The organism is Flavobacteriales bacterium, assembly GCA_025210295.1.
In the GTDB taxonomy this organism is placed as follows: Bacteria; Bacteroidota; Bacteroidia; order Flavobacteriales_D; family Parvicellaceae; genus S010-51.
On sequence record JAOASC010000033.1, the window covers coordinates 1 to 224,166 of the forward strand.

Consider the following 224,166-nt stretch of genomic DNA (forward strand, 5'->3'; position numbering starts at 1 on the left):
AATAAGCTAATGAGATGATGGGAAAATAGCAAAGATGAAGATTCAACCCATTATAGCATTGCAGCATTTCATAATTAAATCATTACAGCACTAATCCAGTCAGTTCGAGTGCCGACAAAGGAGATGTATCGAGAAATAGACGGCTTGGTGAACCTGAAAATAGAAGAGAGAGAAAAGAATAAAGAAAAGAGACAATTAGATGATGAGATAATAAGCTAATGAGATGATGGGAAAATAGCAAAGATGAAGATTCAACCCATTATAGCATTGCATCATTTCAGCATTATATCATTATAGCACTAATCCAGTCAGTTCGAGTGCCGACAAAGGAGGTGTATCGAGAAATAGACGGCTTGTTCATCCAGAAAATAGAAGAGAGAGAAAAGAATAAAGAAAAGAAACAACTAGGTGATGAGATAATAAGCTAATGAGATGATGGGAAAATAGCAAAGATAAAGATTCAACCCATTATAGCATTGCAGCATTTCATAATTATATCATTACAGCATTAATATAGTCAGTTCGAGTGCCGACAAAGGAGGTGTATCGAGAAATAGACGGCTTGGTGAACCTGATAATAGAAGAGAGAGAAAAGAATAAAGAAAAGAGACAATGAGATGATGGAAAAATAGCAAAGATGAAGATTCAACCCATTATAGCATTGCAGCATTATATCATTACAGCACTAATCCAGTCAGTTCGAGTGCCGACAAAGGAGGTGTATCGAGAAATAGACGGCTTGGTGAAACTGATAATAGAAGAGAGAGAAAAGAGAATAAAGAACAGAGAACAAAGAGAAAAGATGAAAAACTCAATCCATTAAAACATTACACCACACAATCTTGAGTCTATTCAATCATGAAACAATTAACACCTAAATTACGTTATGTTTTCAACAATTGATATAAAGTATCTTTTCAAAAAATGCATAAATCAAGCTGGACTTACCATTATTTTTGGAAATTATAAAAATTCAAGCCTTTAAAATTGGAACAGAAAGAACAACTAATATGGTGGAAATGGACAAAGAGAATTGTTGCCTCTTTGGGAATTTTAGTTGTTTTATTTGTGGGAATATCAATCCTCGTTGTTAATTTATACGAAGAAGAAATCAAGCATTTTGCGGTAGAAAAAATCAACGAAAATCTAACCACTGAAGTTGATGTTAAATCTATTGACTTAACGTTAATAGAACAATTTCCAATGGCTTCGTTACGCTTCTCTGATGTTTTTATTGCTGATAAATTAGGAGAAACTGAAAAAGACACAATGATTGCTATAGAATATCTCTATCTCAATCTCAACTTTATGGACTTAATCAATGGCAAATACGACATTAAGGATATAAAAGCGAGTAATGCTACCGCTTATTTAAAAATTGATCAACAAGGAAATGAAAACTATTTAATTTGGAAACAGGATTCAACCAGTAAAAAAAGTCAATTTTCATTTGATTTAGAACAAGTTAAATTCAAAGATTTAACCTTAAAATACACCAATCAACTACAACGACAGAACATTGCTATAGCTACAGAACAACTTAAATTCAATGGAAATTTTTCGGATGTTAGTTACCATCTTAAAACAAAAGGTGAAGTGTATGTTAAAGATTTTACCAATGACAGTATTAACTATTTATCGAATAAAAACGCAACTATCGACTTAGATCTATTAGTAAATACTGAAACACAAGCATACGAGATAAAAAAAGGAAACTTGGCTATAGAAGATTTAAGTTTTGAAATTATTGGAAACTATATCAATAGTAAAGAATCTTCTGTCGATTTAGGTATCAAGGGACAAAACATTAGTTTTATTTCTGTCTTTTCTATTTTTCCTCAAGAGTTTTTAAATCCCTTAAAAAAATATGATTCTAAAGGTTTAATTACTTTTGACGCTACACTAAAAGGAAATATTGGAAAAAATAAACTCCCAAAAATAAAGGCTAACTTTAGTCTAGAACAAGGATCCCTAACTGAAAAAAATACTGGTATTTCACTTCAAAACTTATCTTTAAATGGTGAGTTTTCGAATCAAAACAAACACATCAATTCGCAATTGATTTTGAATAATATTGAAGGAAAATTTTCTAATAATGGTGGTAATTTTGATGGTCAAATTACTTTAAAGGATTTTACAAATCTTAAAATTGAAAGTCAAATCAATGCCAACTTAAACTTAGGGGTTATTAAGGATTTTGTTGCATTAGAAAGTATCAAAGAACTCACGGGAACAACAACTGTTAATTATCAATTAAAAGGCAGCATTACCAACAATAAATTAAAGATTCAACAATCACTGGGAACACTTTCTTTTAATCATTTAAATTTAGCTACTACTAGCAATGCTTTAACTTATCAAAACATTACTGGAAGTGGACAATTAAAACAAAACGATTTAATTTTTAACAACATAACAGGAAGCATAGGAGGTTCTGAAATTACTGGTCATGCCTCATTAAGGAATTTAATTCCTCATCTTATCAATCCCAACCAAACAGTTTGGGTAGATGCCACAGTACAATCCAAAAAGATCGATTTAGGTCAAATTATTGCACAGTTAAAATCTGGTAATGAATCACCTACATCTTCAAACGATTCTTTACAATTACCTCAACACTTTCAAGTTAAATTAAATACAACCATCAACGAATTAATTTTTAACGATTTCGAAGCAAAAAACTGTATTGGAACACTTCAATTGAAGCAGCAAAAAATTGTAGCTTCCAACATTAGGTTTAAAACAAGTGGAGGTAATGTTTTATTCAATTCGGAAATAGAGCAACGGGCAGACCATCATTTTTTATGGACTGGAGATGCTAAATTGGATCATATAGATATTCAACACTTCTTTACAGCTGTCAATAATTTTGGACAAGACTTTTTAACGCACCAACATTTAAAAGGAAAAGGAAGTTTGCTTTTAAATTTCGGGATGGTATTCTCTCCTAATTTATCACTTTTAACCCCGTCTATTAAGGTAAATGCTAAAAGTAAAATCACCAATGGCGTATTAATTAATCATCCAACGATGAATGAATTGGCTACTTATTTGGATGAAAATAAATTGGTTAATAAAGTTGTAGATACTAAAAAATTAAAGAAAAAAGTGAGTCGTATTAAATTTTCCGAACTCAACAATTCCATAGAGATTAAAAATAATCACATTGTTATTCCTAAAACTACCATCAAAACAAATATTTTAGACATTGATATCGCTGGTGAACATTCATTTGATAATACCGTTGATTATCACTTTAGTTTTGGTTTACGCGATGTTTTAATTAAAAATAAACATGCGGAAGATTTTGGTCCTGTAAAAGATGATGGTTTAGGTAAAGTTATCTTTTTACATGTTTTTGGACATTTAGATGATTTGAATTATGCCATTGATAAATCAGAAAAGAAAGCGAATCGAAAACAAATAAGAGCGGAAGAAAAACAAAATGTAAAAGCTATTTTAAAAAATGAATTTGGTTTATTTAAAAAAGATACTTCTTTACATACTGTTACTAAAAAAGAACCAGAACCTACGTTTGAAATAGAAAATTGGGAGGAGCGTGATGAAGAGCCTGCAACAGAAGAAATTGATGATGTAAAAGAAAAATCAAAACCTAAAAAAGAAAAGAAAACACCTAAATGGTTAAAAAAATTAGGTGTTGATGAACAAAAAGAACAGGAAAATAATATTTCTGTGGAATTTGAAGAAGAATGAATATTGAAGAATTTCGATCCTATTGTTTAAGCCTAAAAGGAACTTCAGAAGCGCTACCTTTTGATCATAAAACTTTAGTTTTTAAAGTTATGGGGAAAATGTTTGCTTTAACCAATCTAGAAACTTTTGAAAGTATAAACATCAAATGTGACCCCGAATACGCCATTGAGCTAAGAGAAACGTATGAAGCTGTTAACCCTGGTTACCACATGAGTAAAAAGCACTGGAATACCATTACTCTAGACTATTCAATAGACGATAATCTTCTTTACGAATGGATTAAAGATTCTTATGATTTGGTTGTTGCTAAACTAACTAAAAAGCAGAAAGAAGCGCTGGCTAATATTAACTAAATTGCATTAAAGTACAAGCTACTACTCCTGCAGTTTCTGTTCTCAATCTATTTTCTCCTAATGTAACAGGCTGATATCCTTTTTGAAAGGCTAAAGCAGTCTCCTCAGCCGTAAAATCTCCCTCAGGACCTATCAATATCAATTGATCCTCTGTTTGGTCTACAAAAGCTTTAAATGCTTGTTTTTTAAAATCCCCACAATAGGCAATTGATTTTAGACCCGTTCTATCTGTGGCAAGAAAATCTTCTAATTTTATAGGTTCGTGAATGGTAGTTTTCCATAACCTTTGTGATTGTTTTAATGCTGAAATGGCGACTTTTTCCCAACGTTCAGTATTAAACTTTTTACGTTCTGAGTTTTTACAAAGAATAGGTATAAAATCAGTTAAACCTATTTCTATTGCTTTTTCTAAAAACCATTCTGTTCGATCATTATTTTTTGTTGGTGCCAGAGCTATAGCTATTTTCCGATTAGATTTAGCTCGTTCTTTTTGCTCAAAGATAGCCACTTCACAACGTTTATGGTGATCACTAATGATCGTAGCATACGCTTCTAAACCTTGTCCATTCACCAACCTTACTTGATCTCCATTTTTTAAGCGTAATACTTTGATAGCATGTTTGGATTCCGTTTCTGGAAAAGTAGTATTCGCTGTTATGTTTTGAATATAAAATGTATGCATTACTTAATGATAACTCCTCTTTTATTCAAAATTTCGATGGTACTAAAATATTCTTCTTTAATCGATTCTGCAACAAAAACAATTTTCTTATCGTGAATAACTCCATCGATATAAAATGTTAAAAAATATTCATTAGAAAGCGCAAAAACATCTTCTATAATTGGTTCTATTAGCTGATATGATTTGGGTTGGATATCCTTTAAAAAATAATTGACTCTAGCTGTCTTCTTAGGAACATTATTGATCATTCCATAGCCTCTAGAAGAGACAAAGGTATTAACCAATGTTTCATTCTTTAAGTTAATCAAATACACATTCCATTTGTTTTCTTGAGTTATTTCATCCAACTCTCTTACCACTGCAATTCCTACATCAACAACTTCTGGTATATGAATATCCTTCTTCATCTATTTAAAATTCTATTGTTTGTAAAAGTTAAAATTCACTTTGCATAAGTAAACTCAAAAACTGCCGATAAGTGTTTTTTCATTTTAGCTTTTACCTCTTCTAAATCTACTGGTCTTCCCAACTCTTTATCTAATGATGTAACCGCTTTATCTCGTATTCCACAAGGAACAATATTGTCAAAATAAGATAAATCTGCATTGACATTAAATGCAAACCCATGCATCGTTACCCATCTACTTGATTTGACACCAAGTGCACAAATTTTTCTTGCAGTAGGTTTACCTACATCTAGCCAAACTCCTGTTTCTCCATCAGATCTCTCAGAAGCTATACCATATTCTTTTAAAGTTAAAATAACTGCTTCTTCGAGCAAACGTAAATATTTATGAATATCACTGAAAAAGTGATCTAAATCAAAAATAGGATACCCTACCAATTGTCCAGGTCCGTGATAGGTGATGTCTCCTCCCCTATTTATTTTATAATAAGTTGCTCCTTTTTGCTTTAAAATAGCTTCTCCAATCAATAAATTAGCTTCAGAACCACTTTTCCCGAGCGTATAGACATGCGGATGCTCGCAAAACAAAAGATAATTTTTAGTAATCTCTTTTTCACTTTCATCTGCTAATTTTCTGTTTTTTATCTTGGTATTAACTGTTTTTTCAAAGTATACAGTCTGATAATCCCACGCTTCCTTGTAATCCATCAAACCTAAGTCCTCAAAAATTACTTCTTTGTTCTTTATCACTATTCTTTATATTTTAGCTAGTTCTCCTTTTAAGTAATTAATTACTTTTATTTCTATAGGGTCTACATCTTGTAATTCAGCCAAATAAATAGAAATCCAATCTCCTAAAACAATTAAATAAAGCGACTTTTGAATCGAATCATCTCCTTTAGACCATACTTCAAAATGGGTATTGGTGTATTTTTCTATCACTTCTTTAGAAATTTCCATTCTTCTTTGTGTTCGACTATAATCAGAATCGTTTCTAAATAAGATAACAGCGTACTCTTCTTTACCTCCAGCCCATCCAACTAATTCGTTGTGGTTCATTTCTGGTAAATAATGATGCCAAGCCAATACTTTTGCATTTTCATTCAATTGTTGTCTTAACCTTATTGCTACACCTTCATATCCTTCTTCGGAATAAATAACCGCTGTTTTACCCTGTAAACCTTTCGCAATCTTTTCGGCTTCTTGTTGAATTGATTCAATGTGACTATCTATTAATTCTGCTGCTTTCCCTATTGAGGTTTTAAAGCTTTCATTGATAAATCCATAATGATTCAATAAGAAAAATTGTTGTGTTAACGAATAAGTTAACATTGCTCTTGGTGAATGACATTCAGGTAAAATAATATGATTTAGTGCCTTTTCTTGAGCTATTTCTATTACTTTTCCTCCAGAAGAAATACATGCTATTTCTGCATTTCGCTCCAAAGCAATTTGCATTGCTTCTAATGTTTCTTCAGTATTTCCTGAAAAACTACTTACAATCACTAAAGTATTCTCCCCCACAAAAGCAGGTAAATGATAACCATTATTAATTGAAACTGGGACGTCAATTTCGTTTCTAACCAATTGAGCTACAATCTTTCCTCCAATACCAGAACCTCCTAACCCAGTGATTACAATATTGTTAATCTTTTTTTCTGTCTGCGTTAACTTGGCGTTATTACCGATATTTATAGCATCTCTTAATTGATTGGTAAACGATGAAATTAATTTTTTCATATGTTTTCTATTAATTGTATTTACACGAAAATAATAAAAAATTACTAATCTTATCTAGGTTTTTTATCTTCTAGTCAGATTCAAAATTTTAATCTTTAAATTTAACATTAAATTAATATTAACTTATTTTTATTAACAATTACTTAATATTAAAAATAAATAGACTAACTCTTGTTTACTTTATCTTTGTTAAAATATGATATAAAGTAGGGATTTTTAATATAATATGGGAATATTTAGCATCTTGTCCATTATTGGGGCTTTAGGGTTTTTCATCTATGGGATGAAAGTAATGAGTGAAGGGATTCAAAAGGCAGCTGGAGATAAATTACGTGTCATCTTAAAAGCAATTACATCCAACAGACTTTCAGGGATTTTTACAGGTTTTTTAACCACATCAATTATCCAATCTTCTTCAGCTACTACTGTAATGATTGTAAGCTTTGTAAATGCAGGTTTACTAACATTAAGACAAGCTATTGGAGTCATAATGGGGGCTAATATAGGAACCACAATGACTGCATGGTTATTGGTATTACTTGGATTCTCGAAATTTAGTTTAGCTTCCTATTCATTGCCAGTCTTAGCTATTGGAGTTCCTTTACTATTTGTTAATAAAGATCAACTTAAGTCTTTGGGTGAATTTCTAATTGGTTTTGCCTTATTATTTATGGGACTTTCTGCCCTTAAAGGTGAAGTTAAAGTTCTTCATTTAGAGGAAAATCAAGCATTTATTGATTTTATTACCGGTTTAGGAGAAGGTGGTTATGGTGCTATTTTGTTGTTTGTATTTATTGGAACAATTCTTACTATTATTGTACAATCATCTAGTGCTGCAATGGCATTAACCCTAATTTTTGTTGCCGAAGGATTGCCATTAGAATTTGCCGCTGCAATTGTATTGGGTGAAAATATAGGAACAACAATCACAGCAAATTTAGCTGCAATGATTGGTAATGTTCATTCAAAGAGAGCTGCTAGAGCCCATTTACTTTTTAATGTTTTTGGTGTAATTTGGATGTTAATTGTTTTCTTCCCATTTATTCATTGGGTTACAGCAATTACAGAAGATGTAATGAATACATTAGGAATAAGCATTAAAGACGAACAAGATTTAAATCTAAGAACCTTAGCATTATTCCATACGTTCTTTAATATTATCAATACAGTTATGTTAGTTTGGTTTGTGAAATTTATTGAAACAACTGTCATTAAATTTACACCATCTAAAAGTGAAGATGACGAAGTATTTAAATTGGAATACATTGGTTCTAGTGTTATGCTAACACCTGAAATGTCTATTCTAGAAGCTAAGAAAGAAGTAACTAAGTTTGGAGATATTACAAGTAGAATGATTGGTTTTCTTAGGACAGCTATTAATACTGGAGACAAGAAACTAAAACAAAAAATGTATGAAAAAATTGCCAAATATGAAGAAATAACTGATCGTGTTGAAATTGAAATTTCTGATTATTTAGGTAAAGCTTCACAAGAAGAAATGAGTGAAGATGCTGCTATGCAAATGCGAGCAATGCTTAATGTTGTGACTGATTTAGAGAGAATAGGAGATGTCTTTTATCAGATTAGTAAAATGCTAGCCAAAAAACAAATTGATAAAGTTTGGTTTACTCCTGATCAAAGAGATGGTTTAAATAAGCTAATTGACCTATTAGAAAAGGCGTTTAAGATTATGAATACCAACCTCAATATGGAATATAAAAATGTTTCAATGGAAGAAGCAATTGAAATTGAGGAACAAATTAATAAAACGCGAAATAAACTTAGAAAGAAGCACCTCAAGAATGTGGGTTCTGAAGAGACAAATATTGCAGCTTCATTGATTTACAGTACTATTTTTTCATTATTAGAAAGAGCAGGAGATCACATTATTAATGTTTCTGAAGCCATGACAGGTGAAGAAATAGAATAGTTAAATGATCTATTTGGAAGATAAAATAATTAAGCATAAAACTACTCTAGAAAAAGGAGAGTATTATGAATGTACTTTCGAAAATTGTGATTTTACTCAGGTAAATTTTTCAGATTTTATTTTTATTGAGTGTTCGTTTAATGCTTGTAATCTGAGTAATATTAAACCCTTTAATACTGCTTTTAAAACGGTAGATTTTATTGATTGCAAATTAATAGGTATTGATTTTACATTATCTAATTCTTTTCTTTTTAAAGTTAGTTTTGAAAACTCTACTTTAAATTTTTGTTCTTTTTATCAGCTCAATCTAAAAAATACAACATTCGAAAATTGTGCGCTCGAAGCAGTTGATTTTACAGAATGTGACCTAAGCCAAGCAGCTTTTAATCATTCTAATCTAAAAAATGCTATTTTTGAGCAAACAATCCTTGATAAAGCTGATTTTAGAACAGCCAAAGATTTTGCTATTCAACCTGAAAATAATCAACTAAAAAATGCTATTTTTTCTCGGGAATCAATTATCGGATTAGTACAACATTATAATATACAAATAGAATAAGTTCCGTATGAAAATTGTAATCAATACAAGACTTTTAATTAAAGATAAACTGGAAGGAATTGGTTGGTTTACATTCGAAACGTTAAAAAGAATTACCCAAGCACATCCTGAACATCAATTTTATTTTTTATTCGATCGGAAATATGATGCTTCTTTTATTTTTTCGGATAACATTACTCCAGTAGTTTTATCACCACAAGCAAGACATCCTATTTTATTTAAAATATGGTTTAACTGGTCTGTACATCGCTTTCTAAAAAAAATTAATGCCGATTTATTTGTATCACCTGATGGTTATTTGAGTTTACCAACAAAAGTCCCTCAAGTCGCTGTAATGCACGACTTAAACTTTGAGCATTATCCTGAATTTTTACCCAAGCATATTACAAAGTATTATACCACTTATTTTCCGCTATTTGCAAAAAAAGCAACTAAAATAATTACTGTTTCCCATTTTTCTAAGCAAGACATTGTGAATCAATATGGTATTAATCCTCAAAAAATAGCTGTTGTTTACAATGGTATCAATCAACGCTTTGCTCCTTTAAATGTTGATTTACAAAATCAGATTAGGAAACAATATACCAATGGCGCTCCTTTTTTTATTTATGTTGGTTCCCTTAATCCTAGAAAAAATATTGAAAATACATTAAGAGCCTTTGATCTCTTCAAAAAACAAAACAATACGAATCATAAATTTGTTATAGTTGGAGAAAAATTATGGAGTAATAAATCCATTGAAGCTTGTTATAACAGTTTAGAATACCAAGCGGATATCTTGTTTACAGGAAGGCTATTTAATGAAGATTTAGGCCATTTATTGGCTTCGGCTGCTGCCCTACTCTATATTTCTTATTTTGAAGGTTTTGGAATACCAATTATAGAAGCTATGCAATGTGGTACCCCCGTAATAACAAGTACCCAGACAAGTTTACCAGAAGTAGCAGGAGATGCTGCTATCCTATGTGATCCCAATGCTATTGATACCATTGCTCAACAAATGAATAATATTCTCGATGATCAATTACGTTCTCAATATATTAACAAGGGCTTCGAAAATGCTAAAAGATTTAATTGGGATACTACAGCTACCGAATTATGGAGTGCTATTGAAGCAGTCTTAAAAACGCTCAAAAAATAGAGAACTGGAAAAGTTTCCCTAATATACCTATTAGCTAATAGCTCGAAATAAGTTCTTTATCAAATATATAGACCTATTCAACCCTATTCAAAAAACTGACAACAATATAATTTTATATTTATCCTGTAATCATAAAATTATATTCTATGAAGTTGGACAAAATAGACTTAAGTATTTTAAAGGAATTACAAAAAAATAGTAAAATAACAAATATTGAACTAAGTAAAAAGATAGGATTATCTGCTGCTCCAACTTTAGGAAGAGTTCAAAAACTGGAAAAAAATGGTTTAATTAAAAGCTACCATGCAAAAATTAATGCTGCTAAATTAGGATTAGGATTAACTGCTTTAATTCATGTTTCTTTAATCAAACAGATAGGAAATACAGTTGAAAACTTTTCTAAAAAAGTCATTAATATTGATGAAATTATTGAATGTTTACAACTCACCGGAAAATTTGACTATCAACTCAAAGTAATGGTAAAAGATATTCAATCTTTTGAATACTTTTTAGCCAATAAACTCAATCAATTTGATGAAATAAGTAAGATACATACCTCAATCATACTTTCTTCAATTAAGCAAAATTCAATTATCCCAATAGATTATAAAAGCGACTATATTTTATAAAAATCTACGTTTAACTAAATCCATAAACTTTTGAGCGGAAACGCCATTGATATCCCAATTATAGTTGTATTTTAAATTATTATTGATGTATTCATCTGCTTCAATAAAAGCTGAAAAATTATTAATGGTTTCTATAGCCTCTTTATATTTTTCATTTTCTCCTTCAAATAAATCGTTCATAAACAAAAACTTTTGGTTTAATCCAATTGCTTTTGTTAAGTCTTTTATTGGTTGTTGACTCAATCTATCTGCTAGAGTAGGTTGTTCTGCATTGGATGAAAATTTATCATTAATAGAAATAGAATGATCTTTCTTTTCTTCTTCTTGTTCAACCTTTTCTTCCTGAATTGGAGATTCTGGAGTAAAAGCAGGCTCTTCTTTTATTTCTTGTTCTATTTCAAATAGAGGTTGTTGTTCACCAATCGACTTACGAACAGCTTCTATATGGTTTTCAACTTTTATTGCATCAATTAAGTTCGTTTGATTAGGGTGAATTCCATCTGGTTCCTCGGTTGTTGAAAAATCAAATTTTAACCCTCTATCTTCTTCTTTTTTAACACTTCTTTCTATCGCTAAATAATGTAATATCGCTATTCGTTCATGTATATTTCGCGCATCATCTAATAGTGAATATAAATCGGCAACAGATAAATTTCCGTTTTCTAAAGCTTCTAAATTATTAGCCAATGAATTCACTAACTTTTTTAAATTTCTATACTCGTTATTATTATTCATGTTAAAAAATTGTTGAAAATATGACCCAAATTTCAACAATTAAATGATGCTATATTTAGTACCTTTAGCGAACTTATTAACAGAAGTTATTTAATGTCTAATCCTAATAATTAAAATAAACAGTGTTTTTAGAACAAAAAGGAAGTAAAAAAAAACAAAAAGGTTGGATAGAAGTTGTTTGTGGTTCAATGTTTTCTGGTAAAACTGAAGAATTAATTAGACGTTTAAAACGTGCAGAATTTGCAAAATTAAATGTTGAAATTTTTAAACCTTCTGTTGATATTCGCTATGACGAAAATGATGTAGTAAGTCACCAAGGTACTACTATTCGCTCAACTCCAGTTCCTGCTTCTGAAAATATTTTACTGTTGGCAAACGATGTTGATGTAGTTGGAATTGATGAGGCACAATTTTTCGATGATCAATTACCAATGGTTTGTGAACAATTGGCTAATTCTGGTATTCGAGTAATTGTAGCAGGATTAGATATGGATTTTGCTGGTAAACCTTTTGGTCCAATCCCTGCGCTTTTAGCAAAAGCAGAGTACGTTACTAAAGTTCATGCTATTTGTATGACTTGTGGTGACTTGGCTCAATTTTCTCATCGTAAAATAGCGGATGAAAAATTAGTTTTGTTAGGCGAGGTGGATGAATATGAACCACTTTGTAGAAAGTGTTATACTGAAGCTACCAAGGCGTAATTTGTACCAAATAAGAGTTTTTATAATTATACTTCATAAAGTTTAATTATGAAACAAACTATTCTTACTTTAATTTTTCTTACAGGATTAAGTGTTAGCGCTCAAGTTAACAATACTTTTGGTTATTCTTTTCAAGAACAGAATTGTGGTATCATTACAGATGAACTAACTGCTGAAATTACAACTAAAGTTCTTTACAATGCTCAACCAGATGGTTATATCGTTACATACACTACTTCCTTTATAGGTAACACTGTTGTTGATGTTGAAAACTTAATGAATAAAAAAATAGATAGTTTAACTAGAAAGGTAAAAAAAATAGGAATAGAAAAAGAAGCTATTGCCATTGACATTCAAGAATTTGATCCTATTTTTTCTATCAAAAATACAACAGAATATCCCGAAGGGTATAAGGTATCACTTAACTTAAATTTTAAACTAAAAGATTATAATAAAATTAGCCGATTAACTCAGATTTGCCTAGCGTATAACATCTACGATATCGTAGGGATCCAGCCATTTATTAATAATACAAAACCTATCGATGATTCCTTGGCTCTAAAATCAATAGAACTGTTAAATGCTAAAAAGGAACTGTGTAAAAAATTATCATGGAGTTTTACTGGTGGCCATGCTGAATTCTCAAAATGTAAAAATGTTTTTTATCCAGATGAGCATTATTTAAAAACAACGCTAAAGAATAATTCTTTATTTCACCACAATTTATCTCAAAATTCTACAATTAATCTCCATAGAAACTTAGATGTAAATGTTTACAATAACCTTAATTTAAAAGATGTTGATTATATTTACAATTCAGAAATTACTGTACCAGTAATACAGTTTGTTTACCAAATCAATTACAAATACATCAAAACTAAACCTAAAGAAAAAGAGGATAACATTAAAGAAAAAAAGTCGTTCTATATTCTTGATAAAGAAGGAAATCTTACCAAATTAAAACTCTAACGTTTGAATTTAAACTATACCATATCTACAATAACAAAAGCAATTGAAGGAAGTTGTAATTTGAACTCTAAACAGCTTATCCAAACTATTTTTATTGATAGTAGAAGTTATTTTGACCCTGATACTTCTTTATTTATTGCTTTAGAAGGTAAACAACATAATGGTCATGATTACATCAATGAACTTTACCAAAAAGGATTAAGGAATTTTGTAGTTGATCAAACTTATACTAATGAAACACTAACTGACGCTATTTTTATTCGGGTTAAAGATACTTTAGAAGCTTTACAAAAATTGGCATTTTTTCATAGAAAACAGTTTGATATACCAACCATTGCTATTACAGGAAGTAATGGTAAAACCATTATCAAAGAATGGCTCTATCATTACCTCAGGCATGCGTATAATATTGTTAGAAGTCCTAAGAGCTATAATTCTCAGGTAGGTGTCCCGCTTTCACTATTTCAAATTAAAAAAGAGCATACCTTAGCCATTTTTGAAGCAGGTGTTTCTAAACCTGGAGAAATGGAAAAATTACAACAACTGATTATACCTGATTATGGTATATTGAGCAATATTGGTACAGCACATTTAGAAAATTTTGAATCCATTGAACAATTAAAATTAGAAAAAGAAAAATTGTTTCAAACAGTAAAATGGTACCACAGTTATGAAACTAACCATCAAAAGGAAACAGCTATTCTTGTTCATTCGATAACAGTTGATCAGTTTACTACTCATTTTACAGTTGAATATAAAGCTCAACAACATCCATTTTCTATACCATTTACAGATCAGGCTTCCATAGAAAATAGCATTACTTGTATTTGTTTTCTAATCAAGTTTGGAATTGAAATTCCTCATTTAATTGAACAATCTAAAACATTACCATCAATTGCTTTTCGATTAGAAAGCCAAAAGGGAATCAACAATAATATTATCATTCGTGATAATTACAATTCTAATTTAACAGCATTAACAATAGCATTAGACTATTTGGAACGATTTAAGAATCAGGATCAACTCGTTATTCTTACTGATTTACTACAAGATAAAATTCAATCAGACCACCTTTACCAACAAGTTGCTGAGTTAATTAATCAACGAAATTTATCCGAATTTATAGGAATTGGTCCCAATTTAATACAATATCAAACATGGTTTAAAAAAGGACGATTTTATCAAAGTGTGGACGATTTTATTTCAGATTTTGAACTTCATAAAATTAAAAACACAAGCATTCTTATTAAGGGCAGTTATCAATTTCAGTTGGATAAAATTAATGCTAACCTAGTCCAAAAAACCCATCAAACTACCCTTGAAATTAATTTATCTGCTTTATCCAATAATATCAAACATTTTAAAAATAAGATTGATTCAAATACTCTTTTAATGGGGATGGTTAAAGCTTTTGGATATGGTACTGGTAGTAAGGAAATAGGAACAATTCTTCAACACTCAAAAATAGATTATTTAGGAGTAGCTTATACAGATGAGGGCGTTGATTTAAGAAATCAAAAAATTACATTACCTATAGTTGTAATGAATATGGAAGACTATTCCTTTGAAGATATTATTCAATATCAGCTGGAACCTTCAATCTATTCTCTGGAGCAACTGGAACGTTTTATTAAGTTTTTAATTGATAAAAAACTTAAAAGTTATCCTATCCATTTAAAGCTAGATACTGGAATGTATCGACTGGGATTTCTAGAAAATGATATTCAAATTCTAATTGATACGATCATCAATCAACCTGAAATATATGTTAAAGGTATTTTTAGCCACTTAGCAGCTGCTGACGATCGTAATGAAAAAGCGTTTACCTTTCATCAAATTAAATTATTCGATCAATTCAGTCATCAAATTGAAACCGCTATTGGATACAAAACCATCAAGCACATTTTAAATTCTTCTGGAATAGAAAATTATCCTGACTATCAATATCAAATGGTTCGATTAGGAGTGGGAATGTATGGAGTTTCAACTCAAGAAAATTTAGAAATTGTTGGAACACTTAAAACCAAAATATCTCAAATAAAATTAGTCAAAGCAGGGAGTTCTATTGGTTATGGAAGAAGTCAATTTGTTAAAAAAGATACTTTAATTGGTATCATTCCAATTGGATATGCTGATGGGTTTAGACGTTCTTTAAGTAATGGTGTAGGGAGTGTATGGTTCAAAAATAATTTAGTACCAGTTATTGGAAGAATATCGATGGATATGACGATGATTGATTTGTCTTCTATTACAGATGTAAAAATAGGTGATGAAGTTGAAATATTTGGAAAGAATCGCCCCATAGAAGAACTGGCCCAGCAACTTGATACCATTCCCTATGAAATATTAACTTCTGTTTCTAATAGAGTTGTTCGTACATACATTGAAGAATAATATTGTTTGGTGTACTTTAATTCACCTTTTATTATACCTCATAAACTGCTATTTAAAATAAATATTATGAATTATACGTTTAATTAATTCGTTAATAAATAGTTACAAGGTTATTAACAAGATTAGGCATGGTGATTGTATAAACTGTTAATAACTGTGAATAAAAAGTAAAAAATAAATCTTGTTTAATTCAATTAATAATCCAGCTATAAAAACTTTTAATATAACTACTATAACTTATCAAAACTTTAAGTAAAATAAATAACAGGTTATACACAGTAAATTTGTAATTTTGAATAGTATATTTATTAACTGTTCATTATTTAAAAACTGTTTATTGAAATTGTTAATAACTCTATAACTCATTTAATTTTCAGCTTATTAAAGCTAAGGCAAATGTTAATTAAATGTTTATTTATTTTAATAAAAGATAAAAACAAACACATTGAAGAAAAGATTTACAACATATCAACATGCTAATAACAATAGTAAAAATTTTAAATTAAATTCTTTTTTTTATTTTTTAGTATTGATTGTTTATAACGTAGGTTTTGGATTTTTTCAAAATTTTAATGCTCAAGAAAAAATTGATCCAAATGGATACAATGTATTCTATTTTGAAAATTCTGATGTCAAGAGTAGTGAAGGATATTTGGAGAATGGAAAACCAAATCACTACTGGAAGACCTATTATGAAAATGGTAATTTGAAAACAGAAGGAAACAGAAAAGTGTTTCGTTTAGATAGCACCTGGAAATTTTATCGCGAAAATGGTTCTCTTGAAAAAGAAATTAGCTACGCTAATGATATCAAAGAAGGCCCAACCAATTATTATGATAGTTTAGGTCATCTAATTAAAATGGAGCAATTTTCTGAAAATTTAAAGAGTGGGGTAGCTAAGACCTATTATCCATCGGGTAAAATTAAAGAAGTTTATACCAATAAGGAAAACAAAAAAAATGGTGAACTTCGATTGTTTTCCGAAGATAGTTTGTTGATTAGAATAGCGAACTATGAAAATGGCTTTTTAAGAAATGAAGAATTGATCAATCGTTTTGATGAAGCTGGAAACAAAAATGGAGTTTGGAAAGAGTTTTATGCTAATGGAAAAGTAAAATGGGAGGGAAAATATTTACATGGAAAATTAAATGGTGTAGTTAAGGAGTATAAAAAGTCTGGAGGTTTAAAAGAATTAGTAAAGTTTGAAAATGGTCAATTAAATGAAAAAGCAGAAGAAGCAATATTTATTGAATTAAAACAAAAAGTAAACGCTGATGGAAGTTTATTAGTGGGAGGATATAAAGAAAATAAAAAACATGGGATTTTCAGATTATATGATTCTACCGATGTATTACTAAATAGTTTTGTTTATGATAGAGGAGTTTTATTAGCAGAAGGTTTATTAGATTCATCAGGTTTAAAACAAAAAACGTGGAAATATTATTACAACAATAAACAATTAAAATCTACTGGTAATTACGTAGATGGTAAAAAAGATGGGGAATGGATATTTTATCACAAGAATGGAGTAGTTCAGCAAAAAGGAAAATATGGTAAAGGTTTAGCTGAAGGTTTTTGGCAATGGTGGTATGATAATAAACAATTACACCGAGAAGAAACATTTAGGAGAGGGAAAGAAGATGGAGAAGTAATCGAATATGATACCCTTGGAAATGTTTTAACACATGGTGAATTTATTGATGGATTAAGAGAAGGAAAATGGCTTTACCATGTCAATGATCATCGAGAGGAGGGAGAATTTCGTGATGATTTAAAGCACGGTATTTGGCAAACTTTTTATAGCAATAATAAATTAGCTTTTAAAGGAGAATATATTAATGGTTTAGCTATTGAAAAGCATAAATATTATCATCCAAATGGTAAGTTGCATTGGGTAGGAGAATATTCCGCAGGATTTAAAGATGGAGAATGGAAAGAGTATAATGAGGAAGGCGTCTTAATATTTTCTATTGAATATGATCGGGGAAATGAAATAAAAATTGATGGATTTAAAATAAAGCCAATAAAAGACTAACTTATTAATTTTGACAAATTTATGATAATTTGTGCATAATAATTATTACCTTTGCTAAGTTTAAATAATTAAAATCATCGTTAAAAATAATAGATTAATGAGTAAAGCAAACATATTGGTCGTAGAAGATGAAAGTATTGTCTCTAAAGATATTCAATTAAGCTTAAAAAAATTAGGGTATAATGTAATAGGTTCTGCAACCACTGGAGCTAAAGCTATAGAAATGGCTTTAGAGCTACAGCCAGACATTATTTTAATGGACATTATGCTTAAGGGAGATATTAATGGTATTAGAGCTACTAAAAGAATTCAAACAAGAGCAAATATCCCAGTAATATATTTGACTGCTTACGCTGATGAGAACACATTAGAACGTGCTAAGGTAACACAGCCTTATGGTTATATTATTAAACCGTTTAAGGAAATCGATCTACAAACTTCTATCGAAATGGCTTTGTATAAGCATAAGAAGCAATTAGAGATTTTAGATGATAGAGACCGTTTGTATAGTATTGTTAATAATGAGTCAGTAGATTATATCTTTGTTAAGAATAATACACAACTAATCAAATTGAAAGCTGAAGATGTCTTGTATATTGAAGCTTTGAAAGATTATGTGAATATTGTAACAATTGAAAAGAAATACATGATTCATTCGACAATGAAGGCTATCAATGAAAAAATGCCATCAAGAGATTATGTAAGAATTCATCGTTCGTACATTGTTAGAATGGAGAAAATCAATAAGATAGATCATGCTGATTTATACATGGAGGGAGTAGATAAAGCTTTCCCAATTGGAGGATCTTATAGAGCAGATTTGTTAAGAAAAATTAATTTAATTTAATTCACATACTAAATAGCTTAAATAATAGTATTTTTAAAGGAAGTTTCGAAAGAGACTTCCTTTTTTATTTGATAGCATATGCAGTCTAATTCAATTTTTAGAAGAGATAATAATAAACATCAACCATTTTTGATAAGTGGTCCTTGTAGTGCCGAAACACCTGAGCAATTATTAACAACAGCTCAGCAATTAAAAGATAAAGTAAATTTAAGCGTTTTAAGAGCTGGAATTTGGAAACCAAGGACTAGGCCTAATTCTTTTGAAGGAATAGGAGAGGAGGCTTTAAAATGGCTTTTAGAAGTTAAAAAAGAACTAAACTTAAGTGCTACAGTTGAAGTTGCTAATGCTAAACATGTAGAATTAGCATTAAAACACGATGTTGATATTTTGTGGATTGGTGCTAGAACATCAGTGAATCCATTTTCTGTTCAGGAAATTGCTGATGTTTTAAAAGGGATAGATATTCCTGTAATGGTTAAAAATCCTATAAATCCAGATTTACAATTATGGATTGGAGCGATAGAGCGTATTCAAAATGTAGGTATCCACGAAATAGCTGCAATTCACAGAGGTTTTTCTGCTTATGGAATATCAACTTATCGGAACAAACCCATGTGGGAAATTCCAATTGAGTTAAAACGATTATATCCGGATTTACCAATAATCTGCGATCCAAGTCATATTGGTGGTAAACGCGATATGATAGCATCTATTTCTCAAAAGGCGATGGATTTAACTTTTGATGGGTTAATGATTGAATCTCATTATTTACCTGAAGAAGCTTGGAGTGATGCACAACAACAGGTTACACCAGGTGCTCTAAAGCAAATAATGGATCAACTCATTATTCGTGATGCTGCATTTAGTACAGATACTTTATTAGAGTTAAATAGCTTAAGAGCTAAAATAGACTCACTAGATGAAGTTATTTTAGATACTATTGCTAAACGTATGGATTTAATTGAATTGATAGGTGTGTTAAAGAAAGAGCAAAATATTCCAATTCTTCAAGTTGAACGTTGGAATGCTATTATTAAAACTTTTTCTGAATTAGCTCACGATTTAGAATTGAGTGAAAAGTTTATTGCTGAATTTTTGAATGCAATCCATACCGAATCAATTAGAAAGCAGACAGTGATTATGAATAAGTGATATTTTACGCTTAAAAATCATTTTAAGCTCTTTTAAGAGTATTTCTATTCGTTTATGATATCTAAGTATCAAATTAATGAGTTCTTTTATTAGAATTGAGATTTTTAAAATATTGATTATCAATAAGTTAAGTGTTGTTTTATTGTTTTTACTCAATTTTGACTAAAAAAAGCAAATTTTTATGTTTCACGTGGAACATAAAAATTTGCTTTTTTTAATTTTTCATATTTGCTATAAAACTATATTATGAAAAATAGTATTATCATTTCAATTTATTGCTCAAACAAAACCAGATCAATGTGATGTAGTTTTTAGTGGAAATAAAGAAGGTTTTATGAGTAAGAAAAATATTGAAAGGATAAAGAAAAATAGTTTTTACAATAAGTATATAGAAAGTGAAATTTTGAGATCTACAATTTATAATACTATTTGAGGTAGGATAGAGGTATGCTAACTTTTACTGATCCTTTTTTAAAAATAAGTATTAACCATAATAACTGAAAGAGTAGCTATTTTATTATGTATTGAGTTTAAAAGCAAAGAACGATAAAATAGAAATTTAAAATATTTATATAAGACGAATCGAAGCTTATAATGTTAATTGATTAAATAGATGTTTCACGTGAAACAATAAAAAAAGCCAATTCTTAAATAATTAGAATTGGCTTTTTAATATCGTAAGTTTAGATTAATTTACTTTAATGAATCTAATGCTTTTTGGTAATTAGGTTCATCAACTATTTCCTGAACTTGTTCTGTATAAATTATTTTATGTTCTTCATCTAAAATAATTATAGCTCTTGAAAATAGATTTTTTAACGGTCCATTTTTTATTGTTAGTTGATAATCCTTACCAAATTTTCCTTTATTAAAATCAGAAAGTGTTTCTACATTTTCTATTCCTTCAGCTCCACAAAATCTTGCTTGTGCAAAAGGTAAATCTCTTGAAATACATAAAACTTTTGTGTTTTCTAATTCACTTGCTTTCTTATTGAATTCTCTTACCGATTGTGCACATGTTCCAGTATCAATACTTGGAAATATATTTAAGATAACTCTTTGTCCTTTTAGTTGATTTAATTTAAACGTAGATAAATCATTCTTTATCATTTTAAACACTGGAGCTTTATTTCCAACTTTTGGGAGCTCTCCGATTGTTTTAATTTTGTTTCCTTTTAATGTGATTTCAGCCATGTTATTTTTCTTTTTATTAGTTATTGTTTCACGTGAAACATTGTATTATTATCTTCCTAAATAAATCATTAATATAGAAATATCAGAAGGTTTTATTCCGCTTATTCTAGATGCTTGCCCCAGCGTTTTTGGACGAATAGAATTTAGTTTTTCTTTAGACTCATTAGATAAAGAGGAAAATTGAAAGTAGTCAATATCATCAGATATTTTTACATATTCTAAGCGGGCTAATTTATCAGCTACTTCTTGTTCACGCTCTAAATATCCTCTATATTTTGTTTGTACTTCAGCTTGTTCTTTTATTGCTCTAACATTAGAATCTAAATTATTAATGTATTCATTCAACTTTGGACTCGCCTTAATAAAATCTTCTAAAACCATATTTGGACGTGCCAAAACATTATCCATTTTTACTTTTTGTTTTAATGGTGAAGAGTTTTTTTCTTCTAAAATTGGATTGATTTCTTCAGGAGCAATTGAAGTAGATTTTATGAATTTAATCAATTTATCTGTCTCTTCTTTTTTATGCAAAACTTGTTTTAAACGCTCGTCAGATGCTAAACCAATTGCATGCGATTTTTCGGTTAAACGAAGATCAGCATTGTCTTGTCTTAATAAGATTCTATACTCAGCTCTAGAAGTAAACATACGGTAAGGTTCTTCTGTTCCTTTAGTAATTAAATCATCAATTAAAACTCCAATATAAGCTTCAGCTCTGGATAAGGTAAATGGTTCTTTTTCTTTTACTTTTAAGGCTGCATTTATACCTGCCATTAATCCTTGACTGGCTGCTTCTTCGTAACCTGTTGTTCCGTTGATTTGACCACTGAAATATAACCCCTCAACTAACTTTGTTTCTAAAGTATGTTTCAATTGAGTAGGAGGGAAGTAATCGTATTCTATAGCATAACCTGGTCTAAACATTTTTGCATTTTCAAATCCAGGAATCATTCGCAATGCTTTTTGTTGAACATCTTCAGGTAAGCTTGTACTAAAACCATTAATGTAATATTCTATGGTGTTCCATCCTTCTGGTTCAGCAAAAATTTGATGTCTTTCTCGATGAGCAAATCGATTAATTTTATCTTCTATAGAAGGACAATATCTTGGTCCAACACTTTTGATTGCTCCATTAAACATTGGCGAACGATCAAATCCAGTTCGTAACATTTCATGAACTTCTTGATTCGTATAAGTGATAAAACAACTTTTCTGCTCTTCTAAAAATTGGGTTTCATTACTATAAGAAAACTTCATTGGATTTTCATCTCCAGCTTGTTCTTCCATTTTAGAAAAGTCAATTGTTCTTCCATCTACTCTTGGAGGAGTTCCTGTTTTCATTCTTCCAGATTCAAAACCGAGTTGAATTAAATCTTCCGTAATTCCAAAAGCAGCACGTTCACCCATACGACCACCACCAAATTGTTTTTCGCCAAGATGAATGGTCCCGTTTAAAAATGTACCAGAATTTAAGATAACAGTTTTGGCGCGAACCTCCATTCCAATTCCAGTTTTTACACCTTTAATGACATTATTCTCGACAATAACTCCAGTTACCATATCTTGCCAAAAATCAAGGTTAGGTAAGCCCTCCAAAGTTAAACGCCATGTTCTAGAAAATAACATTCTATCACATTGCGCTCTTGGACTCCACATTGCAGGTCCCTTACTTAGATTTAAAAGCTTAAATTGTATGGCACTTTTATCAGTTATAATACCAGTATAACCACCTAATGCATCAATTTCTTTTACAATTTGTCCTTTGGCAATACCTCCAATTGCAGGGTTACAACTCATTTGTCCAATGGTTTCCATATTCATGGTAATCATTAGTGTTTTACAACCCAAATTTGCAGCAGCAGCAGCAGCTTCATTTCCAGCATGTCCACCACCAACTACTATTACATCATATTCTTGTAACATATTTATCTATTCAAATTTAGTATGTTTTATTTTAATATACTGATAATCAGTTGTTTGTTTTTAATTTTTGATTTAATTCTAAAGCAAAATCTTCCATTTTACGCATTTGTTGAGCATCAGCTTCACTTTTATCTTTATAGCCCATTAGATGTAAAAGACCATGTGCCATTACTCTTTTTAACTCATTTTTAAACGATTTCTCGAAAGTTTGAGCATTTTCCTTAATTCTATCTATAGAAATAAAAATATCGCCTGAAATCGCATTATTTTCACAATAATCGAAGGTAATAACATCAGTGTAGTAATCGTGGTTTAAATGTTCTCTATTGACTTCTAATAAATAATCATCAGAGCAAAAGATATAATTCAATTCTTCAATTGTTTTATCTTCTGTATGCGCTAATTCAGTCAACCAATTTCTAACTTTCTTCTTTTTCTTGATTTTAAAATCGATTGCTTCAATATGAAAAAAAATAGTTTTGCTCATGTTTTGCGTAATTGTTTTGCAAAACTAATTCATTTAGATTCGTTAAACTATTTTTTAAAGAAATACTATAAACGGAGAAGTGTGTAGAATTGATTAACCTAAACGCTATATAATTTTTGAATACAGTTTATTTTGAATTTTATTTTATCCCAATATAGATAATCATCTTGAATACTTTTTAATAATCCATTTATTTGTAATTCAGGAACTTTTTATTCAAGTATACTGATTGTAGTACATAACTACTCATCCCTATCTAAACCTCTCAGCCATATCTTGTTTAAAAATATGTTCTAGTTTTTGATAGAGTTCAGGGTGTTTTTTTTCTAACAGTTTTGGGCGTTCAAAAAAGTATTCTCCAGCGACTGAGAAAAATTCCATTTCGTTGGTCGCTCCGTATTCATGAATATCAGATTGTTTGGTTTTAATTAAAGCAATTTGTTGGTAAATGTATTCTAACCATGGAATTTGATTAGGTTCTTCCAGTAATAAAGTTGGAATTCCATCAACTAATCCGTCAGCTTTATCTATTAGATGAATAAACTCGTGAATGGCTGTATTTCGTTTATCTGTTTCGTTAGAAAAACCATGATGCAAAGCTGCTTTGCTCAGCAACATTTTCCCCTCCATATATCCTGTTCCAACCAAGCCTTTAATGTTTCGAAGTGGACCAGAGGTTTTAAAGTCCATATTAAAGTTATCGGGGTATAGAATCACTTCTTTTAAGTTTTGATATTGCCAATTTTTAAAAGCGAAAATTGGAATAATAGCACTTGCTGCAATTAATACTTTATCGATTTCATCAACAGTTGTATCTACTCCAATAATTTCTACATTGATTAAAAATTCTTCAACTTTATATTCAAATTCTAGCTTTTCAGTAGGGGTTAGTTTATTGTAAAATTTAACCTTTTTGATGAGTATTTTTTGATGCTGTAGAGCTAACTTTTTTTCGGGTTGTTTCCAATGATTTCGGTTTGAATTTTTATAGACATTAACTAAAACAACAACAATTAATGAGACCGATAAAACGTAAATGGTTACCATACAAGTTTATTTACTATAGTTAGTTGCATATTATTATAGAGCTTTGTCAATTCGAGTGAATTTTTACGATTGAAATGAGTAAAATTTGTATCGAGAAAAAGCTATTGTTATTAGCACTTAATTAAATAAACACTTTTCTTGAAATAATTTGACCATCAATTGTATAGTTGATCATATATATACCTCTTGAATATTGGCTAAAATCAATGGGGTTTAAATTATTTTCACCTGCTGTTAAAACAGTATTATTGGTATAAATTACCTGGCCATTAAGGTTCATAACAGTGGTAGTAATTGGTTGAGATTTTTCTACAAAAAGTGAAGTGTTAATCCAATTCTCATGACGAATAATTTTTAAACTATTGTCAATAGCTACTATTGAGTTTTGTTCAATTACGTCACTAGAAGCATCTTCTTGAATCACTAATTGTTTGAGGTGAATTTCGTCACCAGAAGTTGTTCCATTATTATCGGATTGATTGGCTGCTACATAAAAAGTAATATCGCCTTCTGGATTAGTTGGAGCAACCCAATCAAAATTCCAAGTTGTTAAACCATTTCCAGAAGAAGTATGCGTAACATAAGTTCGACCACCTCCAATTCTCAATTGCGTATTTGTAGCATCTGTAATGGTAAAAGAACCTATATTGGTATCATCAGAATTTCTTAGTGCGACAATTTCAAAACCGTTTTTGGGAGAAGGTGCGGTTGGTAATGCTACAGTAATGGTATACGTTGATCCTGGAATGTATTTGTTATTAGCACCAGAAAAAGTAATATTGGTAACAGAAGAATTAGGTATGGCAAATCCCCCATGACATTGTGTACAATTAAATTCTCCTGGAGCTCCAGTTTTTCCTGGATCTGCACCACCAGAATATAAAGCATCAAAGTGATTATAGACACCGATTGTTTCAATATTTTTTGTAAAAGAAAAAAGGGCTATAGTGGATAGACCAACTATAGATGATAGTAGTGTTTTTGTGTTCATGTAAAGTGTTTTTTAGCGTTTTAATTCTAAAAAAGTACAAAAAAATTATAAGATATGAAAAGTTAATTCTACCACTCTACCATCATTGTCAAAATTAATTTCGTCGGCTAAATTTTTCATGAGAAAAATTCCTCTACCATTGGGGTTTTCAATATTTTCTGGACTTGTTGGATCAGGTAAATCATAAAAATTAAAACCTTTACCCTCATCTTCAACTTTAAAAGTTATTTTGTGTTCTTCAGTAGTACAGCTTACAGTTGTTTCTTTAGAAGCATCCAATTGATTGCCGTGATGTATTGCATTGTTAACAGCCTCAGTAAGCGCTATTAAAATATTTCCGTAGTTATCTTCTTGTACTTTTAATTCATCACATACTTCATCGACTAATTTTTCGACAAGGTGAATGTTTTCAGCTTGTGATGGAAAGTTTATTTTTTGCGCGTAGGAAAGTAATTCTGTTGGCATATTCATAATGTTATTAAAGTATATGAAATACAATAGAATGGTTTATTTTTCTATTTTTTCGAAGTACTCATTTACTTTGTTTTTATAGTAAGGTCTTAGTGAAGGAGGAATTGTTTTTAATAATTCAATCTCTTTCTCCTTCTTCCTTTTATACTCATTATATTGTGTAGGGTTACTAAATTTTTGATTTTTTGCTTCATTACTCTTTCTTTTTTTGTCGTATTCCTGTTCTCTTTGTGCTTTTTCGTGCTCTAATAAACGGACAGTAATTTCTTGTTGACGTTTAATTGTTTCTGCATTAATACGTTTATTGATAAGGTCTTCTTCAACTTTTTCCATTTCCTTGGCAATCTTTTTTAAGCCATTTCCATTTCCAGAGCCATCTTCATTCATTTTTTTAGATAAATCTTGTATTTGTTTTCTTAACGCAGCTTGCTGAGCAGCCATTTGGGCAAATTGTTTACTCGAGGGTTGACCTCCAGAACCAGGCATACCATCAGGACCTGGTTTTCCTCCAGGTTTCTGTCCAGGTTTATCTCCGGGTTTTTGTCCACCAGGTTTCTTGCCCTTTTCCATAGCATCTTTCATTTTTTGCAATTGTTCTTCCATTTTCTTTTGCATATTTTTCATGCTTTGAGGAGATGGGGAACCTTGTCCACTTCCACCAGGTTTATTACAACTTCCACTACCAGGCATCTTACTTTTTTGCTGTGCTTGCATTTGTTGTAAAGCTTCATCAAATAGAAGTGCTAAGTTATTAGCAGAAGTCATGGTGTATTGTTGTTTTGCAGTAGCTTGAGATGTTCGTCTATCAGATATAAATGAAAGTGACTGTTCAATGCTTGCATTCATTTCATTAACTTCTTTATTAATGTATGGACTCAATTGAACAATACGTTTACTTAAAGCAAAAAGAGAATCTTCTAGTAATTGCGCATCGTCTTTTAATTTACGTTGCTGTTGTCCTAATTTTACATATTTAGGATCCTTATAATTGACTTGCTTAAGTGAAGCCATTACTGTTTCTTGTTCTAGCGAAAAAGTAATCAAATTTTCCAGTAATTGTTTTAAAGCCTGCATATCTTCTTCAGCTTGTTCTTGCTGTTGTTGTGCCTGCATAGCACTCATTTTTTGAGCCAATTCTTGCATTTTTTTTGCAGCAGATTGTTGAGATTTGGATGCTTTTTTATTTTTCTTTTGTCCTAATTCTTCTTGACTTTGTTGTTGATCTTGTTCTATAGATTGCTCTTGTTCATTGGTATCTCCTAAGTCGTGTTTATTTTCGAGTTCTTCATTTAGTTTTTCCAACTCGTCCATTTCTTGCTGAATCTTATCAAATGCTTTATTGAGTTGTTCCTGTTTTTTATTGAGTTCAAAATTTGATTCTTCTTTATTTTTTGTTTTTTCAGAAAGTTCTTCTTGTTTTTTAGCTAAATCATCCAATCGATCGGTAATGTTTTCTAATTTTTCTTCGAATTCTAATTGTTTGAATTGTTCTAATGAACGATCTAATTCTTTAAGAATATCTTCGTTATTCATTTCGATTTCATCCAATTTATTTAACAACTGATCTTTATTCATCTCCTCCATCATTTTTTGAAGTTCTTCATACAATTTTTTCATTTCATCAGTCATTAACTCATCGAAGAGTTTATTCAATTGTTCTTGTTTTTCAAGAATTTCTTGTTCTTGTTCAGACAATTGATTTTGCTCAAAATTGTTCAACTCGTTTTGTTGTTGAATGTTCTCTAATTTATTTTGAAGGGACTCCTGATGTTCCAAAAATTGTTGGATTCTGTTTTTATCTTGCCAGTCTGGATTTTGTTTTTCTAATAGATTTTTTTGGATGTCATCTAATTCTTTTTTCAGCTTTTCAACTTCATCTAAGCTACTGTTTAATTCATCTTTAATTTTTGCTTTATTCTCATCTACTTTATCAGCTAGTTCATCTTTAGTTGGAATAGTATAAATTTTGGTTTGGGTACGAGAAGATTTAGCTCCATTAATGGCATCATTATCCCAGACTTGAAAAAAGTATTCTATTTTGCTACCAGCTTCCAATTCTAAAGTGGTAAAATCGATAAAATGAAAATAGGTTTCTTTATTAAAGGTTTTGGTTACAGCTAGATTTTGCTTAGTATATTCTGATGTTGTTTTTTCGTTTACAATTCGGTATTTAAATTGCAATTGAGAGAAACCATAATCATCTGCTATGGAACCGTTAAAATAACGAATAAAAGGATTTACCGAATCTCTAGATTCTTGCATCTTAATAGTTGGGTTTTGATCTTTTATAGCAGTGATATAATAAGCAATAGAATCTTTTCCAATTGTAAATTCATTTTTGGTGATAATGGTGTAGTTCGTGTTTTTAAATAGAGGAGAATAGAAATGAAATTCGTTATTATTCAGGGGTTTTAATTGAATTAATGAATCTGGAAAACGTAAGGCTAATTCCTCCGTATTTTTAGTGTTAAAATGCCATTTTATTTTAGTTCCTTCTGGTACTATAAGATCACCAATATTTTCTACCGTTTTGTCTTGTTGTTGTGTGTAGTTAGGAAAATCTAAATCAACACTAAAATTCATCAAAGAAGGATTAGGAATCGTTTTTAAATGATATGCTTTTGATTCAAAACTTTCGGCAGTAAAATGGAAAGTTTTATCCTCTTGAATATTTCTAAAAGTATAAGAAAATTCTGTATTTGTTACTTTATTAAGTTTTTGTGGTCGACTATTAATATTAATAAAAACTACATTAGGAATATAGGCTCCTTTTATTTTTATTTTTAACTCATAGTCTTCTTGTTGTATAACTTCTAATTTTTCGTTTAAAAGTATAAAATCAAAAGGTGCTGCAGCTACAATTTCTTGATTGTAATGAATTAATCGATCGGTACTTGTAGTAATAATTTTTACATTCCAAAGTGCAATTATTCCGACAATTAAAAAAGGAATAATGAGGTATTTAAGGTATTTTTTATTTTCTGAGAAATCAATAGCACTATTAAAAGGTATGGGTTCTAATTGTTGAATACGTTGGTCAATACTAGCATTAATTAAACTCAATTGAGCAGGAGGAATATTTGCTTTATTTTCTGAAAGTTGTAATGTATTGATGAGTTTATCTTTGACATCACTAAAGTGGTTTCCTACAATCTTGGCAGCTTGTTCATAACTAATAGCATTACCTATTTTATATAAATTAAACAGTGGAATTAAGATGTAGTAAATAAAGACTCCAAGAGCTAAAAATAAATAGCTGTAAAAAAGTACAGATCTTCCTAAAATATCGAATTGGGAAACATACTCAATTAAAATGAATAAAATAAAAAATCCAGCCAATAAACTAGCACTATAAATACCTCCTTTAATAAGGCGATTTTTATAATACTTCCTGATAAAAGCATCTAATTTTAATATGAGTTGATTGATTTGCTGCACAAATTTATTTTACTGTACGGAGGATGAACAAAAAAGTTCAATAGTCCATAGAACAAATATACAATTTTAAGTACACATTAATAAAATCATAAAATTGTTAAGAAGTTGCTTGATTGTTAAAAAACTTGGCTAAAAATTATTTTTTTTGATTAAAAATTAAGAACTTAGGCATCCATTCAGTTAATTATAAAGAGATTTGGATGGCTTAGGCAAGTGAAAATTATAAAAGTGAAGTATGGAAAATCTTTATATTGAAGCAACAGAGTCTACTCCTTATGTGAATTTTAACTACGAAACAGGAGAATTTATATTGGAAGGAAAATCTGTTCCAACTGCTGCTAAAGAGTTTTATAAAGAAATTTTAGATTGGTTAGATGAATATGTAGAAAATCCACAGGATTCTACTAATTTATCGTTAAAGTTAGATTATTTTAATATTGTTTCTTCTAAACGAATATTATATATACTTTACAAACTAAATGAATTAGTTGAAAAGGGGTATAGCGTTAATTTAGAATGGCATTATCATGAAGACGAAGACGATATGTTAGAGGTAGGACAAGATTTTGCATTTATGGTGAAGATTCCTTTTAAATTTATTGAGTATAATCCTTTTGCTGAGGCTTAAGTTATTCTTATGCAAATTGTCATTTTTTCGGCTCCTGATAATTTTAAAGGTGAGCTGGAAATAGTTAAGCAATTATTAATACACAATGTTATTTTTCATTTAAGAAAACCTGGTATTTCTTATGAAAATTTGGTGACTTATTTATCTGAAATCCCAAGTGTTTTTCATTCCAAAATAGTTATTCATCAACACATTGAAGTATTGGAAAAATTTCAATTAAAAGGCTTTCACTGTACACGTAAATTTTTAGGTCAACATGGAAAAAATGTACAAAAAATAAGGAAAAAGTATTCAGGTTATTCCTTTTCCAAAAGCTGTCATACTTTAGAAGAACTCGATGCTATTAATGGCTATCATTATGTGTTTCTAAGCCCTGTTTTTGATAGTATTTCAAAAGCTCATTATTCTTCCAATTATTCTTTAGACGCTATTAATAGTGTATTAAAAAACAAAGTAACACCAGTAATTGCACTTGGAGGAATAAACCACAAAAATATATTGCAGTTACTAAAAAGTAACTTTAGTGGTATTGCCGTTTTAGGATATATTTGGAATAGCAGTCAACCGCTTGAAAACTTTAAAAAGTTGAACAAATTACTTACTCTTTAAATAGTATTAACTAATTGATATTGGTATAGTCATAGAAATAACTCCTCATTTTGAAAAACGATACGATAATGTACATTGTTTACCAGTAAAAAAAATCCCATTTATGATTCATTTTACCATCAATAATGTTGATAAAATTATTACTGTTAGAGCAATTTTACATACTTCTATTAGCCCTAAAAATTGGAAAAAATAGAAAATTTACCTACTCTTTAACCAAATCAAAACCGATATCTTTTCTGTAGTTTTTACCCTCAAAATTAATTTTATCGATGGTTGTATAAGATTTTTCTAATGCAGTAGGAATATCTTTTCCATAAGAAGAAATGGCCATTACTCTACCACCATTAGTTAATACATTAGCATTATCTAATTTTGTTCCTGCGTGAAAAACAATGCTATCATCTGTTTCGTTTAACCCTGTAACTTTTTTACCTTTTTCGTAGGCTTCTGGATAACCTTCTGAAACAAGCATGACAGTAGTAGCGGTTCTAGGATCAATTTTAATGTCTCTTTCAGATAGCGTACCTGTTGCTATACCATCAAAAAGCTCTAATAAATCTGATTTTAGTCGTAACATAACAACTTCAGTTTCAGGATCTCCCATTCTGCAATTATATTCAATTACATAAGGATCTTTTTTAACGTTAATTAACCCAAAGAAAATAAAACCAGAATATTCTATTTCTTCTTTTTTAAGTCCTTTGATGGTAGGGATGATAATTTGATTTTCTACTTTGTCTAAAAAGTCTTTATTTGCAAATGAAACAGGAGATATAGCTCCCATTCCTCCAGTATTTAACCCGGTATCTTTTTCACCAATTCTTTTATAATCCTTAGCAGCAGGAAGAATTTTGTATGAAGTACCATCGGTTACAACAAAAACGCTCACTTCAATACCATCTAAAAACTCTTCGATAACAACCGTATCACTAGCTGCACCAAATTTACCATTTAGCATTTCTTTTAGTTCAGCTTTTGCGTCTCCAAGGTCTTCTAAAATAAGTACACCTTTACCTGCTGCCAATCCATCTGCTTTCAGTACATAAGGAGCTTTCATCTTATCCAAAAATGCTAAGCCTTCTTCAAGATTATCTTTATTTACAGAAAAGTATTTAGCTGTAGGTATGTTGTGTCTTTTCATAAAGGCCTTAGAAAAGTCTTTACTACCTTCCAATTGAGCCCCTTCTTTTTTAGGACCAATAATACAAATATCCTTTAGTTCTTCTTCTTCAGCAAAAAAATCATGAATACCATTAACTAGCGGAGCTTCTGGACCTACAACAACAATTTTTATTGCCTTTTCAAGACAAAATTTACCAATTGCCCCAAAATCGTTAATATCTAGATCTACATTTGTCCCCTCTTTATCTGTTCCAGCATTACCTGGAGCTATAAAAAGTTTTTCTAATTGCGAACTTTGATTTAATTTCCAAGCAATAGCATGTTCTCTTCCTCCAGAACCAATAATTAATACATTCATTTTGCTAAAATTTTAGACAAAAATACTAAAGAATTGATTATGAGTAATTAGCTTTTAATTAGCAAAAGGAGAAAGATTTAAACAATTTATGATCATTAATACAAGATTATATTTTAATCTCTTTTATGGTATTTAGCAAAAATAGATAAGGATCTTGTTGTTTTACTTTAGCCAGAAACCATGAATAAAAAGCTGTTTTTTTAATTTCATTATCCACACTTACTACATTCGATTTTTTTGAAATAGTTAGAAGGTTTTTTTCTTGTACACTTGTTGGATCCTCTATGTATTTTTTAAATAATTTTAGAAAATATATGATGTCTTTATATTGAGGTAATTCTACAAGTTCTGTATTATTTTTTATGATGCTGTTAATCCTATTTAAGGCAATATCATCTTTTCCCATTTCTAATTGTAGAAGCATTTCAATAGAATTCTTTTTAAAAACCCATTCTTGCCCCATTATTTTTTTATACCAACCATCGGAGTGGTGCATTTGAATAAAAAACTTATTTGCTTTTTTATATGCTTTATGATAAGAATAATAAGTCAATAAATTCAATTTTAAATTTAATTCATCAACGTTCGATATTTTAGGTGTGGTTTCCAAATAATCTTCAATAATTTGAATCGCGTTATTGAGTTGGTTAGACAAAAAGAAAATAGAAGATTTTAATGCTATTGTTTTTGCAAAGTAAAATTTGTATTGAGCCAAATTATAGGCTTTTAAAGCACTTTCTAATTCATTGATGTATACTAAACTTTCCTTTAGTTTTTGGTTTCTATACAACGAATGTGATAATATGTATAATATTCTCAATTGATATTCCAATGTATGGATTGTAAAACTATTTTGTTGTTGGGTAGTACGATAAAGATTCAAAGCAATAGGCTCTAATTTTCTTATGTCTCTATTGTAAAGTAATGAACCTCTAACTAACTCTAGATAATTACAAACTTGTTTAGGATGTTGATAGAAAGAAGGGTGATTAATATTGATATCTTCTTGAATTTCTTCAATGAGAGATGCTAGTGATTGAGTAGCGACAGTAGTCTTAAATAATTGTAATCTTTTTCTAGCAATTGCTAAAGTATCTATTAATAATTCTTCTTGATCTAGATTTACTTTTATAGCATTTTTTTTCGCTATCAATGCATTCAAATTTATAGTATGATTAGTATGAGAAAACTCTAGCATTAAAATGTAAATGGCATATAAATTTTTATAATTTTTAATTTCAACAGCTTTCTTTTCTACTTTGGCAAGATAGCTCCAAGCCTCTTTTTCGAGTTGATTGTTAAATAGAAAACGACAAAGATTAATTTCATTTAAAATTTCACTTTCTTTTGTGGTATCTGTCTCTACTTGTTTTAAATAAGTGAATAAGATAAGTTCTTTCTTAATTCGATTTCTTATCGCATGGTAATTATTAGCCTTTTCTATTTTGGGCTTTACATTATTAATTAAAGCTTCACAAACTTGAATGTCTTTTCTATTGGCTTTTCTCTTTTTTCTATCCAAGAATAATAAAAATTCTTTTTTCTCTGATTTTGATAAAGTATTAAATATCTTTTCAATAAACATAAAATAATTAAAAATTTACTATTTAATTAGTAATGTGATAGTTATGTGTTTTTAAAACATAAGTTTTGTAAATGTACACATTTATTCAATAGCTTTACAAGTACTTTTTTATTAGCAGTAAATAGTATTGTTAAAATGAAAAAAATGAGGTTTTTTATAGAGCTTCTAGTGGTAAAAAGTATTGTAATGATTGTATTTCTATTGGATTATTGAATACTGATAACTTGATTGCTGTTTTACTTTTTTTAACAGCTTTTTTTCGATATATTTTTTATCTTTGAGGGAATAAAAATACGTTTAACACAAAAACAATAAAAATGGCTTTTGAATTACCAAAATTACCGTATGCATACGATGCATTAGAACCACATATTGATGCTAGAACTATGGAAATCCACCATACTAAACATCATAATGGATATACTACAAAATTAAATGGAGCTGTTGAAGGAACAGATTTAGAAGGAAAATCTATTGAAGATATTTTAACGAATTTAGATTTAACGAATGGAGCTGTTAGAAACAATGGAGGAGGATTTTATAACCACCGTTTATTTTGGGAAGTAATGTCTCCAAATGGAGGAGGAGAACCAACAGGAGAATTAGCAACAGCAATCAATGATGCTTTTGGTTCTTTTGAAGAGTTTAAAAATAAATTTTCTTCAGCAGCAGCGACTCAATTTGGATCTGGATGGGCTTGGTTATGTGTACACCCAGGAGGAAAATTAGAAGTTTGCTCAACTGCTAACCAAGATAATCCTTTAATGGCAGGAATTGGATGTGGAGGTTTCCCTATCTTAGGATTAGATGTTTGGGAGCACGCTTATTACTTAAACTATCAAAACAGAAGACCAGATTATATCAACGCATTTTTCAATGTTGTAAACTGGGAAAAAGTTTCTGCTTTATATGCTGATAACAAGTAATTAAAATACTTTTAAAAAGAAAAAGCCAGTGTGTAAACACTGGCTTTTTTTATGGATTGAATACTGTATATCAAATGATTAATTCCCCATTTAAATCAGTTGTTAGAATACTACTGAATAAATCGAAAAAGGACGTAAGGCTTGATAACTTTGATCTAATTCTTCAATAAAATTTTCAGATAAAACTTCTTTGTCTGTAAAGTTTCTAATAGCAATAAATCCTTTTTTACGCAATAAATCAACATCTGGATGCTGTTTATCAAATCCTCTAGGAGCAGATTTTAGTTCTTCTCCTTCAAATTTTCCTCCAAAGTAGTTGATAAATTTTTGCTCATTAAGTACAGCTCTAATCTCTGAAGCATCAATTTCTATCTCTTTTCTAATTCGCAATAAATCATCTTTATTAGGAGCCCAAAAGCCACCGGCCATAAAAGATTCTCCAGGTCTAATTCTGAGGTAGTATCCTCCTCGTAATTCTGCTCCTAATCGCGAAAAAGAACCCGCAAAATGAGGTTGATATGGAGTTTTATCTTTTGAGAAACGAACATCTCTATAAATTCGAAACAATTTGAACTTTTCTATTTTATCGTGTTTTTCTAAGTTGGCTTGAATAGCTCCATAGAAATTTTTAGCTTCATCTTGAGCAATTTTAAATTGTGGTTTATGTTCGTTAAACCATTCACGATTGTTATTCTTTTTTAAGTCTTTTAAGAATTGTAAGCTTGTTTTATTGAATTGCATAGGTTAATTTATTGATTCACTGAGTTGATCAATAGTTAAGTAAAAATAACAAATACAGTTTACTTCCTTTAATTTTAGAAAAAATTATTCTTTAGTTAGAAAACAGAAAATCAAGATAACTTTGCCATCTATTTTATCTTTAGATAACTTTTTTAGCGTAAAACCTTATGCTCGATACCGATTTCACTCATTTTAATCGTAAAATTTACTCGAATTGACAGGGTATAGAATAGTTAATTAAAATAATTAGAAATCTATCATCAGTCCTAAAGAAGGTAATATTGTTCCATTAGTATTGGCTATACGTTCGATATTGTATTGAGTAGGGTTATTAGCATTGATGACAGGAAATCCATTTGCATCTCGTTCAACATTAATAAAAGGTTGACCTTCTGTTTGAAAATTATATACATTTTGCATATCGAAGTAGATATTTAATGTCATTTTCTTTAAATAAATTTTCTTATCTATTCTAAAGTCTAAACCATGCGATAAAGGAGCTCTTTCAGTATTGATTTTGTTCCAATCTAAAACACCCTGTTGGGTAACATCCCAAACTGCAATTTGTGAGGAAAGTGCAACGTCGTAAGGTGTAAAAGGAGCACCACTTAGTAGTCTGAATTTAAAACCAATTTCCCAGTCCTTTTTAAAGCGCTTTCCTAACGTTAAATTTAAAATATGGCGGTTATCCCAAGCAGAAGGAATATAAACACCATTTTTATCTTCAAATTCACTTTTAGAAAATGTGTACGATAAAATTCCATAAATGGATTTATTTAGTTTTTGTTGAGCAGAAAACTCTAGTCCATAAGATCTACCCTCAGAAATAGAAGAGACAGCCTCATTTCCTATAACTCCAAAGTCACTTCCCAAATTAGCTAATGAAACGCTATCCTTTATAGAAAAAGGATAATCATAATAACGCTTATAAAAGCCTTCCAAAGTAATTTGAAGAAACTTATTAGGGTTATATTTTAATCCACTAATAAAATGGTTATTTGAGATATACTTTACATTTTTATTCTCTAATGTTCCTAAGCTATTTCTATAACCCAATATGGTATAGCTAGGTAATTGGTAGTATTTAGCTATATTTCCATTTAAACTCCATTTTTCATTGATGTTGTAGGCAATAGAAAGTCTTGGAGAAAGTTGCTCAAGAGGGTTATTCATTGTAGTTGAATAATCATTAAAATCTGTTCGAAGACCTCCAGATAACTGAACTCTATTTTTAAAAATAGCTTTAGAAATTTGTGAGAATAAGCTAAACTTACTCAATGTTAGTTTAGAGTCAAAATCTAAGGTAGTTGCGATACCATTTATTGCGACTTCATTGTAGGTGGAATTGGTGTATTTAGCAAATTCATAACCAAGCCCATAATTCAATTTCCAACCTTTTTTTTGATAGTTATTTTCAAAACGGAATTTATTTTCTATTTCTTGAGAATTATAGTCTAAAATTAGATTATTACTATTTTCAATGTTGTCTTTATACTTGATAGAGTTGTTGTTGAGCATATTTCTGCTTAAAACAAAAGTTTGGTAACTGTTTTCAGCAAAATGTGTCCAATTAGCACCAATGGTATAATTCCATTGCGTATTTACAGGTAAATAGCCTAATATATAGTCATTTCTTTTAATGTCTTCTTCATTAGAAATACCTTCATTAACAGAGCGATTTAAGCTAAAATCATCAATTGCTCCTAATCCCATAATAACCAATTTGTTTTTATCATTGAAATTAACAGTCTGTTTATATTGAAAATCGTTGTAAGTTGGTAGAAAAGGCAATTTAAGTGCTTTAAAAAGTAATTGTAAATAGGAACGTCTAACAGAAAGCAACAAGGTCGATTTTTTGTTGAGGTAACCGTTAAAAGTCAAACCGAAATCACTTGATCCAACAGTAACACTTCCCGTTCTTTTTTCATTATCTCCTTCGATTTGTTTTAATTCCATTACTGAGCTTAAGGCGTTTCCTCTGTTGGCAGGAAAAGCACCTGTGTAAAAATCAACACCCTGTATAAGGTTGACGTTGGTCATCCCTACAGGTCCTCCCGATGAACCTTGCGTGGCAAAGTGATTAATATTTGGAACCTCTATACCATCGATATAAAAACGATTTTCGTTAGGAGCTCCTCCTCGTATAATAATGTCATTTCTAAAGGAAGCAGATGACGCTACTCCTGGTAAAGTTTGAATCACTTTTGAAATATCTCTGTTTCCTCCAGGACTTCTCAAAATTTCAGTGGCATTAATTGATTTTACACTTACTGGTGATTCAACTTGTTTTTTAAATGCAGATGTTTGAACGGTAACCTCACCTAAAAGTTCACTATCCTCATTCATTTTGATGTTAACTACAGCTGGCTTTACATTGTCTACTTTAATTTCTTCAATGGTCACAGTTTGATATCCAACAAAAGAACAGGTGATATTATAAAATCCTGGGTCTAAATTTTCAATACGAAAATAACCCTCCATGTCTGTAGTCGCACCAGTTGTTGTTCCTTCAATAATTACGTTTGCAAAAGGTATTGCTTCATTATTAATTTCTTCTACAACCTTACCTTTTATAATTCCATTTTGAGCGTTTATATAGAAAAAATTGACAAGTAATAATATGATAAATGAGGTGATTTTATACATAATGTTTAATTTTTTAGACAAATTATTAAACAAAATTTGTTTTTTTATTTTTGTTTAATTAATTTCGATAAAGATTAAACAAAACTAGACTATTTATTTTAAAATGAAAAGTATAAAGACAAATTTTTCTATTAAGGACTTTGAAAATATTTCAGGGATTAAAGCGCATACCATAAGAATTTGGGAAAAGCGTTACACTCTTTTTTCACCTGATAGGCTAGATTCAAACTATAGAACTTATGGAGAAGATGACTTAAAGAAGCTATTAAACATTACTTTATTATACAATAATGGGTATAAGATTTCTAAGATTGCAAAATTGTCTCCTGAAGAGTTTGATTATGAGGTTCAAAAAAATATAGAAAGTTTGGGCTTTAAGACCAAAGGGATTGAGAACATGAAATTATCCATGTTTACTTTCGATCATCATTTGTTTAATCAGACTTATTATGAGTTAATAGAGGTCAGTTCTTTTGTAGACATTTTTCATTCTGTTTTTATACCGCTATTAGAAATCGTTGGATTATTATGGCAACAAGGGACAGCAAAGGTTGTTCATGAACATTTTATTTCAAATTTAATTCGACAAAAGATTTGTTTAAACATTGATAATCTAAAAGCGGTAAAAGAACCTAAAGGCTCTACAATTTACGCTTTATTTTTACCTACAAATGAAATCCACGAATTAGGATTGTTGTATGTTAATTATGAACTATTGTTGAGAGAAGAAAAAACGATTTATCTAGGACAAAGTGTTCCAGCTGAAGATTTAGAAGTCCTAACCGAAATTTATGATAAGGTGCATTATATTTCTTACTTCACTATAAATATTGAAGATATTAATTACGAAGATTATTTAATCAAATTGGGGAAAGCGTTGGATCCCAAAAATAAATTAAGCATAGTAAGTCCACATATAGAACTAAAAGAAATTACATCAGAAAAATTTCCAAATGTTGAGGTCTATAAAGGGCTATCTGATTTACTAGTTACATTATAAAAACGAATCAATGAAAAAATCGATTACCATAATAGGCGGAGGATTCTCTTCTTTAGCAGCATCTTGTTATTTGGCAAAGGCTGGATACAAAGTAACCTTGCTTGAAAAGAATGATCAAATAGGAGGAAGAGCTAGAAGATTAAGTAAAGATGGATTTACTTTTGATATAGGTCCTACTTGGTATTGGATGCCAGATGTTTTTGAACAATTTTTTGCAGATTTTGGAAAATCTCCATCCGATTATTATGAATTAGAAAAATTAAACCCCGCCTACAGAGTTTATTTTGGAAAGAATGATTTTATAGATATTCCTGATCACCCTGAAGCCATAAAAAAAGTATTTGAACGAGAAGAAGCAGGTAGTGGTAAGGTGTTAAATCAATTTCTTGAAAAAGCAGCATCTAATTATAAAATTGCGATTAATAAATTGGTGTATAAGCCTGGAGTTTCTCCCTTAGAGTTAGTTACAAAAGATACCATTACAAGACTTCCTCTTTTTTTAAAAAGCATTAGTCAGCAAATAAGGCGTCAATTTAAAAATAAAAAATTGCAGCAAATTATGGAGTTTCCAGTGCTCTTTTTGGGGGCAAAGCCAACAAATACTCCAGCTTTTTACAACTTTATGAATTTTGCAGATTTTGGTTTAGGGACCTGGCATCCTAAAAAAGGAATGTATGTCGTTATCGAGGCAATGGTTGAATTGGCAGAGAGTTTAGGTGTTAAGATTTTAACTAATCAAAATGTAGAGAAAATAGAAACAGTTTATGGTACAGCTGTAAACATTATTGTGAATGGAGAAAGACGACCTGTAGAAACTTTACTAAGTGGAGCAGATTATGCGCATACAGAATCACTGCTCGATATCAACAGTAGAAGTTATAGTTCAAAGAGTTGGGAAAAGAAAATTTTTGCTCCTTCGTCTCTTCTTTTTTATGTAGGTTTTGATAAAAAAGTAGAAAATGTAGAACACCATACCTTATTTTTTGATACGGATTTTGAACAACATGCTCAAACAATTTATGATGAACCTAGTTGGCCATCTGACCCAATGTTTTATGCTAGTTTTGCAAGTAAATCAGATGATTTTGTAGCCCCTAAAGGCAAAGAAGCAGCTACATTTTTAATTCCGATAGCTCCAGGGATAGAAGATACTCCAGAATTAAGAGAAAAGTATTTTAAAATTATTATTCAGCGGTTAGAAGAGCTTACAGGTCAGCAGTTGGAAGATAATGTTTTATTTAAGGAATCATTTTGTATCAATGATTTTATTAAAGATTATAATTCTTATAAAGGGAATGCTTATGGATTAGCGAATACGCTATTGCAAACAGCTTTTTTAAGACCTAAATTAAAAAGTAAAAAAGTAAAGAACTTGTTTTTTACCGGACAACTTACCGTACCAGGGCCAGGAGTACCACCTTCGCTAATCTCTGGTAAAGTCGTAGCAGAACAAATACAAAAACACATAAAATCATAAAGCCATGGAACAATTATTTCACGATTCTTCTTTTGCTTGTAGTAAATTAATTACAAGGACTTACAGTACTTCATTTTCTATTGCTGTTAAATTATTAGCTCCTTCTATTCGAGCCGATATTTATAATATTTACGGCTTTGTTCGTTATGCAGACGAAATAGTTGATTCTTTTCAAAACTATAATAAGGAAGTTTTATTAAACAGGTTTGAAGAAGAATATTATTTATCCTTAAAAGAAGGGATTAGTTTAAACCCAATCGTAAACGCTTTTATTAAAACAGTAAAAAAATATAACATTACTGATGATTTGGTCAGTGCTTTTTTAAAAAGCATGCGTTTAGATTTAACGAAAAGTAACTATACAACACAACAAGAATATGAAGAATATATCTACGGTTCTGCAGATGTTGTAGGGTTGATGTGCTTAAAGGTTTTTGTAGGGGGGAATGATAAGCTTTTTAATGAATTAAAAGATGCTGCAATGAGCTTAGGAACTGCTTTTCAAAAAGTGAATTTCCTGAGAGATATTAAAGATGATTATGAAGCCTTAAATCGTTCTTACTTTCCAAATGTCAATATTTCTGAATTAACGCCATCTGATAAAGCTACTATAGTAGAGGAAATAGAAAAAGATTTTGCTAAGGCTTATAAAGGGATCATTAAATTACCTGTTGAAGCAAGATTGGGAGTATATACTGCTTATATCTATTATCGAAAATTATTACACAAAATAGGGAAAGTTTCTTCAGATGAAATCTTGAACACAAGAATACGAGTTTCTAATCCTAAAAAGATGAGTTTAATAGCAAAATCGTATCTTGTTTACAAATTTAACTTGTTATAAGTAATGCAACGATTTATTTTCATTTTAGCAGTATTGAATATGCTCAATAGTTTTGCTCAAGATTCAACAATGAAAGAGTTAAGAAGTTTGTTTTATAAGGCAACATTAAAAGAATCATATATTCAAAAAGTTAATGTATATATGAGCGAAGCAGAAGAGAGAGATGCTTTTGATTCTTATCGTTCGATGTTGTTATTTATGAAAGCTAAATACGCTATTAATCCGTATACTAAACTGAGTCATTTTAAAAAAGGTAGAAAAAAAATGGAAGCCGCTGTAAAATTGTATCCTGATGACATTGAAACCCATTTTTTGCGGTTGGCCATACAAACAAAATTACCCTCATTTTTAGGATATAATGAAGCAAAAGAAACAGATAAAGCCTTTATTATCCAACATTTCAAAGAAATCACAGATAAAGATTTAAAAGCAAGAATTTTATTATTCTTTAAAGAAAATGAATTACTAAACCAACAAGAATATCAACAACTATGGTCTTAAATATTTTTATAACGATTCTTACATTTTCAATAATGGAATTTGTAGCATGGTTTACACACAAATACATAATGCATGGTTTTTTATGGGTCTTACACAAAGACCACCACAAGAAAGATCATAATTCTGTTTTTGAGCGAAATGATGCTTTCTTTCTTATTTTTGCAATACCAAGTATGTATTTATTTTATATTGGTGTCAAAGACTTTTCTCAAGTTTATTTTTGGATAGGCTTAGGGATTTTATTGTACGGAATGGCCTATTTTTTCGTCCACGATATTTTTATTCACCAACGTTTTAAATGGTTAAGAAATACAAAATCTACCTATCTTTTGGGACTAAGAAGAGGCCATAAAATACATCATAAACATCTTGGTAAAGAAGAGGGAGAATGCTTTGGGATGCTCCAAGTACCTTTTAAATATTTTAAACAAGCTAGAAAATAAATGGAGTATACATATTTATTGTTGAATTTGGGGAGTTTATCTGTTCCATTTTTGTTTTCTTTTCATCCTAAATTATTGTTCTATAAAGAGTGGAAACGCTTTTTTCCAGCGCTTTTATTCGTTGCTTTTATTTTTATTGTGTGGGATATTTATTTCACTTCAATAGGAGTATGGGGGTTTAATAAGGAGTATTTAATAGGAGTATCTATCTTTAATCTGCCGTTAGAAGAAGTTTTGTTCTTTATTTGTATTCCTTATGCCTCTATTTTTATCTATCACTGTTTTAAAATTTTTTTTAAAATCAGTTACCCAGAGTTAAATAGAAAAATTACGATAGGTTTAATTGCTTTATTAACGATGGTCTTAATTTTTAATTTTGGAAAGCTATATACTACAGTAACATTTACACTAACGATTTTATTATTGTTGTATACCTTTTGGAAAAACCCTAAATGGTTAACAGTCTTTTATCTCTCATTTATTGTTGTGTTAATTCCTTTCTTTTTAGTCAATGGAGCATTGACAGGAATGTTTTTTGAAACACCAGTAGTTTGGTATAATGATGCTGAAAACCTAGGAATTAGAATGATTAGTATTCCTGTCGAAGATAGTGTTTATGCTTTATTGATGTTATTGCCTACAGCTTTTTTATTCGAAAAAAAAGCAGCTAATTAGCTGCTTTTATAGGAAAATATTAGTTTATAAAAACTATTTTAGGTTTTCATGAGGAATTGCCTTTGTGATATTTTTGATGTTTGCTTTCATGATTGCAAAAGGAGTCATGATGTAGAGTTGTTCACCATCTAATATAAAATCAAAAGCGGTATGATTATCAAAGAAGTAATATGAAGTATTCCATAGTTCTTCTTCATCAATTGTTTTAAAATGAACTCCTGGAGCATCAGAAGTACTTACACCATGTCTAACTACCCAACTATCGTAAGTATTGTTCCAATATCTTCCAGCACTTCTGTTGTGGGTATAATTAAAATCTAAGCCATTATCCCCTGTTTCTTGTCCTTCATATTGATGTCGGAATACGCTACCTCTTTCATTGATTTCATACCCATAGTCATAAATTTCGTGAACCATTGGTAACCCAAAATGATAGACTCCTTGAAGTTGAAAGTTATTGTCGTAATGATAAATAGCATTGGTTAATCGAATTTCAGCATCTTCAAGTGTCTTCCCAAAAATAAGGTATTCACCATTTTCTTGAGGATATACCTTAGCATCGTGAATACTGCCAAAATGTCGATTTTCATTAAGTGTTTTTATTGTTGAGAATACTTCTTCGTAAGAATTTGGTGTTGGATCTAATTCAAATAATGTCGCTCTACCATCCGAACCAAATAAAAAACGAGGAGTTCCCATAATTACTTTAAGTTTATTGTCCTTTGTTTGATGAGCATTGTATATCAAATCTCCATATTCTTTTTTCCAGATGATTGTTTTATTGTGGTCTGTACACATCTCAACATTTCCTTTTACAATGTTGCTTCCTATGTGTTTATTGGATTCTACACTATTATAAGCCAAAATGAAATCCCCTTTCTCTTCATCAACAATAAATAAATGGACTCTATCTGGATGAGAAACTAATTTATTAACATACCCTGTACCATCATAAGGATCGACGAGTTTTTCGATTAGCCTAGGCTCAGAGAACCCATTCGTTTCAGGATGATAAAGCTGAATGTAAATTCCTGCTCCTGAAGCAGAATAGTTGGGGTCAACTAAGGAGATAAAAGTATAAAGATAAAGCCTTGAATTGGAAACTTCTTTGACATCTAAGAAAAATTTATCTCTTGTTTTATTCTCATTTTGAATATGTCCTATTTCATTCATCTCATGATCATAAATGATAATCATATCAATACCACATAAAACATAACCAGTTGGTGTTTTTCTTAATGAATTAATACTAGCTCCACTATGTTGCGTAGCATAACCTGTTAAGGCATTAGCATAAGTAGGTTTTGCAGCATATTTTGCCTCAAAAGCAGTTTCCTTTGTAGAGCTTTGTAAAACCTTAGAATCAGCAGCATGTACATGAACTTTAAATCCATAATTTTTTACAGTTCCAGTTTCTTTATCGATATCATCTGTTGTATAATTAGTAGCCCTTAAAAAATAATCATCAGACTTTAGAATCGCCATATTTTTAAAAGCACCTGCATGATATTGAATGGTATCTAGCTTTCTGAAAGTATAAACTTTTTTAGGATCAGCTTCAGCTTTTTCAACAGGACCGTTTGACCAATAATTATGGATAGTATAATCGTTTTGACTACTCTTCGAAAAACTATTGGTAATGGTTCCCACGACATCAATCTTATGAATAGCCAGCCAGTCTGAATCCTCTGGTCGCTTCACTTTTATAATTGTTTGTCCATCTATCAAATTTTCAATAGATTCAAATTTATGTGCGCCATGTTCTACTTCTTTTGCTCCTTCAATAACAATGTTATAACCAGAATTAAACGTTTGTCCGTTTTTTTCTAAAGTTGTTGATGCTATTTGTGTTCCATCTTCCAACACTGTTTCAATAAGAATGACGAATAACTCTCCCGATTCTTTTTTCTTTTGATTCGTTTTTATGGTCACACTTTTTATCTCTTTTCCTATAACTGATCCTCCCATAATTGCTTGACCGAATAGGTTATAGGATAAGAGCATTATGGCGATGAGAAGAAAGCCATTATTTTTATATTGTTGATACCACATGGTTTGGTTAACTTTTTATAAAACGAATATTAGTCACGTTTTCATCAGAAATTACCTGAAGAATATAGGTTCCTTGTTTTAAGTCTGAAACAGCTATACTTTTAATTGATTGCTGTTGCGTAGTTTTAATTAATTTACCTGATAAATCCACAATATTTAACGCTTTTATTGAAGTTTGATCTGTATCAATAAATAGCTCATTTTGAACAGGATTTGGATAAATAGTAAGCGTTGATAAAGCACTTTCTTTGATTGCTACACCTTGGTTGGTTATTGTAATGGTAGTGCTTCCAGTAATACCTGAACCATCGTTAGCAGTTGCAATTACATCTACTGTTCCATTCCCCACAGCGGTTAATAATCCATTGGCATCAATGTTTGCACTACCAGTACCATTCATTACGCTCCAAGTATAGGTCCCGTCAGTAGCGTTTGTTGGCAATACGCTAGCTTCCATTTGTAATGTTCCTCCAGCAGTAGTGATTGTTGTAGCTCCATTTTGCCCTTGTACAGCAATTGATGTTACCAAAACGGCATTACAGTTTAAACTAAAACTAGCTGAAGCGTCTATGTTTGTCCAGTTGTTTGTTGAATAATTTACATCATCTACTTGAATACAAGTTAAATTAGGGTTAGAACTTGCATTAAAGTTATTTCCAGTCTGATTACTGTTATTTCCATTAGCTATATTTAAATAGTGGAGATCGTTACTACTACACTGTAAAGAAACAAAACTCGTTAAGTTGGATAAATCAAGGGTATCAATAGCGTTGCTAATGCAGCCTAATACAGTTAAAGCTGTATTATTACTTAAATCTAATTTTGTCAATTGATTATAATTGCAATTTAAAATTTGCAATGCTGTATTTTGACTCAAATCAATAGAAGTTAATTGATTTCCTGCACAACTTAAAGTGGTAATATTCACAAATGCTTCGATACCAGTAAAATCAGAAATATTATTCATTGCACAGTTGATAACTCCTGTAAAAGCAGTAGCTTCTGTACATTCTATTTCAGTATTCCCATTAGTATTAATTGAAGAGTTATTGACTAAATAGTTTTTAAAATTAACATCTGGGACGTGTACTGTACAAAGATTAGCACAGTTATCACTCCAATTGGCTGTTGCATCTTTTACCCAATTGGTATTGGTAGTAGGATCAAAACCGTTATCGTGTTGTATACAAGTAAGGTTAGCGTTATCTTGTCCTCTCATAAAACTCATATTACTATTATTACCATTAGCAACATTTAAAGAGCTCAATTGATTATCGTTAGTAAAAAGTTGTGTTAATACAGTATTTGATGAGACATCTAGACTGGTTAGTTGGTTGTTTCTACAGCTAAGAATCGTTAATGCAGTATTTGAAGAAACATCAAGACTGGTTAATTGATTGCCATTGCAATACAATTCTACTATAGAAGTAAATGCTTCTATTCCAGTAAGGTTAGATATACCTTGAAAAGGAACCGTAATTGCACCAGTATAAGCATTGGCTTCACTTACTTGAATTTCTGTATCACCATTGGTGTTGATGGCTGAGTTTCCAACCAAGTATGCCTTAAAATTAGCATCTGAAATGTTTACATTTTGTGCATTTATTACTGCTCCTATTGTCATGATAGTGAACAGTGATGTTATTATTTTTTTCATAGAGAGTTAATTTATTGTTTAATGAATTGAATGGTAGAAATGCCTTGTTCTGTTTCTACTTTTAGAAAGTATACTCCTTGTTTTAAAGTCGATACCTCGATGTTTTTAATGTTTTGGTGTTGAATAGACTGAATTATCTTACCCGATAAGTCCATAAGTTGTAAGCGTGTTATCGGTAGTTGTTGGCTATCAATAAACAATAGGTCTACGACTGGATTAGGATAAACGGTAACAGCAGATAAAGTACTTTCTTTGATACCTACACCTTGGTTGGTTATTGTAATGGTAGCACTTCCTGTAACGCCAGAACCATCGTTAGCAGTTGCTATTACATCTACTGTGCCGTTTCCTATAGCTGTTAATAATCCATTGGCATCAATAGTTGCATTACCAGTACCATTCGTTACGCTCCAAGTATAAGTTCCGTCAGTAGCATTTATAGGTAGTACATTGGCAATCATTTGTAAAGTTCCTCCATTGACGTTTATTGCTGTTGCGCCCCCTTGTCCTTGTACAGTAATAGATGTTACCATTACGGAAGGGTTACAGTTATCACTCCAATTGGCGGCTAGGTCTTTTAGCCAGTAACTATTTGTAGTTGGATCAAATCCCGCATCATGTTGTATACAAGTTAATGAAGGGTTATACTGTGCATACATATCACTTATACTACCATTATTTCCGTTGGCTACATTTAAAGAGGTTAATGAATTACTACTACAAAATAGCCAAGTTAACACAGGATTTTGGCTAATATCCATTACCGTGATATTATTATCACTACACCATAGTATATCTAAATTTGAATTTTGACTAACATCTAATGCAGATAACAAATTATCTTGACATCGAAGTGTTGTTAATGCTATATTTTGAGAAACATCTAAACTAGTAATAGTATTCCCTCCACACCATAAGACTTCTATATCTGTATTTTGAGTAAGGTCTAAATTAGAAAGCGAATTATCATGACAATAAACATCAATTAAAGCAATGTTTTGAGTAATATTTAGACTATTTAAATTAGTATTAAAACAGTTCAATGTTTCTAAAGCAGTATTTTGACTAATATCTAAACTGTTGAGCGTATTATTTTGACAAAAAAGAGCTGTTATATTGACAAAAGCTTCAATTCCTGTAAGATCTGTAATATTTAGATTAGAGCAATCGATGGTTCCTGTAAAAGCACTTGCTTCACTACAATCTATTTCAGTATTTCCATTGGTGTTTATCGATGAGTTTCCAACTAAATAGGCTTTAAAATTAGCATCAGGAATATTTACATAGCAAAGTGGTGTACAAGAATTGCTATAGCTTGCTCCAGCATCTATTTGCCAATAAGTTGTTGTTGGTGTAAATCCATTATCGATTTGAACGCAAGTTAAATTGCTGTTGTTTAAGGCATCTAAAGCTAAGCTAGTAATGCTCCCCATGTTGGCATTATTTCCATTAGCAACATTCAGGTACTCTAAATTATTATTATTACAATTTAAGCTGACTAAATTTGAATTAGTTGATACATCTAAGCTGTTCAAGTTACAGTTTTGAACAGTAATAGCTGTAAGTTGTGAATTTTGAGAAAAATCTATGGTTTTAATTAATCCTGTACCCCCAATAGAAGTACTACCAGAGCAATAAAAATCTTGTAAAGCAACATTAGCTGTTAAATCTATACCAGTAAGCGTAGGCATATCTCCTAAATCTAGCGTATTAAGGTTGGTTGCACCTGAAAGATCTAATGTTGTGTAGTTATTGCTACCAGCGTATAAACTTTCTAAAGCAGTATTCGTTCCAATAATTAAATTAGAGATGTTGTTGACATTACAACTGATGGTTTCTAAATTGTTATTGGCACTTAAATCTAAACTAGTAAGTTGATTGCCTTGGATTTGTAAGGCTGTAGCATTGATGAAAGCTTCAAGACCTGTTGCATCACTAATGTTTAAACTACCCAAGTTTAATGCACCAGTATACGCACTAGCTTCAGAACACTCTAAGAAGAAATTGTTGTTGGTATTTATAGTGTTATCATTGAGTAAAGTTTGTTTTAAGATCGCATCTGGAACAGAGACTTCACATACATAGGCTTTTACATTAGCTCTTAAACTATTTCCCTCCATATAATTAACATAGGGAACACCATCGTCTACAACGATATTTTGAAAAGCCGAGTTAGCGGTTGAGAAATTTGGAGTGCCGACAGTTACCCAACTTGTCCCATCAAATTTCATAACGGTACTTTGTCCTCCTGATCCATAATCAGAGTTATTGCTATAAGCTACATAAAGAGTACCTGTATTATCGATTGTAATGGACTGATATTCTGCTTTATGAGATGAAAAACCTGCTGTTCCAACATCTACCCAACTGGTTCCATTAAATTGTCTAACAGTAGTTTTTTTCCCATTTCCCCAATCTCTATAGGCAACGTAAGGCGTACCATTATGTACAGCAATACTCTGATGATCTGCATTAGCAACTGATGCTGCTGCTGCACCAACGTTTACCCAGCTTGTGCCATTAAATGTAAAAACGGTTGTAGCATCAGAAATATAAGCATTTAAACAAGTTACATAAGGTGTATTATTATCCATTGCCAAGCTAACGCCTGTAGCACCTCTTACGCCCGAAATTACTCCAGAACCTACATTTTGCCAAGCTACACCATCAAACTTCATAACTTTTAATTGATAAGGGGCACTAGAACTAGAACCTTTATATCTAAAAGCAACATAAGGGAAACCGTTATTGTCTAATTTAATATCAGGATGCTCTCCTAATGCACCACCAGAAAACCCTGCTGAACCTACTGAGTTCCAAACGTTGTTAAAAGCATCGTATCTCATAACAGTTATCTTATTGTTGCTCCAATCTCTATAAGCAACATAAATATCTCCAGCATTAGAAATAGTCATGTCTACATCGCTAACACGTGCAGCCGAGAAACCAGGATTTCCTAAAATTTCCCAATTTGTACCATTATATTTTCTTACGGTAGCTCTAAATATAGTCCCTGATGTATTTTGTTCTGCGTAAGCGACGTACGGAACTCCATTGTGTATTTCCATACTTGGAGAAAGCGCTTGTCCATTAGAAAAAGGACCAGCTAAATCTAACCATTGCTGCGCGTTAACACTAAGGCTCGAATAATAAAAGAAAAGAGCCAAAAAAGAAATCATTGTATTTTTCATATTTTTATCTTTATTGCTGTTTTAAAAATTGAATTGCATAGTCAATAGCATTGAATTCAACGCTATAATCGGGATGAACAACATCTATTGTCTCCGGATCACCGTCTGCGCCGATATCGTATGCAACACTGATCATTAAGTATAAGTTTGATGTTGGTAGATGAATAGGAATGGACTCGCCAAAATCATTTGTTTCTTCTCCTGTTGGCAAACCAATAATTGGCATAATGTGATAGGTAGATACAGCGTCTGCTAAAAAATTGGCACTTGAAAAGGTGCTAGGACCAATGAGCAAACAACTTTTTCCTTTAAAGTAATTTTTAGGTTTTTTAGTCTTTTTTGGTGGGTAAATATCCTCTTTGAGAATAGATCCATCGGCTTGTTTACAAATCAAATTAACCGATCGTTTTCCAAAAGTTTCCATGTATGGTTTAGTCTGTAAAACCGCTTTTAATTGTGGGCTTATTTTCCAATGTCTTGTGCTAGATTGTCTATATTTTCCTCGGTGTACATAATTAATTAGGAGATCATTTAGAGAGGAATTTCCACCTGTATTATTTCTGATGTCAATGATTAGTCGATCAATGTTTTTTTGCCTTATTGTAGCAAAGGTCTCTTTTAAGAAAACCTTAAATTGTTGTAAATCTTCACAGCTGTTATAATAAATAATTCCTGTGTTGTTTTTCAAAATATCAAAAGTATAATTGTTGGTTTGTTGAGCAAACCTCGAAAAGAGTGTTGAAAGGGTTGTGTTTTGCTGACTTGTTTCTTGAGTTCCATTGTTATAGGAAATAGTATATGGAGCTTTTATCCCTTTTAAATAGAGAAAAGCAGAAAAAAATGTTTTTTCCAGAAAGCGTTTTTTAAACGTATAATTTCCTCCATAACATTCCATTGCTTCTTTAACTAAAGTAGAAGCATCGTATCCATTAATTTTTGTAACAATTTGATCCTTTTCTGTATGAAGTTGGTAGGATTGATCAATAGTAAAAAGTTCACCTAAAAACTGCGGGGAAGTATTTTGTGTTTCATTAATGATATTCCACCATTCTATAGAGGTATGGGCATCATTTAGTGGGGCTACAGCCTGCATGGCATAGATTACAAAATTTCCCAAGTCTATCTCTTTTCCATGGGTTTCTATTTTCTGTTTGATGTGGGCTATTTTCTGAAGATAATCAGTTTCTTTTATATGCAAAAAAGGATTAAAGTGTGTGGTTTTTAGATGTTGGTGAATAACGTCAATTTCATCAAGGGCATTTTCAACAGTTATTGAGTTGGATGTTTGTGCATTTATAGCAATAAAAAATAATTGAATAAACAACAATGCTGTAAGAATTCTTTTTGCTAACATGGGCTAAAATTTATAACGTTAGCAATGATAAAGTATAATAATTACAAGATTACAAATGCATTTGTGAATGACATTTTGAGTTTATGAGTTGTAAATTATAGAGCTAATATTTGTTTTTGAAAGGAATAAATAATTTGATTTTAGTTCCTGTTGGATTTTCTAAATCAAAGACCTCAAACCCTATTTCTTTACCATACGAACGGCTTAAAATATTTAACCTTTTTTTAATGGCTTCTAGTGCAAAGGATTCATGTTTATTACCTTGTCTTTCTTGAATTTTTTGAGCAGCTTTTCTTCCAATTCCATTATCAATAATAGTACATACTAATTGATGGGTTAATTCGAAATGAATGGATAACTTTTTATCACCAGATTTATGTAATAGTCCATGTTTTAGCGCATTTTCTATAAAAGGTTGTACAATTAGAGAAGGGACTAGGATGCTTTTTTCTCCATTATAAGTAATGGTATAGCTAAAGCTATCTTCAAACCTTAGCTTCTCTAGTTGAAGATAAATATCAATGAATTTTAATTCAGAAGTTATAGGAATAAAGTCTTTATTAGAATAATTGAGCGTATTTCTTACTAATTCGGAAAATAAAACAATGTAATCATATGATGCGTCTGTTTCTTCCCTTAAAATTAAATCTTGTATAGAGTTTAGAGCATTAAAGATAAAGTGAGGATTCATTTGAGACCTAAGTGCCTTTAATTCCGAATCTAATAAATTGGTTTTTAAGGTTTGTTTCTCAATTAACTCATTATTTTTTTTTCTAATGTTTTTAATTCTAATTCTAAAAATGAAAAAGGAAGTGATGAAAATGAATAAGATAAGCGTTATATAAAACCACCATTTTTGCCAGTAAGGTGGAGAAATGGTGAAAGAGTAGGTAGATAGAGCACTTTTTTTGTCTCCATATTGAGCGAAGACTTCGAACGTATATTTTCCAGGAGGTAAAGACTTATATTCAATTTTTTGATATTGCGTATAAAGTGTATTCCACTTTTCTTCAAAGCCTTTAATTCTATACTTAGTTAGCGCTCTACGATTATATTTAATATTTTTTATTGAGGTATAAAAAGCAAAATGATTCTGTTGATAATCAAAAAATTGAGTTTTGAATTGGTTTATTTTTGTTTCGTAAAGGGTGATAGAGTCAATAAAAATACGAAGATTATTTTCTGATTCTTCAAGACTTTCGATAGGAGTAGATAGTATCCTTGTTTTATCTGTTAAGATCCAAAGTTTATCATCGCTTAACTCAAAATCATTAATAATCCCTATAATTCCTTCTGCAATACCAAAAGTTTTAATCGTTTTAGTAGGTAAATCAATTGTTTGGATATAGGTCCCATCTGTTAAGAAGAGGAGGTTGTTTTTTATAATTATTTTTGAAATGTTATTGCTAATCAAACCATTTTTTGTGCTGTATTGTAGAACAGGGATATGGTCTTTATAACCTATAATTCCATTTGCTTTTGTAGCACACCATAATATACCATCGTGATATATTATATCATTACAGAATAGACTTTTTTCCTGAAATAAGATTTCTTGTTTGGAAATGTTTTTATACAAATCGATTTTGAAGAGAGAAGAGGTTGTAGCTACGTAAATATGATTATTCAATGTGTCTGAACAACAAGAAAGACATCGATCATCGAGCTTTTTGTAAAAGAAATAGTTGGAAGAACATTTGGGGTAATTTTCCCAGTTGTAAAGGGAATTCGGTTGAAATTCACCTTTTATTACTAAACCTTCGCTTGTTGCAAAGAGTAGGGCACTTCCGTTAAGTTGACAAACATCTTTTACATATCTTAATGTGAGGCAATCGTCTGATTTTCTTTTTTTCTCATAATATAATTCATGAAAATTGCTACTAATCCCAACATTGTTGTTAGGCATACAAAACACTTTTTCAAAACTATAATTAACAGATTGATCCAGGATAGATACGGAGTCTTTATAGTGATAGACTCCAATTTTTAATTTACTAAAAAAAACATTGTTCTTCTGATCAACAGCAATATTTTTTATTTTTTGTGAAGAGACATCTTTTACATTTACTTTAACATTGTAATTAGGAATTACAATTATTCCTTGTCCAAAAGTACCTAAGTAGATGCAGTTAGGGCTTTGATGTATTGCTGAGATAAAAGTATGTTGAAAGATGTGTTCTTTCTCATAGATCGTATCATTATAAATATCTAAAACCTTAATTCCTTGCTTGTTATCTAAAACCCATACCCCTTTATTATTGATTTGAAAATACCGATCTGTAAGTGTGGGAATTATATTGTTAAATAAGGCTTTATTATTAAAAAATTCATATTCTTGTGTATTTTTATTCACAAATATTTTATCCCCTTCTAAACAAAAAAGCTGAATATTTTCCTTTACTTTTTTTGCTTCCGAAACCGCTCCATTTTTGATAAAAAAGATGGAGTCACTATTTCTGTATTGAAAGATAAGCTCATTATTGCAAAGTTTTGTTAATACTGAATGATGATTGCCACGATCATTAGACTTTTTAATTAAAGTAATAGAATCCGAGGTAACTTTATAACAATCTTTAGATGAAAGAATTAAGTGGTCTTGGTTATCAAATTCCATAAAAGTATTTAAAGAAATTGACTCCTTTGGTAACTGTGCATAAAGAACCATTTGTTTATCTTTAACCAAATAAACTTGTCCGTTTAAATTAGAACAAAAAATAGTACCTTTTTTATTTTCCCTTAAATTAAAAAGAGAAGTTTTAATTTGTCCTTTAGGTGGATTTATATAGGTAAAACTATTGTTTTCATATTTAAATAACCCAATGTCTGTCGTTATATAAACTTGTTCGGTTTTCGTTTCTAAAATTGAATAAATTTCAGCATTAGCAAGCTCCTCTTCGCCAATGGTAAAATAAGAGGGATTTTGGCTATACCCCATATTGTAGATGATTACAAAACAAGAGGTGAGCAAGAAAAGATATTTATTGATACAATTCATCGCTATAATTTTATGTAACAATAGCTTCAAAGCCTTCGATTCTACCCCTAGCTAACTTTGCTTTGATATCATCCTCTAATGTGATGGTAAGATCACTTTTATTAAGTGTTTTGATGTGAGTTAAATTGATCATCCATGCTCTGTGCGTACGAAAGAAGTTAGATTCTTCAGGAAGAACAGATTCGAAATACTTTAAGTTTTTACTAATTGTTATTTCTTTGTTCTTTTTTAAATAAACTTTACTGTATGAACCGTCAGCTTCAATAGCAATAATATCTGAAAGGTTTAAAACTCTTCTATTCCCGAGTTCAGGAATGACTATTTTGTTGATTTTTTTTTCTTTTATCGATTTTAAAAGTATTTCATAATCAACAGTTTGTTTTTTTAAATGCTGTTGTGCTGCTACTCTTTGTATGGCTGTTTTTAAACGGTTTCTATCAATAGGTTTGACTAAGTAATCAATAGCATTAACCTCGAATGCTTTGACTGCATATTGATCAAAAGCTGTTACAAAAATGATGTCAAAAGTAATGGATTCGAAAAAGTTAACAATTTCATAACCAGCATAGTTTGGCATCTGAACATCTAGAAAAACAAGTTGTGGATTTAATGCCTTAATATTTTCTACTCCTTCTTCGAGGTTTGAACAGGTCTTGATAATGTCTACCTCTGGATGAAGCCGTTGAATGAGATTGGCTAAAACATTTCTAGCATGTTTTTCATCATCCACTATTATTGCTGTTATTGGTTCCATTGCGTGATTTTTATTTCAGAGCTTTTAACGTCAAATTGTAATTGCTAACAAAAGTAAAGCAAACTTCTTGTTGAAAAACAAACTATTTTACCAATTGCCAATTTAGTTTGTGAATTATTTTTGATGGTTTGTTGAAAATAATTTTTAGCTTTGTCTAAAAATTAAAAATAGACAAGACTAAAATGAGGGTTTCATTAGCTTTAATTACGTTATTTTTTGTAGTCAATAGTATTGGTCAAGCTACTATTACAGGAAAAATATTAGATGAGTATGACCAAGGGGTGAGTTTTGCCAATATTTTTGATAGTATCTCTAAAGGAGGTACTTCGGCAGACGTTCATGGAAGTTTTAGCTATAAGAGTAGTGCTGAAACTGTTGTTTTAATGGTGTCGGCTATTGGTTATCAGACTAAACCTGTAAGATTAAGTGTTACAGAAGATACATCAATAGTCATTACTTTACAAGAAATCGAAGCGCTTGATGAGGTTGTTGTTAGTGGAACATTGACCCCTATTTCAAAAAGAGAGAGTCCGATATCAATAGAGGTTTATTCTTCAAAATTTATAGAAAAAATACCAGTTTCTGGATTATTTGAAGCGACTCAAAATATTAATGGTGTACGCCCTCAAATTAATTGTGCTGTGTGTAATACTGGAGATATTCATATCAATGGAATGGAAGGTCCATATACTATGATAACGATTGATGGGATGCCATTAGTAGGTGGTTTATCGTCTGTATATGGATTACAAGGAATCCCCACAAGTTTAATCCAACAAATGGAGGTTGTAAAAGGTCCAGCTTCGACATTGTATGGTTCTCAAGCAGTCGCAGGGTTGATTAATGTGATTACCAAAAATCCAGATGAATCTCCAGATTTTTCATGGGGAACAAACATTTCCAGTTGGAGAGAATTACAAACAGATTTTAGCTTTAAATATAAGTTGGGAAAGACTGTTTCAAATTTTGGAGCAGATTATTTTAATTATACTTTACCAATAGATAACAATGGAGATAATTTTACAGATTTAACACAAAAGCACAGGATTTCATTGTTTAATAAAATTGATTTTTACCGAAAAAAAGATCGAGAAGCTTCAATACTTGCTCGTTACCTTTATGAAGATCGATGGGGAGGAGAAATGCATTGGAATCCAAATTTTAGAGGAGGTGATAGTATCTATGGAGAATCAATTTATACCAATCGTTTCGAGGTTGTAGGGAAATACCAATTACCTATAAAAGCGCATGTTATTTTCAGTGGATCTTATAGTAATCACACCCAAAACTCTTTTTATGGAAATACTTCATATAATGCTTTACAGCAGATTGCCTATGGACAGTTAGTGTGGGATAAAAATTGGAATTTAAAAAATACATTTGTTACAGGGCTAGTTACTCGATATGAGTATTACGACGACAATACTTTTGCAACACAATCAACAGATTCTATTAACCCTGTTAATGCTCCTAACAACGATCTTTACCCAGGTTTCTTTTTTCAAAATACAACAGAGGCTAGTGAAAAGTTAAAGGTATTAAGTGGAGTAAGGTTTGACTATCATAAAAAACATCGATTAATCTTTACGCCAAGGTTAAACTTTAAATATACACCAACCCCTAAATTAACAGCACGTTTAGGTTATGGAAATGGATTTAGAGTCGTGAATGTTTTTACAGAAGATCACGCTGCATTAACAGGGGCTAGAACAGTAGAATTTACCAATAATCTTAATCCAGAAAGATCACACAATGGTAATTTTAATTTAGAGAAAAAAATCACGACAAAATGGTCTTATATCACATTGGATGCATCAGCTTTCTATACTTATTTTTCAAATAAAATAATTCCCGATTATGATACTGATCCTAATAAGATCATTTATGATAACCTCAAAGGAAATGCTGTCTCAAAAGGAATAGCCTTAAACGCTCGTTTACTTTTTGAAATTCCACTAACGGTTAATGTTGGAGCGACCATTATGGATGTATATACCAATGAAATTGATGATGCAGGTAATACAGTAAAATCCCCGCAATTATTGACAGAAAATATTACAGGAACTTGGGCCATATCCTATAAGTTTGCTAAACCAAATTTATCGATAGATTATACTGGGAATTTATATGGACCGATGCATTTACCTGTTTTTGAAAATGACTTTAGAGCAGATAAATCACCATTTTTTAGTATTCAGAACATTAAGTTGACCAAAAGTTTTAATAAGGGTTGGAAAGTTGCTTTAGGAGTTCAAAACTTGTTAAACTTTACTCCGCCTGCTTATTCAATAATGAGAGCATTTGATCCTTTTGATAAAAATGTGGGGGTAAATAATCCTAATAATTATACTTTTGATGCAGCCTATGTATATACCTCTTTTCAAGGAATTACAGGTTTTGCAAGTTTACGATACGAGTTTACAAAAAAATGAAAAGAATAAGAATCATCATTTTTATAGTTATGAGTGGCTATGTTTCTTCCATTGTTGCTCAAGATCAAATTCAGTGGGTCGTTTTTGAGGATTTAAATGATTCGTTGAGAGCCAATCCTAAAAAAGTAATGATTAAAATAGAAACCAGCTGGTGTGGGTATTGTAAATTGATGGAGAAAAAAGTCTTTAACCATAAAACAACCTATAAAAGACTGAACGATGATTACTATTTTGTTCGTTTGGATGCCGAAGCAACTCAACCAATAGTATTTAGAAATAAGCAATTTCAACCAGCATCTAAAAAAAGAGGAAAGCATCAGTTGGCAATAGCATTAAATGGTCCTGAAAATCCAATTTCTTTTCCTGCTATTGTGGTTTTAAACGCTAATTTAGAGCTAGAAAAAAGGCTCAATGGATATTTAAAAAGGAGACATTTTTTATTGTGGCTTGCAGCTTGATCGAGTTGATGATTAAGATAATTCCCTTTATCGACTAAAATAATCAAGCTATTTGCTATAACTTTTATTACATTTGTTGACTTAGTCAATTTTTGAGGCTTAAAAGCTGTCAGTTTCTTAGTTGAATAAAGACAAAATTTTAAGTTAAAAAAATAGAAAATAGCGGTATATGAACAATTATTTAGTAATAATGGCAGGAGGTATTGGCAGTCGTTTTTGGCCAATGAGTAAATCCAATTTTCCTAAACAATTCCACGATGTCTTGGGGGTAGGAAAAACATTATTACAAATGACAGTAGAACGATTTGAAAACATCTGTGCTATTGAAAATGTTTATATTGTCACAAATGAGGATTATCTAGACTTGGTAAAAGAACAATTACCAGCATTAAAAGAAGAACAAATACTACTAGAGCCAAGCAGAAAAAACACGGCACCTTGTATTGCTTATGCTTCTTATAAAATCTATGCTAAAAATCCGGAAGCAAACATTGTTGTAGCTCCTTCTGATCACCTTATTTTAAAGCAGGAAGAGTTTGAACGTTCAATTAATTTGGCGTTGGAACAATCCAAACAAGATGATTTATTAATCACATTAGGAATTAAGCCAAGTAGACCTGATACAGGTTATGGTTACATTCAGTTTTGTGAAGCAGAAAAGAGTATCTCATCAGAAATTAAAAAAGTAAAAACCTTTACGGAGAAGCCCAAATTAGATATGGCTAAACAGTTTCTCGAAAGTGGAGATTTTTATTGGAACTCTGGGATGTTTATTTGGTCTGCTAAGAGTATTATAAAAGCTTTTGAAACTCATTTAAACGATATACATGTATTGTTTAATAATGGTTTAGCTTTATTTAATACTCAAGAGGAACAAGCGTTTATAGAGGATGTTTATCCACAATGCAAGAGTATTTCGATTGATTTTGGTATCATGGAAAAAGCTAATAATGTATTAGTTCTTTTAGCAGATTTGGGCTGGAGTGACCTAGGAACCTGGGGATCTTTATATGAACATATTGATCTTGATGAACGAAAAAATGCAGTTGTAGGAGAAAAAGTCTTAACATACGATTGTAAAGATAATATCATTATGATGCCTGATGACAAACTGGTTGTTATAGAAGGGTTGATGGATTATATTGTGGTGGAAAGTGAGCAGACATTGCTAATTTGTAAGAAACGCAATGAACAAAAAATAAAACAGTTTGTAAACGATATTAAAGCCAATAAGAATATTGGGAATGAATTTATTTAATAGAATTTTGAACTGTGAACTTTAAGAAAATTTTAAAAAGAATAGGGGTCTCTCTATTCATTCTTGCTGTATTGGGAGTTATTACCGCTTTCTTTTATAGTAGTTACTTAAAAAATAGAGCTTTACCTGACTATAATTTATCGGTAGAATTGGCATTAACAGATTCTGTTGAGGTGTATCGAGACCGTTTTGCTGTACCACACGTTTATGCTAAAAATGAGTTGGATTTATATAAGTCTGTAGGTTATTTAACTGCTCAGGATCGATTATGGCAAATGGATTTATTGAGAAGAGTTACACAGGGAAGGGTTTCTGAGGTTGTTGGTGAAAAAGCGATTAAATTTGATGTACTCATGCGTTCGCTTCAGTTGGATAAAAAGTCAGCTGAAATTATTGAAAATTCTAGCGACTCTCTACTTCAGATCTTACAGGCTTATGCAGATGGGGTGAACCTTTATATACAAGATAATAAAGGAAACCTTCCACAAGAATTTGCTATTCTAGGCTATGAACCAGAAGAGTGGAAGATGAACCACTCTGTGAATTTGATTGGCTATATTGCTTGGGATTTGACTCCTAATTATAAAGCCGAAATCATATTAGAGCGAATCAAAAGAAAATTAGGGACTGATTTAGCCCATGAATTTTTACCAGAAGCGAATACCAATGCTGTGGTTTTTCCAGAGTTTAAGTATCAAGAAACTACAGCTTTATCTTGGTACAACGTATTGGAGGATTATTCCAATATTATAGATGAGCTAGGTTTAACTGTTTTTTCAGCAAGTAATAATTGGGCTGTATCTGCTCAAAAAAGTCAAACAGGTCAGGCAATGTTGGCTAATGATATGCACTTAAAGTTTGGCTTACCAGGCATTTGGTATCAAATTCATGAAGTGGTTGAAAATGAACTGAATGTTACTGGAGTCCTTTTACCTGGGCAACCTTTTGTAATATCTGGTCATAATGATAGTATAGCTTGGGGGCTAACGAACCTTAGGGTAGACAACATCGATTTTTATGAAGAAAAAGTTAGTTCTACAGATACTACAAAGTATGAATTCAATAAAGATTTAATTCCTCTTACTTTTCAAGAAGAAGTGATTAAATATAAAGGGAAAGAAAAGGTTGTTAATGTAAGGTATACACACCGTGGTCCAATTATCTCTGACTGGACAGACTTAGGAAATGAAAAAGCAATCTCTATGAAATGGGTTGGTTCTCATTTATACAGTAGCGAGGTTAAAGGAATCTGGCAATTAAATCATGCGAATAATTGGGATGATTTTTCAAATGCATTGAAGGAATTTGGAGCGGTGAGTCAGAATGTTAATTATGCTGATACCAAAGGAAATATTGGAATTAAAACTTGCGGAGGTGTTCCGATTAGAAAAAAGGGAAAAGGAAGTTTTGTTGCCCCTGGATGGGTAGGTGACTATGATTGGAAAGGCTATGTGCCGTTCGATTCTTTGCCTGTTTCATATAATCCTAAAACTAATTTTGTAGCTTCTGCCAATAATAAAACGGTAGATGATGCTTATCCATACTATATTAACCGTTGGTTTTGTACACCCTATAGAATGGAGCGTATTAGTGATTTTTTAATGGAAAAGGAAAAAGTTTCCATAACTGATTTTAAAGACTTACAAAATGATTATCAATCTACTTTTGCTGAAAAATTTATTCCAAAAATCATTGCTGCTTTATCCCAAAAAGACCTTTCAGCATTTGAATTGGAAGTTTTAGGCCTTTTAAAAACATGGGATTATAATTTGGTATCTGATAGCCCCGAAGCTTTGGTTTTTGAAAACTTTTGTATGGCATTTTTAAAAACGGTTATCCAAGATGAGCTAGGAGAAGATTTATATGTTCAGTTTTCATCAAATGGTGCGATTACACCTATTATGGTTCATAAGCTTTCTAATAATCATACACTCGCTCTTTTTGATGATATTCATACAACACCAAAAGAATCATTTGATGATTGTGTACTTCATGCTTATCAAAAGGCTTTAGAATCGATTAAAAGTGCCTATGGCGAAAATGTAGCACAATGGAAATGGGGAAATCAACATCAGCTTACTATTCAACACCCATTAGGGAAAGTAAAGGCGTTAGATTTGATCTTTAATTATAATTCTAAAACAGTTCCTGTTGGAGGAAGTTTTCATACTGTATCTCCTTATTTTTATAGTTATAACGAAAATGGGGTAGTTAAGAATGGGGCATCACACCGACAAGTATATACAGCAGGAGATTGGGACAATTCCTTTTCTATTTTACCAACCGGAAATGTTGGTTTAAGTGAGAGTATTCACTATTTGGATCAGTTTAACTTATACATTGAAGGGAAGTACCATCCTGACTATTTTTCTAAGGAAAAAATAGTTGCTAATACCGCTTACAAAACAGTTTTTAAATAAAAATCATTAAAGTTAAACCTTAAAAAAATGATTTTTGTCATTTTAAGTGATTGTAGAGCAACAAGTTAATTAAAAAATCGTATTTATTTTTAACTTTGGTCTAGGTGTTTTGTGGCCTAATTATGAATAACATTCGAATAATATTGATCATATTGACTTTGTTTGTTACGCATTTAATGCGTGGTCAAGAAGTGATTATTTTGGAAGGAAAATACCAAAGTAGGAATATTTTCGTTGCCAATAGTCCCACAGCAAACGGGATAGGGTTTTGTTCTTTTGAAGTTCGGGTTAATGACAATTTGGTTACAGATGAGGTGAACACAAGAGCTTATGAAGTTGATTTATCGGTTTTTAACTTGGAAATTAATGATCCTGTAACGATAGAAATTAAGCATAAAAAAGGCTGCGTTCCTAAGGTCCTAAACCCTCAGGCTCTTCAAGCTAAACCAACATTTAATTCTAAGAGCATTGCCATCTCTGAAGAAGGAATATTAACCTGGGAAACAACAGATGAACATGGCGTTTTACCTTATTATATACAACAATATAAATGGAATAAATGGGTAGATGTAGGAGAAGTAAAGGGAACAGGTGAGGCTAAATTGAATACTTATACCTATCAGGTCGATTTTGTATATGGTGAAAATAAGTTTAGAGTGGTGCAAAAAATCGATGAACAACGCTTTAGAAAAACCAAAACAGTAACGATTGTATCGGATAGCCCCAAACTTAATTTTGTCTACAATAAAAAAAATAAAAAGGTCATTTTCTCTAATACTACAGCATACGAAATTCACGATAAATTTGGACAATTAGTAATGAGAGGGTACAACTCTCAAGCCGATGTAACGCACCTTACTAAAGATGATTATTATATCAGTTTTGATAATGTCACTGAGGTACTGGCTAAGCGATAGAAATGTTCAAACCAATTTTATTATTTCTATTTTTTGGGAGTTTGTTTTCCTGTAAGAATGAAGACCAACGAAAAATGTCTAGAGAAGTTATATTTATTGACGGCTCTGATAACACAATTGATACATCTTCAGGAGCAACAGCATTAGGAAGCCTTGACAACCTAAAAACAAAAGATAATAATGAGCACTAAAAAAATAATCTGGATTCATTTCTTAAGTTTTATGATCTTAAGTACTGTTTTATTTTTTTCTGCTGAGAAAATTTTGACTACTTATCTACCAGATGAACATAACGTTATCCTATGGATGGGCTTGATCATTTATGGTACGCTATTTCTCTTTTTATTAACCCTTTTATCTTTGGGAAGTATTTTGATTTATAGAAAAATAAAGAACAGATTAAACCAACCGTAACCTTTTAAATACGATCAAAGAATTATATCAAATCTAGTAAATATGCCCTGTTTTCCTTTACCGTTTTAAATTCAGGCGTTTTACTTAAAGCATTATACCTGATTTTCCCTCTAGTTTTTAAGAAGATTTTCCAGTAGTTCCAGCTAAAGATGGCTGAAATAGGTAGGGTTGCTAAATACAAAACCCAAATATAATCGTCAGTTAACCAAGCAACAATAACGGTTTGAAAGGTCCAAAAAAGCTTAAAAAAGAGCACGCCAAAGGCCATTTTAAATGACCCATGAAATGTTTTGTCTTTAATTTTTGAATTGACAAACCAAACAGGAATTTTATAGGGAATGTAATTGTTTAACATTCCATAAATGTGGAAAGGAAGTCCAATAATTAAACCCAATACAGCTAAAAAGATCCCTCCAAAACTGTATTTTTCTTGATTAAATAACCAATATTTTAATCCTTTTTCTTTTGTATAATCGATTACAGATTTTGCTTTTTGGTTGAGTTGTTCTGCAACAGAAGAATCTTTTTCTATTGTATCTTCTATCTTGGCAATAAACTGCTTTTGAGCTTTAAACTTAGAGTATAGGGTGTCTCCCGATTCATTGGCTGCATGATTAATCTGTTCAGGAAATAAGAATAACATTTCATGAATTGCTTCGTAGTAGTCCATTTTACGAACATCTAGCATTTCTTTGCTCATTCCTTTTCGAACTTCAGCCATGATGGTATCAATGGCTTTGTTTTCATTTTCAGCACGCAGGTCGTTATAATCGTTTAATCGAATAGGTTCTCCAAAATTGATTAAAAACTCAGATTGAAAACCATCATAAACACTATAATTTAGTCCTACAGGAATGATGTGAATGTCTAATTCGTTATTGTATTTATCATCAGCACCATAACCGATTCTTACTAACCCCTTTTTTAAGGGACGTAACGATTTTTGACCATTATGGTTTCCTTCTGGATAGATGATAATGATGTTATTCTTTTTCAGTAAGTCATAACATTCATTGAATGTTGGTTGGTTTCTTTCTACTGTATTTCCTCCATCACGTTGACGATAAATAGGCAACATGTAGATGCTACGAAATAACCAATTTAAAAATGGTTTTTGGAAAATATCGGCACGTGTTAGATAGTACGTATTATGCTTTCCAGAAACAGTTGTTAGAATTGGATCTAAGAACGCGTTTTGATGATTGGTTGCAAACAAAATAGGTTTTTCACCATAGGGTACAGTTTCTATTTTATGGGCTTCATGCTTTCTATAAAAAGTATTAATACCTATTTTAACAAATAAGTAACCATAAATATATGTTCCCGTCCAATTTTTAAACCTCCCTATCATAATCGAAAACTTATCTTAATTCTGCATTTAATTGATCAATGATTGATGCTTGTATTTTGTGCATAACCTTGTCGATTTCCTTATCTTTTAAGGTTTTATTTTCGTCTTGTAATTTAAAACGAACAGCATAAGATTTTTTCCCTTTTTCCATGTTTTTCCCCTTGTAAACATCAAATAGAGAAACCTCTTTTAATAACTTACGATCACATTTTTTAGCTATTGTTTCAATTTCTTCAAAAGTAATATTATCGTCTAATAATAAAGACAAGTCTCTTTTAACTGCTGGGAATTTAGTCAGTTCTTTAAACTTAACCTTATTCATTACAATTAAGCTTAAAACAACATCCCAATTAATTAAGGCCACAAATACATCGTTTCTTAACCCAAAATGGCTTTTAATGTCTTTTCTAATCCAACCAATATCAGCTACTTTTTTCTTCGCAATTTTATAGGTTAAACCATCTTCTAATAAAGGGTTATCTGTAGCAGTAGTGTTGCCATTCTTAAAAATACCTAAGCGGTTTAATAACCCTTCGGTTATCCCTTTAATATTGTAGAAACTTACTTTCTCATTATTTCCATTCCAAACCTCTTCCTGAACGTTTCCACTAATAATAATTGATAAATGCTGCTCTTCGTTAAATCCACTTTCAAACTTTTGATATACCTTACCAAATTCAAAGAGTTTTACATTCTCAGAACCGTGATTTTGGTTTAAACGAACAGCTTCTAGACCGTTAAATAAAAGTGTTTGGCGCATGACATCCAATTCAGAACTTAACGGATTAAGCATTTTAACAGAAAACTCTTCTTTAATGTTGTCACTTTTAGCTACAGCAACATAATCGGATTTTGTTAAAGAATTGGACATGGCTTCAAAATAACCAACACTTGATAACCAATCAGAAATGTAGTTTTGGTGCTTTTCTTTATCTAATTGTGGTCGGTAGGATAATGAAGTATTTAGTTTTTCAGGAATAGGAACATTGTTAAACCCATAAATTCTTAAGACTTCCTCAGCAATATCAGCTTCACGTTGTACATCTACTCTGTAGGCTGGTACTTCTAAATCTAAAGTTGCCCCATTTGAAGCCATAACTTTAATCTCTAAATACGATAAAATAGCCTCAATCTCATTTTCCTTAAAATCAACGCCACATAACGTTGAAATTCGATCTTTATTTACGGAGAATTTAAAATTTTCAATTGGGTTAGGGTAGATGTCTGTAATTTCAGAAGCAATAGTACCTCCAGCAATTTCTTGAATCAATAAAGCTGCTCTTTTTAACGCTTCAACAGTAAGATTAGGATCGATTCCTCTTTCAAAACGGAAAGAAGCATCTGTATTTAAACCATGTCTTTTTGCTGTTTTTCGAACACTTACAGGGTTAAAGTAGGCACTTTCTAAAAACACATTCGTTGTTTCTTCTGTAATACCAGATTTTAGTCCACCAAAAACACCTGCAATACACATCCCCTCTTTAGCGTTATTGATCATTAAATCATCTTGGTGTAGGGCACGTTCGTTTTCATCTAATGTTGTAAATTGAGTATCAGCAGCTAATGTTTTTACCACAACTTTTTTTCCTTCAATTTTATCTGCGTCGAAAGCGTGTAATGGTTGCCCATATTCATGTAAAACAAAGTTGGTGATGTCTACAACATTATTAATAGGAGCCAAGTCAATAGCTTTTAAACGGTTTTGCAACCACTCTGGAGATTCTTCTATTTTAACACCACTAATCGAAACACCACAATAACGTGGACAAGCTTCAGTATTTTCAACTTGAACTTCGATGGGTAAATTGTTGTTTTGAATTTTGAAATTAGAAACATCAGGCCAATTCAATTCAGTATCTTTTGTTGCAATACCTTTAAATTTAAAAGCGGCTAATATGTCTCTTGCAACTCCAATATGCCCCATTGCATCAGCCCTGTTGGGTGTTAAACCAATCTCTATTTGCGTATCTTTTTCAATTTTAAAATATTCTGGAGCTGGAGTTCCAGGCACAGCATCATTGTCTAACACCATAATCCCTTCGTGTGCTCCTCCAAAACCTATTTCGTCTGGCCCACAAATCATCCCCAGCGATTCTACTCCTCTAATCTTTGATTTTTTAATTTTAAAAGCTTCCCCTTCTGCTGTATATAAAGTTGTTCCAGGTACTGCAACAACAACCTTTTGTCCTACAGCTACATTGGGTGCTCCACAAACAATTTGTTGTGGTTCTCCCCCTACATTTACTGTGGTTACATTTAAACGATCAGCTCCTGGATGCTTTTCTTTGGTTAATACTTCACCAATAACTAAGCCCTCAAGCCCTCCTTTTATACTAACATGGTCAGCTGTTTTTTCGACTTCCAGCCCTGTATCTGTTAGGATTTCAGCAACAGTAACAGCATCTAAATCTGTAGAAATATATTGTTTAAGCCAATTGAATGAAACTTTCATATTCTTATTTTAAAAAAATCGTAGCTGCAAAAATAGTTTTTTATCTTGACTATTACCAATGAAGTTGTTTAAAGTCCCTTTTTAATCAAGCATCCTTTTCGTTTACATAGTATAATGGACAATTGTTCTTAATTTGAACTAGAACAGTTTTGAAGAAAAATAAAGAATTTCATTAAATTAACAAATGAAGCTCTTTAGAATGATTCTAAAATCGCTATTTTTGTAAAGCGTAAATTTAAAAATTAAAGAAATAGAATATGTATCCACCAGAATTAGTAGCCCCAATGAAAGCAGAGTTAGTAAACTCTGGATATGAAGATGTAACAACAACCGATACTGTTGATCAGTATTTAAATGGAGAAGGAACTACTTTTGTAGTGATTAACTCTGTTTGTGGTTGTGCAGCATCAAATGCACGTCCTGCAGCTAAAATGGCTAAAGAAAATGCTAAAACACCAGATAACTTTATTACAGTATTTGCTGGTGTTGATGGTGAGGCTGTAAACCAAGTAAGAAAGTACTGTTTACCTTATCCTCCATCGTCGCCAAGTATGGCCTTATTTAAAGACGGTCAATTAGTTCATTTTGTTGAAAGACATCATATTGAAGGGGTTTCTGCAGAAATGATTGCGGAAAATATCACCGCTGCTTTTGATGAATTTTGTTAATTAAAGCACTAAAATAAAAAAGCCAATCTTCAATAAGATTGGCTTTTTTTATGCTTTTAATTTTATAAACTTCCAAAGGTTAAACCTACAGTAAAAGGTGTAAGCGTTGGTGCCTTATTATCTTCAAATAATGAAGTAAATGAGTAACGGCCAAATAACCCAATATCTCCAAAAGAGACTCTTGCAACAGCATCCAGCTTAAAAGGATTAACATTGTAATCATCCCTTACTTTATTTTTATACTTGGTTCCATCAACAGCATATTTAGATTTTGTTAATGCACCAATATTATAACCAGCAATAGCTCCTACTTGTACATTTACCACTTTTTTATCTAAGTTTCCTAATCTAAATCCTAATAGTACGGGCACCTGTAAGTAGGTTGTTCTTAATTTATACTTATCGTAGGTTACAGAACTGTCTACCACAAACAGTACGGTGTCGTTTTGAGTAGAAAGCATTTGTTGTTTATCTTTAAAGTGGTATTTATTCCAATCTAATCCAATTCCTGGCGAAAAATAAACACGTTTATTAAATAAATCTAGCCCTCTAAGCATAAAGTCAAATCCTAGAGATTTTGAACGGCTATAATCCAATTCCATAGCTTGATATGGAGAGGGTAACCCAATTTGATTATTGTGTAAATAACCATTTGCTCCAATGTGGAAAGTTCCAACCATTGCCCACTCATCATCTTCTTCCTCGTCTGCTTTATCGATATCTAAAGAGTCTAAAAAGTCTTCTTCATTATCTGAAATGATGATGATTTTGGTTTTTCCCAACATGATTTTTGAAGTATCAGCAGGCTGAGGTGAATTTGTTGTATCTGTTTGAGCCAAGAATGAAATGAGTATAAAACTCATAATGGCCGTTAAAAAGTATTTAGTTTTCATATCGTTTGTTTTAAAAAATTGTTCAGTTTTTCTCGTACGATTTGATGGTAAGACGATAAAGCTTTCATTTTGTTACACAAAAAAATAAAATAGTTGTTGATGGAGTTTTATTTCGAGAGGCTGCTTTCAAATAAAGAGCGGTGCAATATCGAACGGCCCAATGTAATTTCATCAGTATATTCTAATTCATTTCCTATTCCTATTCCACGAGCGATAACACTTACTTTTACATTAGCTTCACTCAATTTTCTAAACAAATAAAAATTGGTCGTATCTCCTTCCATAGTGGCACTTAATGCCAAGATGACTTCTTTTACTTCCTCTTGAAGGGCTCTAGCTACTAATTCTTCAATGTTTAAATCGTCTGGACCTATTCCATCCATAGGAGATATTATTCCACCTAAGACGTGATAATAACCGCGATATTGTTGTGTCGATTCTATAGCTAAAATATCTCGAATATCTTGTACTACACAAATTAACCCTTTATCTCTGGTTTCATTGGAGCATATATGACAAAGTTCTGAATCGGAAATGTTAAAACATTGTTTACAAAAATTTATTTCATTTCGCAGTTTAGAAAAAGAATCGGAAAATTGCTGAACTTCTTCTTTACTTTGATTGAGTAAATGCAAAACCAAACGAAGCGCGGTTCTTTTACCTACACCAGGTAAAGAAGCCATTTGTTCTACAGCATCATTCAACAATTTTGATTTAAAATCCATGTTCTTAACGAATTGATGTACAAATGTAGACTATTTTTTAGAGGCAATAGTGGGTGTTGAAAAAATGTTTGAAACGTTTAATTGTTGATACTTATTGAACCTCCACACCTCTCCAAAAAGCGACATAACCTTCAATAGACTTCGCCAATTGTGAGGTTTTAGGATAATACCAAGCAGCATTTTCATTGGTTTTACCATCTACAACGATATGATAATAAGAAGCTTCTCCTTTCCAATGACAAGTAGAATGTAAATCACTTTTGATAAAAAATTCTTGTTTGATAGCATCTGCTGGAAAATATTGGTTGCCCTCAATATTAATGGTTTGATTACTTTCTGCGATTACTGTATTATTCCAAATGGCTTGCATAATGAATGATATTTAGTGGATAAAAATGTTATTGATTAGTCAACAAATTATTTATTCCTGACAATTATGAACTACATGAAAGCATTGAACAACCTATTTTTTCATCTGCCCATTTTGGTCGTTTGGCAAACCATTTTTCATGTTCTGGTTGCTCAGCATAAGGTTGTTTTAATAATTCAAACAATTCATTAATTAAATCATAGTTTCCTTTTTCGGCAGCCTCAATTGCCAATTGCGCCATGTAGTTTCTTAAAACATATTTTGGATTAGTCGAATTGATACGTTCTATTCTACTGTCTTCATTGATGTTGCGAATCCTTTTAGCATATTTTGATAACCAGTTTTTCCATTTATTTTGATGTGTTTCAAAAAGTTCTTTGGTGAGGTAACTATCGTTCTCAATTACGGAAAGATGTGACGCTATATGTTCTTGATCGAAACGATTAAGGTTTCTAAAAAACAAGGTCATATCAATAGCACTTTCTTCTAACAGTTGCTGTAATTCTTCAATTAATGCTCCATCGGTATCCTCTTGGTTAGCTATTCCAAGTTTGGACAACATCATTATAGAATACGCTTCTTGAAATTCGATCTTAAACGTTCTAAGGATCTTTTTTAAAGCATCTACATCCTCTATTAAAGGATATAAAGCATTAGCCAATTGAGTCAGATTCCAAAGCGCGATAGGGTATTGATTTCCAAATCGATATCTACGTAGGTCTTTATCGGTAGTATTGGGGGTCCAATTCGGGTTGAAATCTTCTAACCAACCATAAGGCCCATAATCAATGGTAAGCCCTAAAATAGAGAGGTTATCTGTATTCATTACGCCATGTACAAAACCAACACGTTGCCAATGTAATATTAAGGTTTTAGTACGGTTTACTACCGCTTTAAAGAATGCTAAATAAGTTGCTTTTGATGGCTTTCCCAAATGCGAATAGTGTTCTTGTATCACAAAATCTGTTAGTTTTTTGAGCGTTTCTTTGTCTCTTCTAGCAGCAAAGATTTCAAAACTTCCAAAACGAACAAAAGAAGGGGCTACTCGAGCTACTATTGCTCCTAATTCTTCTTTTGGATTACCGTCATATAACATATCTCGTACCACTTTATCGCCTGATAAAGCTAAAGATAATGCTCGTGTAGTGGGGATTCCTAAGTGATGCATTGCTTCACTACAAAGGTATTCCCTTATAGATGAACGGAGTACAGCAAATCCATCTGCTCCTCGTGAATAAGGAGTAGGACCAGCTCCTTTTAGTTGTATCGTTAATTTATTAGTTTGATGCTCTATCTCAGCAATATTGATTGCTCTTCCGTCTCCTAATTGTCCTGCCCATTGTCCAAATTGATGCCCACCATAACACATCGCAAAAGGTTTAGATGCTGCTAGAATAGTTGCGCCACTTAAAAATTCTGTTAGCTCAGCTGTAGAGCTATTTTCTAGACCTACAGATTGTAATACTTCTTTGCTATGATGGATTAATTCTGGCTTAACAGGTGGTTTAGGATGGACAAAAGAATAACAAGCATGGTGAACTTGACGAGAATAATTTTCAGTATTTTTTTCTCCAGGTAGTTGTTCAGTAAAAGTATTGGTTATTTTCAACGGTTTTGAATTTGGTTAGGTTAAAGGTAAGTAAATATGTTCTTAAAATAGATACTTTAGATTTATTAACTAACTTCGTAAGTGGACCCTTAGAAATTAGAATGAGATTAAACCATATTAAAATTTACTTTATTCTTTTTTTACTACTTAGTTGTAACAATCAAAAAGAAAATTATTCCTATAATGGAGAAGATTTAATACAATTAGAGAAAGAAATTAAAGTTGATTCTTCATTTTACTTTAGTAACATTTTAATTACTGAACCAAAAAGTATTTCATGTAAAAATGGAGAATTAATATACAAAGACATTTATATTTTACACAATCTGATTGAAGATATTAATTTTGAAATTAAAGAGAAGCCTTTAAGGTTAATACCATTTAAATTTAATGAAATGGGTGAGGAGATTGAAAGTAAATATACCCTAAAATATATTCTAGTAAATAGTGATTCCGATCTAAAAAAGTACTCTAAAAAAGACAAAGTTAAATTAAAGAAAGTTAACGGCCCTTTTTGGATTATAAATCAAAGTGATAAAAATATAAAAATTGATGCAGAATTATCTTTAGATAGTATAATAAAACTTGCTAAAGAGATAGAATATAAGCTACCTATAAATTGTGAAATAGATTCTACTATTGTACAGTACCCTACAACTATATGCTATTTAAATAATGAAATAAAAAAAATTATTGAAACAAGACACTTAGATTATACTAGTTTTGATACAATTTCAAAATCAAAAACTGTAACACATAGAATTATTTATTTGATAAATAATCAATATTCTTTAGTCTTACACCCTATTTTTGAATCTCCGGAAATTATAATTGATAAATGGAACTGGAATAAAATCGTTATAAAAAATGATGAAGTAATACAATATAAAACAAAAGATTTTAATAATCATAAAGGTGCATTTTTAAGTAAAAAATCATCTCGTTTTATAAATGCTCAAAACTATTACCCAATAAGAATTGAACGTCTTTTAAATAAATATAATAAACAATCAAAATGAAAAAAAACATCACATTACTAATCCTTGGATTAACATTATTTTTAACAAGTTGTGTCAACAAAACTCCGTTAACTGAAGCGCAAAAAGTATATGCGGGAAAATGGGTCACTAATGATGGGACTTGGCTACAAATTTTTAACAACGGAGGTGGAAATTTCGAACAGAGCAATTCTAATGTTACTGGTGGTTCAGTTAAAATTGAAGGGCATGTTATAGAAATTAGTTTAATGGGAATTTCTAGTCAATATGCAATCCAAAAAGAGCCTTATCAGGAAGATGGTGTTTGGAAAATGAAATTAAACAACAGTATTTACATTAAACAATAAAAGAAAAGGCTTCTACATTAGAAGCCTTTTTTAATTATAATAGAAATTGTTTAACAACCACAATCTTCTTCAGAGCTATCATTAGCGGTAGTGTATGGCATGTTTCCTCCACAACCTTTATAGATTCCATAGTGTGTTTCGAAAGATCCGTAAAAATCAAAATATTGGTTAAACCTTGTTTGGTGCAACATGTTGTAAGTATTTCCACAAACAGATTCGATCTTTCCTTTTTCGAAGTAGTGGTGATTATCCAAGGCAAAACCTGTTTCATCTTCTGGGATTCCTCCTTTATATGCTACGGCTTGGCCATAATCTTCACAGTCTGATTCTAAACCATTAATTTTCCATAAACGATAAGTTACAGAATAAAATTCTAGATTTCCTACTCGGTTTTCTAACTCTTCATTGTCTATGGTTACGGGTTTGTCATCGATCACACGTGGGTCGGTAAAACCAGCTTTTTTTGCATAGTTTAAAAAGTCATTCCAGTATAAAGCGCCACTTAAACACTCCCCCCACAAGACACGATCGTTTTGTAGGTGCATAGGAACTCTTCTATTGGTATATACATCAGAAAAATACATTTCTCCTCCTTCTTTCAATAACTTATAAGCGTCATTTAAAACCTTTTGCTTGTCATTTACCAAGTTTAAAACACAGTTGGAGATAATTAAATCAAAAGATCCTTCTTCAAGGTCCAACTCTCCAAGGTTCTCAATATTTCCTTTAATAAACTCTACATTCGATTTTTGATAACCAAATTTTTCTCTATGATATTCTATATTGTTATTCGCTACAGCTAGCTGTTCATCAGTCATGTCGACACCTATAACATAGCCATTTTCTCCAACTAATTTGCTGGCAATAAAACAATCTCTTCCTGAACCTGAACCTAAATCTAAAATTCGTAATCCTTCTACAGCACTTGGGATGGTTAATCCGCAGCCATAATATTTAGCCACCACTTCGTCAGAAATTAGACTTAATGCCTCTGCAATGTGTTGTGGAGGTTTAGAAATTGTACAACAAGCATTTGTTTTTAAATCTTCTGTACTTTGTAATTCTGTTCCGTAATATTCAGATACTTCTTCGTGTATTTTGTTCATGGTTGTTGGCTTTATATTCTTAATTGGTTTTTATCCGTCTCGTTCTCGATACACCTCCAAAGTCGGCACTCGAACTGATTATACAATGTATGATGTACAAAATAAGTTTTCATTCTCTATTCCTTGTTCTCTTCTCTCTTCTCTCTTCTCTCTTCTCTATTCTCTCTTCTCTCTTCTCTCTTCTCTATTCTCTATTCTCTATTCTCTATTCTCTATTCAAATCGTCTTATAAATTTACAAAAATGTATAACGAAATCCTATTTGCATTTGTAATCTAGAAGCAATACCATCGATTTGCCATGGTTCGCTTGTAGGGTTAAAAAATTGATAAGTAGTCGTTGTTCCGTCTGCGCTTGTTTTCCCTTTTATTAGCGCATATCCAGCATTTGTGGTATTAGGGACATAATATTGCCTTCCCCATTTATAGTTGAATAAATTCAAGACATTAAAGATATCAGCTGTTAATTCAAACTTATGGTCTGTTTTATTCTTACGATAAACAAATTCTTGACCGATATGGATGTCTAACTGTGTATTCCAAGGTGTTCTTCCTCCATTTCTTTCAGTATATCGACCTCTTTGTTGATTGAGGTAGTCGTCATTCTTGATATAAGCATCTAATTGTTCCCATTGCTCTTGAGCGCTAACGGTAATGTTTCCATTTCCATCAGTAATAGCTATTAGATTAATTTCTGAAGCGTCATTAGGGACATATATCAAGTCGTTTTTAGAAGAAGCATCTCTGTTTATATCACCAGAATAAACATAAGAAAAAGGAGAACCTGAACTGGCTAAAAAGAAAGCACCGAAAGTAGTGGTGTGTTTGTCTTTTATTTTATGTTGGTACGATAAATTCCCAACAATTCGATGCCTAATATCGAAGTTTGAATAACTTAATTTTGGATTATTAGCTTCGATTGTTTGATTCCAATTCCAGTTAGCTTGTGCAGAGACACGTACACCATTCATTAGGTCTTTGGACAGTCCATTGGTATATGCTATCATTGAAGAAAAGTTTTTTCCTAGCTTTTGTTGAATTGTCGCAGATATGGAATATTTATACCCGAGCTGTGTATTGGTGAGTAAAAAAACATTCGCATAGTTGGAGTCTATTCGTTGAGCATCTCCACTGCCAATATTAATTGGTCTATTGTCATTTCCAGCACCAGTAATTTGAACGGTGTTTTCATTGAGATTAGCATTTTGAAAAAAGATATCGTAGATGGTTTTCGTAAAAACACCTTCGAGCGTAAAAATAGTTTTCGGAGTTACTTTTGCATCCAAGGCTAAACTGCTTCTCCACACCCTAGGTAATTTAAAATCTGGATCGATGAGGTTTATTTCTCTTTTGTTGCTTTGTAGGGTAGCCAATTGTGAATAATCCTCTGTAATTAAGTTAACCGAATTAGATGGTCTAACATCTACAGAACCAAATTGTGCCCCATTATAAATGTAAGAATATGCTCCCCAGGCAAATGGCATTCTTCCTGCAAATATACCACTCCCTCCTCGAAGTCGTAAGGTGTTTTCTTTGTTGAGCTCATAATTAAATCCTAATCGAGGAGCAAGAATAAACCGCGGTTGAACACCTCCCGTATACTGTCCAAAAACTGGATGATTAGCGACATCTTCAGCAACGTTTTGGTCGTTTAAGAAGATATTTCCTTCCAAACGTGCGCCATAACTAAGGTTAAAGCGTTTAGTGATACTGAATTCATCTTGTAGATAAAAAGAGGAGAGTAACACAGGAAAATCAGCCGAGGGTCTGTTATAATTGTATTCATAAGAATCATTCGTTAAATGATAGGTTCCTCTTATTCTGCTAGGTGTATTGTTGTAAAAGTCTGCTAGACTTGCATAGGCCCACCTCCCAGTATATGGCGTTACAAAATGATATTTAAACTGGTAGAATTCATTGTGAGTTCCCAATGTGATTTTATGCTTATTTTTATAAATAGAAAGGTGGTCACTTAACTCATAAGAACGTTGGTTCATTTGAAAAATAGAGGCTTCTCTATATGATCCAATAAATATTTGCCCGGCAGACTTGTATGTGATTTCGAGGTGTGGAAATAATTCCTGAAAAGGATCTCTAAAATCTTTAACAGTACTATGACCTATAATTAGATTGTTAAAAATGTTTTCCTTTAATTGTGACTTTAATTCAAGTACGGTACTATTAGTGGTAGAGTTGTGTGTAAATCCTTGTGAACCGAAGTTGAATATGGTTCCAGATCTTGACAGGTTTTGATGTGCTGCATCCACCAAATTGTGTCTAATGATTAAGGTGTTTTTATCATTGATGTTGTAGTCTAACCTAGCAAATACTTTGTTGTTATTGGTTGTTAGGTTAGCTTCTCCATAAGTTCCAGCGTCAAATCCGTAACGACTTTTTAAGGTATCCGAAATGTTAGCAATATCTGAGGCTTCAAATACAGACCCTTCTGTTCCAGGGGCGAATAATAAAGGTCTTGAACTTCTACCAAGTTCTGCGTTAAAGAAATAAAAGAGTTTATTTTCTTTTAGTGCTCCTCCAACGCTTACTCCAGATTGGAGGTTATAGAAAGATTCTATTTTTTCTCTAGTTTCAAAAGGAGCACGTCCAGTAGTCGTATTATTTCGTAAAAAACCATAGACTGTTCCTCCTAGTTTATTGGTTCCGCTTTTGGTTACAACATTTAGACTACCACCAGTAAAATTCCCCAATTTTACATCATAAGGAGAAGTGGCAACTTGTATTTCGGCTACAGCATCTAGGCTTATAGGTTGTGTTTGGGCCAATGCACCAGGAGATCCTGCTGCGGTTGATCCACCAGCACCTACGCTTGGTTCTTGAAAACCAAAAGCATCGTTATTAGCCACCCCATCAATACTAAGGTTATTATAGCGATAGTTGCTCCCTACATAGCTGTTTCCTGCTGCTTGTGGAGAGTTACGCGTCATGTCTTGTAAACTTCTATTAATTGTAGGGAGTTTTGAAATTTCACTGGCGCTGATATTGGTTTCAGTTCCTTTCCTTTTATTAGAAAATAAATCATTGTTATTTCCAATAATATCAACACCATCAAGTGTTGTTACTTGTTCTTCCATAACAATATTTAAAACAGCTGTTTCCCCTAATTTTAAATAAAGATTATTGGATGAATATTCGGCAAAGCCTATAAATTTGATGGTAATAGTATAAGGACCTCCTGGTTTTAATTGTGGAACAAAAAAGTTTCCTTCAGTATTGGTAACTGTTTGTTGTTTTCTCCCAGTAGGAATATGAGTAACTGCAACATGTGCTCCTGGCACTACCTGTTGTTGATTATCCATAACAGATCCTTTTAATTCACTCGAGGTGACTTGAGCAAAGGATAAAGAAAAAGTAGCAATAAAAAGAACTACAAAAAGTATTGGTTTCATATATTTTTATTAAGGCTACTTTAGAAGACGTAAATAGACCTAAAACCTTACAAATTAATTGTCCGATTCTTTATTTTAATTGTATTGAAATTGAATTGACACAATACCTTAGTCCACTAGGTGCTGGTCCATCAGGAAATACATGTCCCAAGTGCGCATCACATGTGTTGCATAGAATTTCTATCCGTTGCATACCAAAAGAGTAATCTCCTATATATTTGATTGCATTTTCTTGAATAGGTTGCGTAAAGCTAGGCCATCCTGTTCCAGAACTATATTTTATGGTAGAGTCAAAAAGTTCTGTATTACAGCAAATACAACTATAAATACCTTCCTCATAGGATTCACAAAATGCTCCACTTCCTGGTCTTTCGGTTCCTTTTAAACGGGTGATTTTATATTGTTCATCTGTTAAAATAGCTTGCCATTCTTCATGGGTTTTTATTATTCTATTTTTAGGTGAAGGAGTTCCATTTTTAGAAAAGTTTAGTATATCATCCCAGTTTAACATAATTCACAAATTTTTAATCTAAAGTACAAAAAAAGGGAGTAATAGATTCATTACTCCCTTTGATTAAATAATATAAAGTTGACTTAAAACTTATAAGAAAACCCTACTGTTAAAGCTTCTTTAAATTGTGTTCTTGGTCCAGATTTTTTTAAATCATTTCCATTTTCATCTTTGTAAGTTGTTCCATCAGGTCTTTTCCAAACTTCATTTGTTTGAATAGTGATATCGTGGTCGTAAATTAAGTTTGTACCGATTGTAGCTGTAATGTACTTATTGACTTTCATTCCAATAATGGTGTTCCAATAAACATCAATGTTTTGTGGGTCTTTTAAGTAATTACTAAATAAAGCTAAATCAGTTTGAAAGTTTACATTTTTAATTCCAAAAGGCTCATCTTTTTTGTAGTTCATTTTTAAGTAAGCACCTACTTCATGTACCATATTGGTAGAATCAGGAACTCCATATGTAGACCTTAAAAAAGTGTGACCAACATGTACCATTCTGTATGATAAAGGTCCGATAAATGCTGAAAAGTTATCACTTGGTCTATAATCCATTCCCAAAGCAACAGTCGTATATGCAGGTGCTAAAAAGTCAGAAATTGTTACTGTAGTAGAATCATTATTTGCATTGTTTAAACCTTTTGTAAATTGTGTTCTAAAGTTTAAAAGCGCTGCATAATACCAATTTCCACCAGCTTCATATCCTAGTTTAGAGTTTAATTCAATACGATCAGAATTTTTAAACCAATTGTTTAGTTTCGCTTCACCTTGAGCAAATTGTTTGATTGTTCCAAATTCTAAATCTAATGAGTTATCCCAAGCTAATTTTCCTTTTGAGTGATTAGCATATACACTTAAAAGACCATTAAAACTATAACTGTTTAATCCACCAGCAGCCCAATTGTGCAATGCTGTTTGTCCAAAACCAAGGTTAAAGATTCCTCCTTTATTCCATGTTTTAGTACTATCTGTATTTCCTTTAGCTTTGGCTCTTAAATCTTTCTCATTTGCATCAACTTGTGCCATTGCTCCTCCTCCTAGAAGAAGTGCTAAACTAATTGTAAATAAATTTTTCATTTTTTATGATTTATTTTTTGCTATTAAGCATTGTGTACATGTACGTCCATTTGTGGGTAAGGAATGTTTAATCCTTCTTTGCTAAATGTTGTGTAAACATTTTCGTTCATTGCAAAGAAAACATCCCAGTAGTCTTCTTGTTTTACCCATGCTCTTACAGCGAAGTTTACAGAACTATCAGCTAAAGCTTCAACAGCAACAAATGGAGCAGGGTCTTTCAATATTTTCGAATCAGCAGCAATTAAGTTATTAATAACTTCTCTAGCTTTAGTCACATCATCACCGTATCCTATACCAATTGACCAGTCTACTCTTCTTAATGGTTCACTTGAGTAGTTAATTAATGCCCCATTAGATAAAGGTCCATTAGGAATGATAATCGTTTTATTGTCTAAAGAGTTTAGGATGGTTACAAATAAAGAAATTTCTTTAACGATTCCTGTATAACCTTGAGCTTCGATTAAATCCCCCTTTTTGAAAGGTTTAAAGATAAGGATCATTACCCCTCCTGCAAAGTTTTGTAATGTTCCAGAAAGTGCCATCCCAACAGCTAAACCTGCAGCCGCTAATATTGCAGCAAAAGATGTTGTTTCAATTCCTAAAATACCAATAACGGTAATGTATAAAATAGCTTGTAAACCAAAGCTTAGCATGCTCATAAAGAAAGGACGAAGTGTTTCGTCTGTGTTTCTTTTTTCCATTTGCTTACCAGCAAGCTTTACGATTTTACTGATGATAATTTTTCCAACCCACATTACAATAAGGGCTAAAATAATTGCTTTTACCATAGGAAGAATTGTTCCTGTAAAAATGTCACTACTTAGAATTTTGTCGAAATCCATTTTTTTACTTTTTTATTAATTTTTAAATTTTCAGAATGCAAAGATATTCCAATTTTACAAAGGAGAAAATCCTTCGTTTAAAATAACAAATCCATAACAATTTAAGCAGAAGCAAGCGCTACTACACTAATTTTTATGTCTTTGAATTGATCAAGAGTTAAACAACATCCTTCTATTGTTGATCCTGTTGTGATAACATCATCTACAAGAAGAACATGTTGGCTGTTAAGTTTTGAGGTATTGGTTAGCTTAAAAATAGTGCTTACATTTTCCCAACGTTGGTATTTTGATTTTTTGGTTTGGCTATCTGTATCAACTGCTCTAATGAGTGTTTGGTGGTCAATTGGAGCATTGATAATTGCCTGAATTCCCAAAGCAATGGCATAACTTTGATTATAGCCTCTTTTTTGAAGTTTATGCGGGTGGAGTGGTACTGGAATAATGCAATCTATGGCTAAACCAGCATCTCGTACTTCTTTGCCAATCTCTTTACCTAATTCTTCTCCTGCCTGTTGATTTCCTTGATATTTTAGATCATGGATGATCTTTTGTATGGTTCCTTTTTTATGATATTTAAAAGTGGTAAAAGCATGTTCTAATGGATACCTCCCCCAAAATAGTTTTGCAATATGGTTGGCTTTGTCTTTGTATTGATAAGTTCTAGGTAGGTTTGTCCAACAACTAATGCAAATAGCACGTTTTCTATTGGAAATTGTTTGGTTACACCCAGGACAGATATGAGGATAAAATAGGGCTAAAAAACTCTGAACAAAACTCATCAGATACAATTTTTATAAAAGTATTCGATGTTTTGGTAGAGTTCGATGAGTTGTTGGTCACTAATGTTTTGCCCTTTATTAGCAGATAAATCTGTAAAAATATCATTGATTAATTGGGAATCTATCCCTGATTTTAAATGAATTTTTTGAAGGGTGTTTTCGTCTAATTCGTTAAACTGAATGTAGTATCGTTGTTTGATAAATGTAATGAAGTTTTGTCGAATGTGTTTAATAATCTTATCGTGACGATTTTGTTGTTGATATAATTTAGCAATAACTTCGATAAATTCTAGACTAGTATTGTTGTTGTTTTCTACAGCAGGAATGATTCGTTGTTTTCGTTTGCTTTTAATGAGCATATATAATAGTAACCCAATAATACTGAGCACTAAAGCAATAGTTAATGCAGGAACTTTAAGGATGTATTGAAGAGGGCTTGCCCTAGAAAACTCTTTAGGTTTTTGTAATTTTTCTGGATTACTTTCTCCTCGGTATGTTGAGTATTTTCCGTAGTTTTCGTGCCAATAATAATTTCCTTCTGGTAAATGAGAAAAAATAATTTCAGCATGTTTTTTTCCATCTTTAGTAGCAACAAATGCATTAGAAAAAGCATCGGGAATACTATGAAAAATAAACGATCCTTTACCATAATTTATTTTGGTACAAATTGTACTTAAATTTTTGATATGCGCAATTTCTATGGATTCATGATTTAATGCTTCTTCATTAAGTACTAACCAATTTTTGTATTTAGGTAATTGATGATAATTTAAGGTTGGATTTTTAAGCTCTAAATCGTTTTGTTGTTTAAAAGATGGGTGAAAGAAGTTCAACATTACAACAGTATCAGCTTCTACATAAAATGGCGTAGTAGAGTTAGGAAGAATATATTCTATGAATTCATTATGTAAACTTTCAAAAGCGATTACAGCATGATTTCCTTCGTAAACAAAATCAAATAGATAATCGTTATCTTCTGATTCTAAGTTAAAACTTTCTCCCACAGAGATATAGATGTTGGGATTTTTATTGTCATTCCTTAAAGGAAGTTGTTCACTTAAATTAGTATAGTAACTTGTTTGAATTCTTTGGATTGTTTTCGTTCTATGGTATCTTTCTAAAAGCTTGTAGATGAAATGTGTCCCGTTTGGGTTGATTTTTTTTTGAGGAATTTTTTCGAAAGGTTCTTCTACTATTGTAGAATCATTAGTTTTTTTCGCTTTCTGCTTGTCATTTATTGCTTCTTTGTTGGGGGAAGCAATTGAATTGACTAGAAACAAAACAACAACAATCAAAATGATTGAAGCGCCAAGGATGATATATTTCTTTTTATTATCCAATTTTTATTTTGTAGCTAGTTCTTTTAGTAAAGTTTTAAATTTAGGTTCTATTGCGTCGTAATCTTTATCGGTGATGGTATAGTTTCCATACCAAACAAGTTCAAAAATAGAAACACTTTCATTGAATAACTCATATTGCTTTTTTCCTCTCATTTCCATTAAATAGGAAATGTTCGTTTTTTCTTTTTTCCAGGTAATCCACTTTTTTTCAGAAAGGTCTTTAAGTACAAAAATAAAATAGATCCGTACTGCCAGTCGATAATCTTTATTGGCAAGTGCTTTTTCGAGCATTAATTCTAATTCTGATTTAGCAATTTCTACAGGTGCTTTTTCAAGTTTTACTTCTTTGATAGACTTTCCTTCATCACTTATAGTGGTGTTGATAAAGAGGATGTAGATAATAAAGCCTAGAAATACAGCTAAAAGTGTATATAATAATACAGATCCAAGACTTCCAATCCCCTCACCGTTATATGAAGATGAATTATTACGACTGCTGCTTGGGGTATAATTTTGATCATGTCTTTTGGAGTAATATTCTCCTGTTTCTACATCACGTTCTTTGGATTCATAGTATGAAAACTCTTCTCCTTCCCCATGTTTATATTCTTGATTATATTCGTAATCATCAACTTCATAATCACGAGGTCTTTCTCCATTATTTTGAGCATATTCGCCGTTGTATGCTTCCTGTTCATATTCGTAATAACTTGCTTCCTGTTGATTACTTTCAAAATCGGAACGTTTAAACTCTTCCCCTTTAGCTTTGGCATTTCCTCTAGCTTCTTTTAACATTGTTTTTTTGATCTTTTTCCAATGTTTAGGGCTAAACTCTTGCTGTTTTGGTTTAGAGTTGAGGTAGTCTTCTTGAGGTCCGTTTTGTCCCCAAACAAAAAACGGAAAAATAAAAAGTGCTATGTAAATGATGAATGGATTCATTTTATACTAGAATTCGCCTTCGTCTTCTGATTCGTATGTTTTACTTTTTGTTCCAAATGTTTCGACTTGTTTTTTTAGAGCTGTAGCTTCTTCTTGTTCTTTAATACTATAATAAGTAATGCTATAGCTTGTAAAGAATATATTGATGATAACACTAAAAAAGCTAAAATAGAAAACAGCCCAAATACAATTTTTTACTAAAAAATATTCATCAGCTAGTGGGAGCAAGAACCAATCTAATACCATTCCTAATATCAATTCAATTGGGTTACCTACTTCCAAAAGAAAAGGCAGAAACACAATTAAAAAGATGAGTAATAAAAATGCTGAAGAAATACCTAAGGTGTTTCCCCATGATTTTTTTGCAAAATACAATCCTTTTTGCACGCCCTTAAAGAAACCAGTGTTTTCCAAAATACCATGAGTTAATGGCATGATGATGAATGGTGCAATAAAAACACTGAGTAAGGTTATGCCTAGAGGAAGTGTTCTGAAAAAGAACAGCAAAAAGAGCGAAACAGGTAATGTTTTTACAAATGCTTTTATAAAAAAGGTTCTTTTGTCTTTCAAGGGGATGTTAACATTAGCTGTATTGTAAATGGCATAAAAATTATAAGCAATACTAAGTGACATGGTGATAACCAGTATTGAAAAGTAAAGAATTGAGAAGTTATTTCCATCCATAGAAAAAGCCATTTCCATATTTTGAAACCAATCTAGTTCTGCATTTCCATAAATATCATTATTATAAAAATAAATGGTTCCAATTGTAAAAAGCGGAACTGTGATGAGTAATATTTTAAGGTTTTCTCCTATCTTTTTGCTAAATAATAATACTGCGTCTGTAAACAATTCTCCAAAGTCTCTGATCTTAAAAAAGGTAAGTTCTTTACGTGGGATATAAACAGGATGTTCTATGATTTTTTCTTTAAAGTTGGTTTTTCTAGCAACCATAAAAGGGTAGATCACAAAATAGAGTACCATAAAACCAAAAGAACCCATAATAATAACCCATTTAATCCAATCTGGCCATTCCGATTGAGCACTTCCTCCCGCAATTTGAATTACGGTATGTCTAGTGGCATAACCTTCAATAAAAGCAGCAATAATGATAATTGGAATGATACCTATCATGATTTTTATGCCTCTTTTGGCTGATATTGAAAGTGATTGTAGCCTTGTTAATGTTTTAGGAAAGACCAGACCATTACCCATTGTTATTCCAGCTGCTCCTGCAAGTACAATTGCAGGTATTTCAAAAGCCCCATGTATCCATATCGTTAAGAAAGATGTCATTAATAAACCTCTAACTTTAAAAAACCACTGAAAAGCACCTACCATTATCCCATTAAAGAATAAAAATATTCCAGAACCAATTGAGAAGAATAACCCTAAAACAAATGTCAATAAAGCCACTCGAAGATTATTCATAGCTATTCCAATAAAAGAATCCATTTCGGTACCAGAACCGTAGATATCCATCGGTTTTCCATTTCTTATGTTATCTTCAGTTACATCAACATAATCGTAGCCAATAACTGCCCCTAAAAAATCGGGGTCGTCTATGGTCGATACAATACCAATGAGCATTCCAATAGCTAAGACCAAGAATGCCGCTAATAAAGCTTTTCGGGAACGATACATCTCTAACGGAAGGTCAGTAGTCCAAAAATGCCATAAACGTGAAAGCGGTTCTCTTTTCTTTTTGTAAATAGAATGAAAAATTTGTTGAGCCAATGAATTCAAATATACCCGAACGCTTCTTTTAGAGTAGTGTGTACGAGCATAAGCTAAATCATCGGTTATTTCAACAAACAATCGACTCATCTCATCAGGGTCGTTTTTTGCTTGTTTCGACATTTGCTCGAACTTAGCCCACTTTATTTTATTTTGATTTATAAAAGAAGTTTCTTTCATTCTCTATATAGGTAGTAGAATAAGGATAAAGATAAGCTTATTTTTTTATCTACCTAGTTGTTCTTTTGTTTAAAAAGAATTACGTTTTAATCAGTTTTATTTTTTTCTGCCAATTCTTAGATTGTATTGTGAGAAAATAAACACCTTTAGGAAAGGATGAAGTTTGGATCTTGTTAATCCCCTTGATTAGATTCGTTTTTTGAATTAGTTTTCCATTCATTGCTGTTAGGAATAAGATGCCTTGACTTTCTATTTTAATATTAACAAAGTCTTTAGCGGGATTTGGATATACAACAATATTTTGTTGATCGATTTCATCGATAGCAACAGTTCCAACATAAACCAAAATAGAATCGGTGGCTTCGCAACTTCCCATTTCGACTGTTAATTCAACCTGATATGCTCCAGGGAAATCAAACTTATGATAAGGGTTAGATAAGGTAGAATGATAACCATCTTTAAAGTCCCAATTGTAGTTAGAACCTACAGATCCACTACTGTAGAAGAAAATGGAGTCATGGGTGTTGATGCTTGTTTTATTTGCATCAATAACTACAGTAGGCATAGGCTTGATGATGACATTAATGGTTTCTTCGTCCAAACAATTTCCAATCTTCCCTATTACACTGTAGGTGGTAACCCCTTCTACTTCAATAGTGACCGAAGCAGTTGTATCTCCAGTGCTCCATTCATACCTGTCTGCTCCTGAGGCAGTTATTTGTAGTTCATCTCCTATGCATGCTAATAGTTGGTTTTGGCTAACTGTAAGGTTGGGAACTTCATCTACCACAATACGTGTATATGCAGTGTCTTTACAACCATAGATATCGGTAATAATTACTGAGTAATCGGTAGTTACAACAGGAGCTACAACATTGGTTTGTTGACTTGAAAGTCCATTATCCCATTCATAGGTAACACCTGTTCCTCCATTATGATTGACTGAGACCGAACTGTTGCTTCCAACACAGATGGTGTCTTCTTCTGAGCCAACGCCTTCTATTCCTCCGAAGTTTCCAATTTGAACAGTATCTTTTTTTACACAGCCAACAGCATCTCTAGCATGGACATAATAAGTACCAGCAGGTAATCCAGAAAAGACATTGTTTGCTCCAAAATTAATTCCATTATCAATGCTGTATTCAAAAGGAGCTTCACCAATATAAGCTACTACATTGATTTCGCCATTGGCTGTTCCACAAAATTCATTTTGCTTAATGATAGAATCTTCAATTTCTTGCTCGTCAATAAAGAAATTTACCGTTTCTTGACAACCATAACTATCTTGTATTTGCAGAATATAATTTCCAGAAGTTAGGCTGGTGTTTGTGTAGTCTGGTCCCGATTGAAAAGAAGTACCCCCATCAATTGAAAAGTCATAAGTTCCAGGTGTAGCTAAGGTTACCACTATTGATCCCAAGGTCACTCCATCACAAGAGACAGGTGTTTCAACTGTTGTAGGTACAATAGCTGGATTTTCGTTTATAGTAACTGTTGTATCTACTACACATCCAAAATTATCTTGTAAAACGAGATCAAAATCTCCAGGAGATAAGTTTTCAGCTTGATTGATGTTATTAAAATTTCCTCCTCCATTAAAGCTATAACTGTAGTTCCCAATTCCATTAGCAGCTGTAATAACAATTTGTCCTGTATTTTGCCCACTACAAGATGGAGTAACGGTTACATCCGTTATTTCTAAAGGATAAGCAACATTTTCTGTAGCAGTTGCAGTACATCCATCAGCATCTTCGACTACAATATTATAGGTGCCTCCAACTAAGTTGGGGTAGGTGGTTATATTAGAAAAGTTATTGCCATTGTCGATACTATAAGAATAAGTTCCTGTTCCTCCACTTGCAATAATTTCAAAATTTCCTGATTGATTGGTACAATCTTCTACCGTATTTAAAACATATACCGATAAGGATCCTGGAACGTCAATGTCCATTTGACTGGTACAATTATTATCATCAACAAGAATAACAGTATAAGTTCCTCCAGTTAAGCCACTAAAAATTGAATCCGTTTGAAAGGTAACACCATTATCGATACTGTAGGTATAGGGAGCTGTCCCGCCAGTTGGGGTGATTTCTATTTCACCACTGTTACCACTGCAATCTAATGCAACACCAGTGGCGGTAAATGAACATTGTGCATGAATATTCATACATCCGATAAAGATGGCTATGATTAAGGTTAAAACTTTCATAGTTATTTAATTAAATTAACGTGACCTTTATAATTATGTTCTATCCCAAAGAAATCAAAACAAGTTAAGGTCCATACATAGGTGTCTTGTTGAACTACTGCTCCTCTATAAGTGCCATCCCACGGCTTGAATTGATTCGTAGTATACAACAAGGTTCCCCATTTGTCAAAAACTCTAAATACTAACCCTTCTTCTTTGAATGCATAATTCTTAAAGAAGAAAGTATCATTAACACCATCCCCATTTGGAGAGAAAGTATTGGGCATATATATACTGGTAACGGGATCTACTCTAACAGGGTTATAGCTCGTGTCTAAGCAAGCATGATTGGTTTCGACAATTAACTGAATGGTATAGTTTCCGGTGTCACTATAGGTATGATAAGGTTCAAAATCGATGTCGTAAGTAGCATCTCCAAAATCCCAAGCATAATGATTTGCTCCAATAGAATGATTGTTAAAATAAACTTCCGATTCGTATACATTAACAAGGTCGGGAACAACGCTAAAATCAGAAATTGGGTTATGCCAGATCCATAGGTAATCTTCAATGTAGAGACTGTCATAGCACCCTAATTCATTGAGGGTAATTAGCTCGACATGAATCGAAGAGTCTGCAGTATTGCTTGTGTTATAGAAACATTTTGAAGGATTTTGCTCAAACGATGTCTCTCCATTTGAAAAATTCCATTGCCAAATTAGGTTAGAACTGGTAGAATTGGACTGTGTATAATCGTAGAATTCAACGCATAGGGGGTTACAGGCTTCTGTAATATTACTCACAAAAAGATTAGTTGGTTTAGCGAGTACATTTACAGTTCTTGTAATGGTATCTAAACAGCCTTGATCTGATGTTACAACAAGCTCAACATTGTAAGTTCCATTAGTGATATAAGTGTGTGTAGGGTTGGGAAAACTAGAGGTGTTATTGTTGTAGTTTACATCAAAATCCCACTGCCATTCAACAATTGATCCTTGCGAAATTGTTGAAATATTATTAAAGGCTGTTGGTGGTTGATTTTCGCATACTGTTGTATTGGTGAAATTGGCTATTGGTAATGGATATATTTCGATAAGAAAACTGGTATCGTTTACACAACCTTCGTTAGAAACAGTGGTATACAATACTGTATAATTTCCTGAAGCATTGTATTGGTGTGTGGGGTTTAGGTTATTGTCAATAGGAGAGCCATCACCATAAGAAACATAGGTGCTAGAAATGTTACTTGGGGCATTAATAGTAGAGGAATCTCTAAATTGAACACTATCGTATAAACATTCGTTTTTTGTTATCAATATAGGTCGAGGAACTGGGTGTGCAGTAATTGTATTTTCAACTGTATCTTTACAACCGTAATCTGTGGTAACAATTAATGATACATTATGAGCTCCGTCTGAGTTGAATAAATGAAAAGGATGTTGTGCCGTGCTGCTGCTGTTTTGATCATCAAAATCCCATGACCATTGGTTGATTATTCCGAAGTTGGTAATGGATTGGTCTTGAAAAGCTATAGAATCGTATAAACATCGATCTTCCCAGTCAAAATTAGCTTGAGGATCAGAAACAAAGACATCATATTGAAAGGGAGCTTCTACACATTCATGTTCAACAGTAATTTGGTACTGTCCTCCTTCAGGGTAGGTAAAAATTAAAGTATCTTCATTTTCAATGGCGCCATTAACAGTAAAGAAAGAGGTACAACCGTCTTTTTTTACTAATAGAATGGAATCATCTGGGCATATCGTATTGTCTCCAATAATTTCAAAATAAGGTTCACATGATTGACAAATTGTTTCGAAGTGACCATTCATATCTCCCACACTTGGTGTAGAAATTCTTCTTTGTCCATTATAATCAATCATGTTGTAGTTTAGGTCGACTACTACAGGTGTTACAGCTTGTGAGTTGATGGCATACGTTTTATTTTGACAGCTGGTGGTCAAGTTGGTATCTAATTTTAGGATAAAAGGATCAAATTCATCAGACCCAAGAGAATTTAGACCATCCATTGCTGCAAGGTAAAATCCATTGTATGCGACCACTTTTGACATTTTATCTGTACCTGCACCTCCATATACATTAGTACTAATTAATCCACCATTATTGTTTAGTCTTAAAATTAGGGCATTATCGCCTGTCATTGGCTCAATTAATGAAATTCCAACTGTAGTATGATTAGATTTACCACTTAATAAAATTTCATTACGTTGACTATCAAAACTCATTTTCTTCGGTTGGTCATCATCACCTGTATTTCCATAGGTAGATGACCATAAGATGCTGCCTTGATGATCAATTTTAAACAAGAGAATATCAGGGTCTGTTTCTGTCCCATTTCCTAGTTTTGTTGTTGCCGTTGTGATCAAAACAGTATTATCTGTAGGATCAACTATAGCATTGGCTTCCCATTCTCTGTATATTGGTATATCGGGCCCAAGCCCATAACTTTTGGCCCATACAGTATTTCCATTGGCGTCGAGAGCAGTAACATTGATATCTGAAGTAGGGTTTAATGCATACCAAACAAAACAATAATTCCCATCGGAAAACTCAGCAACGCTATAACCTCTAGAACTCATACCAGGATTGTTGATTTCTTTTTTCCAAATTAAATTACCAAGGTTATCAAATTTAAAAATGACTGCTTTATTTCCATTACTATATCCTGTAGCAATAATGTCTCCTGTTGAGGTTTCTATAGCATCTGTAAAGAAGTGAACATCATCATACATTCTTGACCAGAGATAATTTCCGTTGGCATCAAAAACAGTAACACTCCCCGTTTCCTTACCAAACATATAGAAACCAGCTACAAGTAAATTATTGTTGGAAATTTCTTTTACACTTCTTCCTCCATCTGAGTGTTTGTGTTGCAGCCCTATTGACTTATAGAATAATAGTTCGCCACAACTGTCTACTTTCATCATTAAAACATCACAACCATCTACTGGTGCAGCTCCGTGAACTTCTTGTTGTCCAACAAACACCGCTCCGTTATCAAACGTTTTGGCCATGTCAAAAAACTGTTGTGTGTGGGCCTCTTTAAATGTTTTAACGTAGGTTTTTATTTGAGCATTTAGGAAGCTTATATTCGGGAAGAATAATAGTATTATAAGTAATCTAAAGAGTTTCATCATTGTTTATGGTTATGAAGTAGTTTTCCCTCTTCCTCTTTATCTATTTCTTCTACGGTTATTAATTCATTTGGATATCCTGTAAGTTGCACAATTTTCAAAATGTAAGCAACGGTATATTTTTGGTCATTGGATGGAGTATTGACAAGCATAATGTTTTCTTTTGTATCGAACAAAAGTACTTTTCCCCCTATTTGCTGAATATTTGTTTTTAGTTTAGGACCTAAATTGGGACACATCAAGGCATTGTCTCCAATATGAACTTTAAAAACTTTATCGTTATTCGTCTTTTCTTGAGCACGAAATTCGCTATAAAGGCAAGAAGAAATGAATACTAAAAAAAATAGAAATGTTTTCATAACACACAGCTTTATTTATAGGAGGGGAAGTCTAGTTGAGGTTTACTGAATGATGAGCTTAAGCTCCTTATAAGTCTCTTCAGTTTCAATTATTCCTACATATACTCCTCTCGGAAGATCTTGAATTGATACTTGATTCGTTCCTTGGGTTAATATTTGTTGTTTTACAAGTTTTCCATAGAGGTCAATTAGTTTGAACCCGGCATTGCTATCCAATTGAATATTTACATAGTCTTTGGCAGGGTTAGGGTATAATAAAATTTGGTTTTGATCTTGTTCAGTAATTGATACTGTTCCAACATAGACAAGAATGGTATCTTGATCTTCGCATCCCCCCATTTCTGCAGTTAAAATGACATAATATGCTCCTGGAAAATTAAAATGATGATAGGGAGCTGATTCTTGTGATGAAAAGCCATCACCAAAATCCCAAGTTGTGGTTGAAGTTACAGAACCAGCACTAGAGAAAAAAATGGAATCTCCGGTATTGATACTTGAGGAATTAGAAGAAGCAACAGCTGTAGGGGAAGGTTTGATAACTATGACCATTTGCTCGTTATTAGAGCATTGACCATTGTATCCGGTAACTGTTATGGTTTCATTTCCTATAGCTACATAATTCATTACATCAGTTGTGTCTCCAGTACTCCAAATATAATTTGTTGCGCCATAAGCCGTTAGTTGTATACTGTCTCCAATACAGGCTTGTAATTGACTTTGACTAAGGGATACACTAGGTGTAATTTCAACATATATTGTTGTTGCTGAAGTGTCTTCACAACCATAACTATCTGTTACTATTACAGAGTAGGTGGTAGTGGTGGTGGGCGTAACTGTGTGGCTTTGTATATTACTTAGTCCATTGTTCCATTGGTAGGAAGCATTTACACCTGCGTTATGAGAAACAGAAACAATGGAACTGCTTCCTAAGCATACGGTATCATCTGCTGATGGAGTGGTAACAATTCCTCCAAAATTTGTAACATAAATAGAATCTGTTTTTACACAGCCAGTAGCATCTTTAATCAATACAACATGTTGACCAGCGCTTAAGTTGTTGAAAGCTCCTGAAGGTAGATAGGTGGTTCCATTATCAATACTATATTCATAAGGAGCAACTCCAAGAAATCCAAATACTTCTATATCTCCATTTCCATAATGACAATATTCATGGTTTATATTTACGGAGTCATCAACTAAGTCTGCTCCAACCTGAAATTGAAAAGGGGAGGTACAACCATTTTGATCAGTAATGTCGATGACATAGTATCCTGCATTAAGGCTTGCATTGTTGTAGGTAGTTCCACTACTTGAAGGACCATTATTTAATGAAAAATCATAGGTAGCACCGTCCGTAAAGGTAATGTCAACACTCCCAGGACCACTTCCGTTACATTGTTCATTGGTAGGTGTAATCGTAGGGGATATTGTTGGAAAAGCATCTACTGTTATCATTGTGTCTACTTCACAATCATAATTATCTTTGATGTAAACATGATAAGTTCCAGGCCCAATTTGATCGTGTAAGCTAGAAGTATCATAGGTTAATCCTCCATTAAAACTATATTGGTAAATAGGAAAACCATCTGCTCCTCCAGCTTGAATTGATCCAGTATTTATACTGTTACAAGAAGTTGTTGTCGTAACAAAATCGACAGCCAATGGATTAGGAATTGTTTCGGTTGCCGTTCTTGAACACCCTGTTGTATCATTTATTGTAAAGTTATAAACTCCAGGCCCTAAGTTTGAAAACTGTGGCGTATTTACAAAGTTAACACCATCGATACTAAATGTAACCGAGTCTATGTCTTGTGTCAATAGGGTAATAACACCAGAGTTAGGGTCACTACAATCGGCATAATCAACCACTACATCAAGGTCTATTGGCCCATTGCATTGGGCATAATAGTCGAAGCTTACTAAAAGAAAAAGAAAAGGTATGATTTTATTCATTTAGAGTTATCTTAATAAGTTTACATGTCCTTTTTTATTGTGTTCGTTTCCAAAAAAGTCGAAGCATGTTATTTTGTATATATAAGTATCTTGTTTTACAGGATCGCCTTTATAGGTCCCATCCCATGGCTTAAATATATCTGTATAATAAATTAATGTTCCCCATTTGTCAAAGATCTTAAAATCAAGTCCTTCTTCAACCATGGCATATTGTTTAAAGAAAAAGTCATCATTTTCGCCATCACCATTAGGTGTAAAAGTATTAGGGATATATAATGAAACAACAGGATCTATTCTAACACTTCTATAGGTAGTGTCTTTACAGCCATGAATAGTTTCTACTGCCAATTCTATTTGATATGTTCCTGTATCTCTATAGGTGTGATTAGGTTCAAAATCAACGCTGTATCTATTATCTCCAAAAGACCAATCATAGAAATCAGCACCAATTGAGTTGTTAGGAAATTCGATATTTGATAAATACATGTTTGTTAATTCTGGGGTTACCTCAAAATCAGCAATTGGATTATGCCACGCTGCGATGTAATCTACAATTTCAATAGAGTCATAACATCCTAAGTCATTACGAGTAACTAACCCTATTGTAAACAAAGAATCTTCTGTGTTGCTTGAGTTGTGATAACATTTAGAGGGGTTTTGATCATAAAGAGTATCACCTCCATCCAATGTCCATTCCCAAAAGTTAATAGAAGAAGCATTTGACAATGAAACATCATAAAAATCAATACAGGCATCAGCACAAGCTTGCGTTATGTTTGATGTAAATACAGCAGTAGGTTTTGCATAAACTTCAACCGGTTGAACAATAGTATCGAAACATCCATTCTCAGTATTCACAACAAGGCGGACATTGTATATTCCAGCTTCATCATAATCGTGTTGAGGATTAGGAAGCGTAGATACACTGTTTACCGCTTCATCAAAATTCCATTGCCATCCCATAATACTTCCCGTTGAAACTGTAGAAGCATTATAAAAAGCAGTAGCTTCTGTATTTTCACAGACATTCGTAAAGGTGTAATTTGCTACAGGTACAGAATAAATTTGAGTAGTTGTAGAGGTGTTATCGATACAGCCGTTGTTGGAAATAACAATATAACTAATGTTGTAAGTTCCTTCTGAAGGATATTGATGTTGTGGATTAATATCTTGAACAATAGGAGATCCATCTCCAAAATCTAATATAGTTTGATCAATGTAATCTGGAAAATTAATAGTTGATGAGTCTTCAAATTGAACAGAATCGTATTGACAAACAGGTGACTCTAACAAATGAGCTCTTGGGACAGGATGAACAACTACAGGCATGACAGTATCTTTTACACAGCCTTCATTAGAAGTTGTGGTAAGTGTGACATTAAATGTGCCGTCTGTTGAGTATTGGTGTGAAGGGTTTTGTTGAGTGCTGGTTGCTCCTGTTTCTCCAAAATCCCATACAGTGGATTGAATATTTCCGGCTGCAATAATGGACTGATTTTGAAAGTATATCGGGTCATATAAACAGGTGGTCAATGGCGCTCCTGTAGGATTTAAATTGGTACTGTTGGTTACAGAAAAAGAAGGAACAGGTTGAGGGTTAACTGTAATGTTGTATTGCATTTGATCGCATCCTTGAACAACGTCTATTACTGCAACTTCTGTCATTGTTGTAGGTGGAATGTTCATTGTTGGCAAATCACCAGTTCCTGCTGCAGGCAGTCCTATATTTGGATTGTTATTAGTCCACTCGTAGATAACGCCTGGTTGATTAGAATTTAAAAAAGGCGTAGGTGTGTAAGTAGTATTAGCACAAGCTTCTTCATCTGATAGCTGTTGAGGTGGTGTTGGACAAGGAATGGTAATAGTTCCTGTACTGGCAGGGTACATTCCACAACCATCTGCAGTAAAAGCACTGTTTCCTGAAAGTACTGTGATTTCAACTGGGGTTCCACATGGTACTCCAGGGAAATCATACCTCACCCAGTCATTTTCTGTATTTGCTTTCCCACAAGCTGAAACGACTGTTGGTGCCGTAGAACAGTTCGGTAAACTATTAATTGTCGTTCTTTGATTATCGGTAGGAGACCCAGTTGTTGTAGTGGTTACACCATTAACAGTAAGTCTAATTGTCATTGTTGTTGTTCCTGGGTCAGCTCTTCCATGCCAATGTTCTACCCATAGCGTTAATTCCCCTCCACAGCTTCCACACCATACCACTTGTACAGAGTGAGCTTTCGCTAATTGCGAAACTATGATGAATAATATTGCTGCAAAAAATCGTTTAAACATAGTCTTGAATTTATGTTTTTATCAAATCTAATAATAATTTTGTCATTAAATATGATGATGTTGTCAATTTGTTAACGAGTCATTATGTTAATAGTTGCTTTTTATTGTGAATAAATAGTTATTTTCTCCAAAAATGGATTTTTATTAGCTATTGTTTGAATTTTTACAAAATAAATGCCTGTTTTTAAATGATTCACACTCATAAGAAGTTCAGTAGAAAAGAGGTGTGCTTTAGCGTAAACGACTTGCCCGTTTAAGTTAATTAATTCTACTTGATCAATAAGATCGGTTGCTTCGATTAAAATGAGTTGGTTGGTCACTTTAATTTTTACAGCTGAAGTATTTTCACTGATGTTGTCATAGGCTTGGCAATCTACTACTTTAATACTGATTGAATCTTGATTTTGGCAGTTGTTATGGTCAGTTCCAGTGAGGTAAATAGTTGTGTCTCCATGTATATTTAGGTTAAAGAATCCCTCAGACAAAGTACTTCCGTCGGACCATAAGTATTGGTTTAAGTTAGTGGTACTAGATAAAAATACACTATCATTAAGGCATAAAGAGTCTTCAAAAATGGGGCTTATTTCTACTGTTGGGAGGCTATGTTCAATAATATTGATAGAGTCAGAATTTGTTATACAACCTGAGTCATCAATTGCTGTGTAAGAATAGATGCCAGGACTATTAATAAATAGTGAATCTATGGTATCGGAAGTTGGAGTCCATAGAAGATTATTCCAATTGGAATTCGTATAAATAAATAAACTATCTCCTACGCAGTATGCGTTACCGTTGGGGGTGTTGATGATACTTGGTAACATCGAATTGATATCAATTTGAACTGAATCGGATGTTCCCGTACACCCATTTGAGTCTGTTACTTCCACAAAATAGAGCGCTTCTGTTGATGGGGTTGTAGAAAGTGTACTGTCACCATTAGACCAGTTATAGGCATCAAAATGTTGAGTGACGGCTAAATTTATTGAATCATTCCAACAAATAGTAATTTGAGGAACGCTGTCTAAAATAGTAGAATCTGGCAAACTCAAGGTGAAATTAGGTTTAGGTTTTGGATTAACAATGATGTTAAACTTAGCTTGGTTACAGTTTTCAGATACTGATATTTCAGCAACTTCTGTAACAGAAGAAAAGGGTGTGTTAAAACCAGGAAGTTGCTGTCCAACTCCTGAGGAGGCTAAGCCTATATTAGGGTTACTATTTGTCCAATGATAAACAGTACCTGCTTGACCAAAGTTTTGTAGAGAAGTAGGAGGAACGCTGTCGTTTGCACAGCCGTATTGGTTAGGGAGAATAGTTATTGGGGGCGGACATGGTAGTTGAATTGTTCCAACAGAAGCTGGAAATATTCCGCAACCGTCAGCAAGATCATCATTATCTCCTCCTATTACGGTAATTTCAACATCAACTGAACAAGGAATAGAATCGAAGTCATAAACAGCCCACCAATTTTCTGTATTTGCTGATGGACAAGCAGCAAAACTTATTATAGGTGTTGCGAATGTAGGTAAGGTGTTAAAACTGGTGTTAATAGTGGTATAAAGGACTCCTGCTTTACGGGTTGTGACACCATTAATTGTGTAATCAATTTCTATTGTTGACGAGGGATCAAAATTAGAAGTGTGCCAATGTTCAATAAAAAGTCTGAATTTACCTTCACAAGTTCCACACCAAGCTAACTGAATGGTGTGAGCCTTTACGAGTAAAGGTGTAAGAAAAACTAAAAGTACCCAAAATTTTTGCCATATTTTACCCTTGGTGCCGATAACTAATTTCATAGAATTACTGCTGTTTTTTTATTGAGGATAGATGACTATTTTATTTGAAAAAGGATTTTTTGAAGTTATCGTATTGATATTTAAAATATAAATTCCTCTAGCTATATTCAGCGTTTCTATCGTTACTTCTTTTTTAAAATTATGATGACTTATGTATACTTTCTGTCCATTCAAGTTGACTAATTCTACTTGGTCAATAAGATCGGTTGCTTCGATTAAAATGAGTTGGTTGGTCACTTTAATTTTTACGGATGAAGTCTTTTCATTAATGTTATCATAGGCTTGGCAATCTACTACTTTAATACTGATTGAATCTTGATTTTGGCAGTTGTTATGGTCAGTTCCAGTAAGGGAAATTATTGTTTCTCCGATCGTATTTAAGTTAAAGAAGCCTCCAGACAGAACACTTCCGTCGGACCATAGGTATTGGCTCAAACTAGTGGTACTGGATAAAAAGACACTATCATTTAAACATAAAGAGTCTTCAGCTATAGCGGATATTTCAACAATAGGTAAGCTATTTTCAATAATTGTTATTGTGTCTGAAAGTGTTGAGCATCCTGAGTCATCTATGGCGGTGTAAAAATAAATACCAGGTGTGTAAGAATAAATCGAATCGTTATTAGAGGTGTTATTCCACTGAATGTTTGATAGATTTTGCGCTGTGTGTAACATTAAACTATCTCCTTCACAAAAACTATTTCCATTGGGATGGTGCACTAAACTTTGTCCAGAAGATTTAAAACTAATTTGAATTGAATCAGATATGCCGACACAACCATTAGAATCTGTTGCTGAGACATAATAAAAACCTTCTTGAGTGAGTGTTGTTGCTTGGGCATTGCTTCCATTTGACCATAAATAAGCATCAAAATTATTTGCAGCAGTAAGCGTTACGGAATCATTCCAACAAATTAAAAAATTGGACACTGTATCTAAAACAGAAGATGGGGTATCATAGTTAATTTGATTAATGGTTATTGTATCTGATATGATAGGGCAACCATATTGATCATTTCCAGAAAAATAATAGTCACCACTTGTGTTTACTGAAATAGAACTGGAGTTAGCGTTGTTATTCCAGATAATAGAATTGTGATTGTCGGTGTATAAAATGGATGTCCCTCCGGCACAAATTAACGTGTCTCCAATGATTTGAATAGGGTGTAAGTGTTGAGAAATAGGTAAAGAAATGGTGTCAGAGAAATATTGGCATCCGAAGTTGTTGGTCACTGAAACATAGTACTCTTGTGAGTCGTCGATATCTATTGAAGCTGATGTTTCTCCTGTATTCCATAAATATGATGAGAACATATTAGTCGTTGACAATTGTGTAGAATCATTATAACAAATAGCGTTTGATGAGGTTTGTATATTTAGGTCATAATTAGGTATAATGACAACATTTAAAGTGTCTGATTTTCCTGGGCAATTGTTGTTATCAACTGTTTCCAAAGTATAGCTTCCAGCTGTAGAAAGATAGGTCGTATTAGAAGTACTTCCTGTCGACCATGAATAGGAAGCAAAAGTGTTGATGGAAGCAACTTCTATAGAGTCTCCTTCACAGATATTTAGCGTGTTATTATGCGATAGAATAGTTGGGTGAGTAGGTTGACAAAGTATCGACCAAAATCCATCATAAATATGCCCTCCATAATTGCTTTGATGCGCATTGGGGGTTACAAAGTTATTGTTTGAACCAGTTTGCCCTACAATTAGAATTTTATGGTCTGAAGTAAAGTCTAACTCATATCCATATTCATCGCTAACACCTCCAAAGTAACTAGACCAAGTATGATTACCATTGATAGAAAATGTTGAAATAATATTGTCGTATCCTCCATTATTTGTTTGTTGAAAGGAGGTATTGTTTGTTGCTAAAGTAGTTCCATTAGTTGTCCCGAGCAGCCACAAGAGCGTATCTTTACTTTTAATGCTACTAAAATTTTCATTTCCTCCAGCGTCAAAATATGTTCCCCACTGCTGGGCGCTTGAACTGTCAAGTTTTGTTATAAAGCCATCCCAAGTATTGGAGTTGGAGTAATTAGGTTGATGTGCATTAGCAGTAGAAATCCCAACACTACTTTTTGTTTTCCCCGTTAAATAAATGTTTTCTAGAGAATCTAACGTCATTCCCTCTATTAGGTCGTTATGATCTCCTCCGTAATATGTTTTCCATATTGTGTTATATTGGTTGGAGATCTTTAAGACAAATCCATCAATATAGCCTCCATTTTGGTTTTGATGTATGTTTTGATTTGCAATCGTTTCGTTATCGTTTGTATAGCCCGCAATATATATTGTTCCATTGTTTGTAATTGCAATTTCTTCACCTCTAGTATTGGAGCCTTTTACATAGTAGGAGTTGTATAATATATTCCCCGCATCATCAAAAACGCCAAGAAAAGCATTTTCGTAACCACTTAAAGTATTTCTGTATGCATTTGGAGTACAAGAGAGGTCTGTACTGGCAGTATGTCCTGTAATATAGACCTTATTCGCTGCGTCTACTTCGATGGCTGTGATTAATTCATGATCATTTCCTCCATAGTAGGTACTCCAAGTTAACGTTCCATTAGAGGTGAATTTTGAAAGAAATGCATCATCTCCACTTGAAAGTATTTGTTGATATGCGCCTGGTGTAGTAACTCCCATTTGACTAGTAGAATTTCCTGCAATGTAGATGTTATCGTTATCGTCTAATGCAGAGGAGTAGATTCGTTCACTGTAGTTCCCTCCAAAATATGTGGCCCAAAGTCTCACTCCTTGTTGGTTAAATGCTGCTATAAATGCGTCTTGATCAGCAAGAGTGTTTTGGTAAGCCCCTGTGGTGGCTATGTTGTTAGTGCTTACTGTATAACCAGATACAATAATTTCATTAGCACTATTTTGAACTATACTTTGAGCAAAGTCCATGTGAGAGCCTCCATAATAAGTGGTGTATTGGTTACTATAAGCAATGGGATCGATTACAAAATCATTCGTTCTATTTTTAGGAAGATGATACTGTAAGCCATTTCCTTTAGTTTTTATCTTAAGATCTACTAACTTTTTTTGCTTGTTAGGAAGTAGAAAGAATGCTTCAGGAATGGTTTCTTTTATTGCACCATTTTTACTTGTTAGCGTAATAACATTCCCTGAGATTGATGGGGTTGCTCCCATGATTTTTAAAGGGAGACTTTTGATCGTTTTATTTCGAACGATATAGTTGTATTTTAAATGGTTATCGACAATAAAAAACTCAATGTCAACCCCCTCCCATATATTTTTATAGGTAATCTTTTTGAATTGATTAACGTTTAGGGTGGTTTTACTGTTTTTATAAAAGTTGAGTTGTTCAGCTACTTTTCCACTAGAAACAATTGAAGCATTAGAGTGACTGTTTTCAAACCATACTTCTATTCTTTCTACATCAACCTTATTACTGTCTAGTTCGTTGGTTGAAAAGCTTTCATAAGCAAAATGGTCATGATAAAAACTTACATTATAGGCTTCAAGGCTTAATAGGTAAGCAACATCTGTATTAAAAACTCCATTTTGATTTACAATTTGCCCTTGGTTTTTGATAAAAAAATTAGACTGTGAAAAACCAAAACTGCTAATTAAAAACAAAAAATAGGCAATAGAAATATATTTTTTAAACCCCCACATAACTCCAAAAACCAAAAGTTACGAATTTGTAATTTATTTTAACTTAGAATCCACTTTTTTTTGTGCATTTTCTAGAATTAAATCAGATTTGGCTTTGGCTTCATCTTCAATTTTTTTAGCCTTTATTTCAGCTTCATCTTCAATTTTCTGTGCTTTTTTATTCGACTCTTCTGCTATTTTATCTCCCTTAGCATCAACTCCTTTATTCAGCTCTTCAACTTTAGCGTCAGTTTTTTCTTTGAGTTTTTCAGCAGCTTTTTCGGCTACTTTTTTTGCAATAGGATTGCTAGCTTGGGCTATTAATTTATCAGCTTCAGCGTAACCAGCATCTTTTTGTTTTTGTATCTCAGCTCTTGCTTCTGCTTTTGCTTGTTCGGCTGCCTTTTCTCCTTCTGCTCTAACTTTATCAGCAGCAACTTTCGCTTCACTTCTAATCTTATCGGCAGCTAATTTGGCATCTGCATTTATTTTATCTGCTTGTTTTTGAGCTTCCTCCATTATTTTTTGAGCTTCTTCTCCCAGTTTTTCTTTGGCTAATTCTTTCCCTTGATCCATCAAATCATTAGCGGCATCTTTTCCAGCGTCTTTCATGTTGGAGTTTAATTTTGGATTTAGCATTGTTCCGCCTACTCTTATATCTACAGGTATAACGTCTCCTATATTGAGGTTAACTCCTTTATCTGCAGCTTGATTTAAGGCACCTGTTAATAAGGTATTAGCTTGACTACCTAACTTCTCTCTAGGAATTTGCATTTTAATAAGATAATCAATCTCCTCAGTTATAGCAGTGCTCCCAGCAATTTTAGAATTAATTCCTGCCATTTGAATCGGGAAAGTATCCACAAATATTTTTCCATCTCTCAATTCATATAAAAATTTAAGGTTATCAAATGTTTGAGATTTTAAGTCATTTATTTTAGTCAAGTCTGCTAATTTCTCTAATAATGGCAAATCTTGAATCGCAACGTTATTTGTCAACAAATTTCCACGACCACTTAAGCTTTCATATACAGGTTCAAAATTCTGATCAATATCTGTATTCATTTTTAATTTAGTAGAAAAGTTTCCTTTACAAAATTGAGCAACAGGAGCTAACTTTTGAATGGTGTTAAAGTATTCAAAGGATTGTGGAATATTCATGTTTTCAATTTCATAAGCAAAGTCAATGTGTGCTTTTTTACTAGAGAGCGCTTTATAATCTCCATTTACTTTTACTAAACCTCCTAATACACCAAGAGAAACATCGGTTAATGAAGCGACTCCTTCTTTTAATTGAACCCCTCCAGACATGTTAGATAATTCAAGCCCATCATAAGCCAGCTTTTCTATGGTGGTGTTGAGATTAAAGTCAATATTTTTAGGGACTTCTATAACGTTTGCAGGAACAGAATCTGTTGCTATGCTTTGTGCTTCTACTAATGTTTCTTCAGTTGGAACAGTAGCGGGGTCTTCATACATCAATTCATCTAAATTAAAATAGCTTGAATTCACTTGAAAAGATCCTTTTAGAAGTTCATCTTTAAGGTAATATTCCATATAATTATCTATGGTACCCGAAGCTTGTAAGTCACTTTCTCCAATCTTCGCATTAAAGTTGGCAAGTTTTAGGTTTTTAGGAGAGAATAAAAATAGCATAGAGTCTATTTTTGTGTCATAAGGCAAATCTGGTGATTGGTAGAGCATATCAGTTATTTTTAAATCACCTGTAGCATCAAATTTTTGATACTCTTCATTTTCTAATGCAGATACATTTCCTGCTAAGTGAACATTAGAGGTAATCACACCGTTATAGTTTTCACCTTCAGACATCGGGATTACATTTTTGAGCTTCGCTAAATCAATGAATGCTTTTACATCTGATTTGATGGTTGGGTCTGTCATTGCATTTTTTACCTTGAGGTTAGCATCTAGTGTATTGTCATCAAATTCTGCGTGCATTTTATTTAAGTTCACCACAGTATTGTTTAAATCTGCGCTTTCTTTTCTATTTACATTTAGGTTTAATGCAATTTTATCCAGTTTTGATGGTAAGTCCGGGTATTGTAACCAAGCATTTTCGATGATTAAATTGAGGTCCAATCCAGGCATTACGATAGAATCCATCTTACCTTTTACGTAACCATCTAGTGCTAGTGTCCCGTTGGTTTTAATGTCGTTAAAATCTTTGGTGTAAACACCAGGAACCATACTTAATAACGACTTGAAAGATTGTTCTTGAGTATGGTAAGTAATATCCATATTCATTTCTTCTTCTAGAAGTTCTAACCATCCATCAAAGTGGAGGTTTAATTCATTCAATTTAACATTGTTTTCTTTGAATGTATACAGTCCTTTAGCAAGATCCATATCAACGACAAAGTCTACATCTGTATTCACTTTATCCATATAGTCAACACCCTCATAGTTTGTCGTCAACTCATCAATCAGTGTTTTAGTGGTAACATTGTATAAGTCATTGTTGATGCTGATGTTTCCTTCATGATTTAAGTTTTTGATTGCTACAAAAGTTGCTAAGCTTTCATCGTCGTACACAACATTACTGTTGGTGACTTCATAATGCGTTAATGCAAAACTAAAATCAGATGGTTCAGTTGTTTCTTCTTGAACATCTTCTGTTGCAGAAGAATCTACTTTAGCAATATCGTAGTTGGCTTTTCCATCTTCTAAAACTTTGACATAAATTTCTGCGCCGTCAATTGCTATTTTATCTATTTCATAGTTTCCTTCAATTACGCTCATCAAATCTAGTTCAAGATTGGTACTTTTTATTTTAGCTAGATTAATACCTTCAAACTCATCTTGACCAGCGAGAGATAAATCATGGATTGAAAGGTTAAAACGAGGGAAAGTTGAAATTAGAGATAAATCAGTCTCTTTAAAATCTAATTGAGCGGTAAGGTTTTCGTTGGCAGTATCTTTTATAAATTGTACAATTGCATCTTTAAAAAAGAATGGCAACACAAGGATTAATACAATTAAGATGAGGATACCAATTCCAGACCATTTCAGTAGTCTTGAGATTAAACTTTTTTTCTTTTCTCCGTTTTTGCTTGTTTTACCCATTTTGAGTTTAATTTTGTTATTCAGAGCGAATATTTCATGATACAAAAATACAAAATACCAATTATACTTTTATCATTTCTATTTATTCTTATGGCTATTTATACTAATTCAACGAGTAGACATTGGATTTATTATAAAATGATAGAAGTGATTGTTCCCGATAAGATTACCAATGTAGCAGTTGATAGTTCTTTATGTTTTCAAAACTATATTGTATTAGATGCTAGGGCAGAAGAAGAGTATGCTGTAAGTCATATCAAGAATGCAATCTGGATCGGTGATGATCATTTAGCAATTGAACGTGCTAATTTTGAGATAGGAAAAAGAGCACCTCGTTATTTAATCTATTGTTCTGTTGGGTATAGAAGTCAGTTAATCGGTCAGCAATTGAAGGATTCTCTAGGTTTTTCTATTGAAAATTTAAAAGGAGGAATTTTCGGATGGAATCAACAAGGATTACCATTAGTTGATAGCCTAGGAAACTCTACAAATTTGGTTCATCCCTACTCTTTTGTCTGGAGCTTTTGGACAGATTAAATAGTTTTACTTAAACTTTTGTATTGCTCCAGATTTAATTCTAGCAAAGTAGTCTTTCATATCTTCTTTGACTTCGCTAGACATAATAACCAAACCAAGGATGTTTGGGAACGCCATTCCTAAAATCATAAAGTCAGAGAAGTCAATTACTGCTCCTAATCCTGCAGAAGAACCAATAACAACAAAAACTAAGAAAACAAACTTATAAGCATATTCAGAAGCTTTAGATTCTCCAAGCATATAAGTCCATGCTTTTAGTCCGTAATAAGACCACGAAATCATAGTAGAGAAAGCAAAAAGTATAGCTGCAAAAGCTAAAACATATGCAGACCAGTCTCCTAACACTGATTTAAAAGCTTCAGAAGTCAATTCGGCTCCTTCAAAACCTTGCGTATCATCTGCATACCCTGTAAAAATTAAAACTAATGCCGTCATGGTACAAACTACAACCGTATCAATAAATGGTTCTAGCAATGCTACAATACCCTCACTGATAGGCTCGTCAGTTTTTGCTGCAGAATGGGCAATAGAGGCTGAACCAACTCCTGCTTCATTAGAAAAAGCAGCACGTTGAAAACCAACGATGATAACACCTATTACTCCACCTTTTAATGCATCAGGAGAGAAAGCTCCGTTAAAAATTTGATAAAATGCTTCTCCAATGTAAGAAATATTCATCCCAATAATAATCAAAGCACTTAAGACATAAATACCTACCATTAGAGGCACAACTTTATCGGTAACATTAGCGATGCTTTTTATTCCTCCAATGATAACAATACCCACTAAAATTGCCAGAACAATACCAAAATAAACTCCATTTCCTTCGAGAAAGCTTAAGAATGGAATGCTTTTAGCCTGAGCAAAAGCCTGGTTAGCTTGAAACATGTTTCCTCCACCTACAGAACCTCCAACACATAATATGGCAAAAAAGAAAGCTAAAAACTTCCCTAATCCACCTAAACCTCTTTTCTTTAATCCTTTACTTAAGTAATACATTGGCCCTCCTGAAACTTCTCCATCAGAATGAACGTTTCTGTATTTAACACCTAAAGTACATTCAACAAATTTTGAAGACATTCCTATTAGCCCCGCAACAATCATCCAAAATGTAGCTCCTGCGCCTCCTAGTGTAATGGCAACGGCAACACCAACAATATTTCCAAGTCCAACAGTTCCACTTAAGGCAGTAACTAATGCTTGAAAATGAGAGACTTCTCCTTTATCATTAGGGTTGTCATAATCTCCACGAATTAGTTCAACAGCATGTCTAACTCCTCTAAAGTTGACGAACTTCATTTTTAATGTAAAAAAGATAGCTCCTATAACTAACCAAACTACAATAAAAGGAATGCTAGTTGTTTTAGGATCTCCATTGGCATGTCTTATCACTTCACCCTCATTATTATAAATCTTGTTATCGTGTCCAAAAAAAGCAAATGGATCAAACATCAAAAAGCTTCCGATAGCATCTACTATTGGGGTAAATCCAATATTAATACTTTCACTTAAGTTTTTGGTGGGAACAATTACTGTGCTTTCTGCTTTTTCACCGTTCGCATCTGTCACCACTAATGTATATTCTTTTCCTTCTACAAGTTTTTCTGATAAGTCGCTGGTAAGAGCTGTAGCATTGTTGCTCCAGTAAAATTGATATGGTGGAGTTCCTCCTTTTACAATAGCTTTAGCAAAACCATCTTTTAAACCATCTGTTTTGTTTCCTGTTTCAAATTCTACAGAGATTTGTGCTGTGGTATAAAACGAACAAACAAGAAAAGATAAAAGCGCGATTATTTTAAACTTCATAATATTGAGTTAGCGTGAGATAAAGTAGTAGAATTTTTTACTTTATTTTTACATAAAATTCATTTTTAATTCAAAAATGAACTACAAAAATATAAATTTATTGATGCTTTGCAAGTTCTTGCGTCACTAATGCCAAGCCTTCTTCAAATGAAACGGGAGCGTAACCTAAGTCTTGTTTTGCCTTTTCTAAATTAAACCCAGTATAGGGTGGTCGTTTAGCAGCCTGGTTTAATGTTATTGATTTTATTGGAGAAATGATGGACTTATTTAATTGATAATAATCGGCTACCTTTTCAACCAATTCTAAGATGCTCATGACTTCTTTCCCTGAGAGGTGGTAGATGCCTGTTGCTTCTTTTTGAGCAATTAATAAACATCCTTTTGCTAAATCACTAGCATGTGTTGGAGATCTGAATTGGTCATCAACGACATTAATTGGCTCACCTTTTTCTAAAGCAGACTTAGCCCATAAAACAACATTAGAACGACTCATCTTTTCTACAACTCCATATACAATTATAGTACGTGCAATTGCCCATTTTTTCAGATTACTTTCTTGAATAATTTTTTCCGCTTCGAATTTTGATTGGCCATAATAACTAAGTGGATTAGGAGTGTCTGTTTCTTTATAAGGACCACTCTTTCCATCAAAAACAAAATCTGTAGATAAATGAATTAAATGAATGTCATTTTTGTCACATGCTTCAACTAGATATTTAACCGCATTTACATTCATATCCCAACATGCCGCTCTATCTGATTCACATGCGTCAACATTTGTCATCGCAGCTGTATTAATTATAGCTGTGGGTTGAAATGATTGAACCATAGCATTGACCTCTGCTGCATTAGTGATGTCTAATTGCTGATAGTTTGATGGGGGTAAATTTGAAATTCTATTATCACCTTTAGAGGTAGCTAAAAATTCAATATTACTTTGTAGGAGTTGTTGAACAATATTTTGACCTAATAGTCCATTAGATCCAGTGATTAAGATTTTCATAAAGGTTTTATTCAGATATTTTGTAATAATAGAAAGCACTACAGTTACCAGAAGTATGGGTTAGGGTTCCTCCAGCGGGGTTGTGGACTCTAAATCTCACAGGTGTTCCATCTTGCCTAACGTAAATAACGAATCCGGCATGAGAAAAATCTGTCCTAGCGTTATAATTATAATTCATGAATCCAGAAGCAAAATTTGCAGGTGAGCTCGATTCTGCTGTGGTTTGTACATAGTAATTTTGACTTGCACCACCTAAGCAGTCATAAAAATTGACAAAATATACCCCTTTTTGTAAATTCACGTAAGCGGTATACAATGATGTAGCTGTACCAGCTGGCAAGGGTAAATTTCCCATAAAACTATTGCTGTTATCCATGTACCAATCTGAGTTTTCTCCAATAGCTTTCCAAATTGTACCATTGAAATAATAGTAACCAGGTTCAATAGTTTGTACTCCAGTTCCAGCTGAAGCAGTATTGTATACTAATAGACCAGAAGCTGGAGTTGTAATGGTAGTAACGTCATTGTTTCCTGTTAACGCAACTCTTGGGGGTAAAAAACCTTTGTTTGAAGATCTCACTTCTAATTTTGCTGAAGCATCAGGGTTGGATCCACTTACTAGGGCATCCCCCTCATTATCAATAGAAAAAAAGCGTTCTGTTGTTGTTGGGTTTCCTGACCCATCAACCAATGCTGCCGTTACAGTATTGTGGTTTGTTAAATTGGTGTTTCGTTGTATTACGTACGTGTCATTGCTGTTGTAGGGCCTACCTGCATACCATTCGTTTTGTCCTCCTAAATCATACATAAAAACACCAGTACCTCTGTAGTTGGTGCTTGTATTGGCTTTTAAGGCTATTCCAGCATTGATGTATCCAGTTGCTGTTCCTTCAATCATCAGTTCAGTTGGACCTGTACCTGAGATATGAGTTTTGTATGCAGGAGCAACAGTTCCTATCCCAACGTTTCCATTATTTTGAACTCTAAGTAGATGATCAAGTGTTCCTCCATCGTTTGTTCTCACCCAAAAAGCTGGATTACTTGTGGCAGGTGATTCAGCAGTTTCTATTACTTGTCCATAAGGAGTTCCTGAGTTTACTGTAAGGCCGTATCCTGTGCCTAAATTAGCCCCAATACTTAGCATGTTTGTAGGTGAACTCTCTTGAATTCCAACAATTCCAGAAAAATAATTATGGTGTTCACCATCTATAAATAAACCATATTCATTAGTTCCATTAGTTGATGTAAAATCAACATGTAATCCTATATTGTTAGAGGCATTTAAAGTACTCGCTCCAGTGGCTAAAAAGTGCGTAATTCCTAAACTACTTTGGGGGAGGTATATGGAATGTATATTGGTGTCGATGTTTTGACCAGCATAGGTATTATATACTGTTAATTTTGAATCTGGGGTTGTTGCCCCAATACCGACATTGCCATGTGTAAATAGGTCATCATTAATGTTGTCTGGTGCTGTAACTCCTCCTACTTCGTACCAATCATGGTCAGAAAGTGTAGATAAATCAACAGTTGCAGCGGCACCATTTTGAATATAAACAGTGAGGTTGGTTCCGTTTAATGAAACACTATCAATATCTTGAGTATCTGTATTGTCTAAATAGGAGCTTAGGTCAATAGTTGTAGGAGTTCCGTTATTGGTAATTGTTAAGTTATTCCCTGATAATTGAAGGTCTTGAATTTCATTGGAAGGATCAGCGTCAGCATCACCTCCTAATGTTTGCCAAGTGGTTCCATTCCAGTAGTAATAACCAGGAGTAACATCAGCAATGGTCGCAGTATTAAAAACCAATAATGACAATACATTTCCGTTGGTTATTGTTGTCGCATCTGTGGTGCTAGTTAGTGCTACTCTTGGAACTAAAACTCCTTGGCTTGTTGAGCTAATATCCAATATTGAAGAGTTATTAGGAGCTGCTCCATTGAGGTTAATACCTACACCTTGGCTAAAAGCAGTTGTTGCTAGCATTACAGGAAATAGGGAAGAAAAAATTGTATATCGAATCATTTTAATGAACTTAATGCTTTATGCAATATACTAAAAAAATTAATTTTCTATTGCAATCCAGTTGATTTGGTATCCCGATGAAGCGGCATAAGCTGGTGTTAGGGAAAAATTTCCATCGTCGTACTTTAAATATATTCTAAAGCCCGTGGCAGTAGCTGAATAGATAGAAGTTACACCTGTTAAAAGCCACTTATTTCCTCCTCCTTGTATGCTGGTAATATATCGAGGAGTACTTGTAAAGCCACAACCACTTGTGTTTACATCGATATATATTCCATCAGCACCATATTGAACCCAACCAACTCCTGGGGTTGTAGAACCTGAGCACATTTGTTTATAGGATCCATTTGAACTTTCTTTTACAGCTCCATTTTCCCAGTGAGCTTTTCCTGTTGCATCTGACATTAATATATTCCCAGTTGCTTCTGTACCATCAGTTATTTTTACAGAGCCAATAACGTCTAGCATTTCTGTTGGAGCAGTTGTATTGATTCCAACATATCCAGCATGGCTAATTCTCATACTCTCATACATTGGACCTGGTCCGTCTGTTCCTTGAGTCCAAAAGGCTAAGCCTAGGTAATCTCCATCTGAGTGCTCCATAACTGAGGTGATTCCGGCCCTTTTTCTTCCTCCTGATTGCCAAGAGATGCTACCAAAATGATTCCCTTGTTGATTATCTACTGAACCGTGTAAAACCAAACTGTTAGAAGCTTCGTCGTTATCATTCCCTGTAAATGCAGTAGGGTTATAGATATGTAAATTCCCTAATGGAGTATTTGTTTTGATTCCAACTCGTCCATTGTTTTGTACTCTAAAAAGATGATCAATGGTGCCGCCATTATCTGTTCTAACCCAAAAGGCAGGGTTGTTTGTAGCTGGTGATTCTGTTGTTTGGATAACACCTCCATAAGGTGTTCCTGGGTTTACTGAAATACCATATCCTGTTCCCAGGTTTGCTCCAATGCTTAAATCGTTTGTTGGGTTTGTTTCTTTTATCCCGACATTTCCTTGGGTGAAAATATTGTCGTTAATGTTGTCAGCTTGATTAGTACTTCCTACTTCATACCAATCATGGTCTTTTAAAACACTTAAATCTACAGTTGTAGCATCATTAGTAAGCGAAAGAATATCTCCAGACAATGATAAGTCTTGATTGTCTGTTCCACTAGCATCACTGACCCATGTATAATTGCCACTACCATCTGTAGATAGAACTTGTCCGTTGCTACCTCCAGTAGGGAGTTCAATTTCATTGTTAGGATCATTGTCTGCATCTTTTCCTAGAGGAGTCCATACACTACCATCCCAATAGTAGTATCCAGGAGTAACATCAGCAATGGTAGCTGTATTAAATATTAGTAGAGAGAGGACATTCCCATTTGTGATTGTTGTGGCATCTGTAGTACTTGTTAGTGTAACTCTGGGAATTAGAACCCCTTGGTCTGAAGCACTAACATCTAAAATTGAAGAATTGTTAGGGGCATTTCCACTTAAATTAACACCTACTCCTTGACTATGAGTTTTGCTAGTTAATAATACGAATAGAAGAATGGGAAGTACAGTACATTTAATCATTTCAACACCAAATAATATAATACTGCAAGATAACTAAAAAAATGAAGCTTGGTTTATTAAGGTTTAATGTAATGCTTAATTAAGAATAACTAATACCAAAAATTTCGTTTAGCTTTTTGATTTGTTCAGGATTTCCAAGAACAAAAATCTTACTATTAGGAAGAATTTCAACATCGTCTGATGGATTAATGAGGTATTCTCCTTGTGCATTTTTAAAGCCTACAATGTTACATACAGGAAACTGTTGTTTTAAGTCCGCTAGGGATTTAAATTGACAGCCTTCTGGAATGTCTCTAAAGCTGATTCCCTCTAATGTAATTTCGTTTTCTCCTTGAATAGAGATTTGATCTAAAAATTCAACTACATCTGGTGTAGAAACCAATTGGGCCATGTGTGAACCACCTAATGAGTCAGGCATAATAACATTGTCTGCTCCAGCCATCTTTAATTTCTTTTTGGTTCCTGGGCGAGAAGCTCTTGAAATTACTTTTAGATTAGGGTTTAATTCTTTTGAGGATAAAACAACAAACAAATTATCTGCATCAGATGGTAGCGCTGTAATTAATGCCTTGGCATTTTTTATTCCAGCATCAATTAATGTCTCATCTTCAGTAGCATTACCATGTAGGTATAAAACATTTCCATCAAGTCTAAACTTTTCGATGATAGTAGGGTCAGTTTCGAGTACAATAAAGTTCTCTTTGTGAGCTTTAAGTGTTTCTATTGTTTTTTGACCTACACGTCCGTATCCACATACAATAACATGGTTTTTTATTTGATCAATATTTTTCATTGTTTTATAATCTTTAAAATACTTTCGATAATCTCCTGTTACGATATAAGAAGTAATAGAAGATACAGCATAGGCAAAGGTACCAAAGCTTGTTATAATAAGAAAGGCTGTATAAAGCTTTCCGTTTTCTGTTAACGGATGCACTTCTCCAAAACCAACTGTCGAAACAGTAATGATGGTTTGATAAAATGAATCAAGCCAAGTCCAGCCTTCAATTACTTTATAGCTTATAGTACTACCTGCAATTATTAAAATCAATAATGCTAATGCATAATAGATTTTAGAAAATAGCCTAAAATTTAAGAGCATCTATAATTTATTGTTTGATTACTGTTTTACTTACTTTTTTCATTGAGGATTCACAGACTACATTATATATACCAGCTGGTAGGTTTTGCAGGTCTATATTGATGTAATTCATCCCGTTTTTAACCATAGGATAGTTTTTTGTTACTATTACCTTTCCAACGGCGTCAACGATATAAATATTAACAGCACTTGATTTTTCAATAAACAGTTGAATTGTAGAATTGCCTGTTGTTGGGTTAGGATAAACTCCTAACAAAAGCATAGGAGAGAAGTCTTTAATATCAACATGGTATCCCATAGGCATATCTGGAGCATAAACAGGAGGGACTTCTAAACGTTGCGTTGGTCCAGCTGCTTGATTGGCGCATTTTTCATTATGATTAACAAAATATCCATCGCCATAGTACTCTCCAATTGCAGGGTCTTCCACATCATTCATGTAGTAATAATCTCCTTGAACTTTAGTTTTTGAAACATCTAAAATCATGTAGCCTTTTTTTACCATATCAACGTATTGGATATGAGGATTAGCGAAACGAATAATAGAGGTTCCAGCAGAAAAACTTGTACTTGCTGAGGTCACACTTGTCACAACATATTCCACTCCAAGAGAGTTTTGACAACCAGAAGCATCATAATTACTAAGTGGAATATCGTTGACCCAAGAAGTGTGAATATCACCAGTTAATACTACAAAGTTGTTGATCGCATTGTTGGTTATAAAGTTGAACAACTGATTTCTTTCATAATCATATCCGTCCCACTGATCATTATTTACAGGTATTCCAAAGGCTTCTAAAGGGGCCATCATTACTTGCTGTCCCAATATATTCCATCTAGCATTTGAGTTTTGTAAATTATTGGTTAACCAGTTATATTGATCAGTTCCTAAAAGTGTTTTGTTAGGGTCTGAATAACTATTGTTTTGTTCAGACCTTCCAATTAATCTAGTGTCTAACATGTGTAGGTCAATTAAATCACCCCATGAAAATTTTCGATAAATCTTGGTCTTATTGGCAAGGTCAGGTGTTCGAATTGGTAGCCATTCATGATAAGCTTGAGTACTGTTGTTTTTTCTGTCTGTCCAAGTACCTTCAGAGCCTTGTGTATGATTTTCAGCACCATCTTTGTATGAATTATCAGCTGACTCGTGGTCATCCCAAACCATAATAAAAGGAAACTGTTGATGTAAGTCTCTTAAGTCTTCATCTAATCGGTATTGAGAATATCTGATTCTATAATCTTCTAGAGATACAATTTCATTTACAGGTTCATGTGTACGATCAGAAATATTTGCCGAATAAGTACCATCTTCGTACTCATAAATATAATCTCCTAAATGTAAGACACAATCAAAATCATTTCTCATTACTAAGTGTCTGTAGGCATGAAAATAGCCATGTTGCCAATTGGAACAGGATACAACTGCAAAACGTACACTATCAATATCCCCCGAAGGAGCTGTTTTTGTTCTTCCTCTTATCGAATAATTGTCTTGAGCTTTAAAGTCATAGAAATAATAGGTGTCTGGAGATAAACCATCGGCATCGACCTTAAAGGTCCAATCTTTATTTTCATTGGTATAGCCGTAACCAGAGTTTACAACATTAATCATGCTGGTATCTGTTGCGATACGCCACTCGATTTTTACACTATCTAAAGAAAAAGTATCATCAGTAAATCGAGTCCATAATACAACTGCATCAGTTAAAGGATCCCCAGATGCTACTCCATGATAAAATGGGTATAAATATGGTTCTAATTTTTCTCTTTGTGAATTAAGAACTCCTTGAGAAATAACATTGGAGATAATTCCTAATATTATTACACCAAAAACAAGTGTTTTTTTCATGATTATTCTATTATTATTTTATGGATAGATTTTTGGTGATCAGCATTTACTTCAAATAAGTATATTCCAGATTTTAGGTCGATATCTGAGATAGAAACCGTATTGTTTCCCTCGTTCAAGAGGTCTGTTCTGATGAGTCGACCACCTAGATCGTAAATTCTTAATTCTCCTTGGTTTTTTGTCAATTCGATTTGAATATAGTCAGTAGCGGGGTTAGGGAATATTTTGACAAATTCTTCTGGGTTTTCTTTTGATATGGATGACGGCCCACCTCCTGAATTGTGAGTGAAAGTGATGTGAAGTGTTGGTGCTTTTCCTGCGTCCCCATCTCTAGAATAGGCTGATCGTGTTCCTGTTCCTTCAAAAATAAAGGCCATGGCATTACCCAACTGCCAACCTGATCTGTTGACAAGATGTTGAACTAATTGTTTAATCTCTGGTGTTCGTTGGTTAGTTGTAGCATCTCCATCATTCCAACCTACATGCGTCCAAGGGATAGACGTTGCTGTTTTGGTTCTACTTGAGATATTATAATCATTACCTAAGAAAATTGTAGCATTGTCAATATCTTGTGCATAAATAGTTGCAGTTGCTGGGTCAGACTCGTTAGCATCAGCAGTAAATTGAATATATGCGCTGGTTATTGTTGCTCCTTGAGGAATAGCTAGGTTTTGAAACCTTAATCCAACCCATTGATCTTCATCTGAAATTGGCCACACCCAATCCTCAATACAGAGTTCTAAATCACTACTTGTTAAATCAACAGATCCATCGTCTTTGTATTCTTCTGCATCATCATCGTTGTTAATAATACTTCCAACAATGGTTGTTTCACCAACATGTATGATGGTGTTGTCTGAAACATTATGCCAACCTTCATCATCAATTGCCCATGCCGTAATGATATACTCATCATCAGAAGGAATGGTCCAATTGTATGCGTAAGGGGCTGAAAAGTCACTACCAACATAAACATCATTAATATAAAACTTAACTTCTTGTACATTGCCACCTACGTCAGAGGCATCAGCTGTAATATTTATGTTTTGGGTCGATGAAAAATATTGTTGATGGAAAGGGTAGGTAACATCTACTATAGGTCTACCAAGGTATTTGTTATTGGTAATGTAGGTAACACTTCCGTTACTTGGAGACCATAGGTTTGCATTAGCAGGGACAGTAAAACGATCGTTGTCAGAGACTGTTCCAACAGCATTAGCGTTATCTGTTCCTAAAGTTCTTATTTCAATAGTATCTCGTGTTACTTTAATCCAGTTGAAACTATTAAAACTATCAGAGTCTTTTGTCCAAGAACGGTTATTGTCGTTGGTTCTTAGTGGAGCACCCCAACATCCTTCACCAATATATACTGTTCCTTTAATACTGTCTAGCTCATAGCCATCGTCAGCGTTTGAACCTGTAGAAGGTTTGATGGGCCAAGTTGTTTTAACATCATGTGCATCACTTTCTATAACAAGTCTCACTTGATAGTCGTAAAAAAGTTGAGCCCATGCATTATACTGTCCATCTTCATTAGATTTTGTTGTGGTATGTGGACGAATTGAACGATGATACTGTGCGATGTTCCAGTCATAATTGTCTGCGGTTGTTTGTAACTGATTTTCTAGCCAATTTTTTTGATTTCCAGCAACAGAAATTTCTGTATTTAAAGTGTACACATTCATAAAACTACCTCCAACAGGGATGTTGTAGTATTCATCGGCTGAAGGGACATCAAATAAGTTGTGGACTTTTCCACTACTCAATTCATGATTCCCTCTTTCCCAAATAACTGGATACATTCTACCGTCAGGTGAGATGGTTAATTGCCAATCATCCATCCATCCACTCCATTCAAGACTTGTATCTAACCACGTGTAGTCTCCTCCAAACATTACAAAATCTGGACGAATTTTAGAGACTAAGGTATTGGCGTTTTCTCTAGGACTATCATCTAAATATGCTCTACTATCTCCTCCTGCGATAATCGATAGTGGAATGGTATTTCCCATTGGGGTTGTTTTAAACCAAAATCGGTCACTTACACCGTCAGAGTCTTTTACTACAAAGTAATAAGCTGTATTGGGGGTCAAACCTGTTAACCTTACGAATGCATTATCCATTCCAGCTTCAGAAGTTGTTCGGTCGGGTGTTTGAGAATTAGGGTAAGCTGCCCAGTTTGTTCCTAAATCTGTTGTACCATAGTACACAGCAGCAGCGCTGCCTCCGTTTTGTTCCCATCCAATAACTACAGATGTTGAGGGGTCGTCTCTTAAAGATAGTCGATATCTTCTTGTATTTGCAAATATCGATCCTGTAGTCAAAAGAATGATGAGGATAAGAGCAATAAGGTTATTTTTTTTCATGGATATAGTTATTTTGTATTTGAATAACGTTATTTTTATGTGCGTAAAAATAAGGCGAACTTAATGAAAAAACAAACGATTATTCATCTTTTACGTATAGCTACTGTTGCCATGTTTTTAGGGCGTTTCTGGGAACATTTTCGATGGTTGGGACCTTATCGAGATGTTTTTTATAACCCTAATGGATGGATAATGAATTTTATTCGTCAAATAACAGGAAAATCATTGACAGAAGTTTATAATGACCACTTTTATGAGAAGGTAGTCATTTACTTTTCAAAAGGTTTGGGGTTGGTTTTTTTAATGGCTGCGATCGTTATTTTGTTTTATGAGCGTTTAAAAGTGTTTAAGCCAATTGTTTTTTTGGCATTATTGGGATTGTTGATTAACTATTATGGTTTGCTGGTTGGTAAACATTTTGACATGTGGGGGATTTTCTTTGAACATGCTTCTCAGTTTGTTGTGCCAATTCTTTTTATGAAGTATGGTGATGATAAAGAAGGTTTGATTGTTTATTGGGCTCAAGTAGCGATTTCGATTACTTTTATCAGTCATGGATTATTTGCAGCGGGGTATTATCCTCAACCAGGCAGTTTTGCTGATATGATGATTATTGGTTTTGGATTGGAAGAAAATATTGCTCGTTTATTATTGGTAATAATTGGTTGGTTGGACTTTATCTTTGGAGCAGTACTACTAATTCCTTTTAGTGCTTTAAAAAGTAAATGGTTAAAAATATTGTTTATTACTTTCCTTTGGTATGGCATTGCTTGGGGATTTTTAACGGCAATGGCTCGCTTTTATGTCCCGTATCGTCAAGATTTATTGTGGAGTAACCTCACGCAAGACCTTTATGAAGTGCTCATTCGCTTTCCTCACTTTATGGTTCCATTATTTATTTGGTTCGTTTGGAAAAGAAAGCGCTTCACCATTCTTAGGAATGATTAAGCTTGCTTACGCATTATTTGCTCCATTTCTTGTTGGATTTCAAGGGCCTTTTGGCGAGCAATATTAGCAAAGTTTTTGGTGTTATCTGCATAGATTATTCCTCTAGAAGAATTAACTAATAAACCTATATCATTTGTTAAGCCATTTGCACAAACTTCTTTTAGTGAACCACCCTGAGCTCCAACCCCTGGAACTAGTAAGAATGATTTAGGAGCTATCTTTCTTATTTTCTTAAAAACCTCAGGTCTTGTAGCACCTACAACATACATTAAATTCTGTTCATTTCCCCATTGTTTAGAAGTTTCTATTACCTCTTCAAAAAGTTGATTTCCCTTTGAAAGCTGGTGATATTGAAAATCTTCACCTCCAACATTACTTGTTGCAGCTAAAAGGATGACCCATTTATTGTCAAATTCTAAGAATGGAGAAACAGAATCTCTCCCCATATATGGTGCTACTGTAACAGAATCAAAACTATAATACTCAAAAAAGGTTTTTGCATACATTTTTGAGGTATTTCCGATATCACCTCTCTTGGCATCAGCTATTGTAAAACAATCTTTTGGTATGTATTCAATTGTTTTTTGAAGACTCTCCCAACCTTTTGGACCCATTGCTTCATAAAAAGCAATATTAGGCTTGTAGGCAACGCATAAATCTTTAGTAGCATCGATAATTGCTTTATTAAACTCAAAGATTGGGTCTTCTTTTTCAAGCAAGTGAACAGGGATTCTATCAAGATCTGAATCTAAACCTACACATAAAAATGTTTTTTTTGATCTGATTTGATCGACCAACTCTTTGTAATTCATCATGCTTTTTTGTTAGAAAGTTTATTTTTCGAGCAGTTATGCTATTCCATGCCTCCTGCTTTTAGTTTTTCGGCATTTTCTGCCATTTTTAACGATTCTAACATTTCTTGAATATCTCCATTCATAAAGTTAGAGAGGTTGTACATTGTCTTATTAATCCTGTGGTCAGTAATTCTTCCTTGTGGGTAATTGTAAGTTCTAATTTTAGCTGAACGATCTCCAGTAGAGACTAGAGATTTTCGTTGTTCTGAACGTTCAGCATCTGCCTTATCAACTTCAGCTTGATATAACCTTGAACGTAAAACTTGCAAAGCTTTTTCGTAGTTCTTATGTTGTGATCGACCATCTTGACATTCTACAACAGTGTTGGTTGGAATATGTGTCAAACGAACTGCTGATTCGGTTTTGTTAACGTGCTGTCCTCCTGCTCCTGAAGCTCTAAAAGTGTCTTTACGAACATCTTTCATATCTAGATTGAAATCAATTTCTTCTGCTTCTGGAAGGACTGCAACAGTGATTGCAGAAGTGTGGACACGACCTTGTGATTCTGTGTCTGGAACTCGTTGTACACGATGTACACCTGATTCAAATTTTAATGTTCCATAGACTTCTTCTCCTGAAACTTCCATCGAAATTTCTTTATATCCTGTAGTTCCTCCTTCTGTAGAGTTTAAAACGGTATGCGAATACCCTTTTTCTTTAAAGTACATAGTGTACATTCTAAATACATCTTCAACAAAGATACAAGATTCGTCACCACCTGTCCCTGCTCTAAATTCCATGATTACGTTCTTATCATCATTGGGGTCTTTAGGGATTAACAACCACTTTATTTCTTCGTTTAACTCAGCTTCTCTCTTTTGTAAATCATCTAATTCCATTTTAGCCATTTCCTTAAAATCAGGATCGCTTTCGGTTTTAATGATTTCTTTTGAAGAAGCGATGTTTTCTACAGTGTTTTTAAGTTCTTTATAAGCTTTTACAATGGGCTCTAAATCTTTATATTCTTTAGTTAGTTTTACGTAACGCTTCATGTCTGATATAATATCAGGATCCACGATTAACTTTCCAACTTCTTCGTATCGTATATTTATTAACTCTAATTTATTAAGTAAACTCTCTTGACTCATATTCCTTTCTTCTCCTTATTAATTGTATACAAAAGTACCTTTATCTGATGTAATGGTCAATTGTTTTTGTTCTGAACTTTCAACACGTCCAACAATTTTTGCAGCTACATTGAACGATTCACTTATTTTTATGATTGATTCAGCTATTTCTTCAGGGACATATATTTCCATTCGATGCCCCATATTAAAGACCTTATACATTTCTTTCCAACTGGTATTGGATTCTTTTTGTATTAAGTCGAAAAGAGGCGGAACGTCAAAAAGGTTGTCTTTGATAACGTGTACATTATCTACAAAATGTAATACTTTAGTTTGTGCGCCTCCACTGCAATGTACCATTCCATTGATTGCTGAATGGTGTTGTTCTAATATTTTTTTTATAATCGGTGCATAGGTACGGGTAGGAGATAACACTAATTTTCCAGCGTCTAACGGAGTCCCATCAATTTTTTCAGTTAACTGTTTAGTTCCCGAGTACACTAAATCACTTGGAACAGCATTATCAAAGCTTTCTGGATATTTTTTGGCTAAATAATGATCAAAAACATCGTGTCTTGCTGAAGTCAGTCCATTACTTCCCATTCCTCCGTTGTACTCTTCTTCGTAGGAAGCTGTTCCAAAAGAGGACAGTCCAACGATTACATTTCCTGCTTTTATATTTGCATTGTCGATAACATCCGATTTTTTCATTCTAGCGGTTACCGTTGAGTCGACAATAATTGTTCGAACTAAATCTCCTACATCTGCTGTCTCTCCTCCAGTAGAATGTATTTCTACACCGTGTTTTTTTAAGTCAGCTAGTAATTCTTCGGTTCCATTAATCAAAGCAGAGAGTACTTCTTTAGGAATTAAGTTTTTATTTCGACCTATAGTAGAAGATAATAGAATATTGTTGGTAGCTCCAACGCAAAGTAAATCATCAATGTTCATAATTAAGGCATCCTGAGCAATACCTTTCCATACAGATAAATCTCCTGTTTCTTTCCAGTACATATAAGCTAAACTTGATTTAGTTCCAGCTCCGTCTGCATGCATCACTATACAGTGGTCTTCCGATCCTGTAAGATAATCAGGAACGATTTTACAAAAAGCTTTAGGAAATAATCCTTTGTCAACGTTTTTAATGGCAGCATGAACATCTTCTTTTCCTGCTGAAACACCTCGTAAATTATACCTTGTTTCTTCACTCATAATGTTGTATATAAATCTGTAATTTTTGATAAAAAAAAACATCCTACCGAATCGGATAGGATGTTTTGATTATTTGAGTTTTTTTTATTGACCTCCTGTTGGTTTGTAATCGTAACTCAATACTTTAAATTGAGTACGTCTATTACGCTGGTGAGCAGCTTCTTGCTCTTCTTTCGTAGCCATTTTACCAATTGTCTCACATTCTAAACCTAAAGCTCTAGGAATTGTTTCTCCCATTCCTTTGGCAACCATTCTTTCAGCAGGAATTCCTTTTGAAATTAAGTAGTCAACACAAGACTGTGCTCTTCTTTGTGATAAGGCTTCGTTATAAGCATCTTTACCTCTACAATCTGTATGTGCTTGTAGCTCGATAATAATTGTAGGGTTTTCAGTTAAGGTATTGTATAGGTAATTTAAAGAATCTTTTGCGTTAGTTGCATCGTTTACTAATAATTCTGATTTGTTATAAGCATATTGTACCTCAGGGAAATCAATTACATCATCTTTTCCTGCATGCTGCATGAATACTTCTTCGATGTATCTTTTAGAAGATTCCTCTCCTTCTGTAGAGAATTTTGTTTTAGCTGCTAAGTACTCATCCTTTTTAGTTTGTAAACCGTAGTTCGTACTCTTTTTAATAAATCTATTTCCTCCTTCTTCATCAAAAATAAATTTACCTTCTTCATCAGTTGTTTTAACAACTTGAGAACCATCGCTTCCTAATAAGGTAATTGTTACTCCTGGAATTGGTTCACCAGTATCTTTATCTTTAACATAAACTTCTAATAGGTATTTAACTTCTGGTAAGCTAAAGTTATAAATATCATCTTTTCCTTTTCCTCCCTCTCTGTTAGAAGTAAAGAAACCTTTTTGATCAGTGTTCTTTTCGAAAAGAATACCATAATCGTCAGCAGATGAGTTTAAAGGATATTGTAAGTTAGCAATTTTACCCCATTTGTTTTCAGCAGTTTTTTCAGCTTTAAACATATCTAAACCACCAAGACCAATGTGTCCATCAGAAGAGAAGTATAAGTTCTCATCTTTATCTAAATACGGGAATAATTCATCTCCTGGAGTATTGATAGATGGACCTAAGTTAACAGGTGTTCCCCAAGACTTTTCTCTTTTGTTGTATAATGAGTACCATAAATCTTTTCCTCCTTGACCTCCAGCCATATCTGAAGCAAAAATAATTAAGGTTTCTCTTTTGTTGATTGCTGGGTGTCCAACTGTTATTGAATCACTTCCTTCTGCATCTCCTTTTAAACCTAAACTTGTAACGTTTTTAAAACTCTTCCCAGACTTAACTGCTACTAAAATATCACAACCAACGTTTTCTTTCTTTACAACTGGACATCTGGTGAAGTATAAGTTTGTTCCTTTAGCATTTAAAATAGATGCTCCCTCATTATGTTCAGTATTAATTGTTGCATCAAGAATAACTGGTTCACCCCATTTTCCTTTATTGTCTCTCGTCGTGATCCATAAGTCCATATAGCTTTCACCAGTTCTTAAATCAATTTCATCTCCTGTTGCTCCATTTCTAGAGGAAGAAAAAACCATTTGAGTGTATTTCTTATCTGCCCATGTTGGCGAAAAGTCGAAGTTATTCGTGTTTAATTGAATTTCTTGTTGAACAACGTGTTTAGTTGGTTCACTAATCCATTCAATTGCTTTTTTACAAGAGTTAACCCCCTCTTTAGCTTCTTTACTACTAGCATTAACTGCTAAATACTTTTCGTAGTTTTTCTTAGCTAACTTATAATTAGCTTGTTGCTTCTGTACATTAGCTAATTTTAAGATGACATCTGGGTTTGTTTTGTCATATTTTAACTTCATTGCTTTACCGTAGTAAACCTCAGCTTGTTCAGCTTCAAGAAGAAAACGATAACTTTCTCCCAATTGATAGTTCATACGAGCTTTTTCCTCTGGCTTAGCTTTAGCCATAGCTTTTTTATACTTTTCAGTAGCAGTATAAAAATTCTCATTTTTAAAAGCTGCATCCGCTTCTTTAGCAAAGTTCTTTTGTGCAAAAGAATTCTGTGAAAGCATTAATAATACTGTAAGGCTAGTAAAAAGGCTTAATATTTTCATATCTTTTAAATAGTTTATTACCTACGTTTGGTCTTAATTAAGTTTTAACATAGTAGACGCGAAAATAAACAATTATATTTATTTATCAACAAAAAAGATAAAAAACTAGCTGATTTTATAGTAAGAATGATTTTTATAAAATAAAACCAAGGTTAATCCCAAAATTTGAGTCAAAGCCATTAATTGTTGCGTCTGTAAACATTGTGGAATATTCATTTTGGTAACTTTTATTTTCGTAGTATGGGGTCGCTTTACCCCGTTTGTAGCCCAGTTGAACAAATCCACCTATTAAGAAATGATTACCGATATTAATTTGGTAACCAATGTTTCCTCCTGCAGCTATTGAGAAGAGACTGGATTCTAAATTGATGTTATTTTCTTTTCCAAAATGAAGGAGTGTTTGATCAGTAACAAATTGGTACTGAACTGTACCTCCATAGCACTTTAGGTATGGCCCTATATACAGTCCTGATAATTGTCTTTTTCGTTTTATAAGGTAGTGATTCCATTGGAAGCCTAGATGATACATTCTAAAGGACTCTATGGTTTGTTGAAAGTTTTTGATAACTTGGTCTGTAGAGTCATATACACCTTGTAGTGTTTTGTTATTCCAAGTGGTTGTACTTGCTGTCATTTCAAATGTGTTTTTCCTATTGATAGTTTTTTCTATCGAAGCCTCTAGGCCTTCTCTATATATTGAGGCACCATTTATTTTTAAGGAAGTTGTTCTGGTGAAACAACTATCTTGAGCGTTTAAGCTTAATGTTGTTAACAGGATAAGAATGAATAATGTTGTTGCTTTCATAATACTTGATTTTTGGGTGTTAGTAATTCGCTTGTTAGCTATAACAAGTCATTTTAAGAGGGACATAAAGTTGGTGTTAAAGGTTGTAGGAGATACTGGCTCCTAGAGAATAACTCCTGAGTTTGATGTCTTGAAAAACATCTTGTTCATTGCTAAGCCCTTGATAAAATAAGCCTTCTACTTTGAGGTGTTGATTAATCGTTTTACTAAGTCCAGCTTTTAATCCTATATCGTAGATAAATCGATCAAAAACAAGATCTTTTCGATAGGTCTTATAGCGCCATTCTATCCCTACTTTTGGTGTGATGTTGCCTAGTTTATAGTTCAAAAGAACTGGAATGGCTATTTGTGACTTATATTTTGTGATATCAAAGTTGTTGATGTTACTGGTTTCGTTATTAAAGGCTTGTTTGTAATTTATCGAACTAGTACTTAATGAATTGGTAGAAGCGTTGCGGTTGTTGATGTTATACAAATAGTTTACACCTGTTTCAATTCCTATTTGCTCGTTAAAGTTGTGTATATAAAATATACCCAATTTAAGTCCGGGACTAATAGGATTAGTTACTGTTTTTACATTATCATTTGTTCCAAAACTTTGTAGTCCAAACTGAATACCTGCGTCATGTTGAGCCAATGTGATGTTTTGAAGTGCAATGAGCATAACACCGAATAAATTAACTTTTTTCATAGCTTTAATGTTTTGTATTGTTTTATCTACTATGATGCTGTTATTCAAAATGGTTGCACTTAAAGTGTCGTTGTTTTTGATAAAGGATGAGTCAATAATTATTGCGTTTTTTTCAAAACGCTTTAATGGTTCTGTTGTTTCCAGGGAAATAGTATCATAAACCCTAATGGTGTCATATACAAATACCGTGTCGTATACGTATATTGTGTCTTGAGCTTTAAAAGTCAACGCGTAAATAGCTAGTATAATCAATAAGATAAATTTCATTTTTTAACAATTGTATCATTAACTATTACACGTTTTCGAACAATAACAGGTACTTTCACTGTTACAGTTTCAAAGAGTTCTTCTTTGTTTTTTATCTGCTCGTTAGTGGTGGTAGCGCTATTCATTTTTTCAATTAAAGCAAATAAGCTATCTATTTCAATTAGATGGTTTTCGATTTGAAGTTTCTGACCTTTTTCTAATGGAAGTATTTTGATCGCTTCATATTGTTCAGTAGTTTTTTTTGATTGATGATATAACAACGTGATCAATAGTGTTGAAATTGTTAGTATGGCTACAGCTATTTTTAACTTTGAATAGCTAAAGCTCTTGATTGTTGAGGCTGTACTTAGTTCACTTCTACTGATAGAAGTTGGTAGCGAATAATTTTTTAATTGGTTAGCATATAAACGATCAATAGAAAAATAGAAAGGAAATAACAAGATGAACAACCTTTTTAGATTGTTTTTTTCTTTGTGTTGAGCTTTTTCAAAAAGAATTTTTTGAAGTTTCTTTCTTGCTCTATTTAAATGGGATTTTGAAGTGTTGACAGTTATGTCTAATTGCTCACTGATTTCTTGATGAGAATATTTTTCCAGTACATACAAATTAAAAACTGTTCGGTGATGTTGAGGCAATAAGTCTATAGCTTCGATTAAATCAGAAACATCAAAATCAGCTTGGTGGATATAGTGTTTTTTGTTAGTAGGGGCTTCTATTGTTTCTTCTTTTTCTTGATGATACTCAAGAATATTATCGTTTTTATTGATGATGTTTTTGTTTTTTCTGAGGTATTGTAAAGCTGTGTTAACTGTGATTTGATAGAGCCATCCATCAAAAGAGCCTTTACCTGAAAAAGAATCCGCTTTTTTCATTGCAATTTCAAAAGCATCATGCATAATATCTTCCGCGATCTCATCTGATTTTACATATCTACGACAGACTCCTTTAAGCTTACTAGAATTAGCTGCATATATATTTTCCCATGTCCTCATAACTACTTTTTTACGTCAATTTGAATATACGATGTAAAAAAGAGAAAAGGTTGCAGTAAAAAAATAACGAGTTGATAATTTTACCATTCTTCTTCTTGACCTTGGCTATTTAAACCGTCAAAACCTTCGTTGTTATAATCATCAATACTTGGTTGTCCCATTTCATATTGAAAACAGTCTAATGGGTCTTGTGTAACGCTCGGTGGTTTAGGAAAGTCTTCTTGAGAAATGTTTAATGTAGAGTCTTCATAAACTTTGTTCATATAGTACCCCCAAATTGGTAGGGCCATGTTTGTTCCCATTCCCAATTGAAGGCTTCTAAATCGAACAGAACGATCCTCTGCTCCAACCCAAACACCTGTTACTAAGTCAGGGGTTAGTCCCATAAACCATCCATCAGATTGATTTTGTGTTGTTCCTGTTTTTCCTGCTATAGGCATTTTTAACCCAGCATAAGGCCTTTTTTCAGTTTTTCTTCCTCTAATTCTAATTGCTGTACCTCCCACTAGTTTCCTTCCACTTTTTCCTCTAGCTGTAGGGTGTTGCATCCCCGAGGTCACTTTTTTCATCATTTGTAAAATGGTGTATGCTGTGTGTTCAGCCCAAACTTCTTTAGCTTTTTGTTTAGGTTCATAAATAACATTTCCATTTTTATCTTCAATTCTAAGAATAAAGGTTGGGGTAATGTAAACACCATTGTTGACAAAAGCTGTCATCCCGCTCACCATTTCAAAAACCGATAAATCAAAAACCCCTAAAGCCATTGCAGGGACAGGCTCAAACATAGAAGTGTCGATTCCTAACTCTGCTACACGATTAAAGACTTTTTGAGGCATACCATCTTTACCAATGATATGTGCAGTAATGTTGTTCATAGATGAGGCCAAAGCGAAAGAATAAGGAGTTAATTCGTTCGTATAACGAGCACCAGCATTGCCTGGGCACCACATTTTATTTCTCTTTGCATTGTAAGGAACTTCAACACAATATTGCATGTCTGGAATTTGGTCACATGGATGTATTGCTCCAACTTCTATTGCAGTGGCATAAACAAAGGGTTTAAAAGTGGAACCAACCTGACGTTTTCCGTTTTTAACCATGTCGTATTTAAAGTGTTTGAAATTCGCTCCTCCAACCCATGCTTTAACATAACCATTGTGAGGGTTAATAGAAACCATTGAAGCTCTTAGTAAACTTTTGTAATAGCGAATAGAGTCCATTGAAGATAGTATGGTGTCTTTTTCATAACCTTCTGCTTGCCAGTCAAATATTCGCATTTTATGCTTTTTATTGAATAGCGCTTCAATTTCTTCTTCAGATCGAATTGGAGTGTCTTTTCCACAGTGGTCACAATGAAAATGATTCCCTTCTTTATGAATGGATTGTGTACGTTCGCATTGGATACATAATTTACCTTTTAAGCCTTTGTACATTTTAGAACGACGTTTAGCACGTTGCATAACCGTGTCAATTTCAGCTTTTGATAAATCATTTGAAAAAGGAGGGTTCCTCCATTTCGCATTGTTTTTAAAGAAATCTCTTTGTAGCTCAAACTTTAAATGTTCTTGAACAGCATATTCTGCATATTTTTGCATTCTAGAATCAAGCGTTGTATATATTTTTAGGCCATCAGAATAAATGTTATAAGGTTCTCCATTAACATCTACTCTTGTATAGTTTCCATTAGCGTCTTTTTCTCCCAAAATATTAGTCACTTCTTTTCGTAAGGACTCTCTAAAATAAGGCGCTAGTCCAGATTGATGATCAACCCGAGTATAATTTAACCCCAAAGGCAAGGTCTTAAGTGAATCATACATTTCTTGCGTAATGAATTGACTCTTTTTCATTTGTGAAAAAACGACATTTCTTCTGTGTTGAACAGTATCTGGTTTTCTTAATGGATTAAAAAGCGAAGGGTTTTTGGCCATCCCTATTAGCATGGCAGCTTCATGTAGTTCCAATTCTTTAGGTGTTTTTCCAAAATAAACTTGAGAAGCAGAATTGATACCAACAGCATTGTTTAGGAAGTCAAACTTGTTTAAATACATGGTAAGAATTTCTTCTTTGGTATAGTTTTTTTCAAGCCTTGTTGCAATGATCCACTCTTTAAATTTTCTTTTAACGAGTTCCCACTTATTTAGTCTTTTTCTAGGGAATAATAATTTTGCTAATTGTTGCGAAATAGTACTCCCCCCCCCTTGACTTTTTTTGTTTAAAACAATACCTTTTACAACTCTTCCTAATGCTCTGATATCTACTCCTGAATGGTTGTGGAAGCGTTCATCTTCTGTCCCAATTAATGCTTTTTGTAACCAAGGAGAGAGGTCATTATATTTTGCATTTGTTCTATTTTCTCTAAAATATTTTCCCAGTTCAACATCGTCTTGTGTGTATATGGTTGATGCTAAATTTGTTTGTGGGTTTTCGAGAGCTTCAAAACCTGGAAGTGTACCATCATCAGCTAAGCTTAACATAAAGTAGGTCGCTCCAATTGGTGCTAAAACACCAAGCCACAAAACAAGAATAAAAAATCGCCTTGTTTTTTTTCCTAACTTTCGCTTTTCTACTTTTTTAGGTGTTTCAGATGTTGGTTGTGTCTCTTCCATTTTTTTGATGAACTAATTGGGGTTAGTAAGCTGTTTTAAATTGTTTTAAAAACCTTAAATCATTTTCAAAAAAGTGCCTTAAATCGTTGACCTGATATTTAAGCATTGCGATTCGTTCTATTCCCATACCGAATGCAAAACCGCTGTATACCTTACTGTCTATACCACAGCTTTCCAATACATTGGGGTCAACCATTCCACAGCCCATAATTTCTAAAAACCCAGTATGTTTACAAACGTTACAACCTTTTCCATTACATATTTGACAGCTAACATCTACTTCAGCACTTGGCTCAGTAAATGGGAAATATGAGGGTCTAAGTCTTATTTTTGTTTTATCTCCAAACATCTCTTTAGCAAAATAAAGTAGCGTTTGTTTTAAGTCAGCAAAAGAAACATCCTTATCAATATATAATCCTTCTACTTGATGAAAAATACAGTGAGCTCTTGCTGAGATTGCTTCATTTCTAAATACTCTTCCAGGAGAAATAGTCCTGATTGGAGGAGTGCTGTTTTCCATAACCCTTACTTGAACTGAAGAAGTATGTGTTCTTAATGCAATTTCAGGATCAATAAAAAAAGTATCCTGCATATCTCTTGCAGGGTGTTCTTCAGGGAAGTTTAATGCAGTGAAATTATGCCAGTCATCTTCAATTTCTGGTCCTTCAGAAACTGAAAAGCCAATTCGGTTAAAGATTGAAATGATTTCATTTCTAACCACAGATAACGGATGTCTTGCTCCTAATTCAAAAGGAACACCACTCATTGATAGGTCTAAACCATGATTGGAAGCGTTTGTCTCTACTGCAGCAAGCTTTAAGGCATTGATCTTTTCTTGAGCAGCATTTCTTAAAATGTTAATTTTTTGACCAAACTCTTTTTTCTGTTCTACAGGAACATTTCGAAATTCGGCCATAATCGCTTTAACTTCTCCTTTTTTTCCTAGAAGTTTAATTCGAAACTGTTCTATCTCTTCAGGGTTAGAGCTGTCAAAAGCTTCTACTTCTTTTAATAAATCTTCAACTTTTGCCAACATAAGATCTTATTTTATAATTTTTATATTCACAATTTTAATATCTTCTACAGGGCGTTCTCCTAGCGTTTCTGTATTTCCAATTTTTTCAACGATTTCAATCCCCTCTAGAACTTCTCCAAAAACGGTATAGCCATTATCTAAAAATGGAGTACCACCTATAGTCGTATAGGCTTTTATTTGTTCTTCATTAAATTGGTAAGGGACATAGTTTTCTTCCAGTTTTTTTTGAGTTTTTGTTCTTAAAAGGGTTAAACTGTCCATTTTACGTTCTCTATTGTACCTTGCGTATAAGTCAGCAGCAGCTTTGTTTTTAGGGTCTTTCCAGTATTTGTTAAGTAAGTTTGCTTTCGCTTGTTGGTTGATTCTTGCCTCCATTTGCTTTAGATCACTCATGGAGTATACAGCTCCAGTAACAATATAAAACTGAGAACCACTTGAGCGTTGTTCAGGATTAATATTATCTCCTTGTCTAGCTGCACAAAGTGCTCCTTTTTTATGAAAGTATTGTTGCATGATTTCTGCAGGGATGGTATAGTTGGGCCCTCCATTACCTAAGCGAGTTCCAGCTGGAGCATTTTTAGAGTTAGGATCACCACCTTGAATCATAAAATCTTTAATTACTCGATGAAATAAAAGACCATCATAGTAGTTTTGTTCGATTAACTTTGCAAAGTTTTTTCTATGTTCTTGAGTTTTTTCGTACAAGCGAATAACCACTTTGCCCATCGTCGTGTTCATCTCAATAATTTGAGGTAATGTTACTTTGACTTCTTCAACTTCCTCTTTAACCTCTTCTGCTTTTTCAACTACTGTTTCTTCTGTTTTTTCCGCTTTATTTGACTTTTTAAGCAACCCACAGGCACTAAAAGACGTTATAACTACAGTTAATATAAAGAGTTTTAAACTACTTGTTTGTAACATATTAATTAAATTTATAACTTTGTTCTTCTGCAAAGAAAAGGAATTTGCAGTAAAAGACCTTTAAAAAAACAATAAACATTATGAAAACTGTTTTAAGAAATTCAATTTTATTTATTGGGTTAATCACAATTATGACGATGCTATCTTCATGTTATAAGGAGAAAGAGACAACTGCTGTTGTAACAGTTTTAGATGTTGCAAATGCTCCTGTCCCTGGAGCTAATGTGAAGTTGTATTATAAAAAAGCTTCAGACTCTTTAGCTTCAACGTTAAGGTTAGATAAAGAAGCTACGACCGATGCTTCAGGAAAAGCAAACTTTAATTATACAGAAGAGTTTAAGTCTGGTCAAGCAGGTCTTGCTGTATTGGATATTGAAGTAGATGGAGATATTCTTGGTATTATAAAGATAGAGGAAGAACTACAAAACGAAGAAACAGTAAACATTCCTTAAGGGAATAAATAAAAGAAAGATATTAAAAGAGAGCTTAAGTTTTTAAGTTCTCTTTTTTGTTTAAAATAGGAGATACTTTTTTATTTTTGAGGAATGGATTTTGAGTTAGAGAAAGAATGGAGGGCTGTAGTTAATAAAGCTTCTGAAAATTTTGATGAAGAATTGGATTTACAAGCCATATTATTTGTGTTAGGATTACAAGAGCTCAACAAGGGGTATGTTGATTTAACCAAAGATCAAAAACTTGAAGTAATGCACATTGCTATTTGTACATTGTTAGAGCCTTATGGTTACTACGAATTTAAGGGGAGAGACCAGGACGGTTGGCCTCATTTCGAACGTAAAGAATCGATCCCTTTGTTGAATGAGCAAGAGCAGGAAAAGTTCTTAAAAGAAGCCATTATTGATTATTTTAAAAGAACAGCGATTCAGTAATTATATTAAAAAGAATAACAGTTGATTGAAGTAGAAGCTATAGATAAAACAGGGTCAAAACAACAACAATATGAGCAGTTGTTGTTACAGGTGAAGGCCATTACGCAAGGTGAATCAGATTTAATTGCTAATTTGAGCAATATTTGCGCATTGTTAAAACATGAAATGCATTGGTTTTGGGTAGGGTTTTATTTTGTGAAAGGAGACGAATTGGTCCTTGGGCCATTTCAAGGGCCATTAGCTTGTACTAGAATCCAAAAAGGCAAAGGGGTTTGTGGAACCTCTTGGGAGCAAAATGCCACGATTGTTGTTCCTGATGTTCATCAATTTGAGGGGCATATTGCTTGCAGCTCATTGACTCAATCAGAAATAGTTTTGCCAATAATTGATGCTGAAAAAAAATGTTTAGGTGTCTTGGATGTGGATAGCGAATACTTGAATACTTTTGATGAAGAAGATCGCCAAGGGTTGGAGCGCATTATCAATCTTATAGTTGCTTTATTTTGAAAAGTTTAGTTTACATTATCGTTGGTTTAATATTGATTGTTGGATGTGCTCAGCAATCTGCACTTTCAGGAGGAGAGAAAGATATAGCAGCTCCATCATACGTTGTTGTTACCACTTTTCCTGAGTATGGAGCTACTCATTTTAGTAGCGATAAAATAGAAATTGGATTTGATGAGTTTATCCGTCTTAAAAATGGAGGTAAGGATGTTGTCATTACTCCTTTTCTTAAAGTTCAACCAACCTACGAAGTCAAAGGAAAAAAAATAATCATAAGGTTTTCTGAGACATTGGATGAAAATACCACTTATACGCTCAATTTCGGAAATAGCATTAGCGATATTACAGAAGGGAATAAAATACCGAACTTTAGTTATGTTTTTTCTACAGGCGAAGAGTTAGATTCATTGAAATTTGCGGGAAGCGTTTATCACGCTTTTTCAAAAAAGCCCGTTGAGGGAGCTGTAGTAGGCTTGTATCAGTCTATTAATGATTCAGTAGCCATTCATGAAAAACCATATTATTTTACAACCACTAATGCAAGAGGAGCATTTAAACTTGAAAATATTAAAGAGGGAACTTATCAGGTGATCGCTTTAAACGATAGAAACAATAACCTAAAGTATGATCCTTATTCTGATGAAATTGCTTTTTTGGATAGCGATGTTAATGTTGTATACGATACCTTAAATCGAGCAACAATTTTGAATGTTTTTAAAGAGGTACAAGATAAAAAATGGATCGATTCAAAGGGGTATAAAAGTCCTGGTTCGGTTAATCTTATTTTTAATAAAGTAATAGATTCTGTAAGCGTTCAATTATTAAACAATACTTTTATTGAAGGTGGGAGTCATCAAACATTTTTTAATGAAGATTCTGTTCGTTTTTGGTTGGGTAAAATAACGGATAAAGAGCAACTAAAGTTTGTAACTAGTATTACAACAGATACCATGACACTGAATTTACGTCAAGAAGAAGTCGATTCTGTCTTGAAATTTAAGACCAATATGAGTAATGGACTCCCTTATCATCAGCCAATAGAATTCGCCTTTAAAACTCCTATAGAAACGATCGATAAAAAGCTAATTCGATTGTTGGATGAAGATTCTGTACTTATTCCTTTTGAGTTTGATCATTCTTCTAACCGGATATTGTTCGATGCTCATTTAAAAGAAGATGTTAGCTATGAAATGTGGGCTTATCCTAATGCATTTAAAGGCTACTATGGAGCAACCAACGACACGATTCATTTGTATTTTAATTTGATTCCCTCCAATAAGTATGGGCAATTGATTTTAAATTATGAACGCCAAGATAAACAACAACATATTATTCAGCTGTTAAAAAATGAAACAGTACTCGAAGAGGTTTTGGTACTTGATGCAAAAAAAGAAGTGGTGTTTAAAGATTTAACACCAGGGGCATATCAACTTAGAGTTGTGGTCGACCAAAATAAAAATGCTAGATGGGATCCAGGAGTTTACTCTAAAAAAGTGTTTCCAGAACCTGTTTTCCTTTTCGAAGATAAAATAGAGCTGAAAGCAGGTTGGGATCTTGATTTAACTTGGAAAAATTAATTGCTTTTTTTCTTTTTTGAAGAGGTGTTTTCTGGAAAGAAAAAACGTAGATCTAATGTTAGGTAGTTCCCGTTCAAAAAGGTTTTTAGTTTACTTTGTTTGTTTCCCTCATAGTTATAATAGAAAAAGGACTCAGCGATTGGTCTAAATGGGCTATTAAATGAAGCTCCTAAATAAAAAGTTCCTTTTTTTTCTGTACGATATTCAAACCCTAAATTGGCCAATAGTGAATAACTAAGCCAATGTTGTCGATAAGAAATATTGTATAATAAGTAATTCTCTCCTTTAGTTTCAACACTAGAAGGGTACATGTCTAGCCCAATACCTGCTGTGGTGTTCATAAAGATTTTTTCCGATAACTGAATGTAAACCAAACCTTGTATGGGTATTTGATAACTAATAAAACCAAAATCAGATTGGTCGGTAGTGTCGTAAGTTAGCCCTGTTGAAGAGATATCGTAATTTCGCCTTACAGAAGAAATTCCGGATTCAATGGCGATTGATTTTGTAATTTGTTGGCGAATTAATACGCCAAAACTCATTCCTGTTTTTGGGGCAATATTAATTTCTACTGTGGAATCGCTAATTGTTTGTGGTCCTGCATTAAAGTAATTTACAGGAATAATAGGCTTGAGTTGAAAGCCAAAGGTCGTTCCTTGTTTTTTTTGAGCCCAACTAATGTTTGCGCTAGCTATTAGTAAAGCAACGAGACAGTATTGGAAGAAAACTTTAATCATCATCATTCGAACATACAAAATTAATACGATTTTCAATTAAAAACATTCAATTGTGTAAAAGACTTTTTAGATAACGGTTAAAAAGGGGAATTATTGGATAATTTTACCTTTCCATATTATTAAAGATTTCCATGAAAACGAGTTTTTTATTTTTTAGTATTTTATTGTTGTTCACTTTTCTTTCTTGTGAATCAGAAGAAAAAACAGTGCCCCAACCAGAGAAAAAAATAGAAAAAATTGTGGAGCCAGAACCGGTTATAAAGTATGGGTTTAATTACAATGATTATGTGGTAGATACCAATAGTGTAAAAAAGAACGAAGGGTTGACGCATATTTTACCAAAGTATGGAATTAGTGCTGGAACTATTTTTCTCATAGCTGAAAATTTTGATTCAGTATTTGATGTTAGGAAAATAAAACCGAACCATCTTTATACTGCTTTGCAAACAAAAGACTCAACGAAAAAGTTGTTGAAATTTATCTATAAAAAAGATGCGATAAATTATGTCGTTTTTGATTTTGAGGATTCATTGAATGTTTATTTAGGGCAAAAAGAGGTTGTTGTAAAAGAAATGATGGCTGGAGGTGCAGTGACTTCTAGTTTGTGGAATGCTTTTATGGATCAAAACTTATCTCCAGCATTGGTAGGCAAAGTCACCAAGTTATATGCATGGAGTATCGACTTTTTTGGAATACAGAAAGGAGACTTTTTTAAAGTAATATATGAAGCAAAGTATGTCGATGATGAATTTGTAGGAGTGGGAAAAGTCAAATCTGTTTTATTTAATCACTTGGATAAAGACCGTTACTTCTTTAGCTATCAAAGAGACACTCTGCCAGAAAGTTATTTTAGTGAAGAAGGAGAAAGTATGAAAAGAGCTTTACTCTCAGCTCCTCTTGAGTTTACTCGTATTTCGTCTAAATTCTCACACCGTCGTTTTCACCCTGTTTTTAAATATTATAGACCACATCATGGAGTTGATTATGCTGCGCCAATGGGAACAGAAGTTGTTGCTACAGGTAGTGGAGTTGTGACTTTTGCTGGTTGGGCAGGTCAAGCAGGAAGATTGGTTAAAATAAAACATACAACTGGAGATATTGAAACGAAATACATGCACCTTAGACGTTTTGCAAAAGGAATAAAAAAAGGAGTGCATGTTAGTCAAGGACAAAAAATTGGAGAAGTAGGAAGTTCAGGAGCGTCAACAGGACCACATTTAGATTATAGGATATATATTAATGGAAAAGCAGTAGATCCTTTAAGTATCGATATACCAACTGTAGATCCATTAAAAGATAGCGCATTAATTGAATACAAGGCTTTTATTGCTCCTATCAAATTGAAATTGGATAATATTGCGGTGGATACAACACAAATATAGTTTTAAGTATAATATTGTTATATTATTTTCCTTTTGTCTGACTTTTTATTATGGTCAGAGAGACAATATTTTGCCTTATATTCCTCATGAAAATTCAGATGTTTTATTGTACCCAACTCAAACGATTAAAACAAAAATACATTTGATTTATCGTTATGAAGATGATGCTCAAAATTATAATGTAGACAGTGTTAACCTTATCAAAAAACAGTTTGATTGGATTAATGGTTATTATAAAAATTTATCTCCAAGTACTTTAAGGGGAAAAGATGGAGCATTTCATTATATTCCAGATAGCCGGATAGCATTTAGAATAGATACCATTGATTATTTTGTAGATTCTATTGCTTGGGATAGAATGTTTATGAGTTTATATGAAAGGCCTGTTTCCATAGACTCTGTGGATAAAGAACTTGGTAGACTGTACATCAAAAACAGAGATTATAGTAGAATAAAACGAACAGATAGCATTCTCCTTGATCAATCTGTATTTAAAGTAGTTTCTAAGAATAAAAATGCTGGGCACAGTTATTTAACGCTTAAAAGTTTACCTGATGTTATTCCGAGTTCATTTTTTTATTATCGAAAAAGAGACCTGAATTGTGATCGTTATCTTTGGGAAAAATATACCAATAATGATAAGAACTACCTTCATATTTTTTATACCGGAAGTTCTCATAGTAATATTGCTTTTGGTTGTGGACCATCACCATATTTTTTAAATGTTTCTAATTTTATTAAAGGAGGAGACTGGGCAAATGCGCAACTTTTGGCACATGAAATAGGTCATACTTTAGGCTTGTATCATACCAACACTCCGCAATTTGATGACTTACCTCCTAGTGATAAATTTGGATTTGTTCCTTGTGATAGTATTCGAACGAGTAATAATATTATGGGGTATAATCAGTGTAGGAATTACTTGTCTCCAATGCAAGTAGGGTACGTACATTATTTATATACAACAGATCCTAGTAGGATACGTTTAACAACGGCAAATGAATATCAGCCTGAGCATACTCTTATCATTTTTGAAGATACAGTTTGGAATAAGTCCATGCTTATTACAGGAGATCTGGTCGTTAAAAAAAGGCAGACTTTAGTTGTTAATAAGGATGTTCATTTTTCAAAAGGGTCTACGATATATTTAGAAAAAAAAGCTCGACTAATCATCAATGAATCCAAACTCTATAATTGTTTTGGAACGAATTGGTTAGGAGTGGTAAAATGTAAGTCTGTTTTTAGACCCAATAAGAATGTTAGAAGGCCTAAAAACGAAGCTCAAATTATATTAAAAAATAATGCTGTTGTAAAGGATGCTATTTCATTACCGTAATAAATCCATTGCAAGCAATATTTTCACATTGGTTTTCGTCTACTAACTCTAATACATAGTAATATACACCTCCAGAAACATTTTCTGCTTTCCAGTTGTTTTGGTAATTGTCAGAAGAATAAACTAATCGTCCCCACCTGTTGTAGATTTTAATTTTAGTGTTAGGATGATATTCTAAATTAGCGATTACAAAAGCTTCATTTTGATTGTCGTCATTGGGTGTAATGACGTTGGGTATTGTAATAGAGCAGCCTATAACATCAATATAAGAATCATGATAAGCTTGTTGATTACAAGCATCAGTAACCGTTAATGCATAGTTCCCTGATTGAGGGTTTGCAACTGTAAGCTCACCCGTTTGTGAGTTAACAGCTAATGTTCCGTTTCCAGTCCATGAATAGTTAAAAGGTTGGCTTCCTCCAGTTAGGGTAGGTGTGAGAATTAAATTTTCTCCAATACAATGAAATGTTGGCGCAACTACAGAAAGGTTTATGGGATTAATACTTACATTAACGGTAACACTATCGACTGCTACAGTACCGCATGTGTCTGTCATTGTAACCGTATAAGTTGTTGTTTGTGTTGGTGAAACCAAAGAAGATTCACCCATACTACCAGTGCTCCATAAATAGCTTAATGGTTGAGCTCCTCCTGTTGCATTTGCCTCAAGAAGAATAAATCCTGTGCCGCATAGTGTTGTATCATTCATATTTGCTTGTATAGCATCTGGAGTGTCAAAAATAATTCGCACAGTATCAGCTATAGAGGCAATGTTACAAGCGTCGTAGGCGGTCACAATATATTCCGTTGTTTGAGAGGGAGAGACATATATGGAGTCACCATTAGCTCCATTATTCCATTGGTAGGTATAAGGAGCAATTCCTCCTAAAGCATGGGCATTTATCATGATAGAATCTATAGGGCAATTTAGGGTTATATCTTCCATAGCAACAACATTATATTCATAATCTTCAACGATATACAAAGTTCCTGAGGTTACAACAGTGTCGCCACATGGGGTGATGGTATAAACATTTATTGTTAGTTCTTCATCACCTTCAGCAATACCATCTGCTATCGTAGAAATGTTTAGTATAGCCGTATCATTACCTGCAGCAAAGAATATGCTGTCGGCAATCGCATCATAATCAACCCCATTTGTTGCGGATCCCAAGATGTCTATATCTAAGGTTAAATCGCCTATTGTATCTGGTCTTACAAATGTAAAAGCAGCATCAATACATCCTTCTAAAACTGCGGTGTCACCAACGATGGAGTTTAAACTTGAAGCAGCTGAAATATTCACTTCCACAGCATTTGAAGAAAAACTTCCCCCTTCTATGAATACACCAGAATCATAAGCTTCATCTCCAGCATCTCCAATAGCCAGTTTAATATGATAAGTTTGGTTACAATTTACAGCAGCTTTAGCTTGTAATACTACGGTTTTTCCGTCATACTCATAATCATTAGTAGTATTTTGAGTATAAAAAACGTTATAAGAAGCCCATGCTGGGTCAATAGCAGCACAAGTGGCAGGAAAGCCAAAAGCACCTGCTACACCAGGATTTATGGTGTTGATGGATACAGGTGTAGATGTAAAATTGATTGGGTTAGATGGGTCAGGAACTAATGCAATGTTGTATGCTGTATAATTTCCACCAGCTGGATTAGGCCCCGTTAGAAAAAAGCCGAAAGCATCGTTTACTGTTCCGCAGACATATTCTTCATACTCTTCGGAAGCAAATACATAGTTAAACTTGATGGTGTCTCCTTGAGGAACAAAATCAAACTCTACCACACATTGATCAAAAATTTGATTGGGAGTTATGGATTGTAAATCTGGGTCTACTCCAAGCGTTAATCCGCCATTTCCTCCTAGGCTAACTCCTCCTCCTGTATTTAAGAAGCTGGCCATTTGTACATCTCCAGTCCCCAAAATTAAACCACTTGAAATCCCTGTAGAATTTGATAAATCGCTAAATTCTCCAACTTGCTCTTCCACAAAGCCAGCAGAGCCTCCATTGTATTGAATGTTTGATACACTAACACCGTTTCCAACCAAGACATTTTGGACATAACTAGCAACAGAAGCGTTGTTGTTTACAGTTACCTGGGCATTAGCAAAAAATGGAATGGTAGCAATTAGGTATATTATTTTTTTCATGAGAATATGGAATTATAAACTTAGGACTCTAAATAGGCGTAATAGGTTGCCTTTAAGTAAATTAAAAGTTGGAATTATATTCCCACATTTGACTATAAGCAGTATCTTAGGCAAGATTTTTGAAACTTTAAATAAGATTTATAGTTAAAGCCATTATGATGCGTATAAAAGGAATAGTTTTAATTGTTGTGACAATCATTACTTTAAGTGGTTGTTTTGAGTATGAGGACGTTGATTTTAAAGGGGTTCAAAACTTTAGTTTAGCTGATAGAACAAAAGAAAATGTTTTAATAAGGTTGGATTTAAAAGTAGACAATCCCAACACCTATAATATTACCATTAAGCCGACAACATTGGATGTATTTATTAATGGCAAACATGCTGGTAAAACTAAAATGAAAGATAAAATAGTTTTGAAGAAAAATACGACTGGAGTATACCCACTATATCTTCAAGCGAAGACTAAAGAAATTATGGGAGCTGTAACAGGTTCTTTAGGTTCGTTATTTTCTGGTAAAGTTAAAGTTGGGGTAAAAGGGAACGTCAAAGCCAAAGTTTATGGTGTAGGGAAGAAGTTTTATTTGAATGAAGAAGAAACTGTTAGCTTAAAAGGTTTAATGTAGCCAAAATCTAATTTAAGAATTAATTTAACGAGAAGTTAACCAGAGATAGCAATGAATAATCATCCAATTGGAATATTTGATTCAGGAGTGGGAGGTTTGACAGTATGGAAAACATTGCTCAAAATTTTTAAAAATGAGTCGTTTGTTTATTATGCAGACAATAAAAATTGTCCATACGGGAATAAAACCGATCAAGAGATTACCGATTTAAGTAAAGCGATTGTTGAGTTTTTGATTGCCCAAAATTGTAAAATGATTATTGTCGCTTGTAATACTGCCACATCAGCAGCTATTCAAACGTTACGGTCGACCTACACAATACCCATTGTTGGAATTGAGCCAGCAATTAAACCCGCTTCAATTTTGACAAAAACTGGCAATGTAGGTGTTTTGGCTACCCAAGGAACAATTAATGGAGGACATTTTAAAACTACTTCAGAGAAATTTGCTAAGAATAAAAATGTGATTACTCAAATAGGCTATGGGCTTGTTAAATTGGTTGAAGAGAATAAGGTTTATTCTGTAGAGATGGAGGCTTTACTTAAACAGTATATTGAACCAATGTTGGAAGAGGAAGTGGATTATATTGTATTAGGGTGCACCCATTACCCTCTTCTAACGGAGCAAATTCATAAAATTACAGGAGGAAATATTGAGTTGTTAGAACCATCGGAGGCCATCGCTAAGCAGACAAGAAAAATATTAGAGGAAGCTCATTTATTGAGTGATAGTCCTGAAAGATCAACTCAAATTTATACATCAGGAGATGCCGTCAATTTGATTGAGCAGATATTGGAACAACTTAAAATTGATCAACAAGAAAAAATAGAAGTTTATCGGTTAGTATAGCTTAGGATTGGGTATCGATAAAAAGTCATTATATTCGTAACTTTACACAGGTTAAATTATTATGGAGGAACAAGCAAATAAAGGAAAAAAGAAAGATGGAATTTATATTGTAATCATCGTTTTATTATTAGCTGGAATAGGTTATTTAGCTTTTGCATTGGGAGAAGCCAATAAACAAAATAAAACACATGAATCTTCAATAACTGCATTGTTGAAAGAGAAAGAGGACCTCAATACGATTCTTAAAAACTCTGGAATTATAGAAGAGTCTGATGATGCAGCTCTTCGACAAAATTTGGTTAGTCTATTGGATCAATATGATAATATTGAAATAGAAAATCAAGAGATGCAAGATAGTATAGATAACCAAAGAGCACGTATCACAAGTCTAATCGAAGAGGTTGATGGATTAAAAAATCAACAAAAGAGAGATTGGGGAAGAATTTATAAGCTAAAGAAGGAGACAGAAACCCTGCGAGATATTATGAAAGGGTATATCCATACGATAGATTCCTTAAATACATTAAATGGGAAATTACAAAATACCATTATCATTAAGGATAACCAGATTACTGAGGTGTCTTCAGAAAGAGATCAAGTGAAATCTGAGCTGGACAAAACCAAGAATATGGTGGCTTTAGGATCTGTTTTACAAACTGCTGGAATTACAGCTAATGCCATTATTGTAAAAAATAGTGGAAAGCAGGTTGAAACTTCTAGAGCTAAACGAACAAATATGATAAAGTCCTGCTTTACCATTATAGAAAATAAAATAGCTAAAGCAGGAAATAAAGAAATCATAATGGTAGTGATTGATCCTAATGGAAAAGTCTTAAAAAATAGCTCATCCTTTAATTTTGATGCTAAGGGAGCTTCAAAAGCTGGAAGTGTGAAAAGACAAATTAATTACCAAAATCAAAATGTGGATTTATGTATTTACTTTGAGGTAGAAGGTAAAATAGATCCAGGTACTTATACAACTGAAATATATGCTGAAGGAGCCAAAATTGGTTCAACAACTTTTGCCTTGAAATAAAAACTAAACTATGAAATACTTTTTTGTTATTGCTACATTTATCTTTATGACGCTATCATTGAATAGTTGTATTGATGATGGGTTTTCCGAGCTAGATTTAAAAGAACAAGCGAATGGGGCTCCTGGTAGAATTGTGGTTGTATTAGACAAACCATACTGGGAAACGAACCTTGCTAAAGCTATCAAAGAAACTTTAGGAAAACCTGTTGAAACTTTGCCTCAACAAGAGCCTTTGTTTGATGTTTTAATTGTAGATAACTCATCTTTTGATCAAGCGTTAAAAACAAATCATACCGTTTTGATTTTTGAGGTGAATAAAGCGAGGAAATCTATCTCACTGAATTTTAATGATCCTACTAAAGATATTTGGGCAAAGGGACAGAAAGTTTATAAAATTTCGGGAGGAAATACGGTCGATATTACTGATCAGTATATGTTGTATGCTCCGACTTTGATTAATGAATTGAGTGCTTCAGCAATAACAGGTTTGCAAGAAGAATATAAGAAAGGGTATAACAAAGCAATAAAAGAGGAACTAGAGATTACTATGGATTTATCGATGAATGTTCCCAACACTATGAAAGTAGCAGAAAACTTTAATGAGTTAATCTGGATGCAACAAATACGATCAAAACATTCAGACGGTCTAAATCATGAAATTCAACAAGGTTTATTGGTTTATACCTATCCGTTTATTGATGATAGTACTTTTACATTAGAATATCAATTGAATAAAAGAGATAGTGTTCTTAAAAAGTATATCCATGGTGAGAAAGAGGGTACTTATATGGCTACAGAGCGATCACCTAGTTTTTATCCAGAATATGTTGAGAAAGAGTATAATGAGAATTATGTTTTTGAAATGAAAGGCCTTTGGAAAATGGAAAATAGTTTAATGGGAGGCCCATTTATTAGTGTGAGTCAAGTTGACAAAGAAAAAAATAGAGTCATTACTGTTGAGGGGTATATTTTTGCTCCAAAATTTCAAAAACAACCCTATTTAAGAGAATTGGAAGCCATGATTTATTCATTAGATTTTTAATCACTTTAACAGGCTTATTTTCTAAAGAGTATAAAAATTAACCAGCCTTTGTGTATAGGTTTTAGTGTTAAGTTCAAAAGGTATTGTTAAAGGCTTTACCTTTCCCCTTGTATGAGTACCATAGATATTGTTATTGTTGTTCCACTTATTTGGGCTGCTTACAGAGGGTTTAAAAAAGGGTTGATTATTGAAATAAGTAGTTTGATTGCCCTTGGTTTAGGCGTATGGGGGGCGATTCATTTTTCTGATTATATTGCTGAAATTATTACTGGTAAAGTAGAGGATAAATATGTTCCCTTAGCTTCATTTACAGTCACCTTTATTTTAATTGTCGCAAGTGTTTTTGTTTTAGGTAAAATTTTGGAAAAGTTTATTAATTTAATTCAATTAAAATTGGTAAATAAAGCTGCTGGAGCTGGTTTTGGTGTAATAAAAGTGCTTTTAATAATTAGTGTGATTTTGGTCATTATTAATTCTTATGACGAGCAACTCAATTTGATTCCTCAAGAAGTTAAAGATGAGTCGGCGTTGTATTATCCGCTTTCAGATTTTTCCCAAACAGTGATCCCTGCTTTAAAGGAAAACAAAATGTTTGAGCAAGTTGAGGTTCCATCTGTGAATGTAGATTCTTTACTTATAGATAAAGCAATTGAGAGTCAACTCCATTAATGAATATTACCAACTAGTGGTGACAACAACTTTTAACTTCTGTTCCATCTTCACTCAAAGGGGGGCTGATATAAGGAATATCTAGGTTCATACCTCTTAGAATAAAGAGAATACCAAATAAAACCATTACATAAGGAATTGCTCTGGTCATTTTGTTGCGTATAGTGGCCGATATTGAACTAGAAAAGTAAGGTAATGCAAAAAGCATAGGTAATGTTCCCAGTCCAAAGAAAAGCATAAATAAAGCTCCCGAACTGATGCTTCCATAGGCAACAGATCCAACCATAGCAACCCATACTAGACCACATGGGAGCAGACCATTTAATAGCCCAAGAATGAGTAAAGATGAGTTCGATTTTTTTGTTAGATATTTCCCCAATTTATTTTTTACCCAGTTGTTGAATTTTAGGTATAAAGAACTGGTAAATTTTACATTTTTTAAAATACGTGGAAGTAATACAGAAATAATAATAAGAATACCAATAGTGATACTAACATACTGTAAAATACCAGCAAGCTTTAACCCTGTTCCAAATACTCCTAATAATGTTCCAAGTAGAACATACGTCGTTATTCTTCCAAAATTATAAAACAATATTCCTATTGTTTTAGTAAGGTTATTTGTACGATTTAATGGTAAAGCAAAGGCAATTGGACCACACATTCCCACACAGTGGAAACTGCCTGCAAATCCCATTATAAAAGCTGCTGTGATTAAGTCCATAATTAAATTTTTATTCTTCCTTTATCTACATAGAAATCACTTTCATTGGTTTTCCATGATAATAAAAGGTTGTAATAGCCTTCTGTAATTTTTTCTTTAGGAATCAGTTGAATATTTCCAGCTTCTTTAGAAAAAGAAAAATGTTTATCTAGTTTTCCATTTTCAGGGCGATAAAGGTGAATGACTCCATTGGTAACACTATCCATGCTAACCGAGTTAGGAAACTCAATCGCTAAGAATTGTTGATCAACACTAATTTTAATCTGATCTTTTATCGCTTTACTGTTTTTTATTGCTTGAATTTTTTGTTCAAACTTTACCCCTTCTTCGTAGTAGTTTTCTTCTACTAAATCGCTAGATGTACGAATCATTGTTATTACCATAAACATGAAGTATGATATAAACAAAACAATAGCGATTACAATTCCTTTTCCCCAGTTCATAGTTTCTTTTTTTAAAGTGTTGGTCCCATAAAGGTAGTTCTTACTTTTGAAATAAGTTTACCATCTCCATAAACACCAATAATAAATACCATTTTACCTGCATCAATATCAAACTCTTTTTTCTTCATAATGATGGCAAAGTTTTTCTTTAATTCTGTTTGAGGCTCTAAGGTAAATTCAATTGGTGGAATTTCTCCATTTCCTTCAAGAATTTTTAAGGTAACTTTTTTGGTGTCTTTAGTCTTGTTTACAAGTCCTAAATTGTAAGTATTACTAATTCTTGTATCATCAACCTTTTGGAAAGTGGTTCCTCTTAATCTTGTAATTGTACTTTCAAAATCACTTCTTGTAATCGTTAAATAACCTAATACTCCTACTATGATCACTAATACAACAGAATAAGCCAATGTTCTAATGTTCCATTGAAATCCTTTTTCACCTGTTTCAATACCCTCCTCAGAGATATAGCCGATAAGCCCTTTTTCAAGGCCTACGCTTTCCATCATAAAGTCACAAGCATCCATACAAGCGGTACAGTTTACACATTCTAATTGAGTTCCGTTACGAATATCAATTCCTGTTGGGCAAACATGAATACATTGTTTACAATCGATACAATCTCCTTTTCCAAGAGCTTTACGGTCTTCATTTTTTCTAAATTTAGCTCTTCCCTTTTCTCCTTCCCCTCTTTTGTGATCATAGGCTACATTAATTGACTTGCCATCTAATAGTACCCCTTGCAATCTTCCATAAGGACAAATTGTGGTACAAACTTGCTCTCTTAAGAATGCAAAAACACCGTAGAAAACGGATGAAAAAATAATAATGGCAACTAAACCTCCAACATGATTAAGCGGGTTGTCTAATTGTATTTCAATCAGTTTTTCTGCTCCAATAATATAAGCTAAGAATGTATTGGCGATTAAAAATGAAATTAGCCAGAAAATGGTATGCTTCAGTACTTTTTTAAAAGTCTTTTTACCATCCCAAGGAGCTTTGTTTAACTTTTTCTGTTTGGTCCAATCTCCCTCAATTACATATTCTATTCTTCGGAATATCATTTCCATAAAAATAGTTTGAGGGCAGGCCCAACCACAAAATAAACGTCCAAAAACGACTGTAAATAAAGAAATAAAGACAACAGCACCAATCATTGATAAGGCAAAAATGTGAAAGTCCTGAGGCCAAAATATTTTACCAAAAACGATAAACTTACGTTCCAAAATATTGAATAGCAATAAAGGTTCTCCTCCTATTTTAATGTGAGGAGCTGCAAATAAAAAGGCGATTAATGTGTAAGCAAAAACCTGTCTGTAGTTAAAGTATTTACCACTTACTTTTTTAGGGTAAACCCATACGCGTTTTCCATCTTTATCGACAGTAGAAATGCCATCCCTAAATTCTTCGTTGTTTGCCATAATTTATTGGTATTATTAGACCTATACAAAGTTGGTTAATATCCAGTATAAAAGTATGTAACTTTCGTTGCATAAAAAACTGTATTTGTATAGTTAAAAAACTGCTAAAAGTCAGCGTTTATATTTATTGTAAGTCTTTGTTGCCTAGTTGTTTAAACTTTTGTTAAAGAAGTGTTAAAGAGCAATTGGATAAAATAAAAAAGCCACTCTAACCTTTTAGAGTGGCTTCTGTTACTTAAACCTTGTAGTCAATTATTTCATTAAGTCTCCCTCTGGAGCTTTTCCTTCTTTAAAGTCTAAAGAATGGATAAATGAAGCTAATTGTTGAATTTGCTTTTCGTTAAATTTACTTTTATGCTCTGGCATTCCATTTGGACGACCATCGCTAATCGAAGTAAAAATATCTCCAGCTGTTCCACCGTATAACCAGTATTTATCAGTTAAGTTTGGTCCAACCGAACCTTCACCGTCAGCCATATGACATACTTTACATGTTCCGTCATAAAGCTCTTTACCAGCTGCTATTTCAGCTTCTTCAGTTAAGAAAGTCACTGTCTCAGCAGAGATTAACAAGTTATTCGCTTTTTTGTATTCGTACACATCTTTTTCCGATTGTGCCATTTCCATAACATAAGCTTCTTCTTGTAATGGCCAAACTTTAAATGTTTGATACATTCCCCAGTAGATGACTGAGAAAATGATTGTTCCATAGAACATCCATACCCACCATGGTGGTAGTACGTTGTCTAGCTCTTTAATTCCATCATAATCATGATCTAAAAGAATAGCGTCCTCATTTTCGATAGCTACAGATTTTGTTAGGAAACCAAAACCTTCTTCTTCATACTCAATTTGATTTTCACCTCCTTGGTTTTTAAGTGCTTTAACTCCATTAACAAGAACCAGTAAAGCAATAACTAAGAATCCAATGATTGATAATAAGAAAACGAGTGTTCCATTGCTCATTGGTGTTGGTGCTGGAGTTGAATCAGCTGCAACATTTTCTCCTCCTTTTGGTTCTTCAACGGTAACAGGAGGTGGAGGATTATCAACATAATCAAAAATAGCGTCAACATCTTCTTTACTTAAATGTGCCATTGGCGACATTGCCGCTGGAGAGAAATCCCATACCGCAGCAGCCATTTTAGATTTTCCGCTTTCGTATAAGTCATTTGGGTTAGCAATCCATTCATAAAGCATTTCTGCTTCTCCTGCTTCTTCCCATTTTGCTTTTGCTCCCTCTAATTTAGGACCAATAGATTTTTTATCTATCTTATGACAAGCAGCACAATTTTGTTTGAATAATTTTGCTCCGTCTTGTGCATTTACCGTAAACAAGGCCGATAAAAACACTGATAGTACAAGAATTCCTTTGTTATATTTTTTCATTTTCTTCGTATTTAAATTTTTAACTCTACTAATCGTCAGATAATGGAATTTGTTCTAGAGTTTCTACTCTTTTCTTATCTACTCTTAGCGCCCAAATTAACACCCCTGTGAAGAAGGTTATAAATATGACTAGCGATATAACAGGGTATATTTCAACCCCGTCAATTGTCGCTAAATTATCTTTTATAAATCTTAACATATCGTTTGTATTATTCTTCGATTTCTTCTGCTTTAATGTCTTTTCCTAATCTTTGTAGGTAAGCAACTAACGCAACGATCTCTTTAGATTTAACACTTTCTATTGCAGCAGCTTGATCTTCTTCAGAGTCATCAGCTTTAATCTTTGTAACAATGTTTGTTGCAATTTCTAAAGCTTGCTCTTCTAAGTCGGCCATTGCTTTTTCTTCGTAACCTTCTTCATAAGGTACACCAAGTGTACGCATCGCTGAAATTTTACCTTGTAATAAAGAAAGATCCATTTCGTCTTCGATAATCCAAGGATAAGCTGGCATCAATGATCCTGGAGACATGTCTTTAGGAACTTTCATGTGTTTGTAGTGCCAGTCATCACCTCTTTTTCCTCCTTCACGAGCTAAATCTGGTCCAGTTCTTTTAGATCCCCATAAGTGTGGATGATCGTAAACAAACTCCCCTGATTTAGAATATTCACCGTAACGAACGGTCTCAAAACGAACAGGTCTAATCATTTGCGAGTGACAGTTGTTACATCCCTCTCTAATATAAATATCACGTCCTTCTAATTCTAATGGAGTATATGGTTTTACACTTGCAATAGTAGGAATGTTTGAATCTACAATAGATACTGGAATAATTTGTACAACCCCACCAATCGCAACAGCTACTAATGCTAAAATTGTAAACTTAATTGGTTTTCTTTCAATAGCTCCGTGCCAACCTTCGTTTGCAAAACGGTGTTTTTTGTTTAATGGAGCAGCTTCTGCAGCTTCTTCTGGTAAGAATTCTCCTACGGCAGCAGTTTTAAATAAGTTGTAAGTACCTATGATAGCTCCAACTAGATAAATTAACCCACCAAATGCTCTCATAGTATAAAGCGGTGCTAATTGTGTAACTGTATCTAAGAACTCACCGTGAACTAAAGTTCCATCAGGATTAAACTCTTGCCACATTAATCCTTGAACAAATCCAGCCCAGTACATAGGTAATGCCCAGAATAAGATTCCTAACGTAGCAACCCAGAAGTGAACATTAGCTAATTTAGTAGAGTATAATTTTGTTTTCCACATTTTAGGGAATAACCAGTATAACATACCAAAAGTCATCATCCCATTCCATCCTAATCCACCTACGTGAACGTGAGCAACAGTCCAATCTGTAAAGTGAGAAATAATGTTTACGTTTTTAAGTGATAACATTGGTCCTTCAAATGTTGACATCCCGTATGCTGTAATGGCAACAACCATAAACTTTAATACCACATTATCTCTTACTTTATCCCAAGCACCTCTCAATGTTAATAATCCATTTAACATACCTCCCCAAGATGGAGCAATCAACATTACTGAAAATACAGTACCTAAAGATTGTGCCCATTCTGGTAAAGAAGTGTATAATAAGTGGTGAGGTCCAGCCCAGATATATAAGAAAATTAATGCCCAGAAGTGAATAATCGATAATCTGTATGAGTATACAGGTCTGTTAGCCGCTTTAGGAACAAAGTAGTACATTAACCCTAAGTAAGGAGTTGTTAAGAAGAATGCTACGGCATTATGTCCATACCACCATTGTACTAAGGCATCCTGAACTCCTGAATACCAAGAATAACTTTTCATGAAAGAAATTGGTAATTCGAATGAGTTGAAGATATGCAACATTGCAACTGTAATGAATGTAGCGATATAGAACCAAATAGCAACATACATGTGTTGAACCCTTCTCTTCAAAATTGTCCAAATCATGTTGGCACCAAAAGCAACCCACATTAATGCAATTAAAATATCAATCCACCACTCTAGCTCTGCATATTCCTTACTAGAAGTATATCCTAAAGGAAGCGTTACTGCAGCACATACAATGATAAATTGCCATCCCCAGAAGTTAATATTACTCAATGCGTCACTAGCCATTCTAGTTTTTAATAAACGCTGTAGTGAGTAGTAAACACCTGTGAAAATACCATTTCCTACAAATGCAAAAATCACAGCATTAGTGTGTAATGGACGAATACGACCAAATGAAAGAATTTTAATATTCAAATAGTCATTAAAAAACTGTGGGAAAGCTAGCCAAGAGGCAGCAATTAACCCTACTAACATCCCTACGACACCCCAGATAAGTGTTGCATATGCAAACTTCTTTACAATCTTGTTGTCGTAATTAAACTTTTCTAGTTCCATTTACTTGTTTTTTTGGTTTATATTTTCTTTTTCGATTTCATCATCGAATAACATTCTTACAGATGGCGTGTAATCATCGTCAAATTGACCATCTTTTGTTGCCCAGAAAAAAGACACTAAAAAGAATAGCGCGATTGAAAAACTTACTCCTATCATTAAATAGATTATCCCCATGATGACATTTTAATGACAAAAATAGAACCTATTAACTATTTTTAACATCTTGTTCAATCATGTAATAACATGATTTTAGTCAGTTTTGAATTTTCTACGGGTATAAATGGCAATAGAAAAGGTAGTAAGTAATACCACAGAAATTGAGCTTACTGGCATTAGAATTGCTGCTACTAAGGGAGTTAGGAAATTAAAGACAGCGAAAGATAACCCGATAATGTTATAAAGCAATGAAAAAGCATAGCTCATCTTTAATGTCGTAATACTGTATTTTCCTAAGTCTAAAAATAAAGGTAGGTGGTGCAATCTTCTGGCATCTAAAATTCCATCACATGCTGGTGAAAAATTATAGACGTCATCAGAAATAACAATTCCAACATCACTTTGTTTTAGTGCTCCAGCATCATTTAGACCATCGCCTAGCATCAGTACTGTTTTTCCTTTGGTTTTTAGTTTCTTAATGTACTCAAGTTTGTCTATAGGTTGCTGATTAAAGTGAAGTTGGTTTTCATTGGGGAAGTATTTTTTTAGGTTTTCTAATTCACTGTTATTGTCACCAGAAAGAACATGCAGATTGTATTGTTCTCCCAACTCTTTGATAATCGATAAAAATTCTTTTCTATACTCGTTTTCTATTTTATAGTAACCAATATAATTCGCTCCATATTTAATGTGTACCTCTGAGGCTAACGAGTCACTTTGGGGAACACCAACCCATGAGCGAGATCCAATTAACAATAATGTGCCATTAACGGTTCCTTGGATTCCTTTTCCAGCAACTTCTTGGTAGTCTTCAACAATACTGGGTTTTGAGTGTTTGCTTTTAAGATGGTTGTATAGCGCAACACTTAAAGGGTGAGAAGAGTTCCGTACCAATGAGAAGATAGCGCGCTCTTTTTCTGGAGTAAGTTCTTCTCCAATAAAAGTTTGTTTTGAAGTGTTTCCAGTAGTTATTGTCCCTGTTTTATCAAAAACAATATCGGTAACTCTTCCCATTTGTTCAATGGCATCAGCATTTTTTAAATACAATTTTTTTCTTCCTGCTGCTCTTAGTGCGTTCCCAAAAGTAAAAGGAATAGAGAGTGCTAGTGCACATGGGCAGGCTACAATTAGTACAGCAGTGATAATATTAATCACATTAGAGGGATCTATAAAGTACCAAATTATACCTGTAATAGCTGCAATAATAATGATGATAAAAATAAAAACCTGGCTTAAACGGTCTGTAAGTGCTTTAAGGGAGCCTTTGTCTTCTTCCTCTTTATCAAAAGCTTTTTGATTCCATAGTTGTGTAAGGTAGCTTTGTTCTACTTTTTTCAGAATTTTTAATTCTATCGCATCTCCTACTTGCTTTCCTCCTGCAAAAATTTCTTCTCCTTTATATTTGACTATAGGCTTTGATTCTCCAGTAACAAAGCTATAATCAATTCTAGCTTTTTCGGACTTAAGAATGGCATCAGCAGGGATTATTTCTTCATTTTTAATCAAAATGATGTCTCCCTCTTCAATGTTATTAAGGGGTACAATCTCTTCTGAATCTTCTTTTATTTTGGTAACAGCCAAAGGAAAGTAAGATTTATAATCCCTCTCAAACGATAAAGCTTGATAAGTTTTATTTTGGAAGAGTTTACCGATTAACAAAAAGAGTACAAAACCAGCGAACGAGTCCATGTATCCTGGTCCATTGTTGCTAAAAATGTCGTAGACACTTCTTGCATAAAGCACCAAAATTCCTAAAGTAATAGGAACATCAAGGTTGAGTGTTTTTGCACGCAATGCTTTAAAAGCTGATGTCCAATAGTCTTTTGCTGAGAAAAGAATAATAGGGATTGAAAACCCAAAAATTAACCAAGCAAAAAACGCTCTAAACTCCAAAAAAGAGCTATCAAAGTTTAAGTATTCAGGGAAACTGAATAACATGATGTTACTAAAACAAAACCCTGCGACCCCCAACTTATAAAACATGGCTTTAGAGGTCGATTTTTGTTTGTTTTCGTTGCCACCACTAAACTTTGGAGGATAGCCTATTTTGTCGAGTAATGTCGCCAATTCTTGGAAAGAAACAATACTAATATTAAAGGTAATGGACGCTTCTTTTTTAACAAAGTTGACCTCGGAAGAAAGGACTCCATTATTTAATTTGTGAAGATTCTCCAATAACCAAATACATGAGCTACAATGAATTTCAGGTAAGAACAGTCGAACCTTTCTAAGATCACCTTCTCTAAAATCAAAGATGTCGTTGGCTATTTCCTCGATGTCGAGAAATTTGTATTTATCTGAATTACTAAAAGAAGGTTTTATCCCAGGAGTGTTCTCAAGTTCGTAGTAATTATCTAGGTTGGTATTGTTGATAATTTCAAAAACAGTCTTACAGCCATTACAACAAAAACATTTGTCCTCTAGTTGTATAGGTTCTGCACCACAATCATCTCCACAATGATAACATTTATGTTCTGCATTTGTACTCAAGCTATTCTTTTAGATAAGAGCTGCAAAATTCAAAGAATTTAGCAAGTATAAAAATAACAAAAATCAGGCTTTAAACTATATTATCTTATCCATATAGCTAAATTTTGAGTTGTTACTTATTTAGAATACCATTGTTGAATGAGCTTTTCTGCAGGTTTACCCTGAGGGGTATAGCTGTTTTTGGGGAGGTCTCGAAGGTCAACGTCATTACCATACCATTTCCAAATAAATCCTCCAGCAACACAATCTAGTTGATACACTTTTTCAAAAAAAACTTCATAACCATTGGTTTGATTGTTATAATTGGTGGGAATTTTTTTGTTGGATTCGATTTCCCATTGTTTACCTAAAGAAAAATCACAGCTTCGATAACCAAATTCAGTGAAGATAATGGATTTACCTTGTGTTGCTGAAAAGCGTTTGAGTTTAGGAGTTATTTTATCCCATCCTTTCATTAAGTCTTGTTTTGATGGCGATTTTTTTAACGAAATGGGGAAATAGCCGTCTATACCAATGTAGTCTAGTTCTTTCCAAAAGGTAATGTTTTGATAATTATCCCAATTAGCTGCGTAAGTTAATTTCCCTTTATATATTTTTCGAATCCTTTTAATTAATTCAATAAAAAATAAACTGTCTTTTTGCGTGGCGGATTTCAGTTCAACACCTATACATAAAATGTCAATTTTGTTTTCTTCAGCAAATTGAGCAAAAATGAGCATTTTTTTAGCAAAGTTAACTTTCCATGTATACCAATCTTTGGTGTTGAAATTTAACGTGCCTGCCCATCCAATATTCTCCACAAATATATGGGGTTTTAGCATGGTTTTTAATCCAGATTGTTGTGCATCTTCGACAAGTTTTTTCAGGTTAATTCTATAATCTCCCCAATAGTTCCCTTCGATTTCATAATAAATTTCAGGACGATTTTCTTTCATTAAAAGATAGGGAGTTAGAGCAATGTAATTGGCGTTAATGGCGGTTAGTTTTTCTGAAATAACACCGTCAAATGACTTTTTCGATGAAACGATATTGACACCATTTATTTTCTGTCCTATGCAACCAATAGTAACAAGAAAAGCGGTCAATACTATCACTAGTTTATTCATGGTGTGTTGAACGATTTTTGACCAAATAAGTTCACCCAGTTATCTTCTGTAACCGACATTAAAGTGAAGTTGTAGGACGTTGCATGATTTAACACAGGAAGAGAAGAAGTATCAGTAATGTTTAGAACAACATTAGAGAGGTCGTAAAATTGCCAAGAGTTGTCATAGGTATAAGTTCCGCTAATTAAGTTATTGGAGCTGTCTGCTACTACTTGGAAGTGTATTTTATTATAATGTGTGGGGTTTTCTATCCAGTTGAACATTGGCTGGATTCCATTTGTTGTTACAGTAATTGAATTAGGGTTCCATAAAGTGGGTTGAGTATTGACTTTTATATGAACGGGATCACAAATTCGAACTTGTCCATTAACCTCATACGTTACGATTCCCCATCTATCATTTTTGTTTTCAATAATTGGAAAACGCCTAAGGTAACCGTTAAAAACATATTCCTCTGTTACTTCAAGCGGTAAATAAAGAGAATAATTGTATGGGTTAATATTATCATTAAGCGTTTCGTAATATTTAAAATTATTCGCACCAGCTACAGGATAAAAAAACATGGAAACAGGAAAGTCTTCTTCACCCATAAACCCTTGAGGCATACCAGCAGCGCAAGCAATGATATACTCAGAAGAGGTGACTAAACCATCTTGTTCTAAGTCGTAGGCTAAGGTTCGTGTTGGTGTTTTATTGCATGAAAAAAGCCCTATAATCCCCGAAAAAAGGATGATTCTAATGTACATATCTTATTCCAATGTTAAAGGTGTTCCCTAATCCAGAGTTGGTTCCCCTTAAAAAGTTGGTGTAAAGTAGTTCTAGGTTTAGTTTAGAAGTCAATTGATATTTGAAGCCTAGACCAGCAGCACTATAATTAGCAGCAGTAGTTATTCCATCATTGTAACTATGTGGGTTGTATTGATTTCTGATAACATGAGAAGCTATTCCGTAAAATGTAGTTTTTGGAGTAGGGAATAGGCTATAAATTACAGTGAAAGGGAGGTCCACAGCCGAAGCTTGGTTTTGTTTATATCCTATTCGATACCAGATGTCTGCTTCTAAAAAGAGTTGAGATTTTCTAAAGCTTTTAACGTAAAAGAATTGTGTCCATGATTGAATACGGTCCCAATCTAAAAAGTATAAGGCGTTATTTCCGTTAACATCTGCGCTTCTTCCTTCTGGAGCAACAGTAGTAGGGAATAATAAGCTACTTTGTACGGTAAAGTTAGCTTCATTTTTAAAGGGTTGAAGCTTTATACGCGGTCCTACATAAGATAAGCCAACTCGCGTTGAATCATCGTTTGTGAATTCAAAAGCTCTACCAATTTTAGAAAAACGATCTGATGAAGATCTTCCAGAACTACCAAGTTTGATGTCTAAACCTAGATTAACTCTAGCGTTCTTAGAAGTTCCATAAGTAAACTGAATTAAAGAGGAGTAAAAAGTTTCTCTGAAACCATCATAAGTAGTGCCCATCCATTCTGATTTACTTTGCGTATACATCGCATTAAATAATGAGATGTCAAACTTGCCTTTTCTAAGTAGAGATCCAGCATTGTAAGTTTGTAAATTAAAAGCAACAGGATCGCCTAATTCAGTGATAATAGGTTGTATATTTGCTTGTGCATTAACCGACCAATCGTAATTGTAATAGCCATATTTTGTTTTTGTGTCAATCTTGTTTGTTCGATAACTATTGATATACTCTAAAACATTTTTTGCTTTGAGTTTAAAATCACTCGTATACCATTTAAATATTTCAGAAATTTCAACCGTTTCTCCCTCTATTTTGATAAAATTGGGATTGTTTAAGGCTGTTTTGGTTTGCTCTTCCAGTTGAATTTCAAGCGTTGCAGGATAATAAGCTTCATTGATAATTGGTGGACAATCTTTAGCTCCACAAACTAAGACAAAGTGAAGTCTAGGGTCTTGATAAGTAGGGCGCATAAATTCGTTTTCTAAGTGATTTAGCGTCCATTTTTTACCGGCTATGTTGTGTTTTATTCCGTCAAAGAAACCAGAGATGTCCATAGGGCTTGTGACAGGCCAGTTTTTTCTTATTTCATTAATAACAAGGAGGTTGTAGGAGTTGATGAGGTAAGCTTTTTGTTGATTAGTTTCCAGATTGGAAAACTCGATTGAATTGATGTTGTCGATTAATTTTGCTAAGGTTTCACTTTCTTGTATTCCTGCATAGTCGACCTTTCCATCTTTTACATTTTGAATAAAGAAATTGTTAGCTTGGTCAAAAAAAGTAGTGATATCTTGAGCCCATATAGCCGAACTCATCCATAACGTTATGACTAAAAGGTGGATTTTTTTCATCGTCGTAAGTGTTGTATTTTGGTATTGAGACGCAATTTACTAAACTTCCTTACAGCAATTTTTAAAATACTTATAAATAGATTGAAAATCTTGTAAGGACTAGGGGATTATTTTAACTAATATTCAAACACAAATCCAACAAACTATATTATCTTTGTACGCATGAGCGATGCTATACAACACGAATGCGGAATTGCTCTTCTGAGACTGAAGAAACCGCTAGAGTTTTACCATAAAAAATACGGAACAGCGTTTTATGGATTAAACAAAATGTATTTGCTAATGGAAAAGCAGCACAATCGAGGGCAAGATGGCGCTGGAATAGCAAATATTAAGTTCGATATGGAGCCGGGAAATCGTTACATTAGTCGGCATAGAAGTGTTGCTCAAAAACCAATTCAGGACTTATTCTCTTATGTCAATGAACGGTTTAAAAAACTGGAATTAAATGATCCTGAAAAGTTAAATGATGTTCAATGGTTAAAGCAAAACGAGGGCTTTACAGGAGAATTGTTTTTAGGGCATTTAAGGTATGGGACTTATGGTAAAAATAGTATTGAAAATTGCCACCCATTTTTAAGAACAAACAATTGGATGACTAAAAACTTAGCATTGGCGGGGAACTTTAACCTAACCAATGTAGATGAATTGTTTGGACTTTTAGTAGATATTGGTCAACATCCAAAGCAAAAATCTGATACCGTTACGGTATTAGAGAAAATAGGACATTATTTAGATGATGCTAACCAACAGTTGTTTGAGAAATATAAGGCTGAGGGAAAGAGTTATGTAGAAATCTCTGAATTAATTGCTCAAAATATTGATATTCAAAAAATATTACAGCAATCAGCAGTAGATTGGGATGGAGGGTATGTGATGGCTGGATTATTGGGGCATGGAGATGCTTTTGTTTTGAGAGACCCCAATGGAATTAGACCTGCATTTTGGTACGACGATGAAGAGATTACGGTTGTAGCTTCAGAAAGACCAATTATTCAAACAGCTTTTAATATAAAATGGGAAGAGATTCAAGAAGTTACACCTGGAAGTGCGTTGATTATTCCTAAAAATGGAGCGGTTGAGGAGAAAAGTGTCAAACCTAAACTAGAAGAAAAACAATGTTCATTTGAACGTATTTATTTCTCTAGAGGGACGGATAAAGACATCTACCAAGAACGCTTAGAATTGGGGAGGTTAGTTACTCCAAAAGTTTTAGAAGCGGTTGATTATGATTTAAGAAACTCTGTTTTTTCATTCATTCCCAATACAGCAGAGACTGCATACTACGGAATGCTAAAAGCTACAGAAAGTTATCTTAACGAAATCAAGCTTAGAAAAATAAAAGAGTTAGGAGATAATCCTAAAGATGAAGATTTGGTTGATATTTTATCTATTCGAACAAGGGCAGATAAAGTAATGGTTAAAGACGCCAAATTAAGAACGTTCATTACGCAAGATGATGCTCGAGACGACATGGTTGCCCATGTCTATGACATTACCTACGGTTCTGTAAAAAGAGAAACAGATAACCTTGTTGTAATAGACGATTCTATTGTGAGGGGAACAACGCTAAAACAAAGTGTAATTAGGATATTAGACCGTTTAAGTCCTAAGAAAATCGTTGTTGTTTCTTCTGCTCCTCAGATTCGTTATCCAGATTGTTATGGTATTGATATGGCAAAGCTGGGAGACTTTATAGCTTTTCAAGCTGCTATAGCTTTGTTGAAAGAACAAGGAAAAGCTCATATTATAGATGAAGTTTATCAAAAGTCTAAGGCACAAGTTGGTTTACCCAAAGAGGACGTTGTAAATTACGTAAAAGAAATCTACGCTCCATTTACTGATGAAGAGATTAGTGAGAAGATTTCTCAGCTACTAACGCACAAAGATATTAATGCTGATGTAACGATTATTTATCAATCGGTTGCTGACTTACACAAGGCCGTTCCGAATAATACTGGAGATTGGTATTTTACTGGAGATTATCCAACACCTGGAGGGAATAAGGTGGTTAATCAGGCATTTGTAAATTATGTAGAAGGAAAGAACGTAAGAGCATATTAAGATGAACAGGACGTATAAAATTGGTATTGTAGCAGCGGCGATTTATATTCTTTTTGAGTTAATAATTGTTTTTTTAGGGTATAATCATAATGCCAATGCGCATGTCATTGCTTTTGGATTTAATACTTTTTGTTTATTGGGTGCTGTAGCCTATAGTATTTTAAGTGAGTTTAATAAAGAACGGCTAAAAGGAAAAGGGGTCAGTTTATTACATGATATAAAGTCGGGGTTAAGAACGGTGAGTACTTATGCTGTTATCATTGCCTTTTTTATCTTTTCATATTATAACTGGATAGATCCTGAATATCCTAAAATTAGGGCAAGGCAGCATCTTGAGCGAACACAGCACGAGAACTTTGATGCTCAAGCAAAAGAAAAGATGATTGCTGCTCCCGAAATGTATGAGGGAAAATCAATTGAAGACATTAGAGATACCAATGAAGCGGCTATTAATATGATTCTACAACCTACTTTTAAGACCATTGTTCCAATGACCTTGTTTTCATTAATCTTATTGGGGATGTTATATACTTTTTTGATTACTGGGTTTAATCGCCTAGTATTAGCTAAACTATTTCAATAATGAGAGATTGTTATATTGTTACAGGTACTACAAGTGGTCTAGGGCTTTCTTTTGTTACCAAACTTCTAAAAGAAGAGGCGCTTGTATATTCTATTTCTAGAAAAGAGAATGATGCTGTAAAAGAGTTAAAGCAGTTGGGATTAAAACACTTTAACTGTGACTTGGCCAATATAGAAGAATTAAATGCTACAATAAGTCAGGTGTTTGACAAGTTACGCCAAGAAAACGTTCAATCGTATACACTAATCAATAATGCTGGTACAATTAATCCAATAGGAGATGTTGGAACACATGACGTAATGGCATTAGCTAATAATATAGACACCAACATTAAAGCACCAATAGTATTGATGGAGGCTTTTATCAAGGAGCTACAAGATGCAGATTTACCCAAGTATATTTTAAATATATCTTCTGGTGCTGGGAGAAAACCGTATGCTGGATGGGCTACTTACTGTGCTTCTAAGGCCGGTTTAGACCTCTTTTCTGCTTGTGTTGGGAAAGAACAAGAAACACAACTTTATCCGATAAAAGTAATTTCTTTTGCTCCTGGGGTGGTAGATACCAACATGCAAGTAACGATTCGTTCGACTAAAAAGGAAGATTTTAACGCTGTTACGCGTTTTATTGACCTAAAGAACAACAAGCAACTTTTAAGTCCCTCATTTGTTGCTCAACAACTTTTAGAGCTATTGCCTAGTGATCAAACTTTAAATGGAGGTTTATACGATATTAGGGATTTTATAGACGAGAAACAAAAGTGATCTTTTAGAAGAAAACCTTTTTAGCCTTTTTTGATGGCTTCGATGGATACTGTTATGCCTTTGTTGCAGCTTGGTTGAATAGGGCGAATCGGTCGATATTTTAACCAAACAACAATTCCATTTTTTTTAAAATCAGCCTCCAGGTTCATTGGTTGAATGATTTGTTGAGTTTCGGGGAGCTCAATTAAGAAGCCGCATCTTTCTTCATCATGGGAAGAATCTAGAACAATCCCTTTAACAAACCCCTCTTTTATCAGGAGTTCTTCATCAACTTTAGAACTTGTAGACGATGGTTGTTCAACAACACTTTTTTTACTTGTACAAGAACAAGCTATAAGGGTATAAAGAAAAAGAGTTGCAACAAGTCGCATGGTTAGTCATTATTTTATGGCTCTAGCAGCATTTAGCATTTTTTGAGCGCTAATTTTTCTAAACTCTCCTAAATCATTACTCTTAATAGTAATGTAAGTACCGTTTACGTTTTTCACCACAACAAAATGATAATTCGGTAGTTTAGAAGCTGTCTTTTCATCCATAGTAGTACTCCCTGATTTTAGAGCTCTTTGGAATAAAAGGTAGTCAGTTCCTTCCTCTATGTATTTGTAATCATATACCTCAGATGTTTCTTTATGGATTTCTTTTTCAAGCCCAACAGATTTTTCTTCATCACCCCAATCTTCAATAGTAATGCTCCAGTTTTTGTTCGAACGCATAGTTAAATCCCACTTCGCCTCCCCATCAGAGTGAGTCACAACTGGATCTTCCAGTCCCTCTTCTTCTTCAGAAATCATAAAATGATTTTCAGGAATAAAAATGGTAGCTTCCAAGTCATAATCATTCATTTCAAACTCTCTTAACTCACTTAAGTCAATAGCAGGCTCTTGTGTGTCTTTTTGATCAACTTTTTCTTCTTTTTGATCAACTTTTTCTTTGTTTTCACCTTCACAAGAAATGAAGAAAGAAGCAATAGCGAGAGTAAAAAATAATTTTTTCATGCGTTTGGTTTTTAGCTTAAAAATAAATCCTAGAAAGGTTATACCACACATGGTTGGTATTACTTACAAATATAATCCAAATGTTTAAATAAAAAAACGTTTTCTGACCTCTCAAATAGTTATGTTTGTAGAAGATAAGAAAAAGAAGCAGTTTAAAATTACAATAATGAGTAATTCAATCACTAAGAAAAAGATATTTAATGACCCTGTTTATGGCTTTATTTCTGTGCCTTATGAGTTAATCTTAGAACTCATCGATCATCCTTATTTTCAGCGTTTAAGGAGAATTAAACAGCTAGGGTTGTCTGACTTAGTCTATCCAGGTGCATTACATACCCGCTTTCATCATGTTGTTGGATGTACTAATCTTATGCAGCAAGCAATTGAGGTTTTACGTTCCAAAGGGCATGAAATTACAGATGAAGAAGCAAAAGGGGTAACATTAGCTATTTTGTTGCATGATATAGGTCATGGTCCCTACTCACATGCATTGGAACATACAATCGCTAAAGGGGTGCATCATGAAGAATTATCCTTATTGTTTATGGAAAAGTTAAACCAAGAATTTAAGGGGCAATTGAGTACAGCAATAGAGATTTTTACCAATAGATATCCTAAAAAGTTTTTGCATCAATTGGTTTCTAGTCAATTAGACATGGACCGATTGGACTATTTAAAAAGGGATAGTTTTTATACCGGTGTTTCTGAAGGGGTTGTAAGTAATCAACGAATTATTAAAATGTTGGATGTTGTCAATGATGAATTGGTAATTCAAGAAAAGGGGATTTATTCCATCGAAAAATTTATTGTAGCCCGTCGTTTAATGTATTGGCAAGTATATTTACATAAAACAGTCATTAGTGCGGAGTTTTTACTCGTTAAAATACTAGAAAGAGCCAAGGAGTTAGCTCAAAATGGTGAAAAACTGTTCTGTAGTCCTTCGCTAGAGTTGTTTTTATATTCAGATATTACTAAAAAAGACTTTGAAAAAGAAGAAGTGTTAAACGCTTTTGCAACTTTAGATGATTATGATGTGTTGGGAGCGATTAAAGTTTGGACAACACATGCTGATAAGGTCCTGTCAACACTTTCGGAGATGTTAACCAATCGTCATTTATTAAAGATCTGGATGCAAAATGAGCCTTTTACAGCGCAAACATTAACTGAATATCAAAAAATAGCTGCTGAAAAATATGGTTTAACTAAAGCAGAGGCAGATTATTTTGTGTTTACAGATGAAATAGAGAATAATGCGTACAACGCGAATAGTGACTCGATAAATATTTTGTATAAGTCTGGTAAAATATTAGACATCACAGAAGCAAGCGATAACTTAAATATTCAGGCACTAACGAAGCCAGTAAAGAAATACTTTTTGTGTTATCCAAGATAATTTTTTAATATTGTAGAAGAACTATTTAATCAACAAATTATGAAAACTTATTTAATATCAATAGTATCAATTTTTGCATTCAGTTTATTGGTGACTTCTTGTGGCCCAGCAACAACTGAGGAAGATCATAAACAAGCAGAGGAGTCTGCAAAAGAGTTAGAAGCAATCGACTACGATAATGTAGAGATGCCAGATTCGGGAGAAGAGACTGAAGATGCTTCTGAAGAAGAGTTTGATGCTGATGCAATGTTAGATTAAGATCATACAACACCTAGGTAAAAGGTCTCTAGTTAATGAATAGCTAGGGACTTTTTTTGTCTTAAGGCAATTATTTTGTTTTTGAGCTAATAAAGAATAAGCCAATAAATGCTAATAGTGCGTTGTATATGATGATTTCAAATCCAAATTTATAGGCTCCAAAAATTCCCAATTCACCTTTTGGAACACCAGGAGCTCCAGTTGAGTAATACCAAAAAAGAGCGATTATTGCAGGTACAAGAATACTTACTATTGGGACAAAGTTGTCTTTCAATTGACGTTTGGTAAGAATCCCGAAAAAGAACAATCCAATCAAAGGTCCATAGGTAAAACCAGCTAATTTCATGAGAAGGCTAATCGCAGCATCTTCTGTAGAGTATTTTAAAAGAATTACAACTAATACAATAACTGCTGACATGATAATATGAACATTCTTTCTTGTTTTTTCTGCTAATGCTGGTTGCTTTTTTTCTATGTCTAAAAAATCGACAGAAAAAGATGTAGTTAATGATGTTAGAGCAGAATCTGCACTACTGTAGGCTGCAGCAATAACCCCTAAAAGAAATAAAATACCAATCGTAGTACCAGTATTGGAATGTAATGCTATTTCAGAGAACAACATATCTGAATCTACTTTAGCTCCTATCCCTGTTTTGCTAGAGTATAGAAATAGAAGCGCTCCAAGTGAAAGAAAAACAAGGTTGACAATAATTAAAACACTAGCCATAGAAAGCATGTTTTTTTGAGCTTCTTTCGTGTTTTTACAACTTAAATTCTTTTGCATCATATCTTGATCCAAACCAGTCATTCCAATGGTAATAAACATTCCTCCAATAAAGTGTTTAAGAAAATGATTGCTGCTATTGATGTCCTCAAAGAAAAAGAGTTTGGAATAAGGGCTATCTTGAATGGTTTTCACTAATCCTCCTGTTTCAGAAACCTTAAGTAAATCACTCAACATATAGATGGTCAATAAAACAGACCCTAACATAAACGCTGTTTGTAGCGTGTCGGTCCAAATAATGGTTTTAATCCCACCACGATTTGTGTATACCCATATTAACAATACTGCAATAATTACCGTAATAACAAAAGGAATATTCCAGGCATCAAAAAGAATCTTTTGTAAAACATTAGCCACTAACAACAAGCGGACAGAAGCACCAATTAATCTAGAAATTAAAAAGAAAAAAGCCCCCGTTTTATAACTCCAAAAACCAAACCGTTGTTCCAAATAGCCGTAGATAGAAGTGAGGTTCATTCGATAGTATAAGGGTAACAATACTAGCGCGACTACCAAATATCCGAAGAAAAAGCCAAATACAGCCTGCATATAACTAAATTGATTGGTTTCATTTCCTACCCAACCAGGTACAGAAAGAAAGGTCACTCCCGATAACGAAGCTCCGATCATTCCAAAAGCTACAATATACCATGGTGATTTTCGTTCCCCCAAGAAAAAAGAGGCATTGTTAGTTGCTCCTTTTGAGGTAAAGTGGGCAATACCAATCAAGACTAGAAAATAAACTGCAATTACCGATACAATTAAAAATGATGACATGTGTGCTTGCTTATAATGTTCGAGTGAAGATATAATAAATCTTTAACATGATTCATTAAATTTTTAAGATCTCTATGCTTTTCAATGTGCTATATAAAAAAAGCTTTTCCCACATGATGTGAGAAAAGCTTTTAAAAGTAGTAGTTATATAAAGGTTATTTAATTCCTAAATACTTTTTGACATTGGTATCGGTTTCATTTTGTTTCAGGGTATTCATTATGGTGTTAATTTCAGAAATTTTTGTTTTACAGTAGTTTAATTCCTTCTGAGCTTCAGCAGCTTTCATACTGTTTCCTTCAGCTTCAAAGCTTTCTATAGTCGTTGCCAATGTTGTAGTTTCTTTAGTGTAGTGGCTTTGTAGTCCGCTTAACAATTGATATCCCGATAATTTAACAAACCACATGCTTTCATTTTCAGCAATATCCTTAAAAACAGGAATTCCTTTTGCAATGGTTTCGTTGTCCTGATTCATAAGGTATTTATTATAATTTTGAACAAAGCCATATTTGTTCATCGCACTTAATTCTGAAATGTTTTTAGTGAAGAAATCGTGTTCAGCAGGGGTTCCATTTTCAGCGTAAATTTCAGCAATAATATTGTTGACTTTTGCACTTTCAACATTTTCATTAGCTTTTGCTAATTCCATTCCTTTTTTCTCATCTAAGTTAGCTAACGCTTTTATGGAATTTCCTAAAACATTATAAGATTGATCTTTAGTTCCGTTTTCGTATACAGTTACTAAACTTTTATCATCTTTAAAATATTTATTTAAATATTTAATGGCTTGCGCTCTTTCTTTAGGGTGTTTACCAGATTTAGCTATACTAATTAATTTAGACTTGATTTCATTTGGATAGGCTTCAACAGCTTTTCTCAACTTAGCCATAGCCATAGTTTTTACATTCCAAAAAGGATGATCAAGTGCTTTGATTACTGCTTTGATTGCATTTTCATTACTGCTGTTACCGATTTTTGCTAAAGCTTCCTTTTTATCAAGCCATAAAGGCGCGTTGTTTAATTGATAAATCCATTGTTCAATTGATTTTTTATCCACTTTTTTAGCGAGTAGTGTTTTAGTCGCATCAATGTTGACTAATAAAGGAGCTTCCTCTATTCCTGAGAAACTAATTTTTTCTTCTACTTCGTCAGCCCAAACCAATTCTCTTTGTACGCCTTTAGAGGTGTATATATCGACCATAATAGGAAGTTTATACAATGGCCATTTATCAAAATTTTGTTTCTGAATAATTGTAATTTCTAGTTCTTTTGTTGTGGCATTGTAATTTTGTTCAAACCGAACCATTGGATGTCCACTGGCTAAGAACCATTGGTTGAAAAACCAGTTTAAATCTTCACCTGTTACTTGCTCAAACGCCATTCTTAAATGAGCAATCTCTGTATTTTGGTAGGCATTTTTGTTAAGGTATAGTTTTAAAGCTGCGAAAAAAGCTTCATCACCTACGTAGGTTCTCAACATGTTTAAGATACGTCCACCTTTATTATAAGAATGCCCATCAAACATATCTTCTTTGTTTTTGTAATCGTAACGAATCATGTCAACATGCCCTCCTTGTTGAGCAGAAAGGAAATAGCCTTCCATTTCTCCAAATGCATTCATGTCTGCCTCCATTTTTCCATACTTATGTTCATCCCATAAGAATTGACTGTAATTGGCAAACGATTCATTTAAAGGTAGGTTTGCCCAGCTTTCACAAGTCACTAGGTCTCCAAACCAGTGGTGGAATAACTCGTGAGCAATAATTGATTCGTTTCCTCCATCTACCAACTCTCTTGTTGTTTGATAAAGAAAATCTCCATGAATGGTAGCTGTTGTATTTTCCATTGCTCCAGAAACATAATCCCTCACAACGACTTGACAGTATTTAGCCCAAGGATATTCTACTCCGAGTAAATCAGAGAAATATTGGAGCATTCTTGGAGTTTCACCGAATATTGCTTTAGCATGAGGTTCATATTTCTTTTCTACATAATAATTTACTTCTAATTCTGTTCCATCGTTTTTGACCCATTTGTCTGTAACTATGGCAAACTCCCCAACAGTCATCATAAATAAGTAAGTAGAGTGTGGCTTATCCATTACCCAGTGATCCACTCGCATATCGTTGTCAAGGTATTTGGTGTCAGCCAAATACCCATTAGAAAGTGTTTGGAATTTATTTTGAACAGTCATGTAGATTTCATGTGTTGTTTTTTCTGTAGGATCGTCAATCGTAGGAAACCATACCGAACTAGCCTCTGTTTCTCCTTGTGTCCATATTTCTTGGTGTTTATTAGGGTTGGCACCGTCATGATTGATAAAGTACAACCCCTTTGCGCTGGTAATCGCAGAACTTCCTGATTGACCTACTTTTTCGGGATTTGCGGTATAATCAATGATGATATTATACTGTTCTTCAGCTGTGTATTTTTTAGGAAGTTTTATTTTTAAGAAAGCACCATCATGTTGGTAAGCAATAGGGGTTTCTACTCCCTCAACTTTCACACCATGGATATCCATTGCCTTAGCATCTAGAATAAGACTATCTGTAGTATAGAAATAAGGTTTAGCGGTAATAATTGCTTTTCCATTTAATTGGCGGTTAGTCCAATCAAAGCTTACATGCAATATGGTGTGTAAAATATCCGTTTTTCTAGTTTCAGAAGCATTGTAATGTGCTCTGGTAACAGGTTCTTTAGCTTCTTCAACAACTTCTACTGGAGGTAATTCAATGACTGTTTCTTGCAGCTGCTTTTTAGGAGAGCAGGAAACAAATAATGAACTTAGGCCAACAATTGGTATAAATAAGGTCTTTTTCATAAGATTTAGTTTAAAAATAAGATGCTGATACATCTTGGCGATTACAAAGATGAAAAAAAAGAAAAGATGGACCAACAACGTTGTTATGTTTGGTAGATTTATTAATTTTAGCGTACTAAAAACTAATTAAACGGTATGAAGGCAAAAATAAATAAAGTGGAAGAGTTTACTTTTAATCCAGATCTAGAAACTCCTCTAAAGGGAGATGGATTTGCTATAGAAGTAGTAGATAAAACTGAAAAAGAATTGAGGGTTATTTATAAAGGAAAGAAGTATAATGCTCGATTATTAAAGTTGGATCAGGAGAAGAAAGAAGTGCTTTTAAAAGTGAATGGAAACCGTTTTATGGTAGCATTAGCAGATGAATATGATGAGCTATTAAAGTCTATGGGAATGGGAGCTGGCGCTGTTCAAAAAGTAAACGATTTGAAAGCCCCAATGCCAGGAGTTGTATTTGAAGTGAAAGTAAGTGTGGGGGATGTAATCAAGAAAGACGATCCAATTTTAGTTTTAGAAGCTATGAAAATGGAGAATATTCTTAAGTCACCTATAGATGCAGTAATAAAAAGTATAGCTGTTGAAAAAGGAGACACAGTAGAGAAAAATAGAATTTTAGTAGAATTTGAATAAAACACAAAAAATATAAATATGAAAAAGATTTTTTTTAGCATCTCAATGATTGGTGCTGTCGCTTTTTTCTCTTCATGCGGAAATGAAGAGCATACTGAAACTAATTCTTCAAAAGAGGTCGCTAACCAAGAAGAAAAAACTGAAACTTGTACATTTTCTATTGACCCTTCAACAGTTCAATTAGCTTGGACATCGTACAAACATAATGAGAAAACACCGGTAGGTGGGGTATTTGATATGTTGGAGTTGAATAATACTGTAGTTGCTGAAAAACCCGAGGAGACTTTTCAAAAAGCGACTATTTCAATTAATACAAGAACTGTAAACTCAGATAATGAAGTTCGCGATGAAAAAATTAAAAACAGTTTTTTTGGAACGATGAGTCAAACAGACTTTCTAACAGGTAAAATTGTTGCTATCGAAGGAGAGGGCAATGGAACTGCTGTAATAGCTATTGCAATGAATGGAGTAGAAAAAGAGCAAGATTTTAAGTGGAAGATAGAAGAAGGTAAAGTTGAATTTAAGACAGAGCTAAACGTTGAAGATTGGAATGCTAAACCATCGTTAGACTCTCTGAATTTAGTATGTGAAGACCTACATAAAGGTGCAGATGGAGTAAGTAAACTTTGGTCCACTGTTGAGGTGAACATTACTGCTGAAATCAATAAAGAGTGTAAGTAACATATATACATCAAAATAAAAAAAGGAGGTTATTCAAAATAACCTCCTTTTTTATTGGATATAAGTTTACTTATTCAATAATCAATTTCTTAATCGTTGAATGATTATTAGTTGTTAAATTAACTAGATAGCTTCCTTTATTAAGGATAGATAAGTCAATCGTTTGCGAGTTGTTTATTAATTGGTTGTATACAACAGCTCCTACAACATTATAAACTGTAATCGTAGTATTGTTCTCGATGTTTGAGAATTGTACCATACCGTCTTTAGTTGGGTTAGGGAACATTGTAATTGTTGTTGGGTTATGCTCAGAAACAGATAAACAGTTATCTACAACAACAGTAAGTGTTGAATCGTCAGTTTGAGTTCCTGCAATAGCATCGTCAGTAACTGTTAATGTAACAGTATATGTTCCTGGGCTAGCGTAAGTATGTGATGGGTTGGCAGATGTTGAAGTGTTTCCGTCACCAAAGTTCCAGCTGTAAGTGTATGGAGTTACTCCACCTGTACTAGCATCAGAGAAGTTAAATGTTGGTGTTTGGATACAAACAGTATCATTGTCTACAGAAGGCATAGCTACTAATGTAGGTGTAGTAGCACATCCAACAGTTGTATGTGTTCCTAGGTGTGAAAAATCATTTTGGCTGTATGCAATCCATTGAGTATCTCCATTACCAGACCATAATGTTGTTCCGTTAACAATTGCAGCTTTTCTTACTAAAGTATACTCTCTAGTTGCTCCCGTATCAACACTCCATGAAGAACCTGGATCTTCTCCAATTAAACCAATAACATCAACTTTTGTTGTACCATTAAATAAAGCTAAAGCATCATCTCCGTTGAAGAAAGTTGTAGCGTGTAATGTGTCCGAATGTGCTCTAATGTTTGCCGAATCAGCATTAGGGTTAGCAACAATGTACACATCATTAGCGTTTAATGTACCAGTAAGCATTAAGGTGTCATCAGCTATTGTGGCACCATTTTTATATAAGTATACAGTGTAGTTAGATAAATCGATTGCTTGTGAAGTTGGGTTATAAATTTCATAAGCTTTATTGTTAGAAGAACCTTCAATATACTCTGAGAAATAAAGCTCCGAACATCCAGGGATTACTGGCTCATCATTGTCGTTGATTTCAATTTCGTAAGTAGAATAAGTACCAGCTGTAGCACTATTTGTAAAGTTTTGTAAATCTAAAATAAGTGTTTCGATAGACTCGATGTCTGTATCATCATTTATCGTTATAGTAATTGATTGATTAGCTGTGCTGTTTGCAGGGAACGTAACCGTTGTTGGGTTTGTAAACGTATAATCTCCTGCTGTAGCAGTTGAAGCAGCATTTATTGCAACATCAACACTTGTAGCCATTGTACTTTGGTTAGTTAATGTTAAATCAATAGTGATTGTCCCAACAGATTCAACTACTGATGTCGAAAATCCATCAAATGAGATAATCGGATCTGTTGATGGAGTACCACATCCATCTGCTGTATGGCTTCCAATGTACGAAAAGTCATCGATAGCATAAACATCCCATTCCAAATCTCCTGAACCAGCCCAAGTTGTATTTCCTGTGTTTACAGTAGTTTTTCTTACCAATGTTTGGTTGTTAGTTGCGCCAGTTCCAACTGTCCACCCCGATCCTGGATCAACACCAATTTCTCCAAATACATCAATTTGAGTTGTCCCATTGTGAAGAGCAATAGCATCATCACCATTAAACCCACAAAATGAATGTAGTGTGTCAGCTTGTGCTGTTATCGCTTGAACAGCACTTGAGTTGGCGATAACATAAACATCTCCAGCATTTAACATTCCTTGCATGTTAAATGTAGCAGTTGCAGATGTAGCTCCATTGTTGTATCTGTAAAGTGTATAGTTTGATAAGTCAACAGTAACATTGGTTGGGTTATAGATTTCAATAGCTTTATTGTTACTAGAGCCTTCTATATACTCAGAAAAATACAAGTCAGTACAACCTTGTGCGAAATTGGTAGCATAAAAGGCTGCTGAAGCAATTAAAAGTAAAGTTTTTTTCATTTTTTTTTGTTTTGATTTTCAACAAAGGTAATTGTTGTAAAACAAGAAAAGAAAATATAGGGTAGATAACAGAATTTATTAAGTAAATAATAATGTTAAGTTAACATTATTAACATTAAGTTAATAGTTTTTGGACTTTGCATAGTTTAATGTCGCTCTGACTATTTTTCCTTTCATCATTTGCAGGTACGCTTCATCCCACATCATTTTATCGGTTACAAAATCATAGCGCGCATAGCCAATAGGCTCTTTTTTTAGGAAATCAACATTCAAATCGTCTTTTTGATGAAACAGTCCAATGTCAATTTTTAGTTTAGTATTCTTATTGTACTTTTTGGGAGCTTCTTTGGTGTTAAGTACAATGAATTTGGTTACATATAAAGGTTTTTTAAATTCAACTTTATAAACGTTCCCGGTATCAAGGTTGAGTTTATACCTTCCGTTTGTTAAGTTTACGGAATCTACTTTTTGCTCATTTTTATAAAGTACAACAGCGGTGTTCTTTAATCTTTTTCGCATTTTCTCAACAGATGTAATTTTTACATCTAAATATGTTTTTGTTTCTTGAGATACAGCTACAAAAATACTCCCTAAAAATATGAGTATAGCAATTATTTTATTCACTTTCTATCGCTATTAAATGTTTGAGTGTTGCATGTTCAGTCAGAGTAATGTCTAATTGCATTTTGGAAAGATAAGTAATAATACCAGCCAATGGTTTCTCTTTAAAGTTGGAATGTTCCCAGTTGTAGTAGTAACCGCCATTATTGATGTCAATGTATTTTGGTGGGTTAATAAGGCGAAAGCAGTTTTTGGAGATAAAATCTTCGTAGCTTCTAATTTGTTTTTTTAAATCATAAGCAGATAATTTTCCTTTTAGCTTCTTTTCTCCATTTTTACCTAGTATGGTTTCTCCAGGGGTGTAATAATCATCAAAATGCTCGAGGTGTTTTAAACTAATAATGGTATCGTTTTCCACTACTGCTTCTTTGTCTAATTTTTCAGTTTTAATAATGAGTAATACCTTAACTCTGTTGATGTAGTTCACAAGTTCAGCGGTTTTATGCCTTAGCGAATCTGAAAGTTGAACGATAATAGAGTCTTTTCCTTGTTTTTTGATTAAGTCGAAATATAATTTGCTCGTTTCTTGAGTTAACAAACTTCTAGTGGATTCTAAGCCATCATTTACAATGATAAATGAACTGTATATCTTCTCCTTAGATCCACTTTGAGCTTTTACCAATGTTGAGAAAGACAACAAAACAACTAACGTTATGGTAATGTGTTTACCCATTATTTTCTTTTTATCAATTGAGTAATTCCCTCTAGTACAACGTTTACAGATGTTTTTCTAATTGTTCTCATTGTTTTAAATGCTGTTGTGTTTTTTAGTAGCGGGTCGATTTTTACCCCCTCTTCTAAAAGTTGTAGCCAAAGTTCAGTAAAGCTTTTGTTTTCTTTTTCAGCTTTATCGTGTAGGTATTGCGCAAGGTCTTCTAGCGATTTGTTTGCTTTTGAGAAAGTTTTGGGCTGAACCGGTTTGGGTACATCTACCAAATTATTTGGAGCTCTAGAAATAAAGTCCTCTTTAGACTTTACATTTCCTAAATCTATTTCATTAGGGTTTTGATTTAAAAAATCAGATAAATCAGATAAAGTATTGTGTTTTCTTCCCATTTTTTTATTGCTAAAGTTGTTTAATAATTTGGTTGGCAACATTAAGATAACGCTTTTCCGCAGTAATCGTGCTTGGAGAAGTATAAATTTTACGTTGTGGAACGTAAGTATCAATAACCTCTGCCTCTAAGTTCTTTAACACTTCTTTTACCGTCTTCAAACGGGTATGCGAGTGTATACGGTTAGGTAAGATACATAGTTTCAGTTGATGGTTGATAGCCTTGGCTGGCAATAGATCCTTTACCGTTTGGTACGTGACTAATAAATCATTCTGCGTTAGACTGGTTGTAATGATAACCATGTCGCTTTCCAAGCATAACTCTCTTATTCCTTGATCAGTTGTTTTTCCAGCACTATCGACAATGATAATATCAAAACTTTTTTTCGCTCTTAAGGCTTTAATTTCATCAGCAATTCTGTGGTCCTCAGAGGCTAAAATAGGAAAGTGTGTGTCTTCTTTTTCTTTCCTTTTAAAAAGCTCTAACTTTCTTGATGAAATGAGGGTATAGTTCGTATCTGTCTCGACTAATAAAACGGAATATCCAATTTTATTCAACGAGGTAGCTAAATTGATGGCATTTGTTGTCTTTCCAGATCCACCTTTTCTACTTATAAAAGAAATTACTTTTGTCATTCTAAAATCTATTTTTTCAATGGAGGTTGTGAACCAACTATCAAACATAACTAATTTTTTCGTTTTTTATTAAAAGACCTCACTAGCAATAGCTTTTACAGCTTCTCCTTTTCCCATTGTGTAAAAATGTAATACCGGAACATTGTGCTTAACCAATTCTTGAGCTTGTTTTATTCCCCATTCTATTCCTACTTGTTTTACTTGCTCATTGGTCGTGCATTTTTCTAATTCGTTAGAGAGGTCAATAGGTAAGTCGACGTTAAAAAACTTAGGTAGAAAAGAGATGTGTCTCATATTCGTGATAGGTTTTAACCCTGGGATAATAGGAACATTAATACCAATGTTTCTGCATTTGTCTACAAAGTCAAAGTATTTTTGGTTATCAAAAAACAGTTGAGTGACAATAAACTCAGCCCCAGCATCTACCTTTTCTTTTAGATGTTTTAAATCAGAAGTTAAGTTCATGGCCTCAAAATGTTTTTCAGGATAACCGGCTGCGCCGATACAAAAATCTGTAGGTGTATTTTGATTCAGTCCATCTAAGTAGTTCCCCTTGTTGAGGTTACTGATTTGCTCTATTAATTCAACAGCATAGCGATGACCTCCTTTCTCAGGGTGAAAAGAAGCTTCTGTTTTGATAGGGTCTCCCCTCAAAGCCAAAACATTATCGACGCCCAAAAACTGTAAATCTATCAATGCATTTTCGGTTTCTTCGACATTAAACCCTCCACAAATAAGATGAGGTACTGCATCTACTTTATATTTATGCATTAATGCAGCACATATTCCTACCGTACCAGGTCTTTTTCTGATAGATATTTTTTTTAACAAACCATCTCCCATGTCTTTGTAAGAATATTCTTCTCTATGATAGGTGACGTTGATAAAAGGAGGCTTAAACTCCATTAAAGGGTCGATTCCTTCATACAGAGACTCAATGCCTTTACCTTTTAATGGGGGTATTATTTCAAAAGAAAACAATGTTTTATCTGAGTTTTCTATGTGTTTAGTTATTTTCATGGTTAAATTAAAGAAACAAATATACTCTCCATAATTAACTCTACCAAGCTCAATGGAGGTTCATTTAGTATTTGTGAATAGGGTTAGTAATAAGCTTAGAATATTAAAATCAAACCTCATAATATTTGTTTTATCGGCGATATAACACTACTTTTGGGGTCTTTTGAGAAATGAAAGAGACGTTAAAAAATATTCTAAAAAAGTTACCTATAAATGTAACGCGTAATCAAAAATATGATGCGCTTACGCTTAAAATAATGGAAATTGTTTTGGAAGAAAACTCTTCATTTGTAGATGTAGGTTGTCATAAGGGAGAGCTATTAGAAGAGGCTTTAAGACTGGCACCTAAAGGAGCTCATTATGCTTTTGAACCTATTCCAGAATTGTATAAAGAGCTTATTGATTCTCATGGTGATATTGCCGAAATAAAGAACATTGCATTAGGCGATAAAAGAGGGGTGTCAACATTTAATTTTGTAAAATCTAACCCAGCATATAGCGGAATAAAAAAACGCGCTTATCCCAAAAAAGAAACAATCGAAGAAATTGAAGTGAAGTTGGATACGATGGATAATCAATTGAGATTAGCTGAGCGAATTAACTTAATAAAAATTGATGTCGAAGGTGGAGAAATGGGAGTCCTTAAGGGTGCTGTAAATATTTTAAAGAAGTGGAGTCCTGTTGTTATTTTTGAACATGGGATAGGAGCTTCAGATTATTATGGTACAACACCTGAAGAAATGTGGGAGTTCTTGAATGAAAATGATTATTGTATCTATAGTTTAAGAGGGTTTGTAGCGAATAAAACGAACTTAACAATTGAGCAATTTATCAACCTTTTCGAGACCAATAAAGAATATTATTTTATAGCTAAGGCTAAGGTGTAATTATCTTAATACAACTATTTTTTTTACAATAACGTTGTTTCCTGCTTTTATTTTTAAGAGGTACTGCCCGTTTTTAATGTGTTGTGGAAGGGAGATTGGTTGTTGAGCTGAATAATTGGAAGAGTATACTTCTTTTCCAATTAAACTATACATTTCAATATTGCCGTTTGGGGCCTCAGGGAAAACGATCGAAAACTCTCCTTTTACGGGATTAGGATATACCATTAAACTCGTTTCTTGTTCTTTTTCGGTTACAGCTGTATAGCATTTTCTAGGAACAGCTTTTAATGTCGTGTTTTGAGGGTTATGAACATTAACAGAACGAATTCTCATTAAGTAAGCATCGGCATACCCATGGGTTTGAGAATTTGCTATACCTGCTATATAGATGGTGGTATCATTTTCTTTAACCATTGCTGTAGGTATATCGTCATGTCCTCCATCATATATATAGCCATTGAGCCAGTGACCGAGTGAATTGGTAAACATAATCATTGTTGATTTCACACCAGGACCACCATAGGATTCTGTATAGGAAGCCACAATTAGATCTCCATTTTGAAGTTCAACCAAATCGATTCCACGATCGTTATATGTACCAATGCTAGTTTGTACTTGGTGTAGTTCTGACCAAACGAAATTACCAGCACTATCTACTTTGAAAAGCATATAGTCTTCACTTGTAGAAACATAACTAGATGTTGTTCCAAAACCTACAATACCTCCATCTTGTGTTTTGATAATACTGTTACAAAAATCGTCATTTACACCTCCTATTTTCTTAGACCACAAGGTGTCTCCTGAGTTAATGTTTAAGCTGAGTAATAATATTTCTTTCCCCAACCCATCAACTTCACTATATCCTGTTGCGATAAAAATAGAATCGTTATAGGAGATTAATTTGTTCAATTGTTGGTTGTTGGGAGCGTTTAGTGTTGTAGTCCAAATCGTATCTAAGTTATGATCTGTTTTAAATATAAAAGCATCATAATTCTCGCCATTGTGTGTTTTTCCAACTCCCAAGACATTATTTCCAGCCGTAGTGATGTCATAACAAAAATTCCAGTTAGCTATAGCTAATGTTTTCTCGGTAATGATGTTGAGTTGTGTATCCATTTTAGTTAAGAGTACATCATAGTCATTATTTTGGTCAGTATAACCTCCAGTAAAGAGCTGACCATTGTTATTGGTGGATACCGCTTCAATAATTTCAATAGCTTCACCGCCAATCAGAACACGCTGATATAAAGAATCCCCTTTGTATTTGATCACAAAACCATCATTCGATTCACATTCATTAGTATGGCCAGCTAGGTATAAGTATCCATCTAAAGTGTCAATAGCGGTAGCAGATTCGTTACTTTCGTTTCCTATTATCGTATAGTCAACAATAGATGTTTGACCAATACTGAAGAAAAAAGAGAATATTGTTAATACGAGTATTATGTGTTTTTTCATAATTGATATGCTATTGATAGACCAAGAGATTTTCCATAAGCGCTATTAGAGAAAAAGCCGAGCACATTGTTAGAAGTTACTCCTATTCTCGTATTGTTTAAAGCAAATTGTGTAGCAATTCCCCATTGAAAATTTCCATACCCTCCATGGCTAATATAGGTTGATGTGTTGATGTTGTTATTAATTTTGAAGTTTCCTCCTGCATATAAGAAAGCTTTGTAGGCGCTTTGAATTTTATATCTGAACCCATAAATAAGCTCTATACGTTTTTGATAGGTAGGAAGCTGGTAAAAATAGATCTCGAAAGGAAGGATTGAAGTCGTGTTAGAAATTTCGGTTTGTACCCCTAAAGAATCTTCTATCGCATCGGGTGCTAGTAGATCTGTACTGATATTGGATAGGTTGTTAACCGCTATTCCATCATAGGTGTATGTTTCTTTCGAGGAAATTTGATAGGTGTTTTGTTGAATTAAAAAACCAACATTTTTAACTCCAACAATAATTTTAGGAGTGTTTAGACCTTCTTTTAGTTGAAAAACAGTTTCTAAATCAACTCCAATACCAATGGCATTGTTTGAAAAAAGATGAATGTTTTTATTCGTGTCTACAGCAAAGTAGTTTCCCTCAATATCAATGGAGAGTTCACCTCCTGTTGAGTCTGTAAAAAATAATCCTTTTGTAATTTCAGCACCAGAATTATTATTAAAAGAAGATAATGTTAATCCAATTTTTAGTTGATTTTTCTTATTTAAACCAAAAGAAAAAGAATTCATATCTCTAAGGTAGTAGGCTGATGGAGATAAAACAGAAGTGTCGCCCATTAACTCTTTGTTTCCAAAAAATAAAAGTTGATAGAGGTCTTGAGTAAATTGCGTTCCTAAGTTATAGTTGTAGGATAGGGAGGTATAAAATCCCCAATCTTTGATGAGGTGACTGTTAGCGTTAGCATACTGAAGAGTTGTATTAAACTCTCCCCCAAGATGATTGAGTCTTTTTGCTTTTTCTAAGCTTTGCTTTTTTTCACTGTCACCAATAAAACCACCATATATAAATTTATTTATGGTACCGTTGTTAAAAATAGAAGAACTGTAATACCCTTCTGACTCTAAACTCAAGAACACACTATTACTATCTAATTTTATAGTCCTTGCGACACTATTTCCTAATTGTTGCCCAACTGCGGAACAATAAATAGAGAATAAAAGGATGCTGTATAATAATTTCATTTATTGGATTTTGTTCTGGTATGTAAAGTCAGCAATGGACTTAAATTTTATTCGGTAAAAGTCATAAATGTTAAGTGGGCTATAACCATCGGGACTATCAAAAGTAAGATGAAGAATAAGCTGATGATCTTGTTTTAGCAATTCAATTGCAGCTTCATTTAAGATGACTTCACAGTTAGAGGTGGTTGATTGTTCAACGATACCCGAGTTGTTGACAATACCCGATTCGATTATATTGTTAGAAAATAGCTCTATGTTATTGGCGTTGTTTTTTAGCGACAATGTAGCCTCAAGTGGAAATCCGTTCTCTATTTCAAACAAAAGTTTCCCTTTTATGACTTGTTCAAGATGCGCTGTGTTGATTGTAATAGTGTCTACTAATATTAATTCATTGGCAATAAAAGACAAAGGCATATCTATCCCCATGTTGATTTCAAAAGGGGCGTCATATCTAATAAAATCATGATGTCCAGAAATATTGCCTAGTGGGTTGAGTTCTAAATCTAAACTATATAAAATAGAATCAGGTAAGTTTTCAATCCATTGCTCTATGTTAGAGTTGTTGGAGTTTAAATTGGTAGAAAAAACAAAAGGCGTAATGTCGTTTCCGTTCTTTTGAGCTCTATTTAAGTGGTTTTCGCTTCCAATGATGGCATGAGAAAGCGGAATGTTTGCGGTTGAGCTCATAGAATTTAAGTTACCAATAGAAAACTTTGCATCAGCACCAATGCCATTAATGATTTCTAAGTCGATATCAACCTGGGCTAAATCTACAGAGCCACCTATGATGTTTTGCATTTGTTGCAATTCATTTTTGTTGTTAGCAATTGTTGTAAGTTGATTGCCAAAGTAGCCTTCTGCATATTCTATTTGGAGGTTTGAAATCGTGTTGGTAATTAATACAGAATCTTGGTTGGTTATCGTTAAATTACCATTGTGGTTTTCAGATAACTTTATTTGTATCAATGTACTTAATGTGTTATATGTATTTTGGTTAGTGCCAGTTAAGTCGATGGTGTACCCTGCCAAACTGAAACTCCCGGTTAATAGAGAAGAACTGTTGTTTGCAGCAGGAACAGTTACAGTTTTGATAAAGCTTTCTCCAAAACTGTTTGTTGCATTTGCTATGCTATAATCATAAATAACATCACCAGAAATATTACTACTAATTGTATAGTGTAAAGTTCCTCCTTTAATTTTTACCTGAGTTAATTCAACATCATTGATGTTCAGGGAAATGTTTTCGGGTTCAGAAACAAAAGTTTGACCTGGAGCACAATTAATTCCTGCAGAGAAAGGGATTGTATATGCGTTTTCTATAGTAGTGTCTGGTAATTTTACTAGTGAATCAAAGTTGAGTTGGTAAATATTAGTTGAAAAGTTAAGTTGGATAGATTGGTCAGGGTTACTCTGAATAACAGAATCTGCTAATAAATCTGTAATGCTTAAGTCTCCATAAAAAACTGGAGCAACAATATCGGTGTTCCAACTAAGGGGGCTTCTTTCCTTTTTACAAGAAAAAAACTGTATTAAAATAATGAAAGAAAATATTTTTGTTAAAAAGTTCATAACTAGAAATCAAATGTAGTTAAATCATTTAAATTTGAAATAGAATTTTTGTGATTCACAATGAAAAAAAGTAACATAATAAGGTTAATTACTGGAGCTATTATTGGGGCTTCCTTTATGTTGTTGCTATTTTATATTTGGCATGGGGTTGTTTTAAATGACTTAAGTTTTTTACAATATGACCAAAATATTTTTATTGGGTTGCTTAGTTTGGTGTATTTATCTATAGCTTTTGCCCTGTCATTTGTGATTGCAGTATATAATCCAGAACAAAATCGTTTCTTTAAACACCTTAGTATTGGCGTTTTTATGGGTTTTTTAATTTACCTAATTGTTTTTGTCTTAGGTATTTCGTTTAATGGAGGAGGAATAGAACACATTGTACTAGATCTTTCTTGGCAAATGCTAGAGCAAATGTTAGGAAGCGGAGTTGTATCGATTTATTATTTAGTTTCATATAGATTAGATAAGTTAAGGAAGATGGAATCTTTTGATTAGTCTATTTTTTTAGTTGTTAAAAAATTGTAAATTGGCTTTTTAAAATAGTTTGAAATGACCAAGTTTAGTCTGATTTTTGCATTGCTACTTCCCGTTTTTTTATTTTCTCAAAGTATTCACCAACAACAATCTAGTTATTATTCTTCTGTGGGTAAAACTTGCGATTGGTATGAAAATAACACTGTTGCAGCTGCGCCAATTGCTAGAGCAAAGTCGAGTTGTAATCTGAATAAAATAGTTTATGGGTGGCATCCATATTGGATGGGGAATTCTTATCAAAATTATGATTGGGATTTATTGAGTCATTTTTCTTTTTTCTCTTATGAGGTTAATGCATCTTCTGGTAATGCTAATTCTACTCATGGATTTGCTACATCTTCAGCTGTTACTGCAGCAATCAATAGTGGAAATACAAAAGTTACCTTATGTGTCACCTTGTTTAATGATCATAATACCTTTTTAAATAGTTCAAGCTCAAAGCAAACATTAATCACTAATTTAATTAATTTGATACAAAACAGAGGAGCTCATGGTGTTAATATTGATTTTGAAGGACTACCATCTAATCAGAAAACAAATTTTGCCAACTTTATGGTTGATCTAGCGAATCAGATGCATGCCGCTGTTCCTAATTCTCATGTGAGTACTGTTTTATATGCTGTCGATTGGAATGATGTATTTGATTTTTCTATTATGAATGCAGCAGTAGATCATTATATCATTATGGGATATGATTACTATTGGAGTGGTAGTAATACGACTGGACCGAATGATCCTTTGTTTCACTTTGGTTCCAATTACAATTATACACTATCAAAATCGGTGACTTACTATTTAGATAAAGGATGCCCAAAGAATAAATTGGTATTAGGATTGCCGTATTATGGTAGGCAATGGAGTACAACTAGTACTAATGTTCCTGCAAGTACTGTAGGGTCAGGGACTCCTGTTTTGTATAAGGATTTGATGACGAATTCAAGTGGCAATTATTCGGTAGGAAACCATCAATATGACAACGATAGTTATACAGATATTTATGTGTTTAATAGTGGAGGTACAAAACAATGTTTTATCACTAAAGACACTGGAATGAGAAAAAGATTAGAGTTGATCAATAATACAGGTATTGCGGGAATGGGAATATGGGCGCTAGGCTATGATGATGGCTATACTACTTTTTGGTCAGCAATAGAAGATTATCTTACGGATTGCGCTGAACAACCTTGCCCTGGAGAACTACATGATTTTGGAGGGCCAACAAGAGATTATTACAATGATGAAGATTATACTTGGACAATTGCGCCTCCAAATGCTGGAAGTATTACCGTTAATTTTTCATCTTTTAGTTTAGAAAACAACTTTGATTTTCTGTATGTATACGATGGGCCTAATACGAGCTCTCCGCAAATAGCAGGAAGTCCCTTTACTGGTACATCAATTCCAGCAAGTTTTACCTCTTCGTTAGGAGCACTAACTTTTAGGTTTACATCAGACGGAGGAAATACAAGTACAGGGTTTAACGGTACCTATACTTGTGCAAATGGAAGTACTGTACCTACTACAACGATTAGTTCCAATAACCAATGGAAAACAGCGGATTTTAATACCAGTTTTACAGATCAAGATAATGTAGGGGTAACTGATAGCTTTTACCTTGTTGCAGATTTTGATGGAGCTGAGTGGAGAGCCAACCCTTTAAAGGGATTCCTTTATGAAAAATTTGACTTAGCAAGCTTACATACTGATTGGACGACTCATGTAGGAACATGGAATGTGGTCTCAAACGAATTGAAACAGACAAATGAAACTTCCAGTAATACGAATGTTAGTTTACCTATTAGTCAAGCCAACCAGTATGAGTATTTATATGAATGGAAAGGAAAAATAGAGGGGACAGGAACAAATAGACGTTTTGGAATGCATTTCTTTTGTGATGATGCCTCCCAAACCAATCGAAATAACTCTTATTTGGTTTATTGGTATCCAGATCAGGGAAAGTGCCGTTTACATAAAGCGACCAACAATACTTTAGGTTTTATCACAGAAACAAATGTTAGTTTTAATGCTGGCTCATGGTATAATTTTAAAGTTTATTACAATCCAACTACAGGTGTTATTAAAGCCTATTTAGATGGTGTTTTAACTTTGTCGTATACCGATTCCTCTCCATTGCAATCAGGAAATTCTGTAGCCTTAAGAACAGGAGAAGCTGTTGGTTATTTCGACGATATTAAGGTGTTTAAAAGCAGAGGAAGTAATGCTTCCATTACTGTTGGTAGCCCTACCGACGATATTCGATATCAAAACCCTAACCCGTCAACACCTTCTGGAAGAATAGAGTCTATTGTTTTAGATGGAAATGAGAATTGGTCAACTACTGCTGTACAGTTAGAAAATGTTGATTGGACAGCTCCCAATTCTGTTACCATAAACGATGGGCCAAATGCAGATATCAATACATTTAATACTCCTAATCAAATTCAGGCTAATTGGACAGCTTCTTCAGATGGAGAGTCAGGGTTGTTAGAGTATTTATATGCTGTAGGAACTGCTAGTGGAGGAACTGATGTTGTGAATTGGACAAGTAATGGAACAAATGTTTCGATGACGCATACAGGGCTTACTTTAGTTAATGGAACAACTTATTATGTATCTGTTAAAGCAGTTAATAATGCTACTTTAGAAACAGCTTTGATTAGTTCTGATGGGCAAACTTTACAGGGGTCTGGAGGAGCTCCTTATGCAGATTTTAGTCATTCAACAACGGTAATTTGCCCAGGCGATTCGGTTCAGTTTATTAATAATTCTTTAAATGCGACAACATTTTCTTGGTCTTTTGGTCAGGGGAGTCCAGCTAGTAGTTCATTAGAAAATCCTAGTGTTGTTTTTCCTAACTCGGGAACCTATACGGTATCTTTGGTGGCAATTGGTCCTGGCGGAACAGATATAACCACTCAAAATGTTAATATTGTTGTTTCATCAGCTCCAACTGCAGCTTTTGCACCATTGAGTAATCCTATATATTTACCAAACGCAACGGCTTATTTTGTTAATAATTCAAGTAGTGCTAATAACTACCATTGGGACTTTGGTAATGGTGCGACATCTAACGATGAGTCACCATGGACGATTTATTCAACTGCTGGAACCTATACGGTTACCCTTATTGTCGATAATGGAGTTTGTGGTAGTGATACAGCTACGTTTGATGTGGAAGTAGTAAATAATGTAGGAGTCAATGATTTATTAGCACCTGCTCAAGGACTTAGGTATTATCCTAATCCCTTTAATGTTGATCTAACTCTTGAGTTTATTGCTGAGCAACCAGAAAAGATCAAGCTTGAGGTTTATAATGTTATTGGAGAGCTTGTTGTAGAAAAAATGATTGAAGTCAATAAAGGGGCTAACCTTGTGATGTTAAATGATGCTTTAAAGCACTTGTCAAAAGGAAGTTATTACATGGTGTTGATGACTCAATCTGGGAATTTTGGTCAAAAAATCATAAAAAAATGATATTGCTATAGAAAAAAGCATAAAAAAGTGAGAAAAATCATTGTTTTTTCATAAAAAATTATAACTTAGTCTCTTTCATGGAAAGGCTACCCCAGCAAAACCCCTTTTTATGAAGTATCTAGGTCTTATAGTAGTTTTTTTATTAGTTGTTAGTATCAACAGCTTTTTTGGACAAGTAATTGTTTCTTCTTCGCCAGAAGCATCTTGTGATGGAAGTCCAGTTACACTTAGTGCTACAGCTCCTACGAACTGTTCTGTATATTCAAATTCAACAATAACTTTTGCTCCACAGGCTGTTTCAGGTTCTGCAACAACAGTTTCTTTATCGGATGATGTAGTTTCGGGCTTGTTGCCAATAGGTTTTACATTTAACTTCTTTTGTAATGATTATACACAATTTAGAATTTCTTCTAATGGCTTTATTACATTTAATAATAGTGGTTCTAATGGTTGTTGCTCTGGGCAGAATTTACCAAATGGCTCGAACCCCAACAATTTAATTGCTTTTGCTTGGGAAGATTTAGATCCTGGTAATGGAGGTCAGCCAACTGAAAACCTTATTCGTTATGAAACGATAGGGACAGCTCCTAATCGAATTTTAATTGTCGACTTTTTTAATGTCGATCATTATCCTAATAATAACAATGTAACAGTTCAATTGCTCTTATACGAGACAACCAATGCCATAGAAATTCATACTACTACAATGCCTAGTGATGGCGGTCGACATACAATGGGAATTGAAAATGCGGATGGAACTGTAGCTTATACTGTGGCTGGAAGAAATCGTTCGAATTGGTCAGCGGCTAATGAGGGAATCCGTTTTGTTCCAATAGCTTGTACAGGAATTACCTATGATTGGCAAAGTCCATTAGGAACGAGTATTGGCTCTGGAAGTTCGATTGTTGTTTCTCCAAGTGTGCCAACTACTTATTATGCTGTTGTAAATAGTTCTTGTGGAACGGAGACAGCATCTAGAAATATTAATGTGTTATCTATTGATGCAGGGAATGATCAGTGTACAGGAGGTGGAACGATAACTTTGTATCCGAATACTACTTTTCCAACAACTTGTGATGATTATGATATTACGACTGTTGCTTTTGCCCCACAGACAGTTTCAGGTTCTGCTACAACAGTCTCTTTATCGGATGATGCAATGTCGGGTGCTTTACCAATAGGGTTTACGTTTAATTATTTTTGTAACGATTATACTCAGTTTTATTTGTCTTCCAATGGTTTTATTTCATTTAGCTCCGGACAGCCTAATGGCTGTTGCTCTGGTCAAAATATCCCCAATGCCTCAGCGCCTAATAATTTAATTGCTTTTGCTTGGGAAGATCCAGATCCAGGAAATGGAGGACAGCCAGCTGAAAACCTGCTTCGATATGAAACGATAGGAACAGCTCCCAATCGAATTTTAATTGTTGACTATTTTAACGTCGATCATTATCCCAATGGAAATAATATGACTGTTCAGTTGTTACTGTACGAAAGTAATAGTTCTATTGAGGTTCATACCACGACAATGCCTACAGATGGAGGTGATCATACTATGGGAATAGAAAATTTAGATGGAACAACAGCATTTACTGTTGCTGGTCGAAATGCTGCGAGCTGGTCTTCTTCTAATGAGGGAATTCGTTTTTCTCAAAAAAATGGGTCTGTTGTTTCTTGGTCTCCCCCAGCAGGGTTGTCTAGTACCACTGTATTAAACCCTTTGGCTTCACCTGCAACAAGTACAGATTACACTATTACTTTGGACGACGGTAATGGTTGTGTTTTGAGTGACGTTGTTAACGTTAGTCCAGCCTGTCCATTACCAATAGAATTGGTTGGGTTTTCAGGCGAATGTGTTGATGACGGTATTCATTTTAATTGGACTACTGCATCAGAAATTAATAATGATTATTACACCATAGAACGCTATGATGAATACAGCGGGAAATGGATTGGTGTGGCACAAATAGAAGGTGCTGGAAATAGTAATGAGTTTTTGTCCTATGATTTTCTAGTTACAACAATAGATAAAGGAGGATATTTCCGTTTAAAGCAGACGGATTTTGATGGAGAGTATGAATACTCATCTGTAGAATATATCTCCTGTGATCATCAGCACGTAGAAGTAAGAGGTTTTCCTAATCCTACAGCAGGAGAGTTTGTTGTTTTGATTGATGATCAAGATTTAAGATTTGCCGAGATTTCGATATATGATGCGCTAGGGGAAGTGGTACTTCATCAAGGAACACAAGAAAGTAAAACAACATTAGAGGTGTCGATGCTGAAAAAAGGCGTTTATAACGTAAATGTGGTTACGAAATACTATTCAAAAGTGTTGCGTTTAGTGAAGTTGTAGTTTAAAACTGAAAAGAGGTTTTTGTGTTTACCGTAGCTTTTAACTCATGTAAAATTGAAAAGAGGCCAAAATATGCTCTGTTGATATATAGGATATGTCTAGAACCTCTTGCAGCACCATTTTTCCTTACATCTTTACTCTTCGATAGTTCTTCTCCTTTCGCATATATTTTGTTGAAGTAATCTTCATCTGAGAAGTCAAAAGACTCTACAGTAAAAGGGTAGATTAGCAAATGAAGAGATTCTTTGAAAATATTAAAGAAGAAAGTTTTGGCTTGAGCTGTATCGTCTTCGTATAAGAATTCAAGGTAATAGAAAAGTTTTCTTAGCTTTTCATCATTGTTAAAGTACTCTGGGTTGATTAACTGGAAATAGTTTTGGTAAAACTCTTCAGGGATGTGTTTTACACAACCAAAATCTAATACTCCAATGTTGCCTTGTTCATCAAATAGAAAGTTTCCAGGGTGAGGATCTGCGTGGATTGCTTTAAGATTGTTAACATGAAAATCGTACATGTCCCATAAATGCTGCCCAGCTTTATTTCTTACTTCTTGAGAAGGGTTGGTTTTTAAAAACTGATCCAAGTGCATTCCATCGAGCCAGTCCATTGTTAGGACTCTTTTTGCAGAAAGCTCGGGGTAATACTTCGGAAACCTAATGCCTTGTAAATTACTGCTGGCTTCACTTATTTCTATCGATTGCTTTAGTTCTAGTTCATAATCTGTTTCCTCCAATAATTTACTTTCAACTTCTTCAAAGTATCTTTTGACTTCCTTTTCCTTTAAGCCAAGCATTTTCATTGCGATTGGTTTAACCATAGTAAGGTCGGAGTGAACACTTTCTGCAACGCCAGGATATTGAACTTTAACGGCAAGCTTTTTTCCATCTTTCTCGGCTAAGTGAACCTGTCCAATCGAAGCAGCATTAACTGCATTTTTAGAAAAAGAATCAAATAATTCGGTAGGAGTTTTAGCAAAGAGCTGTCTAAATGTTTTCACAACAAGAGGATAAGATAAAGGAGGAGCGCTATACTGGGCTAATGAGAATTTGTCGATCATCGCTTTAGGGAGCGTATTCTTGTCCATACTCATGATTTGAGCAACTTTTAAAGCGCTTCCTTTGAGTTCACTTAGTGAATTGTAGATGTCTTCAGCATTGTCTTTGTCTAGTTGTTCTTTGGCTTCTTCTTTGTCTCCAACAGCAGATTTGGCGTAGTATTTTACATAATTTCCTCCTAGTTTTGCTCCAGTAGAAATTAGTTTAGCTGCTCGTTTGACTTTGCTTGTTGGGATTTTATTTTGCTCTTTCATGCTGAAAAATATTTAGGGAACTCCCTATAAAGTTACAAAATAAAAGATTCTAATTCAGTTTAGAATTTGTTAAATTAACAAGAATTAAGAACAATTTAGTAGGCCTTGTTTTGGTAAGCAAATTTCAGAAAGTCGATTAATAAATCTATTGGTCCTTTTTTTAATAGTTCAAAAATCAAAGCACTTGTTTTTTCAATGGCAGCATCGGTCGTTTGAAAGTCATTACTTTCATCGTTGATCCAAACTCTTAAAATGTATAAAAACTGCCCCCAAAAAACTTCATCGTATTTTTCTGTAATAATTGGTCGAGTCGCGATTTCCTCAGTTTCGAGTCCTTTGCTTACAATTTCTTTAGTCCAGTTGTTGTATAAAGTTCTAAAGGTCGTTAAGCTCTTTGGGCGAAATTCTTTACGGCTAAGTTCTCCAACTTTTAAAACGATAAAGCTTCTATTTTGTTTAAAGACCTCGATAATTGTGTAAAGAAATGATAGTACTTTTTCGTGGGAAGAATACGAGGGGAACTCTGCATCTTGGTTTAAGGCATGGAGCGTTTCGTTAAAGAAATGCTCCCAAATACTGCTTTCTAGTACTTTGAAAGAATTGAATACAGCATAAAAATCAGTTTCACTAATTTCTAGCTGTTCACAAAAAGCGAAAACTGTTACAGGAGGTTTTCCGTTTCTAAGCAAATACAAAATGTACTCATTTTGTAGTAGTGCCTTCAAATCAATATTTTCAATTTCTTCATTCATTGAGCTGAAGCAAAAGTAAGACGGAGTTTTGATATTTACTAATAAAGTTTCCTAAAGTTTAAGACCTTTGTGTTTTCAAATACTTATATTTGTTACCTAACCTACTCTATAAGGAATGCCTGAACAAAAGTTAAAATCATTAAGACAACGATTGGAACTAAAGGAATTTAAACTGAATTCCTTGTTAGAAATTACTACTGCAATTAACGAAAATTTTTCGATAGATAAGCTCATTAAAATCTACGAATACATTCTTAGGGAGCAATTAGGGATAACTAAATTGGCGTTGTATAACAATAATACTGATGAATGGAATACCCTGCTAAGATATGGAGCAAAAGGCTTAGCAAAAAAAATAGATGTAGAGAGAGATTTATTACACATCAAAGAGATAACAGTTATTGAATCTTCATCAAATCCTGCTTTAAATTCTTTTGATATAGCGATTCCGGTTTTACATAAGAATTTTCCATTAGCTTTTTTGTTGATAGGAGACTTAGAAGAAGAGGATATTATGATGAGTGCTATGGCAAGTAATATGCCTTTTATTCAAACGTTAACCAATATTATTATGGTGGCGATAGAGAACAAGAGGTTTGCAAATAAAAGTATAGCGCAAGAATTAACCAATAAAGAGTTAGAGGTTGCTGCTCAAATGCAAGCCATGTTGTTGCCCTCTAATCTGCCTTCTAATAATAGAATTGAGGTGGGGGCATTGTATGAAAGTTTACAGTTAATAGGTGGGGATTATTACGATTTTATAAAGCTAAACAATGAGGAGTTTGTTTTCTGTATTGCAGATGTAAGTGGAAAGGGAATACCTGCTGCGCTCTTGATGAGTAATTTTCAGGCTAATTTAAGAGCGAATGTCAAGTATAATCACCATCAGTTGTCAATGGAAGATTTGATTGTTGAGTTAAACAAAAACGTGAATGATGCTGCTCAAGGAGAAAAGTTTATTACATTCTTCTTTGCTTATTATAACTGTACAACACGGACATTAAAATACGTTAATGCTGGGCATAATCATCCAATATTGTTTAATGGAGGGCAAACAGAAGATCTGGGTAAAGGGTGTATTGGTTTAGGAATGTTTGATGAAATTCCTCATATAGATGTTGGAGTTGTCGAAATTGAGCCAAACAGTATGTTGGTTTGTTTTACAGATGGCTTGGTAGAGTTGGAAAATGCTGAAGGAGAACAATTTGAAACTGAACGTTTAAAACAGATCGTTTCGGAAAATAACCATTTAAAAATTAATGAGTTAAATAAGTTGATCTTTTTGGAGTTAGATCGTTTTAAAGGGGATTTAAAGTATTTGGATGATACAGCGATTTTAAGTTGTCGATTTTTTTAAGAGATGAAGAATATAGAAGTCATAACAGCTCATAATGTTGTAATTCAATATGAAATTGCACCAGTGTTCTATCGAATTTTAGCTTTTCTATTGGATGCTTTGATCTTGTTTTTTTATTGGCTTTTTGCACTATTTTTAATGTCTGCATTTACAATAGGTAGTCTTAATTTTTTCGATGGAGCTGATAGTCTAGCGGTATTATTTTTTGTACTGCTTTTGATTCCAATGTTTTTCTATTCCTTTTTTATGGAAACGTTTTTTGCTGGGCAAACAGTTGGAAAAATGGTGTTGGGATTAAGAGTGATCAATGTGAATGGCGCTACTCCTTCAATTGGAGATTTGTTCCTAAGGTGGAGTTTTCGATTGTTAGAAGTTGTTATCTCTGCAGGTAGTATAGCAATACTTTCTATGTTGGTTAATGAGAAAAAACAGCGTTTAGGAGGGATTGTCTCTAATACATTAGTGATTCAATTAAAATCATCTAATTCCTACTCCATTAGAAATATTTTGTCCTTAAAAAGTATAGAGAATCATAAGGTAACTTATCCTAATGTTGTTCAATTTACAGATGAAGATGTTTTGTTAATCAAAAATTCGCTTGAACGCCAAAATAAGTTTAAAAACAAAGCACACAATGAAGTTTTATTGACGTTAAGTAAAAAATCATCTCAAAAGTTAAATCTTGAACAAGAGCCTAAAAATAAAATTAAGTTCTTAAAGACTATTGTTCAAGATTATGTTGTTTTAACAAGGTCTTAATGCTTACACTTGACTAAGGGCTTGCTCTATATCCCAGATAATGTCATTATAATTCTCTACTCCTATTGAAAGTCTAACCAGTTTTTCTGAAATAAAGTTAGCTTTTTTATCCTCTTCAGAAACATCTATATGGGTCATAGTTGCAGGGTGTTCAGCTAAGCTTTCTGTGCTTCCCAGACTCACAGCAAGTTTGATTAGCTTTAATGCATTTAAAAATTTAAAAGCCTCTTTTTCGCCCCCTTTAATATTAAACGAAATCATTGCGCCTGCACTTTTATATTGCTTTTTATAAATGGCATAGTTTCTAGTGTCAGACTCTTTGATAAAACCGAGGTAATATACTTTTTCTACTTGTTCATGTTGTTTTAAGAATTCAGCCACCTTTTTAGCATTCTTTGCTTGAGCTTCCATTCGAACTTTTAGTGTTTCTAAGCTTCTCATCAATAACCAACCAGTCCATGGCCCGGTCATGTTTCCTAAAAATGTTCGCATTCCTTTTATGCGGGTCATTAATTCTTTAGAACCTAAACAGGCTCCAGCAATAACATCGCTGTGCCCACCAATATATTTTGTTGCAGAATACAATACAAAATCGGCTCCATGTTCAATTGGGTGAGACCATAGTGGCCCCATGTAGGTGTTATCAACAGCAAGAAGCGCTTTTTTCTCTGGTGTGGAAAAAGAATCGCCGATTCTTTTACACATTTCAATATCGATTAATGCATTGGTTGGGTTAGCTGGTGTTTCAATGTAAATAAGAGCTAGTTTATCAGCGTGCCCAGAATCTTTGATCAATTGGGTAATTTCTGCTTCAGTATGGTTAGTTTGAAAGTTCAATGTGTGAATACCATACTGTGTTAAGATGTTTTTAATGAAAAAACTTGTTCCTCCATATACAGGAGAACTGTATAAAAGGAGGTCTCCAGGTTTAAGGCATTCTAATAATACGGTTGAGATGGCTGCCATTCCACTTTCGAAAACAGCGCAGTCTTCTGCTTTATCCCATAGTGTTAACCTGTTTTCCAAGATTTCTAAATCAGGGTTGTTTAGTCGACTATAAATTAGCCCCATTTCTTCTTGCGCTTGTTTCTCTCTTAGTCCATAAGCAACTTCAAAGAATGCTTTACCTTCTTCAGCTGTTTGAAAAACAAAAGTAGAGGTTTGAAAAATAGGAGTTTTAATAGCGCCCTGTGATAGTTCTGGCTTATAACCATAGGACATCATTAGGCTTTCAGGGTGAAGGTCTTTTTTATGCATTGTGTGTGTGTTTAGTTTAGATTGCAAAGATAAAAAAAGCCGATTTTAAATGGGATTAAAATCGGCTTTTAATGTTATTTAGAAACTATATTTATAAGGAACCAATCATGTTTTTAGGGTTTACCCATTCATCATATTTTTCCTCTGGAACATATCCTAGGCGAATAGCCTCTTCTCTAAGGGTTGTTCCATTTTGGTGAGCAGTATTAGCAATCTCAGCAGCTTTGTAGTAGCCAATCTTGGTGTTTAGCGCTGTTACAAGCATTAAAGAGTTGTTTAAAAGTTCATCAATTCTTTTTTGATTAGGTTCAATTCCTTGAGCACAATTTAAATCAAAACTTACACAAGCGTCTCCTATTAGTTCAGCACTTTGTAATAAGTTGGCTGCCATCATTGGTTTAAAAACATTCAACTCATAGTGTCCTTGAGTTCCTCCTACAGAAACTGCGACATCGTTACCCATTACCTGAGCGCAAACCATCGTTAAAGCTTCAGCTTGAGTTGGGTTTACTTTTCCAGGCATGATAGAAGAACCCGGTTCATTAGCAGGAATAATGATTTCGCCAATTCCAGAACGAGGTCCAGAAGCCATTAAACGGATGTCATTTCCTATTTTGTTGAGTGAAACAGCGATTTGTTTTAATGCTCCATGTGTTTCAACAATAGCATCATGTGCAGCTAAAGCCTCAAATTTGTTTTCAGCAGTAATAAATGGTAGACCCGTAAATTCAGCAATTTTCTTTGCAACAAGAACATCATATCCTTTAGGAGTGTTTAAGCCAGTACCAACTGCTGTTCCTCCTAAAGCTAGTTCAGATAAGTGAGCTAAAGTATTTTCTAAAGCTTTTAAACCGTGATTCAGTTGTGAGACATATCCTGAAAATTCTTGCCCCAACGTTAATGGCGTAGCGTCCATTAAGTGTGTACGACCGATTTTTACAACATCAGCAAAGTCTTTAGATTTTTTAAGGAGAGTATCTCTTAATTGTTTGATTCCAGGAATAGTTTTTTCTACAATCATTTTGTAGCCAGCAATATGCATTCCTGTTGGAAAAGTATCGTTACTCGATTGAGATTTATTAACGTCATCATTTGGGGCTAAAACTTTTTCGCCTTCTCCCATTTTTCCTCCTGAAAGAACTTGTGCTCTGTTTGCAACAACTTCATTTACATTCATGTTACTCTGTGTACCAGATCCAGTTTGCCAAATAACTAATGGGAACTGATCGTTTAGTTTTCCAGCTACAATCTCATCACAAACAGTAGAAATTAAATCTCTTTTTTCTTCAGATAATACACCTAATTCGCAATTGGCATGAGCAGCAGCTTTTTTTAGGTAAGCAAAAGCATGTACAATTTCGATAGGCATTGATCCAGAAGGTCCAATTTTAAAATTGTTTCTAGAACGCTCAGTTTGAGCTCCCCAGTATTTGTCTGCAGGTACTTTTACCTCTCCAATTGTGTCTTTTTCGATTCTATATTCCATAATATTGATAATTTATTTTAACTTCGCAATCATTAATCATTCAAATTTACAAGTTATGTTAATAGGAACGGCTATATTTTTAATCTTTTTTGGATTAGCATTTTGGGTATTAATCTTTGTAATGTCTTTCGTAGGTGTTTGGGCTAGCTGGGGTGGAATTGCCATGGCAAAAGCAAAGTTTGCTAAGAAAGGTTTAGACGACGAAGAGCAATATCAGTAATTTACTTTCCTGTTAATTAGGAATATAAAATTAAAAACAAAAACGCCCGATAAACATTATGTTTATCGGGCGTTTTGCCTAAAACTACTACACACACTAAGTTACCTATTCGGCAACGTTAGCTTCTTTATTACTTGTAAGGTTATCTACCTTTTTAGTAAAGTCTTCTTTTGCTTCTTTCACTTTGTTGGTGAAATCTTCTTTTGCAGATTTTGCTTTTTCAGTTACTTCTGCTTTAGTTTCGTTGAATTTAGAAGTGACATCCTCTTTTGTCTTGTTTAACTTCTCTTCTAATTCTTTAATAATTGGGAATTTCTCCTCTAATTTTGCTTTGTTTTTATTGAATTCAGCTTCAAAATCTTCTTTGGTTGAATCAACTGTCTTAAAAAAGTCTCCAACAATGTTTTTACCTTCAGAATCAGCTTTTTTTCCTGATTCAACTAAAGCTTCAAATTTTTCTTTTAATTTCTCGTTAGTTTCAGACGCTAATCCTAATCCTGCGTAAGCTAGTGTTTTAATTAAATCCATTTTTTTGATTTTTTTTCAGTGATACTTTAATTACTTAGTTGTTGTTTTTGTGGCTACCTTTTTAGTGGTAGTTTTTTTTGTTGTAGCTTTTTTAGCTGCTGGTTTTTTAGTAACCGTTTTGTTGTTGGTGTTTATTTTTTTTGTTGCTGCTGCTAACTTTTTTTCAAGGTCTTCAATTCTACTTTTTAAGACTTTTACTTCTTCTGATTCTTTGTTGTTCATGAAGTCAAACTTAGAAGATAATGAATCGTTCAGTTTTTTCCATTTCGTTTCAAACTCTTCCTTTGTATTTTCTGTTGATTGAAAAAAGTCGTCCATTATTCTTTTTCCTTCAGTGTCAGAAATTTTTCCTTTTTCAACAAGATCATTAATAGTTTCTTTAGCTTTTTCTGTTGTAGTTGTAGCTAAACCTACACCTGCATATATAAAGTTTTTAATTATGTCCATAATACAAAGTTTTTAATAATTGTTTTGCAATGTTTGTTTACCTATTGTCAAAAAGCAAACCAAAGTGTACTATTTTTTGTTTTTTCTGTCTTAAATATCGTAAGTTGCTGTTTTTTAGTTGTTTGTGTGTTTTTGTAGGGTGTACTATTGTTTTTGTGATAGTTTTGTTGAAGAAATAGGGTGGACTTAAAGCTCGTTTAAAGTTCAGAATATGACAAAATGTGTCATGACTCAACCTTTTATTTTATTTAAGTTTATAGAGATGTTGCTAGAGCAAACTGAAAATTGATTACTTTTGAGGTCTGTTGAGGCGTTTTTAAATAACATCATTGACTTTGTGATAGAAAAACGGGGAATCCTTAGGAGATCAAGTACAACATGAAAACGTTTTATTATGATTAAAACTATAAATATTATCTCATTTTTGTTACTGTTAACAATATGCGTATTGGGATTGTTTACTTATCATGAAGACATGGATGTGAAAATTCCGTTTATTGATACAGTATTTGTAGTTTTGGGTATTGTGGCAGGGTTACTTTTGTTCTTTAAAGTAAACCTAAGGTGGCAAGCTATTTTTTTAGGGTTAAGACAAGAAGGGTTTTTAATTAGTCAACAAGGATTTGTCAATGCCATTGTTTATGAGGGGATTAATATTGTATTTTATTTGTTAGCAGGGTTAGTATTTCTTATTTATGTCAATGAAATTTGGTTTGTTGGGCTAATTCTTTTTCTTCACTTTGTTGAGGGAGGTGTTCACCTTATTGTAAATGCTATTTTAAAGCCATTTAAGATTATTATAAATGAGCATTCTATTATCATTATAGCACACGCAGTTAAAATTATTAAGTGGCATAAAATAAAAAAGGTGGAGGGAAAACACAATGACATTCATTTTGTTGATGAGAACAACCAAATACATTTGGTTGACCTGGATTTAATATCAGAATCAGATGCCGCTGCTCTAAAGCAAAAAGTAAAGCAAATAGCAACATCTAAAAAAATGTATTGCGGTTTAGTGTGAAATTAATTGAATAATAGAAGCTTATTTCAATCTCTTAACTAATTTTTAATTATTCCCTTTTTATCTGAGCAAATTAAATCTTACATTTGTGAATATTACGTTGATTAGAATTACACAGCTATAAATAATGGACAAATATTCATACCTAAGTAATGCAGAAGGTAGTGCAATCGAAGAATTGTATGCTCAGTATTCGAAAGACCCAAATTCAGTAGATAAGAGTTGGGCAACCTTTTTTGAAGGATTTAATTTTGCAAAAGCAAATTACGATGTAGAAGGCGAAATCCCAGAGAATGTTCAAAAAGAGTTCAAGGTGATAGACCTAATTGCTGGCTACAGAACTAGAGGACACCTTTTTACAGATACCAATCCAGTAAGGGAAAGAAGAAAATATCAGCCAACATTAGCCATTGAAAACTTTGGATTAGAACAATCGGATTTAACTACAGTTTTTCAAGCTGGAGAAGAAGTTGGGATTGGACCTGCAACTTTAAAGGAAATTATTGACCATTTAGAGGAAACTTATTGCCGTTCTATTGGTATTGAATACCAATATATAAGACATCCAAAGAGAGTCGATTGGATTAAAAATAAGATAGAGCTTAAGAATAGAATAAAATTTAGTGTTGAAGATAAAAAACACATTTTACATAAGTTAAATCAAGCCAGCGTTTTTGAAGAGTTCTTACATAAAAAATTTGTAGGTCAAAAACGTTTCTCTATTGAAGGGGCTGAGGCTTTAATTCCAGCATTAGACTTTTTAATCGAAAAGGGGTCTGTTTTAGGTGTAAAAGAATTTGTAATGGGAATGGCCCATAGAGGTCGTTTAAATGTCTTAGCAAATATCTTTAATAAAACTTACGATGCCATCTTTAGTGAGTTTGATGGAAAAGAATATGAAGACGCATTGTTTGATGGAGATGTAAAGTATCATTTAGGATATACTTGTAATGTTACTACAGATGCAGGTAAGGATATTAAAATGACATTGGCTCCTAATCCTTCTCACTTAGAAGCCGTTAATCCAGTCGTTGAAGGGATTACAAGAGCCAAAATTGACCATGATTTAGGAGGAGATGAATCTCAAATTGTACCTATTTTAATTCATGGAGATGCAGCCGTTGCTGGGCAAGGAATTGTCTATGAGGTTATTCAAATGGCACAGTTAGATGGATATAAGACAGGGGGGACAGTGCATATTGTCATCAATAACCAAGTTGGATTTACAACCAATTATTTAGATGCTCGTTCGAGTACTTATTGTACCGATATTGCCAAAACAACTTTATGTCCAGTTTTCCACGTTAATGGAGATGATGTAGAAGCTGTTGTATTAGCGATGGAAGTAGCATTAGAGTATCGTCAAACATTTAATAGAGATGTTTTTATCGATTTATTATGCTATAGAAAGTATGGTCATAATGAGGGAGATGAGCCAAAGTTTACACAGCCTAAATTATATAAAGCGATTTCAAAACACCCTAATCCAAGAGTAATCTATTTAGATAAGTTGGTAAAAGAAGGTGTCGTTACTGCTGAAGAAGGAAATATTCTCAAAAAGAAATTTGACGATATGCTTCAAGAACGTTTGGATGAAGCAAAACAAATAGAGAAAGCTGTAGTAACAGACTTTTTAGAAGAAGAATGGAAAGGATACAAGCATGGAACAAAAGAAGATTTCTTAACATCACCTGTAACCGCTGTTGCTGAAGAAAGAGTAAAAGAACTTGGAATTAAATTAGCGACTTTACCAGAAGGGAAAAAGTATTTTAGAAAAATCATTAAGCTTTTGAAAGATAGAGTCAAAATGGTTGAAGAAGATCGATTAGACTGGGGAATGGGAGAAATGCTGGCTTATGCAACATTATTAACAGAAGGACATAATATTCGTTTGTCTGGAGAAGATGTTGAAAGGGGAACATTCTCACACAGACATGCTGTCGTGAAAACAGAAGATACAGAAGAAAAAGTCATTACCTTAAACAACTTAGAAGAGGGACAAGCTCGATTTGATGTTTATAATTCTTTACTTTCTGAATATGGAGTTTTAGGATTTGACTACGGATATGCATTTACAACACCTAACGATTTAACAATTTGGGAGGCACAGTTTGGAGATTTCTTTAATGGTGCTCAAATCATGGTAGATCAATACATTAGTGCTGCTGAAGACAAATGGCACACGCAAAATGGTTTGGTGATGTTATTGCCACATGGTTATGAAGGTATGGGGTCAGAGCATTCAAGTGGTAGAATGGAACGATTCTTAACACAGTGTGCCGACTTAAATATGCAAGTTGCGAACTGTACAACACCTGCTAACTTCTTCCATTTGCTAAGAAGACAAATGAAAAGAGACTTTAGAAAACCATTAGTTGTATTTACTCCTAAGAAATTGTTGCGTTATCCTTCTGCTGTATCTAAGATTAGTGATTTTGCTAATGGAGGTTTCCAAGAGGTTATTGACGATACAACTGTAAATCCTAATGAAGTTGATACTGTAGTTATGGTTTCTGGTAAATTCTACTACGATTTAGTAGAAGAGAAAGAGAAAATAGGGGCAGGAGAAAACGTTGCAGTAGTTAGAGTAGAGCAATTGTATCCATTACCAGCTAAGCAAATTGAGGAGATTGTGGCTAAATATGGAGCTGATGCTAATTATATCTGGGCGCAAGAAGAACCTGAAAATATGGGAGCATGGAGGTTTATCCAAAGTCGTCACCGTTTCTGGAAAAAATTAGGTGTTCAGTTGGATGTTGCATCTAGAAGACGTTCGGCGAGTCCAGCAAGTGGATCTTCAAAAGTATCTGCAATTCGTCATCAAGCTATTTTAGATAAGGTTATGCAGTATGCTAAACAAAAAGTGTAAATTAGCGTTAAGATATTAAGACTAAAAGAGTTAAGACTAACATTATAAACAAATTAAGATAAAAGAAGAAAAGAAATAAAAAAGACAAAGTCTTGAATCTTTAAATCTTGAATCTTTAAATCAAAAGAAAATATGTCTGTATTAGAAATGAAAGTACCAAGTCCAGGAGAGTCAATTTCTGAAGTTGAAATTGCAGAATGGTTGGTAGAAGACGGAGATTATGTAGAAAAAGACCAAGCAATTGCTGAAGTGGATTCTGATAAAGCGACTTTGGAATTACCTGCAGAAGCTTCTGGAACAATTACTTTAAAAGCTGAGAATGGAGATACGGTTGCTGTTGGAGATGTTGTTTGTTTAATTGATACATCGGCAGAAAAACCAGCTGATTTTGAGTCGAAAGAAACAGCAGAAATAGCGGTTGAAACACCAAAAACGGAAGCGCCTAATCCTAATCCAGTAGCAGAGAAAGCTCCATCAGCACCAGCTAAGGAGACTTATGCAAAAGGAGTGCCTTCTGTTGCGGCAAAGAAACTAGCAGATGAAAATAACGTGCCTTTAGCGAAAGTGCAAGGAACAGGCAAAGACGGACGTTTAACAAAACAAGATATTATTGCAGCTATGGCAGCAGGATTCCCTGCTGAAGCAACACAAGGTTGGGGAGGTACAAGAGAGACTTCTTCTGCAAAAATGAAAATGTTAAGACGAAAAATTGCTTCAAGATTAGTGGCGGTTAAAAATGAAACGGCGATGCTGACTACTTTTAACGAAGTAGATATGAAGCCAATTATGGATATTAGAGCAAAGTATAAAGCTGTTTTTAAAGAAACTCATGGAACAAGCTTAGGGTTTATGTCGTTTTTTACTAAAGCAGTAACAGAAGCATTAAACTTATATCCACAAGTAAATTCGATGATTGACGGAGATCACATGATCTCTCATAATTATGCTGATATAGGTATTGCGGTAAGTTCTCCTAAAGGTTTAATGGTGCCTGTAGTTCGTAATGCTGAGCAAATGTCACTACATGAAATTGAGAAAGAAATTAAGCGCTTAGCAATTAAAGCTAGAGATGGTAAAATTGCGATTGAAGATATGGAAGGAGGAACATTTACCATTACGAATGGAGGTGTTTTTGGGTCGATGTTGAGTACACCAATTATCAACCCTCCACAATCTGCTATTTTAGGGATGCATAATATTGTAGAACGACCTGTAGCGATCAATGGGAAAGTTGAAATTCGCCCAATTATGTATTTAGCCTTATCTTATGACCATAGAATTATTGATGGTAAAGAGTCTGTAGGGTTCTTAGTTAAAGTAAAAGAAATGTTAGAAAATCCAACAAAAATGATTTTTGGAGCAAAAGCACCAGAAGAAGTTTTGTTGAACTTATAATTTCATCTTTTGAGCAGAATACTCATAAAAATTGCACTTCTAGCCATAGGAGTGCAATTTTTTTTTCTAAAAGGTTTTGCTCAAGAACCTTATCATTACTTTTTAGGCGCAGAAGCGTTTACTAATGTTGATGTTTATGGAATCATTCAAGCTCGTACAGGAGATTATTGGATAACAACTGATAACGGGATCTATGCTTTTGACGGCTATACGTTTAGACAATATACTCATCCTGATCAATTAAGTAACTCTGTCTTTAATCCGATAGAATCTCCAGCAGGTGGTATTTATTTTAATAATTTAAACGGGCAAATATTTTTTGTTGATTCCAATAGAGTATCACTCATACATCAAGTTCCAGATTCTTTAATCTCTAGTTTTATTAGTTATAATTTCTTAGATGAGAATACGATAGTTGTTCACGGAAAATCACTCTATACATTTGCTATTAAAGAGCCGCATAAAATAAGGGTGCTATTAAAAGATGACCAAACTCACCAATATTTATCGAAAATAAAAAGAGTAAAAAAAGGGACGCTTGCTGTACACTATTGGTTAGATTCGATTACATTAATCACAGAAAATGGCTGTAAAAATTACTCAATCCAACTGGAAAACAATGAACAGCTATTACCCAATACGATATTAAACCTAATTGAACAAGAGGGGAAGTATTGGTTTAAAGATGGCGGGAGAGTCATTTATGAAGCCGAATTTCAAGAAGGACAAGTTACGCTAAAGCAGGAACAAAAAGGACCGCCTGGTCTATCACGAACCTACTGTACTCAAGATTTTTTGTGGTTTGCAAGTGAAAAACAAGGGCTTCAAAGGGTAAACCTTAAAACCAATAAAACCGATGAACTGTTTAAGGGAATTTTTATTTCTCATGTGTTCCAAGATCAACGTGGAAACATCTTGCTAGGAACATTTGATCACGGTATTATTTTAATCCCCCCTATATCTTCCGAATTGCTAATATCTTCTCAAGAATTAGCCATCTCAACCTTTAATATTCTCAATGACACTGTATTTTATTTAGGCGGTAAGGATGGCGATTTATATAGGTGGAAAGAGCAGCGCTTAAAAAAGTTGTTTGAAGAAGGCTATAAAAGAGTGGAGTTATTAGAATATATAGAAGCTTATGGGCTTTTATTGTTTGATATAGATAGACCTTATCTATTCGATGTAGCAAGACAAACAATGGCCTCTGCACTAGAAGCCAGCTCCATTAAAGATTTTTCGAAAGTTAATGATAGCTTATATTTATTAGCAGGGAATTTAGGAGCATATTTATTGGAGTTTAAAAGTTCAAAACCCATCCTAACTTCAGTTTTTGATGGTAGAAGTTATGCGATAGAAATGGATAACAATAATACCATACTGGTAGGTAGCTCTAAAGGATTGTTTTCGATTAAAACTGGTCAAAAAAAAGCGATTAAACTTAATGATAAACCGCTATTGGTATCCCAATTAAAAAAGCACAAGGGTACAATATACGTCGTTTCTAAAACCAAAGGATTGTATTTATGGGAAGATCAACAACTTCAACCATTTAATACTGAACAAGCATTTTTAAAGCATCAAAATATCCTAGATATTCACTTTTGGAATGAATTACTATTGGTTCAGCATAAAAAAGGGATAGAAATTATCAATAAAAAAGGAGAAAAACAGGCGGAGATTAATGCAACTGATGGCCTAGAAAAAAATACGCCTCTTCAGATTGAAGTACATGGGGATTACTTATATGCTTTGCAAAACACAGGAATACAAAAGTTGGACTTAAAAAAGTTGCTAGCATATCAACCACGGCCAATGTTTAAGCGTGTTCAACTTTTAATTAATGGAGAATTAGTAGAAAATAAGGAGGCATTTGAATTGAATTCAGATCAAAATAATGTTGAATTTATAGTTTCGGCACCCTATTTAGAGTTAAGCAAAGGCCTAAAATACCGTTTTTACTTAAAGGGATATGATTCGGCCCCTTTGGTAGTAGATTACGATCAAAATAAAATAAAATATCAATCAATTCCTCCAGGTGATTATGAGTTTAGTGCTGCACTTTTATATAAGGGACAACCACAAGATCAATTCAGAGTTCAATTAAAAATAGATCATCCATTTTATCAAAAATGGTGGTTTTATTTATTGGTAATGGGAGTCACTTTATGTATTTCTATTTTGTTTTTCTTAATACGAATCCAAGCAATAAGAACGAAAAATAATGAGCTGTTGGAGAAAAAAAACTTAGCGCAAAAAGCTGTAGAATCTCAGCTAAAAGCCTTGCGTTCCCAAATGAACCCTCATTTTATATTTAATGCGTTAAATTCGATTCAAGATTTAATTTTACAACAAGACACCGAACGTTCTTATGATTATATTGTTGTTTTTTCTGAATTGGTAAGAAACACATTAAATTATTCTAATAAAGAATTTATACCCTTGCAAGATGAATTAAACTTCTTAGATGTGTATTTAAGTTTAGAAAAACTAAGGTTTAAATCAGGTTTCGAATATGTCATAGACAATCAAGTGAAAGAGGATGTAGAAGTACCGCCACTTGTTATACAACCTTTTATCGAAAATGCCTTAACACATGGGTTGCTGCATAAAGAAGGTGTAAAAAAAATTACGATTCAATTAAAATTAGAAGAGCAGTTAATATGCTTTATAGAAGATAATGGAATAGGACAGGAGAGGGCAAAAGCAATCAAAGAACGTCAAAATAATAAATATGAATCTTTTTCACTCGGAGCGATTAAAGAGCGTATGAAAATTCTTCAAGAACAATTTGGTAAAGAAGCTCATTATGTCATAGAAGATTTATACCCTGATAAAAAGGATAAAGGAACGAAAGTTACGCTTATTATGCCTTATAAGGAGTAGGTTGTTGTTGGTAAAATGAATGATACCATACATGAAACAAAATACGAGAATCTTAAGAAATCAATTATATTTATCCAATGGATATAATCAAAGCCATAATAGTAGATGATGAAGAAAGTGCTAGAAATGTACTCTCTAACTTACTACATAATTTTTGTAAAAATGTTAGTGTAGTGGCCCAATGTAGTAACCTCTTGGAAGGAGTTGCAGCAATTAAAGAGCATCAACCAGATGTGGTTTTTTTGGATGTAAAAATGCCCAACTATGCTGGTTATGAAATTGTAAATTTTATCGACACGGTTAATTTTGAAATTATCTTTGTAACGGCTTATGATCAATATGCGATTAAAGCATTTGAGTTAAGTGCGTTAGATTACCTTTTAAAACCTATCAATAGAGCTCGGTTAACTGAAGCCATAGAGAAAGTAAGAAGTAAAGTTGATAATACTCGTAAAATAGAACAACTAAAAGTCTTAGTTTCTTCAATGAACGAAGAAAGTTTAGAAAAAATCATTATTTCTGAATTGGGGAATAAACGTGTGGTTGATGTTAGTGATATTATTGCGGTTCAAGCACAAGGGGCCTATTGTACTATTTTTACTAAAGGAGAAACACAACTGACTGTAAGCAAAAACTTGAAGTATTTTGAGAATTTACTATTAGATGCTGGTTATTTTTTTCGAACACATAAATCGTGGTTGGTTAACCTTAGGGCTTTAAAGTCGGTACAGCTAACCAAAGGAATTATTGTTTTAGAAGAAGAGCTCTATGCTAAATTATCTAAGTATAGAGTAGAAGACTTTAAAAAAGGAATGGCTGGTCTTGTTGTTTAATATATTCCATTCCTAAATTATATCCGGGCATTAATAAAACCAATTTAAAACCTATAGTTAAATGTTTTAACCTTGTTTTCAAACTAAAAAAAAGAAGAAAACATGAAAAACATTCTATTCATTATTTTATCCTTAATGGTACTAAAAGGGAGTGCCCAAGAGAACTTATTTAAGTCTATTGAAAATATGGGCTTGAATACTATTTACAAAGTTTATGGAATCTACAAATCTGGAGACGGATATGAGTTAGAAGCTCGATCATTTAAACTACAGTTTAGCATCATTAATAATAAGTTTGATAAGCCAGCTGGATTAAATGCAAAAATGGTCGATCAAGAAAAGACTTATATTACTTACAATAATGAAAATGACTTATTAGATCATTATTCAAATCCATCATATATCAGAACAAATAGAGGTTTTAACGAGACTTATTTAGTCGTAGATAGCGTTATTTATTGTTTGTGGAGTATGAAAGAAGATGCTTCTTCATTTGAATTGAAGTCGATTTATTTGCCCGTATTTAAAAAAGAAAAATCAAATAAGAAGTTATCATTAAAAGAAAAAATGGCAGCTGCTAAAAACGCTGTAAAAGATGCTTCTGGAGAGATGAAATATCTTGGTCAATTAAAGAAAAAAGATCACGAAAAAGTAATCAAAGATTATATCGCAGCAATGCAAAAGATTCAGCCAGCTTATACTGCTCAAGAACAAAAAGAAATTGCTGAAATAAAAGCAGATATCGCAAGAGGGAATGCAGCAATAAAAGCTAAAAATGATGCTTATTGGGCTTCAGAAGAAGGTCAAGCCATGAGAAAAAGAATGAATGAAGATAACAACCAATCCAATGCTGTAGGTAAATGTATTATTGTCAATGATTTGGACCAAAGCAAACAGTCAAAAAATAATGATGTACGTTTAGCTTTTTCTGGAAGCTCTGTTGCAGCAAAATCTCTTCTAAAAGGGCATCAAATAGAAGTCGATTGTGATGATGTTAAAGTATATGTTGGTGTTGAAGCCGGTACGGAAAGAAAGCGCTATTTGTTTTCAACCAATGGCGCATGTGGAAAGACAATTTACTTATCGAAATACTGGTAAAATATAGAGGGATAATTTATAAAATTCATAACATGAACAAACTATTTACAATTTTATTTTTTATATGTAGCACTGTTGGGTTGAATGCTCAAACCTATATTGATGCAAATGCTACAGGAGCCAATAATGGACAATCTTGGAATAATGCCTATACAGATTTGGGAAATGCCATTTTTATGGCCAATCCTGGAGATACCCTGTGGGTGAAGCAAGGCGTTTATTTTCCAACAGTTAATGAACAAGGTCAGCTGCCGGTAACACCTAATGAACGTTACTTTTGGTTAAAGTCAGGAGTCGTTATTTTAGGAGGTTTTTCAGGGCAAGAAACAATGCTAAGCGAAAGAGATCCTATCAACAACAAAGCAATTTTAAATGGGAACAACCAGTCTTATCATGTGTTAGAAGTAACAAATATCGCAGACTCAACAGCAGTACTCGATGGTTTTATGGTCGCAGATGGTTTAGCTACAGGGAATGGACCGACTCAAAGTGGCGGTGGAGTGTATTTGCACAGTACAGAAGCTCGTTTTTATAATGTAAGAATTACAAGTAATAGCGCAACCTACCATGGAGCTGGACTCTATGCTTATCTGTCTAGTTGCCGATTTGTTGCTTGCGAAATTGATAATAACAATACCGCTTTGTATGATGGGGCTGCAGGCTATTTTCAAGATTCAGAAATGGAGTTTTTTAATTGTTTAATAAGAGACAATCAATCCAATAGGTTTGGAGGTGTTGCTTGTGCTGTAAATTCTGATGCGTTGTATCAAAATTGCACATTTGTAAACAATACCGCCACGCATAATATGTTTCAATTGTCGAATACCAATCCAACTGTAGACACTTTTGCTGTTGATATAAACCATTCAATTATTTATGATAATACAAGTCCAGGAAGTATTGGACTACAAGATGCCGTAAGTTGCAATTTGTCTGATACTTGGTCTGATTGGGGGGCAGATAGTGATCCGCTTTTTAATAATGCTAGTATTGCAGATTATTCTATACCATCAAACTCTCCTTGCGTAGATCCAACCTTAAGCAATTCAACACCTTACAATCCTTATAAAGATTTGGCTGGAAATGAAAGAGTTTTTGGAGCTAATATTGATTATGGAGCATTTGAATACATTGATATTTCTGCAAGTGTCTATGAGGCCGATAAACCAGAAATTATTGTATACCCTAACCCATCTTCAACTCAGTTTAAGATTAGTGGTGCTGTTAAAACCCTAGAATTGTATACCATTGATGGGAAGTTAATAAGAGCAACAAATGAAGCAATAATGCCAATAGAAAACCTTAATACAGGCACATACTTTTTAAAAGTGATCACGCCAAATCAAACTTATATTGAGCAAGTAATAAAAAATTAATATCAAGTAATTTTTTATTTGAATTGGGCCCATACAGTTCTCTAGTAATTGTATGGGCTTTTACCTCCATTCAACAACCTGCCCTCTTTCTGCATTTAATAGTTTTTCTGGTACAGTTTGTTCAATGGTAGTTTTTAAGGCTTCAAGCATTCTCTTTTTAGCATGATTTCGAGAATAAACAATCCCTACTTCCCTTACTGGTGTCTCAGAGTCAAAATGCCTTATAATAGTGTTTTCTGGATTGCAGTTATTGATTGCTAATTCTGGTAATAGGGTGTAGCCACCTTCGGTTTCAATAATTTTTTTTATGGTTTCTAAAGAGCCACTTTCAAATTTAAATACCGCCTCGTCATTGTGCTCATCTTGGTAAGAGCAAAGGTTGACAACTTGTGAACGAAAACAATGCCCTTTCCCTAATAACCATAGCCCCTCAGATGTAATTTCACTTGTCTCTAAAGTTTGTTTGGTCGCTAAAGGGTGCGATTTATTGGCAAAAAGTAACATCTTTTCGTAAAAAATAGGAGTTTCAATGATACTAGGTTCTTTAAGTGGGGTAACCAGAATACCAACGTCGATGGTGTCGTTTTTTAGTTTACTAATAATGTCTTCTGTAAGCAGTTCAATGACAGTAACATTGATCTGTGGATAATTACTTGTTAAACGACCAATGAATAGGGGAAGTAAATAGGGAGAAAGAGATGGGATTACTCCAATGGTTAAATCCCCAGATAAAGTCGAGTTAAACTCATCTACAATTTCATTAATCTTTTGGTTTTCTGTTAGAACTATTCTTGCCTGTTTAATAATTTTTTCTCCAATATCTGTGGGAATAATAGGTTGTTTACTACGATCAAAAATAGTTACGCCCAAATGTTCTTCAAGCTTTTTGATTTGCATACTTAATGTAGGTTGGGTGACAAAACATTTCTCGGCTGCAGTAACAAAGTGTCTGTATGTATCTATTGCAACAATGTATTCCAATTGGGCTATCGTAATCATGTTATAAAAATTAATGATATGAGTATAAAAACAATCAATTTGATTTATAGAGATAAAGCTATCAACTTTGTAGTGAACAAAAAAATAAACACTATGAAAAATCAAAAAATATATTTAGAACATGCCAATATTACTGTAAATAATTTAAAAGCGGCTATCGCTTTTTTTACGACTGCATTTCCGCATTTCAAAATTAGAGGAGGAGGAAAAGGTGAGCGAGAATGGGTACATCTAGGAGATGACGAAACCTATTTGGCACTTAATCAAACAACAAAAAATCAAACTCCAGAAGTAAAAAACTACAATAGAGTAGGGATAAATCATTTAGGCTTTGTTGTCAATAATGTTGAAGAAATAGCTCAAAGATTGCTTGCAAACGGTTATTTACGAGATTATCCTAAACAAATCGAAAAATTTAGAATTAGAGATTACTTTGCAGATGAAGAGGGCAATCAATATGAGTTTGTTCAATATCTTTCTGAAGAGCCGTCTGAAAGGAATAGCTATACTGATTAAAAATAAAATTCCCCTCATTAATCATCTTTAATGAGGGGAATTTGCTTATTGGAGTTCTATCAAAGCGCGTTCAATGACTTCATCTTTTGTTAAATCTGTCCAATCAAATAATACTGTAATATCTGGTGGTACACCATTTTCGTATGCTGGGTTTAAATCTAGGGTTAGGGCTTGGGTAATTGAAAATCTATAGGTCCATCCATTGGGTAATTGCCCTCCATTTGGAAGACCTAACCCTCCTCCTGTTGTGTCGCCAATTAAAATTAAATTGGGGATAGCTTTTGTAGCCAAAGATGTAAAGGAACCAGCGCTATAAGTTCCTCTATCAGTCAGTACAGCAACTTTGTTTGGATATCTTATACCGTCATAAGGAGTAACATAAACAGGTTCAGCAGGAGAGAAATCGTTGTGTTTTTCACCGTTTCTAATTCGGGAGTAATTTACTAAAGTCTTAGTTTCCACAAAACGACTTAAGATATTAAAAACATCTGTGACTGCCCCTCCTCCGTTTTCTCTTAAATCTAAAATCAAGCCTTTAGTGTCTTTGTATTTGTTTAAGATGTAGTTGAGGTTGTTGTCATCTACTGTACCAGTAAATGCTCCAAATCTAATGTATCCTATTTCATCGTTAGCGATAAAACGATGTAAAAAAGGACCAGTGCTTTGCTCGTCTCTGTTTAAGTAGTGCTCTTGAATAATTCTCCAATCAAAATTGTCTTGGCCTAAATAATGTACACCAAAACTAGAGACATTAAAGTTAGAAACTAAGTTGGTGTGATCGTCTTTTAATTCGGTTAACATAGCACCTAGAACATTAAACAAAGAATCTTCACTCATGCCTTCATAAATTTTAGACTCATAATTGGCCTTAATGGCATTCCAATCGATGTTTTTTAGTTCAAAAAAAGAGTATTTATCGTTACATTCTTTCCACAAATAGTCAAAATTTTCTTTGGCATTACTCGTTTTTTGATCTTTTTTTAAGAAAATTTTCTCACAAGAAATAAGAGGTAGAATAGAGAGGATTAATAATAGGTATTTCATGGTGATAGCAGTTATTTAGTGTTAAATAAAAAAGTAAGTTTTAGCAGGTGGTTGGCCAGTTCAAATTGTTCGAAATTTCCTCCTGTTTTATACAAATTCCAGCCATAAGTTAGCTGAATAATGTTTTTGTTGTTTAAGTATATTTTATAAGAGAGGTCACTTCCAATGTTGAGCCCTGAAAAGGTAGAGAGTTGGTATCCATCAAATAATTTGGGGGTATTTAAAATACTGGATTGTCCATTGTAATTGTATCCATTTCTATAACTTGAATTTACAACTCCAATATTTAATTGATAAGAAAGTTTTCTTGTTCTTTCCTTGAGGTGGTATTTGATAAAAAGAAACTTTTTGTCTTTACTCAATTTTCTAGAAAGGTCTCTTTCGGCTTTTAGTGAAGCCATTAAAGAACCTATAATTTCAATACCTATAGCATTATTTTGTAAAGAGGGATTGGTTCTTAAATTGGCTGTGGCAAAAAGATGACCTCCTGTTTTTATATTCCATTTTTCGTTGGATAATTGAGGGATAATATAGAGTTTACTATATTGACCGTTAAGGCTTTTAACACTGCTTTGGGTAGATTCGCTACCAACATTGACATGGTACTTTCCTGTTGCAAAGCTTAAGTATAGCGCAGAAGCTCTTTTACTGTCGAAACGCGTTCTTCCAAGTCCAATAGTCATTGGAGTTCCTGTGTAAAAGAGCGGGGAAGTTGCAAAGTCTCTAAATTTTGAATTGCAAAAACCATATTCAAGTCCAATATAGGTGGGTCTTTTTTTTCGTTCTTCCTTACTTTGAGCAAGTGCCAACAATGGAAAAAAGAATGCAAATAGGGTAAGGTGTTTAATTTTCATAATTTTTCTATCAAAAAAAGCACGTATCCTAATTAAGTTTAAGCTCCTTAACTAAGATACGTGCTTTCGTATTTCTTTATTAACTAAACTATACAGCTAAGGTCTTTAGATAGTAGAGGTATAGTTTATAGATTTCTAATTTAGAGTATTTCTATAAGTTACTGTATTCTAGCAAGTTAAAAAATGTTAATTATTCTACTGTTACTGATTTTGCTAGGTTTCTAGGTTGATCAACATTACATTCGCGCATTACAGCTGTGTGATAACTTAATAACTGCAATGGAATCGTAGCCAATAACGGGACTAACATGTCGTCAGTTTTTGGAATTTCGATAACATGATCAGCAATGTTTTTGACAACTTCGTCTCCTTTAGTTACAATAGCAATAACTTTTCCTTTTCTCGCTTTAACTTCCTGAATGTTGCTCACTACTTTTTCATAACTAGAATCTTGTGTTGCTATAACATAAACTGGCATTTCTTCATCAATCAATGCTATTGGCCCGTGTTTCATCTCAGCAGCAGGGTAACCTTCTGCATGGATATAAGATATTTCTTTTAATTTTAAAGCTCCTTCTAAGGCTACAGGAAAGTTAATTCCTCGTCCAAGGAATAAAGCATTAGGAGCATCTTTATAAATTTCAGCAATTCCTTTGATGTATTCATCAGACTGCAATACTTTTTCTACTTTATCAGGAATAGCATCCAATTCTAGCATTAAACGGCTAAAACGTGTAGGTTCAATGGTTCCTTTGTTCTTTCCAAACAATAATGAAATCAGAGTAAGTACAGTAACTTGAGCAGTAAAAGCTTTGGTTGAGGCAACTCCAATTTCAGGGCCAGCATGTGTATAAGCTCCGCAATCAGTTGCTCTTGCAATAGTACTGTTGACGACGTTACAAATCCCAATAATCGTAGCACCTTTAGATTTAGCTAATTCAATAGCAGCTAAAGTATCTGCTGTTTCTCCCGATTGCGAAATTGCAATAACGACATCATCTTCATCAATAATAGGGTTTCTGTATCTAAACTCAGAGGCATATTCTACTTCAACAGGTATTCTGGATAGTTCTTCCAACAGGTATTCTCCAACGATTCCAGCATGCCAAGATGTTCCACAAGCAATAATGATTAGTCTTTTAGCTGCAAAAATCTTATCTTGATAAGCCTCTATTCCTCCTAATGAAATGTAGTTTTGATTCAACATTAAACGTCCTCTCATACAGTCTTTGATCGAACGAGGTTGCTCATAAATTTCCTTTAACATGAAATGATCATACCCACTTTTTTCTAAGGTCTCTATTTTCATTTCTAACTCATGAATATAAGGAGTCTTTTCTTGGTTTTTGATGGTTTTTAGCGTTAACCCTGTTTCTAAACTTAATTTCGCTATTTCCCCATCCTCAAGATAAATAACATTTTTGGTGTATTCAATAATTGGCGTAGCATCAGAACCTAAGAAGTATTCATCCTCACCAAGACCAATTACTAATGGGCTACTTTTTTTTGCAGCAATGATTTCTTTTGGATTGTCTTCAGAAATAACAACAATAGCATAAGCCCCAATAACTTCATTTAATGCCTGTCTTGTACCCTCAAATAAATCACAGTTTTGCTTGTCAACAATATCTTCAATGAGGTGCATTAATACCTCTGTATCCGTTTCACTTTTAAACTCATGACCACGAGATATCAACTCTTCTTTTAAGACCGCATAATTCTCAATAATTCCATTGTGTACCAATGCAAATTTCTCGTTTCCAGAAGCATGAGGATGAGCATTGATGTCATTAGGCTTACCATGCGTTGCCCATCGTGTATGACCAATACCAACACCTCCAGTGGTGTCCTTATCTTTGGCAAATTTTTCTAATTCAACAACTTTTCCTTGTTTTTTATAGATGTTCAGTTCTCCTCCATTGTTTACAGCAATACCCGAACTATCATATCCTCTATACTCTAAACGTTTTAATCCTTTTAAAACTATTGGAAAAGCTTCTCTACTTCCAATATATCCTACAATTCCACACATGTTCTTAGTAATTAGTGAATGTTAATTTCAATTTTGGTTTGTCTTTTAGTGTTGTAGATTGTCCATTAAATACAACTCTATTAGCAGAAATTCCACTTTGATTTGGTAAAATCTTTAATGGAGTATTTGCAATTGCTCCAGAAAAAACTTGATTGATATGTCTTGTAATATTAAATACATACTGATTGTTTTCAAAGTCATAAGTCCCACCAAAGTCTTCTACAAAGTCTTCTACAAAAATATCTGACCCATCTTCATCTAGTCTACTTAAGTAAAGTTGGGATGATGGCAAATATTTATCTAAAGCATAATATTGAGCAGGTAGCACCAATTCAGCTTTATTGACAATAACTTTTTTCTCTTTAACATAATCTTCAAGGTGAGGGAAGAAAAGTTTCCCGTGAACACCTCCTAATGTTTGGGTGAAAAATTGAGTTTGTCCCAGCGTTGAGTCCGCTAATTCATTTCCAACATAAAAGCCGTTGTTGTTCATTCTTACTCTATGAAAACGAGCAGATTGAGAATTAAAGTTCAAATCGTAAGCAATGGTGTCCTGAGCAACAGTATCTCTATAAAAGATGGTTATCTTAGAATATTCATTCAATAAATCGGTATAAATAATTCCACCCTCATTTACATTTTGAGTAGTATTGGTCTTAATTAGTAGTCCCTTAAACCATTCAACAAACTGACCACTTCCATCATTTCCCTCTAAAACACCTGTTCCAGATTGGTTGATAATATCCCAACCAAATAAATTTTCGTCTAAAGGAATAGCTAATATAGGTTCTTCAACAGTTTCACCTTCAACGGTTCCCAATGTATAGGGATTGGGAGATATTGATCCCATTCCTGCTGAGACTAAATTACCTTGAATTGAATCGATAGTAGTCGTTGAATAATAGGTTGAATCTTGATCCAATGTTGAGTTTAACCTATAAACTTCAAAGTTCTGAGCTTGTTGATTACCATAAAGATTGCTGATCTTTAAGTATAATCTAACAGAGTCAACAACCAAGTCGTTTAAATCCCCACTTGCAGGAGTAAAATCTACTGCAGAAGAAATTCTTAACTGAGCGAATATCGCTGCATCTACTTCTCCAAAAAAAGGATCAATGTAGGAACCTAAAAGGTTGTCTCCCGAAAGTTCATCTGTTGGAATAGAATCACTTTCTCCAATGTAAGTAATTAATTTTGTAGTGTCGGAAATCCCTAAGTCAAGTTCTTCATCTTGTGGTTGGATAGCTAGACCTAAATCGTTTTCTTTTTTCTTACAACTAAAAAAAGTAATAAGAAGAATAAAAATAGTTGCGGCTTTAGTTGGCCAAAATTTCATCGTTTTCAATTATGTTGTTATAAAAATCTTGATGTGCAGTAATCAACGTTTCTTCTGTTTGATAATCTAAAACTGGTTTTTCAGATTCTTTTATATAACTACTAATTGATTCATTTATTGTTTCGCTTCCAATTCCAACAGCATCTGCCCATTTAACTCCTAAAACATTTAGGCTTTCTATTGTTGGACTTTTTAGTACATTTATATCTTCTTCCTCAAAATTGTCAAACTTAAGTTTGTCCATCAGACGCTCATCAAATATACCTCCCTCTCCTTGATTGTATGCAGTATATACAATTTTCACATTTTCAAAATGAGGGTCATTATTGTACATCTTTTTTAAATACAGCGGCATAAATCCAGCCATCCATCCATGACAGTGTACAATGTCTGGTTTCCATCCTAATTTCTTTACAGTTTCTAATACCCCTTTACAAAAGAACATCGCTCTTTCGTCATTGTCTCCATGGAAGTTCCCCTCCATGTCTTTACAAGTGCTTTTTCTTTTAAAGTACTCTTCATTATCAATGAAGTATACTTGCATTTTTGCTTTTGGAATAGAAGCAACTTTGATGATAAGTGGGTGGTCAGCGTCATCAATAACCAAGTTCATTCCAGAAAGGCGAATTACTTCATGTAATTGGTGCCTTCTTTCATTCACTACACCAAAACGAGGCATAAACACTCTTATTTCCTTATCCTCTTCCTGTACTCCCTGAGAGAGCCTTCTGACAGAAGAAGCAATACCTTCTTCAGGTAAGAAAGGAAAAATTTCTTGGGTAATGTATAAAACTCTTTTTTTAGACATAAAAATCGCTGTTTTGTTTTTTTGGGAACACAAAAATATAAAAAAAAAAATCAATACTTCCAACAAATCAGTTAGTTTTGTCCAAATTTGTCCATTATAAGATGGTTTTTGTTCTATTAACGTAAACGATTAACTCATAATAATTTAAGCATGAGAATATTTAAAACACAAAGGGAATTAAAGGAGTATTTAGGACAGTTTTTAGAGGAGGTTGTTGGCTTTGTTCCCACTATGGGAGCCTTACATCAAGGGCATTTGTCTCTAGTCAAAGAAGCTAAGCAAGTTGCTGATATTGTGGTGTGTAGTATTTTTGTGAATCCCACACAGTTTAATGATCCGAAAGATTTTGAAAAATATCCTATAACTCATGATCAAGATATCATTTTGCTTGAAAATGTAGGTTGTGATGTTTTGTATTTGCCTGAAAGTGTTGAAGATGTGTATTTGAATGAACAAAAAGTTACGGTAAATTTAGGAAAGATAGCAGAAGTCATGGAGGGTGCTAATCGACCTGGTCATTTTGATGGGGTTGTTCAAGTTGTCAGTGTCCTTTTTGATATTGTTAAGCCCAATAAAGCGTTTTTTGGATTGAAAGATTTTCAACAATATTGCATCATCAAAAAAATGGTGGAAGAACTGAATTTGAATATCGAGATAGTAGGTTGCTCAATTGTTCGTGAGGAGAGTGGTTTAGCCATGAGTTCTCGTAATATGTTATTAAGTGACGTAGAAAAGGAAGAAGCATTAATTTTAATCCAAACACTAAAATTCTTGAAAGAAAATTGTGAAGAGGGCAATGTAAGTCATTGGTTAGCTAAAGGAAAAGACTTGTTAATGACCAAAAGTAGGCCAGAATATTTAACTATTGCAAGGGCTGATACACTTGAAACAGTTGAATTTCTAGAAAAAAACAAAGAATATAGAGCATTTGTTGTTGCCCATGTAGGAAATGTTAGGTTGATAGATAATATCGAGATTTTTGTATAACTTTGCGGCGCTATGAATATTGAGGTTTTTAAATCAAAAATACATCGAGTTTCTGTAACAGAAGCTGATTTGAATTATATAGGAAGCATTACTATTGATGAAACATTGATGGAAGCTGCAAATTTAATTGAAGGAGAAAAAGTTCAGATCGTTAATGTGAATAATGGAGAGCGTATTGAAACGTACATTATTAAAGGGGCGAGAGATTCTGGTGTTATTTGTTTAAACGGTCCAGCTGCAAGAAGAGTGGCTGTTGGAGATATTGTGATTATCATTGGATATGCGACGATGGATTTTGAAGAAGCAAAAACATTTAAACCTACCATTGTTTTTCCTAACCCTGAAAACAATAGAATTGAGTAATATTCGTTGAACTTAATTCATGAAAAGCCAGTTAATTAGAGTCCTTAAAATTATTATACCCCTTATAATAGGAGTGTATTTGATGTGGTATTTCTGGGACAATATGTCTGAGAAAGATAGGGAGAGCTTCTTTAGAGCTTTAAACGAGGCCAATTACTTTTGGTTTTTCTTATCGTTAATTTTTAGTTTTTTAAGTCATTTAAGCCGCGCTATTCGTTGGCGTTATATGTTAGAGCCACTAGGGTATAAAACGAAGTTGAAAAACCGTTATCATTCGTTAATGATTGGTTATATTATGAACTTGCTGATTCCTCGAGCGGGAGAAGCCTCACGAGCAGGAGTCTTGTACCAAACCGAAAAGGTTCCTTTTACAAAATCATTTGGAACCATTATAGCCGAACGTGTATTTGATTTAATTATGTTAGGCGTTGTGGTGTTGCTAGCCTTATTTTTTAGTTATGATGATTTAATGGAGATAGCTTCTAAAAATGGCTTGTTTAATCGAGAAAGTGAAACAGGAGGGATAGCCTTGGGGTGGATTGCATTGGTCGTGTTCCTTGTTTTTTGTATTGCTGGAATACTTGTTTGGAAGTTTGTTCCCAAAGTCAAAGAGAAGTTGATAGGGTTTATTAAGGATATTGTAGCTGGAGTTTTCTCTGTTTTTAAGTCTAACCACCCTTGGCGATTTTTAGGGCATACTTTGTTTATTTGGACAATTTATGTTTCCTTTTTTGGATTGTGTTTTTTGAGTTTAGAATCAACTAAAGTTGTACCGTTTGGAGGGGTGTTAATAGGTTTTATTGCAGGAACATTGGGCATTATGTTTACCAATGGAGGTATGGGGGCTTACCCAATGTTAGTTGGCATGGTAATTACTTATTATTTAGGAGAAACACTGGGCGAAGATGAGGCAAAAGGAGTAGGGAATGCATTAGGTATGATGATCTGGTCTACTCAAACTGTTATGATGATTGTGTTAGGACTTCTTTCTTTACTGTTAGTCCAGAGATCTAAAAAATCTGAAACATAAAAGTTTATTCTTTTCCTGCTATAAGCATTACAAACTCTCCTTTAGGAGTTTTTTGCTCGAAATGATTGCTTACTTCAGCTAATGTTCCACGAGTTGTTTCTTCATAAAGCTTTGAAATTTCTCGAACTACAGCACATTTTCGGTCTTCACCAAAGGCCGCTGCAAATTCTTTTAAAGCTTTGACTATTCGATAAGGAGACTCATAAAAAACCATGGTTTTCGTTTCTTCTTTTAACGCTTCAATACGTTTTTTTCTTCCTTTTTTATGGGGTAAAAATCCTTCAAATACAAAACGATCACAAGGCAATCCTGAATTAACCAAAGCAGGTACAAAAGCTGTTGCTCCAGGTAAAGTCTCTACTTCAATATGATTTTCCACGCAAGCCCTTACTAATAAAAAGCCAGGGTCAGAAATGGCTGGGGTACCAGCATCGCTTACCAAGCAAAACGTAGCATCCGACATCGAAAGTTCTTGGACTAATTGCTCTACAATTTTATGCTCATTGTGAAGGTGGTAAGAACGTTTAGGAGTATCAATCTCTAAATGTTTTAATAATTTACCTGAAGTACGTGTATCCTCAGCTAAAATTAAATCACACTCTTTTAAAACGCGAATAGCCCTTAATGTAATGTCTTCTAAATTTCCTACAGGAGTAGGTACAATGATTAGTTTTCCCATGATGGGTGCAAAATTAACGAAATCTGTACAAGTATTAAAAGTAAAACAAATTTCATTTTTTTTTGAAAAGAAGGTTACTTTTAGAAAGTTGTTACACTACAAGGAAAAGAAACGGTATGAAACATACAAAACTCATAGCATTGCTTACCAATGGGAAGCAAGAAAAGGCTTTTACATATTTGTATAAATCTTTTCCAAAAGTTGAGAGATTTATTTTAAGTAATAGTGGTACAAAAGAAGAAGCCTTAGATATATTTCAAGAAGGCTTGATTTTATTGTATAGAAAAGTGAATAGTGAATTAATTGAGAATCCAGAGGCTTTTTTAATAAAAACGTGCCAATTTCTATGGAATAATGAATTACGAAAAAAGAAAATAAGAATACAAACATCAAATGATATTAGTCAAATAATCGACGAAAATGAGTTAGAGGTCTTGATAGAGAAAGAGAATAGACTAAAACAATTAGAATATATAGTTCACTCATTAGGAGAAAAGTGTAAATCCATATTTGAGCTGTTTTATTACAGAATGCTAGATATGTCAAGTATAGCCAAGAAATTAGGCTATAAAAATGAACAATCGGCTAAAGTACAGAAATACAAATGTATGGAAAGGGCGAGAAATCTTGCTTTAAAAGAAATTTAATCACTAAAACCAATTAGTAATGAGAAAAGAATTAAAAACAATAGAAATAATTGAAAGATACTTAACGAACAAACTGTCAGCTGCTGATAAAGAGGCTTTTGAAAAAATGTTGACTAAAAACCCTAATTTGAAGAAAGATGTAGATGCCCAAAGAGAAATAATGGAAACAACAAAACGCGTAGGTTTAAAAAGGTCAGCAGGAAAAAGTTATAAGAAGTGGAGAGTTCAAAGAGTAATTACAAAAGGACTGATAGGCTTGATGGTCGCAACAGCTATTCTTACATTGGGGATGTATTTCTTAAACAGTGATTTTGAGTCGAATATCAAAACTCCAGATTTTAATAAAAAATATGTGACTACCGATAGCATTAGTGGATTCTCAAACACACAATTAGAAAAAGAGGTTTATCAAATTATATCAAGACAAGATACCATTATCGAAACAAAAGATGGAATAGTTTTATATATACCTGAAAACGCATTTAAGACTACAAGTGAAAAAGTGAGTTTAGTTATCCAAAGCGCAATAACTTCTGAAGATATTATATTAGCTGGATTGTCAACTACTTCTGATGGGAAAGAATTGGAAACAGGAGGGATGTTTTATGTTGATGCTTATGTCGATGGGAAACGTGTTAGTTTAGCAAAGCCATTAACAATAAATGTTCCAACAGAGAATAAAAAATCGAAAATGAAATTGTATAGAGGCGAGAAAACTCAAAATGGAGAAATCAATTGGATTGAACCTAAAAAACTAGAGTCATTTTTAACCCCGGTAGATATTTTATCGTTGGACTTTTACCCTCCAAATTATCAAGATTCTATAGATAGTTGGGGAAGCTATGATAAGAGATTTAAAGATAGTTTATACTATTCATTTGTTAATGAAAAAAAGTATAGGTTAAATGAAGAAAGTGATATAGCTATTTCTGATTCTTTAGAATATAATTATCAAGAATATGGTAAAATGCTATTTAAAAATAATTGTGCAGCTTGCCATAGAGTCGATAAGGGGTCAACTGGGCCAATGCTTAAAGGAGCAAGAAAGCAATGGGAGGTAAATGGAGAAGGGGCATTGATATACGAATGGATAGCAGATCCTACTGGATTAGCTGAGTCAGGGAAGTCGAAAAGAGCAACTGAAATAATCAATTATAGTAAAAGTCAAATGCCCCCTCAAAGTGTTTCTAAATCACAAATAGATGCCATTTTGGATTATGTGGATGGCGTTTGGAAGCCTAATTGTGTAAATCCTGCAACCATTAAAACGATATGGAGTACCCAATTTAATAATACCATATTAGCCACTAAAGAATTTGAAGAGCGTATACCATATATTCACAATAGTTGTAGTAATGAAGTGTTAGAAATGTATATCAATAATTTAGATAAACCACTTTCGGTAATAGATAGTATGGTTATTCCTTTGACAACAGGTCGTGTGCAAGAAAAGTTTGTTGAGTTTTCCATGAGAGGAGATGGTAGCGTTGAATTATCATCTAAAACAGCTAAACGTTTGGCTGCTTATTATCAACGCAAACAAAGAATGATAACCAAAGCATTGATTCAAACGCAAACAAAATACTGGGAAAAGCAAAGCAAAGAGAACTCCAAAATGCAACAAAAAGAGAACCAGAGTGTTTCTAGAAGTTTTGAAAATCAGGCTGACGTATTTAAAAAAGAATTTGAGAAAAACTTATGTAAAGTATACCAAGAAGTGAATTATCCATATGATTGTAAGTATAGACCAATAAAGCAAAAATATACAGTGAAAATTTCCGATTTAGGATGGAATAATATTGACAGAGAAGTATATAAGAACACTGCTGCTAGGACTACAACGGCAATTACTTATAAAGGAAAAACAGCTACATTAAAGTATGATGAATGGAGTGCTACAATTAAAAATGAAAAACAATTTGATCGTATTTTTGTCTATAATATTCCTGTTGAATTTAATAGCTATATTAAGTTGCATAAAAAGAATAAGAAGTATAGCTATAAACTGAATGCTGATATTCAATATCAAACGATAGTTGTTGGTTGGAATGAGCATAAGATTTATTTTGCCCAAGAGCAAAGTAAAAAAGGCCACACAGTTTTTGAACTTCTCGAAAAAGAAAGAGAAGAGGTGAAGCATTTACTCAGAAAAGAGCTTGGAGGTAATCAAAATAGCAGGTTGGAAGCTGAGTTTGTTTTAGCCGCTCAAAAAGATCAGAAAAGAATAAATAGAAATCTTAAAAAAATTGAATTAAAAAATAAAATACAACCAATTATTTTTCCTTGTTGGGAAAGGGATGAAGTTTTGGAGTTAGATACAACAGCTTTTTCTGAATGGAAATAGTGGTCTTATATAGTATAAATAAAAATAAGTGTTTTATAGAATGCATAAAAGACTAATTTAACAACTATTTAAGTTTTGGCATTGTTCTTGCTTAATTTCAATCAAACCATAAAAATTACCGTTATGAAAAATATTCTACTTTTTACCAGTTTTATTTTGATCTTGATGTCTTGTACCAAAACTCAAGGTGAAATTTCAATGACTTATGAGAAAGCCACAGCGGTTTATGGTGATTTAGAAGCAATTCGCTCTTTGCCTTTAATTAAAGTACAGCAGACGCTAAAAAATCCAGGGAAAATCTATATTGGTGAAGATTACATCCTGGTTGGAGAAGAGGGGGAAGGAATTCATATTTTTGACAACAGTAATATGACTAATCCAATCCGATTGTCTTTTCTACAAATACCTTTTAACAAAGAGTTTTTTGTTAAAGACAATGTTTTATACGCTGAGTCTTTATATGATTTCTTAAAAATTGATATTTCTAATGTTTACCAACCACAATTAATTAGCAGAGCTAGAGATGTTTTTGGAACACCATACAAAAACGATAAAGGAGAAGCTTTAATTGCTTTTAGTTATGAAATGGCTACTGATGTTTTTGAACTCAATAGTCCTGAGGCTGATGAAATTAAGAGACAAGGAAAAATGCACCTGGATTATTTGGATAATGTTATACCGACTTCAACAATTCCATCTTCATTTACTAGTACATCAAATGGTGTGGGAACATTAAATAGAATAGCGGTAGAGTATAACCATATTTATGTTTTAGGAGGAAACACATTGCATGTGTTGAGTAATGGAGGGGCTGCAATTATCCATCAAAATGATATTAAACTGGATGACGGTATGGAAACGATATATGCCGATAATAACCGTTTGTATATTGGTTCAGAAGATGCAATGCTAACGTATAATGTCAATAACCCAAGTAGACCATCTAAAGTTTCTGAGTTTTCACATACTACCGCTTGTGATCCAGTTTTACCTAATGGGAATGTCGCTTATATGACGTTAAGATCTGTAGATAACGCTGGGTGTAATGTCGCAGATGAAAACTCTTTGACCGTTGTAGATATGTCTAATGAACACGAACCAGAAAGTATTCAGACAATAGAAATGGAAAGTCCTTATGGAATGACTATGTTAGGTTGGTACTTGGTAGTTGGTGAGGGAACCAATGGATTGGCAATATTTGATGCTTCTAATCCATCAGATTTAGTCGAAGTGGCTCGAGTAACAGGAATAGAAGCTTATGATGTGATGCGTCATCCATCTAATCCTTATATTTTAATGACCACGAGCAGTGCTGGATTAGAGCAGTTTGAGATTGATTATAATACTTTCCAATTAACCCCATTAAGCGTGGTGAATTATTAAGCATAATCATGTTGAATTTCAGAAAAATAATTTTAGTTTCAATTTTATTGCCTTTGCTTTCATGGGCTTCCACCCCAGAAAGCAAAGGTGGTGAGATTTCCAACTTGTTGCTTCCGCTCAAGACCAGTGTTTATGAAGGGCCAAACATCACTTTTAATCACCGTCCTTATCTAGGTTTTGGAATCAGAAACTTTATGTTGGATTATAGTGGAACAGTTCAGTTTAAAAACTGGGCGGAATTAGGAGTTGGAATTGGATATCACAGTAATTCAGCAAAGTTTTATTCAGCATCAGATAAACATACTGTAAGAGTCAATTCATTGCCAACATATATTACAGCTATTATCTATCCTTATCACGATAATAATAGAGCTTTTTATGTTAAAGGAAATTACGGAATTCCCAATAACTTTAGCGGAGCTAAAAACCAAAATGATGGAAGTATTGCCGCTAGAATGTTTCAAGGAGGAATAGGCTATAAGCACTATGATTATAATTCCAATCGCTCATGGTATGTAGAGTTGTCACAGTATTCAACAATGGCAAAAGGAAGCTATAAAGATCTTGATACTTACAATGCCACTATTGATTACAATTTACAGTTTTATGGAATTGTAGTAGCTATAGGAGTGAATTTGAATGGAGGGTAATGATTTACATCGTCCCCATTCTTGTTTTTACACCTTTTCTTCCGTCGCATTTACGTGGAGCCTTCTTTGAAGCACTACAAGAGGCCAAAAATAAAGTGATTAGTCCTAATATGATTCCTTTTTTGATGTTCATAAGCGGTAAATTTAAGGTTTACTATTGTTTAGAATAAAAATCATTTTCATAGGCTTTTTTTAGAGCTTTGTTATCGTTCTCATATGAAAAACCTTCATTAAAGTACAAGTGTTTATAGCCTTCTTTTTGGTTTGTAAATTCATATTTTAATGTACTTCTTGCTGATGAAATATATTTTCTAGTATATTTATCATCAGCTTGATAATCATAATAACCTAATATTGTAATGATATCATAAATATCTTCTTCCGAATTTAAATAAATGGGGTTGTTTTTCTTTTTACCATCTCCATAACTTAACATTGCATCAAGTATAATGTTTAATTGCGTTGTTAGTTTTTCTTTTAGTTCAACTTCATTTTTGTACTTTGCTCGAAGAATTAAAAACTCTATATTTCCAATGTCGAAAGGGAATTCTTTTAAACCTTGGACGCTAATTGCTGTATCACGAAAAAGAGAGTACGGATTATTATATTTATTATACTCAAACCCATCTTGTAGATAGTATCCATAGTATAAATGTCTTTTTTCTTCTAATGTTAGCGTCTTATCTGCATTGAAGTATCGTTCCATTAGTTTGCCATAATAATAAATAGAGGTACTGTCGTTAATATTTTTTTTTATTTTCTTAAAGTTAGGTCCCTTAGCGTATGACAATATACCAATGCAACAGGCGATAATAATTAAAAAAAATACTTTCATTTTACTGGATTTTTATAACTCTATGAATAAGAGTTGGATTAATATACTCTTTATAACTGTAAAATGTTACAATGGTTACAAGCTTAAATTTTCACTTGCAAAGTCAAAAAGTAATTACGGGGAGGAGAAGGAATAATTCCAGGGCCAGGATAGGCTGTTGCTCTTCGAGTAAAATAAATACTGTTGGTAAGGTTATTAATTCCTGTTTCTAATTGTAAACGTTTCCATTTATATTTTACCGACCAATCTACAATAGAATAGGCGGGAATTAACCCATTCACTGCATTAGCTTGCTGCTCTGTATTGGTTGCGTCAGAAAAATGCTCTGAAGTGTAAGAATATTGAATTTGAGTACTAAAATCTTTATATCCTATTCTTAAGCCTGTTTTAAAAGTAAACTCTGGTACTAATTCTACCTTTTTATTTTCATAAGCAGGTTCTAGTGAGTTAACGTAGCGCGCATCGGTAAATGCAGTGTTAACAAAAGTTCTTACAGATAGTTTTGAAGTGTCATTAATCAGTAGTTTCCACCAATCAACAGCAATCATTCCCTCTATACCTTTGGTGAGTGATTGAGAGATGTTTGTTCGGTACTGATAGACATTAAATAACACAGGATCTGTTTTGATGGCTGTTCCAATTCGGTTGTTATATGCTAATAAGAAGAGGGAGATGTCGTAGTTGACTTTATTTCCTATCAAACCTCTTGTTCCAAAATCAAAATTATAGCCCTTTTCATCTTCTAAATTAGGGTCAATCCTAAAATTAGGGTTTTGAATCTGCATATCGGTAAAGTTAATACTTCGGTAGTTCTGAGAAGCATTGGCATAAAACTCTAATGAATCGTTGAGTTTATAGTTAAGTCCAATACCTCCAATTAGAAAAGCTCGATTGTTGGTTTGATTATCGATGACTTGTTCGTCAAAAACAATGTTTCCCGCCAAGTCACGAACAGTATTTCTGTACCATCCATTAGCATTGGTATTAATAGATTCGAAGCGAATACCAGGAGTAATGCTAAAGTGTTTGGATAGTGCAAAAATATGTTCTACAAAAACTGAAATATTTTGACTAGGGAATTCGTAGTCTGATCCTTCAACATAATTGGGATTTAAATATTCAAAATGTGGTTGGTCGGTGCTGTCGGCGTAACCTTGTAGGCTATGATTGTAGCCTTTGTAATACCTAGCTCCAACAACAAACGCCCAGATTTGATCTTTTATAGAATAAGTTTTTAATAAACGTGTTTCGTTTCCAAAATTCATGAACTCTCCCAAAATATAATCTCTTTCTGTAAGTGGGTCAACTCTATTAATTTGTTCCAGTACCCCTAAAGCTTTTCTGTTGGCAATTAGCCCAAAAAAGCGACTGTTTAAACGTGTAGTTGAACTAAATTCATGGTTGAATTGTAAAGCCGCTAAATTCCAATCTACTTTAAACCAGTTTCTTGTTCGATATGAAGTATCTGGCGTGGTGTTGAATTGTAAATCAGTTAAGCCACCTGGTTGGTGAGCAAGGTAGTTCATTTTGGTAAATTCTATATTGGCACTTGTTTTTTCGTTAAATAGATATTGGGCATTTAGACCTGCTGCATAAACATCAAATTCCGAATTTGGTCTAAAGTCATTCCCTGTTTTATATTGCCCATAAACATAATAGTTCCACCTTTTCTTGCTTCCCCCAAGTTCTAGAAAGGTATTAGAAAGCCCAAAAGAACCCACAGTTTGTCGTATCGTTCCTTCTAGTTGTTTTTCTTCATTTCCTGTTTTTAATACAAAATTTAATAGTCCACCAAATTGAGTCCCAAATTGTAAGGCTGCAGCCCCACGAATTAATTGTATTTTTTCAACAGCTTCAGTAGGAGGAGTATAATATGTTTCAGGATACCCTAGAGCATCAGCACTAATGTCATAACCATTCTGACGTGTGTTGTAGTTCGAGGTTCTACTTGGGTTAAGCCCTCTTCCTCCAATTCCTAATTGAATCCCTGCGCCATCACTTTCCCAAATATTTAATCCAGGTATTTGAGCATATATTTGCCGCCCCTGGTTAATGGCTTTGTTTCCTCCTGTTTCTTCAACCGAAATAACTTCGTTCTTTTTTCCTTGACTGATTAATACGCCTTCAATTGGTCGCATTCTGTTGGTAGGTCCTACTAAGTCTTTTTTCTCTTCTGTAATGTCAACTCCATCAATTTCGTAGGCCAATTCTTTGAGAGAAACATTTTGTTTAATACTCGATTTGTCGATCGTGACGATCTTCTTTTGAGCTTCAAATCCTAGCGTATGGAAAGTGATTTCATAACTGCCAAAAGGTATGGAGTCAGTCTGATAGTTTCCTTTTATGTCAGTATAATAAGTTTTGTTAATGGCTGGGATGGCAATTACTTTTTGATCCTCAATTGACTGTGTTTTTGTGGTGATTTTACCAAAAACAACCCCTTTGTTTTGTGAAAATGAAACAAAAGAACAGAAGAGTAATATGTTGAAGAATAAAAACCTATTCATAAGGTAAAATCCAAGTTTTAGAAACAAAGCCTCTTTTTTCTTTAGCAAGGTCTACTGTTGTGTCAATAAAATCTCTGCTTCCTTTGTTGAACAAAGATACTTTAACTGACGCATATACTTCGGGATTTTCTATTTTTTCAGTTTTATTTTCTATTGGATAAGTATAATTTTGATATTCTTTAGCTAAGTGATGTGCAAATTGTAAAATCATGTCGGGTTGCGTTGCCATCATTTTTTCTTGTTGAGGAGTTAAATAGTCAGCATTGTTGATAATCAATTTGCGATTGTTTTCAGGGTCCTTTATGGTAAATTCAGCGTAGCCTACTTTTTCAATTAACATGACACGCCAACTAAAACGAAAACCTTGTTCTGTCCAAAATAATTTACCATCATAAAGTAAATATCTAAATGGAAGCAAAAGTTGAATACTAACAAATAGAATAATTAAGTTTTGCGTTATTTTTCTTGATGGGGTTCTTCGATTTAAAATTGGAGGATGTGTAGGGTGTGGTTGTAATAATGAAAGGATGTTTCTATGAAACTGTGGAGAGAAGAAAATTAAAGTGCTTACTATCATTACGAATGGGAAAACCCCAATAGGAAACATAGATGCTGTTATTACATGAAAAAATACAACAAGAAAATATCCGTATATTCTTAAACGATTATGGAGTAATATAAAAGGGATAGACAAATCAAATAACATACCGCCCCAACTAAATAGATAGGCAGTAATGTCATACTGCATTAATGACCCTACAAGCGGTAAATCCGTTTGGTGCTTTAACCAATTGATTAAAGGTTGAGCTTCGAAAAGCCAGTGGTAATTAATTTTTGCTACACCTGCAAAAAAATAAACCACCCCAAGTTGAAATTTGATGATGTTGATTGTCCAACTCGGAACAGTTAATTTTTCTTTTACGACTTTGAAGTAAACATCTAGGGAAAAGTATTTGTTGGCTGGTAGAAATATAAGAATGAAGCTAACAAGACTAATGAAGTAGTAATGATTGAGATAGTTGGTCTTGTCGATTAATTCAATATAGGTAAATATTAGAAAATAGGTGATTGATGCTATTCGGTAAAGCCCTCCAAAAGTGATCAATAAACTAGAAAAGAGCAATATTATGAATAGGATATACATCCCAGATTCACTTAAAGGTTTTACCCAGTCAAAACCATAATAAGTAAAAAAGTAGGTGGGCTGAACATATAAATCATAGACCCAACCTTTATACATGAAGCGAGCTGTGCTAAAAAACAATAATAACCCAAAAAAGATTCTAAAAACAACTAATGTTGAAATGTCTTTTTCTTGATTAAAGAAACGATCTAGCAAATTCTTCATGATAAAAACGAGCAATAGCAATTAATCTCCGTCATTGTCTTGGTAGGTGATTAATACACCTAAGGCAGAGGTTAAATCTACCTTGATTAATGGAACCAATTTTTGCATTTCTTGATAAGTAACCATAACTTGAGAAGAGTTGTTGACAACCTCATCAGAAAGTGGATTAGCGTGTGTATTTAACGCTGTAATAATTGTCGTGATTTGATTTTCTATTGTTGTTTCTAGAGCGTTACCACTAGCGTCTTTTGCAGCTACAAAGTTGATGTAATCATCTAACCCTTGCCCTTCAGTATTATCATTGTAATTGTTCCCTTTTACAAACTTTCTAAATGCATCCATTACAGCTATAGCATATTCAACGGAGTTACTCGAATATAGAGCTTCTACATGTCCAGGCATTGGTTGTTGAGAAAACCCATTAAAAACACCTGCAGGAAGACCTACTTTTCCTTTTCTAATATAAGATTCGTAATGCTGACTTAAAGCATTTACTAAGATACTAACTGAACTCCCTTGGGAATTATCGTTACTGTTACTTTTAAAAGATTGACTGTATGAATTATTCCAGTTGTTAAGAACTGTTGATGCGTTAGTTTTTAATTCACTTGTAATTGCTGTAAGGTAGTTTTGAGCTTCAGAAGTATTGATAAAATAATCTACAACTTCTTGCGCATTGTTTCCAGTGCCATATAAAAGGTAGTCAAGGGCTTGAAGGCCTTTTGCGTCAAAATTATTTGGTAGCTGTAAATTATAAGAGCCACTTGCAATATTAGAATTTACTAATACTGTATCTATTGGGTAGATGTTTGTTTGCGCTTTTAAGCTGATATCAGAAGCAGGACCAAAGTCAATAAATGATACGCCTTGCCAACTTATACATGCAGATTTCCATGCAGCTCTTATCTCGGTAAGTGTTGCAATGGATGGAGCGCCAGTAAAAGCAGTTGATTTGTTTTCTAACTCAATAACAGTCGTTTCATAGTTGGTGTAAGCAGGAATAATATAATTGTCTGCTAAATTGGTTAACATTTTAGTACGATCGTATTCTCCAACGGTATTGTATTCACATGAACCATCATCCTTTTTAGCTTTTTCATCATAGTTACTCGCATTGGAGTCGGTGCATCCCTTTCTTTTGCAGGAGTTCAGAGTTATGTTGGTAACAGCTGTGATAAGAATTAAATATAAAAATTTGTTTTTCATCGCATTTGATTTTTAAACCATTGTGCTAAGGTAATGATTTGTTCGTTAGATAATCTGGCTTCTTTATGCATGAGAGCGTATCCTGAAGTTGGCATTTTATGCCTTTCCAGTTCTTCATAGCATTCTTCCAATTTGTGATTGGCTTTTTTGAGTGAGTAGGAGCTCCATTCCGAAAAGTTTAAATGGTGCTTTGCTTCTTTAATATGATGTTCTATAAACCATGATACTGGAGCAATTTCTGAATACCATGGGTAATGGGTAGTATTAGAATGACAGTCATAGCAAGCAGATTTGACCATCGTTTTAATTTCTTCGGGTGCTTTTGTAAGCGCTAAGAAGTCGTTTTCGGCAACAAAAAGCGCGTTGTTTTTTTCTATTCTAATAAACTGAATAAGAATAAAAAGTACAACTATGATAATGAGAGCTCTTTTCAAGAGTTTAAATTATATGTAAAAAGAAACATTGGAATATTCCAATGTTTCTTTTTATTAAAGCGTAATTAATAAAAAAATTAAAGACTACTTACATAGCTCGTTAATCCTGTTTTACTAGCAACTGTATTAATTGCAGCATCAAGGTTGGTAATAGTAA

General features: G+C 33.3%; 177 protein-coding genes and 1 pseudogene. 72 read left to right on the forward strand and 106 right to left on the reverse strand.

Going from position 1 to position 224,166, the window contains the following annotated elements; genetic code table 11:
* Positions 1-637 precede the first annotated feature (637 nt).
* From N4A35_10190 to N4A35_10200, 3 genes are all read left to right on the forward strand, one after another.
* The gene (locus N4A35_10190; protein MCT4581776.1) at positions 638-823 is read left to right on the forward strand and encodes a hypothetical protein; all 186 of its coding nucleotides are present in this window, start codon (positions 638-640) and stop codon (positions 821-823) included.
* A gap of 164 nt (positions 824-987) precedes the next feature.
* A complete protein-coding gene (locus N4A35_10195; GenBank protein ID MCT4581777.1) occupies positions 988-3,714 on the forward strand; it encodes an AsmA-like C-terminal region-containing protein in 2,727 nt (908 codons plus the stop codon).
* Positions 3,711-4,067: an MmcQ/YjbR family DNA-binding protein gene (locus tag N4A35_10200; GenBank protein MCT4581778.1), complete on the forward strand. Its 357-nt coding sequence runs from the start codon at positions 3,711-3,713 to the stop codon at positions 4,065-4,067. Before N4A35_10195 ends, N4A35_10200 begins: the two co-directional genes overlap by 4 nt.
* Here the strand turns inward: N4A35_10200 and N4A35_10205 are convergent.
* The 4 genes from N4A35_10205 to N4A35_10220 are packed head-to-tail and all read right to left on the reverse strand — an operon-like array spanning position 4,060 to position 6,910.
* Complete coding sequence (locus N4A35_10205; protein ID MCT4581779.1) at positions 4,060-4,749, reverse strand: 16S rRNA (uracil(1498)-N(3))-methyltransferase; 690 nt, start codon at positions 4,747-4,749, stop codon at positions 4,060-4,062. The two genes, N4A35_10200 and N4A35_10205, sit on opposite strands and share 8 nt — an antisense overlap.
* Positions 4,749-5,156 (reverse strand): hypothetical protein, encoded by a 408-nt coding sequence (locus N4A35_10210; GenBank protein ID MCT4581780.1) that lies wholly within the window; start codon positions 5,154-5,156, stop codon positions 4,749-4,751. Before N4A35_10210 ends, N4A35_10205 begins: the two co-directional genes overlap by 1 nt.
* A gap of 35 nt (positions 5,157-5,191) precedes the next feature.
* Positions 5,192-5,905 (reverse strand): lipoyl(octanoyl) transferase LipB, encoded by a 714-nt coding sequence (gene lipB, locus N4A35_10215; protein MCT4581781.1) that lies wholly within the window; start codon positions 5,903-5,905, stop codon positions 5,192-5,194.
* Positions 5,906-5,911: 6 nt separating this feature from the next.
* The gene (locus N4A35_10220) at positions 5,912-6,910 is read right to left on the reverse strand and encodes a bifunctional phosphoglucose/phosphomannose isomerase (protein MCT4581782.1); all 999 of its coding nucleotides are present in this window, start codon (positions 6,908-6,910) and stop codon (positions 5,912-5,914) included.
* A gap of 211 nt (positions 6,911-7,121) precedes the next feature.
* On the opposite strand from N4A35_10220, the gene N4A35_10225 reads away from it, so the two are divergent.
* From N4A35_10225 to N4A35_10240, 4 genes are all read left to right on the forward strand, one after another.
* Positions 7,122-8,825 (forward strand): Na/Pi cotransporter family protein, encoded by a 1,704-nt coding sequence (locus N4A35_10225; protein MCT4581783.1) that lies wholly within the window; start codon positions 7,122-7,124, stop codon positions 8,823-8,825.
* 13 nt (positions 8,826-8,838) lie between these two features.
* Entirely contained in the window at positions 8,839-9,384 is a 546-nt protein-coding gene (locus N4A35_10230; protein ID MCT4581784.1) for a pentapeptide repeat-containing protein, read from the forward strand.
* Positions 9,385-9,391: 7 nt separating this feature from the next.
* Entirely contained in the window at positions 9,392-10,525 is a 1,134-nt protein-coding gene (locus N4A35_10235; GenBank protein MCT4581785.1) for a glycosyltransferase family 4 protein, read from the forward strand.
* A gap of 146 nt (positions 10,526-10,671) precedes the next feature.
* The gene (locus N4A35_10240; protein MCT4581786.1) at positions 10,672-11,154 is read left to right on the forward strand and encodes an Lrp/AsnC family transcriptional regulator; all 483 of its coding nucleotides are present in this window, start codon (positions 10,672-10,674) and stop codon (positions 11,152-11,154) included.
* Here N4A35_10240 and N4A35_10245 read toward each other — a convergent pair.
* Positions 11,149-11,889 carry a hypothetical protein gene (locus tag N4A35_10245; GenBank protein ID MCT4581787.1) on the reverse strand — a complete coding sequence of 247 codons (741 nt, stop codon included), beginning with the start codon at positions 11,887-11,889 and terminating at the stop codon, positions 11,149-11,151. The two genes, N4A35_10240 and N4A35_10245, sit on opposite strands and share 6 nt — an antisense overlap.
* A gap of 122 nt (positions 11,890-12,011) precedes the next feature.
* Here N4A35_10245 and N4A35_10250 point away from each other — a divergent pair, with 122 nt between their 5' ends.
* The 6 genes from N4A35_10250 to N4A35_10275 all read left to right on the forward strand — a co-directional run bounded on the left by N4A35_10250 (position 12,012) and on the right by N4A35_10275 (position 19,987).
* Entirely contained in the window at positions 12,012-12,590 is a 579-nt protein-coding gene (locus tag N4A35_10250) for a thymidine kinase (GenBank protein MCT4581788.1), read from the forward strand.
* A gap of 48 nt (positions 12,591-12,638) precedes the next feature.
* Positions 12,639-13,559, forward strand: a complete 921-nt coding sequence (locus N4A35_10255) for a hypothetical protein (protein ID MCT4581789.1) — start codon at positions 12,639-12,641, stop codon at positions 13,557-13,559.
* A gap of 3 nt (positions 13,560-13,562) precedes the next feature.
* A complete protein-coding gene (locus tag N4A35_10260) occupies positions 13,563-15,953 on the forward strand; it encodes a bifunctional UDP-N-acetylmuramoyl-tripeptide:D-alanyl-D-alanine ligase/alanine racemase (protein MCT4581790.1) in 2,391 nt (796 codons plus the stop codon).
* A 445-nt stretch (positions 15,954-16,398) separates the two neighbouring features.
* Positions 16,399-17,988: a hypothetical protein gene (locus tag N4A35_10265; GenBank protein MCT4581791.1), complete on the forward strand. Its 1,590-nt coding sequence runs from the start codon at positions 16,399-16,401 to the stop codon at positions 17,986-17,988.
* A gap of 97 nt (positions 17,989-18,085) precedes the next feature.
* A complete protein-coding gene (locus tag N4A35_10270; protein ID MCT4581792.1) occupies positions 18,086-18,835 on the forward strand; it encodes a response regulator in 750 nt (249 codons plus the stop codon).
* 78 nt (positions 18,836-18,913) lie between these two features.
* On the forward strand, positions 18,914-19,987 hold the full coding sequence (locus tag N4A35_10275; protein MCT4581793.1) for a bifunctional 3-deoxy-7-phosphoheptulonate synthase/chorismate mutase type II: 1,074 nt from the start codon (positions 18,914-18,916) through the stop codon (positions 19,985-19,987).
* A 693-nt stretch (positions 19,988-20,680) separates the two neighbouring features.
* Here N4A35_10275 and tpx read toward each other — a convergent pair.
* From tpx to N4A35_10310, 7 genes are all read right to left on the reverse strand, one after another.
* Positions 20,681-21,181 (reverse strand): thiol peroxidase, encoded by a 501-nt coding sequence (gene tpx / locus N4A35_10280; protein MCT4581794.1) that lies wholly within the window; start codon positions 21,179-21,181, stop codon positions 20,681-20,683.
* Between the two features lie 48 nt (positions 21,182-21,229).
* Positions 21,230-23,104, reverse strand: a complete 1,875-nt coding sequence (gene mnmG, locus N4A35_10285) for a tRNA uridine-5-carboxymethylaminomethyl(34) synthesis enzyme MnmG (protein MCT4581795.1) — start codon at positions 23,102-23,104, stop codon at positions 21,230-21,232.
* 46 nt (positions 23,105-23,150) lie between these two features.
* Positions 23,151-23,591, reverse strand: coding sequence for an rRNA maturation RNase YbeY (ybeY, locus tag N4A35_10290; protein ID MCT4581796.1), 441 nt, complete (start codon positions 23,589-23,591; stop codon positions 23,151-23,153).
* A gap of 252 nt (positions 23,592-23,843) precedes the next feature.
* On the reverse strand, positions 23,844-24,638 hold the full coding sequence (locus N4A35_10295; GenBank protein MCT4581797.1) for a zinc-dependent peptidase: 795 nt from the start codon (positions 24,636-24,638) through the stop codon (positions 23,844-23,846).
* Between the two features lie 121 nt (positions 24,639-24,759).
* Positions 24,760-25,629: a T9SS type A sorting domain-containing protein gene (locus N4A35_10300; GenBank protein ID MCT4581798.1), complete on the reverse strand. Its 870-nt coding sequence runs from the start codon at positions 25,627-25,629 to the stop codon at positions 24,760-24,762.
* Between the two features lie 45 nt (positions 25,630-25,674).
* Positions 25,675-26,094: an ATP-binding protein gene (locus N4A35_10305; protein ID MCT4581799.1), complete on the reverse strand. Its 420-nt coding sequence runs from the start codon at positions 26,092-26,094 to the stop codon at positions 25,675-25,677.
* A gap of 42 nt (positions 26,095-26,136) precedes the next feature.
* Complete coding sequence (locus tag N4A35_10310; GenBank protein MCT4581800.1) at positions 26,137-29,538, reverse strand: hypothetical protein; 3,402 nt, start codon at positions 29,536-29,538, stop codon at positions 26,137-26,139.
* A gap of 235 nt (positions 29,539-29,773) precedes the next feature.
* On the opposite strand from N4A35_10310, the gene N4A35_10315 reads away from it, so the two are divergent.
* Positions 29,774-30,166 (forward strand): DUF1987 domain-containing protein, encoded by a 393-nt coding sequence (locus N4A35_10315; protein MCT4581801.1) that lies wholly within the window; start codon positions 29,774-29,776, stop codon positions 30,164-30,166.
* A gap of 9 nt (positions 30,167-30,175) precedes the next feature.
* On the forward strand, positions 30,176-30,775 hold the full coding sequence (locus tag N4A35_10320) for a thiamine phosphate synthase (GenBank protein ID MCT4581802.1): 600 nt from the start codon (positions 30,176-30,178) through the stop codon (positions 30,773-30,775).
* Between the two features lie 205 nt (positions 30,776-30,980).
* Here N4A35_10320 and purD read toward each other — a convergent pair whose 3' ends face one another.
* Together purD and N4A35_10330 are read right to left on the reverse strand one after the other, a co-directional pair.
* Positions 30,981-32,258, reverse strand: coding sequence for a phosphoribosylamine--glycine ligase (gene purD / locus N4A35_10325; GenBank protein ID MCT4581803.1), 1,278 nt, complete (start codon positions 32,256-32,258; stop codon positions 30,981-30,983).
* A 106-nt stretch (positions 32,259-32,364) separates the two neighbouring features.
* The gene (locus N4A35_10330; GenBank protein MCT4581804.1) at positions 32,365-33,843 is read right to left on the reverse strand and encodes a hypothetical protein; all 1,479 of its coding nucleotides are present in this window, start codon (positions 33,841-33,843) and stop codon (positions 32,365-32,367) included.
* Between the two features lie 317 nt (positions 33,844-34,160).
* Between N4A35_10330 and N4A35_10335 the strand changes: the two genes are divergently transcribed.
* Positions 34,161-34,769, forward strand: a complete 609-nt coding sequence (locus tag N4A35_10335; protein MCT4581805.1) for a superoxide dismutase — start codon at positions 34,161-34,163, stop codon at positions 34,767-34,769.
* Between the two features lie 70 nt (positions 34,770-34,839).
* On the opposite strand, the pseudogene N4A35_10340 reads toward N4A35_10335, so the two are convergent.
* Positions 34,840-35,510 (reverse strand): annotated as a pseudogene (locus N4A35_10340) (DUF2461 domain-containing protein).
* Positions 35,511-35,756: 246 nt separating this feature from the next.
* Positions 35,757-38,156 (reverse strand): TonB-dependent receptor, encoded by a 2,400-nt coding sequence (locus N4A35_10345; GenBank protein ID MCT4581806.1) that lies wholly within the window; start codon positions 38,154-38,156, stop codon positions 35,757-35,759.
* A gap of 103 nt (positions 38,157-38,259) precedes the next feature.
* Between N4A35_10345 and N4A35_10350 the strand changes: the two genes are divergently transcribed.
* From N4A35_10350 to N4A35_10375, 6 genes are read left to right on the forward strand one after another with little or no spacing between them, the layout of a single operon-like run.
* Positions 38,260-39,156, forward strand: a complete 897-nt coding sequence (locus tag N4A35_10350) for a MerR family transcriptional regulator (protein MCT4581807.1) — start codon at positions 38,260-38,262, stop codon at positions 39,154-39,156.
* A 10-nt stretch (positions 39,157-39,166) separates the two neighbouring features.
* On the forward strand, positions 39,167-40,633 hold the full coding sequence (gene crtI / locus N4A35_10355) for a phytoene desaturase family protein (protein MCT4581808.1): 1,467 nt from the start codon (positions 39,167-39,169) through the stop codon (positions 40,631-40,633).
* Between the two features lie 4 nt (positions 40,634-40,637).
* Entirely contained in the window at positions 40,638-41,477 is an 840-nt protein-coding gene (locus tag N4A35_10360; GenBank protein ID MCT4581809.1) for a phytoene/squalene synthase family protein, read from the forward strand.
* 3 nt (positions 41,478-41,480) lie between these two features.
* Entirely contained in the window at positions 41,481-41,978 is a 498-nt protein-coding gene (locus N4A35_10365; GenBank protein ID MCT4581810.1) for a hypothetical protein, read from the forward strand.
* On the forward strand, positions 41,969-42,421 hold the full coding sequence (locus tag N4A35_10370) for a sterol desaturase family protein (GenBank protein ID MCT4581811.1): 453 nt from the start codon (positions 41,969-41,971) through the stop codon (positions 42,419-42,421). Before N4A35_10365 ends, N4A35_10370 begins: the two co-directional genes overlap by 10 nt.
* On the forward strand, positions 42,422-43,096 hold the full coding sequence (locus tag N4A35_10375) for a lycopene cyclase domain-containing protein (protein ID MCT4581812.1): 675 nt from the start codon (positions 42,422-42,424) through the stop codon (positions 43,094-43,096).
* 33 nt (positions 43,097-43,129) lie between these two features.
* Here the strand turns inward: N4A35_10375 and N4A35_10380 are convergent, their stop codons facing one another.
* From N4A35_10380 to N4A35_10405, 6 genes are all read right to left on the reverse strand, one after another.
* On the reverse strand, positions 43,130-45,148 hold the full coding sequence (locus N4A35_10380) for a hypothetical protein (GenBank protein MCT4581813.1): 2,019 nt from the start codon (positions 45,146-45,148) through the stop codon (positions 43,130-43,132).
* 7 nt (positions 45,149-45,155) lie between these two features.
* Positions 45,156-46,805 carry a T9SS type A sorting domain-containing protein gene (locus tag N4A35_10385; protein ID MCT4581814.1) on the reverse strand — a complete coding sequence of 550 codons (1,650 nt, stop codon included), beginning with the start codon at positions 46,803-46,805 and terminating at the stop codon, positions 45,156-45,158.
* Between the two features lie 11 nt (positions 46,806-46,816).
* Positions 46,817-49,996, reverse strand: a complete 3,180-nt coding sequence (locus N4A35_10390) for a T9SS type A sorting domain-containing protein (GenBank protein MCT4581815.1) — start codon at positions 49,994-49,996, stop codon at positions 46,817-46,819.
* A gap of 10 nt (positions 49,997-50,006) precedes the next feature.
* Positions 50,007-51,350 carry a S41 family peptidase gene (locus N4A35_10395; protein ID MCT4581816.1) on the reverse strand — a complete coding sequence of 448 codons (1,344 nt, stop codon included), beginning with the start codon at positions 51,348-51,350 and terminating at the stop codon, positions 50,007-50,009.
* Positions 51,351-51,453: 103 nt separating this feature from the next.
* Positions 51,454-54,345: a histidine kinase gene (locus N4A35_10400; protein ID MCT4581817.1), complete on the reverse strand. Its 2,892-nt coding sequence runs from the start codon at positions 54,343-54,345 to the stop codon at positions 51,454-51,456.
* Between the two features lie 10 nt (positions 54,346-54,355).
* Positions 54,356-55,099, reverse strand: coding sequence for a response regulator (locus N4A35_10405; protein MCT4581818.1), 744 nt, complete (start codon positions 55,097-55,099; stop codon positions 54,356-54,358).
* Between the two features lie 182 nt (positions 55,100-55,281).
* On the opposite strand from N4A35_10405, the gene N4A35_10410 reads away from it, so the two are divergent.
* The 5 genes from N4A35_10410 (at position 55,282) to N4A35_10430 (ending at position 62,584) form a co-directional block, all read left to right on the forward strand.
* Positions 55,282-57,531 carry a TonB-dependent receptor gene (locus N4A35_10410; GenBank protein ID MCT4581819.1) on the forward strand — a complete coding sequence of 750 codons (2,250 nt, stop codon included), beginning with the start codon at positions 55,282-55,284 and terminating at the stop codon, positions 57,529-57,531.
* Positions 57,528-57,989, forward strand: coding sequence for a thioredoxin family protein (locus N4A35_10415; GenBank protein ID MCT4581820.1), 462 nt, complete (start codon positions 57,528-57,530; stop codon positions 57,987-57,989). Before N4A35_10410 ends, N4A35_10415 begins: the two co-directional genes overlap by 4 nt.
* A gap of 169 nt (positions 57,990-58,158) precedes the next feature.
* Positions 58,159-59,247 (forward strand): mannose-1-phosphate guanylyltransferase, encoded by a 1,089-nt coding sequence (locus tag N4A35_10420; GenBank protein MCT4581821.1) that lies wholly within the window; start codon positions 58,159-58,161, stop codon positions 59,245-59,247.
* 14 nt (positions 59,248-59,261) lie between these two features.
* Positions 59,262-61,667, forward strand: a complete 2,406-nt coding sequence (locus tag N4A35_10425; GenBank protein ID MCT4581822.1) for a penicillin acylase family protein — start codon at positions 59,262-59,264, stop codon at positions 61,665-61,667.
* Positions 61,668-61,789: 122 nt separating this feature from the next.
* Positions 61,790-62,584, forward strand: a complete 795-nt coding sequence (locus N4A35_10430) for a hypothetical protein (protein ID MCT4581823.1) — start codon at positions 61,790-61,792, stop codon at positions 62,582-62,584.
* A gap of 436 nt (positions 62,585-63,020) precedes the next feature.
* Here N4A35_10430 and N4A35_10435 read toward each other — a convergent pair whose 3' ends face one another.
* Positions 63,021-64,349 (reverse strand): 1-acyl-sn-glycerol-3-phosphate acyltransferase, encoded by a 1,329-nt coding sequence (locus tag N4A35_10435; GenBank protein ID MCT4581824.1) that lies wholly within the window; start codon positions 64,347-64,349, stop codon positions 63,021-63,023.
* 10 nt (positions 64,350-64,359) lie between these two features.
* Positions 64,360-66,801, reverse strand: coding sequence for a phenylalanine--tRNA ligase subunit beta (gene pheT, locus N4A35_10440; protein ID MCT4581825.1), 2,442 nt, complete (start codon positions 66,799-66,801; stop codon positions 64,360-64,362).
* 257 nt (positions 66,802-67,058) lie between these two features.
* On the opposite strand from pheT, the gene N4A35_10445 reads away from it, so the two are divergent.
* Positions 67,059-67,469 (forward strand): BrxA/BrxB family bacilliredoxin, encoded by a 411-nt coding sequence (locus N4A35_10445; GenBank protein MCT4581826.1) that lies wholly within the window; start codon positions 67,059-67,061, stop codon positions 67,467-67,469.
* A 62-nt stretch (positions 67,470-67,531) separates the two neighbouring features.
* Here N4A35_10445 and N4A35_10450 read toward each other — a convergent pair whose 3' ends face one another.
* The 4 genes from N4A35_10450 to N4A35_10465 form a co-directional block, all read right to left on the reverse strand.
* Positions 67,532-68,362, reverse strand: a complete 831-nt coding sequence (locus N4A35_10450) for a PorT family protein (GenBank protein MCT4581827.1) — start codon at positions 68,360-68,362, stop codon at positions 67,532-67,534.
* Between the two features lie 107 nt (positions 68,363-68,469).
* Positions 68,470-69,087, reverse strand: coding sequence for a recombination mediator RecR (gene recR, locus N4A35_10455; GenBank protein MCT4581828.1), 618 nt, complete (start codon positions 69,085-69,087; stop codon positions 68,470-68,472).
* Between the two features lie 91 nt (positions 69,088-69,178).
* Positions 69,179-69,457, reverse strand: coding sequence for a DUF427 domain-containing protein (locus N4A35_10460; GenBank protein MCT4581829.1), 279 nt, complete (start codon positions 69,455-69,457; stop codon positions 69,179-69,181).
* A 64-nt stretch (positions 69,458-69,521) separates the two neighbouring features.
* Entirely contained in the window at positions 69,522-71,066 is a 1,545-nt protein-coding gene (locus tag N4A35_10465; GenBank protein ID MCT4581830.1) for a YdiU family protein, read from the reverse strand.
* A gap of 101 nt (positions 71,067-71,167) precedes the next feature.
* Here N4A35_10465 and N4A35_10470 point away from each other — a divergent pair, with 101 nt between their 5' ends.
* Positions 71,168-72,085 carry a hypothetical protein gene (locus N4A35_10470; protein MCT4581831.1) on the forward strand — a complete coding sequence of 306 codons (918 nt, stop codon included), beginning with the start codon at positions 71,168-71,170 and terminating at the stop codon, positions 72,083-72,085.
* A complete protein-coding gene (locus N4A35_10475) occupies positions 72,082-72,411 on the forward strand; it encodes a hypothetical protein (protein MCT4581832.1) in 330 nt (109 codons plus the stop codon). The genes N4A35_10470 and N4A35_10475 overlap by 4 nt, the downstream gene beginning before the upstream one ends.
* A 50-nt stretch (positions 72,412-72,461) precedes the next feature.
* On the opposite strand, the gene N4A35_10480 is transcribed toward N4A35_10475, so the two are convergent.
* The 17 genes from N4A35_10480 to N4A35_10560 form a co-directional block, all read right to left on the reverse strand.
* Positions 72,462-73,517, reverse strand: coding sequence for a methyltransferase domain-containing protein (locus N4A35_10480; protein MCT4581833.1), 1,056 nt, complete (start codon positions 73,515-73,517; stop codon positions 72,462-72,464).
* A 234-nt stretch (positions 73,518-73,751) separates the two neighbouring features.
* Positions 73,752-76,922: a carboxypeptidase regulatory-like domain-containing protein gene (locus N4A35_10485; GenBank protein ID MCT4581834.1), complete on the reverse strand. Its 3,171-nt coding sequence runs from the start codon at positions 76,920-76,922 to the stop codon at positions 73,752-73,754.
* Positions 76,923-76,992: 70 nt separating this feature from the next.
* Positions 76,993-77,433 carry a peptide-methionine (R)-S-oxide reductase MsrB gene (msrB, locus tag N4A35_10490; protein MCT4581835.1) on the reverse strand — a complete coding sequence of 147 codons (441 nt, stop codon included), beginning with the start codon at positions 77,431-77,433 and terminating at the stop codon, positions 76,993-76,995.
* An 83-nt stretch (positions 77,434-77,516) separates the two neighbouring features.
* Positions 77,517-78,512: a DUF3078 domain-containing protein gene (locus N4A35_10495; protein ID MCT4581836.1), complete on the reverse strand. Its 996-nt coding sequence runs from the start codon at positions 78,510-78,512 to the stop codon at positions 77,517-77,519.
* Positions 78,513-78,535: 23 nt separating this feature from the next.
* On the reverse strand, positions 78,536-79,354 hold the full coding sequence (locus N4A35_10500; GenBank protein MCT4581837.1) for a mechanosensitive ion channel: 819 nt from the start codon (positions 79,352-79,354) through the stop codon (positions 78,536-78,538).
* A 101-nt stretch (positions 79,355-79,455) separates the two neighbouring features.
* Positions 79,456-80,133 carry a ComF family protein gene (locus N4A35_10505; protein ID MCT4581838.1) on the reverse strand — a complete coding sequence of 226 codons (678 nt, stop codon included), beginning with the start codon at positions 80,131-80,133 and terminating at the stop codon, positions 79,456-79,458.
* Positions 80,133-81,473, reverse strand: coding sequence for a hypothetical protein (locus N4A35_10510; GenBank protein MCT4581839.1), 1,341 nt, complete (start codon positions 81,471-81,473; stop codon positions 80,133-80,135). The genes N4A35_10505 and N4A35_10510 overlap by 1 nt, the downstream gene beginning before the upstream one ends.
* A 3-nt stretch (positions 81,474-81,476) precedes the next feature.
* Positions 81,477-82,412 carry a hypothetical protein gene (locus N4A35_10515; GenBank protein MCT4581840.1) on the reverse strand — a complete coding sequence of 312 codons (936 nt, stop codon included), beginning with the start codon at positions 82,410-82,412 and terminating at the stop codon, positions 81,477-81,479.
* Positions 82,413-82,418: 6 nt separating this feature from the next.
* Entirely contained in the window at positions 82,419-84,272 is a 1,854-nt protein-coding gene (locus N4A35_10520; GenBank protein ID MCT4581841.1) for a stage II sporulation protein M, read from the reverse strand.
* Positions 84,273-84,408: 136 nt separating this feature from the next.
* Positions 84,409-86,541 (reverse strand): T9SS type A sorting domain-containing protein, encoded by a 2,133-nt coding sequence (locus N4A35_10525; GenBank protein MCT4581842.1) that lies wholly within the window; start codon positions 86,539-86,541, stop codon positions 84,409-84,411.
* 2 nt (positions 86,542-86,543) lie between these two features.
* Complete coding sequence (locus tag N4A35_10530) at positions 86,544-89,555, reverse strand: PKD domain-containing protein (GenBank protein MCT4581843.1); 3,012 nt, start codon at positions 89,553-89,555, stop codon at positions 86,544-86,546.
* A 119-nt stretch (positions 89,556-89,674) separates the two neighbouring features.
* The gene (locus tag N4A35_10535; protein ID MCT4581844.1) at positions 89,675-90,034 is read right to left on the reverse strand and encodes a hypothetical protein; all 360 of its coding nucleotides are present in this window, start codon (positions 90,032-90,034) and stop codon (positions 89,675-89,677) included.
* 42 nt (positions 90,035-90,076) lie between these two features.
* Positions 90,077-91,987: a T9SS type A sorting domain-containing protein gene (locus N4A35_10540; GenBank protein MCT4581845.1), complete on the reverse strand. Its 1,911-nt coding sequence runs from the start codon at positions 91,985-91,987 to the stop codon at positions 90,077-90,079.
* 6 nt (positions 91,988-91,993) lie between these two features.
* Complete coding sequence (locus N4A35_10545; GenBank protein ID MCT4581846.1) at positions 91,994-94,276, reverse strand: PKD domain-containing protein; 2,283 nt, start codon at positions 94,274-94,276, stop codon at positions 91,994-91,996.
* Between the two features lie 101 nt (positions 94,277-94,377).
* Complete coding sequence (locus tag N4A35_10550) at positions 94,378-96,072, reverse strand: T9SS type A sorting domain-containing protein (GenBank protein MCT4581847.1); 1,695 nt, start codon at positions 96,070-96,072, stop codon at positions 94,378-94,380.
* 18 nt (positions 96,073-96,090) lie between these two features.
* Positions 96,091-99,738 (reverse strand): T9SS type A sorting domain-containing protein, encoded by a 3,648-nt coding sequence (locus N4A35_10555; protein MCT4581848.1) that lies wholly within the window; start codon positions 99,736-99,738, stop codon positions 96,091-96,093.
* Between the two features lie 18 nt (positions 99,739-99,756).
* On the reverse strand, positions 99,757-102,786 hold the full coding sequence (locus N4A35_10560; GenBank protein ID MCT4581849.1) for an AsmA family protein: 3,030 nt from the start codon (positions 102,784-102,786) through the stop codon (positions 99,757-99,759).
* 36 nt (positions 102,787-102,822) lie between these two features.
* On the opposite strand from N4A35_10560, the gene N4A35_10565 reads away from it, so the two are divergent.
* Positions 102,823-103,323, forward strand: a complete 501-nt coding sequence (locus N4A35_10565) for a rhodanese-like domain-containing protein (protein ID MCT4581850.1) — start codon at positions 102,823-102,825, stop codon at positions 103,321-103,323.
* Between the two features lie 6 nt (positions 103,324-103,329).
* On the opposite strand, the gene N4A35_10570 is transcribed toward N4A35_10565, so the two are convergent.
* The 7 genes from N4A35_10570 to N4A35_10600 all read right to left on the reverse strand — a co-directional run bounded on the left by N4A35_10570 (position 103,330) and on the right by N4A35_10600 (position 115,056).
* Positions 103,330-105,129 (reverse strand): amino acid carrier protein, encoded by a 1,800-nt coding sequence (locus N4A35_10570; protein ID MCT4581851.1) that lies wholly within the window; start codon positions 105,127-105,129, stop codon positions 103,330-103,332.
* Positions 105,130-105,226: 97 nt separating this feature from the next.
* Positions 105,227-106,132: a dTDP-4-dehydrorhamnose reductase gene (gene rfbD, locus N4A35_10575; GenBank protein ID MCT4581852.1), complete on the reverse strand. Its 906-nt coding sequence runs from the start codon at positions 106,130-106,132 to the stop codon at positions 105,227-105,229.
* Between the two features lie 7 nt (positions 106,133-106,139).
* Positions 106,140-108,158 (reverse strand): hypothetical protein, encoded by a 2,019-nt coding sequence (locus tag N4A35_10580; GenBank protein MCT4581853.1) that lies wholly within the window; start codon positions 108,156-108,158, stop codon positions 106,140-106,142.
* 39 nt (positions 108,159-108,197) lie between these two features.
* Complete coding sequence (locus N4A35_10585) at positions 108,198-109,736, reverse strand: hypothetical protein (GenBank protein ID MCT4581854.1); 1,539 nt, start codon at positions 109,734-109,736, stop codon at positions 108,198-108,200.
* A gap of 79 nt (positions 109,737-109,815) precedes the next feature.
* Entirely contained in the window at positions 109,816-110,838 is a 1,023-nt protein-coding gene (locus N4A35_10590; GenBank protein MCT4581855.1) for an NAD-binding protein, read from the reverse strand.
* Positions 110,839-110,845: 7 nt separating this feature from the next.
* Positions 110,846-112,690: an alkaline phosphatase D family protein gene (locus tag N4A35_10595; protein ID MCT4581856.1), complete on the reverse strand. Its 1,845-nt coding sequence runs from the start codon at positions 112,688-112,690 to the stop codon at positions 110,846-110,848.
* A gap of 2 nt (positions 112,691-112,692) precedes the next feature.
* Positions 112,693-115,056, reverse strand: a complete 2,364-nt coding sequence (locus N4A35_10600; protein MCT4581857.1) for an Ig-like domain-containing protein — start codon at positions 115,054-115,056, stop codon at positions 112,693-112,695.
* 63 nt (positions 115,057-115,119) lie between these two features.
* Between N4A35_10600 and N4A35_10605 the strand changes: the two genes are divergently transcribed.
* Positions 115,120-116,004, forward strand: a complete 885-nt coding sequence (locus N4A35_10605; GenBank protein MCT4581858.1) for a hypothetical protein — start codon at positions 115,120-115,122, stop codon at positions 116,002-116,004.
* Here N4A35_10605 and pyrF read toward each other — a convergent pair.
* The 10 genes from pyrF to N4A35_10655 all read right to left on the reverse strand — a co-directional run bounded on the left by pyrF (position 116,001) and on the right by N4A35_10655 (position 128,549).
* Positions 116,001-116,816: an orotidine-5'-phosphate decarboxylase gene (gene pyrF, locus N4A35_10610; GenBank protein MCT4581859.1), complete on the reverse strand. Its 816-nt coding sequence runs from the start codon at positions 116,814-116,816 to the stop codon at positions 116,001-116,003. The genes N4A35_10605 and pyrF overlap by 4 nt on opposite strands.
* 41 nt (positions 116,817-116,857) lie before the next feature.
* On the reverse strand, positions 116,858-117,946 hold the full coding sequence (gene prfA / locus N4A35_10615) for a peptide chain release factor 1 (GenBank protein MCT4581860.1): 1,089 nt from the start codon (positions 117,944-117,946) through the stop codon (positions 116,858-116,860).
* 18 nt (positions 117,947-117,964) lie between these two features.
* Entirely contained in the window at positions 117,965-119,137 is a 1,173-nt protein-coding gene (locus N4A35_10620; protein MCT4581861.1) for an AIR synthase-related protein, read from the reverse strand.
* Between the two features lie 84 nt (positions 119,138-119,221).
* Positions 119,222-121,231: an OmpA family protein gene (locus N4A35_10625; protein ID MCT4581862.1), complete on the reverse strand. Its 2,010-nt coding sequence runs from the start codon at positions 121,229-121,231 to the stop codon at positions 119,222-119,224.
* Between the two features lie 133 nt (positions 121,232-121,364).
* Complete coding sequence (locus N4A35_10630) at positions 121,365-122,036, reverse strand: hypothetical protein (GenBank protein ID MCT4581863.1); 672 nt, start codon at positions 122,034-122,036, stop codon at positions 121,365-121,367.
* A 76-nt stretch (positions 122,037-122,112) separates the two neighbouring features.
* Positions 122,113-122,994 carry a hypothetical protein gene (locus N4A35_10635; protein ID MCT4581864.1) on the reverse strand — a complete coding sequence of 294 codons (882 nt, stop codon included), beginning with the start codon at positions 122,992-122,994 and terminating at the stop codon, positions 122,113-122,115.
* Positions 122,991-123,986: an RNA polymerase sigma factor gene (locus N4A35_10640; GenBank protein MCT4581865.1), complete on the reverse strand. Its 996-nt coding sequence runs from the start codon at positions 123,984-123,986 to the stop codon at positions 122,991-122,993. The genes N4A35_10635 and N4A35_10640 overlap by 4 nt, the downstream gene beginning before the upstream one ends.
* Positions 123,987-124,066: 80 nt before the next feature.
* The gene (locus N4A35_10645; protein MCT4581866.1) at positions 124,067-126,592 is read right to left on the reverse strand and encodes a transglycosylase domain-containing protein; all 2,526 of its coding nucleotides are present in this window, start codon (positions 126,590-126,592) and stop codon (positions 124,067-124,069) included.
* A 22-nt stretch (positions 126,593-126,614) separates the two neighbouring features.
* Positions 126,615-127,628 (reverse strand): phenylalanine--tRNA ligase subunit alpha, encoded by a 1,014-nt coding sequence (gene pheS, locus N4A35_10650; protein MCT4581867.1) that lies wholly within the window; start codon positions 127,626-127,628, stop codon positions 126,615-126,617.
* A gap of 6 nt (positions 127,629-127,634) precedes the next feature.
* On the reverse strand, positions 127,635-128,549 hold the full coding sequence (locus tag N4A35_10655; GenBank protein ID MCT4581868.1) for a peptidylprolyl isomerase: 915 nt from the start codon (positions 128,547-128,549) through the stop codon (positions 127,635-127,637).
* A gap of 80 nt (positions 128,550-128,629) precedes the next feature.
* Here N4A35_10655 and N4A35_10660 point away from each other — a divergent pair, with 80 nt between their 5' ends.
* The 4 genes from N4A35_10660 (at position 128,630) to N4A35_10675 (ending at position 131,517) form a co-directional block, all read left to right on the forward strand.
* Positions 128,630-129,001 (forward strand): hypothetical protein, encoded by a 372-nt coding sequence (locus tag N4A35_10660; protein ID MCT4581869.1) that lies wholly within the window; start codon positions 128,630-128,632, stop codon positions 128,999-129,001.
* Positions 129,002-129,094: 93 nt separating this feature from the next.
* Positions 129,095-129,436 carry a hypothetical protein gene (locus N4A35_10665; protein ID MCT4581870.1) on the forward strand — a complete coding sequence of 114 codons (342 nt, stop codon included), beginning with the start codon at positions 129,095-129,097 and terminating at the stop codon, positions 129,434-129,436.
* Positions 129,437-129,457: 21 nt separating this feature from the next.
* Positions 129,458-129,943 (forward strand): GAF domain-containing protein, encoded by a 486-nt coding sequence (locus N4A35_10670; GenBank protein ID MCT4581871.1) that lies wholly within the window; start codon positions 129,458-129,460, stop codon positions 129,941-129,943.
* On the forward strand, positions 129,940-131,517 hold the full coding sequence (locus N4A35_10675; protein MCT4581872.1) for an Ig-like domain-containing protein: 1,578 nt from the start codon (positions 129,940-129,942) through the stop codon (positions 131,515-131,517). Before N4A35_10670 ends, N4A35_10675 begins: the two co-directional genes overlap by 4 nt.
* Here the strand turns inward: N4A35_10675 and N4A35_10680 are convergent.
* The gene (locus N4A35_10680) at positions 131,514-132,290 is read right to left on the reverse strand and encodes a hypothetical protein (protein ID MCT4581873.1); all 777 of its coding nucleotides are present in this window, start codon (positions 132,288-132,290) and stop codon (positions 131,514-131,516) included. The two genes, N4A35_10675 and N4A35_10680, sit on opposite strands and share 4 nt — an antisense overlap.
* Before the next feature lie 95 nt (positions 132,291-132,385).
* On the opposite strand from N4A35_10680, the gene N4A35_10685 reads away from it, so the two are divergent.
* Both N4A35_10685 and N4A35_10690 read left to right on the forward strand, forming a co-directional pair.
* Positions 132,386-133,636 carry a M23 family metallopeptidase gene (locus tag N4A35_10685; GenBank protein MCT4581874.1) on the forward strand — a complete coding sequence of 417 codons (1,251 nt, stop codon included), beginning with the start codon at positions 132,386-132,388 and terminating at the stop codon, positions 133,634-133,636.
* A gap of 70 nt (positions 133,637-133,706) precedes the next feature.
* Positions 133,707-134,972: a hypothetical protein gene (locus N4A35_10690; GenBank protein ID MCT4581875.1), complete on the forward strand. Its 1,266-nt coding sequence runs from the start codon at positions 133,707-133,709 to the stop codon at positions 134,970-134,972.
* On the opposite strand, the gene N4A35_10695 is transcribed toward N4A35_10690, so the two are convergent.
* Positions 134,956-137,139, reverse strand: a complete 2,184-nt coding sequence (locus tag N4A35_10695) for a choice-of-anchor L domain-containing protein (GenBank protein ID MCT4581876.1) — start codon at positions 137,137-137,139, stop codon at positions 134,956-134,958. The genes N4A35_10690 and N4A35_10695 overlap by 17 nt on opposite strands.
* A gap of 155 nt (positions 137,140-137,294) precedes the next feature.
* Here N4A35_10695 and N4A35_10700 point away from each other — a divergent pair, with 155 nt between their 5' ends.
* The 5 genes from N4A35_10700 to N4A35_10720 all read left to right on the forward strand — a co-directional run bounded on the left by N4A35_10700 (position 137,295) and on the right by N4A35_10720 (position 141,358).
* Complete coding sequence (locus N4A35_10700) at positions 137,295-137,762, forward strand: LEA type 2 family protein (protein MCT4581877.1); 468 nt, start codon at positions 137,295-137,297, stop codon at positions 137,760-137,762.
* Positions 137,763-137,813: 51 nt separating this feature from the next.
* Positions 137,814-138,611, forward strand: a complete 798-nt coding sequence (murI, locus tag N4A35_10705) for a glutamate racemase (GenBank protein ID MCT4581878.1) — start codon at positions 137,814-137,816, stop codon at positions 138,609-138,611.
* 61 nt (positions 138,612-138,672) lie between these two features.
* Positions 138,673-139,647, forward strand: coding sequence for a hypothetical protein (locus N4A35_10710; protein ID MCT4581879.1), 975 nt, complete (start codon positions 138,673-138,675; stop codon positions 139,645-139,647).
* A gap of 10 nt (positions 139,648-139,657) precedes the next feature.
* Positions 139,658-140,689 (forward strand): DUF4837 family protein, encoded by a 1,032-nt coding sequence (locus tag N4A35_10715; GenBank protein MCT4581880.1) that lies wholly within the window; start codon positions 139,658-139,660, stop codon positions 140,687-140,689.
* A gap of 111 nt (positions 140,690-140,800) precedes the next feature.
* The gene (locus N4A35_10720) at positions 140,801-141,358 is read left to right on the forward strand and encodes a CvpA family protein (protein ID MCT4581881.1); all 558 of its coding nucleotides are present in this window, start codon (positions 140,801-140,803) and stop codon (positions 141,356-141,358) included.
* A 13-nt stretch (positions 141,359-141,371) separates the two neighbouring features.
* On the opposite strand, the gene N4A35_10725 is transcribed toward N4A35_10720, so the two are convergent.
* The 10 genes from N4A35_10725 to N4A35_10770 form a co-directional block, all read right to left on the reverse strand.
* On the reverse strand, positions 141,372-142,082 hold the full coding sequence (locus N4A35_10725; GenBank protein ID MCT4581882.1) for a sulfite exporter TauE/SafE family protein: 711 nt from the start codon (positions 142,080-142,082) through the stop codon (positions 141,372-141,374).
* A gap of 2 nt (positions 142,083-142,084) precedes the next feature.
* Positions 142,085-142,525, reverse strand: coding sequence for a FixH family protein (locus N4A35_10730; protein MCT4581883.1), 441 nt, complete (start codon positions 142,523-142,525; stop codon positions 142,085-142,087).
* An 11-nt stretch (positions 142,526-142,536) separates the two neighbouring features.
* Positions 142,537-143,943 carry a cytochrome c oxidase accessory protein CcoG gene (ccoG, locus tag N4A35_10735; protein MCT4581884.1) on the reverse strand — a complete coding sequence of 469 codons (1,407 nt, stop codon included), beginning with the start codon at positions 143,941-143,943 and terminating at the stop codon, positions 142,537-142,539.
* A gap of 252 nt (positions 143,944-144,195) precedes the next feature.
* Entirely contained in the window at positions 144,196-145,332 is a 1,137-nt protein-coding gene (locus tag N4A35_10740) for a c-type cytochrome (protein ID MCT4581885.1), read from the reverse strand.
* A 209-nt stretch (positions 145,333-145,541) separates the two neighbouring features.
* Positions 145,542-147,707: a cytochrome-c oxidase, cbb3-type subunit I gene (ccoN, locus tag N4A35_10745; GenBank protein ID MCT4581886.1), complete on the reverse strand. Its 2,166-nt coding sequence runs from the start codon at positions 147,705-147,707 to the stop codon at positions 145,542-145,544.
* Positions 147,708-147,881, reverse strand: a complete 174-nt coding sequence (ccoS, locus tag N4A35_10750; GenBank protein MCT4581887.1) for a cbb3-type cytochrome oxidase assembly protein CcoS — start codon at positions 147,879-147,881, stop codon at positions 147,708-147,710.
* 75 nt (positions 147,882-147,956) lie between these two features.
* Complete coding sequence (locus N4A35_10755) at positions 147,957-150,353, reverse strand: heavy metal translocating P-type ATPase metal-binding domain-containing protein (GenBank protein ID MCT4581888.1); 2,397 nt, start codon at positions 150,351-150,353, stop codon at positions 147,957-147,959.
* A gap of 116 nt (positions 150,354-150,469) precedes the next feature.
* Complete coding sequence (locus tag N4A35_10760) at positions 150,470-151,459, reverse strand: hypothetical protein (GenBank protein MCT4581889.1); 990 nt, start codon at positions 151,457-151,459, stop codon at positions 150,470-150,472.
* A complete protein-coding gene (locus N4A35_10765) occupies positions 151,456-152,205 on the reverse strand; it encodes a hypothetical protein (protein MCT4581890.1) in 750 nt (249 codons plus the stop codon). The genes N4A35_10760 and N4A35_10765 overlap by 4 nt, the downstream gene beginning before the upstream one ends.
* Complete coding sequence (locus N4A35_10770; protein ID MCT4581891.1) at positions 152,195-153,784, reverse strand: DUF547 domain-containing protein; 1,590 nt, start codon at positions 153,782-153,784, stop codon at positions 152,195-152,197. Before N4A35_10770 ends, N4A35_10765 begins: the two co-directional genes overlap by 11 nt.
* A 162-nt stretch (positions 153,785-153,946) precedes the next feature.
* Between N4A35_10770 and N4A35_10775 the strand changes: the two genes are divergently transcribed.
* Genes N4A35_10775 through N4A35_10785 form a run of 3 tightly spaced genes read left to right on the forward strand, consistent with a single transcriptional unit; the run spans position 153,947 to position 157,195 of the window.
* A complete protein-coding gene (locus N4A35_10775; protein ID MCT4581892.1) occupies positions 153,947-155,848 on the forward strand; it encodes an amidophosphoribosyltransferase in 1,902 nt (633 codons plus the stop codon).
* Between the two features lies 1 nt (position 155,849).
* Positions 155,850-156,431 carry a DUF4199 domain-containing protein gene (locus N4A35_10780; protein MCT4581893.1) on the forward strand — a complete coding sequence of 194 codons (582 nt, stop codon included), beginning with the start codon at positions 155,850-155,852 and terminating at the stop codon, positions 156,429-156,431.
* On the forward strand, positions 156,431-157,195 hold the full coding sequence (locus N4A35_10785) for a (S)-benzoin forming benzil reductase (GenBank protein MCT4581894.1): 765 nt from the start codon (positions 156,431-156,433) through the stop codon (positions 157,193-157,195). Before N4A35_10780 ends, N4A35_10785 begins: the two co-directional genes overlap by 1 nt.
* A 20-nt stretch (positions 157,196-157,215) precedes the next feature.
* Here N4A35_10785 and N4A35_10790 read toward each other — a convergent pair whose 3' ends face one another.
* Positions 157,216-157,566, reverse strand: a complete 351-nt coding sequence (locus N4A35_10790) for a hypothetical protein (GenBank protein ID MCT4581895.1) — start codon at positions 157,564-157,566, stop codon at positions 157,216-157,218.
* Between the two features lie 9 nt (positions 157,567-157,575).
* A complete protein-coding gene (locus N4A35_10795; protein ID MCT4581896.1) occupies positions 157,576-158,190 on the reverse strand; it encodes a hypothetical protein in 615 nt (204 codons plus the stop codon).
* Positions 158,191-158,356: 166 nt separating this feature from the next.
* On the opposite strand from N4A35_10795, the gene N4A35_10800 reads away from it, so the two are divergent.
* A complete protein-coding gene (locus N4A35_10800; protein ID MCT4581897.1) occupies positions 158,357-159,583 on the forward strand; it encodes an HD domain-containing protein in 1,227 nt (408 codons plus the stop codon).
* A 39-nt stretch (positions 159,584-159,622) separates the two neighbouring features.
* On the forward strand, positions 159,623-159,841 hold the full coding sequence (locus N4A35_10805) for a hypothetical protein (protein ID MCT4581898.1): 219 nt from the start codon (positions 159,623-159,625) through the stop codon (positions 159,839-159,841).
* A gap of 70 nt (positions 159,842-159,911) precedes the next feature.
* Here the strand turns inward: N4A35_10805 and N4A35_10810 are convergent, their stop codons facing one another.
* The gene (locus tag N4A35_10810; protein MCT4581899.1) at positions 159,912-161,402 is read right to left on the reverse strand and encodes a sodium:solute symporter; all 1,491 of its coding nucleotides are present in this window, start codon (positions 161,400-161,402) and stop codon (positions 159,912-159,914) included.
* 155 nt (positions 161,403-161,557) lie between these two features.
* Positions 161,558-164,221: a M1 family metallopeptidase gene (locus tag N4A35_10815; protein ID MCT4581900.1), complete on the reverse strand. Its 2,664-nt coding sequence runs from the start codon at positions 164,219-164,221 to the stop codon at positions 161,558-161,560.
* Positions 164,222-164,356: 135 nt separating this feature from the next.
* Here N4A35_10815 and N4A35_10820 point away from each other — a divergent pair, with 135 nt between their 5' ends.
* Together N4A35_10820 and N4A35_10825 are read left to right on the forward strand one after the other, a co-directional pair.
* On the forward strand, positions 164,357-164,851 hold the full coding sequence (locus N4A35_10820; GenBank protein MCT4581901.1) for an acetyl-CoA carboxylase biotin carboxyl carrier protein subunit: 495 nt from the start codon (positions 164,357-164,359) through the stop codon (positions 164,849-164,851).
* An 18-nt stretch (positions 164,852-164,869) separates the two neighbouring features.
* Positions 164,870-165,532, forward strand: coding sequence for a YceI family protein (locus tag N4A35_10825; GenBank protein MCT4581902.1), 663 nt, complete (start codon positions 164,870-164,872; stop codon positions 165,530-165,532).
* 70 nt (positions 165,533-165,602) lie between these two features.
* Here N4A35_10825 and N4A35_10830 read toward each other — a convergent pair whose 3' ends face one another.
* The 6 genes from N4A35_10830 to metF form a co-directional block, all read right to left on the reverse strand.
* The gene (locus N4A35_10830) at positions 165,603-167,573 is read right to left on the reverse strand and encodes a lamin tail domain-containing protein (GenBank protein ID MCT4581903.1); all 1,971 of its coding nucleotides are present in this window, start codon (positions 167,571-167,573) and stop codon (positions 165,603-165,605) included.
* Between the two features lie 120 nt (positions 167,574-167,693).
* Complete coding sequence (locus N4A35_10835; protein ID MCT4581904.1) at positions 167,694-168,197, reverse strand: hypothetical protein; 504 nt, start codon at positions 168,195-168,197, stop codon at positions 167,694-167,696.
* Entirely contained in the window at positions 168,190-168,867 is a 678-nt protein-coding gene (locus N4A35_10840; GenBank protein ID MCT4581905.1) for a hypothetical protein, read from the reverse strand. The genes N4A35_10835 and N4A35_10840 overlap by 8 nt, the downstream gene beginning before the upstream one ends.
* Positions 168,867-169,250 carry a hypothetical protein gene (locus tag N4A35_10845; protein MCT4581906.1) on the reverse strand — a complete coding sequence of 128 codons (384 nt, stop codon included), beginning with the start codon at positions 169,248-169,250 and terminating at the stop codon, positions 168,867-168,869. The genes N4A35_10840 and N4A35_10845 overlap by 1 nt, the downstream gene beginning before the upstream one ends.
* 10 nt (positions 169,251-169,260) lie before the next feature.
* Positions 169,261-169,884, reverse strand: coding sequence for a ParA family protein (locus tag N4A35_10850; GenBank protein MCT4581907.1), 624 nt, complete (start codon positions 169,882-169,884; stop codon positions 169,261-169,263).
* Between the two features lie 69 nt (positions 169,885-169,953).
* Positions 169,954-170,904: a methylenetetrahydrofolate reductase [NAD(P)H] gene (gene metF, locus N4A35_10855; protein ID MCT4581908.1), complete on the reverse strand. Its 951-nt coding sequence runs from the start codon at positions 170,902-170,904 to the stop codon at positions 169,954-169,956.
* A 170-nt stretch (positions 170,905-171,074) separates the two neighbouring features.
* On the opposite strand from metF, the gene N4A35_10860 reads away from it, so the two are divergent.
* On the forward strand, positions 171,075-171,791 hold the full coding sequence (locus N4A35_10860; GenBank protein MCT4581909.1) for an FkbM family methyltransferase: 717 nt from the start codon (positions 171,075-171,077) through the stop codon (positions 171,789-171,791).
* Here N4A35_10860 and N4A35_10865 read toward each other — a convergent pair whose 3' ends face one another.
* The 3 genes from N4A35_10865 to N4A35_10875 are packed head-to-tail and all read right to left on the reverse strand — an operon-like array spanning position 171,792 to position 176,044.
* The gene (locus N4A35_10865; GenBank protein ID MCT4581910.1) at positions 171,792-173,249 is read right to left on the reverse strand and encodes a T9SS type A sorting domain-containing protein; all 1,458 of its coding nucleotides are present in this window, start codon (positions 173,247-173,249) and stop codon (positions 171,792-171,794) included.
* On the reverse strand, positions 173,246-174,475 hold the full coding sequence (locus tag N4A35_10870; protein MCT4581911.1) for a hypothetical protein: 1,230 nt from the start codon (positions 174,473-174,475) through the stop codon (positions 173,246-173,248). Before N4A35_10870 ends, N4A35_10865 begins: the two co-directional genes overlap by 4 nt.
* Positions 174,476-176,044 (reverse strand): hypothetical protein, encoded by a 1,569-nt coding sequence (locus tag N4A35_10875; protein ID MCT4581912.1) that lies wholly within the window; start codon positions 176,042-176,044, stop codon positions 174,476-174,478. It lies immediately after the preceding gene.
* A 60-nt stretch (positions 176,045-176,104) separates the two neighbouring features.
* Here N4A35_10875 and N4A35_10880 point away from each other — a divergent pair, with 60 nt between their 5' ends.
* From N4A35_10880 to N4A35_10890, 3 genes are all read left to right on the forward strand, one after another.
* Positions 176,105-176,542: a hypothetical protein gene (locus N4A35_10880; protein ID MCT4581913.1), complete on the forward strand. Its 438-nt coding sequence runs from the start codon at positions 176,105-176,107 to the stop codon at positions 176,540-176,542.
* Between the two features lie 54 nt (positions 176,543-176,596).
* The gene (locus N4A35_10885; protein MCT4581914.1) at positions 176,597-180,055 is read left to right on the forward strand and encodes a glycosyl hydrolase family 18 protein; all 3,459 of its coding nucleotides are present in this window, start codon (positions 176,597-176,599) and stop codon (positions 180,053-180,055) included.
* Positions 180,056-180,164: 109 nt separating this feature from the next.
* Entirely contained in the window at positions 180,165-182,411 is a 2,247-nt protein-coding gene (locus N4A35_10890) for a T9SS type A sorting domain-containing protein (protein ID MCT4581915.1), read from the forward strand.
* Between the two features lies 1 nt (position 182,412).
* Here the strand turns inward: N4A35_10890 and N4A35_10895 are convergent, their stop codons facing one another.
* Together N4A35_10895 and N4A35_10900 are read right to left on the reverse strand one after the other, a co-directional pair.
* Positions 182,413-183,720, reverse strand: a complete 1,308-nt coding sequence (locus N4A35_10895) for an AarF/ABC1/UbiB kinase family protein (GenBank protein ID MCT4581916.1) — start codon at positions 183,718-183,720, stop codon at positions 182,413-182,415.
* 95 nt (positions 183,721-183,815) lie between these two features.
* Positions 183,816-184,472, reverse strand: coding sequence for a TetR family transcriptional regulator C-terminal domain-containing protein (locus tag N4A35_10900; protein MCT4581917.1), 657 nt, complete (start codon positions 184,470-184,472; stop codon positions 183,816-183,818).
* 115 nt (positions 184,473-184,587) lie between these two features.
* Between N4A35_10900 and N4A35_10905 the strand changes: the two genes are divergently transcribed.
* Both N4A35_10905 and N4A35_10910 read left to right on the forward strand, forming a co-directional pair.
* Positions 184,588-185,829 (forward strand): PP2C family protein-serine/threonine phosphatase, encoded by a 1,242-nt coding sequence (locus N4A35_10905; GenBank protein ID MCT4581918.1) that lies wholly within the window; start codon positions 184,588-184,590, stop codon positions 185,827-185,829.
* 3 nt (positions 185,830-185,832) lie between these two features.
* Positions 185,833-186,588 (forward strand): RDD family protein, encoded by a 756-nt coding sequence (locus tag N4A35_10910; protein MCT4581919.1) that lies wholly within the window; start codon positions 185,833-185,835, stop codon positions 186,586-186,588.
* Positions 186,589-186,591: 3 nt separating this feature from the next.
* Here the strand turns inward: N4A35_10910 and N4A35_10915 are convergent, their stop codons facing one another.
* Together N4A35_10915 and fumC are read right to left on the reverse strand one after the other, a co-directional pair.
* The gene (locus N4A35_10915) at positions 186,592-187,872 is read right to left on the reverse strand and encodes a cystathionine gamma-synthase family protein (GenBank protein MCT4581920.1); all 1,281 of its coding nucleotides are present in this window, start codon (positions 187,870-187,872) and stop codon (positions 186,592-186,594) included.
* 64 nt (positions 187,873-187,936) lie between these two features.
* Complete coding sequence (fumC, locus tag N4A35_10920) at positions 187,937-189,331, reverse strand: class II fumarate hydratase (GenBank protein MCT4581921.1); 1,395 nt, start codon at positions 189,329-189,331, stop codon at positions 187,937-187,939.
* A 55-nt stretch (positions 189,332-189,386) separates the two neighbouring features.
* On the opposite strand from fumC, the gene N4A35_10925 reads away from it, so the two are divergent.
* Positions 189,387-189,551, forward strand: coding sequence for a hypothetical protein (locus N4A35_10925; protein ID MCT4581922.1), 165 nt, complete (start codon positions 189,387-189,389; stop codon positions 189,549-189,551).
* A 105-nt stretch (positions 189,552-189,656) separates the two neighbouring features.
* Here the strand turns inward: N4A35_10925 and N4A35_10930 are convergent, their stop codons facing one another.
* Together N4A35_10930 and N4A35_10935 are read right to left on the reverse strand one after the other, a co-directional pair.
* Positions 189,657-190,079 carry a hypothetical protein gene (locus tag N4A35_10930; protein ID MCT4581923.1) on the reverse strand — a complete coding sequence of 141 codons (423 nt, stop codon included), beginning with the start codon at positions 190,077-190,079 and terminating at the stop codon, positions 189,657-189,659.
* A 30-nt stretch (positions 190,080-190,109) separates the two neighbouring features.
* On the reverse strand, positions 190,110-190,526 hold the full coding sequence (locus N4A35_10935) for a hypothetical protein (protein ID MCT4581924.1): 417 nt from the start codon (positions 190,524-190,526) through the stop codon (positions 190,110-190,112).
* Between the two features lie 394 nt (positions 190,527-190,920).
* Here N4A35_10935 and N4A35_10940 point away from each other — a divergent pair, with 394 nt between their 5' ends.
* From N4A35_10940 to N4A35_10970, 7 genes are all read left to right on the forward strand, one after another.
* A complete protein-coding gene (locus N4A35_10940) occupies positions 190,921-191,550 on the forward strand; it encodes a hypothetical protein (GenBank protein MCT4581925.1) in 630 nt (209 codons plus the stop codon).
* Between the two features lie 127 nt (positions 191,551-191,677).
* A complete protein-coding gene (locus tag N4A35_10945) occupies positions 191,678-194,419 on the forward strand; it encodes a 2-oxoglutarate dehydrogenase E1 component (protein ID MCT4581926.1) in 2,742 nt (913 codons plus the stop codon).
* Positions 194,420-194,551: 132 nt separating this feature from the next.
* Positions 194,552-195,814 carry a 2-oxoglutarate dehydrogenase complex dihydrolipoyllysine-residue succinyltransferase gene (gene odhB, locus N4A35_10950; protein MCT4581927.1) on the forward strand — a complete coding sequence of 421 codons (1,263 nt, stop codon included), beginning with the start codon at positions 194,552-194,554 and terminating at the stop codon, positions 195,812-195,814.
* Between the two features lie 9 nt (positions 195,815-195,823).
* The gene (locus N4A35_10955) at positions 195,824-198,700 is read left to right on the forward strand and encodes a histidine kinase (protein ID MCT4581928.1); all 2,877 of its coding nucleotides are present in this window, start codon (positions 195,824-195,826) and stop codon (positions 198,698-198,700) included.
* Between the two features lie 77 nt (positions 198,701-198,777).
* Entirely contained in the window at positions 198,778-199,533 is a 756-nt protein-coding gene (locus N4A35_10960; protein MCT4581929.1) for a response regulator, read from the forward strand.
* A gap of 102 nt (positions 199,534-199,635) precedes the next feature.
* On the forward strand, positions 199,636-200,631 hold the full coding sequence (locus N4A35_10965; protein MCT4581930.1) for a hypothetical protein: 996 nt from the start codon (positions 199,636-199,638) through the stop codon (positions 200,629-200,631).
* A gap of 32 nt (positions 200,632-200,663) precedes the next feature.
* Positions 200,664-202,007, forward strand: coding sequence for a T9SS type A sorting domain-containing protein (locus N4A35_10970; GenBank protein MCT4581931.1), 1,344 nt, complete (start codon positions 200,664-200,666; stop codon positions 202,005-202,007).
* Positions 202,008-202,067: 60 nt separating this feature from the next.
* On the opposite strand, the gene N4A35_10975 is transcribed toward N4A35_10970, so the two are convergent.
* Positions 202,068-203,006 (reverse strand): LysR substrate-binding domain-containing protein, encoded by a 939-nt coding sequence (locus tag N4A35_10975; GenBank protein ID MCT4581932.1) that lies wholly within the window; start codon positions 203,004-203,006, stop codon positions 202,068-202,070.
* 93 nt (positions 203,007-203,099) lie between these two features.
* Between N4A35_10975 and N4A35_10980 the strand changes: the two genes are divergently transcribed.
* Positions 203,100-203,522, forward strand: coding sequence for a VOC family protein (locus tag N4A35_10980; GenBank protein MCT4581933.1), 423 nt, complete (start codon positions 203,100-203,102; stop codon positions 203,520-203,522).
* Positions 203,523-203,567: 45 nt separating this feature from the next.
* Here N4A35_10980 and N4A35_10985 read toward each other — a convergent pair whose 3' ends face one another.
* From N4A35_10985 to N4A35_11005, 5 genes are all read right to left on the reverse strand, one after another.
* A complete protein-coding gene (locus N4A35_10985; protein MCT4581934.1) occupies positions 203,568-204,566 on the reverse strand; it encodes a S41 family peptidase in 999 nt (332 codons plus the stop codon).
* Positions 204,567-204,577: 11 nt separating this feature from the next.
* Positions 204,578-205,420 carry a hypothetical protein gene (locus tag N4A35_10990; GenBank protein ID MCT4581935.1) on the reverse strand — a complete coding sequence of 281 codons (843 nt, stop codon included), beginning with the start codon at positions 205,418-205,420 and terminating at the stop codon, positions 204,578-204,580.
* Positions 205,421-205,610: 190 nt separating this feature from the next.
* Complete coding sequence (gene glmS, locus N4A35_10995) at positions 205,611-207,452, reverse strand: glutamine--fructose-6-phosphate transaminase (isomerizing) (GenBank protein ID MCT4581936.1); 1,842 nt, start codon at positions 207,450-207,452, stop codon at positions 205,611-205,613.
* Positions 207,453-207,456: 4 nt separating this feature from the next.
* Positions 207,457-208,788, reverse strand: a complete 1,332-nt coding sequence (locus N4A35_11000; GenBank protein ID MCT4581937.1) for a DUF4270 domain-containing protein — start codon at positions 208,786-208,788, stop codon at positions 207,457-207,459.
* Positions 208,769-209,596: a glycogen/starch synthase gene (locus N4A35_11005; GenBank protein MCT4581938.1), complete on the reverse strand. Its 828-nt coding sequence runs from the start codon at positions 209,594-209,596 to the stop codon at positions 208,769-208,771. The genes N4A35_11000 and N4A35_11005 overlap by 20 nt, the downstream gene beginning before the upstream one ends.
* Positions 209,597-209,746: 150 nt before the next feature.
* Here N4A35_11005 and panC point away from each other — a divergent pair, with 150 nt between their 5' ends.
* The 3 genes from panC to N4A35_11020 are packed head-to-tail and all read left to right on the forward strand — an operon-like array spanning position 209,747 to position 211,976.
* Positions 209,747-210,583, forward strand: coding sequence for a pantoate--beta-alanine ligase (panC, locus tag N4A35_11010; GenBank protein ID MCT4581939.1), 837 nt, complete (start codon positions 209,747-209,749; stop codon positions 210,581-210,583).
* A 12-nt stretch (positions 210,584-210,595) separates the two neighbouring features.
* Positions 210,596-210,946, forward strand: a complete 351-nt coding sequence (locus tag N4A35_11015; protein MCT4581940.1) for an aspartate 1-decarboxylase — start codon at positions 210,596-210,598, stop codon at positions 210,944-210,946.
* Positions 210,947-210,965: 19 nt separating this feature from the next.
* On the forward strand, positions 210,966-211,976 hold the full coding sequence (locus N4A35_11020; protein ID MCT4581941.1) for a flippase-like domain-containing protein: 1,011 nt from the start codon (positions 210,966-210,968) through the stop codon (positions 211,974-211,976).
* A 4-nt stretch (positions 211,977-211,980) separates the two neighbouring features.
* Here the strand turns inward: N4A35_11020 and rsmI are convergent, their stop codons facing one another.
* Positions 211,981-212,655 (reverse strand): 16S rRNA (cytidine(1402)-2'-O)-methyltransferase, encoded by a 675-nt coding sequence (gene rsmI, locus N4A35_11025; protein MCT4581942.1) that lies wholly within the window; start codon positions 212,653-212,655, stop codon positions 211,981-211,983.
* A gap of 116 nt (positions 212,656-212,771) precedes the next feature.
* Between rsmI and N4A35_11030 the strand changes: the two genes are divergently transcribed.
* The 4 genes from N4A35_11030 (at position 212,772) to N4A35_11045 (ending at position 217,679) form a co-directional block, all read left to right on the forward strand.
* Positions 212,772-213,302, forward strand: a complete 531-nt coding sequence (locus N4A35_11030; protein MCT4581943.1) for a sigma-70 family RNA polymerase sigma factor — start codon at positions 212,772-212,774, stop codon at positions 213,300-213,302.
* Positions 213,303-213,321: 19 nt separating this feature from the next.
* Positions 213,322-215,646 carry a cytochrome c gene (locus tag N4A35_11035; GenBank protein ID MCT4581944.1) on the forward strand — a complete coding sequence of 775 codons (2,325 nt, stop codon included), beginning with the start codon at positions 213,322-213,324 and terminating at the stop codon, positions 215,644-215,646.
* Between the two features lie 123 nt (positions 215,647-215,769).
* Positions 215,770-217,029, forward strand: a complete 1,260-nt coding sequence (locus tag N4A35_11040; protein MCT4581945.1) for a hypothetical protein — start codon at positions 215,770-215,772, stop codon at positions 217,027-217,029.
* An 8-nt stretch (positions 217,030-217,037) separates the two neighbouring features.
* Positions 217,038-217,679, forward strand: coding sequence for a hypothetical protein (locus tag N4A35_11045; GenBank protein MCT4581946.1), 642 nt, complete (start codon positions 217,038-217,040; stop codon positions 217,677-217,679).
* Positions 217,680-217,683: 4 nt separating this feature from the next.
* Here N4A35_11045 and N4A35_11050 read toward each other — a convergent pair whose 3' ends face one another.
* The 6 genes from N4A35_11050 to N4A35_11075 all read right to left on the reverse strand — a co-directional run bounded on the left by N4A35_11050 (position 217,684) and on the right by N4A35_11075 (position 224,009).
* Positions 217,684-217,812, reverse strand: coding sequence for a hypothetical protein (locus N4A35_11050; GenBank protein ID MCT4581947.1), 129 nt, complete (start codon positions 217,810-217,812; stop codon positions 217,684-217,686).
* Between the two features lie 21 nt (positions 217,813-217,833).
* A complete protein-coding gene (locus N4A35_11055) occupies positions 217,834-218,514 on the reverse strand; it encodes a DUF4919 domain-containing protein (GenBank protein MCT4581948.1) in 681 nt (226 codons plus the stop codon).
* An 83-nt stretch (positions 218,515-218,597) separates the two neighbouring features.
* Entirely contained in the window at positions 218,598-221,021 is a 2,424-nt protein-coding gene (locus N4A35_11060; GenBank protein MCT4581949.1) for a TonB-dependent receptor, read from the reverse strand.
* The gene (locus N4A35_11065) at positions 221,014-222,369 is read right to left on the reverse strand and encodes an HTTM domain-containing protein (protein ID MCT4581950.1); all 1,356 of its coding nucleotides are present in this window, start codon (positions 222,367-222,369) and stop codon (positions 221,014-221,016) included. The genes N4A35_11060 and N4A35_11065 overlap by 8 nt, the downstream gene beginning before the upstream one ends.
* A 21-nt stretch (positions 222,370-222,390) precedes the next feature.
* Positions 222,391-223,575 carry an imelysin family protein gene (locus N4A35_11070; protein ID MCT4581951.1) on the reverse strand — a complete coding sequence of 395 codons (1,185 nt, stop codon included), beginning with the start codon at positions 223,573-223,575 and terminating at the stop codon, positions 222,391-222,393.
* Positions 223,572-224,009 (reverse strand): heme-binding domain-containing protein, encoded by a 438-nt coding sequence (locus tag N4A35_11075; protein ID MCT4581952.1) that lies wholly within the window; start codon positions 224,007-224,009, stop codon positions 223,572-223,574. Before N4A35_11075 ends, N4A35_11070 begins: the two co-directional genes overlap by 4 nt.
* Between the last annotated feature and the right edge of the window lie 157 nt (positions 224,010-224,166).

What these genes read in the sequence shown, in the direction of transcription:
- N4A35_10190 (MCT4581776.1), top strand. Translation starts at nt 638, where the DNA reads ATGAAGATTCAACCCATTATAGCATTGCAGCATTATATCATTACAGCA.
- N4A35_10200 (MCT4581778.1), top strand. Translation starts at nt 3,711, where the DNA reads ATGAATATTGAAGAATTTCGATCCTATTGTTTAAGCCTAAAAGGAACT.
- N4A35_10205 (MCT4581779.1), bottom strand. Translation starts at nt 4,749, where the DNA reads ATGCATACATTTTATATTCAAAACATAACAGCGAATACTACTTTTCCA.
- N4A35_10210 (MCT4581780.1), bottom strand. Translation starts at nt 5,156, where the DNA reads ATGAAGAAGGATATTCATATACCAGAAGTTGTTGATGTAGGAATTGCA.
- N4A35_10225 (MCT4581783.1), top strand. Translation starts at nt 7,122, where the DNA reads ATGGGAATATTTAGCATCTTGTCCATTATTGGGGCTTTAGGGTTTTTC.
- N4A35_10235 (MCT4581785.1), top strand. Translation starts at nt 9,392, where the DNA reads ATGAAAATTGTAATCAATACAAGACTTTTAATTAAAGATAAACTGGAA.
- N4A35_10240 (MCT4581786.1), top strand. Translation starts at nt 10,672, where the DNA reads ATGAAGTTGGACAAAATAGACTTAAGTATTTTAAAGGAATTACAAAAA.
- N4A35_10245 (MCT4581787.1), bottom strand. Translation starts at nt 11,889, where the DNA reads ATGAATAATAATAACGAGTATAGAAATTTAAAAAAGTTAGTGAATTCA.
- N4A35_10255 (MCT4581789.1), top strand. Translation starts at nt 12,639, where the DNA reads ATGAAACAAACTATTCTTACTTTAATTTTTCTTACAGGATTAAGTGTT.
- N4A35_10270 (MCT4581792.1), top strand. Translation starts at nt 18,086, where the DNA reads ATGAGTAAAGCAAACATATTGGTCGTAGAAGATGAAAGTATTGTCTCT.
- N4A35_10275 (MCT4581793.1), top strand. Translation starts at nt 18,914, where the DNA reads ATGCAGTCTAATTCAATTTTTAGAAGAGATAATAATAAACATCAACCA.
- tpx (MCT4581794.1), bottom strand. Translation starts at nt 21,181, where the DNA reads ATGGCTGAAATCACATTAAAAGGAAACAAAATTAAAACAATCGGAGAG.
- mnmG (MCT4581795.1), bottom strand. Translation starts at nt 23,104, where the DNA reads ATGTTACAAGAATATGATGTAATAGTAGTTGGTGGTGGACATGCTGGA.
- ybeY (MCT4581796.1), bottom strand. Translation starts at nt 23,591, where the DNA reads ATGAGCAAAACTATTTTTTTTCATATTGAAGCAATCGATTTTAAAATC.
- N4A35_10295 (MCT4581797.1), bottom strand. Translation starts at nt 24,638, where the DNA reads ATGGTAACCATTTACGTTTTATCGGTCTCATTAATTGTTGTTGTTTTA.
- N4A35_10300 (MCT4581798.1), bottom strand. Translation starts at nt 25,629, where the DNA reads ATGAACACAAAAACACTACTATCATCTATAGTTGGTCTATCCACTATA.
- N4A35_10305 (MCT4581799.1), bottom strand. Translation starts at nt 26,094, where the DNA reads ATGCCAACAGAATTACTTTCCTACGCGCAAAAAATAAACTTTCCATCA.
- N4A35_10315 (MCT4581801.1), top strand. Translation starts at nt 29,774, where the DNA reads ATGGAAAATCTTTATATTGAAGCAACAGAGTCTACTCCTTATGTGAAT.
- N4A35_10320 (MCT4581802.1), top strand. Translation starts at nt 30,176, where the DNA reads ATGCAAATTGTCATTTTTTCGGCTCCTGATAATTTTAAAGGTGAGCTG.
- purD (MCT4581803.1), bottom strand. Translation starts at nt 32,258, where the DNA reads ATGAATGTATTAATTATTGGTTCTGGAGGAAGAGAACATGCTATTGCT.
- N4A35_10330 (MCT4581804.1), bottom strand. Translation starts at nt 33,843, where the DNA reads ATGTTTATTGAAAAGATATTTAATACTTTATCAAAATCAGAGAAAAAA.
- N4A35_10335 (MCT4581805.1), top strand. Translation starts at nt 34,161, where the DNA reads ATGGCTTTTGAATTACCAAAATTACCGTATGCATACGATGCATTAGAA.
- N4A35_10345 (MCT4581806.1), bottom strand. Translation starts at nt 38,156, where the DNA reads ATGTATAAAATCACCTCATTTATCATATTATTACTTGTCAATTTTTTC.
- N4A35_10350 (MCT4581807.1), top strand. Translation starts at nt 38,260, where the DNA reads ATGAAAAGTATAAAGACAAATTTTTCTATTAAGGACTTTGAAAATATT.
- crtI (MCT4581808.1), top strand. Translation starts at nt 39,167, where the DNA reads ATGAAAAAATCGATTACCATAATAGGCGGAGGATTCTCTTCTTTAGCA.
- N4A35_10360 (MCT4581809.1), top strand. Translation starts at nt 40,638, where the DNA reads ATGGAACAATTATTTCACGATTCTTCTTTTGCTTGTAGTAAATTAATT.
- N4A35_10365 (MCT4581810.1), top strand. Translation starts at nt 41,481, where the DNA reads ATGCAACGATTTATTTTCATTTTAGCAGTATTGAATATGCTCAATAGT.
- N4A35_10370 (MCT4581811.1), top strand. Translation starts at nt 41,969, where the DNA reads ATGGTCTTAAATATTTTTATAACGATTCTTACATTTTCAATAATGGAA.
- N4A35_10375 (MCT4581812.1), top strand. Translation starts at nt 42,422, where the DNA reads ATGGAGTATACATATTTATTGTTGAATTTGGGGAGTTTATCTGTTCCA.
- N4A35_10380 (MCT4581813.1), bottom strand. Translation starts at nt 45,148, where the DNA reads ATGTGGTATCAACAATATAAAAATAATGGCTTTCTTCTCATCGCCATA.
- N4A35_10385 (MCT4581814.1), bottom strand. Translation starts at nt 46,805, where the DNA reads ATGAAAAAAATAATAACATCACTGTTCACTATCATGACAATAGGAGCA.
- N4A35_10390 (MCT4581815.1), bottom strand. Translation starts at nt 49,996, where the DNA reads ATGAAAAATACAATGATTTCTTTTTTGGCTCTTTTCTTTTATTATTCG.
- N4A35_10395 (MCT4581816.1), bottom strand. Translation starts at nt 51,350, where the DNA reads ATGTTAGCAAAAAGAATTCTTACAGCATTGTTGTTTATTCAATTATTT.
- N4A35_10400 (MCT4581817.1), bottom strand. Translation starts at nt 54,345, where the DNA reads ATGAATTGTATCAATAAATATCTTTTCTTGCTCACCTCTTGTTTTGTA.
- N4A35_10405 (MCT4581818.1), bottom strand. Translation starts at nt 55,099, where the DNA reads ATGGAACCAATAACAGCAATAATAGTGGATGATGAAAAACATGCTAGA.
- N4A35_10410 (MCT4581819.1), top strand. Translation starts at nt 55,282, where the DNA reads ATGAGGGTTTCATTAGCTTTAATTACGTTATTTTTTGTAGTCAATAGT.
- N4A35_10415 (MCT4581820.1), top strand. Translation starts at nt 57,528, where the DNA reads ATGAAAAGAATAAGAATCATCATTTTTATAGTTATGAGTGGCTATGTT.
- N4A35_10420 (MCT4581821.1), top strand. Translation starts at nt 58,159, where the DNA reads ATGAACAATTATTTAGTAATAATGGCAGGAGGTATTGGCAGTCGTTTT.
- N4A35_10430 (MCT4581823.1), top strand. Translation starts at nt 61,790, where the DNA reads ATGAATAACATTCGAATAATATTGATCATATTGACTTTGTTTGTTACG.
- N4A35_10435 (MCT4581824.1), bottom strand. Translation starts at nt 64,349, where the DNA reads ATGATAGGGAGGTTTAAAAATTGGACGGGAACATATATTTATGGTTAC.
- pheT (MCT4581825.1), bottom strand. Translation starts at nt 66,801, where the DNA reads ATGAAAGTTTCATTCAATTGGCTTAAACAATATATTTCTACAGATTTA.
- N4A35_10445 (MCT4581826.1), top strand. Translation starts at nt 67,059, where the DNA reads ATGTATCCACCAGAATTAGTAGCCCCAATGAAAGCAGAGTTAGTAAAC.
- N4A35_10450 (MCT4581827.1), bottom strand. Translation starts at nt 68,362, where the DNA reads ATGAAAACTAAATACTTTTTAACGGCCATTATGAGTTTTATACTCATT.
- recR (MCT4581828.1), bottom strand. Translation starts at nt 69,087, where the DNA reads ATGGATTTTAAATCAAAATTGTTGAATGATGCTGTAGAACAAATGGCT.
- N4A35_10460 (MCT4581829.1), bottom strand. Translation starts at nt 69,457, where the DNA reads ATGCAAGCCATTTGGAATAATACAGTAATCGCAGAAAGTAATCAAACC.
- N4A35_10470 (MCT4581831.1), top strand. Translation starts at nt 71,168, where the DNA reads ATGAGATTAAACCATATTAAAATTTACTTTATTCTTTTTTTACTACTT.
- N4A35_10475 (MCT4581832.1), top strand. Translation starts at nt 72,082, where the DNA reads ATGAAAAAAAACATCACATTACTAATCCTTGGATTAACATTATTTTTA.
- N4A35_10480 (MCT4581833.1), bottom strand. Translation starts at nt 73,517, where the DNA reads ATGAACAAAATACACGAAGAAGTATCTGAATATTACGGAACAGAATTA.
- N4A35_10485 (MCT4581834.1), bottom strand. Translation starts at nt 76,922, where the DNA reads ATGAAACCAATACTTTTTGTAGTTCTTTTTATTGCTACTTTTTCTTTA.
- msrB (MCT4581835.1), bottom strand. Translation starts at nt 77,433, where the DNA reads ATGTTAAACTGGGATGATATACTAAACTTTTCTAAAAATGGAACTCCT.
- N4A35_10495 (MCT4581836.1), bottom strand. Translation starts at nt 78,512, where the DNA reads ATGAAAAATTTATTTACAATTAGTTTAGCACTTCTTCTAGGAGGAGGA.
- N4A35_10500 (MCT4581837.1), bottom strand. Translation starts at nt 79,354, where the DNA reads ATGGATTTCGACAAAATTCTAAGTAGTGACATTTTTACAGGAACAATT.
- N4A35_10505 (MCT4581838.1), bottom strand. Translation starts at nt 80,133, where the DNA reads ATGAGTTTTGTTCAGAGTTTTTTAGCCCTATTTTATCCTCATATCTGT.
- N4A35_10515 (MCT4581840.1), bottom strand. Translation starts at nt 82,412, where the DNA reads ATGAATCCATTCATCATTTACATAGCACTTTTTATTTTTCCGTTTTTT.
- N4A35_10520 (MCT4581841.1), bottom strand. Translation starts at nt 84,272, where the DNA reads ATGTCGAAACAAGCAAAAAACGACCCTGATGAGATGAGTCGATTGTTT.
- N4A35_10525 (MCT4581842.1), bottom strand. Translation starts at nt 86,541, where the DNA reads ATGAAAGTTTTAACCTTAATCATAGCCATCTTTATCGGATGTATGAAT.
- N4A35_10530 (MCT4581843.1), bottom strand. Translation starts at nt 89,555, where the DNA reads ATGGCCAAAACGTTTGATAACGGAGCGGTGTTTGTTGGACAACAAGAA.
- N4A35_10535 (MCT4581844.1), bottom strand. Translation starts at nt 90,034, where the DNA reads ATGAAAACATTTCTATTTTTTTTAGTATTCATTTCTTCTTGCCTTTAT.
- N4A35_10540 (MCT4581845.1), bottom strand. Translation starts at nt 91,987, where the DNA reads ATGAATAAAATCATACCTTTTCTTTTTCTTTTAGTAAGCTTCGACTAT.
- N4A35_10545 (MCT4581846.1), bottom strand. Translation starts at nt 94,276, where the DNA reads ATGTTTAAACGATTTTTTGCAGCAATATTATTCATCATAGTTTCGCAA.
- N4A35_10550 (MCT4581847.1), bottom strand. Translation starts at nt 96,072, where the DNA reads ATGAAATTAGTTATCGGCACCAAGGGTAAAATATGGCAAAAATTTTGG.
- N4A35_10560 (MCT4581849.1), bottom strand. Translation starts at nt 102,786, where the DNA reads ATGGGTAAAACAAGCAAAAACGGAGAAAAGAAAAAAAGTTTAATCTCA.
- N4A35_10565 (MCT4581850.1), top strand. Translation starts at nt 102,823, where the DNA reads ATGATACAAAAATACAAAATACCAATTATACTTTTATCATTTCTATTT.
- N4A35_10570 (MCT4581851.1), bottom strand. Translation starts at nt 105,129, where the DNA reads ATGAAGTTTAAAATAATCGCGCTTTTATCTTTTCTTGTTTGTTCGTTT.
- rfbD (MCT4581852.1), bottom strand. Translation starts at nt 106,132, where the DNA reads ATGAAAATCTTAATCACTGGATCTAATGGACTATTAGGTCAAAATATT.
- N4A35_10580 (MCT4581853.1), bottom strand. Translation starts at nt 108,158, where the DNA reads ATGATTCGATATACAATTTTTTCTTCCCTATTTCCTGTAATGCTAGCA.
- N4A35_10585 (MCT4581854.1), bottom strand. Translation starts at nt 109,736, where the DNA reads ATGATTAAATGTACTGTACTTCCCATTCTTCTATTCGTATTATTAACT.
- N4A35_10590 (MCT4581855.1), bottom strand. Translation starts at nt 110,838, where the DNA reads ATGCTCTTAAATTTTAGGCTATTTTCTAAAATCTATTATGCATTAGCA.
- N4A35_10595 (MCT4581856.1), bottom strand. Translation starts at nt 112,690, where the DNA reads ATGAAAAAAACACTTGTTTTTGGTGTAATAATATTAGGAATTATCTCC.
- N4A35_10600 (MCT4581857.1), bottom strand. Translation starts at nt 115,056, where the DNA reads ATGAAAAAAAATAACCTTATTGCTCTTATCCTCATCATTCTTTTGACT.
- N4A35_10605 (MCT4581858.1), top strand. Translation starts at nt 115,120, where the DNA reads ATGAAAAAACAAACGATTATTCATCTTTTACGTATAGCTACTGTTGCC.
- pyrF (MCT4581859.1), bottom strand. Translation starts at nt 116,816, where the DNA reads ATGAATTACAAAGAGTTGGTCGATCAAATCAGATCAAAAAAAACATTT.
- prfA (MCT4581860.1), bottom strand. Translation starts at nt 117,946, where the DNA reads ATGAGTCAAGAGAGTTTACTTAATAAATTAGAGTTAATAAATATACGA.
- N4A35_10620 (MCT4581861.1), bottom strand. Translation starts at nt 119,137, where the DNA reads ATGAGTGAAGAAACAAGGTATAATTTACGAGGTGTTTCAGCAGGAAAA.
- N4A35_10625 (MCT4581862.1), bottom strand. Translation starts at nt 121,231, where the DNA reads ATGAAAATATTAAGCCTTTTTACTAGCCTTACAGTATTATTAATGCTT.
- N4A35_10630 (MCT4581863.1), bottom strand. Translation starts at nt 122,036, where the DNA reads ATGAAAGCAACAACATTATTCATTCTTATCCTGTTAACAACATTAAGC.
- N4A35_10635 (MCT4581864.1), bottom strand. Translation starts at nt 122,994, where the DNA reads ATGAAATTTATCTTATTGATTATACTAGCTATTTACGCGTTGACTTTT.
- N4A35_10640 (MCT4581865.1), bottom strand. Translation starts at nt 123,986, where the DNA reads ATGAGGACATGGGAAAATATATATGCAGCTAATTCTAGTAAGCTTAAA.
- N4A35_10645 (MCT4581866.1), bottom strand. Translation starts at nt 126,592, where the DNA reads ATGGAAGAGACACAACCAACATCTGAAACACCTAAAAAAGTAGAAAAG.
- pheS (MCT4581867.1), bottom strand. Translation starts at nt 127,628, where the DNA reads ATGTTGGCAAAAGTTGAAGATTTATTAAAAGAAGTAGAAGCTTTTGAC.
- N4A35_10655 (MCT4581868.1), bottom strand. Translation starts at nt 128,549, where the DNA reads ATGTTACAAACAAGTAGTTTAAAACTCTTTATATTAACTGTAGTTATA.
- N4A35_10660 (MCT4581869.1), top strand. Translation starts at nt 128,630, where the DNA reads ATGAAAACTGTTTTAAGAAATTCAATTTTATTTATTGGGTTAATCACA.
- N4A35_10665 (MCT4581870.1), top strand. Translation starts at nt 129,095, where the DNA reads ATGGATTTTGAGTTAGAGAAAGAATGGAGGGCTGTAGTTAATAAAGCT.
- N4A35_10685 (MCT4581874.1), top strand. Translation starts at nt 132,386, where the DNA reads ATGAAAACGAGTTTTTTATTTTTTAGTATTTTATTGTTGTTCACTTTT.
- N4A35_10695 (MCT4581876.1), bottom strand. Translation starts at nt 137,139, where the DNA reads ATGAAAAAAATAATATACCTAATTGCTACCATTCCATTTTTTGCTAAT.
- N4A35_10700 (MCT4581877.1), top strand. Translation starts at nt 137,295, where the DNA reads ATGATGCGTATAAAAGGAATAGTTTTAATTGTTGTGACAATCATTACT.
- murI (MCT4581878.1), top strand. Translation starts at nt 137,814, where the DNA reads ATGAATAATCATCCAATTGGAATATTTGATTCAGGAGTGGGAGGTTTG.
- N4A35_10710 (MCT4581879.1), top strand. Translation starts at nt 138,673, where the DNA reads ATGGAGGAACAAGCAAATAAAGGAAAAAAGAAAGATGGAATTTATATT.
- N4A35_10715 (MCT4581880.1), top strand. Translation starts at nt 139,658, where the DNA reads ATGAAATACTTTTTTGTTATTGCTACATTTATCTTTATGACGCTATCA.
- N4A35_10720 (MCT4581881.1), top strand. Translation starts at nt 140,801, where the DNA reads ATGAGTACCATAGATATTGTTATTGTTGTTCCACTTATTTGGGCTGCT.
- N4A35_10725 (MCT4581882.1), bottom strand. Translation starts at nt 142,082, where the DNA reads ATGGACTTAATCACAGCAGCTTTTATAATGGGATTTGCAGGCAGTTTC.
- N4A35_10730 (MCT4581883.1), bottom strand. Translation starts at nt 142,525, where the DNA reads ATGAACTGGGGAAAAGGAATTGTAATCGCTATTGTTTTGTTTATATCA.
- ccoG (MCT4581884.1), bottom strand. Translation starts at nt 143,943, where the DNA reads ATGGCAAACAACGAAGAATTTAGGGATGGCATTTCTACTGTCGATAAA.
- N4A35_10740 (MCT4581885.1), bottom strand. Translation starts at nt 145,332, where the DNA reads ATGAAAAAATATAACAAAGGAATTCTTGTACTATCAGTGTTTTTATCG.
- ccoN (MCT4581886.1), bottom strand. Translation starts at nt 147,707, where the DNA reads ATGGAACTAGAAAAGTTTAATTACGACAACAAGATTGTAAAGAAGTTT.
- ccoS (MCT4581887.1), bottom strand. Translation starts at nt 147,881, where the DNA reads ATGGGGATAATCTATTTAATGATAGGAGTAAGTTTTTCAATCGCGCTA.
- N4A35_10760 (MCT4581889.1), bottom strand. Translation starts at nt 151,459, where the DNA reads ATGAATAAACTAGTGATAGTATTGACCGCTTTTCTTGTTACTATTGGT.
- N4A35_10765 (MCT4581890.1), bottom strand. Translation starts at nt 152,205, where the DNA reads ATGTACATTAGAATCATCCTTTTTTCGGGGATTATAGGGCTTTTTTCA.
- N4A35_10770 (MCT4581891.1), bottom strand. Translation starts at nt 153,784, where the DNA reads ATGAAAAAAATCCACCTTTTAGTCATAACGTTATGGATGAGTTCGGCT.
- N4A35_10775 (MCT4581892.1), top strand. Translation starts at nt 153,947, where the DNA reads ATGAGCGATGCTATACAACACGAATGCGGAATTGCTCTTCTGAGACTG.
- N4A35_10780 (MCT4581893.1), top strand. Translation starts at nt 155,850, where the DNA reads ATGAACAGGACGTATAAAATTGGTATTGTAGCAGCGGCGATTTATATT.
- N4A35_10785 (MCT4581894.1), top strand. Translation starts at nt 156,431, where the DNA reads ATGAGAGATTGTTATATTGTTACAGGTACTACAAGTGGTCTAGGGCTT.
- N4A35_10790 (MCT4581895.1), bottom strand. Translation starts at nt 157,566, where the DNA reads ATGCGACTTGTTGCAACTCTTTTTCTTTATACCCTTATAGCTTGTTCT.
- N4A35_10795 (MCT4581896.1), bottom strand. Translation starts at nt 158,190, where the DNA reads ATGAAAAAATTATTTTTTACTCTCGCTATTGCTTCTTTCTTCATTTCT.
- N4A35_10800 (MCT4581897.1), top strand. Translation starts at nt 158,357, where the DNA reads ATGAGTAATTCAATCACTAAGAAAAAGATATTTAATGACCCTGTTTAT.
- N4A35_10805 (MCT4581898.1), top strand. Translation starts at nt 159,623, where the DNA reads ATGAAAACTTATTTAATATCAATAGTATCAATTTTTGCATTCAGTTTA.
- N4A35_10810 (MCT4581899.1), bottom strand. Translation starts at nt 161,402, where the DNA reads ATGTCATCATTTTTAATTGTATCGGTAATTGCAGTTTATTTTCTAGTC.
- N4A35_10815 (MCT4581900.1), bottom strand. Translation starts at nt 164,221, where the DNA reads ATGAAAAAGACCTTATTTATACCAATTGTTGGCCTAAGTTCATTATTT.
- N4A35_10820 (MCT4581901.1), top strand. Translation starts at nt 164,357, where the DNA reads ATGAAGGCAAAAATAAATAAAGTGGAAGAGTTTACTTTTAATCCAGAT.
- N4A35_10825 (MCT4581902.1), top strand. Translation starts at nt 164,870, where the DNA reads ATGAAAAAGATTTTTTTTAGCATCTCAATGATTGGTGCTGTCGCTTTT.
- N4A35_10830 (MCT4581903.1), bottom strand. Translation starts at nt 167,573, where the DNA reads ATGAAAAAAACTTTACTTTTAATTGCTTCAGCAGCCTTTTATGCTACC.
- N4A35_10840 (MCT4581905.1), bottom strand. Translation starts at nt 168,867, where the DNA reads ATGGGTAAACACATTACCATAACGTTAGTTGTTTTGTTGTCTTTCTCA.
- N4A35_10845 (MCT4581906.1), bottom strand. Translation starts at nt 169,250, where the DNA reads ATGGGAAGAAAACACAATACTTTATCTGATTTATCTGATTTTTTAAAT.
- N4A35_10850 (MCT4581907.1), bottom strand. Translation starts at nt 169,884, where the DNA reads ATGACAAAAGTAATTTCTTTTATAAGTAGAAAAGGTGGATCTGGAAAG.
- metF (MCT4581908.1), bottom strand. Translation starts at nt 170,904, where the DNA reads ATGAAAATAACTAAACACATAGAAAACTCAGATAAAACATTGTTTTCT.
- N4A35_10860 (MCT4581909.1), top strand. Translation starts at nt 171,075, where the DNA reads ATGAAAGAGACGTTAAAAAATATTCTAAAAAAGTTACCTATAAATGTA.
- N4A35_10865 (MCT4581910.1), bottom strand. Translation starts at nt 173,249, where the DNA reads ATGAAAAAACACATAATACTCGTATTAACAATATTCTCTTTTTTCTTC.
- N4A35_10870 (MCT4581911.1), bottom strand. Translation starts at nt 174,475, where the DNA reads ATGAAATTATTATACAGCATCCTTTTATTCTCTATTTATTGTTCCGCA.
- N4A35_10875 (MCT4581912.1), bottom strand. Translation starts at nt 176,044, where the DNA reads ATGAACTTTTTAACAAAAATATTTTCTTTCATTATTTTAATACAGTTT.
- N4A35_10880 (MCT4581913.1), top strand. Translation starts at nt 176,105, where the DNA reads ATGAAAAAAAGTAACATAATAAGGTTAATTACTGGAGCTATTATTGGG.
- N4A35_10885 (MCT4581914.1), top strand. Translation starts at nt 176,597, where the DNA reads ATGACCAAGTTTAGTCTGATTTTTGCATTGCTACTTCCCGTTTTTTTA.
- N4A35_10890 (MCT4581915.1), top strand. Translation starts at nt 180,165, where the DNA reads ATGAAGTATCTAGGTCTTATAGTAGTTTTTTTATTAGTTGTTAGTATC.
- N4A35_10895 (MCT4581916.1), bottom strand. Translation starts at nt 183,720, where the DNA reads ATGAAAGAGCAAAATAAAATCCCAACAAGCAAAGTCAAACGAGCAGCT.
- N4A35_10900 (MCT4581917.1), bottom strand. Translation starts at nt 184,472, where the DNA reads ATGAATGAAGAAATTGAAAATATTGATTTGAAGGCACTACTACAAAAT.
- N4A35_10905 (MCT4581918.1), top strand. Translation starts at nt 184,588, where the DNA reads ATGCCTGAACAAAAGTTAAAATCATTAAGACAACGATTGGAACTAAAG.
- N4A35_10910 (MCT4581919.1), top strand. Translation starts at nt 185,833, where the DNA reads ATGAAGAATATAGAAGTCATAACAGCTCATAATGTTGTAATTCAATAT.
- fumC (MCT4581921.1), bottom strand. Translation starts at nt 189,331, where the DNA reads ATGGAATATAGAATCGAAAAAGACACAATTGGAGAGGTAAAAGTACCT.
- N4A35_10925 (MCT4581922.1), top strand. Translation starts at nt 189,387, where the DNA reads ATGTTAATAGGAACGGCTATATTTTTAATCTTTTTTGGATTAGCATTT.
- N4A35_10930 (MCT4581923.1), bottom strand. Translation starts at nt 190,079, where the DNA reads ATGGATTTAATTAAAACACTAGCTTACGCAGGATTAGGATTAGCGTCT.
- N4A35_10935 (MCT4581924.1), bottom strand. Translation starts at nt 190,526, where the DNA reads ATGGACATAATTAAAAACTTTATATATGCAGGTGTAGGTTTAGCTACA.
- N4A35_10940 (MCT4581925.1), top strand. Translation starts at nt 190,921, where the DNA reads ATGATTAAAACTATAAATATTATCTCATTTTTGTTACTGTTAACAATA.
- N4A35_10945 (MCT4581926.1), top strand. Translation starts at nt 191,678, where the DNA reads ATGGACAAATATTCATACCTAAGTAATGCAGAAGGTAGTGCAATCGAA.
- odhB (MCT4581927.1), top strand. Translation starts at nt 194,552, where the DNA reads ATGTCTGTATTAGAAATGAAAGTACCAAGTCCAGGAGAGTCAATTTCT.
- N4A35_10960 (MCT4581929.1), top strand. Translation starts at nt 198,778, where the DNA reads ATGGATATAATCAAAGCCATAATAGTAGATGATGAAGAAAGTGCTAGA.
- N4A35_10965 (MCT4581930.1), top strand. Translation starts at nt 199,636, where the DNA reads ATGAAAAACATTCTATTCATTATTTTATCCTTAATGGTACTAAAAGGG.
- N4A35_10970 (MCT4581931.1), top strand. Translation starts at nt 200,664, where the DNA reads ATGAACAAACTATTTACAATTTTATTTTTTATATGTAGCACTGTTGGG.
- N4A35_10975 (MCT4581932.1), bottom strand. Translation starts at nt 203,006, where the DNA reads ATGATTACGATAGCCCAATTGGAATACATTGTTGCAATAGATACATAC.
- N4A35_10980 (MCT4581933.1), top strand. Translation starts at nt 203,100, where the DNA reads ATGAAAAATCAAAAAATATATTTAGAACATGCCAATATTACTGTAAAT.
- N4A35_10985 (MCT4581934.1), bottom strand. Translation starts at nt 204,566, where the DNA reads ATGAAATACCTATTATTAATCCTCTCTATTCTACCTCTTATTTCTTGT.
- N4A35_10990 (MCT4581935.1), bottom strand. Translation starts at nt 205,420, where the DNA reads ATGAAAATTAAACACCTTACCCTATTTGCATTCTTTTTTCCATTGTTG.
- glmS (MCT4581936.1), bottom strand. Translation starts at nt 207,452, where the DNA reads ATGTGTGGAATTGTAGGATATATTGGAAGTAGAGAAGCTTTTCCAATA.
- N4A35_11000 (MCT4581937.1), bottom strand. Translation starts at nt 208,788, where the DNA reads ATGAAATTTTGGCCAACTAAAGCCGCAACTATTTTTATTCTTCTTATT.
- N4A35_11005 (MCT4581938.1), bottom strand. Translation starts at nt 209,596, where the DNA reads ATGTCTAAAAAAAGAGTTTTATACATTACCCAAGAAATTTTTCCTTTC.
- panC (MCT4581939.1), top strand. Translation starts at nt 209,747, where the DNA reads ATGAGAATATTTAAAACACAAAGGGAATTAAAGGAGTATTTAGGACAG.
- N4A35_11015 (MCT4581940.1), top strand. Translation starts at nt 210,596, where the DNA reads ATGAATATTGAGGTTTTTAAATCAAAAATACATCGAGTTTCTGTAACA.
- N4A35_11020 (MCT4581941.1), top strand. Translation starts at nt 210,966, where the DNA reads ATGAAAAGCCAGTTAATTAGAGTCCTTAAAATTATTATACCCCTTATA.
- rsmI (MCT4581942.1), bottom strand. Translation starts at nt 212,655, where the DNA reads ATGGGAAAACTAATCATTGTACCTACTCCTGTAGGAAATTTAGAAGAC.
- N4A35_11030 (MCT4581943.1), top strand. Translation starts at nt 212,772, where the DNA reads ATGAAACATACAAAACTCATAGCATTGCTTACCAATGGGAAGCAAGAA.
- N4A35_11035 (MCT4581944.1), top strand. Translation starts at nt 213,322, where the DNA reads ATGAGAAAAGAATTAAAAACAATAGAAATAATTGAAAGATACTTAACG.
- N4A35_11040 (MCT4581945.1), top strand. Translation starts at nt 215,770, where the DNA reads ATGAAAAATATTCTACTTTTTACCAGTTTTATTTTGATCTTGATGTCT.
- N4A35_11045 (MCT4581946.1), top strand. Translation starts at nt 217,038, where the DNA reads ATGTTGAATTTCAGAAAAATAATTTTAGTTTCAATTTTATTGCCTTTG.
- N4A35_11050 (MCT4581947.1), bottom strand. Translation starts at nt 217,812, where the DNA reads ATGAACATCAAAAAAGGAATCATATTAGGACTAATCACTTTATTTTTG.
- N4A35_11055 (MCT4581948.1), bottom strand. Translation starts at nt 218,514, where the DNA reads ATGAAAGTATTTTTTTTAATTATTATCGCCTGTTGCATTGGTATATTG.
- N4A35_11060 (MCT4581949.1), bottom strand. Translation starts at nt 221,021, where the DNA reads ATGAATAGGTTTTTATTCTTCAACATATTACTCTTCTGTTCTTTTGTT.
- N4A35_11065 (MCT4581950.1), bottom strand. Translation starts at nt 222,369, where the DNA reads ATGAAGAATTTGCTAGATCGTTTCTTTAATCAAGAAAAAGACATTTCA.
- N4A35_11070 (MCT4581951.1), bottom strand. Translation starts at nt 223,575, where the DNA reads ATGAAAAACAAATTTTTATATTTAATTCTTATCACAGCTGTTACCAAC.